At 37.1% G+C, this 230,686-nt stretch carries 194 protein-coding genes, 13 tRNA genes, 10 rRNA genes, 1 other RNA gene, 7 pseudogenes, 1 riboswitch and 1 other annotated feature (1 of these 227 cut by a window edge); of the genes and pseudogenes, 171 read left to right on the top strand and 54 right to left on the bottom strand.

From position 1 onward, the window contains the following. Positions 1 to 902 precede the first annotated feature (902 nt). On the bottom strand, positions 903 to 1,796 hold the full coding sequence (locus tag ACF3N8_RS02190; protein ID WP_009383248.1) for a YitT family protein: 894 nt from the start codon (positions 1,794 to 1,796) through the stop codon (positions 903 to 905). A 110-nt stretch (positions 1,797 to 1,906) separates the two neighbouring features. Between ACF3N8_RS02190 and ACF3N8_RS02185 the strand changes: the two genes are divergently transcribed. The 12 genes from ACF3N8_RS02185 (at position 1,907) to ACF3N8_RS02130 (ending at position 13,943) form a co-directional block, all read left to right on the top strand. Beyond that, positions 1,907 to 1,981, top strand: a tRNA-Glu gene (locus tag ACF3N8_RS02185). Between the two features lie 5 nt (positions 1,982 to 1,986). Beyond that, a tRNA-Asp gene (locus tag ACF3N8_RS02180) sits at positions 1,987 to 2,059 on the top strand. Positions 2,060 to 2,322: 263 nt separating this feature from the next. Beyond that, positions 2,323 to 3,024, top strand: coding sequence for a response regulator YycF (gene yycF, locus ACF3N8_RS02175; RefSeq protein WP_009383246.1), 702 nt, complete (start codon positions 2,323 to 2,325; stop codon positions 3,022 to 3,024). Positions 3,025 to 3,034: 10 nt separating this feature from the next. Further along, complete coding sequence (walK, locus tag ACF3N8_RS02170) at positions 3,035 to 4,879, top strand: cell wall metabolism sensor histidine kinase WalK (RefSeq protein ID WP_392450163.1); 1,845 nt, start codon at positions 3,035 to 3,037, stop codon at positions 4,877 to 4,879. Next, positions 4,869 to 6,194, top strand: a complete 1,326-nt coding sequence (locus ACF3N8_RS02165) for a YycH family regulatory protein (RefSeq protein WP_238100939.1) — start codon at positions 4,869 to 4,871, stop codon at positions 6,192 to 6,194. The genes walK and ACF3N8_RS02165 overlap by 11 nt, the downstream gene beginning before the upstream one ends. Further along, entirely contained in the window at positions 6,195 to 6,983 is a 789-nt protein-coding gene (locus ACF3N8_RS02160) for a two-component system regulatory protein YycI (protein WP_009383243.1), read from the top strand. A gap of 27 nt (positions 6,984 to 7,010) precedes the next feature. Then, positions 7,011 to 7,793, top strand: coding sequence for an MBL fold metallo-hydrolase (locus ACF3N8_RS02155; protein WP_392450412.1), 783 nt, complete (start codon positions 7,011 to 7,013; stop codon positions 7,791 to 7,793). 431 nt (positions 7,794 to 8,224) lie between these two features. Beyond that, on the top strand, positions 8,225 to 8,665 hold the full coding sequence (locus ACF3N8_RS02150) for an ASCH domain-containing protein (protein WP_009383239.1): 441 nt from the start codon (positions 8,225 to 8,227) through the stop codon (positions 8,663 to 8,665). Positions 8,666 to 9,110: 445 nt separating this feature from the next. Continuing rightward, on the top strand, positions 9,111 to 10,955 hold the full coding sequence (locus tag ACF3N8_RS02145) for a 5'-nucleotidase C-terminal domain-containing protein (RefSeq protein ID WP_238100941.1): 1,845 nt from the start codon (positions 9,111 to 9,113) through the stop codon (positions 10,953 to 10,955). A gap of 422 nt (positions 10,956 to 11,377) precedes the next feature. Beyond that, positions 11,378 to 11,857: a 23S rRNA (pseudouridine(1915)-N(3))-methyltransferase RlmH gene (gene rlmH, locus ACF3N8_RS02140; protein ID WP_009383237.1), complete on the top strand. Its 480-nt coding sequence runs from the start codon at positions 11,378 to 11,380 to the stop codon at positions 11,855 to 11,857. Between the two features lie 894 nt (positions 11,858 to 12,751). Next, the gene (locus ACF3N8_RS02135; protein WP_009383236.1) at positions 12,752 to 13,144 is read left to right on the top strand and encodes a hypothetical protein; all 393 of its coding nucleotides are present in this window, start codon (positions 12,752 to 12,754) and stop codon (positions 13,142 to 13,144) included. Further along, entirely contained in the window at positions 13,134 to 13,943 is an 810-nt protein-coding gene (locus ACF3N8_RS02130) for a site-specific DNA-methyltransferase (RefSeq protein WP_392450410.1), read from the top strand. Before ACF3N8_RS02135 ends, ACF3N8_RS02130 begins: the two co-directional genes overlap by 11 nt. A gap of 27 nt (positions 13,944 to 13,970) precedes the next feature. Here the strand turns inward: ACF3N8_RS02130 and ACF3N8_RS02125 are convergent, their stop codons facing one another. Continuing rightward, a complete protein-coding gene (locus ACF3N8_RS02125; protein WP_392450160.1) occupies positions 13,971 to 14,645 on the bottom strand; it encodes an IS6 family transposase in 675 nt (224 codons plus the stop codon). A gap of 124 nt (positions 14,646 to 14,769) precedes the next feature. Here ACF3N8_RS02125 and ACF3N8_RS02120 point away from each other — a divergent pair, with 124 nt between their 5' ends. Next, positions 14,770 to 14,871 (top strand): type I toxin-antitoxin system Fst family toxin, encoded by a 102-nt coding sequence (locus ACF3N8_RS02120; protein WP_000228874.1) that lies wholly within the window; start codon positions 14,770 to 14,772, stop codon positions 14,869 to 14,871. A 235-nt stretch (positions 14,872 to 15,106) separates the two neighbouring features. Here ACF3N8_RS02120 and ACF3N8_RS02115 read toward each other — a convergent pair whose 3' ends face one another. Beyond that, positions 15,107 to 15,448, bottom strand: coding sequence for a helix-turn-helix domain-containing protein (locus ACF3N8_RS02115; RefSeq protein WP_064269183.1), 342 nt, complete (start codon positions 15,446 to 15,448; stop codon positions 15,107 to 15,109). A gap of 372 nt (positions 15,449 to 15,820) precedes the next feature. Between ACF3N8_RS02115 and ACF3N8_RS02110 the strand changes: the two genes are divergently transcribed. The 15 genes from ACF3N8_RS02110 to ACF3N8_RS02040 all read left to right on the top strand — a co-directional run bounded on the left by ACF3N8_RS02110 (position 15,821) and on the right by ACF3N8_RS02040 (position 30,336). Further along, positions 15,821 to 16,975: an MFS transporter gene (locus tag ACF3N8_RS02110; protein ID WP_145431063.1), complete on the top strand. Its 1,155-nt coding sequence runs from the start codon at positions 15,821 to 15,823 to the stop codon at positions 16,973 to 16,975. A 588-nt stretch (positions 16,976 to 17,563) separates the two neighbouring features. Continuing rightward, a complete protein-coding gene (locus ACF3N8_RS02105; RefSeq protein WP_009385213.1) occupies positions 17,564 to 18,259 on the top strand; it encodes an ABC transporter ATP-binding protein in 696 nt (231 codons plus the stop codon). Next, on the top strand, positions 18,259 to 19,032 hold the full coding sequence (locus ACF3N8_RS02100) for an ABC transporter permease (RefSeq protein WP_009385212.1): 774 nt from the start codon (positions 18,259 to 18,261) through the stop codon (positions 19,030 to 19,032). Before ACF3N8_RS02105 ends, ACF3N8_RS02100 begins: the two co-directional genes overlap by 1 nt. Before the next feature lie 921 nt (positions 19,033 to 19,953). Beyond that, the gene (locus tag ACF3N8_RS02095) at positions 19,954 to 20,157 is read left to right on the top strand and encodes a hypothetical protein (RefSeq protein ID WP_392450158.1); all 204 of its coding nucleotides are present in this window, start codon (positions 19,954 to 19,956) and stop codon (positions 20,155 to 20,157) included. A gap of 88 nt (positions 20,158 to 20,245) precedes the next feature. Then, complete coding sequence (locus tag ACF3N8_RS02090) at positions 20,246 to 20,458, top strand: hypothetical protein (RefSeq protein WP_392450157.1); 213 nt, start codon at positions 20,246 to 20,248, stop codon at positions 20,456 to 20,458. 1,364 nt (positions 20,459 to 21,822) lie between these two features. Further along, the gene (locus ACF3N8_RS02085) at positions 21,823 to 21,969 is read left to right on the top strand and encodes a hypothetical protein (protein ID WP_009385875.1); all 147 of its coding nucleotides are present in this window, start codon (positions 21,823 to 21,825) and stop codon (positions 21,967 to 21,969) included. A gap of 259 nt (positions 21,970 to 22,228) precedes the next feature. Continuing rightward, positions 22,229 to 22,369 (top strand): CopG family transcriptional regulator, encoded by a 141-nt coding sequence (locus tag ACF3N8_RS02080; protein ID WP_009385926.1) that lies wholly within the window; start codon positions 22,229 to 22,231, stop codon positions 22,367 to 22,369. Positions 22,370 to 22,443: 74 nt separating this feature from the next. Next, positions 22,444 to 22,872 carry a Rep family protein gene (locus ACF3N8_RS02075; protein ID WP_392450154.1) on the top strand — a complete coding sequence of 143 codons (429 nt, stop codon included), beginning with the start codon at positions 22,444 to 22,446 and terminating at the stop codon, positions 22,870 to 22,872. A 215-nt stretch (positions 22,873 to 23,087) separates the two neighbouring features. Then, on the top strand, positions 23,088 to 24,752 hold the full coding sequence (gene alsS, locus ACF3N8_RS02070; RefSeq protein WP_009385214.1) for an acetolactate synthase AlsS: 1,665 nt from the start codon (positions 23,088 to 23,090) through the stop codon (positions 24,750 to 24,752). A gap of 32 nt (positions 24,753 to 24,784) precedes the next feature. Beyond that, the gene (gene budA, locus ACF3N8_RS02065; RefSeq protein ID WP_238094345.1) at positions 24,785 to 25,489 is read left to right on the top strand and encodes an acetolactate decarboxylase; all 705 of its coding nucleotides are present in this window, start codon (positions 24,785 to 24,787) and stop codon (positions 25,487 to 25,489) included. A gap of 34 nt (positions 25,490 to 25,523) precedes the next feature. Then, positions 25,524 to 27,128, top strand: a complete 1,605-nt coding sequence (locus ACF3N8_RS02060; RefSeq protein WP_238101199.1) for an L-lactate permease — start codon at positions 25,524 to 25,526, stop codon at positions 27,126 to 27,128. A 132-nt stretch (positions 27,129 to 27,260) separates the two neighbouring features. Beyond that, entirely contained in the window at positions 27,261 to 28,760 is a 1,500-nt protein-coding gene (lqo, locus tag ACF3N8_RS02055) for an L-lactate dehydrogenase (quinone) (protein WP_238101200.1), read from the top strand. A 34-nt stretch (positions 28,761 to 28,794) separates the two neighbouring features. Next, positions 28,795 to 28,896, top strand: a complete 102-nt coding sequence (locus ACF3N8_RS02050) for an SE2200 family small protein (RefSeq protein ID WP_238101201.1) — start codon at positions 28,795 to 28,797, stop codon at positions 28,894 to 28,896. Between the two features lie 317 nt (positions 28,897 to 29,213). Continuing rightward, positions 29,214 to 29,888 carry an IS6 family transposase gene (locus ACF3N8_RS02045; RefSeq protein WP_392450151.1) on the top strand — a complete coding sequence of 225 codons (675 nt, stop codon included), beginning with the start codon at positions 29,214 to 29,216 and terminating at the stop codon, positions 29,886 to 29,888. A 356-nt stretch (positions 29,889 to 30,244) separates the two neighbouring features. Next, positions 30,245 to 30,336, top strand: a tRNA-Lys gene (locus tag ACF3N8_RS02040). A gap of 173 nt (positions 30,337 to 30,509) precedes the next feature. Here ACF3N8_RS02040 and ACF3N8_RS02035 read toward each other — a convergent pair. Further along, positions 30,510 to 30,984 (bottom strand): annotated as a pseudogene (locus ACF3N8_RS02035) (DDE-type integrase/transposase/recombinase). Between the two features lie 110 nt (positions 30,985 to 31,094). Here ACF3N8_RS02035 and ACF3N8_RS02030 point away from each other — a divergent pair. Further along, a complete protein-coding gene (locus ACF3N8_RS02030) occupies positions 31,095 to 32,339 on the top strand; it encodes an aminoacyltransferase (RefSeq protein WP_392450150.1) in 1,245 nt (414 codons plus the stop codon). Positions 32,340 to 32,460: 121 nt separating this feature from the next. On the opposite strand, the gene ACF3N8_RS02025 is transcribed toward ACF3N8_RS02030, so the two are convergent. Beyond that, the gene (locus ACF3N8_RS02025; RefSeq protein WP_392450148.1) at positions 32,461 to 33,600 is read right to left on the bottom strand and encodes an MFS transporter; all 1,140 of its coding nucleotides are present in this window, start codon (positions 33,598 to 33,600) and stop codon (positions 32,461 to 32,463) included. Between the two features lie 152 nt (positions 33,601 to 33,752). Here ACF3N8_RS02025 and ACF3N8_RS02020 point away from each other — a divergent pair, with 152 nt between their 5' ends. Beyond that, positions 33,753 to 34,565: a LysR family transcriptional regulator gene (locus ACF3N8_RS02020; protein ID WP_392450146.1), complete on the top strand. Its 813-nt coding sequence runs from the start codon at positions 33,753 to 33,755 to the stop codon at positions 34,563 to 34,565. A gap of 237 nt (positions 34,566 to 34,802) precedes the next feature. Here ACF3N8_RS02020 and ACF3N8_RS02015 read toward each other — a convergent pair. Beyond that, a pseudogene (locus ACF3N8_RS02015) lies at positions 34,803 to 35,354 on the bottom strand (replication initiation factor domain-containing protein); the annotation flags it as partial. Between the two features lie 56 nt (positions 35,355 to 35,410). Here ACF3N8_RS02015 and ACF3N8_RS02010 point away from each other — a divergent pair. From ACF3N8_RS02010 to ACF3N8_RS01990, 5 genes and pseudogenes are all read left to right on the top strand, one after another. After that, positions 35,411 to 36,085: pseudogene (locus tag ACF3N8_RS02010) on the top strand (IS6 family transposase). Between the two features lie 65 nt (positions 36,086 to 36,150). After that, positions 36,151 to 36,264: pseudogene (locus ACF3N8_RS02005) on the top strand (replication initiation protein); the annotation flags it as partial. A gap of 584 nt (positions 36,265 to 36,848) precedes the next feature. Beyond that, positions 36,849 to 37,067, top strand: coding sequence for a VraH family peptide resistance protein (locus tag ACF3N8_RS02000; protein ID WP_238101227.1), 219 nt, complete (start codon positions 36,849 to 36,851; stop codon positions 37,065 to 37,067). A gap of 193 nt (positions 37,068 to 37,260) precedes the next feature. Continuing rightward, positions 37,261 to 37,761, top strand: coding sequence for a MepB family protein (locus ACF3N8_RS01995; RefSeq protein WP_238102223.1), 501 nt, complete (start codon positions 37,261 to 37,263; stop codon positions 37,759 to 37,761). Positions 37,762 to 37,965: 204 nt separating this feature from the next. Next, on the top strand, positions 37,966 to 38,280 hold the full coding sequence (locus ACF3N8_RS01990) for a hypothetical protein (protein WP_238101225.1): 315 nt from the start codon (positions 37,966 to 37,968) through the stop codon (positions 38,278 to 38,280). Positions 38,281 to 38,830: 550 nt separating this feature from the next. Here the strand turns inward: ACF3N8_RS01990 and ACF3N8_RS01985 are convergent. Then, positions 38,831 to 40,476: pseudogene (locus ACF3N8_RS01985) on the bottom strand (FAD-binding dehydrogenase). Positions 40,477 to 40,880: 404 nt separating this feature from the next. On the opposite strand from ACF3N8_RS01985, the gene ACF3N8_RS01980 reads away from it, so the two are divergent. From ACF3N8_RS01980 to ACF3N8_RS01965, 4 genes are read left to right on the top strand one after another with little or no spacing between them, the layout of a single operon-like run. Continuing rightward, on the top strand, positions 40,881 to 42,374 hold the full coding sequence (locus ACF3N8_RS01980; RefSeq protein WP_009385250.1) for an NADH dehydrogenase subunit 5: 1,494 nt from the start codon (positions 40,881 to 40,883) through the stop codon (positions 42,372 to 42,374). Then, a complete protein-coding gene (locus ACF3N8_RS01975) occupies positions 42,374 to 44,911 on the top strand; it encodes a DUF2309 domain-containing protein (protein ID WP_238102224.1) in 2,538 nt (845 codons plus the stop codon). Before ACF3N8_RS01980 ends, ACF3N8_RS01975 begins: the two co-directional genes overlap by 1 nt. A 22-nt stretch (positions 44,912 to 44,933) precedes the next feature. Beyond that, positions 44,934 to 45,338, top strand: a complete 405-nt coding sequence (locus ACF3N8_RS01970) for a carbonic anhydrase (protein ID WP_009385252.1) — start codon at positions 44,934 to 44,936, stop codon at positions 45,336 to 45,338. Positions 45,339 to 45,355: 17 nt separating this feature from the next. Continuing rightward, a complete protein-coding gene (locus tag ACF3N8_RS01965; RefSeq protein ID WP_009385253.1) occupies positions 45,356 to 45,721 on the top strand; it encodes a DUF2294 domain-containing protein in 366 nt (121 codons plus the stop codon). A 154-nt stretch (positions 45,722 to 45,875) separates the two neighbouring features. Here the strand turns inward: ACF3N8_RS01965 and ACF3N8_RS01960 are convergent, their stop codons facing one another. After that, a complete protein-coding gene (locus ACF3N8_RS01960; RefSeq protein WP_103370613.1) occupies positions 45,876 to 46,550 on the bottom strand; it encodes an IS6 family transposase in 675 nt (224 codons plus the stop codon). 228 nt (positions 46,551 to 46,778) lie between these two features. On the opposite strand from ACF3N8_RS01960, the pseudogene ACF3N8_RS01955 reads away from it, so the two are divergent. Continuing rightward, positions 46,779 to 46,880: pseudogene (locus ACF3N8_RS01955) on the top strand (hypothetical protein); the annotation flags it as partial. A gap of 257 nt (positions 46,881 to 47,137) precedes the next feature. Here the strand turns inward: ACF3N8_RS01955 and ACF3N8_RS01950 are convergent. Continuing rightward, positions 47,138 to 48,133, bottom strand: coding sequence for a hypothetical protein (locus ACF3N8_RS01950; protein WP_392450142.1), 996 nt, complete (start codon positions 48,131 to 48,133; stop codon positions 47,138 to 47,140). A gap of 633 nt (positions 48,134 to 48,766) precedes the next feature. Next, on the bottom strand, positions 48,767 to 54,043 hold the full coding sequence (locus ACF3N8_RS01945; RefSeq protein WP_392450140.1) for a hypothetical protein: 5,277 nt from the start codon (positions 54,041 to 54,043) through the stop codon (positions 48,767 to 48,769). 97 nt (positions 54,044 to 54,140) lie between these two features. Between ACF3N8_RS01945 and ACF3N8_RS01940 the strand changes: the two are divergent. The 8 genes and pseudogenes from ACF3N8_RS01940 to gtfB form a co-directional block, all read left to right on the top strand. Next, positions 54,141 to 54,284, top strand: a pseudogene (locus ACF3N8_RS01940) (LPXTG cell wall anchor domain-containing protein); the annotation flags it as partial. Between the two features lie 124 nt (positions 54,285 to 54,408). Next, complete coding sequence (secY2, locus tag ACF3N8_RS01935) at positions 54,409 to 55,602, top strand: accessory Sec system protein translocase subunit SecY2 (protein WP_238101195.1); 1,194 nt, start codon at positions 54,409 to 54,411, stop codon at positions 55,600 to 55,602. 13 nt (positions 55,603 to 55,615) lie between these two features. Next, positions 55,616 to 57,172 carry an accessory Sec system protein Asp1 gene (gene asp1 / locus ACF3N8_RS01930; RefSeq protein ID WP_009385234.1) on the top strand — a complete coding sequence of 519 codons (1,557 nt, stop codon included), beginning with the start codon at positions 55,616 to 55,618 and terminating at the stop codon, positions 57,170 to 57,172. Beyond that, on the top strand, positions 57,165 to 58,709 hold the full coding sequence (gene asp2, locus ACF3N8_RS01925) for an accessory Sec system protein Asp2 (RefSeq protein WP_009385233.1): 1,545 nt from the start codon (positions 57,165 to 57,167) through the stop codon (positions 58,707 to 58,709). Before asp1 ends, asp2 begins: the two co-directional genes overlap by 8 nt. Before the next feature lies 1 nt (position 58,710). After that, positions 58,711 to 59,217, top strand: a complete 507-nt coding sequence (asp3, locus tag ACF3N8_RS01920) for an accessory Sec system protein Asp3 (protein WP_009385232.1) — start codon at positions 58,711 to 58,713, stop codon at positions 59,215 to 59,217. A gap of 21 nt (positions 59,218 to 59,238) precedes the next feature. Next, on the top strand, positions 59,239 to 61,629 hold the full coding sequence (secA2, locus tag ACF3N8_RS01915) for an accessory Sec system translocase SecA2 (protein ID WP_238101197.1): 2,391 nt from the start codon (positions 59,239 to 59,241) through the stop codon (positions 61,627 to 61,629). Positions 61,630 to 61,646: 17 nt separating this feature from the next. Further along, on the top strand, positions 61,647 to 63,158 hold the full coding sequence (gene gtfA, locus ACF3N8_RS01910; protein WP_013730024.1) for an accessory Sec system glycosyltransferase GtfA: 1,512 nt from the start codon (positions 61,647 to 61,649) through the stop codon (positions 63,156 to 63,158). After that, positions 63,151 to 64,491, top strand: a complete 1,341-nt coding sequence (gene gtfB, locus ACF3N8_RS01905) for an accessory Sec system glycosylation chaperone GtfB (RefSeq protein ID WP_009385248.1) — start codon at positions 63,151 to 63,153, stop codon at positions 64,489 to 64,491. The genes gtfA and gtfB overlap by 8 nt, the downstream gene beginning before the upstream one ends. 158 nt (positions 64,492 to 64,649) lie before the next feature. Here the strand turns inward: gtfB and ACF3N8_RS01900 are convergent, their stop codons facing one another. After that, entirely contained in the window at positions 64,650 to 65,324 is a 675-nt protein-coding gene (locus tag ACF3N8_RS01900) for an IS6-like element IS257 family transposase (RefSeq protein ID WP_048787266.1), read from the bottom strand. An 82-nt stretch (positions 65,325 to 65,406) separates the two neighbouring features. Between ACF3N8_RS01900 and ACF3N8_RS01895 the strand changes: the two genes are divergently transcribed. Continuing rightward, the gene (locus ACF3N8_RS01895) at positions 65,407 to 66,552 is read left to right on the top strand and encodes a globin domain-containing protein (RefSeq protein ID WP_017176824.1); all 1,146 of its coding nucleotides are present in this window, start codon (positions 65,407 to 65,409) and stop codon (positions 66,550 to 66,552) included. A 21-nt stretch (positions 66,553 to 66,573) separates the two neighbouring features. Beyond that, positions 66,574 to 66,747 (top strand): hypothetical protein, encoded by a 174-nt coding sequence (locus ACF3N8_RS01890; protein WP_238102244.1) that lies wholly within the window; start codon positions 66,574 to 66,576, stop codon positions 66,745 to 66,747. 159 nt (positions 66,748 to 66,906) lie between these two features. On the opposite strand, the gene ACF3N8_RS01885 is transcribed toward ACF3N8_RS01890, so the two are convergent. The 4 genes from ACF3N8_RS01885 to ACF3N8_RS01870 form a co-directional block, all read right to left on the bottom strand. Then, complete coding sequence (locus tag ACF3N8_RS01885; RefSeq protein WP_238094298.1) at positions 66,907 to 67,581, bottom strand: IS6 family transposase; 675 nt, start codon at positions 67,579 to 67,581, stop codon at positions 66,907 to 66,909. Between the two features lie 212 nt (positions 67,582 to 67,793). Next, the gene (locus tag ACF3N8_RS01880; protein ID WP_009383311.1) at positions 67,794 to 68,180 is read right to left on the bottom strand and encodes a hypothetical protein; all 387 of its coding nucleotides are present in this window, start codon (positions 68,178 to 68,180) and stop codon (positions 67,794 to 67,796) included. A gap of 240 nt (positions 68,181 to 68,420) precedes the next feature. After that, positions 68,421 to 68,873 carry a DUF1801 domain-containing protein gene (locus ACF3N8_RS01875; RefSeq protein WP_009383312.1) on the bottom strand — a complete coding sequence of 151 codons (453 nt, stop codon included), beginning with the start codon at positions 68,871 to 68,873 and terminating at the stop codon, positions 68,421 to 68,423. A 52-nt stretch (positions 68,874 to 68,925) separates the two neighbouring features. After that, entirely contained in the window at positions 68,926 to 70,128 is a 1,203-nt protein-coding gene (locus ACF3N8_RS01870) for a GTP-binding protein (RefSeq protein WP_238093967.1), read from the bottom strand. Positions 70,129 to 70,297: 169 nt separating this feature from the next. Here ACF3N8_RS01870 and bioB point away from each other — a divergent pair, with 169 nt between their 5' ends. Continuing rightward, the gene (bioB, locus tag ACF3N8_RS01865) at positions 70,298 to 71,293 is read left to right on the top strand and encodes a biotin synthase BioB (RefSeq protein WP_238101993.1); all 996 of its coding nucleotides are present in this window, start codon (positions 70,298 to 70,300) and stop codon (positions 71,291 to 71,293) included. Between the two features lie 90 nt (positions 71,294 to 71,383). On the opposite strand, the gene ACF3N8_RS01860 is transcribed toward bioB, so the two are convergent. Then, positions 71,384 to 72,379, bottom strand: a complete 996-nt coding sequence (locus tag ACF3N8_RS01860; RefSeq protein ID WP_009383316.1) for a ketoacyl-ACP synthase III — start codon at positions 72,377 to 72,379, stop codon at positions 71,384 to 71,386. A 25-nt stretch (positions 72,380 to 72,404) separates the two neighbouring features. Beyond that, entirely contained in the window at positions 72,405 to 72,770 is a 366-nt protein-coding gene (locus ACF3N8_RS01855; RefSeq protein WP_009383318.1) for an iron chaperone, read from the bottom strand. A gap of 135 nt (positions 72,771 to 72,905) precedes the next feature. Between ACF3N8_RS01855 and ACF3N8_RS01850 the strand changes: the two genes are divergently transcribed. After that, on the top strand, positions 72,906 to 73,319 hold the full coding sequence (locus ACF3N8_RS01850; protein ID WP_009383320.1) for an SRPBCC domain-containing protein: 414 nt from the start codon (positions 72,906 to 72,908) through the stop codon (positions 73,317 to 73,319). A 276-nt stretch (positions 73,320 to 73,595) separates the two neighbouring features. Next, complete coding sequence (locus ACF3N8_RS01845) at positions 73,596 to 73,769, top strand: hypothetical protein (protein ID WP_009383322.1); 174 nt, start codon at positions 73,596 to 73,598, stop codon at positions 73,767 to 73,769. 125 nt (positions 73,770 to 73,894) lie between these two features. On the opposite strand, the gene ACF3N8_RS01840 is transcribed toward ACF3N8_RS01845, so the two are convergent. The 7 genes from ACF3N8_RS01840 to ACF3N8_RS01810 form a co-directional block, all read right to left on the bottom strand. Then, entirely contained in the window at positions 73,895 to 74,311 is a 417-nt protein-coding gene (locus ACF3N8_RS01840; protein ID WP_009383324.1) for an organic hydroperoxide resistance protein, read from the bottom strand. A gap of 278 nt (positions 74,312 to 74,589) precedes the next feature. Further along, positions 74,590 to 74,763 (bottom strand): hypothetical protein, encoded by a 174-nt coding sequence (locus tag ACF3N8_RS01835; RefSeq protein ID WP_156093037.1) that lies wholly within the window; start codon positions 74,761 to 74,763, stop codon positions 74,590 to 74,592. A 115-nt stretch (positions 74,764 to 74,878) separates the two neighbouring features. Next, positions 74,879 to 75,328 carry an N-acetyltransferase gene (locus tag ACF3N8_RS01830; RefSeq protein ID WP_009383325.1) on the bottom strand — a complete coding sequence of 150 codons (450 nt, stop codon included), beginning with the start codon at positions 75,326 to 75,328 and terminating at the stop codon, positions 74,879 to 74,881. Positions 75,329 to 75,423: 95 nt separating this feature from the next. Beyond that, positions 75,424 to 76,947 (bottom strand): alkyl hydroperoxide reductase subunit F, encoded by a 1,524-nt coding sequence (gene ahpF, locus ACF3N8_RS01825; protein ID WP_009383326.1) that lies wholly within the window; start codon positions 76,945 to 76,947, stop codon positions 75,424 to 75,426. A 17-nt stretch (positions 76,948 to 76,964) separates the two neighbouring features. Further along, complete coding sequence (gene ahpC, locus ACF3N8_RS01820; RefSeq protein ID WP_238093965.1) at positions 76,965 to 77,534, bottom strand: alkyl hydroperoxide reductase subunit C; 570 nt, start codon at positions 77,532 to 77,534, stop codon at positions 76,965 to 76,967. A 416-nt stretch (positions 77,535 to 77,950) separates the two neighbouring features. Then, on the bottom strand, positions 77,951 to 78,304 hold the full coding sequence (locus ACF3N8_RS01815) for a DoxX family membrane protein (protein ID WP_009383328.1): 354 nt from the start codon (positions 78,302 to 78,304) through the stop codon (positions 77,951 to 77,953). A gap of 139 nt (positions 78,305 to 78,443) precedes the next feature. Further along, positions 78,444 to 78,596 (bottom strand): hypothetical protein, encoded by a 153-nt coding sequence (locus ACF3N8_RS01810; RefSeq protein ID WP_017176741.1) that lies wholly within the window; start codon positions 78,594 to 78,596, stop codon positions 78,444 to 78,446. A gap of 180 nt (positions 78,597 to 78,776) precedes the next feature. Between ACF3N8_RS01810 and ACF3N8_RS01805 the strand changes: the two genes are divergently transcribed. Continuing rightward, a complete protein-coding gene (locus tag ACF3N8_RS01805; protein WP_009383329.1) occupies positions 78,777 to 79,532 on the top strand; it encodes an NADPH-dependent oxidoreductase in 756 nt (251 codons plus the stop codon). Positions 79,533 to 79,592: 60 nt separating this feature from the next. Here the strand turns inward: ACF3N8_RS01805 and ACF3N8_RS01800 are convergent, their stop codons facing one another. Then, positions 79,593 to 79,961, bottom strand: coding sequence for a hypothetical protein (locus tag ACF3N8_RS01800; protein ID WP_009383330.1), 369 nt, complete (start codon positions 79,959 to 79,961; stop codon positions 79,593 to 79,595). Between the two features lie 130 nt (positions 79,962 to 80,091). Between ACF3N8_RS01800 and ACF3N8_RS01795 the strand changes: the two genes are divergently transcribed. Further along, on the top strand, positions 80,092 to 80,478 hold the full coding sequence (locus ACF3N8_RS01795) for a VOC family protein (RefSeq protein ID WP_009383331.1): 387 nt from the start codon (positions 80,092 to 80,094) through the stop codon (positions 80,476 to 80,478). A gap of 115 nt (positions 80,479 to 80,593) precedes the next feature. Here ACF3N8_RS01795 and ACF3N8_RS01790 read toward each other — a convergent pair whose 3' ends face one another. The 6 genes from ACF3N8_RS01790 to ACF3N8_RS01765 all read right to left on the bottom strand — a co-directional run bounded on the left by ACF3N8_RS01790 (position 80,594) and on the right by ACF3N8_RS01765 (position 86,918). Further along, positions 80,594 to 81,460, bottom strand: coding sequence for a DMT family transporter (locus ACF3N8_RS01790; protein WP_009383332.1), 867 nt, complete (start codon positions 81,458 to 81,460; stop codon positions 80,594 to 80,596). Beyond that, positions 81,457 to 82,665, bottom strand: a complete 1,209-nt coding sequence (gene hemA, locus ACF3N8_RS01785) for a 5-aminolevulinate synthase (RefSeq protein ID WP_009383334.1) — start codon at positions 82,663 to 82,665, stop codon at positions 81,457 to 81,459. The genes ACF3N8_RS01790 and hemA overlap by 4 nt, the downstream gene beginning before the upstream one ends. Positions 82,666 to 83,040: 375 nt before the next feature. Next, positions 83,041 to 84,432, bottom strand: coding sequence for an L-cystine transporter (locus tag ACF3N8_RS01780; RefSeq protein ID WP_009383336.1), 1,392 nt, complete (start codon positions 84,430 to 84,432; stop codon positions 83,041 to 83,043). A gap of 179 nt (positions 84,433 to 84,611) precedes the next feature. After that, complete coding sequence (locus tag ACF3N8_RS01775) at positions 84,612 to 85,616, bottom strand: hypothetical protein (RefSeq protein ID WP_009383337.1); 1,005 nt, start codon at positions 85,614 to 85,616, stop codon at positions 84,612 to 84,614. 129 nt (positions 85,617 to 85,745) lie between these two features. Then, a complete protein-coding gene (locus ACF3N8_RS01770) occupies positions 85,746 to 86,411 on the bottom strand; it encodes a hypothetical protein (protein ID WP_238101994.1) in 666 nt (221 codons plus the stop codon). A gap of 93 nt (positions 86,412 to 86,504) precedes the next feature. Further along, positions 86,505 to 86,918 (bottom strand): general stress protein, encoded by a 414-nt coding sequence (locus ACF3N8_RS01765; protein WP_238100929.1) that lies wholly within the window; start codon positions 86,916 to 86,918, stop codon positions 86,505 to 86,507. 172 nt (positions 86,919 to 87,090) lie between these two features. Next, positions 87,091 to 87,193: riboswitch (purine riboswitch) on the top strand. A gap of 324 nt (positions 87,194 to 87,517) precedes the next feature. Here ACF3N8_RS01765 and guaB point away from each other — a divergent pair. Beyond that, positions 87,518 to 88,984 (top strand): IMP dehydrogenase, encoded by a 1,467-nt coding sequence (guaB, locus tag ACF3N8_RS01760; protein ID WP_238093963.1) that lies wholly within the window; start codon positions 87,518 to 87,520, stop codon positions 88,982 to 88,984. 22 nt (positions 88,985 to 89,006) lie between these two features. Then, positions 89,007 to 90,548, top strand: a complete 1,542-nt coding sequence (guaA, locus tag ACF3N8_RS01755; RefSeq protein WP_017176743.1) for a glutamine-hydrolyzing GMP synthase — start codon at positions 89,007 to 89,009, stop codon at positions 90,546 to 90,548. A gap of 333 nt (positions 90,549 to 90,881) precedes the next feature. On the opposite strand, the gene ACF3N8_RS01750 is transcribed toward guaA, so the two are convergent. Continuing rightward, positions 90,882 to 91,151, bottom strand: a complete 270-nt coding sequence (locus ACF3N8_RS01750) for a hypothetical protein (protein ID WP_235044501.1) — start codon at positions 91,149 to 91,151, stop codon at positions 90,882 to 90,884. A gap of 599 nt (positions 91,152 to 91,750) precedes the next feature. Here ACF3N8_RS01750 and ACF3N8_RS01745 point away from each other — a divergent pair. Next, positions 91,751 to 93,211 carry a potassium/proton antiporter gene (locus ACF3N8_RS01745; protein ID WP_238093962.1) on the top strand — a complete coding sequence of 487 codons (1,461 nt, stop codon included), beginning with the start codon at positions 91,751 to 91,753 and terminating at the stop codon, positions 93,209 to 93,211. A 254-nt stretch (positions 93,212 to 93,465) separates the two neighbouring features. After that, a complete protein-coding gene (locus ACF3N8_RS01740) occupies positions 93,466 to 94,146 on the top strand; it encodes an Ltp family lipoprotein (RefSeq protein WP_009383344.1) in 681 nt (226 codons plus the stop codon). Positions 94,147 to 94,228: 82 nt separating this feature from the next. Here ACF3N8_RS01740 and ACF3N8_RS01735 read toward each other — a convergent pair whose 3' ends face one another. From ACF3N8_RS01735 to ACF3N8_RS01725, 3 genes are all read right to left on the bottom strand, one after another. Beyond that, positions 94,229 to 94,897: a DUF3169 family protein gene (locus ACF3N8_RS01735; protein WP_009383346.1), complete on the bottom strand. Its 669-nt coding sequence runs from the start codon at positions 94,895 to 94,897 to the stop codon at positions 94,229 to 94,231. A gap of 1 nt (position 94,898) precedes the next feature. Next, a complete protein-coding gene (locus tag ACF3N8_RS01730; RefSeq protein WP_238102016.1) occupies positions 94,899 to 95,096 on the bottom strand; it encodes a helix-turn-helix transcriptional regulator in 198 nt (65 codons plus the stop codon). Positions 95,097 to 95,187: 91 nt separating this feature from the next. Beyond that, on the bottom strand, positions 95,188 to 95,412 hold the full coding sequence (locus tag ACF3N8_RS01725) for a hypothetical protein (RefSeq protein ID WP_009383350.1): 225 nt from the start codon (positions 95,410 to 95,412) through the stop codon (positions 95,188 to 95,190). A 171-nt stretch (positions 95,413 to 95,583) separates the two neighbouring features. Between ACF3N8_RS01725 and ACF3N8_RS01720 the strand changes: the two genes are divergently transcribed. The 3 genes from ACF3N8_RS01720 to ACF3N8_RS01710 all read left to right on the top strand — a co-directional run bounded on the left by ACF3N8_RS01720 (position 95,584) and on the right by ACF3N8_RS01710 (position 100,022). Beyond that, a complete protein-coding gene (locus ACF3N8_RS01720) occupies positions 95,584 to 96,918 on the top strand; it encodes a PepSY domain-containing protein (protein ID WP_009383352.1) in 1,335 nt (444 codons plus the stop codon). A gap of 329 nt (positions 96,919 to 97,247) precedes the next feature. Continuing rightward, the gene (locus ACF3N8_RS01715; protein ID WP_238102017.1) at positions 97,248 to 98,576 is read left to right on the top strand and encodes a sodium-dependent transporter; all 1,329 of its coding nucleotides are present in this window, start codon (positions 97,248 to 97,250) and stop codon (positions 98,574 to 98,576) included. A gap of 444 nt (positions 98,577 to 99,020) precedes the next feature. Further along, the gene (locus ACF3N8_RS01710) at positions 99,021 to 100,022 is read left to right on the top strand and encodes a LysM peptidoglycan-binding domain-containing protein (RefSeq protein ID WP_009383356.1); all 1,002 of its coding nucleotides are present in this window, start codon (positions 99,021 to 99,023) and stop codon (positions 100,020 to 100,022) included. 347 nt (positions 100,023 to 100,369) lie between these two features. Here the strand turns inward: ACF3N8_RS01710 and ACF3N8_RS01705 are convergent, their stop codons facing one another. Further along, positions 100,370 to 100,645, bottom strand: a complete 276-nt coding sequence (locus ACF3N8_RS01705; protein ID WP_009383358.1) for a hypothetical protein — start codon at positions 100,643 to 100,645, stop codon at positions 100,370 to 100,372. A gap of 111 nt (positions 100,646 to 100,756) precedes the next feature. On the opposite strand from ACF3N8_RS01705, the gene ACF3N8_RS01700 reads away from it, so the two are divergent. After that, positions 100,757 to 101,137 (top strand): NUDIX domain-containing protein, encoded by a 381-nt coding sequence (locus ACF3N8_RS01700; protein ID WP_009383359.1) that lies wholly within the window; start codon positions 100,757 to 100,759, stop codon positions 101,135 to 101,137. A 104-nt stretch (positions 101,138 to 101,241) separates the two neighbouring features. Here the strand turns inward: ACF3N8_RS01700 and ACF3N8_RS01695 are convergent, their stop codons facing one another. From ACF3N8_RS01695 to ACF3N8_RS01655, 9 genes are all read right to left on the bottom strand, one after another. Beyond that, positions 101,242 to 103,500, bottom strand: a complete 2,259-nt coding sequence (locus tag ACF3N8_RS01695; protein WP_238102018.1) for an excinuclease ABC subunit UvrA — start codon at positions 103,498 to 103,500, stop codon at positions 101,242 to 101,244. A gap of 517 nt (positions 103,501 to 104,017) precedes the next feature. After that, a complete protein-coding gene (locus ACF3N8_RS01690) occupies positions 104,018 to 104,500 on the bottom strand; it encodes a threonine/serine exporter family protein (RefSeq protein WP_009383361.1) in 483 nt (160 codons plus the stop codon). A gap of 12 nt (positions 104,501 to 104,512) precedes the next feature. After that, entirely contained in the window at positions 104,513 to 105,268 is a 756-nt protein-coding gene (locus ACF3N8_RS01685; protein WP_392450127.1) for a threonine/serine exporter family protein, read from the bottom strand. Positions 105,269 to 105,621: 353 nt separating this feature from the next. Beyond that, a complete protein-coding gene (locus ACF3N8_RS01680; protein ID WP_009383364.1) occupies positions 105,622 to 106,326 on the bottom strand; it encodes a 6-carboxyhexanoate--CoA ligase in 705 nt (234 codons plus the stop codon). A gap of 9 nt (positions 106,327 to 106,335) precedes the next feature. Beyond that, positions 106,336 to 107,457, bottom strand: coding sequence for a pyridoxal phosphate-dependent aminotransferase family protein (locus tag ACF3N8_RS01675; protein ID WP_009383365.1), 1,122 nt, complete (start codon positions 107,455 to 107,457; stop codon positions 106,336 to 106,338). After that, positions 107,458 to 108,813, bottom strand: coding sequence for an adenosylmethionine--8-amino-7-oxononanoate transaminase (gene bioA / locus ACF3N8_RS01670; protein WP_009383366.1), 1,356 nt, complete (start codon positions 108,811 to 108,813; stop codon positions 107,458 to 107,460). It lies immediately after the preceding gene. Continuing rightward, complete coding sequence (gene bioD, locus ACF3N8_RS01665; RefSeq protein ID WP_009383367.1) at positions 108,806 to 109,477, bottom strand: dethiobiotin synthase; 672 nt, start codon at positions 109,475 to 109,477, stop codon at positions 108,806 to 108,808. Before bioD ends, bioA begins: the two co-directional genes overlap by 8 nt. After that, the gene (locus tag ACF3N8_RS01660) at positions 109,474 to 109,755 is read right to left on the bottom strand and encodes a biotin transporter BioY (RefSeq protein WP_238102022.1); all 282 of its coding nucleotides are present in this window, start codon (positions 109,753 to 109,755) and stop codon (positions 109,474 to 109,476) included. The genes bioD and ACF3N8_RS01660 overlap by 4 nt, the downstream gene beginning before the upstream one ends. Positions 109,756 to 109,766: 11 nt before the next feature. Further along, positions 109,767 to 109,955, bottom strand: coding sequence for a hypothetical protein (locus tag ACF3N8_RS01655; RefSeq protein ID WP_238102019.1), 189 nt, complete (start codon positions 109,953 to 109,955; stop codon positions 109,767 to 109,769). 141 nt (positions 109,956 to 110,096) lie between these two features. On the opposite strand from ACF3N8_RS01655, the gene ACF3N8_RS01650 reads away from it, so the two are divergent. Beyond that, positions 110,097 to 110,711, top strand: coding sequence for a LysE/ArgO family amino acid transporter (locus ACF3N8_RS01650; RefSeq protein ID WP_009383372.1), 615 nt, complete (start codon positions 110,097 to 110,099; stop codon positions 110,709 to 110,711). A gap of 252 nt (positions 110,712 to 110,963) precedes the next feature. Here ACF3N8_RS01650 and ACF3N8_RS01645 read toward each other — a convergent pair whose 3' ends face one another. The 3 genes from ACF3N8_RS01645 to gltC form a co-directional block, all read right to left on the bottom strand. After that, positions 110,964 to 111,719: a YibE/F family protein gene (locus ACF3N8_RS01645; RefSeq protein WP_009383374.1), complete on the bottom strand. Its 756-nt coding sequence runs from the start codon at positions 111,717 to 111,719 to the stop codon at positions 110,964 to 110,966. Next, positions 111,716 to 112,783 carry a YibE/F family protein gene (locus ACF3N8_RS01640; RefSeq protein WP_193765459.1) on the bottom strand — a complete coding sequence of 356 codons (1,068 nt, stop codon included), beginning with the start codon at positions 112,781 to 112,783 and terminating at the stop codon, positions 111,716 to 111,718. Before ACF3N8_RS01640 ends, ACF3N8_RS01645 begins: the two co-directional genes overlap by 4 nt. A 102-nt stretch (positions 112,784 to 112,885) precedes the next feature. Further along, positions 112,886 to 113,773: a glutamate biosynthesis transcriptional regulator GltC gene (gene gltC / locus ACF3N8_RS01635; RefSeq protein WP_009383376.1), complete on the bottom strand. Its 888-nt coding sequence runs from the start codon at positions 113,771 to 113,773 to the stop codon at positions 112,886 to 112,888. A 134-nt stretch (positions 113,774 to 113,907) separates the two neighbouring features. On the opposite strand from gltC, the gene gltB reads away from it, so the two are divergent. The 70 genes from gltB (at position 113,908) to ACF3N8_RS01285 (ending at position 185,623) form a co-directional block, all read left to right on the top strand. Further along, positions 113,908 to 118,395: a glutamate synthase large subunit gene (gene gltB, locus ACF3N8_RS01630; RefSeq protein WP_238102020.1), complete on the top strand. Its 4,488-nt coding sequence runs from the start codon at positions 113,908 to 113,910 to the stop codon at positions 118,393 to 118,395. Between the two features lie 12 nt (positions 118,396 to 118,407). Next, on the top strand, positions 118,408 to 119,865 hold the full coding sequence (locus tag ACF3N8_RS01625; protein ID WP_009383378.1) for a glutamate synthase subunit beta: 1,458 nt from the start codon (positions 118,408 to 118,410) through the stop codon (positions 119,863 to 119,865). A 61-nt stretch (positions 119,866 to 119,926) separates the two neighbouring features. Further along, positions 119,927 to 120,019: transfer RNA gene (locus tag ACF3N8_RS01620), tRNA-Ser, on the top strand. A 179-nt stretch (positions 120,020 to 120,198) separates the two neighbouring features. Beyond that, positions 120,199 to 121,533 (top strand): IS1182 family transposase, encoded by a 1,335-nt coding sequence (locus ACF3N8_RS01615; RefSeq protein WP_103370597.1) that lies wholly within the window; start codon positions 120,199 to 120,201, stop codon positions 121,531 to 121,533. Between the two features lie 300 nt (positions 121,534 to 121,833). Next, positions 121,834 to 123,261, top strand: coding sequence for a PTS system trehalose-specific EIIBC component (gene treP / locus ACF3N8_RS01610; protein ID WP_009383379.1), 1,428 nt, complete (start codon positions 121,834 to 121,836; stop codon positions 123,259 to 123,261). Positions 123,262 to 123,289: 28 nt separating this feature from the next. Beyond that, the gene (treC, locus tag ACF3N8_RS01605; protein ID WP_392450122.1) at positions 123,290 to 124,939 is read left to right on the top strand and encodes an alpha,alpha-phosphotrehalase; all 1,650 of its coding nucleotides are present in this window, start codon (positions 123,290 to 123,292) and stop codon (positions 124,937 to 124,939) included. A gap of 3 nt (positions 124,940 to 124,942) precedes the next feature. Then, a complete protein-coding gene (gene treR, locus ACF3N8_RS01600; RefSeq protein WP_392450120.1) occupies positions 124,943 to 125,665 on the top strand; it encodes a trehalose operon repressor in 723 nt (240 codons plus the stop codon). Between the two features lie 83 nt (positions 125,666 to 125,748). Next, positions 125,749 to 126,018: signal recognition particle sRNA large type (gene ffs / locus ACF3N8_RS01595), an RNA gene on the top strand. Between the two features lie 161 nt (positions 126,019 to 126,179). Then, entirely contained in the window at positions 126,180 to 126,713 is a 534-nt protein-coding gene (locus ACF3N8_RS01590) for a GNAT family N-acetyltransferase (RefSeq protein ID WP_009383382.1), read from the top strand. An 87-nt stretch (positions 126,714 to 126,800) separates the two neighbouring features. Beyond that, positions 126,801 to 128,471: a DNA polymerase III subunit gamma/tau gene (gene dnaX, locus ACF3N8_RS01585; RefSeq protein WP_241864525.1), complete on the top strand. Its 1,671-nt coding sequence runs from the start codon at positions 126,801 to 126,803 to the stop codon at positions 128,469 to 128,471. An 87-nt stretch (positions 128,472 to 128,558) separates the two neighbouring features. Beyond that, on the top strand, positions 128,559 to 128,879 hold the full coding sequence (locus tag ACF3N8_RS01580) for a YbaB/EbfC family nucleoid-associated protein (protein ID WP_009383384.1): 321 nt from the start codon (positions 128,559 to 128,561) through the stop codon (positions 128,877 to 128,879). Position 128,880: 1 nt separating this feature from the next. After that, on the top strand, positions 128,881 to 129,477 hold the full coding sequence (gene recR / locus ACF3N8_RS01575) for a recombination mediator RecR (protein WP_009383386.1): 597 nt from the start codon (positions 128,881 to 128,883) through the stop codon (positions 129,475 to 129,477). Positions 129,478 to 130,117: 640 nt separating this feature from the next. After that, positions 130,118 to 131,667: ribosomal RNA gene (locus ACF3N8_RS01570) — 16S ribosomal RNA — on the top strand. Between the two features lie 237 nt (positions 131,668 to 131,904). Next, positions 131,905 to 134,828: ribosomal RNA gene (locus ACF3N8_RS01565) — 23S ribosomal RNA — on the top strand. Between the two features lie 73 nt (positions 134,829 to 134,901). Further along, a 5S ribosomal RNA gene (gene rrf, locus ACF3N8_RS01560) occupies positions 134,902 to 135,016 on the top strand. Together the 16S, 23S and 5S rRNA genes form the textbook arrangement of a ribosomal RNA operon. Before the next feature lie 84 nt (positions 135,017 to 135,100). Beyond that, positions 135,101 to 136,447: a lysine decarboxylase gene (locus tag ACF3N8_RS01555; RefSeq protein WP_238102112.1), complete on the top strand. Its 1,347-nt coding sequence runs from the start codon at positions 135,101 to 135,103 to the stop codon at positions 136,445 to 136,447. Positions 136,448 to 136,452: 5 nt separating this feature from the next. Further along, positions 136,453 to 137,070: a dTMP kinase gene (gene tmk / locus ACF3N8_RS01550; protein WP_238094288.1), complete on the top strand. Its 618-nt coding sequence runs from the start codon at positions 136,453 to 136,455 to the stop codon at positions 137,068 to 137,070. 29 nt (positions 137,071 to 137,099) lie between these two features. Continuing rightward, complete coding sequence (locus tag ACF3N8_RS01545) at positions 137,100 to 137,429, top strand: cyclic-di-AMP receptor (RefSeq protein WP_009384539.1); 330 nt, start codon at positions 137,100 to 137,102, stop codon at positions 137,427 to 137,429. 95 nt (positions 137,430 to 137,524) lie between these two features. Further along, entirely contained in the window at positions 137,525 to 138,451 is a 927-nt protein-coding gene (locus tag ACF3N8_RS01540; protein WP_009384541.1) for a DNA polymerase III subunit delta' C-terminal domain-containing protein, read from the top strand. A 5-nt stretch (positions 138,452 to 138,456) separates the two neighbouring features. Beyond that, on the top strand, positions 138,457 to 139,260 hold the full coding sequence (locus tag ACF3N8_RS01535) for a stage 0 sporulation family protein (protein WP_009384543.1): 804 nt from the start codon (positions 138,457 to 138,459) through the stop codon (positions 139,258 to 139,260). A gap of 15 nt (positions 139,261 to 139,275) precedes the next feature. Then, a complete protein-coding gene (gene yabA, locus ACF3N8_RS01530; protein WP_009384545.1) occupies positions 139,276 to 139,614 on the top strand; it encodes a DNA replication initiation control protein YabA in 339 nt (112 codons plus the stop codon). 139 nt (positions 139,615 to 139,753) lie between these two features. After that, a complete protein-coding gene (locus tag ACF3N8_RS01525; RefSeq protein WP_009384547.1) occupies positions 139,754 to 140,479 on the top strand; it encodes a tRNA1(Val) (adenine(37)-N6)-methyltransferase in 726 nt (241 codons plus the stop codon). Then, complete coding sequence (locus ACF3N8_RS01520; RefSeq protein ID WP_009384549.1) at positions 140,472 to 140,720, top strand: GIY-YIG nuclease family protein; 249 nt, start codon at positions 140,472 to 140,474, stop codon at positions 140,718 to 140,720. The genes ACF3N8_RS01525 and ACF3N8_RS01520 overlap by 8 nt, the downstream gene beginning before the upstream one ends. A 3-nt stretch (positions 140,721 to 140,723) precedes the next feature. Continuing rightward, on the top strand, positions 140,724 to 141,554 hold the full coding sequence (gene rsmI, locus ACF3N8_RS01515) for a 16S rRNA (cytidine(1402)-2'-O)-methyltransferase (RefSeq protein ID WP_392450115.1): 831 nt from the start codon (positions 140,724 to 140,726) through the stop codon (positions 141,552 to 141,554). A gap of 146 nt (positions 141,555 to 141,700) precedes the next feature. Continuing rightward, on the top strand, positions 141,701 to 143,674 hold the full coding sequence (metG, locus tag ACF3N8_RS01510; protein ID WP_009384553.1) for a methionine--tRNA ligase: 1,974 nt from the start codon (positions 141,701 to 141,703) through the stop codon (positions 143,672 to 143,674). Between the two features lie 18 nt (positions 143,675 to 143,692). Further along, positions 143,693 to 144,463, top strand: coding sequence for a TatD family hydrolase (locus ACF3N8_RS01505; protein ID WP_009384555.1), 771 nt, complete (start codon positions 143,693 to 143,695; stop codon positions 144,461 to 144,463). 117 nt (positions 144,464 to 144,580) lie between these two features. Further along, entirely contained in the window at positions 144,581 to 145,129 is a 549-nt protein-coding gene (rnmV, locus tag ACF3N8_RS01500; protein ID WP_009384556.1) for a ribonuclease M5, read from the top strand. Next, the gene (gene rsmA, locus ACF3N8_RS01495) at positions 145,126 to 146,013 is read left to right on the top strand and encodes a 16S rRNA (adenine(1518)-N(6)/adenine(1519)-N(6))-dimethyltransferase RsmA (protein ID WP_392450113.1); all 888 of its coding nucleotides are present in this window, start codon (positions 145,126 to 145,128) and stop codon (positions 146,011 to 146,013) included. The genes rnmV and rsmA overlap by 4 nt, the downstream gene beginning before the upstream one ends. A gap of 100 nt (positions 146,014 to 146,113) precedes the next feature. Then, positions 146,114 to 146,365 (top strand): Veg family protein, encoded by a 252-nt coding sequence (locus ACF3N8_RS01490; RefSeq protein ID WP_392450111.1) that lies wholly within the window; start codon positions 146,114 to 146,116, stop codon positions 146,363 to 146,365. A 641-nt stretch (positions 146,366 to 147,006) separates the two neighbouring features. Next, entirely contained in the window at positions 147,007 to 147,855 is an 849-nt protein-coding gene (gene ispE / locus ACF3N8_RS01485) for a 4-(cytidine 5'-diphospho)-2-C-methyl-D-erythritol kinase (protein WP_009384562.1), read from the top strand. 18 nt (positions 147,856 to 147,873) lie between these two features. Next, a complete protein-coding gene (gene purR / locus ACF3N8_RS01480; RefSeq protein WP_009384564.1) occupies positions 147,874 to 148,698 on the top strand; it encodes a pur operon repressor in 825 nt (274 codons plus the stop codon). 20 nt (positions 148,699 to 148,718) lie between these two features. After that, entirely contained in the window at positions 148,719 to 149,099 is a 381-nt protein-coding gene (locus ACF3N8_RS01475) for a RidA family protein (protein ID WP_009384566.1), read from the top strand. Between the two features lie 61 nt (positions 149,100 to 149,160). Further along, complete coding sequence (gene spoVG, locus ACF3N8_RS01470) at positions 149,161 to 149,484, top strand: septation regulator SpoVG (RefSeq protein WP_009384568.1); 324 nt, start codon at positions 149,161 to 149,163, stop codon at positions 149,482 to 149,484. 274 nt (positions 149,485 to 149,758) lie between these two features. Next, on the top strand, positions 149,759 to 151,204 hold the full coding sequence (locus ACF3N8_RS01465) for an NTP transferase domain-containing protein (protein ID WP_009384570.1): 1,446 nt from the start codon (positions 149,759 to 149,761) through the stop codon (positions 151,202 to 151,204). 35 nt (positions 151,205 to 151,239) lie between these two features. Further along, positions 151,240 to 152,205 carry a ribose-phosphate diphosphokinase gene (locus tag ACF3N8_RS01460; RefSeq protein ID WP_009384572.1) on the top strand — a complete coding sequence of 322 codons (966 nt, stop codon included), beginning with the start codon at positions 151,240 to 151,242 and terminating at the stop codon, positions 152,203 to 152,205. 128 nt (positions 152,206 to 152,333) lie between these two features. Then, positions 152,334 to 152,993, top strand: coding sequence for a 50S ribosomal protein L25/general stress protein Ctc (locus ACF3N8_RS01455; protein ID WP_009384574.1), 660 nt, complete (start codon positions 152,334 to 152,336; stop codon positions 152,991 to 152,993). A 361-nt stretch (positions 152,994 to 153,354) separates the two neighbouring features. Further along, complete coding sequence (gene pth, locus ACF3N8_RS01450) at positions 153,355 to 153,927, top strand: aminoacyl-tRNA hydrolase (protein WP_009384576.1); 573 nt, start codon at positions 153,355 to 153,357, stop codon at positions 153,925 to 153,927. After that, complete coding sequence (gene mfd / locus ACF3N8_RS01445; protein ID WP_392450106.1) at positions 153,924 to 157,436, top strand: transcription-repair coupling factor; 3,513 nt, start codon at positions 153,924 to 153,926, stop codon at positions 157,434 to 157,436. Before pth ends, mfd begins: the two co-directional genes overlap by 4 nt. After that, the gene (locus ACF3N8_RS01440) at positions 157,423 to 158,952 is read left to right on the top strand and encodes a polysaccharide biosynthesis protein (RefSeq protein ID WP_009384580.1); all 1,530 of its coding nucleotides are present in this window, start codon (positions 157,423 to 157,425) and stop codon (positions 158,950 to 158,952) included. Before mfd ends, ACF3N8_RS01440 begins: the two co-directional genes overlap by 14 nt. Then, positions 158,949 to 160,133, top strand: coding sequence for a MazG nucleotide pyrophosphohydrolase domain-containing protein (locus tag ACF3N8_RS01435; protein WP_009384582.1), 1,185 nt, complete (start codon positions 158,949 to 158,951; stop codon positions 160,131 to 160,133). The genes ACF3N8_RS01440 and ACF3N8_RS01435 overlap by 4 nt, the downstream gene beginning before the upstream one ends. Continuing rightward, on the top strand, positions 160,130 to 160,393 hold the full coding sequence (locus ACF3N8_RS01430) for an RNA-binding S4 domain-containing protein (RefSeq protein ID WP_392450104.1): 264 nt from the start codon (positions 160,130 to 160,132) through the stop codon (positions 160,391 to 160,393). Before ACF3N8_RS01435 ends, ACF3N8_RS01430 begins: the two co-directional genes overlap by 4 nt. A gap of 18 nt (positions 160,394 to 160,411) precedes the next feature. Beyond that, on the top strand, positions 160,412 to 160,807 hold the full coding sequence (locus ACF3N8_RS01425) for a septum formation initiator family protein (protein WP_009384585.1): 396 nt from the start codon (positions 160,412 to 160,414) through the stop codon (positions 160,805 to 160,807). 93 nt (positions 160,808 to 160,900) lie between these two features. Next, positions 160,901 to 161,287: a S1 domain-containing RNA-binding protein gene (locus ACF3N8_RS01420; protein WP_009384587.1), complete on the top strand. Its 387-nt coding sequence runs from the start codon at positions 160,901 to 160,903 to the stop codon at positions 161,285 to 161,287. Between the two features lie 449 nt (positions 161,288 to 161,736). Continuing rightward, positions 161,737 to 163,011 (top strand): tRNA lysidine(34) synthetase TilS, encoded by a 1,275-nt coding sequence (gene tilS / locus ACF3N8_RS01415; protein WP_017176436.1) that lies wholly within the window; start codon positions 161,737 to 161,739, stop codon positions 163,009 to 163,011. Between the two features lies 1 nt (position 163,012). Then, positions 163,013 to 163,552, top strand: coding sequence for a hypoxanthine phosphoribosyltransferase (gene hpt, locus ACF3N8_RS01410; RefSeq protein WP_009384591.1), 540 nt, complete (start codon positions 163,013 to 163,015; stop codon positions 163,550 to 163,552). A 116-nt stretch (positions 163,553 to 163,668) separates the two neighbouring features. Continuing rightward, positions 163,669 to 165,762: an ATP-dependent zinc metalloprotease FtsH gene (gene ftsH, locus ACF3N8_RS01405; RefSeq protein WP_009384593.1), complete on the top strand. Its 2,094-nt coding sequence runs from the start codon at positions 163,669 to 163,671 to the stop codon at positions 165,760 to 165,762. Positions 165,763 to 165,836: 74 nt separating this feature from the next. Then, complete coding sequence (gene hslO / locus ACF3N8_RS01400) at positions 165,837 to 166,706, top strand: Hsp33 family molecular chaperone HslO (protein ID WP_238102108.1); 870 nt, start codon at positions 165,837 to 165,839, stop codon at positions 166,704 to 166,706. 105 nt (positions 166,707 to 166,811) lie between these two features. After that, on the top strand, positions 166,812 to 167,744 hold the full coding sequence (gene cysK / locus ACF3N8_RS01395; protein ID WP_009384596.1) for a cysteine synthase A: 933 nt from the start codon (positions 166,812 to 166,814) through the stop codon (positions 167,742 to 167,744). A 245-nt stretch (positions 167,745 to 167,989) separates the two neighbouring features. After that, entirely contained in the window at positions 167,990 to 168,775 is a 786-nt protein-coding gene (gene folP / locus ACF3N8_RS01390; protein WP_238102107.1) for a dihydropteroate synthase, read from the top strand. Continuing rightward, complete coding sequence (gene folB, locus ACF3N8_RS01385) at positions 168,772 to 169,140, top strand: dihydroneopterin aldolase (protein WP_009384599.1); 369 nt, start codon at positions 168,772 to 168,774, stop codon at positions 169,138 to 169,140. The genes folP and folB overlap by 4 nt, the downstream gene beginning before the upstream one ends. After that, the gene (gene folK / locus ACF3N8_RS01380; protein ID WP_009384600.1) at positions 169,137 to 169,628 is read left to right on the top strand and encodes a 2-amino-4-hydroxy-6-hydroxymethyldihydropteridine diphosphokinase; all 492 of its coding nucleotides are present in this window, start codon (positions 169,137 to 169,139) and stop codon (positions 169,626 to 169,628) included. Before folB ends, folK begins: the two co-directional genes overlap by 4 nt. Then, positions 169,628 to 170,623: a tRNA dihydrouridine synthase DusB gene (gene dusB / locus ACF3N8_RS01375; RefSeq protein ID WP_009384601.1), complete on the top strand. Its 996-nt coding sequence runs from the start codon at positions 169,628 to 169,630 to the stop codon at positions 170,621 to 170,623. Before folK ends, dusB begins: the two co-directional genes overlap by 1 nt. A gap of 23 nt (positions 170,624 to 170,646) precedes the next feature. After that, entirely contained in the window at positions 170,647 to 172,134 is a 1,488-nt protein-coding gene (gene lysS, locus ACF3N8_RS01370) for a lysine--tRNA ligase (RefSeq protein WP_238102105.1), read from the top strand. 313 nt (positions 172,135 to 172,447) lie between these two features. Beyond that, positions 172,448 to 172,562: ribosomal RNA gene (gene rrf / locus ACF3N8_RS01365) — 5S ribosomal RNA — on the top strand. 12 nt (positions 172,563 to 172,574) lie between these two features. Further along, positions 172,575 to 172,650: transfer RNA gene (locus ACF3N8_RS01360), tRNA-Val, on the top strand. Between the two features lie 10 nt (positions 172,651 to 172,660). Next, positions 172,661 to 172,736 (top strand) — tRNA-Thr (locus ACF3N8_RS01355). Positions 172,737 to 172,741: 5 nt separating this feature from the next. Then, positions 172,742 to 172,817 (top strand) — tRNA-Lys (locus ACF3N8_RS01350). Between the two features lie 15 nt (positions 172,818 to 172,832). Further along, positions 172,833 to 172,907 (top strand) — tRNA-Gly (locus ACF3N8_RS01345). Between the two features lie 8 nt (positions 172,908 to 172,915). Beyond that, positions 172,916 to 173,004 (top strand) — tRNA-Leu (locus ACF3N8_RS01340). 7 nt (positions 173,005 to 173,011) lie between these two features. After that, a tRNA-Arg gene (locus ACF3N8_RS01335) sits at positions 173,012 to 173,088 on the top strand. 12 nt (positions 173,089 to 173,100) lie between these two features. Beyond that, positions 173,101 to 173,174: transfer RNA gene (locus tag ACF3N8_RS01330), tRNA-Pro, on the top strand. Positions 173,175 to 173,191: 17 nt separating this feature from the next. Further along, positions 173,192 to 173,267, top strand: a tRNA-Ala gene (locus tag ACF3N8_RS01325). A gap of 137 nt (positions 173,268 to 173,404) precedes the next feature. Next, a 16S ribosomal RNA gene (locus ACF3N8_RS01320) occupies positions 173,405 to 174,954 on the top strand. A gap of 237 nt (positions 174,955 to 175,191) precedes the next feature. Then, positions 175,192 to 178,115: ribosomal RNA gene (locus ACF3N8_RS01315) — 23S ribosomal RNA — on the top strand. Positions 178,116 to 178,188: 73 nt separating this feature from the next. Continuing rightward, positions 178,189 to 178,303 (top strand): 5S ribosomal RNA (gene rrf / locus ACF3N8_RS01310). Between the two features lie 226 nt (positions 178,304 to 178,529). Further along, positions 178,530 to 180,079: ribosomal RNA gene (locus ACF3N8_RS01305) — 16S ribosomal RNA — on the top strand. A gap of 102 nt (positions 180,080 to 180,181) precedes the next feature. Continuing rightward, a tRNA-Ile gene (locus tag ACF3N8_RS01300) sits at positions 180,182 to 180,258 on the top strand. A 146-nt stretch (positions 180,259 to 180,404) separates the two neighbouring features. Next, positions 180,405 to 183,328, top strand: a 23S ribosomal RNA gene (locus ACF3N8_RS01295). Positions 183,329 to 183,401: 73 nt separating this feature from the next. Further along, positions 183,402 to 183,516 (top strand): 5S ribosomal RNA (rrf, locus tag ACF3N8_RS01290). A 184-nt stretch (positions 183,517 to 183,700) separates the two neighbouring features. Further along, positions 183,701 to 185,623: an FUSC family protein gene (locus ACF3N8_RS01285; protein WP_009383818.1), complete on the top strand. Its 1,923-nt coding sequence runs from the start codon at positions 183,701 to 183,703 to the stop codon at positions 185,621 to 185,623. A 35-nt stretch (positions 185,624 to 185,658) separates the two neighbouring features. Here ACF3N8_RS01285 and ACF3N8_RS01280 read toward each other — a convergent pair whose 3' ends face one another. Next, positions 185,659 to 187,032 (bottom strand): PLP-dependent aminotransferase family protein, encoded by a 1,374-nt coding sequence (locus ACF3N8_RS01280; protein ID WP_009383819.1) that lies wholly within the window; start codon positions 187,030 to 187,032, stop codon positions 185,659 to 185,661. Positions 187,033 to 187,131: 99 nt separating this feature from the next. Between ACF3N8_RS01280 and pdxS the strand changes: the two genes are divergently transcribed. Together pdxS and pdxT are read left to right on the top strand one after the other, a co-directional pair. Beyond that, the gene (pdxS, locus tag ACF3N8_RS01275; protein WP_009383820.1) at positions 187,132 to 188,019 is read left to right on the top strand and encodes a pyridoxal 5'-phosphate synthase lyase subunit PdxS; all 888 of its coding nucleotides are present in this window, start codon (positions 187,132 to 187,134) and stop codon (positions 188,017 to 188,019) included. 1 nt (position 188,020) lies between these two features. Further along, a complete protein-coding gene (gene pdxT, locus ACF3N8_RS01270; RefSeq protein WP_392450098.1) occupies positions 188,021 to 188,578 on the top strand; it encodes a pyridoxal 5'-phosphate synthase glutaminase subunit PdxT in 558 nt (185 codons plus the stop codon). A gap of 51 nt (positions 188,579 to 188,629) precedes the next feature. On the opposite strand, the gene ACF3N8_RS01265 is transcribed toward pdxT, so the two are convergent. Next, positions 188,630 to 189,838 carry a NupC/NupG family nucleoside CNT transporter gene (locus ACF3N8_RS01265; protein ID WP_238101911.1) on the bottom strand — a complete coding sequence of 403 codons (1,209 nt, stop codon included), beginning with the start codon at positions 189,836 to 189,838 and terminating at the stop codon, positions 188,630 to 188,632. Between the two features lie 157 nt (positions 189,839 to 189,995). Between ACF3N8_RS01265 and ACF3N8_RS01260 the strand changes: the two genes are divergently transcribed. The 29 genes from ACF3N8_RS01260 to tuf all read left to right on the top strand — a co-directional run bounded on the left by ACF3N8_RS01260 (position 189,996) and on the right by tuf (position 220,421). Further along, positions 189,996 to 190,457: a CtsR family transcriptional regulator gene (locus ACF3N8_RS01260; protein ID WP_009383823.1), complete on the top strand. Its 462-nt coding sequence runs from the start codon at positions 189,996 to 189,998 to the stop codon at positions 190,455 to 190,457. A 12-nt stretch (positions 190,458 to 190,469) separates the two neighbouring features. Further along, the gene (locus tag ACF3N8_RS01255) at positions 190,470 to 191,003 is read left to right on the top strand and encodes a UvrB/UvrC motif-containing protein (protein ID WP_009383824.1); all 534 of its coding nucleotides are present in this window, start codon (positions 190,470 to 190,472) and stop codon (positions 191,001 to 191,003) included. After that, on the top strand, positions 190,993 to 192,000 hold the full coding sequence (locus ACF3N8_RS01250) for a protein arginine kinase (RefSeq protein WP_238093920.1): 1,008 nt from the start codon (positions 190,993 to 190,995) through the stop codon (positions 191,998 to 192,000). The genes ACF3N8_RS01255 and ACF3N8_RS01250 overlap by 11 nt, the downstream gene beginning before the upstream one ends. A 10-nt stretch (positions 192,001 to 192,010) precedes the next feature. Further along, positions 192,011 to 194,458 carry an ATP-dependent Clp protease ATP-binding subunit gene (locus tag ACF3N8_RS01245; RefSeq protein WP_009383826.1) on the top strand — a complete coding sequence of 816 codons (2,448 nt, stop codon included), beginning with the start codon at positions 192,011 to 192,013 and terminating at the stop codon, positions 194,456 to 194,458. A gap of 129 nt (positions 194,459 to 194,587) precedes the next feature. Further along, the gene (radA, locus tag ACF3N8_RS01240; RefSeq protein ID WP_009383827.1) at positions 194,588 to 195,958 is read left to right on the top strand and encodes a DNA repair protein RadA; all 1,371 of its coding nucleotides are present in this window, start codon (positions 194,588 to 194,590) and stop codon (positions 195,956 to 195,958) included. A 79-nt stretch (positions 195,959 to 196,037) separates the two neighbouring features. Next, on the top strand, positions 196,038 to 196,730 hold the full coding sequence (gene ispD / locus ACF3N8_RS01235) for a 2-C-methyl-D-erythritol 4-phosphate cytidylyltransferase (protein WP_392450095.1): 693 nt from the start codon (positions 196,038 to 196,040) through the stop codon (positions 196,728 to 196,730). Continuing rightward, positions 196,723 to 197,208, top strand: coding sequence for a 2-C-methyl-D-erythritol 2,4-cyclodiphosphate synthase (gene ispF, locus ACF3N8_RS01230; protein WP_009383829.1), 486 nt, complete (start codon positions 196,723 to 196,725; stop codon positions 197,206 to 197,208). Before ispD ends, ispF begins: the two co-directional genes overlap by 8 nt. Positions 197,209 to 197,242: 34 nt before the next feature. After that, the gene (gltX, locus tag ACF3N8_RS01225; RefSeq protein ID WP_392450093.1) at positions 197,243 to 198,694 is read left to right on the top strand and encodes a glutamate--tRNA ligase; all 1,452 of its coding nucleotides are present in this window, start codon (positions 197,243 to 197,245) and stop codon (positions 198,692 to 198,694) included. Positions 198,695 to 198,960: 266 nt separating this feature from the next. Then, entirely contained in the window at positions 198,961 to 199,590 is a 630-nt protein-coding gene (gene cysE / locus ACF3N8_RS01220) for a serine O-acetyltransferase (protein WP_193765462.1), read from the top strand. Further along, positions 199,574 to 200,977: a cysteine--tRNA ligase gene (cysS, locus tag ACF3N8_RS01215; RefSeq protein WP_009383832.1), complete on the top strand. Its 1,404-nt coding sequence runs from the start codon at positions 199,574 to 199,576 to the stop codon at positions 200,975 to 200,977. The genes cysE and cysS overlap by 17 nt, the downstream gene beginning before the upstream one ends. A 34-nt stretch (positions 200,978 to 201,011) precedes the next feature. Then, positions 201,012 to 201,362 carry a Mini-ribonuclease 3 gene (locus ACF3N8_RS01210; RefSeq protein ID WP_051007387.1) on the top strand — a complete coding sequence of 117 codons (351 nt, stop codon included), beginning with the start codon at positions 201,012 to 201,014 and terminating at the stop codon, positions 201,360 to 201,362. Positions 201,363 to 201,367: 5 nt separating this feature from the next. Then, on the top strand, positions 201,368 to 202,117 hold the full coding sequence (gene rlmB, locus ACF3N8_RS01205; RefSeq protein ID WP_009383834.1) for a 23S rRNA (guanosine(2251)-2'-O)-methyltransferase RlmB: 750 nt from the start codon (positions 201,368 to 201,370) through the stop codon (positions 202,115 to 202,117). After that, positions 202,114 to 202,638 carry an NYN domain-containing protein gene (locus ACF3N8_RS01200; RefSeq protein WP_238101913.1) on the top strand — a complete coding sequence of 175 codons (525 nt, stop codon included), beginning with the start codon at positions 202,114 to 202,116 and terminating at the stop codon, positions 202,636 to 202,638. Before rlmB ends, ACF3N8_RS01200 begins: the two co-directional genes overlap by 4 nt. 75 nt (positions 202,639 to 202,713) lie before the next feature. Further along, positions 202,714 to 203,313 (top strand): sigma-70 family RNA polymerase sigma factor, encoded by a 600-nt coding sequence (locus ACF3N8_RS01195; protein WP_238101914.1) that lies wholly within the window; start codon positions 202,714 to 202,716, stop codon positions 203,311 to 203,313. Between the two features lie 50 nt (positions 203,314 to 203,363). Beyond that, positions 203,364 to 203,507, top strand: a complete 144-nt coding sequence (rpmG, locus tag ACF3N8_RS01190) for a 50S ribosomal protein L33 (protein WP_009383837.1) — start codon at positions 203,364 to 203,366, stop codon at positions 203,505 to 203,507. A gap of 21 nt (positions 203,508 to 203,528) precedes the next feature. After that, positions 203,529 to 203,708, top strand: coding sequence for a preprotein translocase subunit SecE (gene secE / locus ACF3N8_RS01185; RefSeq protein WP_009383838.1), 180 nt, complete (start codon positions 203,529 to 203,531; stop codon positions 203,706 to 203,708). A gap of 14 nt (positions 203,709 to 203,722) precedes the next feature. Beyond that, positions 203,723 to 204,271, top strand: coding sequence for a transcription termination/antitermination protein NusG (gene nusG / locus ACF3N8_RS01180; RefSeq protein ID WP_009383839.1), 549 nt, complete (start codon positions 203,723 to 203,725; stop codon positions 204,269 to 204,271). Between the two features lie 444 nt (positions 204,272 to 204,715). Then, the gene (gene rplK, locus ACF3N8_RS01175) at positions 204,716 to 205,141 is read left to right on the top strand and encodes a 50S ribosomal protein L11 (protein ID WP_009383840.1); all 426 of its coding nucleotides are present in this window, start codon (positions 204,716 to 204,718) and stop codon (positions 205,139 to 205,141) included. 141 nt (positions 205,142 to 205,282) lie between these two features. Continuing rightward, positions 205,283 to 205,978: a 50S ribosomal protein L1 gene (gene rplA, locus ACF3N8_RS01170; protein WP_009383841.1), complete on the top strand. Its 696-nt coding sequence runs from the start codon at positions 205,283 to 205,285 to the stop codon at positions 205,976 to 205,978. A gap of 40 nt (positions 205,979 to 206,018) precedes the next feature. Next, positions 206,019 to 206,171: a sequence feature (ribosomal protein L10 leader region), on the top strand. A gap of 47 nt (positions 206,172 to 206,218) precedes the next feature. After that, positions 206,219 to 206,728 carry a 50S ribosomal protein L10 gene (rplJ, locus tag ACF3N8_RS01165; RefSeq protein WP_009383842.1) on the top strand — a complete coding sequence of 170 codons (510 nt, stop codon included), beginning with the start codon at positions 206,219 to 206,221 and terminating at the stop codon, positions 206,726 to 206,728. A 54-nt stretch (positions 206,729 to 206,782) separates the two neighbouring features. After that, complete coding sequence (gene rplL, locus ACF3N8_RS01160; RefSeq protein ID WP_009383843.1) at positions 206,783 to 207,148, top strand: 50S ribosomal protein L7/L12; 366 nt, start codon at positions 206,783 to 206,785, stop codon at positions 207,146 to 207,148. Positions 207,149 to 207,230: 82 nt separating this feature from the next. Then, on the top strand, positions 207,231 to 207,839 hold the full coding sequence (locus ACF3N8_RS01155) for a class I SAM-dependent methyltransferase (RefSeq protein WP_009383844.1): 609 nt from the start codon (positions 207,231 to 207,233) through the stop codon (positions 207,837 to 207,839). A 207-nt stretch (positions 207,840 to 208,046) separates the two neighbouring features. Beyond that, positions 208,047 to 211,598, top strand: a complete 3,552-nt coding sequence (gene rpoB / locus ACF3N8_RS01150) for a DNA-directed RNA polymerase subunit beta (protein WP_009383845.1) — start codon at positions 208,047 to 208,049, stop codon at positions 211,596 to 211,598. Between the two features lie 165 nt (positions 211,599 to 211,763). Beyond that, positions 211,764 to 215,354, top strand: a complete 3,591-nt coding sequence (rpoC, locus tag ACF3N8_RS01145) for a DNA-directed RNA polymerase subunit beta' (protein ID WP_238101934.1) — start codon at positions 211,764 to 211,766, stop codon at positions 215,352 to 215,354. 174 nt (positions 215,355 to 215,528) lie between these two features. Next, positions 215,529 to 215,783, top strand: coding sequence for a ribosomal L7Ae/L30e/S12e/Gadd45 family protein (locus tag ACF3N8_RS01140; protein ID WP_009383847.1), 255 nt, complete (start codon positions 215,529 to 215,531; stop codon positions 215,781 to 215,783). Positions 215,784 to 215,877: 94 nt separating this feature from the next. Continuing rightward, positions 215,878 to 216,291, top strand: coding sequence for a 30S ribosomal protein S12 (gene rpsL, locus ACF3N8_RS01135; RefSeq protein WP_009383848.1), 414 nt, complete (start codon positions 215,878 to 215,880; stop codon positions 216,289 to 216,291). Positions 216,292 to 216,373: 82 nt separating this feature from the next. Further along, the gene (gene rpsG / locus ACF3N8_RS01130; RefSeq protein ID WP_009383849.1) at positions 216,374 to 216,844 is read left to right on the top strand and encodes a 30S ribosomal protein S7; all 471 of its coding nucleotides are present in this window, start codon (positions 216,374 to 216,376) and stop codon (positions 216,842 to 216,844) included. Positions 216,845 to 216,968: 124 nt separating this feature from the next. After that, on the top strand, positions 216,969 to 219,050 hold the full coding sequence (fusA, locus tag ACF3N8_RS01125; RefSeq protein ID WP_238093918.1) for an elongation factor G: 2,082 nt from the start codon (positions 216,969 to 216,971) through the stop codon (positions 219,048 to 219,050). 183 nt (positions 219,051 to 219,233) lie between these two features. Continuing rightward, positions 219,234 to 220,421: an elongation factor Tu gene (gene tuf / locus ACF3N8_RS01120; RefSeq protein ID WP_009383851.1), complete on the top strand. Its 1,188-nt coding sequence runs from the start codon at positions 219,234 to 219,236 to the stop codon at positions 220,419 to 220,421. Positions 220,422 to 220,835: 414 nt separating this feature from the next. On the opposite strand, the gene ACF3N8_RS01115 is transcribed toward tuf, so the two are convergent. The 3 genes from ACF3N8_RS01115 to ACF3N8_RS01105 form a co-directional block, all read right to left on the bottom strand. Continuing rightward, on the bottom strand, positions 220,836 to 221,636 hold the full coding sequence (locus ACF3N8_RS01115) for an ABC transporter permease (RefSeq protein WP_238101916.1): 801 nt from the start codon (positions 221,634 to 221,636) through the stop codon (positions 220,836 to 220,838). Beyond that, complete coding sequence (locus ACF3N8_RS01110) at positions 221,633 to 222,508, bottom strand: ABC transporter ATP-binding protein (RefSeq protein WP_009383854.1); 876 nt, start codon at positions 222,506 to 222,508, stop codon at positions 221,633 to 221,635. Before ACF3N8_RS01110 ends, ACF3N8_RS01115 begins: the two co-directional genes overlap by 4 nt. A gap of 282 nt (positions 222,509 to 222,790) precedes the next feature. After that, a complete protein-coding gene (locus tag ACF3N8_RS01105; protein ID WP_238101917.1) occupies positions 222,791 to 223,957 on the bottom strand; it encodes a M20 family metallopeptidase in 1,167 nt (388 codons plus the stop codon). Positions 223,958 to 224,084: 127 nt separating this feature from the next. On the opposite strand from ACF3N8_RS01105, the gene ACF3N8_RS01100 reads away from it, so the two are divergent. The 6 genes from ACF3N8_RS01100 (at position 224,085) to ACF3N8_RS01075 (ending at position 229,840) form a co-directional block, all read left to right on the top strand. Next, complete coding sequence (locus ACF3N8_RS01100; protein ID WP_238093916.1) at positions 224,085 to 225,275, top strand: glycine C-acetyltransferase; 1,191 nt, start codon at positions 224,085 to 224,087, stop codon at positions 225,273 to 225,275. Between the two features lie 581 nt (positions 225,276 to 225,856). Then, a complete protein-coding gene (locus tag ACF3N8_RS01095; RefSeq protein ID WP_009383857.1) occupies positions 225,857 to 226,810 on the top strand; it encodes an NAD-dependent epimerase/dehydratase family protein in 954 nt (317 codons plus the stop codon). A 506-nt stretch (positions 226,811 to 227,316) separates the two neighbouring features. After that, entirely contained in the window at positions 227,317 to 228,396 is a 1,080-nt protein-coding gene (locus tag ACF3N8_RS01090; protein ID WP_392450084.1) for a branched-chain amino acid aminotransferase, read from the top strand. 296 nt (positions 228,397 to 228,692) lie between these two features. Next, positions 228,693 to 228,932 carry a type II toxin-antitoxin system PemI/MazE family antitoxin gene (mazE, locus tag ACF3N8_RS01085; protein WP_238093914.1) on the top strand — a complete coding sequence of 80 codons (240 nt, stop codon included), beginning with the start codon at positions 228,693 to 228,695 and terminating at the stop codon, positions 228,930 to 228,932. Further along, positions 228,919 to 229,026 (top strand): type II toxin-antitoxin system PemK/MazF family toxin, encoded by a 108-nt coding sequence (locus ACF3N8_RS01080; RefSeq protein WP_238101918.1) that lies wholly within the window; start codon positions 228,919 to 228,921, stop codon positions 229,024 to 229,026. The genes mazE and ACF3N8_RS01080 overlap by 14 nt, the downstream gene beginning before the upstream one ends. Before the next feature lie 133 nt (positions 229,027 to 229,159). After that, the gene (locus ACF3N8_RS01075) at positions 229,160 to 229,840 is read left to right on the top strand and encodes an HAD family hydrolase (RefSeq protein ID WP_009383859.1); all 681 of its coding nucleotides are present in this window, start codon (positions 229,160 to 229,162) and stop codon (positions 229,838 to 229,840) included. On the opposite strand, the gene ACF3N8_RS01070 is transcribed toward ACF3N8_RS01075, so the two are convergent. After that, positions 229,829 to 230,686, bottom strand: the 3' portion of a protein-coding gene (locus ACF3N8_RS01070; protein ID WP_238101919.1) for a DUF819 domain-containing protein. Its footprint extends 339 nt past the window's final position; the window shows 858 of its 1,197 coding nt (coding positions 340–1,197); its start codon lies beyond the right edge, outside the window — the gene reads right to left on this strand; the stop codon is at positions 229,829 to 229,831. The two genes, ACF3N8_RS01075 and ACF3N8_RS01070, sit on opposite strands and share 12 nt — an antisense overlap.

Genomic DNA, 230,686 nt, shown 5'->3' with positions numbered 1-230,686 from the left:
GGGGGCAGCGTGGTTAACGGGAATTAATAATTATACGGAAGGCCCCCTTATGCGAAAGAAAATAGAAACAATCGTGTAACGGGTTTGTTGCGCGAAAGAAAATAGAAACAATCGTGTAACGGGTTTGTTGCGCGAAAGAAAATAGAAACAATCGCATAACGGGTCTGTTACGCGAAAGAAAATAGAAACAATCGCATAACGGGTCTGTTACGCGAAAGAAAATAGAAACAATCGCATAAGGAGCCCGTTGTGCGAAAGAAAAAAATAACAATCGCATAAGGAGTCCGTTACGCGAAAGAAATAAAAAACAATCGCATAATGGGGCCGTTGTGCGAAAGAAAAATAAAACAATCGCATAAGGGGTCTGTTACGCGAAAGAAAATAAAAACAATCGCATAACGAACCCGTTACCGTATAGAAATCTACATCAATACTTACACCTATAATTAAAATAATGAGAAATTTTCGGTTTCGAAAATTTTCCTTATCACAAAGACAGAGACAAACAAAGTAACAAGGACGCCTTATTACAAAGACTGAGACAAACAAAGTAACAAGGACGCCTTATTACAAAGACTGAGACAAACAATGTAACAAGGAAGCCATATCACAAAGGTTACCTCAAAATTGGTCTCCAGCTCCCGTACCCCAACCCCCATATCCAACCCAAAAAAAGAGCTACCCTAGACTTTAACGCCTAGGATAGCTATTCATAAGGAATGATACCGCAATTACGGTTTGAAAAAAATCAACTGTCAGAACAAGTTGATCTTGAGACAAATATCAACTAAGTCTCGTAACTATTTTATAACAAAATTATTTAAATGTAAATTTATTTAGCGCCAAGCACCCATATATTACACAACAAACAAAACTTCATAAATTAAAAACTCGGACTAACTCTAGTGAATATCTTTTTTACGATGGTGACCGCCATAAACTTCTGAAACGTTACCTATGGATAGAAAGGCCTTTTCATCGAGTTCCATAACGATATCCTTGAGCTTCGCTTCTTCTAAACGCGTAATTACGCAGAAGACAACGCGACGATCTTCGCCTGAGTACGCACCTTCACCATGCAGATACGTGACGCCACGACCTAAACGTGCGTTAATTGCTTCACCAATCTCCTTGTACTCATCGCTAATGACCCAAACGGCCTTCGATTCGTCGATACCAAGTAAAATCGTATCAATCATTTTAAAAGCAATGAAGTACGCGATAACACTAAACATGGCACTTTCCCACGTGAAAATAAAACCAGCTACCGTAAAGATGAAGAAATTGATGATCATCACAATTTCTCCCACTGAAAATGGGACCTTCTTATTGATCAAGATGGATAAAATTTCTGTGCCGTCGAGTGAACCACCATAACGAATCACTAGACCGACGCCGATACCTAAAATTGCACCGCCGAAAATCGTAACTAAGAATTTCTCTTGAATAAATGGTGGAACAGGATGAAGTAAAGCGGTACTCACTGAAAGTACTGTGATTGCATAAAGTGTGGAAAGCGCAAAGGTCTTCCCGATTTGCTTATAACCTAAGAAGAAAAATGGCAGGTTTAATACGAAAATAAAGATACCAAGTTTTACCCCAGTTAAATGAGATAAGATAATGGAAATACCTACGATACCGCCATCAAGAAGCTTGTTAGGTACTAAAAAGAGTTCAAGCCCGACTGCCATTAAGACAGCACCGATAGTTAAAAAGATAAAGCGTTTAATAAATTGTTTTAGTGAAAACTTTTTCTTTCTCTCAGTATGTTCACCTTGTTTTAGCTGTGAATCCATACGATTTGCCTCCCTTTAAAACGCTATACTTAAAATTATACAAAAAATTTACAAAAAAATCTTGTCACTGCATATTTAATCATGCTATAATCTATCTTGTGCTTAAGAACGGCTCCTTGGTCAAGCGGTTAAGACACCGCCCTTTCACGGCGGTAACACGGGTTCGAGTCCCGTAGGAGTCACCATTTTAGGTCCCGTAGTGTAGCGGTTAACACGCCTGCCTGTCACGCAGGAGATCGCGGGTTCGATTCCCGTCGGGACCGTATGATGCTCACCCAATAGGGTGAGCATTTTTTTGTATTCTTATAAAATTTCAAAAAATATACTTTTTATACATAAACGGTCTTTACAAACCCTTTACGTAAGCAATTGACATCTTTATCAAGCATTCTAAAAAGCGTATAGCAATACAAATTTTTAGATAAGAAAATAGAATTTAATAGGAAGAAATGGTACATTATAAGGTAGGAGATTATGTAATTTACTTAATCGTTCAGTACTTCAATTTAGAAATGAGGTCAATAATATGGCAAGAAGAATTGTCGTTGTAGATGACGAAAAACCAATTGCTGACATTTTAGAATTTAATTTAAAAAAAGAAGGTTACGACGTGTATTGTGCCTATGATGGTAACGATGCCGTTGATTTAATTTATGATGTAGAGCCTGATATTGTGCTATTAGACATTATGCTTCCGGGACGTGACGGTATGGAAGTATGTCGTGAAGTGAGAAAGAAATTTGATATGCCAATTATCATGCTTACAGCTAAAGATTCAGAAATAGATAAAGTTTTAGGGCTAGAATTAGGTGCAGATGATTATGTAACGAAACCATTCAGTACGAGAGAATTAATTGCACGTGTAAAAGCAAATCTCCGTCGTCATTATGCACAACCAGCTCAAGAAACTGAAGAAACAACGAATGAAATTACAATTAAAGATATTGTAGTATACCCAGATGCGTATTCGATTAAAAAACGCGGTGAAGAAATTGAGTTAACACACCGTGAATTCGAATTATTCCACTATTTATCAAAACATATGGGTCAAGTTATGACACGTGAACACCTACTTCAAACGGTGTGGGGCTATGACTACTTTGGTGATGTACGTACAGTAGACGTAACAATCCGTCGTTTACGTGAAAAAATCGAAGACGATGCATCACATCCTGAATACATTGTTACAAGACGTGGCGTTGGATACTTTCTCCAACAACATGACTAGAGGTTAGTTTATGAAGTGGTTAAAACAATTTCAATCTCTTCACACTAAAATCGTTATTGTCTATGTACTACTGATCATCATAGGTATGCAGATTATTGGTTTATACTTTACGAATAGTCTGGAACATGAACTTGAGAATAACTTCAAAGACAATATGAATAACTATGCGACGCAATTGTCCTTTAACATAAAGAAAAAGTACACCAGCAAAGACGACTCGGACGAGTCTTTTCAATCAGAGGTGCAAACATTATTAAAGGACTATGCGAACCATAATGATATTTATGAAATCCGCTTCATTGATAATAATCAAGTCGTATTAGCCACTTCCCGTGGTGAAAATAAAAGTATTATCAATCAAAAGACGAAGTTGAGTTCTGTAAAAGAAGCGATTTCGTTCGGCGAAAAACGAGAAAGTAAGCAACTTAAAAAAATTTCGCCTAATGAAAGTAAGCAACAAATATGGGTTTCTAACGTCCCTGTTAAATCAGAGGACGGTAAGCTCATCGGTATCATTCATATCGAGAGTAAAATCTTTGAAGTATACGAACAATTAAAGAGCATTAACCAAATCTTCATCGTTGGTACAGCCATTTCGCTCTTCATTACAGTGATTCTCGGTTTCTTTATCGCACGTACGATTACAAAGCCAATTACGGACATGCGTAACCAAACGGTAGAGATGGCGAAAGGTAACTATAACCAGCGTGTTAAGATTTACGGTAATGACGAAATTGGTGAACTGGCGCTCGCATTCAACAACTTATCAAAACGCGTTCAAGAAGCACAGGCGAACCTTGAAAGTGAGAAGCGACGCCTAGATTCTGTAATCACGCATATGAGTGACGGGGTCATTGCGACTGACCGTCGTGGCCGCGTACGTATCGTGAATGACATGGCACTTAAGATGCTCGGGTTCGCGAAAGAAGACGTACAGGGCTACTACATTCTAAGTGTGCTTGACCTTGAAGAAGAGTTCTCACTTGATGAGATGCAAGAAAGTAACGATAGCTTCTTAATCGAAGTGAACGAAGAGGAAGGTATCATTGCACGTGTTAATTTTAGTACCATCGTACAGGATACTGGCTTTGTGACAGGTTACATTGCGGTATTACACGATGTTACGGAGCAACAACAAATCGAGCGTGAACGTCGCGAATTCGTTGCGAACGTGTCACACGAACTTAGAACGCCACTGACTTCAATGAACAGTTATATTGAAGCACTTGAAAGTGGTGCTTGGAAAGATAAAGATATCGCGCCTCAATTCCTATCTGTGACGCGTGAAGAAACAGAGCGTATGATTCGTCTTGTTAACGACCTCTTACATCTGTCTCGTATGGATAACCAGTCGGATCAGATCAATAAAGAGATTGTCGACTTTAACATGTTCATTCAAAAGATCATCAATCGTCACGAAATGGCCGCAAAAGACACGACCTTTGTCAGAGACATTCCGAACGAAACCATCTTTACTGAAATCGACCCTGATAAGATGACGCAGGTGTTCGACAACGTCATTTCAAACGCTACTAAATACTCTCGCGGCGAAAAACGCGTTGAGTTTCACGTGAAACAAAACACATTATACAATCGAATGACAATTCGTATTAAAGATAACGGTATTGGTATCCCAATTAACAAAGTTGATAAAATTTTCGACCGCTTCTTCCGTGTTGATAAAGCACGTACACGTAAAATGGGCGGTACTGGTTTAGGTCTCGCTATTTCAAAAGAAATCGTCGAAGCGCATAAAGGTCGTATTTGGGCAAACAGTGTGGAAGGTCAAGGTACATCGATCTTCATCACATTGCCGATAGAAGTTATTGAAGATGGTGATTGGGATGCAGAATAAAGAAATTTTCAAATCGATTCTACTCGGTATCCTCGTCATCACGAGTATCATACTGACATACAAGATATGGAACTTCACACCGAACCATAAAACCGATCAATTGGAAGAAGATAGCGTTGAAGAAAAGGCTATCGGTAAGCGCCACGATAAGCAAATCGAAAATGTTGTCGCGCCATTTCAACTTATCGATAAACAAGGCGAACGCGTTATGGGTATGCCTTACGATAGCAGCATCAACTTAGCGCCGTTATTTAACGAACATACTATCAAGAAGACGAAATACTATAAGGCACATCCGAGTCTCGTGATTCCAGAGTTAAGTGATCAAAACTTAGTACTCGATTTCACGTTCGAAATGCCGGTTTCAATGTACGTTTCACGTGTCTTAGGACTTGAAGAAGGCGAGTTTCCGAAACACTTTAATATGGACCGTCTTATCATCGATTACACGGCCAACAAGAATGTAACGTTATACGCCGTTTCGAAAGATAAGGAAAAAGCGATGCGTATTGATACGACTCTTGATAGCGCTAAAATCAAGTCACTCAAAGCTGAATTTGAAGACGACATGACACCTTATTCAGAGATTCTGACTGGCAAGAAAGTTCAAGATCAAGCGACATATCTTTACGCCACTGAAAAGCCCAAAGACCTTAAGACTTACCGCAGTGTACTCAAGAAAATTAGCATCGACGACTTAAACTCACTTCTACTTGGTAACACAGCAATCGTACACAGCTCTAGAAGAGGCTATACGACTTACAACACGACAACAGGTGTTGCTGAATACAGTCACGCGGTTGAAATGTATAAGTATAAAAACTTATCTGAAAGCGAGTCTAAAGTCACAGACATGCGTACCAATATTCCAGCGACCTTCAACTTTATCAATTCACAAGGTGGCTATACGGATGAGTTTAGGCTTTTCAACACGGATGAACAATCAGGTAAGTTATCGTACCTGATGTATGCGTATAATCGCCCTGTGTTCCAAAAGAATGGCCTCAGCTTAATAGACATTACTTGGGGTGAGAAAGGTATCTTTGGTTATCGCCGCGGTCTGTTAAAGATGAATGTAAGCGTCGACAATGGTGCTGCAGAAACTGAGCTACCTTCAGCAGAGGAAGTGAGCGATAAGTTATCGCAAAATCCTAAAATCGACCCTTCAAAAATATCGAATATGGCAGTATCCTACGACATGCGCGTTGAACATAGTGATGACATTGATTCCCAGAAGAACGCTAAATTAATACCGAAGTGGTTTGTGAAATATGATGGCGAATGGCTCGAGTATGATGACGGGAGGTTACGATAAATGAACTGGAAACTAGCGAAGACACTATTTATTATCGTATTTATTCTCGTCAATATCGGTCTAGCCATTGCCTATATCAATAAGATCAATAGTTCGAAGGTCTTCGAAGAGGAAAAGACCACTGAGCTAGATTTTGATGAAGAAAACATACAAATTCTCAATAAATTACCAGATGTTGATGACGTTAAAATGCAATTGATAACAGGTAAGACGAAGGATTTCGAATCATATGCGAAATCACGTTCAAATGTTAAACTCAATCATGGTGACGAAACGATAGACGTTCATATGGAGCATCCAATTGACTTTTCGGAAAAGGAAATTAGTCCATTGAAGCGCTATATCGATAAACACGTCTATCACGGGAAAGATTACCAGTTTAAATCTTCCTCGAAGAACCGAGTTGTATTTGAACAAACGTACTCAGACTACCCAATCATGAATAATTCTAAAGCGCTTATCATATTTAAGATAGATAAGGATAAGAGGGTTAAAATGTTTACGCAGTCTTACATGGGTAAAGTTGAGCCTTCAGAAGGTGCGAATAACGTTGAAAAACAAGTTATTTCACCTAAAAAAGCTTTAGATGAACTTTATTACAATCGTTATCTCATTTCAGGTGATAAAGTCAAAAACGTCAGACTTGGTTACTACTCATTCGTTAGAGAACCAAGCGTACAAGTCCTTCAACCAAACTGGGAAGTTGTGATTGAAGCGGACAACGAAACGAAGACCTACTACATTGAAGCGACATCAAACAATCCTAAAATTATCGAACAAAAAGAATAGAATAGAAAGGGTGATCACTTGATACGTATGAGTGTACTGGCAAGTGGTAGTACAGGCAACGCCACTTATGTAGAAAGTGATAAAGGAAGTCTACTCGTCGACGTAGGCTTAACAGGTAAGAAGATGGAAGCCCTGTTCCAGAAGATTGACCGCAGTATCAAAGATTTAAACGGTATCCTCGTGACACACGAGCACGTGGACCACATTAAAGGTCTAGGCGTTATCGCGCGTAAATACGGCTTACCGATTTATGCGAACGAGAAGACATGGACGCAAATTGAGAAGAAAGATAGCCGAATCCCGACTGATCAAAAGTTTATCTTCAATCCATATGAAACGAAATCTCTAGCAGGATTTGATATCGAGTCATTCAACGTGTCACACGACGCCATTGACCCGCAATTTTACATCTTTCATAACGACTATAAGAAATTCACGATGATCACCGACACAGGTTACGTGTCAGACCGCATGAAAGGCATGATTCGTGGCAGTGATGCGTTCGTATTCGAAAGTAATCACGACGTCGATATGCTTCGTATGTGTCGCTATCCTTGGAAGACGAAACAGCGTATTCTAAGCGACATGGGTCACGTGTCGAACGAGGACGCTGGCCACGCTATGAGCGACGTCATTACAGGTCACACGAAGCGCATTTACTTATCACACCTATCGCAAGATAATAATATGAAAGACCTAGCACGCATGAGTGTCGGTCAAGTGTTGCACGAGCATGACATCTGTACAACGAATGATGTGAAGCTTTGCGACACTGACAAGGCCGAACCGACTCCAATTTATACGTTATAATACGGACATGATGCACCTGGAATGTTGTTTCCGGGTGCTTTTTTTCGCCTTTTTTTGAAAATGGGTGCAAGAGACGTAACGTGATTGTAAGAGTTGAGTAGGCGGGTTTTGTGATCCTTTTATTATTGGAAAAGCCCTGTAAGTACACGTGCGTTAAATTAAGTTTATTTGTTGAAAAGCCCTCTAAGCAACTATGCGTTTTATAGAGCTAAACCCAAAGTGGTTACTTTCTTATTAGAGGTAGCATACGCCTTCTACGAAAAGCGCCCGTATTTGATTGCTTTAAAGAATCATCGAGCTCAGCTTGCACGACGTCGAATAATCCCCTCAAGGTCACACTGAAGTTTGAGTGCAGTTAGTATGACGGACGTGTCAAAACATTGATTATGACGGGCTTTTTAATTAAGATAATAAAAAAGGAGATGATGACGATGGACGTAAAAACGTATTGGGAAAAATTTACGAATGAGTTTCCTGAATATAAGAACAAAGCGTATACATCTTGGGCTTTTGGCGTAGATAGCGACCACTTAGTACAACTCGTGAAAGACGGCACTAAAACAGCGACAACGAGTGCACTCACGATGTATCGCCTTGATGACGAACCAATGCCTGAAACAGGCGATGTTAGTATCATACTAGAATCTAACGATGAGCCTGTATGCATCATCGAAAATATCGCCGTCTATCAAAAGCCATTTAAAGAAATTGATGAGGACTTTGCTTTCAAAGAAGGTGAAGGCGATCGGTCGCTTTCTTATTGGCGACAAGCACATATCGCTTTCTTCGAACCATACTACGCGGACTACGACATCTCATTTAATGAAGACGAAATCATGGTCTGTGAAGAATTTAAATGCATTTATCAATAATATTGACAGAGTGGGTTATAAAAACAATTCTTTTAAACAGCATGCTTTCCTGTAAAGTTCAACTCGAATTTTATATTCGATAGTTGAACTTACAAAGAAGCTTTAGCTTCTTTGTTTATAACAATGCAAGCCCCGGCTTGCATAGCTTGTTAATTTGCTTGCGCATAAAGCTCAACTCGAATTCTCGATTCGTTAGTTGATCTTACAAAGAAGCATGAGCTTCTTTGTTCTTTAAAATTTGCCGGGGCCCCGCCCTCTGAGTCAGCTGTTTAAGAATTGTATTAAATAGAGTAATTAAGCTCATTTAAAATCTTACGTCCCTGTCTGTATCAAATAGAAAATTTCTGTTCAAAATAATTTAATTATATTTACATAATTTTTAGAATCACACGCGACTTTGCGTGATACGATAGTTATGGATTAAAAAAGTATAGGAGGAATGTTTATGAAATCCACTTTTCTTAAAGTAGTGGGTGTCGTAATGATGTTATTAAGTGTCCTAACTTTACATAACTTCGCTAACGCTGCGGACACAAATCAAGATACGACAGCAGAAGGTCAACACAAGATTCTACATACTAATGACATGCATGGTCGCTTAGAACAAGAAGACGGTCGCGTAATTGGGATGGCTAAATTAAAGACAATCAAAGAACAAGAGAACCCTGACTTAACATTAGATGCTGCGGATGCTTTCCAAGGTCTTCCTTTATCTAACGAATCTAAAGGTGAAGAAATGGCTAAAGCCATGAACGCAGTTGGTTATGATGCAATGACAGTTGGTAACCACGAATTCGACTTCGGGTTTGATCAATTAAAGAAATTAGAAAGCATGCTTGATTTTCCAATCGTAACAGCAAACGTTTATAAAGACGGTAAACCTGCATTCAAGAAATCGACAATCGTTGAAAAGAACGGTAAGAAATACGGTATCGTAGGTGTGACAACACCTCAAACTAAGACAACAACTTCTCCAGAAGGTATTAAAGGCGTTGAATTTAAAGACCCAGAATCAACTGTTACAGAAGAAATTAAACGTATTCAAGACGATGTAGATAGCATTATCGTCCTTTCACACATGGGTGTTAACCCTTCAACTAAGAAAGAATGGCGCGGGGATTACTTAACAGAGCAACTTAGCAAGAATGAATCACTTAAACGCCCTATCACAGTTATTGACGGTCACTCTCACACAGTTATCGAGAATGGTCAGCAATATGGTGATAGCCTACTTGCTCAAACAGGTGCAACACTTCAAAACGTAGGTATCATTTCTTACGACTTCAAAGATGGTAAGATGAACAACCTTAAATCACGTTTAATTCACGAAGAAGATACGAAAGACGTGAAGCCTAATGAAGCATTAGCTGCTCAAGTTGAAAAGGCTTCTAAGGAATTCGACAAGAAAACGTCAGAAGTTATCATTGAGAACAATCCAGTGCACTTTGACCATTACAACAACGAAGGGCCAGCTCAAGAAACAAACTTAGGTCACGCAATTGCAGACGCAATGGAACAATACGGTCAAACGAAATTCAGTCAGCCTTCAGACTTCGCTATCACAAATGCTGGTGGTATCCGTGAAGAAATTCGCACAGGCGAAGTGACGTTAAAAGATATCATCACAGTACTTCCTTTCGGTAACAGAATGGCACAAATCGATCTTAAAGGTTCAGATGTTAAAGCTGCATTCGAACATAGCTTAGGCGGTCCAGTTGAAACGAAAGACGGTAAGAAGAAATTAGCTGGAAGCGGCGGCTACTTACAAGTTTCAGATTCAATCCGCGTACATTATGATTTAGATAAACCAGATGGTGAACGTGTTACAAGCATTAAAGTGTTAAATAAAGAAACTAAGAAATTTGAAGCATTAGACGAGTCACGTACTTACCACATTGCGACAAACGATTTCACAGCACGTGGCGGTGATGGTTACGAAATGTTTAAGAAGAGCGATGTTGAAGAAGGTCTTTCTCTAGAAAAAGTCTTCGCAGACTATTTAAAAGACACTGACCTAAGTCAATATCAGAAACCAGAAGAAGATCGTGTGATTTACGGTGAAGCCGAATCAAACGAAGACACTGGTGACAATACAGGTGAACAAGAAGAAACTAACAAACACCCTGGTAAGCATAATGGCAACGGTCATGGTAAACCAGGCAACGGTGAACATCCTAGCGATAAAGCACCAGGTAAACAAAAACATAATCCAGGTGAGCCAGGAAGTCATGGTAAAGGCCATCACAAAGAACTACCTAATGCTGGTTCAATCAACGGCCAAGCAGCATAATTAAGATTGTTACGAACTACCGACGCTTTTGCGTTGGTAGTTTTTTATATGTAAATCGCACAAAAGAGGTAAATCATTTATCTATATTTTAGTAGCTATAATTTATCATATACATAACACAAAATTCAGACACGTTGATATAATTGAGTTTATAAATAATGTGAATAAGTATGTAAGACGGAAGGGAAAGTTATTCACACACTTATTCCAAGTTATCCATATTTATAAACAATCCACATGTGGATACCCACATTATACACAGAGTTATCCACATAATCACAGGTTTATCCATAGATTTTGTGAATAGTATCAATCAATTTCTAAAGATCTGTATACATTATTGGTATAATAAGAGAGAAACGTGTGCACAAGTGAATAACTTGTGGATAACTAGGATAAAATTACAGGTTCGGAGGATACTTATGAAGATTACGATTTTAACTGTTGGTAAGTTAAAGGAGAAATTCTGGAAACAGGCCATAGCTGAGTATGAAAAGCGCTTATCAGGTTATACCAAAATAGAGATAATTGAAGTGCCCGATGAAAAAGCCCCAGAAAATTTAAGCGACAAAGAAGTTGAACAAGTCAGACAAAAAGAAGGCGAACGACTACTCGCTAAGATTAAACCTCAATCAACAGTAATCACTCTAGAAATTGAAGGCAAGATGCTAAGTTCTGAAGCACTTGCATCTGAACTTGATCAACGTATGACACGAGGCCAAAGCGACTTCACTTTTGTTATCGGTGGGTCTAACGGTCTGTCTAAAGAAGTCTTAAATCGTAGCGATTTTAGATTATCATTTAGTAAGATGACATTTCCTCACCAGATGATGCGCGTGATATTAATAGAACAAGTTTATCGTGCTTTTAAGATTATGCGCGGTGAGAGTTATCATAAGTGATACATTTAATTTAGCCACTATGTAGATATGTTTTAGATGCATAATATTGTTAGAATTTATAAAAAATTAATAAAAATTTCGTTTTAAGATAATACCCATATTTATTATAGTTCAATGAAGATAGGTGTTTTTATCTTAAATTTATTAATTGAATAATTTCAACACTAAAGTCCAATATGTGTTGAAGAAGATTTCTATTTTCTTCTGTATTCAAAACTTTGTGTTTATCTTTTACATTATTCAATAATTCATCCGAGTTCTTTTTCAATGTTTTTTAGTACATTTTTGGCATTTTATTTAAATGCTTTAGGGTCGGAAATAAAGGTATTAGAGTTTGCCACATTACCCATATTATTTATCATTTGTTTTATGATTATCTGATAATATCCCTGATAAGCAACCTCTATCGAGGACTTTATTGACAAGTCTTCAACTTGATGTGAGATTTGTTTATCTTAGTTTTGTTTAATATCTACTATAAAAGTATTTAAAGCTCCATCAAAATAGCTTTCTTTATCATTATTTTAATCTGAAATCGTACCTTAGACATTCAATTATTGATTTGAAATTAGAATATCATCAACATTTAGTTGTTACTTTTTCTTCATAAGCTTTATAAATACCTGTTAAAGCAATCTTCTATGTTACTTGATCGACAAAAGCTATTTGTATATGCATTTATAATTTCTGCCAGTATGACAGCATTTTAATGTTATTCGGATGTAACTTTCATAATGTTATAAGGTGTATCAAATTTCACATCAACCCCCCTTATCTCATTTTTATGTTCAATCGTTAAACTTCAATAAATAAAACTTAGGTTACTTTTTGGGTGTGTATTAGAAAGTTATAGATGTGTTAAAATTAAATAAATGATAATTTAGGGGTGTTACAGTGATTAAAGATAACTTAAACTTTAATAATACGGTAAGTGAAAACAATGTTTTTTTAGAAGAATTGAGGGAGAAATTGCCTAATTACTTTAGAAGTAATGTTTATGACGAAGAAGGAAATTTAATTGAATTAGGTGGTTTTGACCTTGAAAAATTTAATAATAATATTAAAAATTCACAGCAATCATTGTTTAGTTCAAGTTATACTTTAAATTTTGTAGGTAAAAATTACGCAAAAAAACAGGCTGGTGAAAAGTCAACATCTATTATAGTGCCAAATAAAAAAATTAATTTTAAAAACAAAAATGAGAATTTAATTTTTTCAGGTGATAATTTAGAAGTTTTACGTCACTTACAAAATAATTATCAAAATAGAATAGAATATATATATTGATCCACCTTATAATACAGGATCTGATGGTTTTACGTATCCGGATAAATTTGAATATAGTGATGAAAAATTAATTGAAATATTTAATTTATCTAACGAAGAATTAATTAGATTTAAATCAATACAAGGAAAATCTAATCATTCTGCGTGGTTAGCATTTATGTATCCAAGGCTATTATTAGCCAGAAAGCTACTTACAGAATCTGGGAAAATCAGTGTATCAATTGATGAAAACGAATTTGCAACTTTGAAAGTATTATTAGATGAAATTTTTGGTGAATCCTCATTTGTTGGTGATATTATAAGAAAAACTAAATCTACTACAAATGATTCTTCGACTGGTTTTAACCAACAACATGAACACACCTTGATATATGCTAAAAATATTAATCAGGTAAAAATGAAAGGTGATGCTAAAGAATTTGGAAATTATAAAAATATTGATAATGATCCTAATGGCCCGTGGGCATCAGATAATCCAAGTGCTAGAAGTGGAAGTAAAAATGCACTGTTTGAAATTAAGAATCCCTATACGGGAACTATCGATTTTCCGCCTAAAGGTAGATATTGGGCTTTTTCTAAAACAACTTTTGAGAACTGGGTTGAATCAGGAAAAGTGAAATTTAAGAAGGAAGTAAAGGGTTCAGAAAGAGGATTTATTGTGAAAAAATATTTGAAAGATATAAAAAACAAAAATAATCCAGTGAATTCACTCTTTGGTGTTGATAATAAATTTATGAATCAAGTGGCTACTAAGTATTTAGTGAAGGTTCTGTTGCAAAGTCAGAAAAAATATAACTAATTATCATTTTAACATGGTAGTATTCCCTTAACTGGCCAACATGTGACTAATTTCGTAGCACGGCGAAAATCCGTAGATTTGAAGAGACCTACGGTTCTTTTTATATAGACTATAAATACATTCAATACCTTTGAGTGTATTCTTTGCCGTATTGACGCTTTGATATCTCGTCTTTCTCACTTTAATATGACGGTGATCCTGCTCAATGAGGTTATTAAGATATTTAGATGTACAATGACAGTCGGGATTAAGTTTAAAATCTTTAATCAACTTAGACATTGCCACCTTCGTCGAAGGTGCCTGGTCTGTAATTATCATTTGAGGTTTACCAAATTGTTTAATAAGTCGCTTAATAAACGCATATGCTGAATGATTATCTCGTTTCTTACGTAACCAAATATCCAATGTATGACCATCTGCATCAATGGCACGATATAAATAGCACCATTTTCCTTTTATTTTAATGTATGTCTCATCAACGCGCCATTTATAATAAGCTTTTTTATGCTTTTTCTTCCAAATTTGATACAAAATAGGAGCATATTCTTGAACCCAACGGTAGATCGTTGAATGATGAACGTTAACGCCGCGTTCTCTTAGTATTTCAGATATATCACGATAACTAAGCGCGTATCTTAAGTAATAGCCAACGGCTACAGTTATTACATCTTTATTAAATTGCTTATATCTAAAATAATTCATAGAGAACGCTCCTTTTTTGTTAAAATTATACTATAAAATTAACTTTGCAACAGAACCTGATATAATATATAAGTCGCCTATCTCTCAGGCGTCAATTCAGACGCAGAGAGGAGGTGCATATCAGATGGTCGAAGCTCTTGTTCACATCACGACCACAGTCATCAGTGGTTGTATTGTTGCGTTATTTACGCATTGGCTACGTACACGTAACAATAAGAAAAAATAGGCGATATTAGTCAACACCTAAAAATCCCCTCACTATTGCGAGTAGTGAGGGGATTGGTGCATATAATACACGAAGCTCTTATTAAATATATTATAACACCATAGTGGATAGGAATGCAAAAGATCAAAAACAAAAAAGAAAGACTTAAAACCTGATTAATTCTGTAATTAAAAAAAGTATTTTGATTATATTCTCATCAATGGGGGAGTAGTTCAAATATATCTATGTATAACTTTTATTTCCGTTCCTTTCGTATTCCCTTTATGAATTCCTCATGGATAAATCCCCAATCACACATAGCACTTAATACGGGCTCCAATGATTTTCCATGTTTAGATAAAGAATATTCTACTTTTGGAGGGATTTCGTGATAAACAACACGAGTGATTAGGCCATCCCTTTCTAAGTCTCTAAGTTGTTGCGTTAGTACACCCTGTGTTATTTCAGGAATTAAATGTCTCAATTCTCCGAAACGTTTTGTGCCTTTTACTAAAAGAATAAATAATATATAAGGCTTCCACTTACTACCAATTACTTGAAGCGTGGTAACAATTCTATATTTTGATTGTTCATCCAACAGAGTATCTCCCCTTTAAAATAACAATGTATAATCATAAATTCGTACTAAGTATATTAATCATATCAAATGAAAAGAACAAAAATAATAAATTAGCCTGATAGATTTCTTGTTTTGTATATATGGATAATTTAACAAAAAAATAGGAGTTATTATATCGTACGTGATTGAATTAGTACCTTTTAACATACTAAGTATGAAAGATATGTCTACTTTTCAATCTGAATTTAGATCGGCATAATTATTATAAAGTACAAAATACTTTGTACATATAAAGAAACAATATACCTTCCATTTATTTCATCTTGTAATGAACAGTGTTCTATCATTTTTCGTACTTTTAGGTAAATATTTGAAATTGGAGTTGATTAAATGCCCTTTGTAATTTATGTATTAGGATTACTTATTTTTGCACAAACAACATCAGAATTTATGGTCGCTGGTATAATGCCAGTTCTTTCGGAAGAGTTTGGCGTATCTATCTCTTCTATTGGTTACCTTATTTCAGCTTATTCGGCAGGTATGGTCATCGGAGGCCCCATACTTACCTTAGCTTTACTTAAAGTGGCTCGAAAAAAAGCCCTGTTGACTCTTACTTTTGTGTATTTAATAGGTCAGATACTTGGGGCGATGGCACCTAATTATGAGATAATGTTCGTAGCACGTTTAATTACGGGAATTAGTTCTGCTGCTTGTTTTGGTCTATGTATGGCGATTGCTTTTCAATTAGTGAGTGCGCATACTCGCGGACGTGCTGCTTCCATTGTTTTGGGTGGTTTAATGCTGGCAACCGCAGCTGGTCTTCCAATTACTATTATGGTAGAACAATATTTTGGATGGCGCGCTAGCTTTTGGACTATTGCCTTATTAGTTTTATTAGCAGGCATATTAGCATATATCTTTATTCCATCTGTTGCTCAACAAGAACAGACCAGTGTTCGAAAAGAACTTGGTTTATTTAAAAATTATTCTTTATGGGCGGCTTATGTAACAAGTATGGTAGTTATAGGTGCAATTATTACAGGATTTAGTTACTTTACACCAATTTTAACTAGTATTTCGGGAGTTAAATCGACAACCGTTCCTTATATTCTTGCTGGTTATGGTATAGCAATGGTAATAGGGAATATTATTGTGGGTCGATTGGCTGATACTTATATGATTTCAGTTTTAGTTGTAGGACTTAGCGTCTTGACAGTTACCTTTGTGGTGTTTGGACTTTTTACAGAACTTCCTATGATTGCTGTAATTTCAATAATCACTGTTGGTTTTGTAGGATTATCAATGAATCCTGCTTTAGCCATTCGCGTAACTAGAGTTGGTGGTACAGGTACATTAGTTGCCAGTGTCCATAATTCGATGATTAATTTAGGAAATACATTTGGTCCTGCGATTGGTGGGTTCGCTATTGAGGCTGGATTTGGATTAGCTTCTCCATTATGGGTCGGTTTAATTTTATCTATTATTGCTCTAATATCTTTATTACCTATTGTTAGAGGTAATATCCCTTTTCTTAATACTAAATAGGTGGTCAACATATCTATAGAAAAATAATGGTTCTGTTGCAAAGTTAAAAATCATGTAATATTTATACTGAAAAACGAAAAATAATTAATACTAACAAAACTCTTTACTGTTAAAACAATATTTGCTTTTATAGTTTTGTATAGATGTGCATATAATTTTAACTTTGCAACAGAACCGGCATTGTTTTGTAAAAAAACAAGGTTGTTTTGTGTAATATATCACAGAATAGTATACTTACAAAAAAGAAAAAATCAAGTATTTCAAAAATTTATTGAGAGACAAATGCATTTAATAAGGGAATGTAACACGTTTTTATTTTTAACTCTAACTCTTCAAGCATTTTAGAGGTTTGGCAATCAAGATTGCTAGCCATTATTCATTAATTAATATAAATGAATAAAAAATGAGTTGAACATTTACTTGATAAATTAGTGATTAGTTATATTTTTATCTTTGCAACAGAACCATCTTTTTGACAATATATACTTTTTATAATTTAAATAGTATCGATATCACACTAATTATATATTTATAATTGTTTGTGTGGTAATATTAATATATAAGCCACAAAATCAAAAGGGGAGTACTATGGAATTATTAACTTTGAACGAAATTAGTAAAAACATCAAAAGTAAAAAGATTCTAAAAGATGTATCCTTCACACTTAGTAGTGGGGATATTATTGGTTTAGTAGGTGGAAATGGTGCAGGCAAGACAACATTAATGAAAGTTATTTTAGGTCTATCTAGTTATCAATCAGGAACTCTGAAATCACATACTTCGAACAAAAGTAATGATATAGGTGCTCTAATTGAAAACCCTGGTTTATATCCATTTCTTACTGGTTTTGAAAATATGAAGCTTATTAATGAAGATAAAGACACGAGTAATATTCAGCAAATTGTTGATAAGTTAGAAATGAATGATTTTATACATAGTAAAGCAAAAACTTATTCTTTAGGAATGAAACAAAAGTTAGGCATCGCTCTTGCTCTTTTAAATCACCCCCAATTAGTTATCTTAGATGAACCGATGAATGGCTTAGATCCAAAAGCTGTGAAAAATGTGAGAGAAACAATTATAGACTTTAAAAATCAAGGTGTAACTTTTTTAATATCTAGTCACATTTTAAGTGAACTTGTTAAAGTTACAGACTCAATTTTAATTATTGATAAAGGTGAAATTATTAAAGAGACTACTATGGAAGAATTGAACCAATCAAATGAAAGTGATTTAGAAAACATATTACTTAATATTATTGATCATAAGGGGGAACAATCATAATGGGCACTTTAATTAATCAAGAACTTTATAAGATATTTAAAAAGAAATCATCCATTATTATCCCAATTATAATCTTTATTATAATGATTGCTATGGCAGTCTTAAGTAATAATTATGAAGATATACTTAAGCCAGAATCACAGTTCAAACAAGGGTATACAGGATTTGCTTGGATTATCTTCTTAATGATTATTCAAGCGGCAACCATAATCACTATGGAATTCCACTACGGTACAATTAAGAACTTACTTTATAGAAACTACTCAAGAATGAGTATTATTTTAAGTAAATTTATCGCTTTATTTATTTATTCATTAATATTATTTATTGTTACTACCTTGATAAGCTTAGGTTTAAAATTAATCCTATTCTCAGATATGGATATTTTAAAACAATCTGGGGACAATTTATCACTGTTACAAGAGCACTTATTAACTGCTTTAGCTACTTATATTGGTATGTGGTTAATATTGAGTTTAACATTATTAATTTCTTGCCTTTTAAAATCACCAGGTGTTTCGATTGCTGTAGGAATTGTCTTTTACTTTGCTTCTTCTGTTGTTTCAGGCATACTATTTGCGGCAATTGCTCAATGGGAATGGTTAAAATGGAATCCTATCAACATGTTGAATTTAAGTACACAAGTATTAGATAACGAATTATTCAAAAAAATGACTAAACTAGAAATGCACGAATTATATATTGGTAATGTTGTCTATATTATTATCTTTTTAGCATTGGTAATTTATGCTTTTAAAAAGAAAAATATTTAAAGACATTTCATATCTAAAAAGTAATATTCAAAGTAGTTGATAGTAGACGATATTTTCTTTTATAGACTCTCTTTCAAATAGGACTGGTGAGCTAAAACACAGAGATTAAGCAGCATAAAGTTGCTTAATCTCTTTTTTAGGATTAGCTACAAAAAGATTTATACATAAAATGATACGATTGCGTAAATTACCATAAATCTTGTGGAAGATGACGGTTTTACAAGATTAGATTTGGCTTTCTGATTTTTAGTTTTAAGTGAATTTAATTCTATACTTTGAGCAGAGGAAGCTAACAGATCATAAATTAATTGTAATAAATTTATGATCCGTTACAATATTGTGACTGTTTTGTAAGCGGTTTAAAAATCTACTTTTTTCTTTATACTAAAATTGTAAAAACAATTATTTTTAAAAGGAAATTTACAATGAAGAAGATTTCACTTATTTTAATTTCTTGTTTAGTTACTTTTGCAACGTTATTTAGTCCTGTAACGTAAGCAGAAGAGAATAAAACCTCTGAAAATAAGGTGTTAAACAAAGATGATGTAGAAAGAGTCGATTTAAACCAAGTTCAAAATCTTGATGCAACACTTAAAAAACACAAATTAACACAAGAGAATTTGTTGAATAATAACTATAAAGTTAAAAAAGATGGTTCTGTTGCAAAGTGAAAAATAATGTAATATAAATACAAATAAATGCAAAAACAATCAATATATATAAATGATTTATCGTTAAAATAACATTTATTTTTTTATATTTGCATAGTATTGTATACTAATTTTACTTTGCAACAGAACCCAAGATATTATACATTTGAATGATTTTGATATAGACAGATATGTATTTTTAGATGAAAGTCAGAAAAGAAGTTTAAAAAATACACTACTTCAAATTGTGAAAAAGGAACACATAGTTAATGTGATTGATTTGATGTGTTTCTTAGAACAATACGGCGAAGAAAAATATGATATTGAAAATATGAATTACGTTCATGATGTTGTTACTGCGAATTCTGGTAGTTTTAGATTGTGGTTCGAAGGTAATTATCAGTGTGGTTATAGGGCGAAATATGCGCAAGTGATTAATAGTGTTACTGGTGAGGTAATGAACGATAATGATTAGAAAAATGAAAATGAAATCGTATGTTGGGAGGTTTTGATTTTGGAAGATGAGAAAACAATCAAAGAACAAATCCAAGATTTTTATTTGAATGGTGGAACATATGACGAAGAAGAAACAAGATCTTGTACTTACTAAAGAAGAAGATTTAAATAAACTACGTCGTAGTTTAAATGAATTCGAAGAGTCATTGCTAAGATCTCAATCGAAAATAAAACAACAAGAAATTAACAAAAGAATTATTAGCGAAGTAAAAGATGGCGGTCAAACCGCTGAAATATTATCATCAATTTTTAGTAAGTAATTCTAGAATTTAATACTAAAAAGTAACACTCTCTATTAAGTTAGAGGGTGTTTTTTTGTTAAAAAAATGGCTAAAAAAGTGCGTAATGCTAAAAATACCTAATACGCACGTATCGTATCAAGTACTGATATAGAGCCTTTTTTTATTACGCATTTTATGGTACCAGTTCAGAATTAGTATGTCACATTTGAAGTTATCGAAGATAATTTCAAACAGTTCTATAAACCCCACTATGTAGGCGTTTATAGCAGGAAGAGAGCGAAGCGATCGGTAAGATAAACCTCCAGCTATGCTGGATAACACGAAAGTGGTACCGGTTTTCCTTATCCTGATTCATTTTGAAATACCGGTTACGCACCGGTGTGAAAAAAATGAATTTTTTGTAGAACTAATATTGAGATTGGAACGATATATTAGTCACAAAAACACTGTAATAATATGAGCGAGCGAATATTTTATTAGTTAAATCGAGATACTTTACTCGTAAATATCCGATTTATGTTTAGAGAATGCGACGCTAATTAGGAGCATTAAATAAACTACAGAAAATCGAAAAGTACATTATATAATTCGATTTTCTGTATCTCTTTTTTTCATTTCAACTGAAAAAAAGAGGTTACTATAATTAGTAACCTCAATGATGTACAGCGAATTTTTTTGTGAATTTCTACCGATCTTTACAATCATCGTATGTTGGAACTCCGAATTCTCATGCAAGAATGATATATCCTTTCTTTTTATTACCTTTTTTAAAAAAAGAAAGGATTCATTAGTAAAGTAACCGATTTTTTCAAATCTATACGCAATACTTTACTAACGCACATTGTTATTTCTCGAACAGTATTATTAAGTTTATCTATTTTTCTTATCTTCTCTTCAGTAACTTATGGGTTTATACACAAACACAACTACGATACTAAAAGAGCTAATACTGTTTCAGATATTGATCAAGAATTAAAGTTTAGTCAAACAGGTGCAGAAGTAAAACTTAAAGAACAAAAACGATATGGTGATATGACAGTAATACCTTTAACTATTGTGATAAAGTTTGTTAAAAAAGGAGGGTTTTTTGATGCCATTTGGTTCTTTTGTAGCAATTTTATGTGCTTTATTTGTGATATTTTATTTACCTTATGCAGAGAAGAAAAAGAAAAAATAGACCACGCATTTATGCCGAGAAAATTTATTGTGCGTTGAGAAGAACCCTTAACTAAACTTGTAGACGAATGTCGGCATAGCGTGAGCTATTAAGCCGACCATTCGACAAGTTTTGGGATTGTTAAGGGTTCCGAGGCTCAACGTCAATAAAGCAATTGGAATAAAGCAATTTTATTTTTTGAGAAGAAAACGAAAGGGGTTTTTCTATGAAATTTGGAAATTATAAAATTGACTCGTTTTACTTAAGCATGATTATAGGTGTTTTAGCTACTTCGTTATTTTTCCCTTATATACTTTTATCTGTTTTTGTTTTATTAATATTTGGTTTAAAAAAAGATGATAAAGAGGGTTAATTTTCTTCTTTAAATCTTAAAGATTGAGGTGGAAAAAGGGGGGGCTACTACGACCCCCCATATACTGTGCCGTGTTCCAACTTTTGTTAAAAGCACATCTTCAAGCTTACGGAGAGAAGGGGTTTCAGAGTTTCAAAAGAACCAACGTTTGTTGGCGATTTTACCAACATTTTCGGTTTTTTGTGTTAAAATTTGATAAAAGTACACAACAATGATACGCTTATTTTAATAATTTAGGCTGAATTGAAGGGAGAAAAAGATGACGGAAAAAAGAAGATTTACGATTAGTTTGTCGGATAGTTTTTATGAGTATTTGGAAAAATTGTGTAAAGAAAAGGGATTAAGTAAATCGGCGATGATTACATTAATTTTAGAAGAATATAAGAAAGGAGAAAAATGAGCATAAAAAAAGAGCGCCCCGACAAAAGAACGCTCTTGAGCATATGCTTATATTTTCAAAGGTAATTATATAACATGACTAAAAAAATAACAAAGGCTAGAAATTTCACTTTTATTATTTATCCAGAAAGTATTCCAGAAGATTGGCAATCACGTTTAGAAAAAATTGATATTCCAATGGCGATTAGTCCATTGCACGATAAAGACGAAACAGAACGTAAAAATTTAACTGAAGATGAGCAAGAGAAAGTAGATAAAGGGGAAAAAATATATAAAAAAGAACACTATCATGTTTTATATATTGCTAAAAACCCTGTAACAATTGAGAGTGTAAGAAATAAAGTAAAACGAGCATTAGGAAACAAATCTATATCGCATGTAGAAATTGTGGACGGGATAGAAAGTCTTTATAAGTATCTAACACACGAGAGTAAAGACGCTATTAAGAAAAAGAAACATAAATATGATAGACAAGATATGGTTCTGTTGCAAAGTGAAAAATAATGTAATATAAATACAAATAAATGCAAAAACAATCAATATATATAAATGATTTATCGTTAAAATAACATTTATTTTTTTATATTTGCATAGTATTGTATACTAATTTTACTTTGCAACAGAACCTGAAAATTCAATGTGATTGAATTTTCATTGAATGTATATCAAACTAGTAGATATAGACATGTAATATGAAACTTGAAAGGAAATGAACGTAAATGGCTAATAAAAATTATAATGCAGCTAACATAGTTATTGATACTCTAAAAAATAATGGTGTGGAATATGTATTTGGTATTCCAGGAGCGAAAATTGATTATTTATTTAATGCACTTGAAGATGATGGTCCAGAATTGATTGTTACACGTCACGAACAAAATGCGGCAATGATGGCACAAGGTATAGGAAGATTAACTGGTAAACCTGGTGTAGCTCTTGTTACAAGTGGTCCAGGCGTGAGTAATCTAACAACCGGATTATTAACAGCAACTTCAGAAGGCGACCCTGTACTAGCGTTAGGTGGACAAGTCAAACGTAATGATTTATTACGTTTGACACATCAAAGCATTGATAATGCAGCCTTATTAAAATCATCTACAAAATATAGTGTAGAGGTACAAGATCCTGAATCTTTATCAGAAGTCATTACAAATGCAATGAGAACAGCAACTTCAGGTAAAAATGGTGCCAGTTTTGTTAGCATTCCACAAGATGTGATTTCTTCACCTGTTGAATCTAAAGCCATATCATTATGTCAAAAACCAGATTTAGGTGTCCCAAGTAATCAAGATATTAATGATGTAATTGAAACAATTAAAAATGCATCATTCCCTGTTCTTCTAGTGGGTATGAGAAGTTCCAGCGTAGATGAAACAAATGCAATTCGTAAGTTAGTTGAAAAAACAAATTTACCAGTTGTAGAGACATTCCAAGGTGCCGGTGTTATTAGCCGAGAACTTGAAAATCATTTCTTTGGTCGTGTTGGATTATTCCGTAATCAAGTGGGTGATGAATTACTACGTAAAAGTGATTTAGTCATCACAATCGGTTATGATCCAATTGAATATGAAGCAAGTAATTGGAATAAAGAATTAGATACAAAAATTATCAATATTGATGAAGTTCCAGCTGAAATCACTAATAATATGCAACCAGTGAAAGAATTAATAGGTAATATTTCTGGAACAATCGAAATGATTTCAGAAAAAGTGCATGAACCATTTATTAATGAACAGCACCTAGATGAATTAGAACAATTAAGATCATACATTATTGATAAAACAGGTATTAAAGCAATACATGAAGATGGAATATTACATCCAATTGAAGTTATCGAATCTATGCAAAAAGTTTTAACAGACGATACTACGGTAACTGTCGATGTCGGAAGTCATTATATTTGGATGGCACGTAAATTCAGAAGTTATCATCCAAGACACTTATTATTCAGTAATGGTATGCAAACGTTAGGTGTCGCATTACCATGGGCGATTTCAGCAGCGCTTGTAAGACCGAATAAACAAGTTGTCTCAGTTGCTGGTGATGGTGGTTTCTTATTCTCATCACAAGATTTAGAAACAGCAGTTCGTAAAAAATTGAATATTATTCAATTAATTTGGAATGATGGTAAATATAATATGGTTGAATTCCAAGAAGAAATGAAATATGAACGTTCGTCAGGTGTAGACTTTGGTTCAGTTGATTTTGTGAAATATGCAGAATCCTTTGGAGCAAAAGGAATGCGTGTAACAAATCAAGAAGAATTAGAAAATGCGATTAAAAAAGGTTATGAAATTCAAGGACCTGTAGTCATTGATATACCTGTAAATTATAAAGATAATATGAAACTTTCAACCAATATGTTGCCTGATGCATTTAATTAATAATCAAATAGTAATTGAGGAGTGAATCTTTTATGACTAATATCTTATATCAACACGGTACATTAGGAACATTGATGGCAGGACTATTAAAAGGTACTGCCTCAATTAATGAAATATTAAAACATGGAGATTTAGGTATTGCGACTTTAACGGGATCGAATGGAGAAGTGATATTTGTGGATGGTAAGGCTTACCATGCTAATGAACATAAAGATTTTATTGAATTAAAAGGTGATGAATTAACACCTTATGCGACAGTGACGAAATTCAAGGCAGATACAACATACCAAACTAAAGATAAATCATCTGACGATGTTTTTGACGAAATTAAAGAAAACATGATGAGTGAAAACTTGTTTTCAGCTGTTAAAATTTCTGGAGTATTCAAAAAAATGCACGTTCGCATGATGCCTGGACAAGAGCCGCCATATACACGATTAATTGATTCGGCACGCAGACAACCCGAACAAACTGAAACGTATGTTGAAGGAACTGTTGTTGGTTTCTTTACGCCCGAACTATTCCATGGTATTGGATCTTCAGGATTTCATATACACTTTGCGAATGATGATCGTAACTTCGGCGGCCATGTGCTAGACTTTGAAATAGAAGATGCTAAGGTTGAAATTCAGAACTTCGAAACATTCGAACAACATTTCCCAATCAATGATGAAATCTTTAATAAGACGGATATTGATTATAAAGATATTGCAGAGGAAATTAGAGAAGCAGAATAGTATCTTAAAAATTAAAAGAGGAGTATAAATTGTTATGTTAGTGCATTCATTTGATCCATTTCATAATTTATTGTTATCCTCAATCGTTGCTGCTATACCAATCATTCTTTTCTTATTGTGTTTAACAGTATTTAAAATGAAAGGTTTTTATGCTGCATTAACAACTTTGATTATAACAATATTAGTAGCATTATTAGTTTTTAAATTACCTTTGAACATTGCTGGAGGAGCCACATTTGAAGGTTTCTATCAAGGTATTATCCCCATTGGTTTTATAGTTATTATGGCCGTATGGTTGTATAAAATTTCTACCAAAAGTGGTCAATTTGATATTGTTAAAGACAGTATAGCTAGTATTTCACAAGATCAACGTATTCAATTATTACTAATTGGTTTTGTATTTAATGCATTTTTAGAAGGCGCAGCCGGATTTGGTGTACCAATTGCTATATGCGCTGTATTACTTACGCAGCTGGGATTCAAACCCTTAGAGGCAGCTATGCATTGTTTAGTAGGCAATGCTGCTGCTGGGGCTTATGGTGCAGTAGGAATTCCAGTAGCTATTATTGATACGTTAAATTTATCAGGTGATGTTTCTGCTACCGAGGTAGCACTAATTGGTAATTTAACTTTAGGGTTTATTAGCTTTTTTGTGCCTTTCTTATTAATATTTATGATTGATGGATTCAGAGGTATTAAAGAGATATTACCATCTATTTTAGTTGTTTCTGTAACTTATACGTTTTTACAAGTGATTATAACATCATTTGCAGGTCCTGAACTTGCAGATATTATACCTGGATTGGCAGCTATGATTGCACTAGCATTATTCTCTAGTAAATTTCAACCTAAAAACATATTTAGATTACAACAAAATGAAGAACCTAAACGTGTAGCTAAACATTCATTCAAAAATATTGTTTATGCATGGAGTCCTTTCATCATTTTAACTGTTATTGTACTTATATGGAGTTCATCATTCTTTAAAGGATTATTTGAAAAGAAAGGACTATTACACTCTCTTGTAATTAATTTTAATGTACCTGGTACGATGAATGACGTAACGCACGCACCTAATGTACTCACTTTTAATTTTATTGCACAAACCGGTACAGCTATATTAATTACAGCCATTTTGACTATTATTATTGCAAATAACATGAATTTTAAAATTGCTGGGAGACTATTAGGATTAACAGTGAAAGAACTATGGATTTCTGTATTAACAATATGTTTTATCCTAGCTGTATCTAAAGTAATGACTTATGGCGGATTAAGTAGTGCTATGGGCCAAGGTATTGCTAAAGCTGGACCTATATTTCCACTATTATCACCAGTTTTAGGTTGGATAGGTGTATTTATGACTGGATCAGTTGTAAATAACAATGCATTGTTTGCTCCAATACAAGCCTCTGTTGCTGGGCAAATTGGTGCGAAAGGCTCATTACTTGTAGCAGCTAATGTTGCTGGTGGTGTCACGGCTAAAATTGTATCACCTCAATCTATAGCTATAGCTACTGCTGCAGTTAATGAAGTAGGAAATGAGTCGCAATTAATGAAAATGACAATGCGTTTTAGTATAGGATTATTAGTATTTGTATGCATCTGGACATTTCTACTTAGCTTATTAATAAGTTAAGTAGAAATAGCAATAATATTACAGAATAAGTAGCTATTCCATAAAAGAATAGTTCATATTAAAATTAAGTATTTTATTTTCTGTATATTTTGTATTACACTAATATTCGTACTTAAAAGAAGGGAGTCAATTATGAATACAAAAGAGTCAAAAACAGTTGTTGTTATTGGCGCTGGTGTTTTAAGCACAACTTTTAGTTCTATGCTTAAAGAGTTAGAACCAAATTGGAATATAAAACTATATGAACGTTTAGATCGTCCTGGTATCGAAAGTTCAAATGAGCGTCATAATGCTGGAACTGGTCATGCTGCTTTATGTGAATTGAACTATACAGTGAAACAACCTGATGGATCAATTGATATAGAAAAAGCAAAAGAAATTAATGAGCAGTTTGAGATTTCAAAACAATTTTGGGGTCATTTAGTTAAAAATAATAGTATTTCTAACCCTAAAGAATTTATTCAACCATTACCTCACATTAGTTTTGTTAGAGGTAAAAATAACGTTCAATTCTTAAAGGATCGTTATCATGCTATGAAGGATTTTCCAATGTTCGACAATATTGAATATACCGAAGATATTGAAGAGATGAGAAAATGGGTTCCATTAATGATGGCGGGTCATAGCTCAAGTGATATTATGGCTGCTAGTAAGATTAACGAAGGTACAGACGTTAACTTTGGAGAGCTTACTCGTAAAATGGCTAAAAATATTGAACAACATCCTAATGCCAATGTTCAATATAATCATGAAGTAATAGACTTTAACCATCGAAAAGATGGTAAATGGGAAGTTAAAGTGCGTCAACGTAACAGTGGTGATATTCAAACTGAACTTGCTGATTATGTATTTATTGGTGCTGGTGGTGGTGCTATTCCACTATTACAAAAAACTGGAATTCCAGAAAGTAAACATTTGGGCGGATTCCCTATTACAGGGCAATTTTTAATTTGTACTAACCCAGACATTATAGCCCAACATGATGCCAAAGTTTATGGTAAAGAACCACCTGGAACACCACCTATGACAGTACCTCACTTGGATACTCGATATATTGATGGTGAACGTACATTATTATTTGGTCCATTCGCTAGTGTGGGTCCTAAATTCTTAAAAAATGGTTCTAATCTTGATTTATTTAAATCAGTCAAACCATATAATATTACAACATTATTATCTGCTGCTGCTAAAAACCTACCTTTAATCAAATATTCATTTGATCAAATATTAATGACTAAAGAAGGTTGTATGAATCATTTACGTACATTTTATCCAGAAGCACGTGATGAAGATTGGCAGTTATACACTGCAGGCAAACGTGTACAAGTGATTAAAGATACTCCTGAATATGGTAAAGGATTTATTCAATTTGGTACAGAAGTTGTTAATTCTGAAGATCATTCGGTAATAGCTTTATTAGGAGAGTCTCCAGGAGCATCAACTTCAGTATCTGTAGCTCTAGAAGTACTTGAGAAAAACTTCCCTGAATATGAATCTGAATGGATGCCTAAAATACAAAAAATGATTCCATCTTATGGTAAATCACTCATTAATGATACTGCATTAATGAAAAAAATCCGTCAACAGACATCAAAAGATTTAGAATTAAATTATTATACGAGTAGTAAATAATTTATAGCGTAAGTTGAGATATAGGAGGATTGTTATGAATAAGATATTAACAATTTTAGTAGTTATTACTGTTGTTTTTTTGGGATTAAAACGTTATCAAGCTCATGTTAATAAGGTGCCTAATATCGAATATTAATAAAAACATTTAGTGTATATTGTGTAATAGAGAGAAATATCAAGTATAACTAAAATATATTATTTTAGTTTAACATTTAGTTTGTGTTGTTTTTATTTGTTATTTTACTCAGTTATCACAATTAGATTCTATAAAACAGAAGGAAAAGCCGAGAAAACCAAGGGATTTCTCGGCTTTTTTGATTGAAAAAAGTTAATTTGTACATGTATTGAAAAGTATAGTCTATTGTGGTTAATTTTTGAATATTTGTATAGGTCTTTTGGTTCTGTTGCAAAGTTGAGTTTATAGTATAATTTTAACAAAAAGGAGCATGCTATATGAACTATTTCAGATATAAACAATTTAACAAGGACGTCATCACTGTAGCCGTTGGCTACTATCTAAGATACGGGCTGAGTTATCGTGATATATCTGAAATACTAAGAGAACGTGGTGTCAACGTTCATCATTCAACGGTCTACCGTTGGGTTCAAGAATATGCTCCGATTTTGTATCAAATTTGGAAGAAAAAACATAAAAAAGCCTATTACAAATGGCGTATTGATGAGACGTACATCAAAATAAAAGGGAAATGGAGCTATTTATATCGTGCCATTGATGCAGATGGTCATACATTGGATATTTGGTTACGTAAGCAACGAGATAATCATTCAGCATATGCGTTTATTAAGCGACTTATTAAACAATTTGGTAAACCTCAAATGATAATTACAGACCAGGCACCTTCGACGAAGGTGGCAATGTCTAAGTTGATTAAAGATTTTAAACTTAATCCCGACTGTCATTGTACATCTAAATATCTTAATAACCTCATTGAGCAGGATCACCGTCATATTAAAGTGAGAAAGACGAGATATCAAAGCGTCAATACGGCAAAGAATACACTCAAAGGTATTGAATGTATTTATGGTCTATATAAAAAGAACCGTAGGTCTCTTCAGATCTACGGATTTTCGCCGTGCTACGAAATTAATCACATGTTGGCCAGTTAAGAGAATACTACCATGTTAAAATGATAATTAGTTATATTTTTTCTGACTTTGCAACAGAACCTAATGTTTTTTAGGTTTTGGAAACGAGTTTCTTCTTATTTTGAGAGGCGAAAAAAAGATTTGTAGGTACTAAAGATATAATTTTAGAGCATACTCTAAATACCCCTTTAAAATGAAAAAATAAGGATATTGGATTATCACGCGAAAATTTTAGTTTTAGGTGGAATAAAAATAATAATCCTTTAGGAAGTTTATAAGAAACTATAAAATAATACAAAACGGCTGGGTCCTAAAAACCCAGCCGTTTTGTATTGACTTAATATTATATAGATGTTATCATTATATAGTATTTGTATGGAAGGATACCCAAGTCTGGCTATAAGGGGATTAATATTTAATATTAATTAGGAGCTTTTTGCTCGCGTTGGTTCGAATCCTTCTCCTTCCGCTAAAAAACACTCCAGTTATATAACTGGAGTGTTTTTATATTTTATTTTTAAGTATAAAAAATTTGAATAAAAGAGGTTTGAAAGGTTTGATAAAATCACCAATATACTCTTCAAGGTTCTACTGCAAAATAAAAAATATGGCTAATCACTAATTTATCATGTCAGTGTTCGCTTAACTTGCCAGCATGATGCTAATTTCGTGGCATGGCGAAAATACGTAGATCTGAAGAGACCTGCGGTTCTTTTTATATAGAGCGTAAATACATTCAATACCTTTTAAAGTATTCTTTGCCGTATTGATACTTTGATACCTTGTCTTTCTTACTTTAAGATGACGGTGATCTTGCTCAATGAGGTTATTCAGATATTTCGATGTACAATGACAGTCAGGTTTAAGTTTAAAAGCTTTAATTACTTTAGACATTGAAGGTGCCTAATCTGTAATTACCTTTTGAGGTTGACCAAATTGTTTAATGAGATATTTGATAAACGCATATGCTGAATGATTATCTCGTTGCTTACGCAGCCAAATATCTAATGTATGTCCCTCTGCATCGATGAACGTTTACACCACGTTCCCTTAATATTTCAGATATATCACGATAACTCAATGCATATCTTAAATAGTAGCCGACGGCTACAGTGATAACATCCTTGTTAAATTATTTATATCTGAAATAGTTCATACAGAAGACTCTTTTTTGTTAAAATTATACTATAAATTTAACTTTGCAACAGAAACTAGGAGGACAATTATATGTATTTTACAACTTTGACAGAAAAAGAATATGAAGATTTTATCCATAGTAGACCAGTACATTTCACACAATCTATAGATCAATATCGATTTCGTAAAAATGAAAATAATGATGTTCACTTGGTTGGAGTTAAAGACAATGATGAGGTCATAGGTGCTTGTTTACTATCTGAAGCAAGAGCGTTAAAAATATTTAAATATTTTTATTCTCATAAGGGGCCGGTTCTTGACTATAATAATAAAATACTTGTTGATTGCTTTTTTAAAGGATTAACTAAATATTTAAAAAAACACAGAACATTATTTGCATCATTGGATCCGTATATTTTAGAAAATATCAGAAATACAGATGGAGAAATACTACATTCTTTTGATAATACACATTTAATAAATCAACTTTCAAAATTAGGATATAAACATCAAGGATATACAGTGGGTTATTCTCAAAAAAGTCAGATTCGTTGGTTGTCTGTATTGAATTTAAAAAATAAAAGTAGAGATAACATATGGAAAGATATGGAGTATCAAACACGACGGAATATCAAGAAATCCTTAGAAATGGGAGTTGAAACAACTACATTAGATATATCCGAAACAGGCCGGTTTTATCAGTTGTTTAAAATGGCTGAAGAAAGACATAATTTTAAGTACAGAGAGAATCCTTATAAATTTTTTAAAGAAGCTCAAGTGATGTATCCACAAAATTCAATGATTAAATTATCTTATATTAACTTACAAAATTATTTGAAACAGCTTGAAATTACAAGAGTGAAATTAAATAAATCAATGGAAACAATAAAAGATAAGCTTAAAGAAAATCCAAATTCTAAGAAAAGTAAATCTAAACATAAACAATTAGAACAAAAACTTCAAAGTAATAAAAAGAAAGTTCAAGAAGCACAAAGTTTAATTAATAGTGAAGGTAATACCTTAGATTTAGCAGCTGCTTTATATATATATAATAAAGATGAGGTTTACTATCTTTCTAGTGGTTCAAACCCTAATTTTTACCAATTTAAAGGAGCATATGCATTACAATGGAATATGATCCAGTTTGCACTAGATCATCAAATTCCAAGATATAATTTTTATGGAGTTACAGGAGACTTTAGTAAAGATGCTGATGATTATGGAGTGCAACAATTTAAAAAAGGATTTGGTGCACATATTGAAGAATATATTGGTGATTTTATTAAACCTATACATCCGGTATTTTATAAAATCTATCAATTTTTGAATGCATAAGCTATACAAATTAATTACCTATAATCAATTTATTATGTAAAGAAAACAAGCCGAGATTTCGGCTTGTTTTCTTCTTATCTTGATACATATTGTGATGATTAAAAGAGAGACAATAAATCTTTTAATCTTTATCTATAGATAAATTTAACAATTGTAGTAAAATACCAATAATAGTAATTCCTAAAGCGCTATATATCAGTATATTTGTACTATTAACATTAAACAGAATGATACCTCCAATGCTTGATCCAATAGCACTTCCTAAATAATTAATAGAACTATTTAAAGCAACAGCAGGACCTCCATGTTTAGGATGACTTTTTAATAGTATATGTTGTTGTGGCGCTTGTGTAGCCCATCCCATAGATCCCCATAGAATAAAGGGTAGTAAGCCTAATAGAGGTGATTTGATAGAGATAGGAATTAAAACAAAACTTAATGCTAATAAAATTAAAATAATCAACATAACAAATCTTGTGTTTTTAAATTTATCTATAATAAATCCTATACTAAAACTTCCTATTAATCCGCCTATTCCCCACGCTGTAAGGTAATAAGTTAAATTTTTTGTATCTGTATTTGTTTTAATAATATCGGCTAAATAAGTATACAAACCTAAACTAGCAATAGCAGCACATAATGTGACTGAAATAACTCTTAGGACGTGCCTGTTTAGGAATAATTTAAAACGAGCTTTTAAGTTTGGAGGAGCTTGTATTTTAAATTTAGGCATTAATATAGAAATACTTATTAATGCAATAAAACTAATGACAATAATAACCAACATTGCAAATCGCCAATTAGAAATGTTGGCAATTTCTAGTCCGAGAGGAACTCCTATAACAGTTCCTACACTCATTCCGCCTACTGTAAAAGCGATTGCTTTTCCTTTATGTTTTTCGGAGACTAAATGATTGCTTGCACTTATTGCAATTGGTGAGAATACGCCAGCTCCTAAACCAGCGATTGCTCTTGATACGATATATAGCATGTAGTTCATAGATATTGCGGTTATAATATTGGCTAAAGTAAATACACTGATTGCTATTATTAGTATTTTTTTAACTGGGGATTTAGCTAATATTGTTGAAAAAATGGGGGCAGAGATAGAGAAAAACAATGTAAAAACTGTTACTCCTTGCCCAATAGCAGAGCTACTTTTATTAAAACTTTTACTTATTGAAGGTATTAATCCTGCTACTATATAAGCATCCATACCTAAGGCAAACATACCTAAAGTTAAAATCCATATTTTTTTCATTATTATCTCATCCTATCAGTCAATTTTGATTCATTAAGAGATTAGTTGCCTATTTTTGGGAACAATATAAGAATAAACCTTTACTTGAAATATATGAATAAGTAATGTGTTAATATAGGTATAAACAAATAGTTAATACCATGGGGGGTTTTATGAATTTTAATTATATGAAGGACTTCATTAAAGTTGTCGAGTACAATAGCTTAAATAAAGCTTCTAGAGAATTGAATATAAGTACACCAGCCTTAAGTAAAAGAATTAGAAGTATTGAAGATTATTTTGATTGTCAGTTATTTTATAGAACTTCTAAGGGTATTTTTTTAACTCAAAAAGGAAATGCTGTTTATCATTCGTTTTTAAAAATAAATGAGCAATTTGAAGAATTAAAAAGTAAAATAAGTGAGTCTAAAGATAAAAGAATTAAATTAGGAGTCATACCTAGCTTTTCTTTATATAAACTACATGAAAAGAATTATATTAATGAAAGTGTCGTTTTAGTCATTGAAAATAGTACTTCAATTTTACTTGAAGAAATTTATAAAGATAATATAGATGTTGTTATTGGTGATATTACACATTTAAAAAATAACTCGCTCTATAAACAAGAAATTTACACTGAGGACTTTATTGTGGCTTATGGTGATGAAAATAAGTTTAAAAACACTAAGCAAGTAAGTATAAAATCTTTAAAAAATGAGAATATTTATATACAAACACCGCCATGTGATACATATGATCTTCTTAAAAATTATTCCTTGAAAGATAAGTTACATATTGATTATTATGAAACTATATTAGCTAATGTCAAAGCAAATAAAGGTATTACTTTGACTCCCCAATCTTTGACTACAAGACTTGAAAGTATGAACTTATATCAAAAAAAATTACAAAATTATAAAAGAGTTGTAGGTGTAGTATCACGTGATAAAGATAAGATGAATAAAATTATTGATATAATTCAGTAAATGAATAGAGTATACAATTCAACTCCCCATAACTCTTTATTATGTTAACTAAACGAAAAGGCACAAACACCGTTATATCGGTGTTTGTGCCTTTTCGTTTGAACTATGAGTGGCTAAAAGCTAGCCACTCATAGTTCAAAACCATAAAACCTAGCAACCAAAAATGGTGGTTGCAACATGTTCAATTAATTTTATAATCTGCTCGCTTTTTAGCTCACAGTATAAAATTAAATTCACTCAAAACCGAAAATCAGAAAGCCAAAAATCAATCTGCTTTTGCAATTGTTTTTCGTTTTCTTTCAAAGCCAATTTCATTAAGTTCGTTAAATCAATTGGAGATATTTCTTGAAGTAGTTGTTTGTATTTGCGACGGGAGTTTCTATGTAATTCTCCCCAAGCACTTTCCTCGTGAAGTAATAAATACACCATTGCTTGTTCTCTTACACTTTCTAAAGTAGCCCATGCTGGATTTAAAATATGCAAATCATCAAAGCAATTATTCCAGTAATCAACCATGTTACGTTTTAATTCAATTTCTACACGCCATAAATGTTCAGAATCTATTTCTATATCTGCATTATCCTTACGTTCCTTTTTCTTGTTGTAAATTCTAATAAACCGTTCACTATCACGTACACCAAAATATTTAGTTTCTGGCTTTCCGTCAATTCCGTAAAATACAGTTTTCTTTAAAGCTTTATCTGACATTGCGTAATAGTCACTTAAATCATCTTCAAAATCAAAAGTCAAATCTAATCTTGTAAAACCGTCATCTTCCATAAGATTTATGGTTCTGTTGCAAAGTTGAATTTATAGTATAATTTTAACAAAAAGGAGTCTTCTGTATGAACTATTTCAGATATAAACAATTTAACAAGGATGTTATCACTGTAGCCGTTGGCTACTATCTAAGATATGCATTGAGTTATCGTGATATATCTGAAATGTTAAGGGAACGTGGTGTAAACGTTCACCATTCAACGGTCTACCGTTGGGTTCAAGAATATGCTCCAATTTTATATCAAATTTGGAAGAAAAAGCATAAAAAAGCTTATTACAAATGGTGTATTGATGAGACGTACATCAAAATAAAAGGAAAATGAAACTATTTATATCGTGCCATTGATGCAGAGGGACATACATTAGATATTTGGCTGCGTCAGCAACGAGATAATCATTCAGCATATGTATTTGTCAAACGTCTCATTAAACAATTTGCTAAACCTCAAAAGGTAATTACAGATCAGGCACCTTTAACGAAGGTCGCAATGGCTAAAGTAATTAAAGCTTTTAAACTTAAACCTGACTGTCATTGTACATCGAAATATCTGAATAACCTCATTGAGCAAGATCACCGTCATATTAAAGTAAGAAAGACAAAGTATCAAAGTATCAATACGGCAAAGAATACTTTAAAAGGTATCGAATGTATTTACGCTCTATATAAAAAGAACTGCAGGTCTCTTCAGATCTACGGATTTTCGCCATGCCACGAAATTAGCATCATGCTAGCAAGTTAAGCGAACACTGATATGATAAATTAATGGTTAGCTTTATTTTTTTACTTTGCAACAGAACCTCAAATTTTTATCACTGGAACCAAAAAGAATACTTAGCGAGTGAAATTTTTGATTTGACCGAAGAAGAAAAAAGTAAAATTAATCATCAAATGATTGATGAAATTGACGAAGAAATTTGAGTATAAATTTTGATATTCTTTTTAAAACGTTAGCGAAAAAGCTAGCGTTTTTTTATTGAAAAGTACTAAAAAACATTAGGGTACTTTTAGGGTACAGCCACAATATGCGTAGGGTACTTTTAGGGTACAAAAGCAAAAAATGATTGTACTTTAGAAACCGCTGTATCCCTTGAAATGTCTGGCTTCGCCAGACCAACCTTTTTGAAAGGTTGCAAATTTCCCTTATGCTCTTAATTTTTATTTTGGACAAAATCAAGATTTCGGTATTTTTTACAGAAATTTGCCCCTGCAGGAACTAAAAAACGTCATCACTTTTCAAAGGATTTTATGCAAAACTTTAGTTTGCATATAGATGGGCAGTGTCTAAAAATCGTCACTGGTTTTGCTAAAAATTTGTGATGTGAAATCAAAATATATTTATTTGGCTCTTATTTGCGTTTTAAGCACTTATATAGAATTTTGGGTATAAAACTACGTAAATATTTAGTGTTTCTTCAAAATGCCCCTTTAAAATTAAAAATAAAGGCACTCAAATTTTTGTAAGGGTTATGATAAAGTTTGCTAAAAAGGAGTGTTTTATTTTTATGACTATCAAACAGATTGTGAATGATTTATTGAATAAAAAATGGTCTTTAGAAGATTTGCTTTGGTTAATTTTCATGTGTGTAATATTTAGTACTTTTACTACACCATTTTTAGGTATTCCGATTGGAGTTATTGCTTATTTTTTCTTTTTTTATAAAGATGATGATGTTGATGAGATAGCAGAAAAATATGATTATCAAGACGAGAATAAGAAATAGACCACGCATTTATGCCGAGAAAATTTATTGATCAATGAGCAGAACCCTTAACTAAACTTGGAGACGAATGTCGGCATAGCGTGAGCTATTAAGCCGACCATTCGACAAGTTTAGGGTTTGGTAAGGGTTCAGAGGCTCGTTGTCAATAAAGCAATATTGATTTATGACTTTTTGAGTACAAGGGAGTTTTTTTATGAACAATGATTATATTTCTATCGATTTTTTGAATGAAATACCGTTATTTGATTATAAATTTTCTTTGATAAATTATGAATTTGAACAATGGAATCAAGATTATGAAGCTTTTAATTTTGAATTTAGTGGAGTTGATTTTAAAAGTCGATTAGCTAAAAAAACTCCTAAAAAAGCAGGTTATTTTGTTGCATTTTGGCGCAAGAATGAAATTAATAAAAACAGACCTTTTAACTTTGAGGAATCGAAAGATAAGTTGATTATTAATATTTTAGATGGATCTAAAAAAGGTCAATTTGTTTTTCCGAAAGAGTTATTGTTTAAAAAAGGAATTATTAGTTCTGAAAAACATAAAGGTAAAATGGCTATTCGTGTTTATCCTAGTTGGGAGAAGGATTTAAATAAAACGGCTATTAGTACACAGAAGTGGCAAATTCCTTATTTTTTAGATTTTACTAATGGTTTTGAGAAGGAAAATATTAAGGAGTTGTATTTAAATTAATTTTGATTTTTGAAACGAGTTGAAAACGAGTTTCTTCTTGATTTAGCTCATATTTGCGTTTTAAGAGCTATAAAACTATTTTAGGTATAAATAATATATAAAATACCCCTAAATGCTCTAAAAAGTACCTTAAAATTGCAAATAAGGGTATTTAAAACTTAAATACTTCTTGTGATAAATTTTTTTAAAGGAGGAAGTTCTAATTTGATATTTATATATATAATTTTTTCAGCTGTTTTACTTTATTATGCTTTGAAATATGGCATTATAAATGGATTTGCTAAACTTGAAGCTAACAAAGAGGATTTAATTTATTATCAAAAAAGTGCGAAATTGTTTGAAGAAATTGGAAATATTTATCGTATGATTTCGACGTCTCAATCTGAGAGAGTGGATGAGGCAAAAGTTATTTATAATAATTCTTTTGATATTTTGGTTTCAGGAAAAAAACCTAAATTTATATTTGATAAATTAACTGAGAACAAAGAACAAATTTCTGAATTAAGTGTAGAGAAATAATCACTTTAGACCACGCATTTATGCCGAGAAAATTTATTGATCAATGAGAAGAACCCTTAACTAAACTTGAAGACGAATGTCGGCATAGCGTGAGCTATTAAGCCGACAATTCGACAAGTTTTGGGTTTGTTAAGGATTCAGAGGCTCGTTGTCAATAAAGCAATTGGAATAAAGCATATTTGGAAAAGAATAAGATGCAAATCTAAAATAGATAATCATTCTAAAATGAGTTAATGACTGATCTTTTAAGTTTTTCTGTGTTTCTTATTTATGATTTTATAAATAGAATATATAAGGTTCTGTTGCAAAGTTAAATTAGTATACAAATTTATGCAAAAACAATAAATTAAATACTAATTTAACAATATATCGTACTTCTATTTTTGATTATTTTTACATTTCTTTGTATTTATATTACACGATTTCTGACTTTGCAACAGAACCAAATTTTTTCTATACTTTTCTCTCCTGCAATTTTTAAGCTTTTTCTTAGTTGAAGAAGTAATCAGAACAAGGCTATAAGTTAAGATTTAAGGTGTGAAAAATGTTGCTAATAATATTTAATTATACCATCAGCTGCTTTTATACCGCTAAATATACACCCTCCTAAAAAGGTTCCTTCTAAAGATCTATACCCATGCAGACCGCCACCACCAAAACCAGAAGCTTCACCGGACGCATATAAGCCTTTAATTATACTATTATTATTATATACTTGTCCGTCAAGGTTAGTTTGAATACCTCCTAAAGTTTTACGGCTAATGATATTTAATTTTACTGCTATGAGCTTATTCTTACTCCCTAGAAACTTATGGGGTTTAGCAACTCGAAATACTTTATCGCCTAAAAACTTTCTAAAATTGTTAATAAAAGTTACCTGTGCATCTTTTGTGAAACGATTATTCAGTTGTAAATCTCGTGATACGATTTCTTTCCTTATTTTGTCGTAACTTAATAAAGAGTTTTCTGTTTTACTATTCATTTTGTCTACTAACGTTTTTAAATCATTAGCTACTATGAAGTCGTCACCATACTTCAAGAAATTTTTTATCGGACCAGTTTCTTTATTGATTAATCTTTCTTTAATTAACAATTTTAAATCTTTAGTAGTTAAGTCTGGGTTTTGCTCAGAACCAGATAAAACAAATTCTTTTTTTATTATATCTTCTGTAAGAATAAACCAAGAATAATCATATCCCGTACTTAGTATAGTTTTTAAGGTATGTAATGTGTCGAAACCAGGATAATCTGGGCTATACATTCTTTCTCCTTTAGCATTTAGCCAAATTGAAGACGGTCCTGGTATGATTCTTATTCCATGGTTTGACCAGATAGAATCGTAGTTTTGGATGCCTTCAGTATAATGCCACATACGATCTTTATTTACGACATTTATCCCTTTTGTTTCTGCTAATTCAATCATCTTTCCATCTATTGAATTTGGGACACCCTGTATCATTTTTTTTGGCGGTGCTCCCAATCTTTTAGGCCAATTTTTTTTAATTAAATCCATATTTGCACCTATACCACCTGTTGCTATAAGTAAGCAATCGACATTAAATTTAAAGTTATCAACGACTTCTTTGGAAGAAGGTTCTCCACATTCAGAAGTATCATCTTCTAAAATATCACCTGATACTCCAGTGATACGATTTTTTTTAATTTGTATATCTGTTACTCGGTGTCTAGTTAGTAAGCAGAAATTGCCCAACTTTTCTTGAGTCAGAACATAATCAATAAAAGGTTGTATTAAACCTGGACCTGTCCCCCATGTAACATGGAATCTTGGAACAGAATTTCCGTGAGATGCCGCAGAACTGCCTCCTCGTTCTGCCCATCCGAGTATAGGTGTAATTTTAATACCCATTTGTTTTAAATAGTTTTCTTTTTCATAGGTTGCAAAATAAACGTAAGCTTCAGCCCATTTTTTGGCCCAATAATCTTCATTATTATCACGATCAAAACTGGCTGATTTAAACCAATCATTCATAGCTAATTCATAAGAATCTTTAACGCCAAAGAGTTTTTGTACCTTTGAATTAACTAGAAATAAACCGCCAAAGGACCAAAAAGCTTGACCGCCAATCGATTTTCTTGATTCTTGTTCTAGCATTATCACATTGTATCCTTTTTTAATAGTTCAGTAGCACAAACTAAACCACTTAGACCCGACCCAATAATAAATACTTTTTTCATATTCACTCTACATTTACGCTAAATTAGTTAGTTCTATTATATAGTTTAAAAAATAATAAAATAAATATATCATGAAAGAAACTGTTTTTTAATAGTTTTTTAGGTTATTTTTAAGTAATATTGCTAATAATATCATAATATAATTAACGATATAAGGTTCTCTTAATATCATTTTCAAACCATTTTGACTATTAGATTAGGCAAATTGACAACGAAAATGAGTCTAAGTATAATAGAATACAAATGTATTTCTAGCATTGCTTCAATGTAATTGAATTAATGAAAGAAATTATTAGATAAAAAATGGCGAAAGAGCAATATACATTCTATTTTTATAATAGTTTGGTTAGGGCTCGCAATTTATTTATAAATAAATTGCGAGCCCTTTTTAAGGAGAATTAATTATGTTTTTTATTGCTATATTTTTTATAAGTTTAATTTTATTAATAGTAAGTGGTTTAGCTTTTATATTTCATAAGGTAGATCTTACTTACATAAAAGTTCATATAGTGTTGACCTTTATGCCTATAATAGCTTCTATATTGTTACTTGTCTTCGTTAGGCAGGAAACTTCAGTAGGGCCTTTATCTTTTAATTCACTGTCCATTATGTTATCTGTTTTTATATTTTCAATAGGGTTTATAATACAAAAGTTTTCTATAAGGTACCTCTTAGGCAATAAAAATTATAGAAAGTACTTTTTTTTGTTTACTACTATAACTACTTTTGCAAGTATTGCTTGGTTGTCAGATGATCTTAGAAGTATGCTCCTCTTTTGGGGGGGGACCTTATTATGTCTAGTGTCACTGATATGGTTAAATAAAACGTGGAAAGTTGCTCGAAGCGTAGCTAGAACAACATTTTATATTTTTTTAGCATCGTGGATATCGTTTTTAGTAGCTACTATATTATTATTTATTTATACAAAAAGTTGGGCTATATCTTCAATTAAGTCGGTAGATTTACCTTTTAGTGTAAAAATAATAATTAGTTTACTAATGATTTTTGTAGTTATAATTCCAGCAGCTCAATTTCCATTTCAAAGATGGTTAATAGAAACAGCTGCAACACCTACACCTGTTTCTGCTATCATGCATGCTGGGATAGTGAATGCTGGAGGAATTATTTTAGGTAAATTATCTTTTATAGTTGCTAATGAAATATCGATGACTATTTTGTTAATTATATCTAGTCTAACTGTCTTGATAGGATCAGGCATAAGCTTAGTTCATGTGGATTATAAAAGACAACTTATTGGTTCTACTATGAGCCAAATGGGATTTATGTTAATTCAATGTGCATTAGGTGCGTATCTTGCAGCAATAATACATTTAATATTACATGGTGTATTTAAAGCGACTTTATTTTTACAATCAGGATCTGCTTTAGAACATACTAAGAATCCTTCTAATGCAAGTGTAAAGTATCCTTATGTATTAGTTACCGTAGGCAAAGTTTTTTCTGTGTTAATTGCATTTATATATTGGAATGTTAATCAATATAGTTTTTATACACTCGTAAGTGCAACCGTAGTTTACTTTTCACTCTCAGTAGCATGGAAACAACTAGTCGCGTATGGTAGCGGTGTAATTGGAAGAATTTTAGGATTTGCAACAATGATTTTTGTTTGCTCAATATATATTCTTACTCATAACTTTTTTGCTACAGTATTATATTCTAATAACTTTTATGAATATCATCCATCGCTACTGAGCTTAATAATCACATTAGTTATACTATTATCTGGAAACATATTGAATATATGGACGATGTATAAACCTAATCATCCTATTTCCTATAAGTTATATATAAAGGTTCTAGAGCTTGGAGAGGCAAGCGAAAGTACGATAGAAAGTCACCCATCGTATCTAGTTGATAAAAGGAGAGACAGTTTATAATGAATGATATGTTAAAAATAAAAAAAAGTATTGAAGAAGCAAGTAAAGTAATCATGCCACTATCGCCACTTAAAATATTTGCTGCTATAAATCCTTGGGAAAAACTAGAAGATCATTCATTTCATCAAGTAGCTCAAAAATTTAAAACGAATCATAACATAGATCTTTATCCTAATTTTAATCTCATTACAGAAGCGATTAAAAATGGGGAGATTGATAAGAACATCCTGAAAGCTAAAATTTGGAGTTATTATGACTCTTATCAAAGTAAAGTCTGTTCCGAACATGCTAAAAGCTTTATAAATAACCTCTTGAATAATTTAGGAACTACTTCAGATAAAAGGCTTAGTGACGATGAAATAAATATACTAATAAATGAAATAAAAAAAGAGGGAGATTTATACTATACGAAAAGAAAGTTTCATTTTGGAGATAGCTATTATATATCTAATGCACCGGTATCTAAATTAACTGACAAAGAGACAATTAAATGGAGTAAAGTCTTTTTAGATAAGTATCAGTCATCTTGGTCAATGCCTGGTAGAGAGAATGAATTTTTTAAGTCTTGGAAAAAATTAGCTACTTATAATTCTTTTTTTAATAAAAATCAAAAAATTCTAATAGATGAGTTACCAGATAGTGCTTTAGATAGTATTAATTATATTATAGGCATACTTCAAATAGATGATAGTGATTACGTTGAATATTTCGAACATCATTTGTTAGCTCTTCCAGGATGGTCCGGTATGATGTTATGGCATTCTAAGAAAAACAAAGAGTATCCAGATTTATTAATTGAGTATTTAGCGGTACGTATTGTTAATGAATATATTTTACTTCAATCCAAATTTGTTGAAAAAATAGAAATGCAAAAAGAAAATTCGATTAAAACAGTACGAAATTGGTTTGAATATAACATTTTAGGTGTTGAAAAATGGCAAGAACTATCCACATCTACCAAAAAGAATTATATTGAATTTTCAAGTTTTTTCAACGATATCTTTGCCAGAAAAGTATGTTTAGAATCATGGGAAGAAACATATATAAAAAATTTAAAAAACGAAATACTTAGCAGCAAAGATAATACGGTTAACAAAAAGGTTAAGTGTCAATTAGCTTTTTGTATAGATGTACGCTCAGAACCATTTCGTCGACAAATTGATAAATACGATTCTTTTGAAACAATAGGTGTTGCAGGATTCTTTGGACTGCCAATTCAAAAACACACAGTTATGCATGATTATCCTCATAGTTCATTGCCTGTTATGTCGGAACCTAAATATCAAATTAGAGAATCTATTAACGAAAATAATTATTTTAAAAAGAAAAACTTCACTAATTCAGTGTTATATACATTTAAGTTAATGAAGAGTAATACTTTCCCTAGTTTACTTTTACCTGAGTTAAGTGGTCCATTCTTAGGACTTTTCACGTTTTTTAAAAGTATGATTCCTAAAAAAAGCAATGAAATTAAACAAAAGGTTAAAGAAAAATTTCTAAAACTACCTGATACGACTTTAACTATTGATCGTCAAAAGTCTAATTCAGAATTACCGATTGGATTCTCAGATTCAGAAAAAATTGAATATACTTATCAATCCCTAAAAACCATGGGACTAGACAAAGATTTTGCGCCTTTGATAGTCCTGTGCGGTCATGGGAGTGAATCACAAAACAACCCTTATGATGCTTCATTACAATGCGGTGCATGCGGAGGGGCCTCTAGTGCATTTAATGCAAAAACTTTAGCAACACTCTGCAATCTTTCAATCGTAAGAGATGGTCTTAATAAAAAGGGCATAAATATTCCAAAAGACACGGTGTTTATAGCTGCTGAACATATAACTTCATTAGATGAACTAAAATGGATATATTTACCTAATCTCTCAGAAGAAGCAAATGAATCATTGAAAACACTTCAAAAGTGTCTACCAGATATAAGAAATAAGACTTCATTAGAGAGGACTGCAGAATTACCAGGTATAAATAAAAATTTCGATGAAAATGAAGCAACAAAAAGGGCAACTGATTGGAGTGAAATAAGGCCAGAGTGGGGATTAGCTAAAAATGCTTCGTTTATAATAGGGAAACGAACATTAACCAAAAATGCTAATTTAAAAGCACGAACATTTTTGCATGATTATGATTGGAAGAAAGATAAAAATGTTGATATCTTAAATAATATAATTTCTGGACCTGCATTAGTTACCCAATGGATTAATCTACAATATTACGCCTCAACTGTGATTCCCCATATTTATGGTAGTGGAAATAAAATAACCCAAAGTATAACTTCTGGTTTAGGCGTTATGCAAGGTAATTCGAGCGATTTATTAATTGGGTTACCATGGCAATCAGTTATGAAATCTGACTGTAGCATGTATCATTCACCGATTAGATTAACTATCGTTATACAAGCACCAACGGAATATATTTATAAACTCTTTGAGGTAAACACTAAATTTAAGCAAAAAATTGAAAATGAATGGTTAATACTTATTAACATTACTGAAAATAATGAATGGATAAAATGGTAGATGAAAAGGTGGATAAAATTACATGAGAGACACTAAAAAAATATTAATTATAACTGATATAATCGATTATAGTAATAAATTACAAAAGTATATTAAACTTTACGGTGAAGAAAATATTTTTAACATTCAAATTGCTAATCTAACCATTACTGATCCTTTCGATGAGATTATGAAATCAATCATCGTATCAATTTACGAATATAATATTAAAGATATAGTTTTTCTAAAAAGTGGTTTAAACATATCTTATAGTGAAAAAAGAATTAAACGTAATTCTATAATTGAATATCACTTTAAAAATTGCTCACCAGAGTTTTTTAAAAGTACTTTAGATGACTGGTTTTTAGATGACAGCGTTGAAAATTCTGTTGAGATTGTTAAATATCATCCACTTATTCCAAATGATGTAAATATATTAATAAAATAAATTTAGGAGCTATTATTATGATAGAATCAAAAGGTCAATATGAATCAGAAATTAGTAAAGCAATAACTCACTGGGAGAAAGAATACCTCGGTAGAGGATCATTGGCTGTTAAAGCAGACATTTTTAGAGATATGATAATTATTACCTTAAAAGGAATTCTAACGCCAGCTGAGTATAAAGTAGCTAATAGCCAAAATAGTTACTTAAGTATTAAAAGTGTTAGAACGAACCTTGTTGAGTCTGGTGTAAATGAATTGAAAGAAATAATACAGAACATAACTATGCAATGTGTAGTAAGTTTTCATACTGATTTAAGCACAAAAACAGGTGAAAGGATAATGATTTTTAAATTAGAAAATAATTTCGAAGAGTTATTTAAGTAAAAAATAATCAAATATCAGATGGATGGTTATGTAGTTGTTAAACACACTAAAGCCCTTTTGATAAATTACGATTGTAATTGGAGATGAACAAAATGGTTCTGTTGCAAAGTTGAAAAATAAATGTCTGAGCTCAATTTTAAAATAATACTTTGTGTTAACTTGTTAGCATGATGCTGATTTCATGGCATGGCGAAAATCCGTAGATCTGAAGAGACCTGCGGTTCTTTTTATATAGACCGTAAATACATTCAATACCTTTTAAAGTATTTTTTGCCGTATTGATACTTTGATATCTTGTCTTTCTTACTTTAATATGACGGTGATCTTGCTCAATGAGGTTATTCAGATATTTGGATGTGCAATGACAGTTAGGATTCAGTTTAAACGTTTTAATGACTTTAGCCATAGCGACCTTCGTTGAAGGTGCCTGATCTGTAATCACCTTTTGAGGTTTACCAAATTGTTTAATGAGACGTTTGATAAACGCATATGCTGCATGATTATCTCGTTGCTTACGCAACCAAATATCTAATGTATGCCCCTCTGCATCGATAGCACGATATAAATAGCTCCATTTTCCTTTTATTTTGATGTACGTCTCATCAATACGCCATTTGTAATAGGCTTTTTTATGTTTTTTCTTCCAAATTTGATACAAAATAGGCGCATATTCTTGAACCCAACGGTAGACCGTTGAATGATGAACGTTGACACCACGTTCTCTTAGTATTTCAGATATATCACGATAACTCAGCGCGTATCTTAGATAGTAGCCAACGGCTACAGTGATGACGTCCTTGTTAAATTGTTTATATCTGAAATAGTTCATACAGCATACTCCTTTTTGTTAAGATTATACTATAAAATTAACTTTGCAACAGAACCTGAAATAGTTCATACAGCATACTCCTTTTTGTTAAGATTATACTATAAAATTAACTTTGCAACAGAACCATTATTATCATGACATATGTACAACTAAATGAATCGGAACTTTTACAGCACGTACCTAAAGTAGCTGTCATGAACCATTAAGGTGATAAAAATTTTCAGTCAAATGATTCAATTTATGGAGGGAATTATGACTAAAAAAATCAAACGGTTTAAAGAAAGTTTTAAAGAAGAAAAAGCAAGAGTGAGATTGTATAAGTCAGGTAAAAGTTGGATTAAAGCTAGCATTAAAGAAATTCAATTACTTAGAGCAATGGGTTTACCATTCAATGGTCAAAAAATTACAGATAAAGAAGACGTAAATGCGAATAGCAATAGCAACAATATGAAAAAAAATATTTCGAAAGCATCGGCAGTTATTGGTGGGGCTTTTACTTTTAATATGCTAAATGATCATCAAGCGTTTGCTGCATCAGAAACGCCGGTAACTTCAGAAATAAGTTCTAATAGTACAACTGTAGGCGATCAAACATCTACTAAAGAAAGCAAAGACAGTGCCGTAAGTACAGAAAGCAAAGACAGTGCCGCAAGTGAAGAAAGCAAAGACAGTGCCGTAAGTACAGAAAGCAAAGACAGTGCCGCAAGTGAAGAAAGCAAAGACAGTGCCGCAAGTGCAGAAAGCAAAGACAGTGCCGCAAGTGAAGAAAGCAAAGACAGTGCCGTAAGTACAGAAAGCAAAGACAGTGCCGCAAGTGAAGAAAGCAAAGACAGTGCCGCAAGTGAAGAAAGCAAAGACAGTGCCGCAAGTGAAGAAAGCAAAGACAGTGCTGCAAGTACAGAAAGCAAAGACAGTGCCGCAAGTGAAGAAAGCAAAGACAGTGCCGCAAGTGAAGAAAGCAAAGACAGTGCCGCAAGTGAAGAAAGCAAAGACAGTGCCGCAAGTGAAGAAAGCAAAGACAGTGCCGCAAGTGAAGAAAGCAAAGACAGTGCTGCAAGTACAGAAAGTAAAGACAGTGCTGCAAGTGAAGAAAGCAAAGACAGTGCCGTAAGTACAGAAAGTAAAGACAGTGCCGCAAGTGAAGAAAGCAAAGACAGTGCCGTAAGTACAGAAAGCAAAGACAGTGCCGCAAGTGAAGAAAGCAAAGACAGTGCTGCAAGTACAGAAAGTAAAGACAGTGCTGCAAGTACAGAAAGTAAAGACAGTGCTGCAAGTACAGAAAGTAAAGACAGTGCTGCAAGTACAGAAAGCAAAGACAGTGCTGCAAGTACAGAAAGTAAAGACAGTGCTGCAAGTACAGAAAGTAAAGACAGTGCTGCAAGTACAGAAAGTAAAGACAGTGCTGCAAGTACAGAAAGCAAAGACAGTGCTGCAAGTACAGAAAGCAAAGACAGTGCTGCAAGTACAGAAAGCAAAGACAGTGCTGCAAGTACAGAAAGCAAAGACAGTGCTGCAAGTACAGAAAGTAAAGACAGTGCTGCAAGTACAGAAAGTAAAGACAGTGCTGCAAGTACAGAAAGCAAAGACAGTGCTGCAAGTACAGATTTTGGTTCAACAGTTGCTACTAATGATAGTAATTCTTCATCAAATAGTACCTCAGCAATTAATTTAAGAACATTTAGTAGATTGGCAACAACAACATTCGCAGCAGCAGCAGCAACTTCAACTACAAATACTTATACAGGTGCAGGGACTGATACAAATTATAATATTCCAATTTATTATAAATTAACAACTGTAAATAATGGAACGTCTATGACTTTTACGTATACAGTTACTTATGATAATCCTGCTACTACGACGGTTGAAAGACCTACAGCATTGTCTAATAGTTACGCAATATACAACACAGGAACAACTAATCAAACGATGTTTACACTAGGTAGTGCATATGGAACACCTTCAACAGCGACAAGTTATATTACCGATTCAACAGGTGCTCAAGTTAGTAATCCAAGAGCAAACACAACTAATATAAACAAACAGGGTAGTGGATATACTTGGGCAAACGGCTACCAAATGAATGGAGCCCAAGCTAAACAAGGATATGGTTTAACCACAACTTGGACAGTTCCTATCAATTCTAGTGGAGACACTTCTTTTACATTTAACCCATACTCTACATCTGTGACAGGTGGGACAAACTTCTTTAATGGTCAAAAAGTGACTGTAACAGATCCAACTAGTGCGTCAACAAGTACTGCAAACTCACAAAGTGCGTCAACAAGTACTGCGAACTCACAAAGCGCGTCAACAAGTACTGCGAACTCACAAAGCGCGTCAACAAGTACTGCGAACTCACAAAGCGCGTCAACAAGTACTGCGAACTCACAAAGTGCGTCAACAAGTACTGCGAACTCACAAAGCGCGTCAACAAGTACTGCGAACTCACAAAGCGCGTCAACAAGTACTGCGAACTCACAAAGTGCGTCAACAAGTACTGCGAACTCACAAAGCGCGTCAACAAGTACTGCGAACTCACAAAGCGCGTCAACAAGTACTGCGAACTCACAAAGCGCGTCAACAAGTACTGCGAACTCACAAAGCGCGTCAACAAGTACTGCGAACTCACAAAGCGCGTCAACAAGTACTGCAAACTCACAAAGTGCATCTGATTCAACATCAGTAAGCGCAAGCGACTCAGCGTCAACAAGCGCGTCTGATTCAACATCAGCAAGTGCGAGCGATTCAGCGTCAGTAAGTGCATCTGACTCAGCGTCAGTAAGCGCATCTGACTCAACATCAGTAAGTGCATCTGACTCAGCGTCAACAAGTGCGAGCGATTCAGCGTCAGTAAGTGCATCTGACTCAGCGTCAGTAAGCGCATCTGACTCAACATCAGTAAGTGCATCTGACTCAGCGTCAACAAGTGCATCTGATTCAACATCAGTAAGCGCAAGCGACTCAGCGTCAGTAAGTGCATCTGATTCAACATCAGCAAGTGCGAGCGATTCAGCGTCAGTAAGTGCATCTGATTCAACATCAGTAAGTGCATCTGATTCAACATCAGCAAGTGCGAGCGATTCAGCGTCAGTAAGCGCATCTGACTCAACATCAGTAAGTGCATCTGACTCAGCGTCAGTAAGCGCGTCTGACTCAGCATCAGTAAGTGCGAGCGACTCAGCATCAACAAGCGCATCTGACTCAACATCAGTAAGTGCATCTGACTCAGCGTCAGTAAGCGCATCTGACTCAGCATCAGTAAGCGCATCAGATAGTGCGTCACTAAGCACAAGCGTGTCTGATTCAACATCAGTAAGCGCATCTGACTCAGCGTCAACAAGCGCGTCTGACTCAGCGTCAGTAAGCGCATCTGACTCAACATCAGTAAGTGCGAGCGATTCAGCGTCAGTAAGTGCATCTGATTCAACATCAGTAAGCGCGAGCGATTCAACATCAGTAAGCGCAAGCGACTCAGCGTCAACAAGCGCGTCTGACTCAACATCAGTAAGTGCGAGCGATTCAGCGTCAACAAGCGCGTCTGACTCAGCATCAGTAAGCGCAAGCGACTCAGCGTCAGTAAGTGCATCTGATTCAACATCAGTAAGTGCGAGCGACTCAGCATCAACAAGCGCATCTGACTCAACATCAGTAAGTGAATCTGACTCAGCGTCAGTAAGCGCGTCTGATTCAACATCAGTAAGTGCGAGCGATTCAGCGTCAGTAAGTGCATCTGACTCAGCGTCAGTAAGCGCATCTGACTCAACATCAGTAAGTGCGAGCGATTCAGCATCAGTAAGTGCATCTGACTCAGCGTCAACAAGCGCGTCTGATTCAACATCAGTAAGCGTGAGCGATTCAACATCAGTAAGCGCAAGCGACTCAGCGTCAGTAAGTGCATCTGATTCAACATCAGTAAGTGCATCTGATTCAACATCAGCAAGTGCGAGCGATTCAGCGTCAGTAAGCGCATCTGACTCAACATCAGTAAGTGCATCTGACTCAGCGTCAGTAAGCGCATCTGATTCAGCATCAGTAAGTGAATCTGACTCAGCATCAGTAAGTGAATCTGACTCAGCATCAGTAAGTGAATCTGACTCAGCGTCAGTAAGTGAATCAGATAGTGCGTCAACAAGTGCGAGCGACTCAGCATCAGTAAGTGAATCAGATTCAGCATCAGTAAGCGCATCTGACTCAGCGTCAGTAAGTGAATCTGACTCAGCGTCAGTAAGCGCATCTGATTCAGCATCAGTAAGTGAATCTGACTCAGCGTCAGTAAGTGAATCAGATAGTGCGTCACTAAGCACAAGTGAATCAGATAGTGCGTCACTAAGCACAAGTGAATCAGATTCAGCATCAGTAAGTGCATCAGATTCAGCATCAGTAAGCGCATCTGACTCAGCGTCAGTAAGTGAATCTGACTCAGCGTCAGTAAGCGCATCTGATTCAGCATCAGTAAGTGAATCTGACTCAGCATCAGTAAGTGAATCAGATAGTGCGTCACTAAGCACAAGTGAATCTGACTCAGCATCAGTAAGTGAATCTGACTCAGCGTCAGTAAGTGAATCAGATAGTGCGTCAACAAGTGCGAGCGATTCAGCATCAGTAAGTGAATCAGATAGTGCGTCAACAAGTGCGAGCGATTCAGCATCAGTAAGTGAATCTGACTCAGCGTCAGTAAGTGCATCAGATTCAGCGTCAGTAAGTGAATCTGACTCAGCGTCAGTAAGCGCATCTGACTCAGCATCAGTAAGTGCATCAGATTCAGCATCAGTAAGCGCATCTGACTCAGCGTCAGTAAGTGAATCTGACTCAGCGTCAGTAAGTGCATCAGATTCAGCGTCAGTAAGTGAATCTGACTCAGCGTCAGTAAGCGCATCTGATTCAGCATCAGTAAGTGAATCTGACTCAGCATCAGTAAGTGAATCTGACTCAGCGTCAGTAAGTGAATCTGACTCAGCGTCAGTAAGTGAATCAGATAGTGCGTCAACAAGTGCGAGCGATTCAGCGTCAGTAAGTGAATCTGACTCAGCGTCAGTAAGTGAATCAGATAGTGCGTCAACAAGTGCGAGCGACTCAGCATCAGTAAGTGAATCAGATTCAGCATCAGTAAGCGCATCTGACTCAGCGTCAGTAAGCGCATCTGATTCAGCATCAGTAAGTGAATCTGACTCAGCGTCAGTAAGTGAATCAGATAGTGCGTCAACAAGTGCGAGCGATTCAGCATCAGTAAGTGAATCTGACTCAGCGTCAGTAAGTGCATCAGATTCAGCGTCAGTAAGTGAATCTGACTCAGCGTCAGTAAGCGCATCTGATTCAGCATCAGTAAGTGAATCTGACTCAGCATCAGTAAGTGCATCAGATTCAGCGTCAGTAAGTGAATCAGATAGTGCGTCACTAAGCACAAGTGAATCAGATTCAGCGTCAGTAAGCGCATCTGATTCAGCATCAGTAAGTGAATCTGACTCAGCATCAGTAAGTGAATCAGATAGTGCGTCACTAAGCACAAGTGAATCTGACTCAGCATCAGTAAGTGAATCTGACTCAGCATCAGTAAGTGAATCTGACTCAGCGTCAGTAAGTGAATCAGATAGTGCGTCACTAAGCACAAGTGAATCAGATTCAGCGTCAGTAAGTGAATCTGACTCAGCGTCAGTAAGTGAATCAGATAGTGCGTCACTAAGCACAAGTGAATCAGATTCAGCATCAGTAAGTGCATCAGATTCAGCATCAGTAAGCGCATCTGACTCAGCGTCAGTAAGTGAATCAGATAGTGCGTCAACAAGTGCGAGCGATTCAGCATCAGTAAGTGAATCAGATAGTGCGTCAACAAGTGCGAGCGATTCAGCATCAGTAAGTGAATCTGACTCAGCGTCAGTAAGTGAATCTGACTCAGCGTCAGTAAGTGAATCAGATAGTGCGTCACTAAGCACAAGTGAATCAGATTCAGCGTCAGTAAGCGCATCTGATTCAGCATCAGTAAGTGAATCTGACTCAGCATCAGTAAGTGAATCAGATAGTGCGTCACTAAGCACAAGTGAATCTGACTCAGCATCAGTAAGTGAATCTGACTCAGCATCAGTAAGTGAATCTGACTCAGCGTCAGTAAGTGAATCAGATAGTGCGTCACTAAGCACAAGTGAATCAGATTCAGCATCAGTAAGTGAATCTGACTCAGCGTCAGTAAGTGAATCAGATAGTGCGTCACTAAGCACAAGTGAATCAGATTCAGCATCAGTAAGTGCATCAGATTCAGCATCAGTAAGCGCATCTGACTCAGCGTCAGTAAGTGAATCTGACTCAGCGTCAGTAAGCGCATCTGATTCAGCATCAGTAAGTGAATCTGACTCAGCATCAGTAAGTGAATCTGACTCAGCGTCAGTAAGTGAATCAGATAGTGCGTCAACAAGTGCGAGCGATTCAGCATCAGTAAGTGAATCAGATAGTGCGTCAACAAGTGCGAGCGATTCAGCATCAGTAAGTGAATCTGACTCAGCGTCAGTAAGTGAATCTGACTCAGCGTCAGTAAGTGAATCAGATAGTGCGTCAACAAGTGCGAGCGATTCAGCGTCAGTAAGTGAATCTGACTCAGCATCAGTAAGTGAATCAGATAGTGCGTCACTAAGCACAAGTGAATCAGATTCAGCGTCAGTAAGTGAATCTGACTCAGCGTCAGTAAGTGAATCAGATAGTGCGTCACTAAGCACAAGTGAATCAGATTCAGGATCAGTAAGCGCATCAGATTCAGCGTCAGTAAGTGAATCTGACTCAGCGTCAGTAAGCGCATCTGATTCAGCATCAGTAAGTGAATCTGACTCAGCATCAGTAAGTGAATCTGACTCAGCGTCAGTAAGTGAATCAGATAGTGCGTCAACAAGTGCGAGCGATTCAGCATCAGTAAGTGAATCAGATAGTGCGTCAACAAGTGCGAGCGATTCAGCATCAGTAAGTGAATCAGATAGTGCGTCACTAAGCACAAGTGAATCAGATTCAGCGTCAGTAAGTGAATCAGATAGTGCGTCACTAAGCACAAGTGAATCAGATTCAGCGTCAGTAAGTGAATCTGACTCAGCGTCAGTAAGTGAATCTGACTCAGCGTCAGTAAGTGAATCAGATAGTGCGTCAACAAGTGCGAGCGATTCAGCATCAGTAAGTGAATCTGACTCAGCGTCAGTAAGTGAATCAGATAGTGCGTCAACAAGTGCGAGCGATTCAGCATCAGTAAGTGAATCTGACTCAGCGTCAGTAAGTGCATCTGACTCAGCATCAGTAAGTGCATCAGATTCAGCGTCAGTAAGTGAATCTGACTCAGCGTCAGTAAGTGAATCAGATAGTGCGTCAACAAGTGCGAGCGACTCAGCATCAGTAAGTGAATCAGATTCAGCATCAGTAAGCGCATCTGACTCAGCGTCAGTAAGTGCATCAGATTCAGCGTCAGTAAGTGAATCTGACTCAGCATCAGTAAGTGCTTCAGATAGTGCGTCAAATGTCAATTCGAATGCAACTTCTAACAGTACATCAACTGAAGAAAGTAGAAACGCATCTAATGTAGCCCAACAATCAAGTCACAAAGATAATAGTGATGAAAATAAAGAACTTCCTGAAACTGGTAATAGCAATGATGCTAATAATACAAACAGATTAATGGGAGCTGTTCTCTCATTACTTGCTGGATTAGGTTTAATAAAAAGATCACGTAAAAATAAAGAAGATAAAAATAATAATAGATTTTAATCTATAATAATATGAAGTAAAACAAAGGGGCTAAGACATAATGTTGAATTTACATGATAGTAAATCAACTATGTTTTTAGCCTCTTTGCACTCATATTAAAATATAAGAATTTTAGGTGAAAATATGTTAAAAAATAAAGAATTCAAGATTTTACACAAAAGAATTATTTTTACAATGTTCATTCTTTTTATATATATACTTGGAAGTAATATTTCTATCATTGGTAATGAATCAATTAAATCCAACCATGATAGCTTTTTTAAATTAGCTGTTTCAAATGTCGGTGGAGATTTAAGTTCATTGAACATATTTTCATTGGGGTTAGGACCGTGGCTAACAGCAATGATTATTATCATGCTATTCAACTATAGAGATGTAGATAATATTGTTAAGCAGACTCGTTCGGAAAAACAAATAAAGGAAAGACTATTAACAATACTTATAGCAATGATACAAGCATACTATGTTATCCATACCTATATTCAGAATAATATAATACAGAGCACAAATATTCTGTTACTTGTATTAGTTTTATTAACAGGGACATTACTATTAGTCTGGTTAGCTGATCAAAATATTAATTATGGAATTGGTGGACCAATGCCAATTGTATTAATGAGTTTGATAAAATCTTTATTTCATCAACAACTATCTAGTATAAATGTAACAGCAACATTATTTATTGTGATTGGATTACTAGTTATAGCGATGCTAATACTTCTCTATATAGAACTATCAGAGTATCGACTTCATTATAAAGATATAATGAATATGTCTACACAAACTTCACATTCATATCTTGCCTGGAAATTAAATCCAGCAGGGAGTATATCTATAATGATAAGTTTATCTTTGTTTCTATTGTTAAATAGTGTTATTAACTTAATTGGAAAATTACTTTTGAATAAGGAAATGAATGTATCCATTTTTGGATTTGATAATCCTGTAGGTATTACAGTATATATTGTAATACAAATCATTTTTGGATACTTACTATCTAGATTTTTGATTAATACTAAAAGAAAATCTAAAGAATTTTTAAAAAATGGAAATTACTTTGCAGGTATTAGCCCTGGCGAAGAAACTGAGCGATATTTAAATATAAAAGCAAGAAGAATTTGCTGGTTTGGTTCAATTACTGTGACATTGATTTTAGCAATACCCTTATATTGTTCATTATTGGTTCCAGAACTTTCAAAAGAAATATATTTTTCAATACAACTTATTATAGTGATTTATATTAGTATAAGTATAACTGAAACATTAAGAGCATATTCTTATTTTAATAGATATAAAAGCATATTAGACAAATATTAGGGAGGAATTTTTAATGAGATATTTTATACCATCGTGGTATAGTGGACAAAAATTGTGGAAAGACAATACTCTTCCCTTTTATTATAAGCCGGATAAAACAGACTTTGATGACATGATTAGCTTAATGTCTATGCATAAGAAAAATGGTTATGAATATAAGTTACTAGTATTAAATTATTCACCTAATTTAAGGTTGTTTTTACATAGACATGATTTATTTGAAAGTGATTATTGGTCTGTTTTTGATGTGTTACAAAGTGCTCCAAACACATTACCTAGAGCTATTGATTATTTAGATTTGAATTGGCCTAAAGATACAGAGTTTGTATATTCGCCGTTTATGGTAGAAACAGTTATAGGTGAAAATACGTATTCTCAAATTACGTTTAATCAAGAGGGATATGTACTTCATATACATGAATATGAAAATGGATTGCAACAACAAAAGATGATATTTGACGATAGAGGGTTTATATCTTCAATTATTAAATATGAAAATAATACTGAGGTTGAACAAATTTATTTAAATGTATTAGGGGAAAAGATTCTAACTGAGAACTTAATAACAGGAGAAGTATTAGTTAATAATCCAGTTAAAGGTTTATTAGACCATAGTAAATATTTAAATATGTTGGAAATAATAGAAGAGATTGTTGAAAAATTTTATAAAGATCAAATAACACAATCAGATGATTTTATTGCTGCTTCCGATGAAAGACACAATCAGTTAATTACACGTTATTTTGAAGCAAATCAATTATGTTTTTCTCTATTTTCAAATAGAAATAGAGAAATAACCCCATATTTAATTGAATCCATGCAACCTGCAAAAAGTTGTTTAGTTGACACAAAAGAAAATGAAAGAGAATGTAGTCTTATTTTTAATAACAATTCAATTGACATGAAAATGTCTAGAATTACACCCTTTGATACTGAAAAAATTCCAAATATAAGTTCTCAGTTATATGATGTGCATATTGGTTTTTGGATAGATAATTTATCAAGAGATGTAGTAGAACCTGTAATAGATCAGTTATATAGTTATATTAAAAATAAAGAAAACTATAGAGTTACTATTTTAATGAAAGATATAACAAGCAAAACACCAAAATGGTTATCAGACATAGTAAAAGAAAAAAATGAATTATATAATGAAGAACAAAGAACTTTAAGTGAAGAAATGGCTGATGTGTTAGAAGAAGAAATGGAATTTATAAAAATAATTAAAATTGAATCGGTCTTATTTGAAGAAGATTTAATTAAAGTAATGTCACAATTAAGAGTAGTTATAGATTTGGGTGATGAACCAGATTTATATCTGCAAATTAGCGCAATCAGTGCAGGAGTACCTCAAATTAATATGATAGAAACGGATTATGTGACATCTAATGTAAACGGAGTAATAATACCAAGTTCATCTAATATGATACGGGCGTTAGATTACTTCTTACTAAGTTTGAAAAACTGGAATTATTCTTATGCATATTCCATAAAATTAGTAGATGAATTTAGTTCGACTAAGATAATAAGAGAAGTGGACCGTTTGATAAAAGGAGAATTATATGGCTAGAAAATTTAACATATTGCAAATCGGTGGAGAAGATCTAGAACCTATTTTCCATGATAAAAAAAACGTGTACATCGATTACCTTGATCCAATACTATTCACATTTGAAAGTGGTTATGAAGAAGCAATTGAAAATTTAATAGATGAAGTTGGTTCCTTTAATTTAGTATTTATTCAAACAACATATTCTAAAGAATTGATGAAAGTTATTGAAATAGTGGGAGAACCATATACGATTTATGTAGATGAAAAATACTGGGATTTTCAATTCGAAAATGATTCTCGAGTAAAATATAAATTTATTAAACCATTATTTTATAAATCAACAGATGAGTTGCATCATAAATTAAAAGCGGGCGCTTTTACTAAGCAATACGGAGATAAAGTCTCGCCAATTAAAGGAGAGGTAAATCCTAATTTTGAAGGAGAATTTGAGTACTTTGGTAACAAGGAACTCGTTTTGTCTGGAAATTTTGGAGAGTTGTATACGCCAATTGTTAGCTGGAACCAAAACTTAGTTTACGATAAGAATATGATGATACAGTTATGGCCAGAATTTTTTGTAGAGGGAAATGTTGATGTCCAATATATAATTAGATTAATCCCATTTGGCTCATTAGAACATACGAAAGATGTTATTACCCTGACAAAGGATGATTTAAAACAGCCTTTGGAATTGATGCCAAGATCTTATGATGCAAACATTTCTATAGTAGTAAAAGCAAAGGGAACAGGTGTTGTACATCTTAGGGCAATCCATAAAAGGTGGTCTCGTGCAGAGATGGGTCAATTTATAATGGGTGGTCAACGTTATAACGATGAAAATGGCGAAGAGTATATACACTATTTCAATCCTGGCGATTTAAAGCCTCCATTAAATGTATATTTTAGTGGTTATCGTTCATTAGAAGGGTTTGAAGGGTATTTTATGATGAATAGTCTAGATGCTCCATTTCTACTTATTGGGGATCCTAGAATCGAAGGTGGATCCTTCTATCTTGGATCTGAAAGCTATGAAAATAGCATAAAAAAAGTTATTAAAGAAACATTGGAATATTTAAACTTTAAAGAAGATGATTTGATATTATCTGGACTGTCGATGGGGTCATTTGGCGCATTATACTATAGTGCACAATTAAACCCGAGAGCTGTGATTGTTGGTAAGCCATTACTGAATGTTGGTAGAATTGCTGAAAATATGAAACTAAAACGACCCAATGGTTTTGGAACAGCACTAGACATTTTGATGTCACAAGAAGGCACATTTAGTAAGGAAAATATCAATCATTTGAATATGCGTTTTTGGGAAAAATTTAAGCAAAATGAATTTGAAAATACTACTTTTGCTATCGCATATATGCAAAATGATGATTATGATGATATAGCCTTTGATGATTTAATATCTGTGCTAGGAGAATCCAAAACGCATGTCATGACACGAGGCGTGCCTGGTAGGCATAATGATGACTCAGCAACGATAACCAGTTGGTTCGTAAACTTTTATCATATTATTTTAAATAATCAATTCGGGAGAGAGTAATATGAACCAAAATAAGCGATTTGATATCACCTGGAAAAAGATACATAAAAATACTTTTATGTATGGAGCTAAGCTAAAATTTAATAATAATTTTGTCAGTATGGACAATTCTTTGATGCCCTCAGGAATGGTGATACATGAATGGAACATGTTATCAAATTATATAACTAATAAACAAGTGCCTTCATTACCGCTATTGAAAAAAGGGAACAATTATAAAATTAAGTTTGATTATGATGTCATACCTGAAAGATCAGTGTATTTTAAAATTATTTTATATAAAAAGAATGGTGAAAAAATTAAAACTATGATTATCGAAGATGATGATATTGAGTTTGAATATCCAAAAGATGCCTATTCTTATAAGATTGAATTAATGAATGCTGGATTTCAGCATTTACAATTTTACCGAACTATTATTGAAGACCAACATGTAGAGAGCAGTCATTCAACTATACTAACTGATATTAGTAAAACGATTGATAAAATCAGACACAATAAAATATAAAATTCAGAAAGAGGTGTCCAAATGACAGGTAAATTTGAGAATACTATTAATAAAATGCGGTTAAAAAAACTAAACAAAACATTAAATAGTATCAATAAAATGAGTCATGTTTTTTCTGAATATACTGATGGAGCATTAAAAGCAAAAACTCAAGAATTTAAAAAGAGAATAATAGAATCTAAAGAGACATTAGATCAAATTTTGCCAGAGGCATATGCTGTGGTAAGAGAATCTGCCTATCGTGTATTAGGCATGTACCCTAAAGATGTTCAAGTACTAGGAGCTATAGTAATGCATCAGGGAAATATAGCAGAAATGCAAACTGGAGAAGGAAAAACTCTAACTGCAACGATGCCCTTATATTTAAATGCATTAACAGGTAAAAGAGCATTTTTAATTACGACTAATGATTACTTAGCCAAAAGAGATTGCATGGAAATGAAACCATTGTATGAATGGTTAGGTTTAACTACATCATTGGGATTTATAGACATTCCAGACTATGAATATGAAGCTGGTGAAAAGCAAAAACTATATGCACATGACATCATTTATACTACAAATGGGCGTTTGGGCTTTGATTATCTTACAGATAATTTAGCAGATCACAAGCGAACTAAATTTTTACCTGAATTACATTTTGCAATTTTAGATGAAGTTGATTCAATCATTTTAGATGCAGCACAAACACCACTAGTTATATCCGGTGCACCACGATTGCAATCTAATTTATTTGATATTGTAAAAGAATTTGTACATACACTTAAAGATGGGCAACATTTTAAACTAAATAAAAATAAAAAAGAAATTTGGCTAAAAAAACAGGGTATTGATAAAGCGAATGACTATTTTAAAGTTCACCATCTATATGATGAAAGTAATTTTGATTTGGTTCGTATTATCAATTTATCATTGAGAGCAAAGTATCTATTTGATTACAATTTAGACTATTTTGTATCAAATGGAGAGATTGTGTTAATAGATAGGATTACGGGGCGAATGCTTCCAGGTACGAAATTACAGTCAGGTTTGCACCAAGCAATTGAAGCTAAGGAAGATGTTGAATTATCTATTGATAAGAGTGTGATGGCTACAATTACATTCCAAAACCTATTCAAACTCTTTGACAAATTTGCTGGAATGACTGGTACAGGCAAACAAGGAGAAAAAGAATTTTTTGAGTTATATTCGAAAATTGTAGTTGAGATTCCCACCGACAAACCTATTCAGAGACAAGATTTGGAAGATAGAGTATTCGCAAATATGGAAGAAAAAAATCAAGCTATCATTGATGTTATAGTTGAAAAAAACCAAAAATCTCAGCCAGTTCTTTTAATAACTAGAACTGCAGAAGCAGCTGAATATTTTTCGGATAATCTATTCCAATTAGATATACCTAATAACCTATTAATTGCTCAAAATGTTTCTAAAGAAGCTCAAATGATTGCAGAAGCAGGCAATAGAGAATCAGTTACTGTGGCTACTAGTATGGCAGGACGTGGTACAGATATTAAATTGGCACAAGGTGTTCATGAAATTGGTGGCTTAGCGGTGATTATTAATGAACACATGGAAAATAGTCGTGTAGATAGACAGCTAAGAGGACGCGCTGGTCGACAAGGTGACCCTGGTGTATCTCAAATATTTGTATCATTAGATGATTACATTGTTAAAAAGTGGAGCCAATCTAAACTGCTAGAGAACGACAAGTTGAATCAAATTAGTAGTGAAACTTTGGAAAATAGTAAAATTTTCCAATTGAGAGTAAAAAATATTGTAAATAAAGCACAAACTGTTTCAGAAGAGACTTCCATTGTTCAACGTGAAATGGCTAATGAATTTGAAAAAAGTATAAGTGTACAAAGAGATTTAATTTATAAAGAAAGAGATTTAATTTTAGATATGGTTGACAAAAACCAATTTGATTATAAGGAATTGGCGAAAGATGTTTTTAGAAGAGATTTAAAAAACTTTAATATAAATGATGAAAAAGATGTAATTAATTATGTTTATAAAAACTTATCTTTCAATTTTGAATCGAATATCGAAAAAATAGATGTATATAACCAAGAATCAATTATTAATTTTTTAATACAACATTTTATGCAGCAATTTGGGGATAATCAAAAGAAAGCAGCAGACCCATATTTCATATTACGTTTCATTCAAAAATCAATTATCAAAGCAATCGATATAGCATGGATTGAACAAGTCGATTATCTTCAGCAACTAAAAGCTAGTGTTAATAATCGCCAAAATGGTCAAAGAAATGCCGTATATGAATATCATAAAGTTGCATTAGAGTCATATGAAGCTATGACAATTACATTAAAGAGAAATATTATAAGAAATTTATGTTTAAGTATTATAACGTTTGATAAACATGGAGATCTTATGATTTATTTCCCATAAAATAAGAGGGGGATACTATGACTGTATATAATATAAATTTTGGAATAGGCTGGGCAAGTAGTGGTATTGAATATGCACAAGCATATAGAGCTAATTTGTTGAGACAGTTGGATAGAAATGTAAAATTTATTTTTTTAGATTTCATATCTTCTGAAAATATCCAAACATTGACTGATAACTTAGGGTTTAAAGATGATGAAGTAATTTGGTTATATCAATATTTTAGTAATATAAAAATTGCACCAACAACATATACTTTAGATGATTTAATGGGTGAAATCGGTAACGAAATTACTCAAATAGAGGATAACGGTAAAATCAAAAGATTGTATTTCGATGGTGATAAAAGTTCCTTTGCAACGTGCTATATGAAAAATGCAGATAAAAATTATGTAGATAGAGTGGAGTTTGTCCTTGAAGGCTATTTAGTAAGAAAAGATTTCTTTAGTTATACAAGAGTTTTTTCTGAATATTATTCCCCTTATCAAAATTATGCCAAGATATATATGAGACAGTTTTACAATGAAGATGGAACAATTGCATATAAGGAATATATAGATGATAAAGAAAGTGTCTTTGTCTTTAATGATGCACAACTCTATAGTAAAGCAGAATTTGTTGCATATTTCTTGAATAAATTAAATTTATCAAATAGAGATATCGTAATCCTAGATAGAGCTACAGAAATTGGCCAAGCAGTATTACAAAATAAAGGTGCTAGCAAATTAGGTGTGGTAGTTCATGCAGAACACTTTAGTGATAATGCCACTGATGGCGATAATATATTGTGGAATAACTACTATGAATATCAATTTAGAAATGCAAAATTTGTGGACTTCTTTATTACTGCGACCGACTTACAAAATCGTATTTTAAGTCAACATTTTTCTAAATATACTCATGATAATCCACTAATCAGAACAGTTCCTGTCGGTAGCTTAAATCAACTTATTTATCCAGAGAAAAAGAGACGACCATATTCAATGATAACAGCATCACGACTAGCTAAAGAGAAACATGTAGACTGGATTGCTAAAGCAGTTGTGAAAGCCAAAAAAGAGATTCCTAAATTAACGTTTGATATATATGGTCAAGGTGGAGAAAAAGATAAAATAGAACAAATTGTTTATGAAAATAATGCACAAGACTATATTACATTAAAGGGCCATGTTAATTTGCAGGACGTTTATTCAAAGTATGAATTATTTGTATCTGCTTCACAAAGTGAAGGTTTCGGTTTGACATTAATGGAGGCTGTGGGTTCTGGCTTAGGAATGATTGGATTTAATGTTAATTATGGTAATCCAACATTTATTCGTAATAGTGAAAATGGATATCTTATGTCTGAAAATATAGAATCTGCAGATAAAGAAGAAAAGATTAATGAACTAGCTTCATATATTGTGAAATATTTTAAAAATGGGCCTAAACATCCAGAAAGCACATCATATGAAATTGCTAGTGAATTTTTAACTCAGAAAATAGTAGAAAAATGGGATATGCTAATTAAAGAGGTGCTACATGATTAATATATTTGATAATTATCATTTTAAATCACAATTATTACACCGTTCATTGAAACTTGCAGGATATCAACATTTGACAATTTGTTTAGAGGATGACGGTTTTTTACCAGATGATGTTACCTCTCCTTACCAATTTTTTGCTCAAAATCCAACTAACCCAAGTGATAATCCTTTATTCTTTAATGAAGTAGAGGTGCCAACTTACTGGGAAATTACAGGTACAAATGATATGGGTGAAATAAAAAATTTAGGAGAAGTTAGAGGTAAAATTTTCTATCAACCTAATTTCAAGTCTCGTATTGTAAGTCGAGTTGAGTGGTTGGATAATAAGCAACGATTACGCACAGTTGATTTCTATAATAAGAATGGGTTTAAATTTGCTGAGGTTATCTATGATTTGACTGGTAAAGCTATAATGAAAAAGTACTTTGATCGTCTAGGCAAAGAAATTATCTATGAAAATTGTGTGACCGGAGACTATGTATTAAATTGGAAAAACGAGACACACTTTTTCAAGTCTCAAGAATCATTTGTCATATATTATTTAAAACAACTCAATGTAGATTTGGATGTAGTTATCTTTAATTCACTAGCGATGCCTTTTATCGCGTTATATAGAATGGATACAATTGGAAAAGGAATTCTCGTTTGGCAAGAAAACAGCCATGGTAACGTACCTGGAAATATGAAACTTATGTTTGATGAATATCTAAATAGAAATTATTCTGTAATGATACCTGATAGTATTGAATATCTAACAATATGCCAAAGACTTGATGATAGAGAACGAGATAAAGTACATAGAGGTGGTTACCTTTATGATTATCGAAAACAAAACCAGTTTAGTAGAAATATATTAACTTTAACAAATTCAGACCAATTGTCTTGTGTTGAAGAATTAGTGAAAAACAATAGCAACTATCAATTTCATATAGCGGCTATTACAGAAATGTCTAATAAATTATTAGAATTAGTGAAATTTGATAATGTTCGATTGTATCCAGTGGCAGACGAAGAAACAATTGAATCATTATATCAACAATGTGATATTTATCTCGATAATAATAAAGGTAATGAGCTATTGGATGCAGTCAGCAGAGCATTTGAAAATGATATGGTGATATTTGCAACCCATGATGAAGCACATAATCGTATGTTTACAGCCCCTGAAAATATTGTTATGGAAAAATACATTAATAACTTGACAGTAATGTTGAAAAAAATGGCTAATAGTAGTAAAACATATCAAACCAGGTTACAATTACAAAAGGATTATGCGAATGAAATTGAACATGAACAATTCATTAATAGATTTAATATGTCATTAAAAAAATAGTACCTTATTAAAAATACTGATTTATTTTTTGTTTACTAGACTGGAAAGATAGCAGAGGACTTCATATACTATTAAAAAAAGGCATTACATACAAATAAGGGTTCTGTTGCAAAGTAAAAAAATATAGCTAACCACTAATTTATCATGTCAGTGTTCGCTTAACTTGCTAGCATGATGCTAATTTCGTGGCATGGCGAAAATCCGTAGATCTGAAGAGACCTGCGGTTCTTTTTATATAGAGCGTAAATACATTCAATACCTTTTAAAGTATTCTTTGCTGTATTGATACTTTGATACCTTGTCTTTCTTACTTTAATATGACGGTGATCTTGCTCAATGAGGTTATTCAGATATTTCGATGTACAATGACAGTCAGGTTTAAGTTTAAAAGCTTTAATTACTTTAGCCATTGCTACCTTCGTTGAAGGTGCCTGATCTGTAATTACCTTTTGAGGTTTACCAAATTGTTTAATGAGACGTTTGATAAACGCATATGCTGAATGATTATCTCGTTGCTTACGCAACCAAATATCTAATGTATGTCCCTCTGCATCAATGGCACGATATAAATAGCTCCATTTTCCTTTTATTTTGATGTACGTCTCATCAATACGCCATTTGTAATAAGCTTTTTTATGCTTTTTCTTCCAAATTTGATACAAAATTGGGGCATATTCTTGAACCCAACGGTAGACCGTTGAATGATGAACGTTTACACCACGTTCACTTAATATTTCAGATATATCACGATAACTCAATGCATATCTTAGATAGTAGCCAACGGCTACAGTGATAACATCCTTGTTAAATTGTTTATATCTGAAATAGTTCATACAGAAGACTCCTTTTTGTTAAAATTATACTATAAATTCAACTTTGCAACAGAACCATAATGTTTATTGAGGAGGTTTTATTATGCTTACAGAGCAAGAACAAGATATAATTAAACAAACTGTACCATTATTACAAGATAAAGGAACTGAAATTACTTCAATTTTTTATCCTAAGATGTTTGAAGCTAACCCAGAATTATTAAACATGTTTAACCAAACAAATCAAAAAAAAGGGATGCAATCTTCAGCATTAGCACAGGCAGTATTAGCTGCAGCAATGAACATTAATAATTTAGGTGCAATTAAGCCAGCAATTATGCCTGTGGCACATAAGCACTGTGCTTTACAAGTTTATCCCGAACATTATCCAATTGTAGGTGAAAATTTACTTGCTGCAATTCAAGATGTGACAGGATTAGACAGTGACGACCCAGTAATTCAAACGTGGGCAAAAGCGTATGGAGAAATTGCAGATGTATTTATCAAATTAGAGCAAGAAATTTATAACCATATGTTATGGAAAGGTTTTAAACCATTTAAAATTACAAACATTACACAAGAAACAAGTGACATCAAATCTTTCACAGTTGAATCTGATGAATATGATTTAAGTCAATTCGAACCAGGTCAATACATTACCGTAGATGTTTCTAGTGAAAAGTTACCATATAGAGCTAAACGTCATTATTCAATTATAGATGGAGATGAAAATCACTTAGTATTTGGTGTGAAACGTGATGTGACTACTGAACATGAAGGTGAAGTTTCAACAATTTTACATGATGAAATATCAGAAGGTGACATGATTAATTTATCTGCTCCTGTTGGTGGGTTTTCAATAGAAAATACTGAAAGACCACAATTGTTTATTGGTTCTGGCGTAGGTATGACACCATTAGTTTCAATGTTTAAAAAAGCTGCTTCATTAAACGTTCCAACTCAAATGATTCAAGCGATTGTGACAGAAGATGAACGACCATTTGCTCAAAAACTTGATAGCATTACAGCTAATTATGAGCAAGCACAGTTACATTTACACGTGAAAGATAAAGAAGGCTATTTAGAAGCTAAAGAATTAAAAGAATATTTAAAAGACGAACCAGAAGTTTATATTTGTGGTGGTACAAGTTTCTTACAATCGATAATAAATTCCCTTAAAGAATTAAATTATGATATGAATCATGTTCATTTTGAAACATTCGTACCACGTCTTAGCGTACAAGTTTAAAAATATAAAGAAGGTTTGAATATGAAATTGAATTCTAGGTATTTAAAAGTTTTTATTTTATATATAATAAGTATGTTAGTTTCTAATATTTTTGCATCACATAAATCCTTATATAAGACATTATTACAAGGAGTATTAGGTTATAGCGTATTTGCATTAGGACTTAAATATTTAACTCTCAAAAAAAAGAAATAATAAAATTCTTTTAAATTAAATTTATGACCACTTTTTTGGTCACATATATTTATGAGTGGCTAGCATTTAAGCCACTCATTTTTTGCGTTAGAAAAACAGGTTCTGTTGCAAAGTCAGAAAAAATATAACTAATTATCATTTTAACATGGTAGTATTCCCTTAACTGGCCAACATGTGATTAATTTCGTAGCACGGCGAAAATCCGTAGATTTGAAGAGACCTACGGTTCTTTTTATATAGACTATAAATACATTCAATACCTTTGAGTGTATTCTTTGCCGTATTGACGCTTTGATATCTCGTCTTTCTCACTTTAATATGACGGTGATCCTGCTCAATGAGGTTATTAAGATATTTAGATGTACAATGACAGTCGGGATTAAGTTTAAAATCTTTAATCAACTTAGACATTGCCACCTTCGTCGAAGGTGCCTGGTCTGTAATTATCATTTGAGGTTTACCAAATTGTTTAATAAGTCGCTTAATAAACGCATATGCTGAATGATTATCTCGTTTCTTACGTAACCAAATATCCAATGTATGACCATCTGCATCAATGGCACGATATAAATAGCACCATTTTCCTTTTATTTTAATGTATGTCTCATCAACGCGCCATTTATAATAAGCTTTTTTATGCTTTTTCTTCCAAATTTGATACAAAATAGGAGCATATTCTTGAACCCAACGGTAGATCGTTGAATGATGAACGTTAACGCCGCGTTCTCTTAGTATTTCAGATATATCACGATAACTAAGCGCGTATCTTAAGTAATAGCCAACGGCTACAGTTATTACATCTTTATTAAATTGCTTATATCTAAAATAATTCATAGAGAACGCTCCTTTTTTGTTAAAATTATACTATAAAATTAACTTTGCAACAGAACCAATTTAAGCATGGTGTGTTTTACTTCATTGCTGTTCGATCGTTGGTCGTGACGATTTGGTTGATTTTCACGCATATTATTTTAGACATGAAATATTAAAGATTAAACGCTCCCTTACATGTACAATTAGACGTTGTTAAAGGGAGCGTTTATATTTTAGTTGGTATGATTACGTTTTGAATGTCGGTAAATAGGATGGTTTAATGTGATGCTGATGCTTGTTATTGCGATGCATACGCAAATGAATGCGATAAATACAACGAATAAATGGCCATCCGTTACGAAGAAAGGAATTGTTAGCGATAATAAGAAAAGAATTAAGCCCTGATAAATAGCTGAAGCGACACGTACAGAAAGATTGTCATAAATCGACATCAATATCGGTGGTAATACAAACAACATCAAGATGATGAGGTTAATAAATAAGTTAGTAGGCTTATTAAAACTAACAATCGTGTCAGTTTCAGGAATAGTAGCGATTATTAACATGTGGATAATACATGCTAAAGCCAAAGATGTGGACATCGTAAGACGTTTTGACATTTTAAAAGCCCTCCTTTTATGATGTTTTTATAAGGATATTCTAACATTTTATTATTAATTTGATGTTAAATTAATTACGGTTCATTATATATTTATTTAAGTGAGTCATAAATTTAAATAAAACAATAAAAATCAAATCAAGCCCAATGTATTATAAATGAATAAACAGAATAATTATTCATTTAATATGCACTAATTATGCATTTAATATACAAAAAGACCCTCCATCAAGAAGGGTCACTATTTATAACGTTGCTCATAGATTTGAATATATTGTTCTGGCGTTATTTTGCCTACTAAAATTCGAATGAGTTCAAAAGGTACTTTTTTACTATTGGTAAACCTTATACACGATTTACCCATATTCAACTTAGTTGTCATATGTTTAGGATATTCATTTTCAAACCATTTAAGTAACTCAGGATCTCCATAAATACCCATATGATACACTGCAATGTGCTTTTTCTGAGCTGCAACAGACAAGAACGGTAACGGCATATTGTCCTCACAATGATAACCAATCGGATAAATTTCAAACGGAATATACCAAGTTGGCATATTATAATAGATTCCCAGTTCAAAACCTTCTGGTAAATTTGAATGAATGACTTCAATAAGCTCACGTGTGGCTTGTTGTTTCGTTTTATCTTCTATCTCATCTATATAATGGTTAACGTTAGACGGTAGGGTCATTAAAGTAGCCTCCTTTAGTTACATTATATAGACATGACACAACATTTCAAAGTCATTCTTGAGCTGTGATTTGCCAGTGATAAGGGTCTTCTAACTGAGACCAATCTTGATCGATTTCATCGCTATTGAGTAGGCACGTGTCTAATTCTTTCATAATCGCTTCTTTATCTAAGTCGCTTCCTATAATGACAAACTGTGTCTCACGATCACCGTATTCAGGGTCCCACTTAGCTTGAACATCCTCGCGTTCGTGCAAGATTTCTCGTTGTGCTTGAGGATTCATAGATGCAACCCAGTACGAAACAGGTGAGATGTTCACAAACGTGCCGGCTTGTGACATTAAACATGCGACATGGTTGTATTGCGCTAACCATACGATACCTTTAGCTCGTATGACATTATTAGGCATATTTTCTAACCAGTTGTTAAAGCGCTCTGCGTGAAAAGGCAAACGACGATTGTACACGAAAGAACTTATACCATACTCTTCAGTTTCAGGCGTATGCGCCTCATGACCGCCAGCAGTGAGTTCTCTTATCCACCCGGCAGACTGACTTGCAACGTCATAACTGAATCTGCCAGTATTTAATACTTCCTTAAGTTCGACTTGTCCTTCCACAGAACGAATAAATTTTGCAGTTGGTTGTAGTTTGCGAAGCACACTTTCTAATTGATTTAATTCTTCTTCAGAAACAAGGTCAGTCTTATTTAAAATTAAAACATCACAGAACTCAATTTGATCAATAAGTAAGTCAGCTATTGAACGCTCATCGTCATCACTCGCACCTTGGTCGCGATCAATAAGTAGCTCTTCTGAATTTAGGTCGCGAATAAAACGGTGTGCATCAACAACCGTAACCATTGTATCAAGCTTACAAATTTGAGATAAATCGATATCCATCTCTTCATCCATATATGAAAATGTTTGCGCTACTGGAACAGGTTCTGAAATGCCTGTAGATTCAATAACGATTTGATCAATATTACCTCTTTCAACAATGCGGCTGACTTCTTGAATTAAATCCTCTCGTAAAGTACAACAAATACAGCCATTAGATAGTTCAACTAATTTCTCATCAGTACGTGACATACCGCCACCATCATGAATTAAATCTTTATCAATATTAACTTCACTCATATCATTAACGATGACTGCTATACGTAAGCCATCTCGATTATTTAAAATATGATTCAATAATGTTGTCTTTCCTGCGCCTAAGTAACCACTTAATACAGTTACAGGGACTTTTGACATATAAATCGCTCCTAACTTATTTAAATCGTAATTATTCCTATTTAACTATAATACATTTCTTTAGCAAAAGCAAAGACGAATTTCTGACTGGAATGTAAACTAAAATTTTCAAATAGTTAACATTAGTGGTATACTAAAACGCATAATAGATATAGGAGTGTTACTGAGTATGAATATTGCCAAGGAAATATTAGAAGGAAATGCATTAACGTACGAGAAGGCAACACAGCTTTACCAAGATGAAAATATTGATACGATGGACCTTTTAAATGAGGCATATCAAGTACGTAAGCATTATTATGGTAAAAAAGTTAAACTGAATATGATTCTTAATGCGAAAAGTGGTATATGCCCAGAGGATTGTGGCTATTGTGGGCAGTCACGAGATATGAAGCGTAAAGATCGTTATGCGTTAGTCGAAGGCGACAAAATTATGGACGGCGCTAAAGTTGCGGCAGATAATCAAATTGGTACATATTGTATTGTAATGAGTGGTCGTGGACCTAGTAATAAAGAAGTGGATCATATTACAAATACGGTTGAGCAAATTAAAGAAAATCATCCACAACTTAAAATTTGTGCGTGCTTAGGTCTTACTGATGAAGAACAAGCGAAGAAACTTAAAGAAGCGGGCGTTGATCGTTATAATCATAATGTGAATACGAGTGAATCGTATCATGAGGAAGTTGTGACGACACATACATATGAAGACCGCGTGCGTACAATTGAAATGATGAAAGAAAATAATATTTCACCTTGTTCTGGTGTCATTTGCGGTATGGGGGAAACGCTTGAAGATCGAATGGATATGGCGTTTGCTTTAAAAGAAATTGATGCTGACAGTATTCCGATCAACTTCTTACACCCAATCAAAGGTACAAAGTTTGGAGATATGGATGAACTTACACCAATGAAAAGTTTACGCATCATCGCGATGTTCCGTTTAATTAATCCGACTAAAGAAATTCGAATCGCTGGTGGTCGTGAAATTAACCTTCGTTCACTACAACCACTTGCTTTAAAAGCAGCAAATTCCATCTTTGTTGGTGATTATTTAATTACAGGTGGACAACCAAACGAAGATGATTACCGTATGATTGAAGATTTAGGATTTGAAATTGATAATAATACAGGCGTACGCGCTGAAGAAATTGCGACAGTTTAAATTTCGAAACTTGTCGTTTTATTAAAGAAGACTGACCTTAATCGCTTTTGAAAAGCCAAGAGGTCAGTCTTTTTGTAATGTGTTATCGATTTACGATTTAATGTCATCAGGATTCCATTTAATAATTGTGCCAGCTTGCGTAAGGCCACCGCCGAAACCATATAATAGTAGATTCTGATCTTGCTTAAGTTTACCGTCCTTAACGGCTAAGTCAATTGCTAGCGGAATGGTTGCTGAAGAAGTGTTACCGTAATTCGTTACGCTCTGCAATAACTTTCCTTCATCAAGGTTCAGTCGTTTACAAATCGCCTGTAGCATACGTAAGTTTGCGCTATGCGGAACAAACCAGTCTATATCAGGCGTTTCAAGGTTTGCCTTTTCTAAAAGTAATTGGAATGATTTAGGCACCCGTGAGACTGCCCACTTATATACTTCTCTGCCGTTTTGAACGATTTTATCTTGAGATTCTATAGGCTTATCGAATATCTCATTTGATAAGTTTGAACAATATAGTGCGCCACCACGCTCACCCTCAGAGTCCATGTAAGATGTGATAAAACTTGGATTCGTTTCGTCTCTTTCTACAAGAAAAGTTGCGGCTGCATCTCCGAATAATATGCATGTTGCTCGGTCGCTATAATCCGTTATTTTAGATAACGTTTCAGATGCAACGACTAAAACCTTACGATTCATACCAGACGTTATCATGGCATTCGCAACTAATAATCCATACGTAAAACCTGCGCATGCAGCATTTAAATCAAATGTCCCGCAGTTTGAAATGCCGAGTCTTGCCTGTAAATGACTTGCGACACTTGGCGTATTAAATTCTGGCGACATTGTACAAACTATAATTAAATCTACGTCAGATAAATCCTTACCGTATCGTGTTTCAAGATTTTTCACGGCTTTAAAGGCGAGGTCAGTTGCATATTCGTTATCTTCAGAAATATGTCGACGCTTAATGCCAGTACGTGATGTAATCCATTCGTCATTTGTTTCAACCATTTGTTCTAAATCATCGTTTGTCAAAATCTTCTCAGGTACGTATGCACCTTGAGCTGTAATACGTGCATATGAATGCATATTTTTCCCCCTATTTTAATGCGTTCTATTTACGCCAAAATGTAGTGCAATTTGCTTTATCTTCAATATTAAAGTCAATCATGTTTTGTAAAAGTGTATAATCAACTTCTTGATCCCATTTAATTTTAATGATGTTATCTGTAAATTCGTAATTGGCCTTTTTTAAATCAGGTGCGAATTTATGAATTGTGACCGTTTCAGGTGCCACAGAAAAATGCTTCTTCGCAAAGCTAAATGCGATAATAAATGTGCCATTATTCGCATACATAGGTTGATTCCATTTAACCTGTTTTTCAAGGTTAGGATATGTTTCGTGTACCCACTCAACGACCTTCATAAAGGTCTCGCGGTGGTCTTTATTTTCAAATTTATCGTATATTTTACTAAACATGTTTAACATCCCTTTTGAATAGATTTTATAATTTAAGGGTATTATAGCACAGTAACTTAAATTAAATACGTAGTTCAGATTAAGTTTGTATTGCACGATGAAATCGCAATTTAAAATTTAAGGAGGCATTGTAATATGGAAAACATTACTGCAATGAAAATTAACAAAGATGTTGAAACAGTATTCCAATCAATTGTTCAGCCAGAACGTATTAAGAACTTCTGGTTCTCAAACAGTTCAGATCTTTGGGAAGAAGGCAAAACAGTAGAGTTAACTTATGAAGAATACGATGCTAAAGTTGAAATTGAAGTTAAAGAAATGATTTATTACGAATACATCAATTACGTTTGGGAAGGTCGCAACGTATTTATGGAATTTAAACAAGATGGCGACGGTACATTATTAACTGTAAGAGAAACTGGTTTCGAAATTGACTCTCCAACAGCCGTTCAAGAAATGATCGGTAATAAAGAAGGTTGGGTTTACATGCTTTCTTGCTTAAAAGCATATTTAGAAGGCGACTTAAACTTAAGAGCTGCATTACGCTAATTTATATCTGTGAGCTTTAGATGGAGCACCTTAATGGGTGTTCCTTTTTTAATGCGAGAGCGAGTGAGTCTTATACATCTTTTTGTATATAGTGAATAATTATGCGTATAATGTAACTCGACTTACTATTCTTCAAAAGTATTTTAGGATTACGTGGGGCTGCCGTTCGATCAGAAATCAATGAGTTTGTTGATAGCTAGTTGGATAGATGTTATTAGTAGGGGTGTTAGGGTGTCTCAACTAAAATGAATTAAAGACAGATTATAGGAGTATTACATGTTATTTATCAAGCATAAGCTACTTTTCCTCTTAGGTATGCTCTTGTTAATCACGTTATTCATATTTAATCAAGCTATTGGTACAACATTAATTAGACCAATCTTATATTTCCTATGCGGTGTAATTATCACAAGATCTCTTGGTTATCATGATAAAAATCATAAATCATAAAAAAACAATTCCCTTTACTAGCATGCTTAGCTCTAATCTCATAAAATTGAGACCTAAGAGCGTCAGCTATTTTGGGAATTGTTTCGTTTAAAGTCTTATAATTATTTGTTTATTAAAGTCTTAAATTATTCTGCTTTTACGTTTAAATCAACGTCTACATTGCCTTTAATTGCTTTTGAGTAAGGGCAGAATTCGTGTGCCATTTTAAGATATTTTTCAGCATCTTCTTGCTCCATATTTTTAACTGTTGCTTCGATACTAACATCTAATTTAGGGCTTTCTGCTTCTTCGTCATCAACAAGTCTAACTGTGATTGAAACTTTAGGTTCAGCGTCTGTAACTTTGTTTTGTTTAAGGATTAAATCGAACGCGCCGTTAAAGCATGATGCATAACCTGCCGCGAATAATTGCTCTGGGTTTGTTTTACTATTATTGTCATCTGATGGTGGTAGAACTTCTAAATCAAGTACTTTATCGTCTGTAGAAACGTGACCTTTACGACCGCCAGTGTTTGTTGCTGTAGTTTCATATTTAACTGCCATGTTTAAAATCCCCTTTCAAAAGAATCTCTATTTCTAATTCAAGCGTAACATTTAATGAATGATGGTTTAATTTTATTGCTTATATGTTTTTAAGACATCAAAACTAATAGTGCTTAATTATATTGTTTCATATATTATTGTTAAAGTTGGTTCTAAATGGCTTTTCAAAAAGGGATTACTTTCGTCCTGAGCGTTTTGTAACGATGTAACCGAACATAAAGCAAATGATAAAAAATGCGATGATTCCCAATCTTTATAGCTCCTTTACAAAATTTAGGTTACTTATTTCTCCTAGAGTTAAGCATCATGAACACAACTGTTATCGTAATAGAAATGATGAGTGCGACTTCGTTAGGGTGAAGTCGGCCGATAGATACTGGTGAGAAATGCATTAAGAGCATCATTATTGCGTAAACTACCAAAAAGAGTAATGCGTACCCTAATAATTTCATGACAGTGCCTCAACTTTCTTATTAATTTGTTTAAGCTGAAAGTGTTGCTTATTCCTAGCTGTTGAACTTTGACTATAGTACTACTGTATCATGGGACAACGTTCATGCAAGTTAACTATAAAGGTTGCCTTAATATAATCATATCAATGAGTTGGTGACCTTCTTCAAATATCGGCTTCTTGTAATTAGTAGTAAAAAAATCTTTTATGGTGTCGTATTCCTCAAAGCCACAACTCTTATAAAAAAGAATGGTAAGCGGGCTATCGCCTGTACCAACGTACATGTAATTACCTTTATTACGATAAATCTTTAAATTTTGTTTAACCAACGTTTTACCAATACCTTGACCTTGGAAGGAAGGGTGGATAGCAATATTTTTAATTTCATAATCATTATTATCCCTCTGGTTAACGATACATACACCCAATGTAAACTTACTGTCATTGGTTAAAGCGTACATATCGCCCTTATGTATGTACTTATCAATCATGTGCTCATCTTCGTCAGCTAAAAGCAATAAATCTAAGTAGTCTTTTTTATTAGTTTGGATGAGGTGCAAGTTCATGTTAAAAACTCATTTCTTAGTATGTTTATTATCATCTTATCTAAAAAAAGACATGACGCAAAGCGCCATGTCTTGTGATGGTTGGAAGTATGTGATTAATTTCTAATTAAATAATCGAAAGCGTTTAGTGCGGCATTCGCACCGGCACCCATAGAAATTATAATCTGTTTGTTAGGTTGATCAGTACAGTCACCTGCTGCAAACACACCTGCTAAGTTTGTAGCACCGTACTTATCGACCTGAATTTCGTTCGCTTCATTAAGCTCAATATTACTATCAAGCCATTCAGTGTTAGGAAGTAGACCGATTTGTACGAAGATACCATCTAGATCTAAGTGATGTGTATCGCCTGATTTGAGGTCTTCGTAAGTTAAACCATCAACTTTACCTTCACCTGTGACTTCAGTAGTTTGAGCATTCGTAATGACTGAAACATTATCTAATTCTTCAATACGTTTTTGAAGAACATCGTCAGCTTTCAGTGCTTCATTACGCTCTAGAATCGTAACATTTTTTACAATTCCTGCCAAGTCGATAGCGGCTTCAACACCAGAATTACCGCCACCTACGACAGCAACATCTTTACCTTCAAATAGTGGGCCATCACAGTGCGGGCAGTATGCCACACCTTTATTTGAAAGTTCATCTTCGCCAGGAACTTGCATTTTACGCCAACGTGCACCAGTCGCGATAATGACAGTTTTACTTGTTAATGTACCGCCATTTTCAAGTTTTACTTTAATGCCTGAATCTTCTTTTTGAATATCAACGACACGTTGTGCGTTCATAATGTCGACATCGTATTCTTTAATGTGGGCTTCAAGATTAGCAGCGAAAGTTGGGCCGTCAGTTTGTTTAACACTAATAAAGTTTTCAATTCCAGCTGTGTCATTAACTTGACCACCCATGCGATCAGCTACGATACCTGTTCTAATACCTTTACGAGCTGCATATACTGCTGCACTTGCACTAGCGGGACCACCGCCAACTACAAGTACGTCGAAAGGTTCTTTTTCGTCGAACTCAGCCGCATCAGGTTGTTCACCTAATTGATTTAAGAAGTCTTCAACAGTCATACGTCCATTGCTGAATTCTTCTCCATTTAAAAAGACAGTAGGTACACCCATGATATTCTCTGCTTCTTCTTTAAAAGCAGCGCCATCAATCATAGTGTGTGTAATGTTTGGATTAACGAGGCTCATTAAGTTTAATGCTTGTACAACGTCCGGGCATTTGTGACAGCTTAAACTTACATACGTTTCGAAATTTAATGGACCTTCTAAAGCTTCGATTTGTTTTAATACAGATTCTTCTTCTTTAGGTTTTCTACCACTAACTTGTAATAATGCAAGAACTAAAGATGTAAACTCATGTCCAAGAGGTACACCGGCAAATGTGATGTCAGTGTCCTCATCTGGACGGTTTACACTAAAGCTTGGTGTGCGTTTAAGTTCTGTTTTTTCAATCTTAATGTGTTCTGACATTTCAGCGATTTCGCTTGTTAATGCGTCAACTTCTTTTGAAATGTCATCTGAACCTAAACTCACTTTTAAGATAACATCGCCTTCTAATAGCTCTAAGTATTGAGCTAATTGGCCTTTAATTTGTTGATTAAGCATTATCTAAAATGCCTCCTTTAAATTTTACCTACTAAATCAAGGCTTGGCTCTAATGTGTCGCCGCCTTCTTCCCATTTAGCTGGGCAAACTTCACCAGGGTTTTTACGTACATATTGAGCAGCTTTGATTTTATGAGTTAATGTGCTAGCGTCACGGCCGATACCTTCAGCATTGATTTCTGCTGCTTGAACAACACCATCTGGGTCAATGATGAATGTACCACGTTGAGCTAAGCCAGCTTCTTCATTTAATACATCGAATAAACGAGTGACTTGTTGTGAAGGGTCACCAATCATAGTGTATTGAATTTTGTTGATAGCGTCTGAATGATCGTGCCAAGCTTTGTGAACGAAGTGTGTATCAGTTGATACAGAGAATACATTAACACCTAAGCTTTGTAATTCGTCGTATTGGTTTTGAAGATCTTCTAATTCAGTAGGGCATACGAAAGAGAAGTCTGCAGGGTAGAAGCAAACTACGCTCCAATCACCTTTAAGATCTTGTTCTGAAACCTCTTTAAATTCATCATTCTTAGCATCATATGCTTGAGCTGTGAATGCTTCAATTTCTTTACCGATTAATGACATAATCAAATTCCTCCTAAATATTTAAAAATTAACCTTCGATGAATATGTGAGATTAGAATCAACTTATGGTTAGCATTTATAATAACGATTATTTATTTATAATAATTCTAATCTTTCAATTACGATTATACATGATAATAAATATTAGTCAACATCGTTACTTTTTTTAATTTCAATAGTGTTTAAAATCAAAATAATTGACATAAAATGCAAACGAAAGCCTTTAATAAAGCGTTTTATTGATGTTGTTACAGAGACAAAATATTACTTTAGAAAAATTTTACAATCTCAATTAGAAGTTAATTTTCTCATTTAGATATTCATACAAATACTTATATTTATCAAAAAATGATTCTTTCAAAGCTTTTCAAAATAAAAAAGAATGAAGTGCAATAAGTCTGCACTTCATCCACATCTTAAAGCTTTTTAATTAAGTACATCATAACAAATTGAAGGGGTAGGCGTCCGTATAGCGCGCTTTTAGGAAGTTCAATATCTCCAAGTGGTAACTTCTTACGTGCCATATAAATGTTTGCTGGGAAAACGCTTAGTAGGAACCAGTTCATTAGCTTTTTAAATAATTTTGATGGACGTCCGATGATTAGACGTAATCCTATGATAATTTCGATTACGCCTGTAACCCATACAGCTAACTTACGGAATGGTAAATAAGCAGGTACGACTCTCGTGAAGCCTTCTTCTTTCACAAAATGCATGACTCCAGCCAACGAAAATACACCTGCAAATAATAAACGTAATAAGATACGCATTTTAACGCTTCCTTTCATATATTGATTTACTTTTAGTTTATAAAAGAAAGCGTTAATTATCGATAAAATTGCTTTTACGACTTATTTAGAAAACTTTATCTTTTACGCGTTTTGAACTTGTATAGTAAGGCTTAACTCACTATTGTTTGTTGTCTGTTTGTTGTTCTTCTTCTAATGCTTCTTGTCTCGCTTTTTCTGCACGGCGTTTGTTACGTTTCTTTTCTTCTATAAATGAAGCAATCACAAATGCAACCACTACGAGCGGTGTTCCAATTGCAACAACCATAATCATATTATCACCTTCATTTTTAGTATTAATTGTATTTTAACATTTTTAAGCATTTAACAAAGATAGAATGCTTTGTGAGATGTGTCGTTTTTATAAACGATAGGTTTTAAATCATGATATAAGAAGTTTTTTTATTCATTTGATAGGATAAGTATATATTAAAACGTGTATAGGAGTGTTATTATGTCGAATCATGTTTATGATTTAGCGAAGCGTCATCATTCAGTGCGTAAGTTCAAGAATCATCCATTAGATGACGCAACTATTAAGAAATTAGTCGAAGCGGGCCAAAGTGCCTCTACTTCAAGCTATCTCCAAACGTATTCTATTATTGGTGTTCGTGATCCTAAGATTAAAGAATCTTTAAAAGAGGTTTCAGGACAACCTTACGTAGAGGAGAACGGTTACCTATTCGTATTTGTGCTTGATTATTATCGTCATGCTTTAATTGATGAAAAGAAAGATAGTAATATGAGTTCTGCTTATGAATCAGCAGAAGGCTTACTTGTAGGTGCGATTGATGTTGCGCTTGTATCTGAGAATATGGCTTTATGTGCTGAAGATATGGGCTATGGTATCGTGTACCTTGGTTCTTTAAGAAACGACGTAGACCGCGTACGTGACATTCTTGGATTACCTGAGTATGCCTTTCCATTATTTGGTATGGCTATAGGTGAAATTAGTGAAGATGAGAATGGCACGCCTAAACCTCGTCTACCATTTGAACATGTCTTTCATGAGGATCAATATAATGCCGATAAGGAAAAGCAACTTAGAGAAATTGAAGCTTATGATGAAGCGGTTAAAGACTACTATGAGAAACGTACAAATGGAAAACGTAGTGAGACATGGTCAGATCAAATTTCTGGTTTCATGAGTAGTAAACAACGACCTGATATGATGAAATGGCTTCATGAGACAGGGTTATTAAAACGATAAGATTGAATAACGGGTGCGCGCCGAAGTGGCCGCACCCGTTTATTGATGTGAAACGTATTTTTAAAGGGCTTTTCGATAGGTAGTGAAGGTAAGAACGATTGTAACAATGGTTGCGATTCCAGTTAACACACCGAAAATAACGCTAAGCACGTATGGTGAAGCTATGGCTAAGATAATTGTTAGGAAAAACACTGAAATCAATATTAATCCAAGGTAAATCACTGCAATAATTCTTACTGCGATGTGGTTAAAGCATGCAAGAATGATTGGTGGTAGTAAGAAAATGATTTGTGTACCAATATTTAATGCAACTTCCATAGGCTTATCGAATGAAATGCTATTGTCTGATTTAGGATAACTTGCGAGTGTGAGCGAAGTGGTGATATACAATACAAGTACTAATATACTCCATAATAATCTTGAATTCATATAATGCTCCTTTATCTTAAATGAAATCCAATTATATGATATCGCAATTTATAAAAAAATGAATAGGTTTGTTGGGAGTAGAGATATAGGGTATGTAATAATTAAGCCAATTTAATGGGAGGTATTACTGATGAAAGTTATTGTTACAAGTATCTTTGTGGATGATCAAGAGAAAGCAAAGACGTTCTATAGTGAGAAGTTAGGCTTTGAAGTGAAACATGATATTGATATGGGTGGCGGACATAAGTGGTTAACCGTCGTATCTAAAGAACAAGAGAACGGAACTGAAATTGTATTAGAGCCAAATGAACATCCGGCTGCTAAAGACTATCAATCGAGACTATTTGAAGAGGGTATACCGGTAACGATGTTTGGTTCAGATGACTTAAATAAGGAATATGAGGAACTCAAGGCAAATGGTGTAACCTTTACAAAGGAACCGACTCAAGCAGGGGATGTTAAGCTTGCAATCTTTGATGATACGTGCGGAAACTTAATTCAAATTGTAGAACAATAGAAAATCAAGAAAATGTAAATGTTTTTATTACAGAAAAGTGTATAAACTAGTAAACTTGTTTAAATAATTATGATGTTTTTTTACGATTATAGAAGCAAGTTTACTAGTTCTTATTTTACTTAGAATTCTTTTTTGATAATGCAGTGTGAGCGCCCAGTATAGCAAATACTATACCTAAAATTAAATAAATATTGAGTTGAGATTCACCGATGATAATACTAGCTATTCCACCGATTGCTGGAAAACCAGCTACCATAAAACTACTTTCAGACGCCCCAATATTTTTTACTAAGTGTAAATAGAATAACCAAGCGACAAAGGATGCCATAATAGACAAATATAATAATCCGATCCAATATGATACTTTATCAGGAATGATGAAGTTTTGGTTGGTTACTATAGAAATGGTTAATAACAATATTGTAGCCGAAAACATACCAACCATATTAGCTATTACTGGGTCGATATTTTTTTCACTATTATATAAAGAAAAAACATCGCCAATAGAGGTAATTAAAGTGCCTAAAATAGCTAATGTGACACCTAAAATAAAGTCACCACTTACATTATTAAACTCCGGAACAAGTGTCACTACAACACTAAGCATTCCTAAGCTTCCACCAATATATATTTTTTTTGCTATATTTGTTTTAAAAATTATACTTATTAGTATTGGAGTTGTAATAACTTTCATTGAAAAGATGATAGTTACCAAAACTGACGATGATAATATTGTTCCATAATAAAGAAGTAGGTAACTTATGGCGAAATTACATAGACCAAAACCTATAACCGTTAACCAATTTAATTTGGTATTTAAATTCTTTCCTTTTATTATAAATAATATAAGGAATAAAAGGAATGCTATTAAGGATCTATACAACAAAGATATTTCTAAAGATGCGTCAGTCCCTTGAATTTTAACAGCTATAAAATTCAACCCCCAAATTAACATACAAGCCAAATACATTATATAATTCAACTTTTATTCATCCTCGTTATATCTAAAGAATCAAATGTGTCTACTAAAGAATTAACTAGAAAATCTATTTGTTTTATAGTGTGATAGGGCGTAACATTTATTCGAAATCTCTCGGTACCTTTACTTACTGTTGGAAAATTGATTGCTTGGACGTAGATATTATAATTTTTTAACAACATCTGCGCTGCTTCAGTACATTTTTTTGAGTCGCCAATAATTATAGGTAAAATATGTGTGGTACTTTCTTTTAGAACTATAATACCATTTAAAGATAATTTTTCCCTTAAGTATCTTGTTTTTTCATGTAAAAGCTCTCTTTCTATGGAAGAATTTCTTAGATGTTTAATACTTTCTAGACAACCTGCAACTATAACTGGAGGCAAAGCAGTAGTGAAAATAAACCCTGAAGAAAATGAGCGAATAACATCAATTAAATATTTATCACCTGCAATATATCCTCCTATAATCCCTATGCCTTTAGCCATTGTTGATTGAATGACGTCAATTTCGTGTTGCACATTTAATAAAGATGAGTACCCAGCTCCCTCTTTTCCATACATTCCAATAGCGTGTACTTCATCTAAAAATGTTAGAGCGTTATATTTTTTAGCTAAAGCTACTATTTCTTTAATCGGTGCTACATCGCCATCCATTGAGTATATAGATTCAAATACAATCAATTTAGGGATTTCGTAATCATATTTTTTTAATAAAGCTTCTAAATGACTCAAATCATTATGTTTAAATATTTCTTTATTATTTTTTACACTTCTTAGACCATTTATAATTGATGCATGATTTTTTTCATCAGAGAATACTATCATATTTGGAAATGTTCTTAATAGTCCTTGTAAAGTAGCGTCGTTAGAAGAGTAACCCGTTGGAAATATTAAAGCGGACTCCTTATTATGCCAATCACTAATTTCTTTTTCAAGTAGAGAAAAATATTTATGGGTTCCTCCTATGTTTCTAGATCCTCCTGATCCAGCACCGTATTCTTTTAATACTCTAATCATTGTATTTAATACCTTGTTATTTTGAGACATACCAAGATAATCATTACTACAAAATACAATGATATCATCGTTATTTTCACTCTTTGCTAATGGGTATTTAGTGTTGACTCTATTAATTTGAGTGAAAATTCTATACGTTCCCTCATTTTTTAATTCTTCAATTTTACTCATGAAAATCTGTGTGTACATAGTTATCACCTAATTTCGAATATTATGAATAATAAAATAATTATATGTCTCACGATTGATAATTACAAGTACATATTTACTTTAATAATCATTAAAATGTATATAATTATTAAAGTTTATGTAAATAGACATACTTTAATTGGTAGGTATGAAATAATTTTAAATTTTATTTAAGTTAACTTTGTTTTAGATACTCCATGAAATATTGAATTGATAGTGAAAATGTTTAAAAATAAAACACTCAGTTGAATTTTCAACCAAGTGTTCTAAGTAAAAAACTATCGTATTATGCAATTGCAAACTATTAGTTTAGAATAAAAACTAAACGTTAATATAGATTTGAAGTTCTATTAGGGTGTTTAGAATAAGTTATATTTAAATATCTGTAGCTAGTTCGTCATAGTCCTTAGAGTTGTAAGTGTCTTTATCAAGCTGATTTGTAACTTTCGCTGTACCAGTACCTGCTAACATTGAATCGTTAACGTTTAGGGCTGTACGACCCATGTCGATAAGTGGTTCAACTGAGATAAGTACACCGGCTAATGCGACTGGTAAGTTTAATGCTGATAAAACTAAGATAGAAGCGAATGTGGCACCGCCACCAACACCAGCAACACCGAATGAACTAATGATTACAACACCAATTAGAGTTAAAATGAATTTTAAATCAATTTCAACGCCTGCAACAGGTGCAACCATTACAGCTAACATTGCTGGGTAAATACCCGCACAACCATTTTGTCCAACTGATAGACCAAATGTAGCTGAGAAGTTCGCGATGCCTTCAGGTACACCTAAACGATCAGTTTGCGTTTTAATGTTTAACGGTAATGCTCCGGCACTTGAACGAGATGAGAACGCGAATGTCAATGCTTCAAGTGACTTTTTAATAAAGGTGATTGGGTTTAAACCGAGTAATGTAATGATAACTAAATGAATTAAGTACATTGCGATTAATGCGACATAAGAAGCAAGTACGAACTTACCTAACGTCCAAATAGCTTGGAAATCACTTGTCGCGATTGTATTAGCCATGATAGCTAGGATACCAAATGGTGTTAAGCGTAAAACGAATGTCACGATTGACATTACTAAGCTATAAATCGCTTCGATACCACGTTGTAGTAATTGGCCGTGTTCAGGTTGTTTACGTGCAACTCTTAAGAATGCAAAACCAATAAATAATGCAAAGATAACGACTGCGATAGTTGATGTAGGTCTAGCACCAGTGAAGTCTAGGAAAGGATTCTCTGGTAATAATGCTAAGATTTGTTGAGGTAAGGAGCTTGCAGTCATGTCTTTAGCTTTACCTTCGATTTCAGAGCCGCGAGCGTTTTCAGCTTGACCTAGGTCAATTGTTGAAGCGTCAAGACCAAATAAGATCGCCGTGATGATACCGATGATTGCTGAAACAGCTACCGTACCGATTAGAAAAGTAAATATCCATGCCCCATATTTAGCGAAGCTTTCACCTAGTTTGATTTTAGTAAAAGCAGAGATGATTGAAATAAAGATTAATGGAATAACAATCATCTTAAGTAAAGCGACATAACCGTTCCCCACAACGCTTAGCCACTCTGAAGTTGTAGTAGTGATTTTTGAATCGACACCGTAGAATAGGTGAAGTAAAACACCAAAAAGAATACCCAAACCAAGTGCTATGAAGACACGAGTAGGGAATTTAACATGTTTTTTCGCCATAACTTGAAGACCAACTAGAAGGGCGATAAAAACAAGAATATTAATAATGATGAGAAATAACTGCATAACGTACCTTCTTTCTTTAATTCCGACTTATATTATAAGAATAAATAGGTATACTTAAAATATCAAGGTGAAATTCAAATTTTGTTCAAAAATATCAAAATTTAAAGAAATAGCGAACTTTATAATAAAAAAACCTCAAAGGAGCGATAAACTCCTTTGAGGCTTAATTAATACAGATGTTACATACCAAATAAACGTTGGAAGAAACCTTTTTTCTCTTGAGGTTTTTCTTCGGCTAATGGTGAAGATTGAGATTGATGTGATTGGCTTGTTTGCTGACTTGATTGTTGGTTGTTGTTAGAAGCAACTTGTTTCTCAGTCGCATGTTCAGTTAGGTTATTGCTGTCAGATTTAACCTCAACTTTAGTTGGGTTAGATTCTGTAGAAGTTGTTGTAGCAGCTTGAACGTTAGATGATGAAGCTGTCTCTGATGTTTGGTTTGAAGGTTTCTGATTTTCTTTAACGTTATCTTCAACGCGTTTAAATGAATCGATTTGAGCTTTCTGCTTAGATTCGATGTTTTTAAATGATTCGTTTTGGTTTTGTTGTTCTTTTTCGATTTTCTTAAGTGCATCCATGTACTCTTTTTGTGAAGATTCAATGTTTTTAAGACTATCCGCATAATCTTTTTGAGAAGTCATAATTTGGTTCATAGTTTCAGAGTAATTATTTTGTGTTGATTCAAGGTTTTTAACTGCTTCCTGATGCGAAGCGCTAGATGTCTCGATCGCTTTTAGTGTCTCAGTATTTTCTTCTAACTTGCTTGTAATTTCACCTTGAACACCTTTAAGTTCATTTTGTTGTTGGTGAATTTGATGGATCATTTGTCCTAATACTTTACGTTCTTCTCTCATGTTACGAATTTCAGTTCGTAATTCTTCAATAAGGTATGTAATTTCGCTTTGCTCTGAAGGTAAGTTAGACGCATCGTCTTTCACGATAACTTGTAAAAAGTCTTTTTCTTTTTCTAACTCTTCAAAAGCTAAATCGTAACTATTTGTTTGCTTAACTTTAGTCGCGATGTCTTGGAATAATTCAATATCTTCTTCTTGGAAGTCTGTCGCTTCTCTACCGCGATATTCTGTTTTGTTTAGACGGTAACCGCGTTCTTCTAGGTGCTGTACAATCTTGCGGACTTGTTTTTCGCTAAGCTCAACTTTTTGAGCAAATTCTTTTGTTAACATATGATAAACCCTTTCATTCTAAGTGTTCTTTAGAGTGACGTTAGTCTACGGCCACTGAAACGTCAGTCTTACCTTGATACAAGTTTACCTTTTTTTAACATTGATTTCAAGCCGATGCGCGCCCTACCCTTATGCCTTACGTAAATCCATTTTGACGAGTAACGGGTAGATTTTTCTACGTGGTATTTTATTCGCGAAGACGTACTTTAGAATATAATTCGATTTCACGCTCGTACCATAAATATCTTTAGTTAGTTCAATGTTTGCTTTTATATATAAGTCCATTGGAATTGGGGGACCATTACCATGCAAGTTAGGCTGGATGTAGTCTAAATACTTTTGCTTAATGAAGCCATGGCTACGTAAGAATTGCTTTCTAAATTGAATGTCAGGGTCTACTTGTTCTTGATTAGGGTCGCCTTCATGCGTGGACTCAAACATCATAAAGTTAACATCTTTTTGATGAACCTTTTGAGATAATTGGTTAATCGCCTCTTCAACTTCTTCTAAAGTAAGGCTTAAAATACGTTCGCAATCAGGTGATTCCTTTGAAATCAGATAAATTAAGAATGAGGAATTTGTTGTTGCTTCGTAGTGGGCTGTAGCTAAACTAACGACCTTATTATCTTCTAAACCGACTAAGAATACATAATCATCTTTCGTCATATCGTTCTCAAGGGATTGCTCAAAGATCTCAGTCTTCTCTGAGACGTCATGACTGAGCTTACCTTCATATAGTGATAGCGCTTGCGCATAGAGCGGGTCGTTCACTGAATCGATGCATTTAAATTTCATCTCGGACACCTCCATTTTCATAATAGTATACCATAACGTTTACCTACTAAAAAAAGCCGAGGACCATGTCGCTCGGTTCGTATTGCTTAAGTATTATGAGTTAAATTCAGTTTTTTCACCGATTGAAGATGTTTCTTTGATTTCTTTAGTGCTCTCATACGCTGAATTATTATTAATTTCGTTATGAGCTTCAACGTCTCTCTTAGTGAAAAGTAAAATCTTACCGTCAATAATCGCTTTCTTATATTCGTCAATTTGTTCATCTGTTAATTTAAATTCACTTAATGCAGCGCCTTCTGTATCTTCACCGATTAAGAACTTTGCGAACTTATCACTAAATGTACCGCTAGATACTTTAACGCGGATCTCACTGTTGTTCAGTTTTTCAGATTGTAATGTTTCTTTAGTAATTACTGTGATTTCACTATCTTCAAAACCTTCTTCTTTAGCCTTATCGATGGCTCTAAGTAAACTTTCTTCATTATCGTGTTGAGATGCTTTAATCATGTTTACCCCTCCGAATCGTTTTAGTTATTGTTTCTTAAATACCCATAAATCTTGTTATAGAAACGCTTTATCTTCATCTTATATCTTTCTTATACTATAGGCAATTGTTTCACTAAAATATTTAATTCATTCACGTGAATACTATTGATATCCTACTGAAAATTTGCTATCATCATACAATAATTTACTTGCTCATATAATCTAAAGAATATGGCTTTAGAAGTTTCTACCGTGTTGCCTTAAACGACATGACTATGAGTAGCTATAAAATATACCGTGCTAAATCATGAACTCAATTGTACTTAATTGAGGGAATTTCTATATATTTATAGTTTACTTGTGTCCTGAGCCTCGTTTTGGTTTAGGACTTTTTTGTTATTTACGTATCGTTTTACGATGACAGGTGAGGTAAGTTTTAAAGCGATTGAAATACTGAAATATGGTATGGTTAAGGCGTACGGTAAATTAAAATTGTTGAATCTTAGCATGCAATCTCATAGGCTTTTCAAAATGAATAAATTGTCATCGTTAACCTATCAACAAATTGAGCAAAATGTGAAATAATATAGTTAATAATTTTGAATGGAGGCTTTATCGTAATGTGGGAAAATAAGTTCTTAAAAGAAGCTTTAACGTTTGATGATGTATTACTTATTCCAGCTAAATCAGATGTACTACCTAAAGAGGTAGATTTAAGTGTTGAATTATCAGATCGTATTAAATTACAAATTCCAATTATTTCAGCAGGTATGGATACAGTAACAGAATCAAAAATGGCAATCGCAATGGCACGTCAAGGTGGTTTAGGTGTAATTCACAAGAATATGAATATCGAAGACCAAGCTGACGAAGTTCAAAAAGTAAAACGTTCAGAAAATGGTGTCATTACGAATCCATTCTACTTAACGCCAGAAGAAAGCGTATATAAAGCAGAAGCTTTAATGGGTAAATATCGTATTTCTGGTGTACCAATCGTTGATAATGAAGAACATCGTAAATTAGTAGGTATTATTACAAATCGCGACCTACGTTTTATTGAGGACTTTTCAATTAAGATTTCAGACGTGATGACGAAAGAAGGCCTCATCACTGCGCCAGTTGGCACAACGCTTGATGATGCTGCTGAAATTCTTCAAAAGCACAAAATCGAAAAACTTCCATTAGTAGAAGACGGTATTTTACAAGGGTTAATTACGATTAAAGATATTGAGAAAGTTAGTGAGTATCCTTATTCAGCAAAAGACGAACAAGGCCGCTTATTATGTGCAGCCGCTATTGGTATTGCGAAAGATACAGACATTCGTGCTGAGAAATTAGTTGAAGCGGGTGTTGATGCACTTGTAATCGATACTGCACATGGTCATTCTCAAGGTGTAATGGATCAAGTTCGTCATATTAAATCTAAATTCCCAGAAATTACTGTAATCGCTGGTAACGTTGCGACTGCAGAAGCGACTAAAGCTTTATATGAAGCTGGTGCTGATGTTGTTAAAGTTGGTATCGGTCCAGGTTCAATTTGTACAACTCGTGTCGTTGCTGGGGTAGGCGTTCCTCAAATCACAGCGATTTATGACTGTGCGACTGAAGCACGTAAACATGGTAAAGCGATTATCGCAGACGGTGGTATCAAATTCTCAGGTGATATCGTTAAGGCTTTAGCAGCTGGTGGTCATGCAGTAATGTTAGGTAGCTTACTTGCAGGTACTGAAGAAAGCCCTGGCTTAACTGAAATGTTCCAAGGTAGACAATATAAAGTTTATCGCGGTATGGGATCACTTGGCGCTATGGAAAGTGGTTCAAACGACCGTTATTTCCAAGAAGATAAAGCACCTAAAAAATATGTTCCTGAAGGTATTGAAGGACGTATTGATTATAAAGGACCACTACAAGATACAATTTATCAATTAACTGGTGGCGTTAAGAGCGGTATGGGTTACACAGGTAGCCGTAACTTAGAGAAATTACGTGAAGAAGCTCAATTTACACGTATGAGCCCAGCCGGCTTAGCAGAAAGTCATCCACATGACGTTCAAATTACGAAAGAATCACCAAACTACTCATTCTAATTGATAAAGGAGTCAAATGATTATGGAAATGGCAAAAGAACAAGAGTTAATTCTTGTCCTCGATTTTGGTAGCCAATATAACCAATTAATTACAAGACGTATCCGTGAAATGGGCGTCTACAGTGAATTGCACGATCATGAAATTTCTATTGATGAAATTAAGAAATTAAATCCTAAAGGTATCATTCTTTCAGGTGGTCCAAATTCAGTATATGAAGAAGGCTCATTTACGATTGATCCTGAAATTTATAACTTAGGTATTCCAATTTTAGGTATCTGTTACGGTATGCAACTTACGACTAAATTATTAGGCGGAAAAGTTGAACGTGCGAAAGAGCGTGAGTATGGTAAAGCAATTATTAATGCCAAATCTGACACTATTTTCCACGGGTTACCAGATACGCAAAATGTTTGGATGAGTCATTCTGATAAAGTCATCGAAATTCCTGAAGGTTTCGAAGTGATTGCAGATAGTCCAAGTACGAACTTTGCTGCGATTGAAGATAAATCACGCCGTATTTACGGTGTTCAATTCCATCCAGAAGTGCGTCACTCTGAATATGGTAATGCGTTACTTGAGAACTTCGTCCGCCGTGTATGTGAATGTACAGGTGAATGGACTATGGAAAACTTCATTGAGCTTGAAATTGAGAAGATTAGAGCACAAGTTGGCGACCGTAAAGTCTTATGTGCAATGAGTGGTGGCGTTGATTCATCTGTAGTTGCAGTGCTACTTCATAAGGCAATTGGCGATCAATTAACTTGTATCTTCGTTGACCATGGTCTACTTCGTAAAGGTGAAGGCGACATGGTTATGGAACAATTCGGTGAAGGATTTAACATGAATATTATTCGTGTTAACGCCGAAGAACGCTTCATGAGTAAGTTACAAGGTGTGTCTGATCCTGAAAAGAAACGTAAGATTATCGGTAATGAATTCGTTTACGTCTTTGATGATGAAGCATCAAAACTTGAAGGTGTAGATTTCTTAGCTCAAGGTACTTTATATACAGACGTAATTGAGTCTGGTACAAAAACAGCACAAACAATTAAATCACACCATAACGTAGGCGGTTTACCTGAAGACATGGAATTCGAGTTAATCGAACCTATTAATACGTTATTCAAAGATGAAGTTCGTGCATTAGGTATCGAACTAGGTATTCCTGAACATTTAGTATGGCGTCAACCATTCCCTGGTCCAGGTCTTGGTATCCGCGTACTAGGTGAAATTACGGAAGACAAACTTGAAATCGTACGCGAATCAGACGCGATTTTACGTGAAGTTATTCGTGAGGAAGGTCTTGAACGTGAGATTTGGCAATACTTCACAGTATTACCTGACATCCGCTCAGTAGGTGTTATGGGTGACTACCGTACGTATGACTATACGGTTGGTATCCGTGCCGTTACGTCTATTGACGGTATGACAAGTGACTTTGCGAGAATCGATTGGGAAGTCTTACAAAAGATTTCAAGTCGTATTGTAAACGAAGTGGATCACGTAAACCGTGTAGTGTATGACGTGACATCTAAACCACCAAGTACAATTGAGTGGGAATAATATAGACTATGAAGTGCCCCTTAGGCGATTGCCTGAGGGGCTTTTTGAGTTGGAGGATTAAGGTTGGTATAAGGTTTAGTTGGGTTTGAAACTTGATGAGTAGGTCGTGATCAAGTCTCAGAGCGTTTGAAACTTGATGAGTAGGTCGTGATCAAGTCTCAGGGCGTTTGAAACTTGATGAGCAGGTCGTGATCAAGTCTCAGAGTGTTTGAAACTTGATGAGTGATTCGTGATCAAGTCTCAGGGCGTTTGAAACTTGATGAGCGAACCGTGATCAAGTCTCAGGGGGGTATAACCCCCTAATGAGTCTTAAATGACTCAAGTCATTCATATTCAATCATCACTTATTGACTTAGACTTATGGTCCTTAATATAAACTTTAACCATTGCGATGGAAATCCAGCTCACTAATAATATAGGTAGTATTATGATATTCATCAAACTTACATCTAACAAATTTGTTGAAATACTTAGATGCTTTAGTTCCTTAAGCGTGTCTTTTGAAGAAGTGAAGAATTGATAAAGTGTAAAAAATATAGTTGTCCATTGAATGTAATACTCTAACACCATGATTAATAATTCATTATAATGATTCATATTCATTATTAGTCTCACGAGATAGAAATTAATAAGACCTGAGAGTAATATGATTATTAAACCGAGGACGAAAATACTACTTACATCATTGAGTATAACGGCAAATATGTAATAAGTTATTAGAGATGAGATAGTTATAGAAATAAACGCGCTCATAACCATAAAAATAGCTGAGATAAAAGCTTTAAGAAATAGAAGTTTGTCTTTATGTTTCCCCGATAAAAATCCAGTAAGCAAAAAAAGAATCAATATGGTTAATATATTTATCCAAACCATGCAATAACCTACCTTTCCGAATGGGTGTTATAGAAGTTTATTCATATGAAAAACCTTGCTTTTAGTTTCATAGGTAAGAGTTTTACACATGAAGTATCTACTTATAACTTTAGAATGAGTATTTGTCTTAAATTTGATTTATTTTGATATCCTAGATAATACTATATTTAGTTAAATAACCATTGCAATAGTTACGCAAACCCTCAAATTATTATAATAATATCGCCACAAATATATTAATATTTCAAAATAATATTAAATAAACTATGTTTATTTCTAATTCATATCTTAGTACTGTGATATAATAGAATTAACAATAATTTACAGAGGTGGCACATATCGGTACGGAGTTAATTATTTTAATATTAGGAATCTTACTATTTACAGCGGTTGTGACAACGACGCTTTCTAATAAATTAGGACTGCCTTCTCTTATCGTGTTTCTGGCGGTCGGCATGTTTATGAACATCTTTTATAAATTTGATAATGCATACCTTGCGCAATTAATCGGTAATATCGCACTAGTCATTATTTTGTTTGATGGTGGTATTCAAACGACGAAACAAACGGTTAAACGTGCAATATCGTATGCTTCAATTTTAGCGACTATTGGTGTATTAATTACGAGTTTAATCGTGGCTTTAGGTACGATGTTCATCTTAAATATGTCATGGCAGCATAGCTTACTTGTTGGTGCAATCGTTGGTTCTACAGACGCAGCTGCAGTTTTCAGTATTTTAGGTAACAAACGTATATCTCCAAAGATTAAAAGTATTCTCGAAGTTGAGTCGGGGACGAATGACCCGATGGCGTTATTCCTTACTATCACAATGATTAGTATTATTACGATGCCAGATGCTTCAATCTTCAACTACATGCTCATGTTTATCTGGCAAATGTTAGGTGGCGCTTTATTAGGCCTTTTAGTCGGATACTTAACATTAAAACTTATCAATTTTATCACTTTAGAAGCGACCGGTTTATATCCAATTTTAGCGATTACACTCTCATTTATCACATTCGGTATAGCTTCATACATCCATGTTAGTGGACTTCTTTCAGTTTATGTATTTGCTTTATTCTTGGGTAATCATCCTTTAAGTTATCGCACAAGCATCATTCGTTTTGGCGAAAGTTTCGCATGGATTGGTCAGATGGCCATGTTCATACTACTTGGGTTACTTGTTTTCCCAACCAATCTCGTTTCTGTCATGTGGGAAGGTCTACTTATCGCATTAGTTCTCATGATTATCGCAAGACCTCTAAGTGTATGGTTAACGCTTAGTTTCACAGATCTTAAGCCTAAGGAACTTTGGTTTATTTCATGGGCAGGTTTACGAGGTGCGGTACCTATCATTTTAGCAACGTACGCCTTGCTTGATGGCGTTAAAGAAGCGAACTTGATCTTTAATGTCGTATTCTTCGTAGTTTTATTAAGTGCGTTACTGCAAGGTATGACGTTAGAACCATTAGCGAATAAGTTAGGATTGAGTAAAGGTGAAGCGGTGACGTCGCCATATCAATTTGATATGCTCGCTAGCGAAGTATCTAAAGTGGATATCAGGGAGTATATTATTCGTTCTCACTCTAAATGGAACGGTAAAACTTTAGCCGATCTCGATTTACCTCGTCGCGTTAATATAAACGCAGTCGTGCGTGATGATGAGCTGCATATTCCTGACGGTAACTTTTCTTTAAAAGCCAATGATATTATCTATATACTTGCAGAAAAAGACATCCATCAAAAATTACACAAACTTCAACAAAAAGCAGAAACTCAGAAAGCATAATATGTATAAAGGGCACATTATAATGTGCTCTTTTTTAATTAATTATCAAAGGTATAAAACCTTAATGTAATTTTAAAAAATAATTCTTAATTAGAGTTGTAGAAATTTACGTTTTATTATATAATTATTTTCAATTATAGTAGTGGCGTTTTTAACCGCCTAATATTATAAGAAATTACTCATATATAGATAAATCCTTATGAGACTTTAGCTTTTTTTATCAAATCAGACACCATTACATGAGGAGAATGCATATGAACGATGAGAGTAATAAAAAATCTAATGATTCTAAAAAGATTTTGTTAATAGTAGGTACAATATTATTAATAGTTATACTAATAAGTATCATTTCAAATTCTAAGGATAATAATGAAAACGCTAATAAGACCAATACTGAGAACGTCTCTAATGAGTCTTCGAATTCTAAGTCCGAAGATTCTGATAGCACAGATGATGAAGAAATAGAAGATGAAAATGCTACTAGAGAGCAATTAGCCGCATTAAATTCAGCTAAAAGTTACTCTACCTTAATGCACATGTCTAAAGCAGGTATATTCGCTCAATTAACTTCAGAGTATGGAGAGAAATTCTCTGAACAAGATGCCCAATATGCTATAGATCATCTTAAAGTTGACTATAAGGAGAACGCAGTAGAGAATGCTAAGTCATATGCTAAAAATATGCATATGTCAAAAGTAGGATTGTACAAACAATTAACATCGGAATATGGAGAAAAATTCACAGCTGAAGAAGCTCAGTACGCAATTGATAATCTAGAAGTGGATTATAAGGAAAATGCTTTAAAAAGTGCGAAATCATATGCTAAAAATATGCATATGTCTACAAATGGTATATATGATCAACTCGTTTCAGAGTATGGAGAAGGGTTTACCCCTGAAGAAGCACAATATGCTATAGATCATTTAGATGATTAAAAAAACCGTGGCTTAGGCCACGGGTTTTTTTATGTTTGTTGTAAATCTTTCATCTTATCCAAAGTGCTTTTAAAAAGGAAACTTACATTTCACGATAGGATTTGGAAATATTACTACTGTAGCTTAATGTTATAAGGGCGTAAACAATAATCATGATTAAGATGCTAAAACTTTGATTATTGTGCGTTGTAATAGAATAGATTGTTAATACAGCAATGCCCATCACTAAAGCGATAATTGAGATCACGTACGTTGTCAGAAGTGATTTGAGACTCATGTAACGTTCGCCTTCGTCTATAGCTAATAACGGAGAACCTTGGTTTGGTGCATGTGGCGTACTATTGTCCTTATAAATTGTTTTAGCATTCCAAATTGAAATGAATTGATGTAAGACGAAAGGTAAGATCATGCCTACGATCGCTATAATCGACATTTGATTCATGAATGTGATGAGTGCCACGTTTAGTAGAGACACTACAAAGATCCATTTCATTATCATTCCAGTATGGCATCTTAGTTTAAGGTATTGTTTATGTTCATCGTCATCATCCGAATGTTTTAACAAGTTCATGTGTTTACGCTGCTTCATTAAAGTCAGGGCTAAAATGCTTTCAATAAGTAACGTAAGTATTGTAGAAACATAAATTAAATTAACTGAAATTAAATGCATTTCTGCAAGCACATACAAGGAAACAACGCTTAGTATGCTCACAATAGTTAATAAAATGATATTCCCTTTGTAAGTATTCAAGTTATTCCTCCTCTATGATAAATACATCTTCTACTGCTTCACCGAATATTCGAGATATCTTTACAGCGGTCATGATTGACGGCATAAAATCATTACGTTCTATTAGCGAAATTGTTTGACGCGATACGCCAGCTTTTTTAGCAAGTTGCGTTTGATTGTAGCCATCTCGAGCACGGAGCTCTTTTAAACGATTTTTCATAATGTCATCCTCCACGGTCAATATACATCATATTAGTCAAAATGACAAATATATTAGTCAAATTTACGTATTTAAAAAGGATACTAATACTTTAGTATCCATCATCGATTTTAATTAATACGCGCTTTTCCTCATGATTGACGAAGACCTCGCCGTTATATGAAATGTTTGAGATCTTTAAGTAGCCGTCTACTTCTTTAAGAATGACACCTAATGTATCTTCCTCACGAATGACCGCGAACGTATTTTCATTCGTCACGATGTCGTAATCTTCCACGACGCACTGAATTTCTACTTCCCAACCTTTAAACGTCATAATTAGCCTCCTATAAATGTATAAATTAATTTCTCAATATAAAATATTAAATGTTTTGTTAGAGTATGTTTTTGTCATCAAATTGACAATTAAAATACTGAAAATATATTTTATTATAATCAAATATCTTATATATTATGATATAACACCAAAAGAAGATAGAAAAATTATATGCGAAATACATTGAATTTATTTCAGAGGTTGCACATTTATGCAGCTTTCTTTATTGCACCACTGTTAATTACCCTCACGATATCTGGAATAGGGTATCTGTATTTTCAGGATGTTGAAAAACAAATCTATCATGAAGCTTTATTCGAAGATAGTCACCAATCTTCCGAACAATCGATGAAAGACGCGGTAAAGGAAATCGAACATAAGTATCAAGGCTATCAAATCGATAAGGTCATGATTTTAGATAATCGATATAACGATCGTGTTGAGATCAGTAATCAAGATGGCGACACGAAGTATGTCTTTTTAGATAAAGACCACCAAATTGTAACCGATCAAAACGCAAGATGGACATACGCGAACATTATGCGAGACTTCCATAGTTCGTTACTAACGCGTAATACGGTTCTGAATTACCTTGTAGAATTAACGGCTTGTTGGACCATCTTTATGATCGTTTCAGGTCTTTATATGCTTTTCAAGAAGCGGATTCATAAACAGAATGCCAAAGCACTTAAATTCCAAAAAATTCATGCGCTTATTGGTATGATCGTAGCGATACCGGTATTTCTACTGGTGTTAACAGGCTTACCTTGGTCCGCCTTCTCAGGAGACAAGATTCATAAACTATCGATGTCGAGTCCAAGCTTAGGTACGACTGAGACGACGGTTAACCCGCCTAAATCAGATGTGAATGAAATTCCGTGGGCGACGCGTAGTAGTAATGAGCCTAAATCAGATGAACATGCTGGGCACCATGCGAAGGGTCACCCTATCACTGATGGCGACCATCAATTGCCGATTGATACTATCATTGAAAAGGCGAATAAGAACAACGTCACAAAGCCTTATTCAATCGTTTATCCGACAAGCTCTGATGAAGCGTATACCGTTGCGAAGAGTAGTAACACCGGTATAACAGGTCTTGATGTGTCACCATATGAAGAAACGACGCTATACATCGACCAATATAGCGGTAAGAAGCTCGCGCAAGTGAACTACAATGAGTACGGTATTATCGGTAAATGGTTCTCATGGGGTATTCCGCTCCACGAAGGTCACTTATTCGGTATTGCGAATAAAATTATCAATACAATCGTTGCGCTCATGTTCCTTGGTGGTATCTTCTTCGGATTCTATTCTTGGATAAAACGTGTTGTGAAAGGTAATCAACAGATGCCTAAACGTACTAAGAAACCAATGTCTAAAGCAGTGATTGTGCTTATGGTTGTCTTAGGTCTACTCATGCCACTGTTCGGTGCATCGTTGATCATCATTTTAATGATTGAAGGTTTACTTAAATTAAAAAATCGAAAACATTCAGTTGAATAAAGATTGAGGTTGGAACTAAAATCAGGAAATACTGCTTTAAAGCTTTATTTCAATCAATTCCTTCAAACAGCATGCTTTCCTGGGGCGTGGCCGGAGCCTGTAGTCTCCGGACTTACGCTACTCCCCTAGGAGTCAGCTGTTTTTGGAATTGCGCTTTAGTTTCAATCTCTTTTTTATATATAAACAAGCCTTATAAGTTAAAGTATTTGTAATCAAATAAATATGAATAAACTTAAATTTAATCTTGTGAATTAAGTTAACTTTTGTTATAGTTTGTACTAATTAACTGAAATACACTTTACTGCTTAAAAGCGAAAAAGGATGATAAAATGAAACAAAAATCAGAGTGGAAGACGTCCACCGGTTTCATTCTAGCTAGCGCAGGGTCAGCGATTGGACTCGGCGCCTTATGGAAGTTCCCATATATGGCTGGTATGTATGGAGGTGGCGCGTTCTTACTCATGTTCTTAATCTTCACATTATGTGTTGGTTTACCATTATTAATCATGGAATTTATCGTTGGTAAAATGGGCAAAACGTATACCACCTATATCTATGAACGTCTAGTAGGGCGCAAATGGCTAAATATCATTGGTTGGAACGGTAATATCGCCGTGTTCCTCTTATTTGGCTTTTACAGTGTGATCGGTGGTTGGATTCTCATCTACATCATCAAGGTGTTGATGCAAATTATTGGTGTTGACCCTGAGCAGCTTGGTGATATTCACTTTGAAAGCATTATAGGGAACCCGGTGATTACGATGATTGCTCAAGGCGTCTTTATCGCATTGACGATGGCGATTGTTATGTTTGGCGTGGCGGATGGTCTTGAAAAGGCCTCTAAGATTATGATGCCGCTATTGTTCATATGTTTAATCTTGATCGTCGTTAAATCATTATCTTTAGAGGGTTCGATGGAAGGGGTACGCTTCTTTCTACAACCTAAACTCGATCAAATAAACCTAAATTCTATGCTCTTTGCTTTAGGGCAAGCTTTCTTCGCGTTATCGCTTGGTACGACAGGGATGATTACGTACGCAAGTTACGCGTCTAAAGAAATGACGGTGAAATCGTCGGCAACTTCAATCGTATTAATGAACGTTCTAATCTCAATTTTAGCTGGGCTTGCGATCTTCCCGGCACTTAAGAGCTTCGGTTATGAGCCTGAAGAAGGGCCTGGTCTCTTATTTAAAGTATTGCCGCGCGTATTTATGCATATGCAGTTCGGCGATATATTCTATGTCATATTCTTAGTGCTCTTCTTATTCGCGGCATTGACGTCCTCGATTTCATTACTTGAGTTAAATGTTTCTAATGTAACTAAGAATAACAACAATAAACGTTCCGTTGCGGCACTTCTCATTAGTGCGCTCGTGTTTATCATCGGTATTCCAGCGACGTTATCATTTAGCACGCTTAAGGACGTTCACTTCGGGGCAGGTACGATTTTCGATAACATGGACTTTCTCGTTTCAAACATTTTAATGCCACTTGGTGCTTTAGGTTCTACATTAATCGTAGGTCACTTACTTAATAAAGAAGCACTCCAAACATACTTCGGCAACGATAAGTTTAAGCTATTCAAACCATGGTACATCTTGATTAAGTTCATATTGCCAGTAGTCATTTTAATTATATTTATCATGCAATTAATATAGAAGACAGACGGGTCTGGGATATAATTCGTGAAATAGAGCATTTAAGCTTTATTTCATACAATTCTCATAACAGCTGACTCCTAGGGGAATAGCATGAGCCCGGAGACTACAGGCTCCGGCCATGCCCCAGGAAAGCATGCTGTTTATGAGAATTGTAGTATTATGTCCCAGATTCGTTTTTTCTCTTTGAAAAGCCCTAGATCTTAGAGGGCTTTTCATAAATGAAAAATTTAGATAATTAAGTTAATAGAAAATATTTAAATAAAGATGTGTTGAATTAGAATAAAAATATAAGATGTAGGGTCAGATAATGTTAAAGATAAATTTACATTTTGCATCATTGTTGTAACATAAACGTTATATAAATTCTATATAATTTTGTAGCCCATACGTGTATAATAAATGGTGTTCAATTACGTAAAGAAAAAATAGGGAGGTAACACCATGCCTAAGAAACTAGTAACTGCCATTATTGGGACTTCAGCACTATCAGGAATTGTTGCGCAACAAGCAGATGCTGAAAGTTATCGTGTACAAAGTGGTGATTCGCTATGGTCTATCGCCAATAAATTTAATACGTCTATCTCAGAACTCAAGTCACTGAATAACCTTACGTCTAATATGATTTTCCCGAATCAAGTGATTCAAGTTTCAAGTTCAAGCTCTAACGAAACGACTGCTAATAGCCAAACGACTTCAAGTTCATCATCTACATATACGGTTAAATCAGGAGATACTTTAGGTGCGATTGCGTATAAGCACGGCACTTCTTATCAAAAGTTAATGTCTCTAAATGGTTTATCAAGCACAATTATTTACCCTGGCCAAACGTTAAAAGTATCTGGTTCAGCGGCGACTACGACAACGTCGAACCAAACTGAAACTACAACTTCAGCTAATGGAACTTACACAGTTCAATATGGTGATTCTGTGTCATTAATCGCTTATAAACACGGTATGTCTTACCAAGAATTAATGCGCATTAATAACTTAAATAGCTATTTCATCTACCCAGGTCAAGTTCTAAAGGTATCTGGCAATAGTTCAACACCTACACCATCAACGACTACAACGACGCAAGCGCCGACAAGCGGTTACAATACACCAATTTTCAACCACAGTAACTTATATACTTGGGGTCAATGTACATGGCATGTGTTCAACCGTCGTGCTCAAGTAGGTAAAGGTATTAGTACGTACTGGTGGAATGCGAACGCGTGGGATTCAGGCGCTATAAGCGATGGTTACCGCGTGGATGGTACGCCAACTGTAGGTTCAATCCTTCAATCAGATCTTGGTTACTATGGTCACGTTGCGTTTGTTGAGCGTGTGAATAGTGATGGTAGCTTATTAGTTTCTGAAATGAACTATAGTGCTGCACCAGGAATTGCGACATACCGCACAATTCCGTCATATCAAGTTGGAAACTTCCAATATATTCATTAATATACAAATTAATTTCTAAAACAGCATGCTTTCCTGGGGCGTGGCCAAAGCCTGTAGTCTTTGGACTCACGCTACTCCCCTAGGAGTCAGCTGTTTGGAAATCAACATTATTGAAACTAACTTAATTTGCTCTAAAACTTATTTATAAATGAAATGAAACCTTCAAAGTATTCGATGCTTTGAAGGTTTTTTGTGTGGGAAATTATTGTTTTGAGTGCGGTTTAGTGCGGAAGCTTCTTTTTGAAAAGGCATGTGAACTTGCTATCGCTCGTTTTAGTGATATCGCAAGCTTAACATTAAACGTTATGCAGTCATTTTCCTTCTCTAAAAAGCACGACGTTTGGCAATCACGATTTATGTTTTTTAATACGTTTATAAATTGAATACGCACTGCCACCGACTCTAAGTAATCTAAAGAAGCGTTTATAGTTGCGCTTTACATTAAATGCGAAGAAGAATGTCGTAAGTGCATTAATTGCACTTAGCGCAATACTGATATATGTTAGCTTTTTGCTTTTCGAGCGGTAAACGTAACGATTGTAGAAGTCTGTAATGGTTTCAAAGACGGAAACGCCTCCGTTAAGTATGTTCCATGGAACTAAGCCAGCAAGTCTCTTAAGCACAGAATCACTCCTTTATGAGAATAATCAATGTAAATGTCATATACCCGTTCTTTGAAATTCGTATTAATGTCCATGGTATACTAGATACAATCATCATTTAGGAGGGGTATTGTGATACGTTGTGTATGTCTAGTCGAAGAGACAGATGACAAGATTCTGTTAGTACAGGTTCGTCATCAAGCGAAATATTATTTCCCGGGTGGTAAAATTGACGCTGGTGAATCATTAGAAGTTGCGTTACAACGCGAACTCAAAGAAGAATTACAACTTGATGTCAAAGTTGAAGATCTTACATATATCGGTAAGGTTGTAGGGGATGCGTACCCTCAGCCTGATACAGAAACAGAGCTTAATGGATTTAAATGTGTTACACCAATCGATTGGTCTCAAGTCGAGATAGATAATGAAATCACGGATATCAAATGGGTTTCGAAAGCGGATGATACTATCATAGCGCCTGCAGTACAAACTTGGATAGAAACCTTTTCATAAAAATAAGAGGTCGAACGTCGCGGAATAGTTCCGCACGTAGCGACCTCTTTTTAGGTTAAACATTGAGTGAGCGAGCCTGAATTATTTGTAAGTCGGGCAATTGCTTATGATTCGATATAACGTTTTAAGTGTTTCGCAGTATAAGAGTTTTCAACGTCGAGTAAGCCCTCAGGTTTACCGCTATACAGACATTTACCGCCATTCATACCTGCACCTGGGCCAATATCAATCAGCCAATCTGCATGCGTCATCATCGTCAGGTTATGTTCGATGAGAATGACCGTGTTGCCTTCTTCAATTAAGCGTAAGAAACAATCCAGTAGTACAGGGATGTCCATCTCATGAAGCCCTGTAGTCGGTTCATCAAACACAAATGTATGGTTCTTCGTTTCTTCCATAATATAGCGACTTAATTTCACACGTTGGATCTCACCGCCAGATAACGTGTCTAGTGATTGACCTAACGTCATGTAATATAGCCCTGTCTCTTTTACCGCATTCAAACGCTTCAATACTTTCGTTTCATTTTCAAAGAAGTCGAGTGCCTCTTCAACGGTAAGTGCCAAGATATCCGCAATTGAGTAACCATCCACTTTAGCTTTCAGTACTTCTTGGTCATAGCGTGTACCGTTACATACTTCGCACACCTGTGAAAAGTCTGGCATGAACGCTAACTCTGTTTTTAGGATGCCTTTACCATTACAATTTGGACACGCGCCTGCAGAGTTATAGCTAAATAAACTTTTCTTGAGACCTGTCTTTTTACTGAAGAAATTTCTTACCTCATCAAACACATCTAAATACGTTAATAAATTAGAACGGTTCGATGCATGAACAGGTTTTTGATCGATGAAAATTGTATCTGCTTCGTCTTTAAGACCTGCTTTAAGTAATGAACTCTTACCTGAACCGGCTACACCTGTGAGCACGGATAACGCGTGCTTAGGAATGTCTACAGATACATCTTGTAAGTTGTTCGCGCTGATGTTCTTAAGTGAAATATATGAGTCTGCTTCAATTGGGTTTGTCTTTAGCGCATGTTTATGGTGTAGGGCTTTTCCAGTGGCGGTATCCGACGCTAATAAAGCATCATAACTACCGGTAAAGGTGATTTCACCGCCGTTCTTACCTGCGCCCGGACCGATGTCGATAACGTGGTCGGCTTCTTTAATGACGTCGGGATCGTGCTCGACAATCATCACCGTGTTCCCTTTATCGCGAATTGACGCCATGATCTTGTTAATCTTCTCAATGTCCTCTGGATGCAGGCCAACACTTGGTTCGTCGATGATGTAGACTAAATCTGCGAGCGGGCTATTAAGGTGTCGAATGAGCTTAATACGTTGAGATTCACCGCCTGATAAGGTTGTTGTTTCGCGACCAAGCGTTAGGTAATTGAGCCCAACATAGCTCAGTGATTCGAGCTGCTTGAGAAGCGGATCGATGATAAATTTCGCCGTCTTATCGTCAATGTCCTTTAGGAATGGAATCGTTTCATCAATCGTTAAATTCGTGAACTCAGCGATGTCCATGCCATTAATTTTACAACTCAAGACTTTCTGATTAAGGCGTTTACCGTGACACGTCGGGCAGTCTTTCTTCGTCACGACGCGGTCCACGTCCTTCTTGAAACGCTTCTTCTCAAAGTTATCACTGAGTAGGAACGAACGTCTGAAACGATGTACGAGACCTTCGAATTTCGCGGTACGTGGCCAATTTTCAGGCGGATTCTTAAGTTTCGTCGGCTTCGTGTAAAGAAACGTATCAAGTTCTTCCTTCGTATAATCTTTCAGTTTCTTATCATTATCGAAAAGCCCTGTATATAAGTAACGCTTACCTCGCCAGCTATCAGGTCTAAATGATGGGAATTTAATCGCATCTTCATTAAGCGAACGGTCGAAATCTAGTAATTCATTTAAATCAATATCTTCAACATAACCGAGCCCCTGACACGTTTCACACATGCCATTTGGATTATTAAATGAGAAGACATCTGAATAACCGACAAACGGTTCACCTAGTCGTGACCAAAGTAGGCGAACGGACGCATAAATGTCAGAAATTGTACCGACTGTTGAACGAGAATTACCGCCTAAACGCTTCTGATTGATGACCATTGCGACTGGTAATTGTTCGATTGAATTTACTTCAGGTTTTTCATACTGTGTGAGCTGGTGTTGCACGTAACTTGAGTACGTCTCATTTAAAAGACGTTCAGATTCAGCCGCAAGTGTATTGAAAACAAGCGATGACTTACCAGATCCTGAGCGCCCTGTAAACACAGTTAATTGATGTTTAGGAATTTCAACATCTATATTTTTAAGGTTATTTTGTTTCGCGCCTATAACACGTATGTTAGACATCTTAGTTCCCCCAATTTTATCATTATATTCTATGTATATCGCAATGCGGATTCGGTTTCAAATAGATGGTTCTATTTCCTAGGAAAAGTTGGGGGAAGGATTGGCGGTTTGGATCGGTTTTGATAGGTGTTGAGCTGGGATATGGTTTGGAAATAGGTGAGTAGGTCGGTTGATGTAATGTGAGTATGGTTGATAATAGTGGTGAGACTTGATGGTGAATCCGTGATCAAGTCTCAGGGCGGTTGAAACTTGATGAGTAATCCGTGATCAAGTCTCAGGGCGGTTGAAACTTGATGGTGAATCCGTGATCAAGTCTCAAGGCGGTTGAAACTTGATGAGTAATCTGTAATCAAGTCTCAGCACCAACTTGTAACAATTATGAGGACGACCGATGGCTTTGAAGGGCTTTTCAAGATGGGGAAACACTTTAAAAGATAGGCATAAAAGTAACGAATTTAAAGGGCCTTTCAAGAAGCATAAAAAAGAAGCAAGTATACGGATGAACTTGCTTCTAGGACTAGGTGCGATGGTTGGAATTGTAGACCATGCGTCGGTAGAGTGATTTGAAGAAAGCGTTTGATTTAATCGATTTCGCGAGTTGGTCTGATATGAGGAGACCGAGTGCGATTGCGCCCGCTATGAGTACCGCGCGGATAAAGTTGTTCAGTGACACATGGAAATCGAGTGTCACAAGCTCACGTGTTGCTTCGAATGCGAGACCGCCTGGTACAAGCGGAATGATGCCTGGAATCATGAATAACACGACGGGCGCTTTCTTAAGTTTGGCCATGAAATGACTCACTAAACCGAGCACTAAGCTACCGCACAGACTTGCATATATTGTATCTATATTTAGAAAAGTTGATAATAGATAAAATGTTGTGTAGCCACAAGCACCTGTAATACCTGCCTGGAGGAACAATTTACGCGGTGCGTTGTAGATGTGCGAGAATTCAATGGATGCGATGAAACTTAATAGAATGTGTAAGACAACTGACATACGTTCCTCCTCTTAATTAATTAGTAGAGATATAGCGATTCCAGTGCCGATTGCGAACGACGTTACAAGTGCTTCAAGGAATTTCGCGGTGAAAAGTAACATGTGACGCCCGAATAAATCTTGTATGGCAGTGGTAATCAAGACACCGGGGACGATGGGCATAACGCCTGCGATGACAATGGCGCCAATCTGTGTTTCGGGTGCTAACTTGTGGCCTAGGACGCTTAAGCTACCGACAATCATCGACCCAATGAGCTCGGGTATAAATAGCGATGTATGTTTCATCTTCATCATTTCGACAATGATAAATCCGATAATTCCTGCGATTACTGCAGTGAAGACGTTGATGAAATCGCCACCCTGTAAATATAGGAAGCAGAATGAAATGATACCTGCCGAAAGCGATTTACACCATAGCGGATAGTCGAAAAGCGTCGTGTTCATTGCCCGAAGCATGCGATCAGCTTCTTGAATAGAAATATGGCCGGCCACGAGTTTACGTGAGATTTCGTTAACTTGGTAAATCTTGAATAGATTCGTGCTATTTTGATCAATTCGTACAATCTTATGCTTCGTATCTTCATCTAAAGTAAAGTGAATCAAGAAATTAATGACGTAACCCTGGCATTCTTTATAGCCTAAGCTTCGCGCCATGCGAAACATCGTATCCTCAACACGAGACGTTTCAGCGCCAGATTGTAGAAGGATACGACCCACTAACAATATCGTATTCGCGACATCCTTTTTCGAGAATTGAATTTCTGACAAGTTAGCACCTCCTTCATTCCAATTTTTAACAGTTTATTCATAACCGAAATTTTAATCATTCTAACCTACAATTTATATTTATTTCAAAAATAAATGTTGTGATTCGCTTTTCTTGGAATACGAAGGAACTTGAATACTGTGATGGCGGTGTTTATCGCGTACTCATACTTTAGGTTGAGTCCTATGTTCATAAGTGCCGCATCTTTAAAAAGACGTGTCCGTAAAAGTACGAACACGTCAGGTAGATGTTGGTGGATTCATGATTTCTTTGAGTTATATAATTCAACAAGCGTTAAGGACAGGGACGAAAAGGTTCAAATCGCATTTATCTAGGTGAAACATAGAGTTCATTCTTAGCTTGAAACGACCATCTTTGGCGTATTGGAGAGAAATTCTATATACCGCTCAATATCAATATCGTGGTCTACGAAGATAATACGACCGCCAACACGTGTATTCTCTGGCTTAACTTGATGCAAGCGATTGTAATGATGGGTCTTTGAAGCAAAGTAGCCGGTCGTATAGTTCAAGTCGTCCGAAATACATAATTCGCCAGCTACCTGATCACTGAAATTAATACAACTTGTTAAGGACAACGCTTCTTTAATGCGTTTTGACATAAACGATGCGTATCGCATCGATAACTCTAATTTTAAATCATCGCTTACGCCAAATGTCGTTACTCGAATGCCTTTAGAACCCGAGTTATCAAGGCGTTCGCCGGTTTCCTTATCTAATATGATTGCGCCTCGATAAATCGTATTGTTATGCAAGTAGGCTAATCCAGTCTCAAGGGCTTTTGCTGAGATGGCATGATCTGAAGCGAGTGTTTCCAAAGCCACTTGATGATCGACGATATGTAGACACGGAATGTCGACGGGCGTCGTAGCAACTCTTTCGACCTTTATATTAAGGAAGTCCGCATCACCATTTGAATGCTGGAACCCCTTCTTGAAAAGGGCCGTGAGCTCTTGGTCAACTTGCTCCTTTGAACAAAGCGTTTCACCGCCACTAATGTGCGTAGCGTCTTTATTCGCCCGCATCTTGATGCTGTACATGTTAAACACCTACCTTTCTTCAAAATTTGAAAGTGTCGTTAGGAAGTTATCGATATCAGACTTCGTATGCATCGAAGTTAAACTTAAACGTATCATCGGCGTTTCGACCGTTGGATAACGAAAGAAACTTGTGAGAAAGCCATGCGCTTTCAAGTACGCATGCACTTTAAAGCCGTTCTCGATATCGTTAACAGGAATGGCCTTGATTGGCGCAAGTGTAAAGGGTTCCGCTTTGAAAAGCGCTGCATACTGACGATTAAAATAGGAACTTAGCGCTTTGAGGTCAGACTGCCGGTAGGTTTCAGATTGATATATATCCAATAAGTGGCGTAGTTGAATGAGATTATAATTCGGCAGGCAACCTGAGTAAATGAACGAACGCCCTTTGTTGATAATCAAGTCATGCATCATGGTATCTCTTGTCATGATTAAGCCACCAAAGGCACCGAGCGCCTTCGATAAACTGGACGTAAGTATGTCGACTGCGTCATAAGATTGAAACATGTTAAGACCTAGGCCATGCGCATCATCTAAGATAATGTAGGTATCTTGATAGTTATCCTTTAAATGTTTCAATTGATCAATATCTACCATATCGCCATTGGTTGAGAAAATAGAATCACTTACGATTATTTTAGTCGTATGAGGGTATTTAGCCAGTTCATCTTCAAGGGTGTTGTAATCAAGGTGCGGGTACACGACGGTTTCTAAACGGTTTAACTTGATGCCATCAATAATACTCGCGTGATTCTTCTCATCTGAAAAGACCATAACGTGCGGTTCGTTACGAAAGATACTAAATGCAGCAAGATTCGCGGCGTACCCAGATGTCGTAATCAGACTATGTTTAAACTGAAATATCGCGCTCATATCATGTTCAATTGCTTCATATAAATAGGTGTTCCCACTCACTAAGCGGGAACTGGCATAATGCATACCGACATCTTTAAGTGTCGCATCCATATCTGTCGCGCGTGAACACTGGCCGAGCCCTAAGTAATCGTTTGACGTAAAATTAATATACGTATCGGTCTCCGTACGAATTGTGGCCTGATCTACTTTGTTAAAGGATGTAAGTTCTCGGTATAGGCCTTGGTCTTTGATACGTTGAAGTGAGGCCTCGAAATCCATTTACGCTTCACCTAGTACATCGAAAAGTGCCTCTTTAAACGTACGCGTCATCGTTTTAATTTCATCTTCAGACATGTTTAAAATTGGCACGAACGTTACCACATTTTCAATGTTACGAATCATTAAACCACGTGCTTTACATGCTTTGATGATCGCCTCAACTTTAGGTATTTCAAGGGTAGTTTGGCTGTCTTTATCAGCTACAAGCTCAACACCATACATTAAACCGCGTCCGCGAACATTGCCTACGTTCGGATGCATTGAAAGGGCGTTTAAATCATCAGCTAAAATTTGAGATGTCTGTTGTATGTGTTCGATGAGCTTTGTTTCTTCATATAATTTAAGGTTTTCAAGCGCGACGCTACATACAACTTGATTGCCTGTATACGTATGACCGTGGAAGAAAGTTTTCTTCGCATGTTCATCACTTAGAAATGCGTCATAGATTTTATCAGACGTTAACGTTGCTGCGAGAGGCACATAACCGCCTGTAATCGCTTTGCCTAAGCACATAATGTCAGGGTTTACGTCTTCATGGTAAGCCGCAAACATTTCACCTGTACGACCAAAGCCTACCGCAACTTCGTCTGTAATTAATAACACGTCATATTTACGACAAAGTGTTTCTACGCCTTTTAAGAAACCTTTCGGGTGCACAAATAACCCAGTTGCCCCTTGAATAAGTGGTTCAATTACGAAACCTACAATTTCATCGTGATGGGCTTTTAAAATGGTCTCAATCTGATCTAAAATGTGATCCATCATCTCTTGTTCAGAATCATAATTTGATTTGTAGAAGCATGGTGTCTCGACCTTGATGTTCTCGAAGATGAGGTCCTTAAAGATTGAATGGAAGACATCAATGCCGCCAACACTCACCGAACCTAACGTGTCACCGTGATAGCCATTTTTGAGCGTTAAGAATTTACGCTTGTTCGCATACTTCTCTTTATCTAAGTTCTTCCAGTATTGGTACGCCATTTTAATCGCGATTTCAACTGAGGCACTCCCAGTATCTGAATAGAAGACCTTCTGAAGGTTAGAAGGTGTAATTTCAACAAGCTTCTTCGCTAGCTCGATTGATGGAATATTAGATGCGCCCAGTAATGTTGAATGTGCGATTAAATCGAGTTGATCGGTAATTGCCTGTTTAAGGCGAGGGTGGTTGTGCCCGTGAACATTGACCCAAAGCGATGCATAACCGTCTAAATATCGGTTGCCGTCAATGTCGTATAAATAACTGCCGTCGCCCTTTTCAATAATGATAGATGTGTCCGCGTCATATGTGCCCATTTGAGTGAAAGGGTGCCATACGTAATTCATATCGTCTTTATGTAATGTTTCTTTTTTATTCATAATTGCCTCCTAAAATTTCCTGTAATAAAGGTTTTGAAATATCTGAATCTGTACCATTAGTTTTGAAAGTGAATATATCTTGATTCACTAATTTTTGACTTGTCGATAAATTATCCTGTTCAACTTCTGAACCATCGTATCGATTCATCACAAGTATGTTTTGTGGTAAATGATGCATATTTATAAATGATTGATGCATGTAAATATCGTTAATCGCACCTAACTTTGAAGGTAGGACGCTAATAAATTTATCGGACGTTTCGTCGATTAAGTCTGCCGTCATGTAAAAGTCTTGATCCCCTTCATATATCGGCACCCCTATGCCACCAGCGCCTTCTATCAATACGATGTCGTACGCATTCTCAAGCTGTCTTAATTTCTCAAGGACTTTTGAAATATTGAAATGTTGGTCTTGCTCTTGTTTAAAAGCCAAATGCGGTGACACTGGATTCTTAAAGGTGTATAACGATGTCGTGTCATAATCCAACTGACATTCTTGTCGATACGCTTCAAGATCTGGAAACGTGCCATCTTCTAACATTTCCGTTTGAAAAGGCTTATAAATCACGGTGTGATAGCCTTCTTTAACTAAGCGTTTAAATAGTTTAACCGTAAAATAGGTTTTGCCTACATCGGTATTTGTACTTGTTATAAATATTTTCATGCAAATTGACCTCTTCTGTGTGTATTTTTAAGTTTCTGAATAATGAAGGTTGTTAAAATACATAAAATGATATCGCCAGGCATACTCAATAGCACGATGCCTGTAATTACATCTTGTAATGATACGGCCTGTTGAACGACGACGTTCATGATGACGTAGAAGTGCACACACCCAAATATGTAAATCACGATCGTTCCTAGAATATGAACGCCTAAAAGATTTAAGAATGTCGTACGTCTCAATTTTTGAATACATAGATTCATAACGATACTTGCGATTAAAAACCCTACTAAAAAGCCAAATGTAGGTTTAATGACATAAAAAATGCCGCCACCTTCAAACTGAATAGCGCACTTACGATAAAGACCACGACAATTTGTAATGAAAAAGGTATAGGTCCTAAATTAAAGCGAATAAAACTTGCGATAATCGTAAGCGCCGTAAATAAACTAATCATCACTAAAGTTTTAGTCTGCATGATGTCTCCTCCTTAGGTGTAAAAACTTAAATTGTAAACCAAATATAATTATAGGTTTACAATTAGAATATGACAAGTATTTCCTCGTTCATGTATAGTATGGGTATAAGAAAGAGAAATGTTTAAAAAGGGATGATCGGGATGTTTCAAGCAATTTTGCACGGCGTATTATTAGCGTTTGGACTCATATTACCGCTAGGCGCGCAGAATGTATTCGTCTTCAATCAAGGGGCAAATCATAAGAAGTTTGTGAAAGTACTTCCAGTGGTTATAACAGCAGGATTTTGTGACACGTTACTCATTGTTTTAGCAATACTTGGCGTTTCACTCATTTTATTATCCATGCCCGTATTACAAATTGTGATTTATATCATAGGTTTAGCCTTTTTATTATATATGGCTTGGTCGTTATGGCGGGAAAAGCCCTCTAAGTTGGACAACATTGAACCTATGAAACCTTCTAAGCAAGTAGGATTTGCGCTTTCAGTTTCATTACTTAATCCTCATGCCATTATGGATACAATTGGTGTTATTGGTACAAGCGCATCTGTATATACTGGCCCAGAAAAGATTGCATTTACAATTGCTACAATTTTAGTGTCGTGGTTATGGTTTATAGCATTAGCGCTACTCGGTAAAATGCTAGGTACAGTAGATAAAACAGGGAAGTATATTATTATATTAAATAAAATTTCAAGCATCATTATTTTAATCGTAAGTTTGATTATCTTAAAAAATCTCATTCAATTATTCTAAGTGAGTTAAAAAGTAAAGATAGAATACTATCTCTACTACTCACTAGATATGAATAATTAAACCTTAAATGTATAGTGTTCTTTAAAAGCAATTTATCCTTACACAAAGAATCCCCAAATAGCATGCTTTCCTGTAAAGTCCAACTACCAAACTGAAGTTTGAGTTGGACTTTACAGGAAAGCATGCTATTTGGGGATTTTAAAATATTCTTTAATAAAATTATTGTTACGCCTATCTTCTAAATGTAATCGATTATTTCAAGGTCTTTTTAATGAGATAAGCGGTAATGTAAGCAGTGATTGGAATGCTGATGCCAATCGCGATACCGCCAAGTAGAATTGATATCAGTTCTTGTACAAAAATCTTCGCATTCATTAAATGTTCGAAACTATAGTTTAGTTTAAAGAACCAAAAGCATAACGTTAACTCACTACCAACAAACGCAAGGTAAATCGTATTCGCTGAAGTTGCTAGAATTTCTTTACCGACACGGATACCGGAACGATAGAGTTCCTTTAAGTTAAGTGAACGATTGGTTTGATAGAGCTCATACATCGGCGAACTTATCGTAATCGTGAGGTCAATGACCGCTGTAATGACAAGTAAAGCAGTCGTAAAGACCATAAACGCTTCGAAATCAATGCCAATGTTCATCGAATAAATAGACGTTTCCTCCTGTTGTTCAGTCGTAAAGCCTTGTAAGTGACCGAGTCGCGTTGTTAAGAATATCGACCCCATCAGTACTACCATCGTTATCATTGTCGCGATAAACGCGGCCTGTGTCTTTAAGTTGTAACTATTTAAAAGGAATAAGTTTATGGCCGCAATGACGATACAAAAAATGATCATAACGATGTAAATCGGTATATGTACGGCTATAGCTACGACAGCTATTAAGAGTACGACAAAGTTTAAAAATAAAGCGAAGAACGATTTAGCACCTTTTTTACCTCCAAAAATAAGCATGAGTACAAATAAAATGAGTAATAAAATTAAAATTGCGTTCATGCTTTGTCACCTCGCTTTTGGCGCCAAAGTCGCATGAGTAATAACGTTATCGGAATCGTGATAACAATGCCTATACCACCCGTTATCGCACGCGCCACCTCAAGTGACCAATTCATCGAAATTGTATACGTGATTGTATTACCATTACGTAAATAAATTAAGAACATAGGTAAGCTTCCTGCTAAATAAGAGAATAAGAGTATATTCGTCATTGTTCCCATAATATCTTGACCAATGTTCTGACCAGCTTTCATAAAGGCTTTGGTGCTAATGTGTGGTGAACGTTGATGAATTTCATACATGCCACTAGCGATGGTAATTGCTACATCCATGACAGCACCTAGTGAACCGATAAGAACCGACGATAAAAAGATCGTCTTAGGTGGCATTGTGAGAAAGCTTAGTGTTTCGTATTTAATACCGCTTCCTTTAGTAAGTTGAATGACGAGCGCTAAGATACCTATCGAGATAAAGGTGCCAAGTAACGTGCTTAGAATTGTAACGAGCGTGCGTTTCTTAAATCCTGTAACCAGTAATAATGTGATAATCGTCGAAATCACTGTCATGACTGACATAATTACGAATAAATTGAGCGCCAACATATGTTGATGTAACCATATCGCTAGGAAGATGAGCGCAGTATTGATGACAAGCGACAGTATGGATGTTAAACCAATTTTACGCCCTACAAAGAGGAGTGTTAATAAGAAAAAGCCAAGTACTGCGATTACGAGCGTATCGCGTTTCTTTTCAAGAATGTAAGGCTGACTGTCTCCTTTAGATAGGTGTAATAGCACTTTATCCCCTTTACGATACGTTCCAAATTCACTCTTAGATTGGTTGTATGAGTGTGAGACTGAATAGGTTTTATCTTTATTGTCTGTGTTCAATAATTGAATTTTAAGACGGTCGGTATACTTCGTATCATGATTTTTGTGTTCGTCGGTAACAGATTCCTTTTTCACGTGTGTAATATCTGTCACTTTACCAACTGGTGTCTGATACATAAAGGCATTCATCATGGTAAACACGATAAGCAATAGATACACTAGAACCGCGATCATAAAAGCATGTTTAAACGTCAATTTATGTTTCAAAGTAAGACTCCTTCAAATCAGAATTTAAGGTAGATTATATCGAATTCGGTACGTATTTTAAAATAAAACTCAGTAATAGGTTGTTTCCTTACTTAATAATGTGTGAATAAGCGCAATTAGTTCACTGAGATAAGGTTTCTGATTATCCCGTCTAAACGTAACACCTACCGACCGTCTTAATTCTGTATGATCAAGATTTAAAAAACGGCCCACTTCTAATGGTTGTTTTAACGATAAATGCGTTGGAAAAATAACGATGCCTTTATTTTCAAGAATAATATGTCGAATGAATCCTTCTGTAGTCAATGTGATGACTTCATTTGAGACGTCGCGATAAAGTATTTGGTGAATATCTGAAGGTAATTCATCATATTGAAAAAGTGTATAAGGCTTTAATTGAGCGAGTGTCGGTCGTTCGGTTAGTGCTAAAGGATGCGATTTATGAACGAGTAGGTGGTAAAACTCTTCATATAAAATGTGATGTTCGTAAATATCTTGTTTTAAGAGTTTAGGTAACGACCCTGAAATTGCGATGTCGATATCTCGTGTTTGTAACTGATGTTCAATGTCAGCGTTACTTAAAGCACTTGGAATAACCGTCATGGTTAAATCCTTTTCAAAGGATTGGATGAGTCCAGGTAAGACTTGTTCGATGGCACCTCTTTGATATCCAATTCGTATGACGTCGTGGGTTGATGATGTGTTGATTTGAAATCGTGATGTTGTGTGTTCGATTCTTTCGATAATCGCGCGTGCTTCCTCTAGAAGTAAATGGCCGTCGTCGGTCAATTTGATATTACGTCCGATACGCTTAAATAATGTAACGTGTAGTTCCTTTTCAAGTTGTGCGATTTGTCTACTCACAGCGGATTGTGCCACGTTTAAATATAAAGCTGCTTCAGAAATATGTTCACGTTCTGCGACTGCAATAAAATACCTCAGCTGTTTAATCTCCATTTTGATGCCTCTTTTCATCTATCTAATAAATAGATAGGTTTCATCTAATTTATATATTGTAACGATAAATGAGTTTCTTTATAGTTATTATACGTTTATATTATCAGAATATTCAGATGAAAGTGGGGATAACCATGCATATTAAACGCTTAGGTTTATATGATTCGCGTGAAGAACATGATGCATGTGGTATTGGATTTTATGCAAATATGAATAATCAACGTTCACATGACATTGTTCTCAAATCGCTAGAAATGTTAAGGCGTTTAGATCACCGTGGGGGTATAGGTGCTGACGGCATAACAGGTGATGGCGCGGGCATTATGACAGAAATTCCGTATGCCTTTTTTAAGCATCATACTTCTTTAAACTTACCTGAAGAAGGTAGTTACGCGGTAGGGCTTTTCTTTTCAAAGGGTGCGATTAAAGATAGCTTGCATGAAGCGGTATTTCGCGAGACGTTTGAAAGCGAAGGGCTACGTGTCATTGGTTATCGCGATGTGCCTTTAAATACGCGTGTATTGGCGCCTCATGTTGTTGAAACGATGCCTTATATCGGGCAAATTTTTATAGATTGTTCAGATGTCATAACGCCTGAACGTAAATTGTATCTCGCGAGAAAGCAACTCGAACGTTATGGCGAGGAACAAGGTCTAAAGTTATATTTCACGAGTTTATCGAGACGTACGATTGTGTACAAAGGTTGGTTGCGCTCAGACCAAATTAAAGGCTTATTTGAGGATTTAAACCATCACGATTTTACATCTAAATTTGGTTCTGTGCATTCGCGTTTTAGTACCAATACGTTTCCAAGTTGGGAACGCGCGCATCCTAACCGCTTGTTAATGCATAATGGTGAAATTAACACGATTAAAGGTAATGTGAATTGGATGCGTGCGCGACAGCGAACGTTACTTAAGACGGTGTTTCAAGAAGATTATCATAAAGTAGATCACATCTTAGATGAAAACGGTAGCGACTCGAGTATTTTAGATAATGCTTTAGAGTTTTTGTCTCTAGAAATGCCCCCTGAAAAGGCCTGTATGTTACTAATCCCTGAACCTTGGTTATATAATCCATCGAATGACCCTAGTGTGAAGGCGTTTTATGAATATTATAGCTATTTTATGGAGCCGTGGGATGGACCGACGATGATTTCATTTTGTAACGGGGATAAAATTGGCGCGCTCACCGATCGTAATGGTTTACGACCGGGTCGCTATACGATAACGAAACAAAATGAAATTGTCTTTTCGTCGGAGGTAGGTGTCATCGATGTTGATGAAGCGGATGTCGCTTATAAAGGACAGCTTAATCCTGGCAAGCTGCTTTTAGTCGATTTTAATCAACACAAGGTCATTGAAAATAACGAATTGAAGTGTCAAATTGCGCAAGAAAAACCTTATGAAACGTGGTTGAACGCGCGTAATCAAGACTTTGATTTAGAAACGATTGCTTATGAAAGTACTTTATCGAACGAGACGGCGACAATGCTACAACGAAAGTTCAAGTACACGAAAGAAGAAATTACAAAATACTTAAAACCTTTAGTAGAAGGTAAGAAAGACCCGATTGGCGCAATGGGGTACGATGCACCGCTTGCCGTATTTAATTCTCGACCGGAAACGCTTTTCAACTATTTTAAACAACATTTTGCGGAAGTAACGAACCCGCCTATTGATGGCTATCGTGAAAAGATTGTCACGAGTGAGCTGACGTATTTAGGTCGCGAAGGTAATGTTTTTGAGCCGGATGAACGCGTGCTAGAACGTATTCAGCTTAAGCATCCGATACTGACTTTGTCTCAATTAGAGGCGATACAAATCGTGAAACCGTCGCTTCAATATGTCTCGATTTGTTATGAAAAGGACCTTGAACATGCGTTAGAACAGTTGTCTCAACGTGTTATTCAAAAGGTTAAACATGGCTGTGACATTATTGTATTAGATGATCGAGACGTTAAATCGGAAGGTTTATATGCGATGCCGGTATTACTAGCAGCGAGTTTCATACATCAAGAATTGATTCGTCATGATTTAAGAATGCATACGAGTATTGTCGTCGTATCAGGTGACGTACGTGAAGTGCATCATATCGCGACCTTAATCGGCTATGGTGTTAACGCGATTGTACCGTATCTTGCACAACATACGGTTTATGAACAAACGCTTCAAGGGCATATAAGCGGCAATGCGATTGAGAATGTAGCGCTATTCAATAAAACGCTTGTTGATGGCGTCATTAAGGTCATGGCTAAAATGGGTATCTCGACGATTCAAAGTTATCACGGGGCACAAATTTTTGAGGCAATTGGTCTTCATGAAGATGTTATCGAGCGCTACTTTACAGGTACCATGTCTAAGATTTCTGGCCTTAAAATACAAGATATTGATGCCGAGAATAAGAGACGTCAAACGCCTGATAGTGCATATTTAGAATCAGGTAGTACATTCCAATGGCGTCAACAAGGTCAACATCATATTTTTAACCCTAAAACAATCTATTTATTGCAACAAGCATGTAAACAAAATGATTACGCGTTATTCAAGGCCTTTTCAAAGGAGGCGCATGATAAAGCATCGGGTACGATACGTAGTCAATTTGAGTTCAAATCGTGTAAACCTGTTCATATAGATGACGTTGAACCTGCGTCTGAAATTGTGAAGCGCTTTAAGACGGGGGCGATGAGTTACGGGTCGATTTCTGAAGAAGCGCATCAAACGCTCGCTGATGCGATGAATGATTTGGGTGGTAAAAGTAACAGTGGTGAAGGCGGGGAAGCATTATCTCGCTTTGAAGTTCAACCGGACGGAACGAATTATAGTAGTGCGATCAAACAGGTTGCGTCGGGTCGGTTCGGCGTGACGAGTCATTATTTGAACCATGCGAAGGAAATTCAAATTAAAGTCGCACAAGGTGCTAAGCCTGGTGAAGGCGGTCAATTGCCTGGAGGTAAGGTGTACCCTTGGGTAGCTGAAGTACGTGGTTCGACGCCAGGTATTGGCTTAATTTCACCACCTCCGCATCACGATATTTACTCTATTGAAGACTTAGCGCAGTTAATTCATGATTTAAAGAATGCGAATCGGGATGCGAAGATTACGGTCAAGCTTGTGTCACGTTCAGGAGTTGGAACGATCGCGGCAGGGGTTGCGAAAGCATATGCGGATAAAATCGTGATAAGTGGTTATGACGGTGGCACGGGTGCATCCCCTAAGACGAGCATTCAACATGCAGGATGTCCTTGGGAGTTAGGGCTTGCTGAAACGCATCAAACACTAAAACTTAACGGGTTACGTTCAAGAGTGACGCTTGAAACGGATGGTAAGTTGTTAACGGGGCGTGATGTACTTTACGCATGTTTATTTGGTGCTGAAGAGTTTGCGTTTGCGACTGCACCGCTTGTTGTACTCGGTTGTATTATGATGCGTGTGTGTCATAACGATACGTGTCCGGTTGGTATCGCGACGCAAAACCAAGATCTTAGAAAGCTTTTCAGAGGTAGGAAGGCGCATGTGAAGCGTTACATGTACTTTGTTGCTGAGGAGTTACGTGAATGGATGGCGGCGTTGGGTGTTAAGAAATTAGATGATTTAGTGGGACGTACCGATTTACTTCAACCTACGCGAGAGAGTTTAACAGGTCGTAAAACGAAACATTTGAATCTACAAGCGATGTTGGTTCAAACAGAAGGTCCAAATACGTGTTCAATCGCGCAGCAACATGGTATTGAGAAGGGGTTCGATATGACGTATCTCTATAAGGACGCCGAGTCTGCCATTGAGTCTCGAACACCATTTAAGAAGCATTATCTATTGAATAATGAGCAGCGTGATGTTGGTGTCTTAACAGGTAGTGAAATCACGAAACGCTATGGCGTGAATGGTTTGCCTGAAGACACGATTATGATGACTTCGACTGGTCACGCGGGTCAAAGTTTGGGCGCTTATATACCGCGTGGTTTGACGCTTCATCATCAAGGTGATGCGAATGATTATGTAGGAAAAGGCCTCTCAGGTGGCAAAATCATTGTTCAAGCACCTAACGATGCGCGCTCGGATAACATCATCGTTGGGAATGTATGCTTATATGGCGCTACTAAGGGTGACGTTTATATTAACGGGCGAGCAGGCGAGCGCTTTTGCATACGAAATAGTGGCGCAAATGTTGTGGTGGAAGGTGTAGGAGACCATGGATTGGAATACATGACAGGTGGTCGTGTAGTGATTCTTGGTGATGTTGGTAAGAACTTTGGTCAAGGTATGAGTGGTGGTGTTTGCTATGTCGTACCTTCAAATAAAGCAGCGTTTATCGAGACGCACCAACTTCCAACGCTTGATTTCGATGACGTCACTGATGAAGCGGAATTACGCATGATTAAAACGATGCTTGAGAAGCATGTTGCATATACTGAAAGTAAACGCGCACAAGCATTGTTAGCGCAGTTTGACGCGTTAGCAGTTCAGCTTGTCAAAGTTATTCCAACTGATTACAAGTTGATGCGTCATAAGATTCATCACTTTGAACAACAAGGTTACCTATTAAATGATGCGACATTTAAAGCGTTTAATGACAACAAGCTTCAAATCAACGCATTTGATCGCACGACGTCAATTTATTAAGGAGGGGTATGAATGGGTGAATTTAAAGGATTTATGAAATATGATAAAGCGTCTTTGCCTGAACTCTCTTTAGTTGAACGGCTTAAGCATCATGGTGCCTTTCAGCAAGCGTTTGATAAGGCTGATGCGAGCATTCAAGCAGCGAGATGTATGGATTGTGGGACACCATTTTGTCAAACAGGCATTGGTGTTGAGAAAGATACGATAGGTTGTCCAATTGGTAACTATATTCCCGAATGGAATGATTTAGTATATCTAGAAGATTATGAAGCGGCGTATTATCGTTTGTCGGAAACGAATAATTTTCCAGATTTTACAGGCCGTGTGTGTCCAGCACCGTGTGAGTCGTCATGTGTGATGGCGATTAATCGTGAGTCGGTCGCGATAAAAGGTATTGAACGTACGATTATTGATGAGGCCTTTGAACAAGGTTGGGTTCAACCGCGACGACCTGAGCGTCGACTCAATGAAAAGATCGCCATTATAGGAAGTGGACCATGCGGCTTAACTGCAGCAGATGAATTGAATGCGCTTGGCTATGATGTCACGGTGATTGAACGTGCGCCATCACCAGGAGGGTTGTTAATGTACGGCATACCTAATATGAAGCTTGATAAGCACGTTGTTGAACGTCGCGTAGAATTGATGGAAGAAGCGGGCGTTACCTTTAAGCTTAATACTGAAGTTGGTAAAGATATCATGAAAGAAACATTACTCGCGACATATGATGCGGTGATTTTGTGTACAGGTGCCGAGAAACCGAGAGATTTACCTTTAGAAGGACGCATGAGTCCAGATATTCATTTCGCTATGGATTATTTAACGGAACAAACACTGCTTGAACGCGGTGAAATAGAACAGGCTACTATTACCGCAAAAGATAAACGCGTGATAGTTATTGGTGCGGGAGATACAGGTGCCGATTGTGTTGCGACAGCTTTAAGAGAAGGTTGTCACTCAGTTGTTCAATTCAATAAGTATGACCGCTTACCTGATGACGTTGATGAAAATGTGTCGTGGCCTAGACCTAAAGAGGTATTCAAAATGGATTATGCGCATCGAGAATATGAAGCGAAATACGGATTAGAACCGCGTGCTTATGGGGTTCAGACGATGCGTTATGATGTGGACCGCATTGGTCGTTTAAAGGGTGTGTACACGCAGCTAGTAAATGATGAACAACATGATTTAGATATGTCGCTTGCACCTGAACGATTCTGGCCAGCAGATCTTGTTTTATTGTCAATTGGGTTTATTGGTACGAATCAACATGTGCCTGAACACTTTCGTGTAAAATTATCTCAAAATAAAATTAAAGCTGATGATAAAAATTATCAAACGAATGTTAAAAATGTATTTGCGGCAGGAGATGCAAGACGCGGCCAAAGCCTTGTCGTATGGGCGATTAAAGAGGGTCGTGGGGTTGCAAAGTCGGTTCATCATTATCTGCAAAGTAAAGTTCTTTCATAAAATGTAAATTTTTTATTGACATTTATAACGGATTATAATAAGATATTTATTGTGTTCGTTTGGAGGAATACCCAAGTCCGGCTGAAGGGATCGGTCTTGAAAACCGACAGGGGCTTAACGGCCCGCGGGGGTTCGAATCCCTCTTCCTCCGCCATTATAAGTATAATCCAAGACTAATTAGATATAGAAGATAAGCACTTACTTAAGTAAGTGCTCAGACTGTCGACAAAGTCCTACGGACTTGTCGGCATTTTTTATTTTTCAATATTTTACATAACAACCTGTTTGCCCATTTCTAGTATAATAATAGTAATAAGATATTGAGGTGATAGTATGCTAAATAAATCTTCCAATAACAGAGAACAATTTGAAATGATTTCAATATCTCAGTTAGTTCCTGATGATCACTTGTTACGTAAAGTTGAAAAAGTCTTAGATCTTAACTTTGTTTATGATTTAGTGAAAGATAAATACTGCTTAGATAATGGCAGACCTTCTATAGACCCTGTAATTCTAGTAAAAATCCTTCTAATTCAAAAATTATTCGGTATTAAATCTATGAGACAAACTATAAAAGAAATTCACACTAATGTAGCGTACCGATGGTACTTAGGTTATGGATTCTTTGATAAAGTCCCTCATTTCGGTACTTTTAGCAAAAACTATACCCGCCGATTTTATGATAATAAGGTATTTGAAGAAATCTTCCAACACATCTTAGAAATTGCTTTTGAAAATGATCTTATTAATACCGAGCAAATTTTTATCGATTCAACTCATATTAAAGCCAATGCCAATAAAAATAAATATATTAAGAAAGTTGTTCAAATTGAAGCCAAAGCATACCAAAAAGAATTGGATGATGAAGTAAATCTTCTAAGAAAAGCCGATGGAAAAAAGCCTATAAAAAAGAAAAAGGAAGTGAAAACTAAATATATAAAAGAAAGTAAAACTGATCCAGAGTCTGGTTATTATGTGAAGAGCGAGAGAGAAAAGCAATTTGCCTATTCGCTACATGCATGTGTCGATAGACACGGCTTCATTTTAGATTCACATGTCACTCCAGGAAATGTCCATGATAGTACACAATTGAAACCTATGATAGAAAGAATGGAGAAATTAGGTTTAAAGGCGAGATATGTAGCAGTTGATTCTGGTTATAAGACTCCAGCTAACGCACACTATCTTATTGAAAAATTAATGATACCCGTGATGCCGTATACTCGGCCAAAAGGAAAAGAAGGTTTCTTCAAAAATCGCGATTTCATCTACGATGAATATTATGATAGTTATATTTGTCCTAATGATGAGTTTTTAACTTACAAAAGAACTATGCCCACTGGACACAGACTATATATGTCAAGTTCTGACACATGTCGTGAATGCCCATTATTGAGTAAATGTACCGAAAATAAACAGTTTCAAAAACAAATCCAAAGGCATGTATGGCAAGATGATTTGGATATAGTTGAAGACTTAAGGTTTATGGATTCAATTAAAAAAATATATAAAATGAGAAGCCAAACAATAGAAAGACGATTTGGTGATGCTAAAGAGCAACATGGTATGAGATGGACACGTTTTCGAGGTTTAGGAAAGGTGACAATGGATACGATGTTTACTTGTGCTGCGATGAATTTGAAAAAAGTAGCTACGTGGCTTACATAAGAGTCCGTGAGGACTTCTATTTTAAAGAATTTTATACATATTTTCGAAAAAATCATAAAAAAACAAACTACCGTTACACTTTTTATATGCTATAACGATAGTTTGTCTACAGTCTGAGCACTTACTTAAGTAAGTGCTTATTTTTTTGCGTATTTTAAGTGATATTCATAAACTTTTGTTTAAATTTACAAACTTTAAGAAAAAGGTATATGAGAGCGTTTGATTATGAAAGCCTTTACAATACTTGTCTATACAAGTATACTTTTCGTATTACGTGTTTGTGAAAAGGGAGTGTTTAATTTGGGTGTAAAACGTAAGGATGTTCAAGCTATTATTAAAGGAATAGGCGGCAAGGAAAATTTAGAAACAGCTACGCACTGCGTAACGCGATTACGTTTAGTTTTAAAAGATGATAGCAAAGTAGATAAAGACTTCATTAGTGAGAACCCTTTAGTAAAAGGGCAGTTTAAGGCAGATAATCAGTATCAGATCGTAATTGGCCCTGGTACGGTAGATGAAGTGTACAAGCAATTAATCGATGAAACGGGCTCTAGTGAAGCATCTAAAGACGATGTTAAACAAGCCGCGTCGAAAAAAGGTAATCCAGTTCAACGCATGATCAAATTATTAGGTGATATTTTTATTCCAATTTTACCTGCCATTGTGACAGCTGGTTTACTATTAGGGCTCAATAATTTATTAACAATGAAAGGTTTATTTGGACCAAAACCAATCGTTGAAATGTATCCGCAATTTGGTGATATTGCGAACATTATTAGTGTAATCGCAAGTACAGCATTTATCTTCTTACCAGCGTTAATTGGTTGGAGTGCGATGCGTGTATTTGGCGGTAGTCCGATCTTAGGTCTTGTGATGGGTCTTATATTAATGCATCCACAACTTGTTTCGCAGTATGATTTAAAGCAAGGCGATAAAATTCCAGAATGGGATTTATTTGGCCTTCACATTAAGCAATTAAACTATCAAGGACAAGTTTTACCGATTTTATTAGCAACATATATATTAGCGAAGATTGAAAAAGGGCTTAATAAAGTGGTTCACGATTCCATTAAAATGTTAGTGGTAGGACCGATTGCATTATTGGTTACCGGTTTCTTAGCATTCATCGTTATTGGGCCGGTCGCATTAGTTATCGGTACAGGAATTACAAACTGTGTAACGTTCTTATTTGAGCATGCTGGATGGCTCGGTGGCTTTATTTACGGTTTATTCTACGCACCGCTTGTCATTACAGGTTTACACCATATGTTCCTGGCAGTAGACTTCCAATTAATGGGTGGTCCTTTACAAGGTACGTACTTATGGCCGATTTTAGCAATTTCAAATATTTGCCAAGGTTCAGCTGCACTAGGTGCTTGGTTTGTATATAAAAGAAGAAAAATGGTAAAAGAAGAAGGTTTAGCATTCACATCATTTATTTCAGGCATTCTTGGTGTAACAGAACCTGCAATGTTTGGTGTTAACTTACCGCTTAAATACCCATTTATTGCAGCAATCATTACAGCTTCTTTAATTGGCTCTATGATTGGTGGAGTTGGTGTATTAGGTAACGTTGGTGTAGGCGGTGTGCCAGCTATTTTATCAATTAAACATGAATTCTGGGTTGTATATGGTATCGCAACTTTAATTGCGTTAATTGTACCTTTCTTCCTAACAATTATCTTATCTCGATTTAGTAAACAAAAAGCCAAAGAAATAGTTAAATAAATAGAATCTATTTAATGGAGGTTATCATATGGTGAAACAAGATTGGCGAAAAACCGTGGTGTATCAAATTTATCCAAAGTCGTTTAATGATACGACTGGTAGTGGCGAAGGTGATTTAAAAGGTATTATTGAAAAGTTAGATTACCTTCAATATTTAGGTGTTGATTACCTATGGTTAACTCCAATTTATGAATCTCCTATGAATGATAATGGCTATGATATCAGTGATTATTATGCCATTAATAAGCAATTTGGTTCTGAAGCTGATTTTAAAGTGCTTTTAAAAGAGGCGCACAAGCGTGACTTAAAAATAATGTTAGATATAGTGATTAATCATACGTCGACCGAGCATCCTTGGTTCCAAGAGGCGTCTAAATCTGAGGATAATCCGTACCGTGATTATTACTTTTTCAGGAAGTCTGAAGATGGTCCGCCAACGAACTGGATGTCTAAATTTGGTGGTAATGCTTGGCAGTATGATGCAAAGACGGATAGTTATTATTTACATTTGTTTGATGTGACGCAAGCGGATCTTAACTGGGAAAATACATCACTGCGCCATGAATTGTATGACATGATTAATTATTGGATTGACCAAGGTGTAGACGGGTTTAGATTTGATGTTGTGAACCTGATTTCTAAGAGGGCCTTTCAGGATTCGGAAAAGATTGGTAAGGAATTCTACACGGATGGTCCTAAGGTTCATACGTATTTAAATGAGTTGAATCGTCATACGTTTGGTGGTAAGGATTTAATGACTGTTGGCGAAATGAGTTCGACGACGCTTGATGAATGTATTAAGTATACGAACCCTGAACGCCATGAGTTAAATAGTGTCTTTAACTTTCATCATTTAAAGGTCGATTATGAAAACGGTGAGAAGTGGACGCGTGCTGACTTTGACTTGTTTGAGTTAAAGCGCATCTTGATGGAATGGCAAGAAGGGATTCAAGTAGGTAATGGTTGGAATGCGATATTCTGGTGTAATCATGACCAACCGCGAGTGGTGAGTCGCTTTGGCAGTGATGAAGATGAAGCAACGCGTGTGAAAAGCGCTAAAATGTTAGCTATCGCGTTGCATATGCTTCAAGGAACGCCTTACATTTATCAAGGTGAAGAAATTGGTATGACGAACCCGCATTTTACATCTATTGAAGCGTATCGTGATGTTGAGTCGTTGAATGCATATAAGCATTTAAAGGAACAAGGTCGTTCTGAAGCTGAGATTATGGCGATTCTTGACCAAAAGTCTCGTGATAATAGCCGTACACCGATGCAGTGGTCTAACGAACGACATGCTGGGTTTACGGAAGGTTCGCCTTGGATTGATATCGCGGAAAATTACCAAACGATTAACGTTGAAGCGGCTATTAATGATCCGAATTCAGTGCTTCATACGTATCGTGAGTTGATTCGATTACGTCATGAGCATGATATTCTAACGTATGGCAAAGTTATACCACGTTACATGGATGATCCGAATTTATTCATATTTGAACGTGCGTATGAGGGCGAAACATGGCTTATCGTCGCAAACTTTTCAAAAGAAACGGTACAATTACCTCATGAAATAGATATCAGTGGCACGATGATGATCGGTAATGATAAATTAAATGGTGATATAATGAACCCATATGGAGTAATCGTTATTCGTAAAACGTGTAAGATCGAGGTATGATGTATGACTAACAATAAATTTGAATCCATTTATGAAATGCTGCGCCATCAAATACAAAAAGGCGTCTATGCGCGTGGAGACCACTTACCTTCTGAAAATCAGCTCGTTACGATGTACAATGCCTCGCGCGAAACGATTCGTAAAAGTTTGAATTTACTTGTGCGTGAGGGCATGATTCAAAAGATACGAGGTAAAGGTTCGGTTGTCATTTATGGTGGGATGACCGAGTTTCACATTACAAAGTTAAGTAGCTTTAAAGAAGTCCAAAAGGAAATGGACGTGCAATATGAGACTAAAGTAGTTTCGCTAAAATGTATCGAGGCTAGGGAGGTTCCTAAGGTGCAAGCAGCACTTGAACTCTCAGGTTCAGATAAACTTTGGTACTTGTTGCGATATCGTAAGTTTCATGGAGAGGTTAAAATCATGGATGAAGATTATCTTGTTTATGATTTAATGCCTGGATTAACAGAAACGATCGCAGCGCAATCGATATACGGCTACATTGAAGATGATTTAAATCATGAAATTAGCTTTTCGCAAAAGGAAATCACATTTGAAGTATTTGGTGAACAAGAGTATGAAGCGTTTGGTAACGTTACGCCAAATTATAGTGCGACGGTTCGCGGTATTGTTCATTTAAGTGATACGACGAAATTTCAATATAATATTTCTAAGCATTTAGCTACCGAATTTAAGTTTACTGATTTTTCGCGTCGTCGCCGTTAATCAAACGTTCATGATAAATTCGTAAAATTAACATTGCTTTTACACTTGCATAGTCGCATGTGTTTATAGTATGATAAATTTTACCGTGCTAAGTGGGGAGGTAGCGGTTCCCTGTACTCGAAAGCCGCTTAATGCGAGACTTAATTCCTTTGTCGAGGGCATGTATTTGTGAAGACTGCCCAAAGCACGAGGTGTTTGAAGATTTCGGTCCTATGCAATATGAACCCATGAACCATGTCAGGTCCTGACGGAAGCAGCATTAAGTGGACTATCATATGTGCCGTAGGGTGGCCGAAATTTAGCTGTCGACTTTGGTTACGTTCGTGATGCTTGCTCGACACGAAGGTGCACGGTTTTTATTTTTTTAAAACAAGCTTTTATGATATAAATAAATTAAATACGACGATTTTACATAGAATTGAGAATTATTTCTTGTTGGAAGGAGTCATGGCATAAATTAATGATGGATTAATTATGTCAGGCTCCTTTTTTATAGGACAAAAGGGGAAACGACATGTCTGTTTATTTAAGTACGGTTACTGAGAATGATTATGAAGCTTTGGATCAATTAATTTACACGTCTAGCGAACGCGCAGATCGAAATGGTGATAATGAGGTAAAGCGTATTATTGAGTTACGCCAACTTCCTGAATACCGTTATGAATTAGAACTTGCTGTGAAAACGAAAGATGGCGACATTATTGGTTACGGTATGTTAATCGAAGCTCAAATTGAAGGCGCTTCAAAAACGTACTCTGCACTTGCGATAGGGGCCTTAATCGTAGCTCAAGATTTCCGCGATAAAGGTGTAGGTGCTGCAATCGTAAATGCGTTAGAAGAGCGTGCGAGAGAAGCGATGTATAATACCATTTTATCAGTAGGTTATGCGTCTTATTATGAGACGTTAGGTTATGAATCTGGGATTGCACACGACATTAAGCCACCGAAAGAGGTTGATGCGGCGGCGTTTGGCGTTAAATTCTTATGGGAATCATTATCGACGTATCCTGAAGGCCAAGCTGTATTTCCTGATGTCTTTTTCAAATGATTCTAACATACATGAAGCGCGATAAATGATATAATGATGTCAATGTGAAAAGGAGGTCAAAACGTGAGTTATCAAGCACTATATCGTATGTTCAGACCGCAACAATTTGGCGATGTTGTAGGTCAAGAACATGTCACTAAGACACTTCAAAATGCGATTTCAAAGGGTAAGCAATCGCATGCGTATATCTTTAGCGGACCACGCGGAACAGGTAAGACGAGTATCGCTAAAGTGTTTGCTAAAGCTATCAATTGTTTAAATCAATCTAATGGGGAACCTTGTAACGAATGTGATATTTGTAAAGGCATCACGCAAGGTACAAATAACGACGTTATTGAGATTGACGCGGCGAGTAATAATGGTGTTGATGAGATACGTAATATTCGAGACAAGGTTAAATACGCGCCGAGTGAGTCTAAGTTTAAAGTTTATATTATAGACGAGGTTCATATGTTAACTACTGGAGCGTTCAACGCGCTTTTAAAAACATTAGAAGAACCACCTGAACATGCGATATTTATATTAGCAACTACAGAACCTCACAAAATTCCTCCAACGATTATCTCACGTGCACAACGCTTTGATTTCAAAGCAATTGGTGTTGAGCAAATTATCGAACGTCTACGCTATGTTGCGACTGAGCAAGGCATCGATTATGAAGATGAAGCGTTAGCGTTTATCGCTAAGGTTTCTGAAGGTGGTATGCGTGATGCGTTAAGTATCATGGATCAAGCGATAGCCTTTGGTGATGATCATCTTACTTTAAAAGACGCGCTCGATGTAACAGGCAGCGTTGATGAAGAAGCTTTAAATGGCCTTTTCAAAGAGGTTGTGAGTGGCGATGTGAAATCGAGCTTCAAACGTTATCATGAGTTCGTGTCTGAAGGAAAAGAAGTGAATCGCCTGATTAATGATATGATTTACTTTGTTCGTGACACGATTGTGAGTAAGACGACTGAACAAGAACTTACATATGACGCGTTACAATCATTTGAATTACCGACGTTGTATAAAATGATTGATATTATAAATGATACGCTTGTTTCTATCCGATTTAGTGTAAACCAAAATGTTCATTTAGAAGTGTTGCTTGTGAAGCTATCTGAAATGGTTAAGAATGAGGGTGCCACGTCTAGTGCTAACAATCAGGCTGAAGTGGTTACGCAAGGTTCTAATCCTGAGCTAGAAGCACGTATTGAGCAATTAGAAGGCACTATTAAATCGCTTGAAGAAAATGGCGTAGCACCGAAAGCAAGTGCTAAGAAACCTTCGAAAGGTGCGCCGAGAAGCGGCGTGAAGGCTAAGAATGCCTTTTCAATACAAAATATCGCGAAAGTATTAGATAAAGCGAATAAAGAAGATATCAAGCTGTTGAAAGAAAGATGGCATGATGTCATCGGTCATGCGCAAAGTAAGGATTTGAAATCTCTTGTGAGTTTACTTCAAAACTCTGAGCCTGTAGCAGCAAGTGAAGATCATGTGCTGTTAAAGTTTGAGGAAGAAATCCACTGTGAAATCGTGAATAAGGATGATGATAAACGACATCATATTGAACAAGTCGTTTGTGAAATCGTGGATAAGAAAGTTAAAGTTGTAGGTGTACCGGCAAGTGATTGGATGCAAGTACGCAGTGAGTACTTACAAAACCGTAAACAATCGCAGTCTCAGGAAAAGCCTAAACAGGACGAACAAGAGACGGATATCGTCCAAAAAGCAAAAGACTTATTTGGTAATGATACCGTACATGTCGATGACTAGTCATACATGACAGATAAATAAAAGATATGTATAATTATATTAAAAGTTTTCTTATTATAGACAGTAGATTTAAGGAGGAAATATATTATGCGCGGTGGCGGAAATATGCAACAAATGATGAAACAAATGCAAAAAATGCAAAAGAAAATGGCTGATGAGCAAGAAAAGCTTAAAGATGAAAAAGTTGAAGGTACTGCTGGTGGCGGTATGGTTACTGTAGTAGTATCTGGTCATAAAGAAATTTTAGATGTTCAAATCAAAGAAGAAGTTGTAGATCCAGACGACATCGAAATGTTACAAGACTTAGTTTTAGCTGCAACGAACGAAGCACTTCAAAAAGCAGATGACTTAACTGCAGACCGTCTTGGTAAACATACTAAAGGTATGAACATCCCTGGAATGATGTAGGATGCATTATCCTCAACCTATATCAAAGCTCATTGATAGCTTTATGAAATTGCCAGGCATTGGCCCTAAGACGGCGCAACGTCTGGCATTTCATATATTAGATATGAAAGAAGACGACGTGGTTCAATTTGCGAAAGCATTAGTCGATGTGAAAAGAGAGCTTACTTTCTGTAGTAAGTGTGGGCACATTACAGAGCAAGACCCTTGTTATATTTGTGAAGATAAACAACGTGATCGTTCTGTAATTTGTGTCGTGGAAGACGATAAAGATGTTATTGCAATGGAGAAAATGAAAGAATATCAAGGACTGTACCACGTCTTACATGGTGCGATTTCACCTATGGACGGTATTGGCCCTGAAGATATTAATATTCCTGGTTTAATTGAGCGTTTAAAAGATGACGAAGTTAAAGAGCTTATTCTAGCGATGAATCCTAATCTAGAGGGCGAATCAACTTCGATGTATATTTCTCGACTCGTTAAACCTTTAGGAATTAAAGTTACGCGTCTCGCACAAGGATTGTCAGTAGGTGGCGATTTAGAATATGCGGATGAGGTGACTTTATCAAAAGCCATTGCAGGACGAACTGAAATGTAATATGAAGAAATAGATACCAAAGTCTACTATATATAGTAGACTTTGGTATTTTTTGTGCTGTCGTTAAAGTGAGAGGAGGTCTTTAATTTTAAAAAGTTAGGAGCTGACATGGTAAGGGAGGGCTCTGCAGAAAAATGATTGACCCAAAAGGTTTTCACTTCTTTAGAGGTGCACTCAAAGTGACGGTAATTTAAAGTGGGCTTAATGAATGGCTAAGTTGAATGTTATTTATATGGGGAAGAACGCGAAATTATTTAATTTAGATTAACGTTTGGAAATCGTATAACAACATTATAAGTGTAATTGGTTAGATTAATGATTGAATGTAATCATTTAATTTAAAAAAGATGAAAAAAAGTGGTTTTAGGGGTTGTAACTTCGTTTGAATGCGTGTATAGTATTTACTTGTCGGACGAAACAAACGACAAAATAAAAAAATGACTCAAAATTAATTTTAAAAAGTTGTTGACTTTGTTTCATAACTTATGTATAATTAATTCTTGTCGAGTCAAAAAAGAACATTGAAAACTGAATGACAATATGTCAACGTTAATTCTTGATAAACGTTGTTGTGACAGTCAGTCACACAACAAACCAAGCAATCAATTGCTTAAATTTTAGAGTCAATCAAACAAACATTTTTATGGAGAGTTTGATCCTGGCTCAGGATGAACGCTGGCGGCGTGCCTAATACATGCAAGTCGAGCGAACTGACGAGGAGCTTGCTCCTTTGACGTTAGCGGCGGACGGGTGAGTAACACGTGGGTAACCTACCTATAAGACTGGAATAACTCCGGGAAACCGGGGCTAATGCCGGATAACATGTTGAACCGCATGGTTCAACATTGAAAGGCGGTTTTGCTGTCACTTATAGATGGACCTGCGCCGTATTAGCTAGTTGGTAAGGTAATGGCTTACCAAGGCGACGATACGTAGCCGACCTGAGAGGGTGATCGGCCACACTGGAACTGAGACACGGTCCAGACTCCTACGGGAGGCAGCAGTAGGGAATCTTCCGCAATGGACGAAAGTCTGACGGAGCAACGCCGCGTGAGTGATGAAGGTTTTCGGATCGTAAAGCTCTGTTATTAGGGAAGAACAAGTGCGTAGGTAACTATGCGCACCTTGACGGTACCTAATCAGAAAGCCACGGCTAACTACGTGCCAGCAGCCGCGGTAATACGTAGGTGGCAAGCGTTATCCGGAATTATTGGGCGTAAAGCGCGCGTAGGCGGTTTCTTAAGTCTGATGTGAAAGCCCACGGCTCAACCGTGGATGGTCATTGGAAACTGGGGAACTTGAGTGCAGAAGAGGAAAGTGGAATTCCATGTGTAGCGGTGAAATGCGCAGAGATATGGAGGAACACCAGTGGCGAAGGCGACTTTCTGGTCTGTAACTGACGCTGATGTGCGAAAGCGTGGGGATCAAACAGGATTAGATACCCTGGTAGTCCACGCCGTAAACGATGAGTGCTAAGTGTTAGGGGGTTTCCGCCCCTTAGTGCTGCAGCTAACGCATTAAGCACTCCGCCTGGGGAGTACGATCGCAAGATTGAAACTCAAAGGAATTGACGGGGACCCGCACAAGCGGTGGAGCATGTGGTTTAATTCGAAGCAACGCGAAGAACCTTACCAAATCTTGACATCCTTTGATCGCTCTAGAGATAGAGTTTTCCCCTTCGGGGGACAAAGTGACAGGTGGTGCATGGTTGTCGTCAGCTCGTGTCGTGAGATGTTGGGTTAAGTCCCGCAACGAGCGCAACCCTTAAGCTTAGTTGCCATCATTAAGTTGGGCACTCTAAGTTGACTGCCGGTGACAAACCGGAGGAAGGTGGGGATGACGTCAAATCATCATGCCCCTTATGATTTGGGCTACACACGTGCTACAATGGACGGTACAAAGGGTCGCTAAACCGCGAGGTCAAGCAAATCCCATAAAGCCGTTCTCAGTTCGGATTGTAGTCTGCAACTCGACTACATGAAGCTGGAATCGCTAGTAATCGTAGATCAGCATGCTACGGTGAATACGTTCCCGGGTCTTGTACACACCGCCCGTCACACCACGAGAGTTTGTAACACCCGAAGCCGGTGGAGTAACCTTTGGAGCTAGCCGTCGAAGGTGGGACAAATGATTGGGGTGAAGTCGTAACAAGGTAGCCGTATCGGAAGGTGCGGCTGGATCACCTCCTTTCTAAGGATATAACGGAACAACTTCTTAAGAAGTTGAAATATAAACAAGAAAGCGTGACATATTGTATTCAGTTTTGAATGTTTTTAGAACATTCAAGTTGTACATTGAAAACTAGATAAGTAAGTAAAATAGATTTTACCAAGCAAAACCGAGTGAATAAGAGTTTAATTAAGCTTGAATTCAAAAAATAATCGCTAGTTATTGACCGATGGTCAGTAACACACATGATTAATAACAGATTAAGTTATTAAGGGCGCACGGTGGATGCCTTGGCACTAGAAGCCGATGAAGGACGTTACTAACGACGATATGCTTTGGGGAGCTGTAAGTAAGCTGTGATCCAGAGATTTCCGAATGGGGGAACCCAGCACAAGTTATGTTGTGTTATCGACATGTGAATTCATAGCATGTCAGAAGGCAGACCCGGAGAACTGAAACATCTTAGTACCCGGAGGAAGAGAAAGAAAAATCGATTCCCTGAGTAGCGGCGAGCGAAACGGGAAGAGCCCAAACCAATAGGCTTGCCTATTGGGGTTGTAGGACACTCTATACGGAGTTACAAAGGAAAATGTTAGACGAATCATCTGGAAAGATGAATCAAAGAAGGTAATAATCCTGTAGTCGAAAATGTTTTCTCTCTTGAGTGGATCCTGAGTACGACGGAGCACGTGAAATTCCGTCGGAATCTAGGAGGACCATCTCCTAAGGCTAAATACTCTCTAGTGACCGATAGTGAACCAGTACCGTGAGGGAAAGGTGAAAAGTACCCCGGAAGGGGAGTGAAAGAGAACTTGAAACCGTGTGCTTACAAATAGTCAGAGCCCGTTAATGGGTGATGGCGTGCCTTTTGTAGAATGAACCGGCGAGTTACGATCTGATGCAAGGTTAAGCAGCAAATGTGGAGCCGTAGCGAAAGCGAGTCTGAATAGGGCGAGATAGTATTTGGTCGTAGACCCGAAACCAGGTGATCTACCCATGGCCAGGCTGAAGTTCAGGTAACACTGAATGGAGGGCCGAACCGACTTACGTTGAAAAGTGAGCGGATGAGCTGTGGGTAGCGGAGAAATTCCAATCGAACTTGGAGATAGCTGGTTCTCTCCGAAATAGCTTTAGGGCTAGCCTCAAGTGATGATTATTGGAGGTAGAGCACTGTTTGGACGAGGGGCCCCTCTCGGGTTACCGAATTCAGACAAACTCCGAATGCCAAATAATTTAACTTGGGAGTCAGAACGTGGGTGATAAGGTCCATGTTCGAAAGGGAAAGAGCCCAGACCACCAGCTAAGGTCCCAAAATATATGTTAAGTGGAAAAGGATGTGGCGTTGCCCAGACAACTAGGATGTTGGCTTAGAAGCAGCCATCATTTAAAGAGTGCGTAATAGCTCACTAGTCGAGTGACACTGCGCCGAAAATGTACCGGGGCTAAACATATTACCGAAGCTGTGGATTGTCCTTCGGACAATGGTAGGAGAGCGTTCTAAGGGCGGTGAAGCATGATCGCAAGGACATGTGGAGCGCTTAGAAGTGAGAATGCCGGTGTGAGTAGCGAAAGACGGGTGAGAATCCCGTCCACCGATTGACTAAGGTTTCCAGAGGAAGGCTCGTCCGCTCTGGGTTAGTCGGGTCCTAAGCTGAGGCCGACAGGCGTAGGCGATGGATAACAGGTTGATATTCCTGTACCACCTATTATCGTTTTAAGCGATGGGGGGACGCAGTAGGATAGGCGAAGCGTGCTGTTGGAGTGCACGTCCAAGCAGTAAGACTGAGTGTTAGGCAAATCCGGCACTCATAAGGTTGAGCTGTGATGGGGAGAGGAAATACGTTTCCTCGAGTCGTTGATTTCACACTGCCAAGAAAAGCCTCTAGCTAGATACTTGGTGCCCGTACCGCAAACCGACACAGGTAGTCAAGATGAGAATTCTAAGGTGAGCGAGCGAACTCTCGTTAAGGAACTCGGCAAAATGACCCCGTAACTTCGGGAGAAGGGGTGCTCTTTGGGGTGTATGCCCGGAAGAGCCGCAGTGAATAGGCCCAAGCGACTGTTTATCAAAAACACAGGTCTCTGCTAAACCGTAAGGTGATGTATAGGGGCTGACGCCTGCCCGGTGCTGGAAGGTTAAGAGGAGTGGTTAGCTTCTGCGAAGCCACGAATCGAAGCCCCAGTAAACGGCGGCCGTAACTATAACGGTCCTAAGGTAGCGAAATTCCTTGTCGGGTAAGTTCCGACCCGCACGAAAGGCGTAACGATTTGGGCACTGTCTCAACGAGAGACTCGGTGAAATCATAGTACCTGTGAAGATGCAGGTTACCCGCGACAGGACGGAAAGACCCCGTGGAGCTTTACTGTAGCCTGATATTGAAATTCGGCACAGCTTGTACAGGATAGGTAGGAGCCTTAGAAACGTGAGCGCTAGCTTACGTGGAGGCGTTGGTGGGATACTACCCTAGCTGTGTTGGCTTTCTAACCCGCACCATTTATCATGGTGGGAGACAGTGTCAGGCGGGCAGTTTGACTGGGGCGGTCGCCTCCCAAAGTGTAACGGAGGCGCTCAAAGGTTCCCTCAGAATGGTTGGAAATCATTCATAGAGTGTAAAGGCATAAGGGAGCTTGACTGCGAGACCTACAAGTCGAGCAGGGTCGAAAGACGGACTTAGTGATCCGGTGGTTCCGCATGGAAGGGCCATCGCTCAACGGATAAAAGCTACCCCGGGGATAACAGGCTTATCTCCCCCAAGAGTTCACATCGACGGGGAGGTTTGGCACCTCGATGTCGGCTCATCGCATCCTGGGGCTGTAGTCGGTCCCAAGGGTTGGGCTGTTCGCCCATTAAAGCGGTACGCGAGCTGGGTTCAGAACGTCGTGAGACAGTTCGGTCCCTATCCGTCGTGGGCGTAGGAAATTTGAGAGGAGCTGTCCTTAGTACGAGAGGACCGGGATGGACATACCTCTGGTGTACCAGTTGTCGTGCCAACGGCATAGCTGGGTAGCTATGTATGGACGGGATAAGTGCTGAAAGCATCTAAGCATGAAGCCCCCCTCAAGATGAGATTTCCCAACTTCGGTTATAAGATCCCTCAAAGATGATGAGGTTAATAGGTTCGAGGTGGAAGCGTAGCGATACGTGGAGCTGACGAATACTAATCGATCGAAGACTTAATCAATTTTAAATGTTTTGTCTTGGTTTTATCATTTACTTACTATCTAGTTTTGAATGTATAAGTTACATTCTTATAGTTTGGTGACAATAGCAAAGAGGTCACACCTGTTCCCATGCCGAACACAGAAGTTAAGCTCTTTAGCGCCGATGGTAGTCGGACTTACGTTCCGCAAGAGTAGGACGTTGCCAAGCACTCGAGACTGAAACCTTATGGTTTCAGTCTTTTTTTATATCTAAAACTTTCATGGTATACTTGCTTTTAAATGAGGTGATGAGATGACACGTTTACCTTTAAACGATCAATTACAATCTTTCTTTAGAAATAAACCTATTTCTCTCCATGTACCTGGCCATAAAAATATGACTATAGGTGACTTAGATCAAATTGAAGGCTATATGGATATTACTGAAATAACTGGCTTTGATGACTTACATGAAGCTGAAGCTATCTTAAAAGAGAGTATGAAGACGCTTGAAAAACATTCCGATTATGAAGCAGTCTTTTTAGTTAATGGAACGACTTCAGGCATACTTTCTGTCATACAGGCCTTTTCAAGTGGGGAAGGGGTCTATGTGATGACGCGTAATATGCATAAGTCCGTGTTTAATGCTTTGGATTTATCGCATCAGCGTGCGCACATTCTACCGATGTGTCAGAGTCGTGTTACATCGCAATACCAAGGCCCTCAGCCTGCCTCGTGTGCTAAAATTAATGACTTCAAGCAAGCTAAACTCGGCATATTTACTTATCCAAATTACTATGGAGAGACATTTGACATCAGGTCCTGGATAGATCATTTGCATCAACTTGATGTGCCTGTCCTCATTGATGAAGCACATGGCGCGCACTTTGATTTAGAAGGTTTTCCAGAATCTACATTAAATATGGGGGCGGATTACGTTGTACAATCCTTCCATAAATCGTTGCCAGCTTTTACGATGAGTTCGGTTATTTATATACATAAAGATGCGAAATTGCGACATGAAGTTAAACGTTATCTCACACAGTTTCAATCTTCTAGCCCTTCGTATCTCCTAATGGCAGGTTTGGAGCGTGCTGCGCAATTTTATCACCACTATGATTCAGGTATCTTCTTTGAAAAGCGGGCTAAGCTTATAGGGCTTTTGAAGGGGAAGGGATTTGATGTGCGAGAGGTAGATGATCCGCTTAAGCTAGTTGTACGTTACCCGAATGTAACGGGGTATGATGTTAAGCGATTGTTTGAGGAATCGCATATTTATGTTGAACTCGATGATATGTATCAGGTGTTGCTCGTGCTACCGTTGTGGCATGAAGGGGATAGGTTTAATTTCGAGTTATTAAGTCAACGTATACAAGCCTTTGACACAAGTAGGCTTGAACCTGCTCAACTGCAAGCTACCGAACTTTATTTGGATGGTGGTGCCTACTATTCTGAGCGTTTTAAGACGCTTGAAATGCCTTATCAAGATGCGGTTGGTTGTGTATTAGGCCAACATATTATGCCGTATCCACCTGGTATACCAATCTTGTTTAAAGGCGAAATCATCACGCAAGATATGATAAAATTGATTCGACATTGGTTGTCGTTTGATGTTCGAATTGAAGGACTTCATGACGGAAAAATTAAAGTTAAGGAATGAATAGAATGAAGGGATTTATCACTTTCGAGGGGCCTGAGGGTTCTGGTAAGACGTCAGTTATACGCGCACTTTATGAGAAATTAAATGATACATATGATGTTATTACAACGAGAGAACCTGGTGGCGTTCAAACTGCTGAAGCGATAAGAGAAATTGTTTTAGAAGGCGAAAATATGGATGAACGCACGGAGGCTCTATTATTTGCGGCGGCACGTCGTGAGCATCTTGTGCAAAAGGTAATTCCAGCACTAGAGAAGAAACAAATCGTGTTGTGTGACCGTTACATCGATAGTTCACTTGCTTATCAAGGTTATGCAAGGGGTATAGGCGTTAGTGAAGTGAAAGCAATTAATGAGTTTGCGATTAAAGATCATTATCCTGATTTAACGATTTATTTAGATGTTAGTCCTGAGGTTGGTCACGCACGCATCAAATCGAACCAACGTGAACAAAACCGCTTAGACGCTGAGTCAATGGCCTTTCACAAAAAGGTTGTAGCCGGTTATAAACAGACGATTGAAACTTATTCAGATCGATTTGTTGTGATAAATGCTGATCAATCCTTAGAAGATGTGATTCAAGATGTTTATGAAGCTGTGTTAAATTACTTAAAAATTATGTGATATACTAAATTCTAAAGAGGTGTTTTATTATGAAAATGGTTATAGCGATTGTTCAAGATCAAGATAGCCAAGAATTAAGTGATCAACTTGTTAAAAATAATTTCAGAGCTACGAAACTTGCAACTACGGGTGGCTTTTTAAAAGCGGGTAACACAACTTTCTTGAGTGGTGTGGATGATGACCGTGTTGATGAAATTTTAGAAGTGATTAATGGAACTTGTGGTAATAGAGAGCAACTTGTATCGCCAATTACACCTATGGGTGGTAGTGCTGACTCTTATATTCCATATCCAGTTGAAGTTGAGGTTGGCGGCGCGACTGTATTCGTTATGCCAGTTGAAACATTTCACCAATTTTAAAGTACTTGTATAGGGCCTGGACACCTACTCGCGTAGGATTAACAATGTGACGTTGTTAATATGTCCGGCCTTTTCATTATAAAGGAGTTATAAATATGGATGAATTAACGAAATTAACCCATGCATATCATGATCAAAAACTTTCTCATGCATATTTATTTGAGGGCGATGATGCGCGTTCGATGAAGTCAGTCGCAATCAACTTTGCGAAAACGATACTGTGTGATAGCGATGAAACGTGTGAGCTTAAGGTCGAAAATTTGAACCATCCGGACTTTATGTATGTCGAAACGAATGAAATTACGATTAAGAAAGAGCAAGTTGAAGCACTCGTCCGCTATATGAACCGCTTGCCTATAGAGAGTACACATAAAGTTTATATTATTGATGGTTTTGAAAAGTTAACAGTTCAAGGTGAAAATAGTATACTGAAATTCCTAGAGGAGCCGCCTAATAATACCATTGCGATACTAATATCAACTAAACCTGAGCAAATTTTAGATACCATACATTCACGTTGCCAACATGTATATTTTAAACCGATGGATACGAAACAAGTGATTGAACACTTTAAATCGGTAGAAATTTCACCTGGTGTAGCAGAAATTCTTGGAACCTATACCACTGATCAAGAAATTGCGATAGAATTGAATAAGGAGTTTGATTTAGCTGCTTTAAGAAAGGAAACGTTGAATTGGTGTCATCTTCTCATTGAAAATAGACCCATGGCACTGATCGCGATTGTTGAATTATTGAAACAAGCTAAAAATCGAAAACTTCAAATACTTGTATTAACGTTAATGAATACGTACTTTCAGGATGTCATGCATATGAAGGCAGACTTAAAGTCGGCAATTACATTAACATCGATACAAGAACATCTCGAAGGTGTCGCGCTTAAATTAAGTTATCAAGACTTAACGACGATACATGAAACACTATTGGAAGCGCATAAAAAATTGAATCAAAATGTGAATCCAACATTAGTGTTTGAACAAATCGCAATTAGAATTAAGGGGTGAAACGTATGCATCATGTTGTAGGTATCCAATTTGATAAGTCAGCTAAATTGGAATATTATTCGCCTTGTGACATAGATTTAAGTGAACAACAATATGTTGTTGTTGAATCATCACGTGGTATTGAGATTGGCCGTGTTAAACATGAACCTACAAATGTCCACGATGAAGATGTCACACTACCTTTAAAAAAGGTATTACGTGTTGCGACGGATAAAGATTTATCTCAATACGAACAAAATCAAATAGACGCAGATCACGCGATGAAACTGTGTAAAACATATATCGATCAGCTTAATTTAGATATGAACCTTGTTAACTGTGTATTCACGCTTGATAAATCTAAGGTTATTTTTAATTTTACAGCTGAAGAGCGCATAGACTTTAGAAAACTTGTTAAAATGCTTGCGCAAAAGCTTAAAACGAGAATTGAACTGCGCCAAATTGGCGTGCGTGATGAAGCACGACTTCTAGGTGGTATTGGTCCTTGTGGACGCTCACTATGTTGTTCAACATTCTTAGGTGACTTTGAACCAGTATCGATTAAGATGGCGAAGGACCAAAATTTATCCTTAAATCCAAGCAAGATTTCAGGTGCTTGTGGTCGTTTAATGTGTTGCTTAAAATATGAGAATGACTACTATGAAGAAGCACGTGAAATGATGCCTGATGTGGGTGAGATGATTCATACACCTGAAGGAAAAGGCAAAGTGGTTGGATTAAATATTTTAGATATTTCCATGCAAATTAAAGTTGACGGTATCGAACAACCGCTTGAATATAAGATGGAAGAATTAGAAGCATTGACGTAAGGAGGCATCAGAGGATTGGACCGAAGTGAATTATTCGAACGATTAACGAATATGGAACGACATGTAACAGAGCTAAATGAAGATATGCAAACGTTAAAGTCTTTAGCGGTCGAACTCGTTGAAGAGAATGTTTCATTACAACTCGAAAATGATAATCTTAAAATGTTGATTGATAAGGAAGAACGTAAAGATCACGATACGTCTAATGGTACAGTGAAAAAACCACTACAAAGTAAAGAGAATTTAGCAATGTTATATAAAGAAGGCTTTCATATTTGTCGAGGCGAATTATTCGGTAAACACCGAAAAGGAGAAGATTGTCTCTTTTGTTTAAATGTACTTAGTGAGCAATAAAATGTTGAAGTACAGATGTTTAAGATTGATATAAGAGGGGGCTAGGACATCTTTCTAAGCAGTGTGATCGGATACTGTGGAGCGAAAGGTAATATTGTCTACGCCCTCTTTTTATTTAAATAGTTTTGGAGGTCAATCAATGTTAAAGCCAAATGAACGCATTGATTATTTATTTAAGGAAAAACTTGAAATTATTCAGAACGATGACGTGTTTTCGTTTTCAACAGATGCACTTTTACTCGCACATTTTACAAAAGTTCGCAAGCGAGATAAAGTTATGGACTTATGTGCTGGGAACGGTGTCATTCCGTTAGTGTTATCGCATAAATGCCATCAAATGATTGAAGGTGTTGAAATTCAATCACAACTCGTTGATATGGCGAATCGTAGTGTCGCTCGAAATGATCTATCAGAGCGTATACATATGCATCATATGGATATTAAGGACTTGGTAAAACATTTTAAACCCGCTACATATGATTTGATAACGTGTAACCCACCTTATTTCAAGGTGAATCAAATGAATCAACATCAAAAGGAAGCCCATAAAATTGCGAGACATGAAGTCATGTGTACGCTTGAGGATGTCTTAAGTGTCACAAGACATTTGTTAAAGCAAGGTGGTAGAATAGTAATGGTACATCGTGCAGACCGTCTTATGGACGTCTTAACTTTGATGCGCCAGTATCAACTCGAACCGAAAGTGCTCCATCTGATTTATAGTAAAAAGCACAAGGCAGCACAAACGATTGTGGTTGAAGCGCGTAAGGGCGGTCAATATGGTTTAAAAATAGGCGCTCCTTTTTATATGTATCAAGACGATAATACGTATACAGAAGAAATGAAGGCTATATATTATGGATAATCATTTTGTTTATATTTTAAAGTGTAAAGATGAATCGCTCTACACGGGGTATACAGTAGATGTAGAAAAACGTGTAGCGAAACATAATGCAGGCTTAGGTGCGAAATATACGAAAATAAGACGCCCGGTGCGTCTTGTTTATCAAGAATCGTATACGTCGAAGTCTGAAGCATTAAAGAGAGAATATGCGATTAAGCAATTATCACGACGAGATAAATTAAATCTCATTCAAGGAGGGTAGCGCATGCAGACATTATATTTAGTGGGAACGCCTATCGGAAACCTTAGCGATATAACGTACCGCGCTGTCGAAACGTTAAAGTCGGTCGATGTTATAGCGTGTGAAGATACGCGCGTGACGCAGAAGCTATGCCATCATTATGATATCGATACAAAGCTCATCTCATATCATGAGCATAATAAAGAAAGTAAGACCGAGCAGTTAGTAGCAAGCCTTAAGGAAGGTCAGGATATCGCTTTAGTTTCTGACGCAGGTTTACCTTTAATTAGTGACCCTGGTTATGAACTTGTTGTACAAGCGCGAGCGGCTGATATTAAGGTTGAAACGATACCAGGTGCGAATGCAGGTTTAACTGCCCTCATGACGAGTGGTCTCCCTTCATATGTGTATACATTTTTAGGGTTTTTACCGCGTAAAGAGAAGGATAAGGTTGAAATCCTATCTACACGTATGTATCAAGAGAGCACGCTGATTCTATATGAATCACCGTTTCGTGTTAAAGATACGTTAAAAGCCATTGAGAAGGTGGATCAAACGCGTAACGTTTCAGTTTGTCGTGAACTAACGAAGAAGTTTGAGCAAGTTGAAACGTGTACGGTTCAGGAAGCGCTTTTAAAAATGGACCAAGAGGAGATTGTTCAAAAAGGCGAGTTTGTGATTCTGATTGAAGGTAAGAAAGAAACGACTGCAAATTGGTTTGAAGATTTATCGATACAAGAACATGTAACACATTATATCGATCAAGGTAATAAACCGAAAGCTGCGATTAAAACTGTAGCTAAAGAACGTGGTATGAAAACTGGCGAAGTGTACGATTTATATCATAATGTATAAAATGAAAGTGATATATTGTTATTATAGAAAGTGTTCAAAGCTTGCGTTCGGATGTATGGTTTAAGGACTTTTCAAGCATGACGCATCATTGAAAATAAAGGTAAATTTAGATATATTTATAAGATAAGAAACGAGGAGGCGCGCTGATGACAAAAGATACATTTTATATCACAACACCGATTTATTATCCGAGCGGTAATTTACATATCGGGCATGCATATTCAACAGTTGCAGGTGATGTGATTGCGAGATATAAACGCTTACAAGGGTACGATGTTCGTTATCTAACAGGTACTGACGAGCATGGTCAAAAGATTCAAGATAAAGCACATAAAGCAGGCTTAAGTGAGAAGGAATACCTTGATGAAATGATTTCAGGTATTAAAGCCCTTTGGAAAAAACTTGATATTTCAAACGATGACTTTATTCGTACGACTGAAGAACGTCACAAAGAAGTTGTAGAAAAAGTCTTCGAACGCTTACTTAAACAAGGTGATATCTACCTTGGTGAATATGAAGGTTGGTACTCTGTACCTGATGAAACGTATTATACAGAGACTCAGTTAGTAGATCCTGTCTATGAAGACGGTAAAATTGTAGGCGGTAAGAGTCCAGATTCAGGACATGAAGTGGAATTAGTTAAAGAAGAAAGTTATTTCTTTAAATTATCGAAATATACAGATCGTTTATTAGCGTTCTATGATGAGCATCCAGACTTTATCCAGCCGCCATCACGTAAGAATGAAATGATTAATAACTTTATTAAACCAGGACTTGAAGACTTAGCGGTTTCACGTACGTCTTTCAACTGGGGTGTCGAAGTACCTTCAAACCCTAAGCACGTTGTATACGTATGGGTCGACGCACTGGTTAACTATATTTCAGCGTTAGGTTACTTATCAGACGATGATACATTATTTAAGAAATATTGGCCTGCAGACATGCATTTAATGGCTAAGGAAATTGTTCGTTTCCACTCAATTATTTGGCCAATTTTACTTATGGCGTTAGACTTACCACTACCTAAGAAAGTCTTTGCGCACGGTTGGGTACTGATGAAGGACGGTAAGATGAGTAAGTCTAAAGGTAACGTTGTTGACCCTAACGTATTAATTGACCGTTATGGTTTAGATGCGACACGTTATTACTTAATGCGTGAGTTACCGTTTGGTTCTGATGGCGTATTCACGCCGGAAGCATTCGTTGAACGTACGAACTATGATTTAGCTAATGATTTAGGTAACTTAGTGAACCGTACGATTTCTATGATTAACAAATACTTTGACGGTGAACTTAAGGCGTACCAAGGCCCTCAAAGTGATTTAGACCGTGAAGTTGAAGAAATGGCGCTTGATACTGTTCAAACGTTCCATGAGAATATGGACAATCTTCAGTTCTCAGTTGCGTTATCAACGGTATGGAAATTAATTAGCCGTACGAATAAATATATTGATGAGACGACGCCGTGGATTCTAGCAAAAGACGAATCTAAGCGCGACGAACTTGCTAACGTAATGGCACACTTAGTTGAGAATATTCGCTTTGCAGCAGTGCTGCTGCGTCCTTTCTTAACAAAAGCACCGTATGAAATCTTCAAACAACTTAACATCCAAGACGAAGATTTACATGTATATGAGAGCTTGAAGACGTATGGTCAATTAAAATCTGATATTAAGGTGACTGAAAAGCCACAACCTATCTTCCCTCGCCTTGATAATGAAAAAGAAATTGACTTTATTAAAACGTCTATGCAACCACCTAAATCTGGAGAAACAGAAGAAGAGGTTGAAGAGAAGCCTCAAATCGACATCAAAGACTTCGATAAAGTTGAGATTAAAGCAGCAACGGTTGTTGATGCGACAAACATTAAGAAGTCTGACAAACTCTTAAAAATTCAAGTCGACCTAGGTTATGAGAAACGACAAATTATTTCAGGTATTGCGAAATTCTATCAACCAGAAGATATCATTGGTAAGAAAGTCGCTGTCGTTTCAAACTTAAAACCAGCTAAATTAATGGGCCAAAAATCTGAAGGTATGATTTTATCTGCAGAAAAAGATGGCGTACTTACATTAGTTAGCTTACCGAATGCGATTGTTAATGGCGCAGTAATTAAATAATTAAAGGAGCGTATATAAATGCTTATTGATACACATGTACATTTAAATGCGGATCAGTACGATGAAGACTTAGAACAGGTGATTGAGAACGCACGTGAAGCGGGCGTTGACCGTATGTTCGTTGTAGGCTTTGATACGAAGACGGTAGAACGTACGATGGAACTTATTGATCAATATGACTTTATTTACGGTATTATTGGTTGGCACCCAGTTGATGCGATTGATTGTACAGATGAGCGCTTAGAATGGATCGAAGACCTTTCTAAACATGAAAAGATTATCGGTATTGGTGAAATGGGTCTTGATTATCATTGGGATAAATCACCTAAAGATGTACAAAAAGAAGTATTTAGAAAGCAAATTGCGCTTGCAAAGCGTGTTCAGTTACCGATTGTGATTCATAACCGTGAGGCAACACAAGATTGTGTAGACATCCTTATGGAAGAACACGCTGAAGAAGTTGGTGGCATTATGCATAGTTTCAGTGGTTCTCCTGAAATCGCGGATGTGCTATTTAATAAATTAGACTTCCATATTTCATTAGGTGGCCCTGTGACATTTAAAAATGCGAAACAACCGAAAGAAGTGGCCAAACATGTGCCATTAGAACGCTTGTTAGTTGAAACGGATGCACCGTTCTTATCACCTCATCCTTATAGAGGTAAACGTAATGAACCAAGTCGCGTGACGCTTGTTGCGGAACAAATTGCTGAATTACGTGGCATTTCTTATGAAGAAGTTTGTAAAGTAACGACAGAAAATGCTGAACGCTTATTTAAATTAAAATAATGTTTGAAAAGGTACAATATTGATATAAGTACTTCATTGCTTATTATCGATGTTGTGCCTTTTTCTATATTTCATGTAAAATGTGTGGAGTAACTATTTAGAATCGAGGTAAAAGACATGAAAATCAACGAATTTGTGGTAGTCGAAGGTCGCGATGATACTGAACGCGTTAAACGTGCGGTTATTTGCGATACAATAGAAACAAATGGTAGTGCTATCAACAAAGAAACGATTGAAATTATACAAAATGCTAGGGAGACGCGTGGTGTCATCGTGCTTACAGATCCTGATTTCCCAGGTGATAAAATTAGAGCGATTATTGAAGAGCACGTGCCGGGCGTGAAACATGCTTATATTAATCCAGAAGACGCGATGAATAAAAATAAGAAGATTGGTGTCGAACATGCAACTTTAGAAACGATTAAAGCGGCTTTATCAAATGTTTCTACGCCATTTTCAGAGGGTGACGAAACGATTTCTAAAGCTGAACTTATTGATTTAGGATTGGTGATTGGTCCTGACGCGAGACATCGTCGAGAAGTCGTTTGTCGTTCATTACGTATCGGTCACGCAAATGGTAAGCAATTGTTAAAGAAACTTAACGCGTTTGGTTATACGCGAGAAGATGTAATTGAAGCTTTGGATAAGAAAGGGTTGAAATCATGACAAAGGATATTGCAACACCTACACGAACGCTTGCTTTATTAAAAGAATACGGTTTTAACTTTAAGAAGAGTTTAGGTCAAAACTTCTTAGTGGATGTAAATATTATCAATAAAATTATCGAATCAAGTGACATTGATGAACGTACTGGTGTCATCGAAGTTGGTCCTGGGATGGGCTCACTTACCGAGCAACTTGCTAAGCACGCGAAGAAAGTGTTGGCATTCGAAATTGATCAGCGTTTGATTCCTGTTTTAAAAGACACGTTATCACCGTACGACAATACAGTTGTGATTAATGAGGATATTCTAAAGGCAGATGTTGAACAAGAAATACGTACACATATGCAAGATTGCGATAAAATTTTAGTTGTGGCGAACTTGCCATATTATATTACGACGCCAATCTTACTAACATTGCTCCAACAAAATACGAATATCGATGGCTATGTAGTTATGATGCAAAAAGAAGTTGGTGAGCGCTTAAATGCTAAAGTGGGTACGAAATCTTATGGGTCATTGTCGATTATTGCACAGTATTACACAGAAACATCTCGTGTGTTAACTGTTCCGAAGTCGGTATTCTTACCACCGCCAAATGTTGATTCAATCGTGATTAAATTAACGCGTCGCGATCAACCTGTGGTAGAGGTTGATGATGAAGAGACCTTTTTTAAATTAACAAAAGGCGCGTTCAGCCAGCGCCGTAAAACCATTTATAACAATTATCAAAATTTAGTGTTTGACGGTAAAAAGTATAAAGAGACGATTAAAGAATGGTTAGAAAGTTCAGATATCGATCCTAAGCGACGCGGTGAAACCCTTTCCATTAAAGAATTTGCGCAACTTTACGAGAATATGAAAAATTTTCCCGAATTAAAGATATGAAAGTGTTGACATTGCGCGCTCACCTTGATAAAATTTAAATTTTATTTGACAAAATATTGGTAAAAGTGGTACAATGTTTATTGTAGCGAGGTGGAGCAATATGCCAAAATCTATCATCGACATCAAAAATTCTCTTGATGGTCACTTAGGAAATCGTATTGTACTTAAAGCTAATGAAGGACGTAAGAAGACAATCGAAAGATGTGGTGTACTGACAGAAACATACCCATCAGTTTTCGTTGTTGAATTGGACCCAGAACAACATAACTTCGAACGTGTATCTTATACATATACAGATGTTTTAACTGAGAATGTTCAAGTATCGTTCGACGAAGAAGCAATCGCACAATAAGCAACATATTCATATATTAAAAGGCACGAATCATTTTGGTTCGTGTCTTTTTACGTGTGGTGGGCGCTTGGGTGCGCTAAGGATATTGGTTTAAATAAGTGTATGGGTAGACATGGGTCTTGAGATGCATAGGCCTTGCCTGATTGTGGGGGAAGGGCGTTCCGGTTTTGTCGTCCATATTACATTGTTTGGCTCAGTCTTTGTAACAAGGCGTCCATATTACATTGTTTGGTAAAGTCTATGTAATAAGGCGCCCATGTTACATTGTTTAGTACAGTCTTTGTAACAAGGCGCCCATATTACATTGTTTGGTGTAGTCTTTGTAATAAGGCGCCCATATTACATTGTTTGGTAGAGTCTTTGTAACAAGGCGTCCATGTTACATTGTTTGGCTCAGTCTTTGTAATAAGGCAACCTCATATCTAGTCAGTAGACTCATTCGCCTATAAGACCTGGCGGCAGCCTGGCCTAAAAAGTCTACCCGACTCTCACCAAAATTGGTGCCAGACAAAATCATACAATCAATTACATATCTTAAAACGACTAGCACCCAATCCCGTATAATGACTTATATTTAATTCAAACGATACGGCTCTTTATGTTAAAATAATTTCATCAATAACTTGAAAGAGGCTAAAAGTATGATTTTTGAAACGGCACCGGCGAAAATTAATTTAACACTTGATACGCTTTTCAAACGTGACGATGGTTATCATGAAGTCGAAATGATCATGACGACCGTCGATTTGAATGACCGTTTATCTTTTGAAAAACGCAACGATCAAAAAATTGTATTAAAAGTAGATAAAAACTTTATTCCGAATGATAGAAAGAATTTGGCTTTTAAAGCAGCGGAACTCATGATCAAGACTTACGAGCTGAAACAAGGTGTAACGATTACGCTTGATAAAAGCATTCCTGTAGCGGCAGGATTAGCAGGTGGCTCAAGTGATGCAGCTGCTACGATGCGTGGTATCAATCGACTATTCGAACTTGATGTGCCTAAGTCGGAACTAGCAGCGTTATCGGCGAGTCTAGGATCGGATATTCCTTTCTGCGTATATAGCGAGACGGCTGTATGTCGCGGGCGCGGTGAGAAGTTAGAATTGATTAATCGTCCACCATCTAGTTGGGTTATCATCGCTAAGCCAGCTATTAGCTTGTCGACAGCGGATATCTACAAAGCGCTTAACCTAGACCACCCATATACCGTACATACGAAAATGTGCTATGATGCAATTAAAGAGGACGATTATGACAAAATGTGTAAAAGCCTAACTAATCGTTTAGAAGAAGTATCAATTGGTTTGTGCCCTGAAATTAAGAAGATTAAGGAAAACATGATTAATAACGGCGCAGATGGTGCTTTAATGAGTGGTAGTGGACCAACTGTGTTTGGACTTGCACAGCGCGAAAGACAAGCAAGACACGTTTATAACGCCGTAAGTGGTTGTTGTAGCGAAGTGTACATTGTAAGAATGTTAGGTTGAAAAGAAAGGTGACGTAATATGCGATACAAACGTAGCGAACGAATAGTGTTTATGACCCAGTACTTAATGAACCATCCAAACGAAGTCATTCCACTCACATTCTTTGTGAACAAATTTAAGCAAGCTAAGTCATCTATCAGTGAAGACGTTCATATTATTAAGGGCACCCTTGAAAAGGAAAAGATGGGTACGATCATCACGTCGTCTGGCGTAAGCGGCGGTGTATCATTCAAACCAGGTATGAGTAAAGACGAAGCGACGCGCATTGTTGAAGAGGTTATCGAAAAACTTCAAGAGAAAGACCGCCTATTACCAGGTGGCTACTTATTCCTATCAGACCTAATGGGTAATCCTAAGTTGATTAACCGTATCGGTAAAATGATTGCATCTATTTACATTGAAGAAGACCTAGATGCAATCGTAACAATTGCGACTAAAGGTATATCTCTTGCTAATGCAGTTGGAAGTGTATTAAATTTACCTGTAGTGGTTATCAGAAAAGATAATAAGGTGACTGAAGGTTCTACAGTGTCCATAAACTACGTCTCAGGTTCAACACGTCAAATTGAAACGATGGTATTATCTAAACGCACATTAAAAGAACACTCTAATGTTTTAATCGTGGACGATTTTATGCGTGCAGGTGGATCTATAAACGGCGTTATGAATTTAATGAGAGAGTTTAAAGCTACTGTTAAAGGGGTATCAGTACTTGTAGAATCTAAAGAAGTTGAACAACGATTAATTCGAGATTATACATCCTTAGTAAGACTATCTGATGTCGATGAATATAATCAGAACTTTAACGTTGAAATGGGCAATAGCTTATCTAAATTTGAATAAAAAAAGGAGCGTATCACAACATGAAGATAATTAATACAAACAAAGCACCTGAAGCTTTAGGACCATATTCACATGCCACAGTAGTTAATGGCTTAGTTTACACATCAGGACAAATTCCATTAAATCTTAATGGAGAAATTGTGAGTGATGATGTTTCCGAGCAAACAACTCAAGTTTTAGAAAATTTAAAAGTGGTATTAAATGAAGCAGGTTCAGATTTAGATGCTGTTGTTAAAGCAACGATCTTTATATCTGATATGAACGATTTTCAACACATTAATAAAGTTTATGGTTCTTACTTTAATGAACATCAACCAGCACGTAGTTGTGTTGAGGTAGCACGTCTACCTAAAGATGTGAAAGTTGAAATTGAAATCGTAGCAGAAGTAAAGGATTTATAATTTTTATTAATGTTTGTTAAGCTTCTATAAATAAAAAGATATACTATGGGGGGCTCACTACATGAAAGTGACAGATGTTAGACTTAGAAAAATACAAACTGACGGAAGAATGAAAGCGCTCGTTTCAATTACATTAGAGGAATCATTCGTAATCCATGATTTACGTGTAATTGAAGGTAATTCAGGTCTATTCGTCGCGATGCCAAGTAAACGTACACCAGATGGTGAATTCCGTGATATCGCGCATCCAATCAACTCAGACATGAGACAAGAAATTCAAGATGCCGTGATGAAAGTATATGATGAAACAGATGAAGTAATTCCTGGTAAATCAAACCAACAAGAATCTGAATCTAAGGAAGACGATACAGAAGAAGAAGCTTAATACGTTGAATATTAAGTCATATCAGCACACCGTAGCACATTGTTTCGGTGTGCTTTTTTTATTTATGCAATAAACAAGCTTTAGTGTATTTCTAAGAATTAACCATGAAATAATTTATAATAGCACCAAATATCATTAAAGTAATTTTCAACTAATGGAAATAGTTAACTTTTAAAAAAGCTTTCAACAGGAACTTCTCTGTTTGACCTTGAAAGTAACTATTCTATTAAATTATAATAATGTAGAAGTGTAAATATTAATGGAGGGTCGCTTCATGCAAAAAAATGCAGTTATTTTAGCAACAGACAAAAGCGAGAAAATGAAATCTAAGAAGCAAGATGTTCTTCATAAAGTTGCAGGCAAAACAATGATTGAACATGTTGTAGGACAAGTTAAGCAATTAGAGCTCGATAACATTGTAACTGTTGTAGATAAAGAAGATGACAAAGTTCAAGAAATCGTTCAAGATGCATGTTTATACGCTCAAGGTTCTTCAAATGACAACGTTTTATCAAACTTAAATGAAACGAAAGCAAACCTAAAAGATCAATCTGGCATGACTTTAATCGTTTCTGGTAATGCGCCGTTATTAACTAAGGAAACGCTTAAAGCGATGATGGCTTTTCATGAACAAGAAGAAAGCGATGCGACAATTCTAACGACTGTTTCAGGCACGACAGAATATAAAACACGCTATGTTTACCGCGATGAACATGGTATGTTCGAAGCTATCAAGCCTGTTGGAAAACGTGATGCTTTCTATCAATCAGAAGTTGATTACGATGAAATTGAAGACGAACTTGGTTTAAGTCAAGACGAAGTAGATGCATATGTGGATTTAGGGCTTGATGAAGAAGATGGCGACGCTGGTGTTTATGTATTTAATACTGAGAAGCTCATTGAATTGTTAGAACAAGTTAATTTCGACAATGAAACGCATGAATGTGACATTTATGAACTTGTAAATAACCTTAAAGACAAAGATGGCAAAGTTTCTACTATGGATATAGACGACTTTCTAGAACCATTAAATATTACACAAAGATCATTCATTGGATTAGCTGAAAAGGAACTTCAGCTACGCATTAATCATTATCACTTAAACAACGGTGTGACAATTGTTGATACAGACACAACGTATATTGGTCCGGACGTAACAATTGGCATGGACACAATTATTGAACCTGGTGCTAAAATTATGGGCCAAACTGTTATTGGTGAAGATGTTGTAATCGGTCAGTATTCTGAAATTACAAATAGTGAAATTAAAGACGGCGCTCAAATCAAGCATTCTGTAGTGACAGATGCAATTATAGGCGAAAAGTCTAAGATTGGTCCGTTTGCACAACTTCGTCCAGGTACAAACCTTGGTCAAGAAGTTAAAATCGGTAACTTTGTTGAAACGAAGAAAGCAACACTCGATGATGGCGCTAAAGTCTCTCACCTTAGCTACATTGGCGATGCCGAAATTGGCGCTCGTACGAATATAGGTTGCGGTTCAATCACAGTTAACTATGATGGTGTCAATAAATTCAAGACAATCGTTGGTAAAGATGCATTTATCGGTTGTAACACGAACTTAGTTGCACCGGTATCAGTAGGTGATAATACATTAATCGCTGCTGGTTCAACAATCACGGATGATGTACCACAAGATAGCTTAGCACTTGCAAGATCACGCCAAACTACTAAAGATGGCTATTTGAAAGACCGTAAATAATTTGAATACCGAATCAAATAATTGGAGGATTTTAAATGTTAAATACCGAATATAAAAATTCGTCGTTAAAGATTTTTTCGTTGAAAGGGAATGAACCATTAGCACAAGAAGTTGCAGACCATGTAGGTATTGATTTAGGTAAATGTTCTGTTAAACGCTTCAGTGATGGTGAAATTCAAATTAACATTGAAGAAAGTATTCGTGGATGCGATGTATTTATTATTCAACCAACATCAAACCCAGTAAACGATCACTTAATGGAATTATTAATTATGATTGATGCTTGTAAACGTGCTTCTGCAGCAAATATTAACATCGTTGTGCCTTACTATGGTTATGCACGTCAAGACCGTAAAGCACGTAGCCGTGAACCAATTACAGCGAAATTAGTTGCGAACCTTATTGAAAAAGCAGGTGCAACACGTATGATTGCTTTAGATTTACACGCACCTCAAATCCAAGGTTTCTTTGATATTCCAATTGACCACTTAATGGGTGTACCGATCTTAGCGGATTACTTCGAGAATGATACAGATATCGATCTAGAAGAATGCGTTGTTGTATCACCTGACCACGGTGGTGTAACACGTGCACGTAAACTCGCAGACATCTTAAAAACACCAATCGCGATTATTGATAAACGTCGTCCGAAACCAAATGTTGCTGAAGTTATGAACATTGTTGGTGAAATCGAAGGTCGTACAGCTATCATTATCGATGATATCATCGATACAGCTGGTACAATCACATTAGCAGCGCAAGCGCTTGTAGATAAAGGTGCTAAAGACGTATATGCTTGTTGTTCACACCCTGTATTATCTGGTCCAGCGAAAGAACGCATTGAAGATTCAGTAATCAAAGAATTAATCGTTACGAACTCAATTAAGTTAGGCGATGAGCAAAAGCCAAATAACATTAAAGAGCTTTCTATAGCTAATTTATTAGCTCAAGCAATTGTACGTGTTTATGAAGATGAATCAGTTAGTGTACTATTTGACTAAAACTTGTAAAACATGTATAATGTTTCTGTTCGCGATTTCAAAGCGATCAAATAAACACTTGCAAGCAACGTGAGTTGATGGGCAAGTGAGGTGCACATAATGTGCGAAATTAGAAAGGTGGAAATGACATGACTTCATTAAAGTCTATCATTCGTCAAGGTAAACAAACACGCGGAGATCTTAGAAAGATCAGAGAAGCAGGAAAAGTTCCAGCAGTTGTATATGGTTACGGTACTAAAAACGTTTCAGTAAAAGTTGATGAGGTAGAATTCATCAAAGTTATCCGTGAAGTTGGACGTAATGGTGTAATCGAATTAGGTGTAGGTTCTAAACAAGTTAAAGTAATGGTATCTGATTACCAATTCGACCCACTTAAAAACAAAATTACACACATCGACTTCTTAGCAATCAACATGACAGAAGAACGTACTGTTGAAGTACCTGTTCACTTAGTAGGTGAAGCTGTAGGTGCTAAAGAAGGCGGCGTTGTAGAACAACCATTATTCGATTTAGAAGTTACAGCAACTCCAGATAACATTCCTGAATATATCGAAGTTGATATTACTGAATTAGAAATTAACGATTCTTTAACTGTAGCTGACGTTAAAATCGACGGCGACTACACAATCGAGAACGAAAAAGAAGATTCAGTAGTAGCAGTAGTACCTCCAACTGAGGAACCAACTGAAGAAGAAATCGAAGAAATGGAAGGCGAATCAGCTACTGAAGAACCTGAAGTTGTTGGCGAAGATAAAGAAGAAAATGAAGAGAAAAAAGAAGAAGAATAATTCTTTTAATCTATCAAAATACTTTCTTATTAAAGGCATTTTGCTTATACTCAATAAGCAGATGCCTTTTTTGTGTTATGATGGGAAAAATGGCAATTTGGCTTTTCAAAAAGCATGATACGTTTGATGATAAAATGGGTTGGTTATAACGTACATGAAAGCTAGTCGCAAACGAACTCAACCACTCACGTTTATACATCCATGCTTCATCACAATCGTAGACGATCAAAGTCATCTCACAGCCAAAAAGTTGTGCCATCATTCGCCCATAACACATAGATGAACGAAATGAAAAATCATTACTAAATATAAATTCATTTTAAATAAAGATACATAACCACCAAATCAGGAGGGTATTTAAATGAAGTGTATTGTTGGTCTAGGTAATATTGGAAAGAAATATGACTTAACACGTCATAATATTGGATTTGAAGTGATTGACTGGTTATTAGAACGTCATAACTTTAATCTTGATAAACAAAAATTTAGAGGTGCTTATACGATTGAACGTATGGGCGATGAAAAAGTGATGCTTATAGAGCCAATGACGCTCATGAATTTATCTGGTGAAGCGGTAGGTCCGCTCATGGATTATTATGGTGTTGAAGTTGAAGATTTACTGGTACTCTATGACGATATGGACTTAGAACAAGGTCAAATTAGACTACGTCAAAAGGGTAGTGCAGGCGGTCACAACGGTATGAAATCGTTAATTCAACACCTTGGAACGAATGAATTCAAGCGTGTAAGAATTGGTATCGGTCGCCCAACTAATGGTATGAGTGTACCGGATTACGTACTACAAAAATTCTCAAGTGACGAAATGAAGACGATGGATAAAGTGATTGAACATTCAGCTCGCGCCGTAGAAACATTTATAGAGACGTCACGATTCGATCACGTAATGAATAACTATAATGGTGAGGTAAAGTGAAATCAATAATTAAAGAGATTATAACGAACGATAAACGCTTTAATGAACTCAATGAAAAGTTAGGAAGAGAGAATCTTTTAATCACAGGTTTAACGCCTGCAGCTAAAGCAACAATCATCGCTGAAAAGTATTTATCTGATGATAAACAAATGGTTGTGGTTACGAATAATTTGTACCAAGCAGATAAGCTTGAAGCGGATTTATTACAATATGTCGATGACGAGGAATTATTTAAATACCCTGTTCAAGACATCATGACAGAAGAATTCTCAACGCAAAGCCCTGAACTGATGAGTGAACGTGTCCGCACGCTTACGGCATTAACCAAACATCAAAAAGGGTTATTTGTTGTGCCGTTAAACGGCCTTAATAAATTAATCACGCCAAGAGACATTTGGGCTGCGCATCAAATCCAATTGAATATTGGTGACGATATCGACTTAGATGGCTTTTTAGAAAAGCTTGTCGCAATGGGATATAAACGTGAAAGTGTTGTTTCTCACATTGGTGAGTTCTCGTTAAGAGGGGGCATTATCGATATTTATCCGTTAATCGGTAGCCCAGTTCGTATTGAATTATTTGATACAGAAGTCGATTCCATTCGCCAAATTGATGTTGAATCTCAACGTTCAAGCGAGAATTTAGAATCGGTTGAAATTACTACAGCAACAGATTTAGTCATTCGTGATGAAGAACTGAAACGTGTGAAACCACGTCTTGAAAAGGCCTATCAAGAGACAAGGCCTAAAATAGACAAATCGGTCCGCAACGATATTAAAGAAACGTATGAGTCGTTACTGCTCGCACAGTCTACCATGTTTGATCATCAAGTGTTACGTCGCTTAATTTCGTTTATGTATGCGGAAAAGGCCACAATCATGGACTACTTGTCTGACGATGCTTTATGCGTGGTAGATGAGTATAATCGTGTTAAAGAAACAGAATCTACGCTCGCTGTTGAAAATGAAGAATTTATGCAGAATTTAATCGAAAGTGGTAAAGGGTTTATCGGACAGACGTTTACAGACGATGACGCGTTAAACCGCTTTGTGAAGTCGCGTAAAATCAGCTACTTTACATTATTTACGGCATCGATGTCTGTAAAATTAGAAGATACAATTAAATTCTCTTGTAAGCCCGTTCAACAATTCTACGGTCAGTATGACATTTTAAACTCTGAGTTTAATCGCTTCATACAACAAGATTATCGTGTGGTTGTCTTAGCTGAAACGAAGACGAAACAAGAACGTATTCAATCTATGTTAAGTGAAATGCATATTCCTACTTTAAAGGACACGACAGCTGAAATGATGTCGGAAGGACATGCGATTATAACTGAAGGTAGTTTGTCTGAAGGTTTCGAGTTACCATACATGCATCTCGTCGTTGTTACTGAGCGAGAGCTTTTCAAATCGAAGCAGAAAAAGCGCAAAAAACGTCATAAAACGATGTCGAACGCTGAAAAAATAAAATCATATCAAGATTTAAAAGTAGGCGACTATGTTGTTCATGTGCATCACGGTGTCGGACGTTACTTAGGTGTGGAAACGCTTGAAGTTGGCGATGTGCATCGTGATTACATTAAGATTCAGTATAAAGGCACAGACCAACTATTTGTTCCAGTTGATCAAATGGAGCAAGTTCAAAAGTACGTCGGATCTGAGGATAAGACGCCTAAGTTATATAAACTTGGTGGTTCTGAATGGAAGAAAACCAAGGCTAAAGCGCAAAGTTCGATTGAAGATATTGCGGATGAACTACTTGAAATTTATAAAGAACGTGAACAATCTGTTGGTTATCAGTTTGGTCCCGATACTGAGGAACAACAAACGTTTGAAATGGATTTCCCTTACGAATTAACGCCTGACCAAGATAAGTCGATATCGGAAATTAAAGGTGACATGGAAGTGAATAAACCTATGGACCGCTTACTTTGTGGTGACGTAGGTTATGGTAAGACGGAAGTTGCGGTCAGAGCAGCGTTTAAAGCTGTGATGGAAGGTAAACAAGTTGCTTTCCTAGTGCCGACAACCATTCTTGCGCAACAGCACTATGAAACGTTAATCGAACGTATGTCAGACTATCCGATTGATATTGAATTGATGAGTCGATTTAGAACGACGAAAGAGGTTAACCAAACGAAAGAGGGTCTTAAGTCAGGTAAGGTCGATATTGTCGTAGGTACGCATAAATTACTTGGTAAGTCCGTTCAATATAAGGACTTAGGTTTATTAATTGTCGATGAAGAACAACGCTTTGGTGTACGTCATAAGGAGAAGATTAAAGCGTTAAAAGCGAATGTCGATGTGCTGACGTTAACGGCGACTCCTATTCCTAGAACACTGCATATGAGTATGCTTGGTGTACGTGATTTATCCGTAATCGAAACACCACCAGAGAACCGCTTCCCAGTTCAAACGTATGTGCTTGAACAAAACGCTAACTTTATTAAAGAAGCGCTTCTAAGAGAGTTATCTCGAGACGGACAAGTTTTCTATTTATACAACCGCGTTCAATCGATATATGAAAAGCGCGAACAACTTCAAATGCTTGTTCCGGATGCGTCTATCGGCGTCGCACATGGTCAAATGACTGAGCGCGATTTAGAAGAAACGATGTTAGATTTTATTAACGGGGACTACGATATTCTCGTGACGACAACGATTATCGAAACAGGTGTCGATGTACCAAACGCGAACACGCTGATTATCGAAGAAGCGGACCGCTTTGGTCTTAGTCAGTTATATCAATTGCGCGGTCGTGTCGGTCGTTCAAGTCGTATTGGCTATGCTTATTTTCTACATCCACAAAACAAAGTCCTATCTGAGACTGCAGAGGAACGTTTACAAGCCATCAAAGAATTCACTGAACTTGGTAGTGGCTTTAAGATAGCCATGCGCGACTTAAACATCCGTGGTGCCGGTAATTTACTCGGTAAACAACAGCACGGCTTTATCGATTCAGTCGGTTTCGACTTATATTCTCAAATGTTAGAAGAAGCAGTTAATGAGAAACGTGGTATTAAAGAAGTTGAAGAAACACCTGATATCGAAATGAACTTAAATCTAGATGCATATCTGCCTGGTTCTTACATTAAAAATGAACAAGCTAAAATTGAAATTTACAAGAAGCTACGTACGCTTGAAAGTATCGAGCAACTACGTGACGTTAAAGACGAGTTAATCGACCGTTTCGGCGAATACCCTGTCGAAGTTGAACGCTTACTAGATTCTGTCGAAATTAAAATTCATGCGGTTCATTCAGGCGTCTTAACGATTTCAGATAAGAACAAATCCATAGAAATCATACTTTCTGAAAAGGGCACACAAGACATCAATGGTGAACAATTATTCAAAGAAACAGTTGCCCTAGGGCGCCAAATGAAAGTCGGCGTTAAAGAGAATAAGATGCAAGTAACGCTTAAGAAATCTAAGCAATGGCTTGACCAATTGAAGTTCGTCGTGAAGACGATTGAAGAAAGTATGGCGATCCCTGATGAAGACGCATAGCGCTTTTAACGGCGTCATCATACTTTCCATCGCGCTCGTTGTCGTAAAGGTGCTCAGTGCGATATACCGTATCCCTTACCAGAACATACTAGGTGATGAGGGACTATATGCCTACCAACAGGTTTATCCTATCATCGCGATATGTGTGGTACTCGCAACAAACGCACTTCCTAGCGCCATCACACAAACAATGGGTTCAAAGCAGCGTACACAAAACTTTAATCACTTATTTTCAAGTTTCCAAATCATTGGCGTCATCATCGCGATATTCATCTTTGTCATGGCGCCTATCTTAGCGATGTTGATGGGTGATGCAGGCTTAACACCTATGATTCGCGTCTCAAGTCTTGCAGCGCTTGGTGTAGCCGGGCTATCCGTGTGCCGAGCCTACTTCCAAATGCGTCATCGCATGAACGAACCCGCCATCTCTCAAGTGATTGAACAATTGTTCAGAGTGGGCACGATACTCATCGCAATCCTGCTCTTTACGCAAATGTCACTATCCATATATCAAGCGGGCACCATCGCGATCTTAGCCTCATCAATCGGCTTTATCTTCGCACTAATTTATTTACTTTGGAAAAAGGACTTTAAGCTTAAGCTTGATTTCAAGCATACAGATATACATTGGAAACAACTTCTGATGAGTGCATTAATCTTTGCGCTCAGTCATTTAATTTTAATACTGTGGCAATTTATCGATAGCTTTACGGTAATTAATCTATTAAAGGCTACAGGCGTATCATTTGAAGAAGCGATTAAACAGAAAGGTATTTTTGACAGAGGTGCCTCACTTATACAAATGGGCTTAATCGTGACGACAACATTTTGCTTTGTATTAATACCGCTACTCACTAAAGCAATAGCTGAAAGACAGCACACAGAAATGAATTATTATGCGAACGTGTCACTCAAAATCACTATTGTCATCAGTGTAGCAGCATGTGTTGGACTAATGAATGTCTTACCGTTATTGAATCATGTCTTTTTCAAAAGTGATGTCTTAACGCTCACACTTACGATATACATGTTAACGGTTATCTGCGTCTCGCTTATTATGATGGACTTCGCATTACTTCAAACGATTGAAGAGACACGCTTTATCTTAATCGCAATGACCATCGGGATAATCACTAAAATCATTCTCAATTTAGTTATGATTACAACGTTTTCAATTCTCGGTACGAGTATCAGTACGGTGCTATCCCTCATCGTCTTTGCGACCATCTTACACATAAAAGTTAAACGCCGTTACAAACTAACGGATATGCGACAATTTATCTTCAAGTTATTGGTATCAGTCGCGATCATGACGTTAGGTGTTCAACTTCTACTATGGCTCATACCAAGTGCGAGTCGCGGTTTCGGGTTAGTAGAATTATGTATTGTCGCGCTATTCGGTGTTATACTATTAGTGATATGTATCGGAAAACTTCGTATTTTAAAGGACGATGAACTTCAATACTTGCCTTATGGCGATAAATTAGCTCGTTTAATGAAAGGACGTCACACATGAGTCATACAATTACAATTGTAGGTTTAGGAAACTATGGAATCGATGAACTTCCACTGGGTGTTTATCGTTTCCTTCAACAACAAGATACCGTGTATGCGCGAACACTCGATCATCCTGTGATACATGACTTGAAGGATGAGATTACGTTTGAAAGCTTTGATGACATTTATGAAGCGCATGATGATTTCGAAAGTGTATACGAAGCCATCGTTGAAGGGCTTTTCACTGAAGCAAAAGACCATGACGTGACGTATGCCGTTCCAGGGCACCCACGCGTGCTTGAGACAACGACAACATTATTATTAGCGCGCAGTCAGGACAAAGGTGTAAACGTTGAGATCTACGGAGGTAAAAGTTTTATCGACGATATCTTTAGTTCGGTAAATATCGATCCTACAGAAGGATTTACATTGCTTGATGGTACGTCACTTACGCCAAATCAATGTCACTTAATGACGCATACTTTAATTACACAAGTATATAGCAGTATGGTTGCTTCAGATATCAAACTGACGCTAATGGAGCGCTATCCAGATGATTATGACATTCAAATCATTGATGGTGCACGTGCAGATCATCAACAAGCGATTTCGTGCCCGCTTTATGAACTTGATCATTATGCGCACTACAATAATTTAACGAGTGTTTTCATTCCAAAGGTCACTGAAGAACAAGATTTTGTTGGAGAATTTTCATATTTAGAAGCGGTGATTGATTTACTCGTTGATGATGAAAAAGGATGTCCATGGGATAAAGTTCAGACGCATGACACTTTAAAACGCTACTTATTAGAAGAAACTTTCGAGTTATTTGAAGCAATCGATAATGAAGATGACCATCATATGATTGAAGAACTTGGCGATGTGCTTTTACAAGTGATGTTACATGCAAGTATTGGTAAAAAGGATGGTTACTTCGATGTACGTGAAGTTGTCGGTGCGATTACTGAGAAAATGATAGCGCGTCATCCTCATATATTTGGTGATAAGTCAGCTGATAGTGTAGAAGACGTCAATGCTATTTGGCGTGAACGTAAACTACAAGAAGGTAAGCCATCTCGCGTAAAATTTGAGAAAGTATTTGCGACGCACTTTCTTGAAATGTATGATGGAATCAAAAATAAGGATTATACAGAAGCATCGCTAAAACGTTACTTAGAACAAGGAGGTCATACATCATGAGACTCGACAAATATTTAAAGGTAGCACGACTTGTTAAACGTCGTACGCTTGCTAAAGAAATAAGCGATCAAGGTCGTGTAACCGTAAACGACAATGTTGCAAAAGCAGGCACAGATGTCAAAATCGATGACACATTAGTCATTCGTTTTGGTCAAAAAGAAATTACAGTTAAAGTCACTGGTTTAAATGAACATGCATCTAAAGAGAATGCAAAAGGCATGTTTGAATTACTAAAAGAAGCGCGCGTGTCAGAAATGTAAAGAGGATGGTGACAATCTTTGGCTAGAAAAGTTAGAAACATTGGTAATCAATACACGAAGACAGAAGATAAACGTAAGATATCTAAAAATAAACGCAGAGCCATTATTAAAAAGCGTATCGCATTATTTGGTGGCATTTTATTACTATTTCTTATCTTTTTAGGATTTATGGTATTTAACCAAATTAATCATAACAATCATTTGTCGGATGAACGTGTTAAAAAGGAAGAGGAATATAAGAAGCTACAAGAACAAGAGATTACACTTAAAGAAAAGTTGCATAACTTAAATGATAAAAACTATGTCGAAAAAGTCGCGCGCGACGACTACTCACTAAGCAATGATGGCGAAATCATATTTAGATTACCAAAAGATGAAAAGAATAAAGATCAGTCACAAGATTCAAAAGAATAGTCCAATCAAAATGTAAAATAGCATTGTTAAATTGATTAAACAAGCATATAATAGAGTTAAAACTGAAACAAATCGGGAGGATTTATTTATAATATGTCAATTGAAGTAGGAAGTAAGCTTAAAGGTAAAGTCACTGGTATCAAAAAGTTTGGTGCGTTCGTGGAATTACCTGAAGGTAAAAGCGGTTTAGTACATATCAGTGAAGTTGCTGATAATTATGTAGAAAATGTTGAAGATCATCTTTCAGTTGGAGATGAAGTAGAAGTCAAAGTATTGACCATTGCGGATGATGGTAAGATAAGTCTTTCTATTAAAAAGGCTAAAGCGCGTCCACGTAGATCGCAACAACAAAAACCAAGCCAAAAACCAGAAGACTTTGAAAAGAAACTATCTAACTTCTTAAAAGATAGTGAAGATAAACTTACTTCTATCAAGCGTCAAACTGAGTCAAGACGTGGAGGCCGTGGTTCTAGACGCTAATTCGGTCTTATAATCAATAACATACAAGCGTGGTTAAACCCAATGTTCGTTAAATTTTCAATATTTATGACGTGACCCGATTTCACGAGATAAAGATGTGAAACCACGCGATAAACCTGCAATGAATCGGTCGAGATTTCATATATTTGAATCTTGACCGATTTTTTTCTTACGGATATAATCGTGTTGTAAGTGAGACGTTCGTATCCGTAAGGTACGTATTTTGTTGAAACCTCGTGCCTTATGTGCGCGCAATGTCACTTGTTTCAAAGAAGTAATCAACGTGCTCGGCATCTAATCGAGCGCACAGTATCAGTATCTTAGCGTATAAGTACCTTGAAAGGTGCTTCATTATATAGCGTCATGATGTAAATATAAATGAATGGAATTAAACGTCAATCTACTGGGGTGTCGTCATGAACACTCCTTATTTTTTATGAGGTGAAGATATGGATGTACAATGGAATCACAACCATCATATTGTAGTTGCTGTGTCTACTGGCATTGATAGTATGGTGTTATTACATCAATTATTGACATCATATCGAAACACCTACCACACACTTACGTGTTTACACGTCAATCACGGCGTGCGTGAAGCATCTCATGAGGAAGCTTCCTTTTTAAAGGCCTTTTGCGAGAAACATCACGTACCACTCTATACACATCAGTTAGATTTAAATGACGTGGTTGAACAAGGAAATAGCATCCAACATATCGCAAGGGAAGCGCGTTATGCTTGGTTTGATGATATGATGCGTGACTTAAACGCAGATTTCTTATTAACTGCCCATCATGAAGACGACCAAATTGAAACGATTTTTTATCGCTTAATGACTGGGCGCAGTACGCGTAGTAGCTTAGGTATCAAGCAACTTATCCCTAAACATGGCTATCATATCAGTCGTCCCTTGCTTCATACGAGAAAGGACGCCCTTAAACGTTACCAAGCACGATACAAGGTCCCTTTTTACGAAGATGCCTCAAATGCCTCTAATCAATACGTACGTAACGATATCAGGAACCGCATTTTACCAGAAATCGAATCCAATCCTATGTTGTCGCCTTCACATCTCTTGAAATTGCACGACTTTCACGAACACCAACGTGCCATCATACACCAAGAGGCTCGTCGTTTTATAGACGAAAGCGTAACTTTCAAGGCCCAAGATATAGAGATGCCAAGACAAGCATTTAGCGATTTAGATTCATATATTAAGATGCACATTCTTGATACACTTTTACACGATTTAGAGACAGGTTTGTCCTTTTCTGAAAAGGCCTATCACGAATGGTTTCACCAACTAGAGACATCTGTTTCACAAATTAGGCTTCACACTACAGATGAATGGATAATTCAAATATCTTATGATAAATTTGTTATTACGACGACATTTTCAAATGAGGATGACGTTCTAATTGTGAAACATCATGGTGAATATGATTTCGGTGGGTATCGTATCATGTTTGATCAAAACATGCCGGATGCCATGTTTCCTTTTACGATTCGTACGCGTCGTACAGGAGACAAAGTTCAAATTCACGATGGTAAACATAAAAAAGTAACCCGTCTCATGATTGATTATAAAATTCCGACCCATTTGCGCGCGTCGATGCCGATTGTAAGCGATCACAAGCATCAGATCGTACTTGTGGGTAATTTATATCTACATAAAGACTTGAGAAATTTGCTTGATATTAGAAAATTAGGAGCTGAAAAATAAAATGAAAGACGATTTAAAGGAAATTTTACTAACAGAAGCGGATATTAAAGCGATTTGTGAAGATTTAGGTAAAACCATTACAGAAGATTATAATGGTAAACCTTTATTATGCGTAGGTATCTTAAAAGGCTCTGTCATGTTTATGGCGGATTTAATCAAACATATCGATACGCATTTATCTATTGACTTCATGGACGTTTCAAGCTACCACGGCGGTACCGAATCTACTGGTGAAGTTCAAATCTTAAAAGATTTAAGCACATCTATCGAAAACAAAGATATCTTAATTATTGAAGATATTTTAGAAACAGGTACGACGCTTAAATCCATTACGAACCTTTTAAAATCTAGAGGCGTGAACTCACTTGAGATTGTTACATTACTCGATAAACCTAATCGTCGTAAAGCAAATATCGAAGCGAAATATGTTGGTAAAAAGATTCCAGACGAATTCGTTGTAGGCTATGGTCTCGATTATGGTGAGCTATACCGAAACTTACCTTATATCGGTACATTAAAGCCTGAAATCTACTCTAAATAAAGGGTAAATTTCGTATTTATTTTAAAATGTATGTAAAGTTGAAATACTAGCCAATAAATTCTATTTTGTGTTACAATTTTTGTTAGTTTTATTATTCAAGTAGGAGGAAACGTCGCATGCAGAAAGCTTTTCGTAATGTGCTGTTTATTGCAATTATAGGCGTTATCATATTCGGATTGTTCTCCTGGTTAAATGGTAATGGCAACATGCCAAAGCAACTTTCTTATGAGCAATTTATGAAGAAGTTAGACAAAGGTGAATTAAAATCCTTAACCATTCAACCAGAGCAAAATGTATATATGGTAGAGGGCGAGATGAAAGACGGCGAAGAATATTCATCAGCCATTTTATTTAACAATCAGAAAGAATTAGAAAAAGTCACAGATACAGCACGTGATCAAAAGAAACTCGATTTTAATGTTAAAGAAGAAGAAAAACAAAGCGTATTTGTGAGCATACTATCGACCTTAATTCCGGTTATAGTTATCGCGCTCTTATTTATTTTCTTCATTAGTCAAGCACAAGGTGGCGGCGGTGGCGGTCGCATGATGAATTTTGGTAAATCTAAAGCCAAAATGTATGACAAACAAAAACGTCGCGTTCGTTTCAAAGATGTAGCTGGTGCAGATGAGGAAAAACAAGAACTGATTGAAGTTGTTGACTTCCTTAAAGACAATCGTAAATTCAAGCAAATGGGTTCACGAATTCCGAAAGGTGTCTTATTAGTAGGTCCTCCAGGTACAGGTAAAACATTATTAGCTCGTGCCGTAGCGGGTGAAGCGGGTGCACCGTTCTTCTCAATCAGTGGTTCTGATTTCGTTGAGATGTTCGTTGGTGTTGGTGCATCTCGTGTACGTGATTTATTCGAAAATGCGAAGAAAAATGCACCTTGTATCATCTTCATCGATGAGATTGACGCAGTTGGTCGTCAACGTGGTGCAGGTGTTGGTGGCGGTCACGATGAACGTGAACAAACGCTTAACCAATTACTTGTTGAAATGGATGGTTTCGGTGAGAACGAAGGTATCATTATGATTGCTGCTACAAACCGTCCAGATATCTTAGACCCAGCGTTACTACGTCCAGGACGTTTCGATAGACAAATTCAAGTTGGTCGTCCAGATGTTAAAGGTCGTGAAGCAATTCTTCACGTTCACGCGCGTAACAAACCACTTGATGAAACAGTTGATTTAAAAGCAATTTCTCAACGTACACCTGGTTTCTCAGGTGCCGATTTAGAAAACTTACTGAACGAAGCATCATTAATTGCAGTTCGTGGCGGTAAGAAGAAAATTGATATGCGTGATATCGAAGAAGCAACAGACCGCGTTATCGCAGGTCCAGCTAAGAAATCACGTGTTATTTCAGACAAAGAACGAAATATCGTTGCGCACCACGAGTCAGGTCATACAATTATTGGTATGGTACTTGACGAAGCAGAAGTGGTACACAAAGTTACAATTGTGCCACGTGGACAAGCTGGTGGTTACGCGATGATGTTACCTAAACAAGACCGTTTCTTAATGACTGAACCAGAATTACTCGATAAAATTTGTGGTTTACTCGGTGGTCGTGTTGCCGAAGACATCATGTTTAACGAAGTTTCAACAGGTGCTTCAAACGACTTCGAACGTGCGACACAAATTGCACGTCAAATGGTTACCGAGTACGGTATGAGTAAGAAACTAGGTCCACTTCAATTCTCTAATAAAGGCGGCGGCCAAGTCTTCTTAGGAAAAGACATGTCAGGTGAACCAGAATATTCTGGTCAAATCGCTTATGAGATTGATAAAGAAGTTCAACGTATCGTTAAAGAACAATACGAACGTTGTAAAGAAATCTTACTTGAACATCAATCACAACTTGAATTAATCGCGAAAACACTACTGACTGAAGAAACATTAGTCAGAGAACAAATTCGTTCATTATTCCATGATGGTCATTTACCAGAAGTTAATTACGATGAAGCAGAAGTACCTGAATCACGTGATGATGACTACGATTCTGGTAAATACGGTAAATCATATGACGAAATTCGTCGTGAACAAGATGAAATGATGGATCGTGCGCATGAAAGTCAACGTTCTAGAGATGAACGTGACCGTCGTGCAGCTGACGATAACAATCGTTATGATGACGATCGCACATCTAACTATGATGACGATCATCGTCCTAACCGCGACGACGAAGATCCAAATCGTTTTAAATAATATTGTATTTAGTCTCTTTCTGATATCATACAAGATAACAGAAAGAGACTTTTTTAAAGGAGAGAAAATGAGTTATGACTCAAGACTATATCGTTAAAGCATTAGCTTATGATGGTAAAATCCGTACCTATAGTGCATTAACCACAAATTCCGTGCAAGAAGCACAACAAAGACATTACACGTGGCCAACTGCTTCAGCTGCGCTTGGTCGTACAATGACTGCAACGCTCATGATGGGTGCGATGTTAAAAGGTGAACAAAAATTAACTGTAACGGTTGAAGGCGGCGGCCCAATTGGACGTATTATTGCTGACGCGAATGCTAAAGGTGATGTACGAGGCTATGTTGATCATCCACAAACACATTTCCCATTAAATGATCAAGGAAAATTAGACGTACGCCGTGCAGTAGGTACTGACGGTTCACTTCGTGTTGTTAAAGATGTCGGCATGAAAGACTACTTTACAGGTTCAAGCCCAATTATTTCAGGTGAGCTTGGTGAAGACTTTACGTATTACCATGCAAAGAGTGAACAAGTACCATCTTCAGTGGGTCTTGGGGTACTCGTTAACCCAGATAATTCCATCAAAGCGTCGGGTGGCTTTATCATCCAAGTCATGCCAGGTGCGGACGATGAAACGATTACCAAACTTGAAAAGGCCATCACGAATATGACGCCAGTTTCAAAGCTTATCGACGAAGGCGTTTCAGCAGAAGAATTGCTTTATCACATTCTAGGTGAAGAAGAAGTAGACATTCTAGAAACAATCGATGCCTCGTTCACATGTAATTGTGGCCACGATAAGTTTTTAAATGCCATTAAAGGCCTTGGCGAAGCAGAAATTAAGCAAATGATAGAAGATGATCACGGTGCCGAAGCAGAATGTCATTTCTGTCGTTCGAAGTTTCAATATAGCGAAGCAGAGTTACGTGCCTTAATTTAAATTAGAGCAATAGAGCCTAATTACTTTTTAAATATTCAGTTTTTTGATATGATTAATTTATATCCGATAAGACGACTAAGTTTTAAATGAAAAGGGGTAATCAATATGGTCAAAAAACCGGTAAACAACATTACAGAAATCATTGGTGAAACACCTGTAGTTAAGTTAAACAATGTAGTAGACGAAGATGCCGCAGATATTTATGTTAAATTAGAATATCAAAATCCAGGTGGCTCAGTTAAAGACAGAATCGCATTAGCTATGATTGAACAAGCTGAGAAAGACGGCAAAATTAAGCCAGGCGACACAATTGTAGAACCAACAAGTGGTAATACAGGTATCGGTCTTGCATTCGTATGTGCAGCTAAAGGTTATAACGCTGTATTCACAATGCCTGATACAATGAGTCAAGAGCGTCGTAACTTATTAAAAGCTTACGGTGCAGAACTTATACTAACGCCAGGTGCTAAAGCAATGAAAGGCGCAATCGAGAAAGCGAAAGAACTTAGTGAAGAACACGGTTATTTCCAACCACAACAATTCGAAAACCAAGCTAACCCACGCGTTCACGAATTAACAACTGGTCCAGAGCTTGTAGAACAATTCGAAGGTAAAACAATTGATGCATTCTTAGCTGGTGTTGGTACTGGTGGTACTTTATCTGGTGCAGGTAAAGTCCTTAAAGAAAAGTATCCTGACATTGATATTGTTGCGATTGAACCAGAAGATTCTCCAGTATTAAGTGGTGGCGAACCAGGTCCTCATAAATTACAAGGTCTAGGTGCTGGATTCATACCAGGTACACTAAACACTGAAATTTATAGCGAAGTTATCAAAGTAGGTAACGAGACTGCTATGGAAATGTCACGTCGTGTAGCTAAAGAAGAAGGTATCCTTGGCGGTATTTCTTCAGGTGCTGCTATCCACGCTGCCATCCAAAAAGCAAAAGAACTAGGTAAAGGTAAAACAGTTGTTACGGTATTACCAAGTAATGGTGAACGTTACCTATCAACACCTTTATATTCATTTGATGATTAATATTAGGCTTTCAAAGGGCTGGGACATTACGTCTCAGTCTTTTTTTATGTCACTTTTCCCTCTTGAAAAGCCCTTTAAATAGGTGCCTGTGCGATAGGGCTTTTCCTAGAAGAAAAAATTAATGATTACGCGTATGACTGATAGAGGAGGCTGAATGTATTTCAGGAGAAGTATCAAGCGGTCGATGCTACATGCTTTACATATTTTGTTATACTAAGAGTAATGTATTGAAAGGGTTGATGACGTTGTCACATACGAAAATTATGGGTATCTTAAATGTAACGCCAGATTCATTCTCAGATGGTGGAAAATATAATAGTGTTGAAAATGCTTTGAAACGTGCGAAAGAAATGATGGATGAAGGTGTAGATATCATCGACATCGGTGGCGTGTCGACAAGACCGGGTCATACTCCAGTACCGCTTGAAGAAGAGCTAGACCGTGTTATACCGATTGTTGAAGCGTTAAAGGATTTAGATGTAACGCTATCTATTGATACGTCTCGAAGTGAAGTGGCTAAAAAGGCGCTTGAATTAGGTGCGACAATCATAAATGATCAGTGGGCAGGTATGTTCGACCCTAAAATATTTAAGGTAGTAGCTGAATACGACGCCGAAATTGTATTAATGCACAATGGTGATGGCAACCGCTCAGAGCCGATTATGGATGAAATGATGGTTACATTACTTAAACAAGCGAATCAAGCAGAATCGCAAGGCATCAAATCTGAACGCATTTGGATCGATCCAGGAATTGGCTTTGCGAAGACGCGTCAGGAAGAACAAGTGGTGATGTCTCGATTAGATGAACTCGTAGCGACGGGTTATAAGGTGTTACTTGCGACAAGTCGTAAACGCTATATTAAAGAACTGATGGGTGGCGACAATCGCAGTCATGAACGCGATGAGACAACAGCAGCTACTTCTGCTTATGGAATTATGAAGGGCGTTCATGGTGTTCGCGTGCATAACGTGAAGCTTAATAAACATATTTGCCATGCTATGGATCAATTAAAGGAGAATGAAGCATGAATGATAAAATCTTTCTAGAAGGTATGCGATTTTACGGTTATCATGGCGTCTTAGAAGCTGAAAATGAAATCGGACAAATCTTCTTAGTAGATATCTATTTAACTTTAGATTTAAAAGATGCAGGCGAGTCGGATTCTGTATTTGAAACGGTGAATTATGCAGATGTGTATGAAGATGTAAAAGAAATTATGGAAGGTACGCCTGTAAATTTACTTGAGCATCTTGCTGAGCATATTGCAAAACGAATAAATTCACACTATAATCGTGTAATGGAAACAAGAGTAAGAATTACGAAAGAAAATCCACCTATACCCGGTCACTACAAGGGTGTAGGAATCGAGATAACAAGGGTGAATCAATCGTGAAAGAAGCATATCTAGGGTTAGGTAGTAATATTGGTGATCGTACTGTAGAGCTAAAGGAAGCCATTCGTTTACTCAACTTAAATGACAATATTAAAGTTGTAGCGTCATCACCGATCTATGAGACAAAGCCAGTTGGTTATACAGAACAACCTGACTTTTTAAACCAATGCGTTAAAATTGAAACGGATTTATCACCGCATGCGCTCTTAGAGGTTGCATTAGATATTGAACAACAACGCCATCGCGTTCGTAAGTTCCAAAATGGACCTCGAACACTCGATGTGGATATTCTTTTATACAGTGACGAAATCATTGAAACTGAAGATTTATCGGTTCCGCATAAGAGAATGACAGAACGTGCTTTTGTGATGATTCCACTAAATGATATCGCACCACACCTAGTTGAACCGAGGTCACAACAAACAATCGAAACTTTAGTCGAGCCGGATGAAACAGTAATTAAATACGAAGAAAGAAGGCATTCATAATGTGGAAAATTGGAGATGTAGAAATCAATAACCGCGTTGTATTAGCTCCTATGGCCGGCGTTTGTAACTCTGCGTTCAGATTAACGGTAAAAGAGTTTGGTGCAGGTCTAGTATGTGCTGAAATGGTTAGTGATAAAGCAATTTTATTTAATAACCCTAAAACAATGAATATGCTATATATTGATGAGAATGAACGACCATTATCTTTACAAATTTTCGGTGGTGAAAAGGAAACGCTTGTAGAAGCGGCAGAATATGTCGATAAAAATACGACAGCTGACATCATCGATATTAATATGGGTTGCCCAGTTTCAAAAATCATTAAATGTGAAGCGGGTGCACGTTGGTTACTTGATCCTAATAAAATCTATGAGATGGTTTCAGCAGTTGTCGAACGCGTTGATAAACCTGTAACATGTAAGATGCGTATCGGTTGGGATGAAGATCATATCTATGCCGTAGAAAATGCTAAAATGGCAGAAAAAGCAGGTGCATCAGCGATTTCACTTCATGGTCGTACACGCGTACAAATGTATGAAGGTCATGCTGACTGGGATATCATTCGTCGTGTTAAAGAAGCGGTCAATATTCCTGTTATCGGAAATGGTGATGTTACAAGTCCAGAACTTGCAGAGAAGATGCTTGAAGAAACAGGTGTAGACGCTGTCATGATCGGACGTGAGGCACTTGGTAATCCTTGGATGATTTACCGTACTGTACATTACCTTGAAACAGGTGAATTAATTGATGAACCTCAAGTAGATGAAAAAGTAGAAATTGCTTTATTACATCTACGTAGACTAGTAGAATTAAAAGGTGAAAAAGTAGGCGTCATGGAAATGCGTAAGCATGCATCATGGTACCTTAAAGGTGTTCGCGGTAATGGTAAGGCACGTAAAGCGCTGAACCAAGCGGAGACTGAACAAGAAATGATAGATATTTTACAAGCATTCCAAAAAGAAGTGATGGAAAAAGCATCACTACAACAAGCGTAAACAAACAAAAAGGAGAGTATAATATGTCTGAAGAAATGAATGACCAAATGCAGGTCCGTCGTCAAAAATTAGATGAGTTACGTGAACAAGGTATCGATCCTTTTGGTGAGCGCTTTGAACGTTCATCATATGCAAGTGATTTAAAAGCAGAATGGGATACATTCTCAAAAGATGAGTTAAAAGAAAAAGAAGACGAAAGCCATGTGTCTTTTGCTGGACGTTTAATGACTAAGCGTGGTAAAGGTAAAGCTGGTTTCGCGCACGTTAAAGACTTAACGGGTCAACTACAAATTTATGTACGTAAAGACCAAGTTGGCGATGAACAGTTTGAAATTTGGAAAGGTGCCGATCTAGGTGACATCGTAGGTATCGATGGCGTTATGTTTAAGACAAATACAGGTGAAATTTCTGTTAAAGCGAAATCATTCACACTTTTATCAAAAGCATTACGCCCTTTACCAGATAAATTCCACGGTCTTCAAGACATTGAACAACGTTACCGTCAACGTTACTTAGATTTAATCACGAATGAAGAAAGTACTGAGACATTCATCAACAGAAGTAAAATCCTTCATGAAATGCGTAGCTATCTTAATGAAAAGGGCTTTTTAGAAGTGGAAACGCCTATGATGCATCAAATCGCAGGTGGTGCTGCTGCACGCCCATTCGTTACACACCACAACGCTTTAGATGCAACGCTTTACATGCGTATAGCTATCGAATTACACCTTAAACGTTTAATTGTGGGTGGCCTTGAAAAAGTTTATGAAATTGGTCGCGTATTCCGTAACGAAGGTGTATCTACGCGTCACAACCCTGAATTCACAATGATTGAATTATATGAAGCTTATGCGGATTATGATGACATTATGAATTTAACGGAAGAACTTGTTGCGCACGTAGCTCAAAAAGTACTAGGCACAACTAAAGTACAATATGGCGAAGAAACAATCGATCTAGAACCTAAATGGAGACGTCTACACATTGTAGATGCCGTTAAAGAGGCGACTGGTGTTAACTTCTATGACGTTAAGACAGATGAAGAAGCACAAGCATTAGCTAAAGAGCATGGCATTGAAATTGAATCACATATGAAATACGGCCATGTATTAAATGAATTCTTCGAGCAAAAAGTAGAAGAAACACTTATTCAACCAACATTCATTTACGGACATCCAATTGAAATTTCTCCTTTAGCAAAGAAAAACGCTGAAGACCCTCGTTTCACAGACAGATTCGAGTTATTTATCGTAGGTCGTGAGCATGCGAACGCATTTACAGAGTTAAACGACCCTATCGACCAAAGAGAACGTTTTGAAGCACAAATCGTTGAACGTGAACAAGGTAATGATGAAGCGCATGAAATGGATCATGACTTTATCGAAGCATTAGAATACGGTATGCCGCCAACAGGTGGTTTAGGTATCGGTATTGACCGCTTAGTTATGTTACTAACTGATTCACCATCTATCAGAGACGTTCTATTATTCCCTTACATGAGACAGAAGTAATCTGCTTAAATGTAAACAGTAGAATACATGAACTAGGTAGTAGCACATCACACTACTATCTAGTTTTTTTATTTTTGAAAAGCCTATTAAATTCAACATCTGAAAGGGTTATACTTAATTATCTCGAAAAAGTTTAAAAAAGTTTGGTAAATATGTTGACTTTTCCCTTGAAATTTATTACTATATAAAAGTCGCCGATAAACGACGTAAACGTTAAGTAAACACTTCGTAAAAAACTTTAATAAAGTGTAAAATTAACTATTGAAATCACTTAACAAAACAGTTATCATATTAAAAGTAAGTTAATTAATTGTCTGGTGACAATAGCAAAGAGGTCACACCTGTTCCCATGCCGAACACAGAAGTTAAGTTCTTTAGCGCCGATGGTAGTCGGACTTACGTTCCGCAAGAGTAGGACGTTGCCAGGCAATATTATAGATGGAGAATTAGCTCAGCTGGGAGAGCATCTGCCTTACAAGCAGGGGGTCGGCGGTTCGAACCCGTCATTCTCCACCATTTAAAACTAGCCGGCCTAGCTCAACTGGTAGAGCAACTGACTTGTAATCAGTAGGTTGGGGGTTCAAGTCCTCTGGCCGGCACCATCTTTGAGCCATTAGCTCAGTTGGTAGAGCATCTGACTTTTAATCAGAGGGTCAGAGGTTCGAATCCTCTATGGCTCACCATTTGAATATTATTGAGCAGAAGTAGTTCAGCGGTAGAATACAACCTTGCCAAGGTTGGGGTCGCGGGTTCGAATCCCGTCTTCTGCTCCATTATTTTTGCCGGGGTGGCGGAACTGGCAGACGCACAGGACTTAAAATCCTGCGGTAAGAGATTACCGTACCGGTTCGATTCCGGTCCTCGGCACCATTATTTTGCGCCCGTAGCTCAACTGGATAGAGCGTTTGACTACGGATCAAAAGGCTATGGGTTCGACTCCTATCGGGCGCGCCATTTTAATATTTACGGGAAGTAGCTCAGCTTGGTAGAGCACTTGGTTTGGGACCAAGGGGTCGCAGGTTCGAATCCTGTCTTCCCGACTCTTTTTCAAAACAATGGGGGATTAGCTCAGCTGGGAGAGCGCCTGCTTTGCACGCAGGAGGTCAGCGGTTCGAACCCGCTATTCTCCACCATTATTATTTATAAGAACATTGAAAACTGAATGACAATATGTCAATGTTAATTCTTGATAAACGTTGTTGTGACAGTCAGTCGCACAACAAACCAAGCAATCAATTGCTTAAATTTTAGAGTCAATCAAACAAACATTTTTATGGAGAGTTTGATCCTGGCTCAGGATGAACGCTGGCGGCGTGCCTAATACATGCAAGTCGAGCGAACTGACGAGGAGCTTGCTCCTTTGACGTTAGCGGCGGACGGGTGAGTAACACGTGGGTAACCTACCTATAAGACTGGAATAACTCCGGGAAACCGGGGCTAATGCCGGATAACATGTTGAACCGCATGGTTCAACATTGAAAGGCGGTTTTGCTGTCACTTATAGATGGACCTGCGCCGTATTAGCTAGTTGGTAAGGTAATGGCTTACCAAGGCGACGATACGTAGCCGACCTGAGAGGGTGATCGGCCACACTGGAACTGAGACACGGTCCAGACTCCTACGGGAGGCAGCAGTAGGGAATCTTCCGCAATGGACGAAAGTCTGACGGAGCAACGCCGCGTGAGTGATGAAGGTTTTCGGATCGTAAAGCTCTGTTATTAGGGAAGAACAAGTGCGTAGGTAACTATGCGCACCTTGACGGTACCTAATCAGAAAGCCACGGCTAACTACGTGCCAGCAGCCGCGGTAATACGTAGGTGGCAAGCGTTATCCGGAATTATTGGGCGTAAAGCGCGCGTAGGCGGTTTCTTAAGTCTGATGTGAAAGCCCACGGCTCAACCGTGGATGGTCATTGGAAACTGGGGAACTTGAGTGCAGAAGAGGAAAGTGGAATTCCATGTGTAGCGGTGAAATGCGCAGAGATATGGAGGAACACCAGTGGCGAAGGCGACTTTCTGGTCTGTAACTGACGCTGATGTGCGAAAGCGTGGGGATCAAACAGGATTAGATACCCTGGTAGTCCACGCCGTAAACGATGAGTGCTAAGTGTTAGGGGGTTTCCGCCCCTTAGTGCTGCAGCTAACGCATTAAGCACTCCGCCTGGGGAGTACGATCGCAAGATTGAAACTCAAAGGAATTGACGGGGACCCGCACAAGCGGTGGAGCATGTGGTTTAATTCGAAGCAACGCGAAGAACCTTACCAAATCTTGACATCCTTTGACCGCTCTAGAGATAGAGTTTTCCCCTTCGGGGGACAAAGTGACAGGTGGTGCATGGTTGTCGTCAGCTCGTGTCGTGAGATGTTGGGTTAAGTCCCGCAACGAGCGCAACCCTTAAGCTTAGTTGCCATCATTAAGTTGGGCACTCTAAGTTGACTGCCGGTGACAAACCGGAGGAAGGTGGGGATGACGTCAAATCATCATGCCCCTTATGATTTGGGCTACACACGTGCTACAATGGACGGTACAAAGGGTCGCTAAACCGCGAGGTCAAGCAAATCCCATAAAGCCGTTCTCAGTTCGGATTGTAGTCTGCAACTCGACTACATGAAGCTGGAATCGCTAGTAATCGTAGATCAGCATGCTACGGTGAATACGTTCCCGGGTCTTGTACACACCGCCCGTCACACCACGAGAGTTTGTAACACCCGAAGCCGGTGGAGTAACCTTTGGAGCTAGCCGTCGAAGGTGGGACAAATGATTGGGGTGAAGTCGTAACAAGGTAGCCGTATCGGAAGGTGCGGCTGGATCACCTCCTTTCTAAGGATATAACGGAACAACTTCTTAAGAAGTTGAAATATAAACAAGAAAGCGTGACATATTGTATTCAGTTTTGAATGTTTTTAGAACATTCAAGTTGTACATTGAAAACTAGATAAGTAAGTAAAATAGATTTTACCAAGCAAAACCGAGTGAATAAGAGTTTAATTAAGCTTGAATTCAAAAAATAATCGCTAGTTATTGACCGATGGTCAGTAACACACATGATTAATAACAGATTAAGTTATTAAGGGCGCACGGTGGATGCCTTGGCACTAGAAGCCGATGAAGGACGTTACTAACGACGATATGCTTTGGGGAGCTGTAAGTAAGCTGTGATCCAGAGATTTCCGAATGGGGGAACCCAGCACAAGTTATGTTGTGTTATCGACATGTGAATTCATAGCATGTCAGAAGGCAGACCCGGAGAACTGAAACATCTTAGTACCCGGAGGAAGAGAAAGAAAAATCGATTCCCTGAGTAGCGGCGAGCGAAACGGGAAGAGCCCAAACCAATAGGCTTGCCTATTGGGGTTGTAGGACACTCTATACGGAGTTACAAAGGAAAATGTTAGACGAATCATCTGGAAAGATGAATCAAAGAAGGTAATAATCCTGTAGTCGAAAATGTTTTCTCTCTTGAGTGGATCCTGAGTACGACGGAGCACGTGAAATTCCGTCGGAATCTAGGAGGACCATCTCCTAAGGCTAAATACTCTCTAGTGACCGATAGTGAACCAGTACCGTGAGGGAAAGGTGAAAAGTACCCCGGAAGGGGAGTGAAAGAGAACTTGAAACCGTGTGCTTACAAATAGTCAGAGCCCGTTAATGGGTGATGGCGTGCCTTTTGTAGAATGAACCGGCGAGTTACGATCTGATGCAAGGTTAAGCAGCAAATGTGGAGCCGTAGCGAAAGCGAGTCTGAATAGGGCGAGATAGTATTTGGTCGTAGACCCGAAACCAGGTGATCTACCCATGGCCAGGCTGAAGTTCAGGTAACACTGAATGGAGGGCCGAACCGACTTACGTTGAAAAGTGAGCGGATGAGCTGTGGGTAGCGGAGAAATTCCAATCGAACTTGGAGATAGCTGGTTCTCTCCGAAATAGCTTTAGGGCTAGCCTCAAGTGATGATTATTGGAGGTAGAGCACTGTTTGGACGAGGGGCCCCTCTCGGGTTACCGAATTCAGACAAACTCCGAATGCCAAATAATTTAACTTGGGAGTCAGAACGTGGGTGATAAGGTCCATGTTCGAAAGGGAAAGAGCCCAGACCACCAGCTAAGGTCCCAAAATATATGTTAAGTGGAAAAGGATGTGGCGTTGCCCAGACAACTAGGATGTTGGCTTAGAAGCAGCCATCATTTAAAGAGTGCGTAATAGCTCACTAGTCGAGTGACACTGCGCCGAAAATGTACCGGGGCTAAACATATTACCGAAGCTGTGGATTGTCCTTCGGACAATGGTAGGAGAGCGTTCTAAGGGCGGTGAAGCATGATCGCAAGGACATGTGGAGCGCTTAGAAGTGAGAATGCCGGTGTGAGTAGCGAAAGACGGGTGAGAATCCCGTCCACCGATTGACTAAGGTTTCCAGAGGAAGGCTCGTCCGCTCTGGGTTAGTCGGGTCCTAAGCTGAGGCCGACAGGCGTAGGCGATGGATAACAGGTTGATATTCCTGTACCACCTATTATCGTTTTAAGCGATGGGGGGACGCAGTAGGATAGGCGAAGCGTGCTGTTGGAGTGCACGTCCAAGCAGTAAGACTGAGTGTTAGGCAAATCCGGCACTCATAAGGTTGAGCTGTGATGGGGAGAGGAAATACGTTTCCTCGAGTCGTTGATTTCACACTGCCAAGAAAAGCCTCTAGCTAGATACTTGGTGCCCGTACCGCAAACCGACACAGGTAGTCAAGATGAGAATTCTAAGGTGAGCGAGCGAACTCTCGTTAAGGAACTCGGCAAAATGACCCCGTAACTTCGGGAGAAGGGGTGCTCTTTGGGGTGTATGCCCGGAAGAGCCGCAGTGAATAGGCCCAAGCGACTGTTTATCAAAAACACAGGTCTCTGCTAAACCGTAAGGTGATGTATAGGGGCTGACGCCTGCCCGGTGCTGGAAGGTTAAGAGGAGTGGTTAGCTTCTGCGAAGCCACGAATCGAAGCCCCAGTAAACGGCGGCCGTAACTATAACGGTCCTAAGGTAGCGAAATTCCTTGTCGGGTAAGTTCCGACCCGCACGAAAGGCGTAACGATTTGGGCACTGTCTCAACGAGAGACTCGGTGAAATCATAGTACCTGTGAAGATGCAGGTTACCCGCGACAGGACGGAAAGACCCCGTGGAGCTTTACTGTAGCCTGATATTGAAATTCGGCACAGCTTGTACAGGATAGGTAGGAGCCTTAGAAACGTGAGCGCTAGCTTACGTGGAGGCGTTGGTGGGATACTACCCTAGCTGTGTTGGCTTTCTAACCCGCACCATTTATCATGGTGGGAGACAGTGTCAGGCGGGCAGTTTGACTGGGGCGGTCGCCTCCCAAAGTGTAACGGAGGCGCTCAAAGGTTCCCTCAGAATGGTTGGAAATCATTCATAGAGTGTAAAGGCATAAGGGAGCTTGACTGCGAGACCTACAAGTCGAGCAGGGTCGAAAGACGGACTTAGTGATCCGGTGGTTCCGCATGGAAGGGCCATCGCTCAACGGATAAAAGCTACCCCGGGGATAACAGGCTTATCTCCCCCAAGAGTTCACATCGACGGGGAGGTTTGGCACCTCGATGTCGGCTCATCGCATCCTGGGGCTGTAGTCGGTCCCAAGGGTTGGGCTGTTCGCCCATTAAAGCGGTACGCGAGCTGGGTTCAGAACGTCGTGAGACAGTTCGGTCCCTATCCGTCGTGGGCGTAGGAAATTTGAGAGGAGCTGTCCTTAGTACGAGAGGACCGGGATGGACATACCTCTGGTGTACCAGTTGTCGTGCCAACGGCATAGCTGGGTAGCTATGTATGGACGGGATAAGTGCTGAAAGCATCTAAGCATGAAGCCCCCCTCAAGATGAGATTTCCCAACTTCGGTTATAAGATCCCTCAAAGATGATGAGGTTAATAGGTTCGAGGTGGAAGCGTAGCGATACGTGGAGCTGACGAATACTAATCGATCGAAGACTTAATCAATTTTAAATGTTTTGTCTTGGTTTTATCATTTACTTACTATCTAGTTTTGAATGTATAAGTTACATTCTTATAGTTTGGTGACAATAGCAAAGAGGCCACACCTGTTCCCATGCCGAACACAGAAGTTAAGCTCTTTAGCGCCGATGGTAGTCGGACTTACGTTCCGCAAGAGTAGGACGTTGCCAAGCTACTTTCAAATAGACCTTTAGGTCTTTTTTTATGAAAGTTTTAATATTACTTGACTTTTTAATTTAACTTATGTATAATTAATTCTTGTCGAGTTAAAAAATGAACATTGAAAACTGAATGACAATATGTCAACGTTAATTCTTGATAAACGTTGTTGTGACAGTCAGTCGCACAACAAACCAAGCAATCAATTGCTTAAATTTTAGAGTCAATCAAACAAACATTTTTATGGAGAGTTTGATCCTGGCTCAGGATGAACGCTGGCGGCGTGCCTAATACATGCAAGTCGAGCGAACTGACGAGGAGCTTGCTCCTTTGACGTTAGCGGCGGACGGGTGAGTAACACGTGGGTAACCTACCTATAAGACTGGAATAACTCCGGGAAACCGGGGCTAATGCCGGATAACATGTTGAACCGCATGGTTCAACATTGAAAGGCGGTTTTGCTGTCACTTATAGATGGACCTGCGCCGTATTAGCTAGTTGGTAAGGTAATGGCTTACCAAGGCGACGATACGTAGCCGACCTGAGAGGGTGATCGGCCACACTGGAACTGAGACACGGTCCAGACTCCTACGGGAGGCAGCAGTAGGGAATCTTCCGCAATGGACGAAAGTCTGACGGAGCAACGCCGCGTGAGTGATGAAGGTTTTCGGATCGTAAAGCTCTGTTATTAGGGAAGAACAAGTGCGTAGGTAACTATGCGCACCTTGACGGTACCTAATCAGAAAGCCACGGCTAACTACGTGCCAGCAGCCGCGGTAATACGTAGGTGGCAAGCGTTATCCGGAATTATTGGGCGTAAAGCGCGCGTAGGCGGTTTCTTAAGTCTGATGTGAAAGCCCACGGCTCAACCGTGGATGGTCATTGGAAACTGGGGAACTTGAGTGCAGAAGAGGAAAGTGGAATTCCATGTGTAGCGGTGAAATGCGCAGAGATATGGAGGAACACCAGTGGCGAAGGCGACTTTCTGGTCTGTAACTGACGCTGATGTGCGAAAGCGTGGGGATCAAACAGGATTAGATACCCTGGTAGTCCACGCCGTAAACGATGAGTGCTAAGTGTTAGGGGGTTTCCGCCCCTTAGTGCTGCAGCTAACGCATTAAGCACTCCGCCTGGGGAGTACGATCGCAAGATTGAAACTCAAAGGAATTGACGGGGACCCGCACAAGCGGTGGAGCATGTGGTTTAATTCGAAGCAACGCGAAGAACCTTACCAAATCTTGACATCCTTTGACCGCTCTAGAGATAGAGTTTTCCCCTTCGGGGGACAAAGTGACAGGTGGTGCATGGTTGTCGTCAGCTCGTGTCGTGAGATGTTGGGTTAAGTCCCGCAACGAGCGCAACCCTTAAGCTTAGTTGCCATCATTAAGTTGGGCACTCTAAGTTGACTGCCGGTGACAAACCGGAGGAAGGTGGGGATGACGTCAAATCATCATGCCCCTTATGATTTGGGCTACACACGTGCTACAATGGACGGTACAAAGGGTCGCTAAACCGCGAGGTCAAGCAAATCCCATAAAGCCGTTCTCAGTTCGGATTGTAGTCTGCAACTCGACTACATGAAGCTGGAATCGCTAGTAATCGTAGATCAGCATGCTACGGTGAATACGTTCCCGGGTCTTGTACACACCGCCCGTCACACCACGAGAGTTTGTAACACCCGAAGCCGGTGGAGTAACCTTTGGAGCTAGCCGTCGAAGGTGGGACAAATGATTGGGGTGAAGTCGTAACAAGGTAGCCGTATCGGAAGGTGCGGCTGGATCACCTCCTTTCTAAGGATATAACGGAACAACTTCTTAAGAAGTTGAAATATAAACAAGAAAGCGTGACATATTGTATTCAGTTTTGAATGTTTATAGCATTCAAACGATGAGGGGCCTATAGCTCAGCTGGTTAGAGCGCACGCCTGATAAGCGTGAGGTCGGTGGTTCGAGTCCACTTAGGCCCACCATTTTATTTGTACATTGAAAACTAGATAAGTAAGTAAAATAGATTTTACCAAGCAAAACCGAGTGAATAAGAGTTTAATTAAGCTTGAATTCAAAAAATAATCGCTAGTTATTGACCGATGGTCAGTAACACACATGATTAATAACAGATTAAGTTATTAAGGGCGCACGGTGGATGCCTTGGCACTAGAAGCCGATGAAGGACGTTACTAACGACGATATGCTTTGGGGAGCTGTAAGTAAGCTGTGATCCAGAGATTTCCGAATGGGGGAACCCAGCACAAGTTATGTTGTGTTATCGACATGTGAATTCATAGCATGTCAGAAGGCAGACCCGGAGAACTGAAACATCTTAGTACCCGGAGGAAGAGAAAGAAAAATCGATTCCCTGAGTAGCGGCGAGCGAAACGGGAAGAGCCCAAACCAATAGGCTTGCCTATTGGGGTTGTAGGACACTCTATACGGAGTTACAAAGGAAAATGTTAGACGAATCATCTGGAAAGATGAATCAAAGAAGGTAATAATCCTGTAGTCGAAAATGTTTTCTCTCTTGAGTGGATCCTGAGTACGACGGAGCACGTGAAATTCCGTCGGAATCTAGGAGGACCATCTCCTAAGGCTAAATACTCTCTAGTGACCGATAGTGAACCAGTACCGTGAGGGAAAGGTGAAAAGTACCCCGGAAGGGGAGTGAAAGAGAACTTGAAACCGTGTGCTTACAAATAGTCAGAGCCCGTTAATGGGTGATGGCGTGCCTTTTGTAGAATGAACCGGCGAGTTACGATCTGATGCAAGGTTAAGCAGCAAATGTGGAGCCGTAGCGAAAGCGAGTCTGAATAGGGCGAGATAGTATTTGGTCGTAGACCCGAAACCAGGTGATCTACCCATGGCCAGGCTGAAGTTCAGGTAACACTGAATGGAGGGCCGAACCGACTTACGTTGAAAAGTGAGCGGATGAGCTGTGGGTAGCGGAGAAATTCCAATCGAACTTGGAGATAGCTGGTTCTCTCCGAAATAGCTTTAGGGCTAGCCTCAAGTGATGATTATTGGAGGTAGAGCACTGTTTGGACGAGGGGCCCCTCTCGGGTTACCGAATTCAGACAAACTCCGAATGCCAAATAATTTAACTTGGGAGTCAGAACGTGGGTGATAAGGTCCATGTTCGAAAGGGAAAGAGCCCAGACCACCAGCTAAGGTCCCAAAATATATGTTAAGTGGAAAAGGATGTGGCGTTGCCCAGACAACTAGGATGTTGGCTTAGAAGCAGCCATCATTTAAAGAGTGCGTAATAGCTCACTAGTCGAGTGACACTGCGCCGAAAATGTACCGGGGCTAAACATATTACCGAAGCTGTGGATTGTCCTTCGGACAATGGTAGGAGAGCGTTCTAAGGGCGGTGAAGCATGATCGCAAGGACATGTGGAGCGCTTAGAAGTGAGAATGCCGGTGTGAGTAGCGAAAGACGGGTGAGAATCCCGTCCACCGATTGACTAAGGTTTCCAGAGGAAGGCTCGTCCGCTCTGGGTTAGTCGGGTCCTAAGCTGAGGCCGACAGGCGTAGGCGATGGATAACAGGTTGATATTCCTGTACCACCTATTATCGTTTTAAGCGATGGGGGGACGCAGTAGGATAGGCGAAGCGTGCTGTTGGAGTGCACGTCCAAGCAGTAAGACTGAGTGTTAGGCAAATCCGGCACTCATAAGGTTGAGCTGTGATGGGGAGAGGAAATACGTTTCCTCGAGTCGTTGATTTCACACTGCCAAGAAAAGCCTCTAGCTAGATACTTGGTGCCCGTACCGCAAACCGACACAGGTAGTCAAGATGAGAATTCTAAGGTGAGCGAGCGAACTCTCGTTAAGGAACTCGGCAAAATGACCCCGTAACTTCGGGAGAAGGGGTGCTCTTTGGGGTGTATGCCCGGAAGAGCCGCAGTGAATAGGCCCAAGCGACTGTTTATCAAAAACACAGGTCTCTGCTAAACCGTAAGGTGATGTATAGGGGCTGACGCCTGCCCGGTGCTGGAAGGTTAAGAGGAGTGGTTAGCTTCTGCGAAGCCACGAATCGAAGCCCCAGTAAACGGCGGCCGTAACTATAACGGTCCTAAGGTAGCGAAATTCCTTGTCGGGTAAGTTCCGACCCGCACGAAAGGCGTAACGATTTGGGCACTGTCTCAACGAGAGACTCGGTGAAATCATAGTACCTGTGAAGATGCAGGTTACCCGCGACAGGACGGAAAGACCCCGTGGAGCTTTACTGTAGCCTGATATTGAAATTCGGCACAGCTTGTACAGGATAGGTAGGAGCCTTAGAAACGTGAGCGCTAGCTTACGTGGAGGCGTTGGTGGGATACTACCCTAGCTGTGTTGGCTTTCTAACCCGCACCATTTATCATGGTGGGAGACAGTGTCAGGCGGGCAGTTTGACTGGGGCGGTCGCCTCCCAAAGTGTAACGGAGGCGCTCAAAGGTTCCCTCAGAATGGTTGGAAATCATTCATAGAGTGTAAAGGCATAAGGGAGCTTGACTGCGAGACCTACAAGTCGAGCAGGGTCGAAAGACGGACTTAGTGATCCGGTGGTTCCGCATGGAAGGGCCATCGCTCAACGGATAAAAGCTACCCCGGGGATAACAGGCTTATCTCCCCCAAGAGTTCACATCGACGGGGAGGTTTGGCACCTCGATGTCGGCTCATCGCATCCTGGGGCTGTAGTCGGTCCCAAGGGTTGGGCTGTTCGCCCATTAAAGCGGTACGCGAGCTGGGTTCAGAACGTCGTGAGACAGTTCGGTCCCTATCCGTCGTGGGCGTAGGAAATTTGAGAGGAGCTGTCCTTAGTACGAGAGGACCGGGATGGACATACCTCTGGTGTACCAGTTGTCGTGCCAACGGCATAGCTGGGTAGCTATGTATGGACGGGATAAGTGCTGAAAGCATCTAAGCATGAAGCCCCCCTCAAGATGAGATTTCCCAACTTCGGTTATAAGATCCCTCAAAGATGATGAGGTTAATAGGTTCGAGGTGGAAGCGTAGCGATACGTGGAGCTGACGAATACTAATCGATCGAAGACTTAATCAATTTTAAATGTTTTGTCTTGGTTTTATCATTTACTTACTATCTAGTTTTGAATGTATAAGTTACATTCTTATAGTTTGGTGACAATAGCAAAGAGGCCACACCTGTTCCCATGCCGAACACAGAAGTTAAGCTCTTTAGCGCCGATGGTAGTCGGACTTACGTTCCGCAAGAGTAGGACGTTGCCAAGCTATTCATATTCGATATGGATGCGATGAGCCGATTTACAGGACATAAATGTATGACATTTATGTCTCTTTTTTTATTTCCAATAAATCCTTTACAATTTATCGTGTTCCATCTATGGTTGATTTGGGAATAACTTAATATATTTGCAAGAGCTTCTGATTAAATACAAAGATAAGGTGAGCTAATGTGAAAATTTTAAAGTCTATCTTTTATGTAAATGTGGATAAAATTAATATCCCTAGAGGGATACGGCAAGGTTTATTAATGTTAGTACCGATGTTGATTGGTTATTTCCTTAACCAAATGCCATTAGCCTTACTCGCAGCTATAGGTACATTCGCACATATCTATGTATTTAGTGGTACGTTTAGTTCACGATTACGTGCAGTGAGTTACGCGACACTAGGACTAACGTTATCAATGGTACTAGGGACATTAACCTCAGGTATACCACTCTTATTCGGTCTCGTATTATTAATATTGACGGTCGTCACTTACTATACATTTAGTTGTTTAAATATACCTGGTCCTTCATCAACATTCTTCATCATCGCTTTTGGTATGTCATCCGTCATGCCATACGATCCAGGCTTATGGTGGTTACGAGGTGGACTTGTTTTAGGTGGTGGCTTACTTGGTATTATTCTTGTGCTTATTGAGGCACTCCTTCAAAAGACACGCCCTGAAAACCAAGCAGTAATAGATGATTATAAAACCTTACAAGAACTTATAGGATCCTTTAATGATCAAGTTGAGTTTAATAACAAAAGTAAAAAGACTGTAGCTAAATTATTAAACTCATCTTATCTACTTACATCAACGAATGTGTCTCTTCAGAAAAAGTCTTCGGATTACCAAAGGCTCGTATTATTACATCATGCAGCCGAAGGGTTGTATTCAGAACTCTTAGAACTGAATGCTAAAGGGCATAGACCTATTCCTAATGTCTTAGTTGAATTAGTAGACCATGTATGTAAGCTATGTGAAGATCCCAATTACAATCAAAAATGGACTAAAGAAGTCGATGTTGACGAGAAATTCCGTGGCGTAGTAGACCGTATCTTTTCAGTAGATGAAATTCTTCACGCCCCTAAATCTCAAATTAGCAGTAAAATTAGCATTAGAACACCTTTATATAGTAGACGCTTACTTCAAAACCTATCGCCTGAATCTATGGTCTTTATGTCTACATTAAAGTACACTGTGATTTTAGGTATCGCGATTTTTATCGCACTTATCTTTGATTTTGAACGTGCTTATTGGATTCCCTTAACTGTGCACACTGTATTACTAGGTGGTACGTCCTTTGCATCATTAGAAAGAGCTTTATCAAGGGGCCTTGGTACATTCTTAGGTGTCTTATTCTTATCATCAGTTCTCATTTTCCATCCACCATTAATATTCTTAGTATTATTAATGGCATTAACAGGTGCGATTACAGAAGCGCTCATAGCTTCAAATTATGCGTTTTCAATGATATCCATTACGACACAAGTGTTATTACTTGCCGGTCTTGCTAAAGGGCATCTAACAATTGCAATTGCTTTTCCTAGATTAATGGATGTATTTATCGGAGTTGTGATTAGCTTAATTTGCATTCTGATAATCGGTGGAAAGGAAGCATCCTATAAATTGCCTGAAGTGATTGCTGAAGTAACGCGTATTGAGGCACGTTATTTCCATTACTTATTCTCTAGTAATGCTTATACGATTGATGAGAAGCGTGACGTGGATATATTCAAACTTAACCTAAATATTTCTAACATGAATCTCATGTATGACACGGCTTTAGGCGAGTTCTTTTCAAATCGGAAGAAGACACAGTACTATTATCCAGCTATGTTCTTACTTCAACAAATCAGTTTCACGATTGCTAAAGGGATCATTGATAAACGTAGTGTTGAAATTGATGATGAGGCAATGGGGCAATATTTGCTTGCTTTTGAAAATGTGGCTAAGCACTTTGAACGTGGTGCGCCGCACAGTCATGTTATCGACTTACCAGATTTACCGAAATATGCACATATCAAGACAGCCTTAATGAGCCTTCAAGAAATTAAGCTCTATGAAAATAACAATAAACGAAATCCAAATCTACTCAAGTACTAGCTTAAAAATACATGACAGATAGCGCGAATGATGTGTTATCTGTCTTTTTTTATAGTGAGAGATTTGATTAAGATGTCTACGTGTTCACGAATCTCTTCGGTTGGGATGCCCCCGAAACTAATGACAAATACAGGTTGATCTACGTAATTCGCGTCATAATGCGCAAGTGGTTTAATGTAAAGTTGATGGTCTTTCGCGGCACTAAGACACGACTCGAGCGAAAGCCCGTTTGTAACGGTAAGCAAGAAGTGCATGCCTGTTCGTTCACCTGTTATTTTAAGCTGATCTTTATAAGGCTTTAGTGCTTTGAGAATTAATTGAAGTTTCTCTTTATAAATCTTACGCATCTTATTTAAGTGACGTTCAAAGCCACCTGATGCCATAAATTCAGACACCATAAATTGAATATGTTTCGGCACGGAATTATTTTCAATCGACGGCAACTGTTTATAGCGCGCCAAGAGCGCCTCAGGAAGCACGACATATGCGATACGACAACTTGGAAAGAGCGATTTAGAGAAGGTACTGATGTAGATAACCTTGCCACTGGTGTCTAAACTTTGTAGCGCCGGTAAAGGCTTACCGTAGTATCGAAATTCTGAATCATAATCATCTTCAATGATGTAACGATGCGCATCTTCACGTGACCATTTTAAGAGCTGTGTACGCTTCTTAATATGCATCGTCGCACCTGTAGGAAATTGATGTGATGGCGTAACATATAACACATTATGTGTGGTAGATTTAATCGGCTTAATCTCAATGCCATCTGATGCAACCTCGACTGACTGGTAAGGGATTTGCTTACGTTCAAGCGTTTCCTTAACAGGTGGATAGCTCGGACGCTCGATAATAAATTTATCATTAGGCAAGAGCTCCGTAATTAAATTGATGAGTTGCTTCGTTGAAGACCCTACGATGATTTGGTCAGGGTGACATTTCACACCTCTACTATTGAACAAATAGTGTGCAATTTGCTTCCGTAAATACATTTCACCTTGTGGGGCGCCACTTTTTAAGAGGTCGCGATTATCTTCGTTAAATGCCTCTTTAGCGTACTTTCTAAACTGTGCGAATGGGAAATGTGATGTATCGATTTCCGTTAAGAAAAAGCCATATCGGTATAGCGGCTTCTCTTCTTCTTTACTTTCAATAACTGGTTTAAAACGATTCACGACTGGTAGCGTTTCGATTTCTGAAACAAAATAACCTGAACGCGGCTTAGAATAGATAAACCCTTCTTCTAACAATTGTTGATAGGCATGTTCGATTGTAGTTGCACTTAAATTCAAGTGCTCTGATAATTGTCTTTTCGATGGGAAGCGTTCGTTACTTTCATACTGGCCTTCGATAATTTGTTCCTTTAGTGACTCATATAATTGCATGTAAAGTGGTGTGGATTTCTTCATTGAATAACTGACCCCTTAAATTCGTCTTAAATTGAACCTTTTTAAATATCAGTTTATCGCTTAGAATGAATTTAATCAAATGAAAAAGGGGAATGATGTATGTCTAAGATTCAAGGATCAGAAAAAGTAAAACGCGGGATGGCTGAAATGCAAAAAGGCGGCGTTATCATGGACGTTGTTAATGCAGAACAAGCTAAAATCGCAGAAGAAGCAGGTGCTGTAGCTGTAATGGCTTTAGAGCACGTACCATCAGATATCCGTAAACTTGGTGGCGTAGCACGTATGGCAAACCCAGCTATCGTTGAAGAAGTGATGAACGCTGTGTCAATTCCAGTAATGGCTAAAGGCCGTATTGGTCACATTACTGAAGCACGTGTGTTAGAAGCGATGGGTGTTGACTATATTGATGAGTCAGAAGTATTAACACCAGCTGATGAAGTTTTCCATCTTAAAAAAGATGACTTCACAGTACCATTCGTATGTGGTTGCCGTAACTTAGGCGAAGCTGCGCGTCGTATTGGCGAAGGCGCTGCGATGTTACGTACTAAAGGTGAACCAGGTACTGGTAATATTGTTGAAGCTGTACGTCATATGAGACAAGTTAACTCAGAAGTTAAACGTTTAACTGTAATGAGTGACGATGAAATTATGACTGAAGCTAAAAATCATGGTGCACCTTATGAAATCTTAAAAGAAATCAAAGACTTAGGTCGTTTACCAGTTGTTAACTTTGCTGCAGGTGGCGTTGCGACACCTCAAGATGCTGCTTTAATGATGGAATTAGGCGCAGATGGTGTCTTCGTTGGTTCAGGTATCTTCAAATCAGATGATCCTGAGAAATTCGCTAAAGCTATTGTTCAAGCTACGACGCATTACCAAGATTATGAATTAATCGGACGCTTAGCTAAAGAATTAGGTACTGCAATGAAAGGTATGGATATTCGTACGCTAGCTCAAGAAGACCGCATGCAAGAGCGTGGTTGGTAAGATGAAGATAGGCGTATTAGCTTTACAAGGTGCTGTTCGTGAACACATTCGTCACATTGAATTATGTGGTCATGAAGGTATCCCTGTTAAAAAGGTAGAACAACTAGAAGAAATTGAAGGCTTAATTATACCTGGTGGCGAATCCACGACGTTACGTCGTTTAATGAATTTATATGGCTTCAAAGAGGCTATGCAACAGTCTGATTTACCAATGTTTGGTACATGCGCAGGTTTAATTGTACTTGCGTCAGACATTGTTGATGAAGAAGGCTATTTGAAAAAGCTAGATGTTACGGTTGCTCGTAATTCATTTGGTCGTCAGGTTGATAGCTTTGAAGCAGATTTAGATGTGAAGGGTATCGACCATAAGGTAAATGGTGTCTTCATACGTGCGCCGCATATTGTTGAAGCGTATAATGATGCTGAAGTACTATCACGAATTGACGACCGTATTGTCGCAGTACGTGAAGGTAAGTACTTAGGTGTCTCATTCCATCCAGAACTAACGGATGACTTTAGTATGACGAAATACTTCATTGAAGAAGTTATCGGTTCATAAAAAAAGAAGCTTAGAATCACTCGTAGATGAGTGGTTCTAAGCTTTTTTAAATTACATGAAGAAACCGGCAATTGTAGCTGAAATGAATGAAACAAGCGTAGCACCGAATAATAGTTTTAAACCAAAGCGTGCAACGATGTCACCCTTTTCATCATTAAGAGACTTGATTGCACCTGAGATAATACCAATCGAACTAAAGTTAGCAAATGATACTAAGAATACAGATACAATACCAGTAGCACGATCTGAGAGGCCTTTTGCTTCACCAAGATTTAACATTGCGACGAATTCGTTTGATAATAATTTCGTTGCCATAATTGAACCTGACTTAACTGCATCTTCCCAAGGGATACCTGTTAAGAATGCAAATGGAGCAAAGACGAAACCGATTAATGTTTGGAAGTTCCAATCTAATTGGCCACCTGATACGAAGTGCATAATGCCTCCAACAATACCATTTAATAACGCAATTAAAGCGATATAACCAATTAACATGGCACCTACAATAACTGCAACTTTGAAACCGTCTAGAATGTATTCTCCAAGCATTTCGAAGAATGACTGTTTCTTATCTTCTTGAATTAATAATTTGTCATCTTCCTCGTTTACATCGTAAGGATTAATGATTGAAGCGATAATGAAACCGCCGAATAAGTTTAATACAATTGCTGTTACAACGTATTTAGGTTCTACCATTGTGAAGTAAGCACCAATAATTGAAGCGGATACTGTAGACATTGCTGAAGCAGTCAATGTATATAAGCGCTTTTTATTAATGTGAGGTAGTTGTTGCTTTAATGAAATAAATACTTCTGATTGACCTAAGATGGCTGCAGCTACAGCGTTATAAGATTCTAAGCGACCCATACCATTAATCTTTGAGATAATGAAACCTAACCAATTGATAATGAAAGGTAAGATTTTAGTATATTGTAAGATACCAATTAATGCTGAGATAAATACGATTGGTAATAATACGTTAAAGAAGAATGGCGGTTGATCTGGTTTTACAAACTCAAATCCACCGAATACAAAGTTAACACCTTCTGCAGCTTGTTTAAGCAAGTATGTAAATCCAGCTGCAATACCACCGATTATAGTGATACCAAATTTTGTTTTAAGTAATAAGAAAGCAAAAATAAATTGGAGTAAAAACATAATTCCAATGTATTTCCATTTAATATTTTTCTTATCGGAACTTATTAAATAGGCGAGCGCAAGGAATATGATAATCCCGATGAGACCTATTAATATATGCATGTTCACCACACCTTTTCGATTTACTATTGATTATCATACAATAAAATTGGAAACGTTAACATACGTTTTTAATGAAAATTATAAGGCGAATAAGTTGAAAAAGGTCAAAATTGGTCATATAATATAGTCAAAGATGGTCAAAAAAGAGGTGATGAGTATGCATAATATGTCAGACATCATAGAACAATATATCAAGGAACTATTTGATAAATCGAACAAAGACGTTGTAGAGATTCAACGTGCACATATCGCCCAACATTTCGATTGTGTACCGTCTCAACTGAATTACGTTATCAAAACACGTTTTACAAATGAGCATGGCTATGAAATAGAAAGTAAGCGCGGAGGCGGCGGTTACATTCGCATCACTAAAGTTGAAACGAAAGATACGAAAGGTTATATTAATCATTTACTTCAATTAATTGGTCCTACAATTACGCAACAACAAGCGCTATATATTATAGATGGTTTGAAAGATAATCAATTAATTTCTGATCGTGAAGCGCGTATGATCGCAGCCGTTATCGACCGTGAAACGCTGAAGATGGATGTTAAATCAAGAGACATTATTCGCGCTAATATTCTTAAACGCCTGTTACCCGTTATTAACTATTATTAGAAGGTGAAATACATGCTTTGTGAAATCTGTCATAGTAATCAAGCGACAATTCGCTTAACTGTTAAAAGCAAAAAAGGCCTAGAAGAGAAATGGGTATGTAAATCTTGCGCAACAGACGACGTAGATATGAGTCCGCATGATGATATCGAAGATACATTCGTGATTAAACAAATCTTACAGCACCTTGCGACGAAGCATGGTATTGAACTGAATCGTTCGCATAAAGCGGAGAAACGGTGTCCTACATGTGATATGACGCTTAAAGATATTGCGCAACGCGGTAAGTTTGGATGCCCTAATTGTTATCAAACATTTCGTGATGACATTCTAGATATTGTACGCCGTGTTCAAGGCGGTCAACTGACACATCAAGGTAAAGTACCGAAGTCTTCTCATGAAAAGTTAGCAATTAAACGTCAAATTGATGAGAAAACAACGTACTTAAGTCATTTAATAGATGTTCAAAATTTCGAAGAGGCAGCAGTAGTTCGTGATGAAATAAATGCCTTAAAGGCTAAAAGTGAAGGTGATGACCATGAATCATGATTTAAGTCATTACATTAGTAAGTGGATGACACGTGCTAATGATTTGCCAGTTGTGATGTCGTCACGTATTCGTTTAGCGCGCAATATTCAAAAATATGTACACCCATTGATGTACCCGTCTGAAGAAATGGGCTTTTCAATTATTAATGATATTCAAGATGCGCTTCCTTCGCTAAAATTATTGCGTTTAGATACGATGGATCAACAAAGCAAATTAAAGCTCGTTGCGAAACATCTTGTAAGTCCTTCTCTTATTAAACAACCTGCTTCAGCAGTTATGGTTAATGAAGATGAATCGATAAGTGTCATGCTTAATGAGGAAGACCATGTACGTATTCAAGCGATGGGTACAGATTTAGTTTTAGAAGAGCTTTTCGAGAAGGCATCCGAGATTGATGATTTAATAGACGAAAAGGTTGACTATAGCTATGATGAACAATTAGGATATTTAACAACTTGTCCTACAAATATTGGAACGGGGTTACGTGCGAGCGTGATGCTTCATTTACCAGGACTATCTATCATGAACCGTATGAATCGTATTGCACAAACGATTAACCGTTTTGGTTTCACAATTCGTGGTATTTATGGTGAAGGTTCTAAGGTTTATGGTCATATGTATCAAGTTTCGAACCAACTTACGTTAGGTAAATCTGAGCGTGAGATTATTCGAAACTTAAACGATTTAATTCACCAAATTATCAATGAAGAAATGCAAGTAAGAGCACGCTTTGAAACTGATAATTATGTTGAGACGCTCGATCGCATCAACCGTTCGCTCGGTATTTTGAAATATAGTCATTTAATTTCTATGGAAGAAGCGTCATTTAGACTCAGTGAAATTAAATTAGGTATCGATTTAGGGTATATCAATATAGAGAACTTTAGATTTAATGAATTAATGGTTAGCGTTCAGTCGCCTTTTTTAATAGATGATGAAGATGAACGATCGATTGATGAGAAACGTGCATCAGTCTTAAGGTCATATTTTAACTAGGAGGTTTAGTATGTTATTTGGTAGATTAACAGAACGTGCACAACGTGTCTTAGCACATGCACAAGAAGAAGCAATCAGACTCAATCATTCAAATATAGGTACAGAGCACTTATTGCTTGGTTTAATGAAAGAACAAGATGGTATTGCTGCTAAAGTATTACAATCATTCGATATTACTGAAGAAAAAGTAACTGAAGAAGTAGAGAAATTAATCGGTCATGGACAAGACCAAATGGGTACGCTTCATTATACGCCAAGAGCTAAGAAAGTAATTGAACTTTCTATGGATGAAGCGCGTAAATTACACCATAACTTCGTTGGTACAGAACACATTTTACTTGGTCTTATCCGTGAGAACGAAGGTGTCGCTGCGCGTGTATTCGCAAACTTAGACTTAAATATTACGAAAGCGCGTGCGCAAGTTGTAAAAGCCTTAGGTAGTCCGGAAATGAACAGTAAATCTCAAACGGTATCTAAAGGCAATAACACACCTACTTTAGACAGTCTTGCTCGTGATTTAACAGTTATTGCTAAAGATGGTACATTAGATCCTGTCGTTGGACGTAATAAAGAAATTACACGTGTCATTGAAGTATTAAGCCGTCGTACGAAAAACAATCCAGTTCTCATTGGTGAACCTGGTGTAGGTAAGACTGCGATTGCTGAAGGATTAGCGCAAGCGATTGTTAGTAATGAAGTGCCAGAGACATTAAAAGGTAAGCGTGTTATGTCACTAGACATGGGTACTGTAGTTGCTGGTACGAAATATCGTGGTGAATTCGAAGAACGTCTTAAAAAAGTAATGGAAGAAATTCACCAAGCAGGAAACGTAATCCTATTTATTGATGAGTTACACACGCTTATTGGTGCAGGTGGCGCTGAAGGTGCGATTGATGCATCTAATATCTTAAAACCAGCATTAGCACGCGGTGAATTACAATGTATCGGTGCGACGACACTCGATGAATACCGTAAGCACATTGAAAAAGACGCTGCCTTAGAAAGACGTTTCCAACCGGTACAAGTTGATGAACCAACAGTACCTGATACAATCCGCATTTTAGAAGGGTTAAGAGACCGTTATGAAGCACATCACCGCATCAACATTTCTGATGAAGCATTAGCGGCTGCAGCAAAATTAAGTGACCGCTATATTTCAGATCGTTTCTTACCAGATAAAGCAATCGACTTAGTCGATGAAGCAAGTTCTAAGGTACGACTTAAGAGTCACACAACACCTACAAACTTAAAAGAACTTGAACAACAAATCGAAAAAGTTAAAAGTGAGAAAGATGCTGCTGTTCATTCTCAAGAATTCGAAAACGCAGCAAACTTACGCGACCAACAAACGAAGTTAGAAAAACAATACGAAACAGCGAAGAACGAATGGCGTAAAGACCAAGGCGGTCAAAACACAACGCTTGTAGAAGAGGATATCGCTGAAGTCGTTGCAGGTTGGACAGGTATTCCATTAACTAAGATTAATGAAACAGAATCTGAACGTTTATTAAACTTAGAGGATACACTTCATGAACGCGTTATCGGACAAAAAGATGCTGTTACGTCTATTTCTAAAGCAGTACGCCGTGCACGTGCAGGTCTTAAAGATCCAAAACGCCCAATCGGAAGCTTTATCTTCCTAGGTCCAACTGGTGTTGGTAAAACTGAACTTGCACGAGCTTTAGCTGAATCTATGTTCGGTGAGGAAGATGCAATGATTCGTGTTGACATGAGTGAGTTTATGGAGAAACATGCCGTGAGTCGTCTTGTTGGTGCCCCTCCAGGCTATGTAGGTCATGACGATGGTGGTCAATTAACTGAGAAAGTAAGACGTAAACCTTATTCTGTAGTGCTTTTCGATGAGATTGAAAAGGCACACCCAGAAGTATTCAATATCTTACTTCAAGTTTTAGATGATGGTCACTTAACGGATACAAAAGGTCGAAAAGTAGACTTTAGAAATACTGTCATTATCATGACGTCGAACGTCGGTGCTCAAGAGCTTCAAGATCAACGTTTCGCTGGTTTCGGCGGTTCTGATCAAACGAACGACTACGAAACAATCCGTAAAACAATGCTTAAAGAACTTAAGAATGCCTTCCGTCCAGAATTCTTAAACCGTGTTGATGACATCATTGTCTTCCACCGTTTAGAAAAAGAAGAGCTTAAAGAAATTGTTACGATGATGGTTAATAAATTAACGAAACGTCTCGATGAACAAAATATTCATATTCAAGTTACGGATAAAGCGAAGGATCGTATAGCTGAAGAAGGTTATGATCCTGAGTATGGTGCGCGACCACTTATCCGCGCAATTCAAAAAGCGATTGAAGATAACTTAAGTGAACTTATCTTAGACGGTCGTAACATTGAAGGTAAAGCGGTAACTGTCGATTATGATGGTGACGATTACACATTTGATATTAAAGAACGTGAAGATGAAACTGTAGAATCTTAAAATAAATGTATAGCAGATCACCAGTAATTGTGTGTCTTAATTACTGGTGGTCTCTTTTTAATTTAATATCATTGTTAAAATAATTTTTTACCTATAAAATAAGAGTAATGGAATTGAGGAGGTGTCACTTTGGCTAAGAAAAAGGTGATTTACGAATGTATGGCGTGTGGAGCTCAATCGCCTAAATGGAACGGTAAATGCATGAACTGTGGTGCTTGGAATCAAATGGAAGAAGTTGTAGAGCGTAAATCAACTCCAAGTAAGCATGGCATTAAAAGTGATAAGAAACCCGCTAAAGTACAAAAATTAAGTGACGTTAAGCAAGAAACAACGCCACGTATTCAATCTGGAAATGATGAATTCGACCGTGTATTAGGTGGCGGTATTGTTTCAGGTTCGCTCGTGTTAATCGGTGGGGACCCTGGTATTGGTAAGTCGACGTTGCTTTTACAAATGTGCGCAAAACTTTCCAAACAAAAGAAAGTCTTATATATCACAGGTGAGGAATCTTTAAATCAAACGAAATTACGTGCTGAACGTTTATCTGAAGATTCAAGTGAGCTTAATGTGTTCAGTGAGACGGACCTTGAAGTGATTCATGAGACGGTTAAACATACGGAACCGGATATGATTGTTGTGGATTCGATTCAAACGATTTATCATCCAGAAATCAGTTCGGCACCTGGTTCTGTATCACAAGTGCGCGAGAGTACGCAAAGTTTAATGAATATCGCAAAGCAAATGAACATTGCTACATTTATCGTTGGTCACGTTACGAAAGAAGGTCAAATCGCTGGTCCAAGACTGCTTGAACATATGGTAGATACCGTGCTTTATTTCGAAGGTGATGAACATCACGCTTATCGAATCTTACGCGCTGTTAAAAACCGTTTCGGATCTACGAATGAAATGGGTATCTTCGAGATGAAGCATAGTGGTCTCAAGGCGGTTCGTAATCCTTCTGAAATGTTTTTAGAAGAGCGTTCTAAAAATGTTCCTGGCTCAACGATTGTCGCGACTATGGAAGGTACGAGACCGTTACTGATTGAGGTACAATCACTCGTGACACCAACGACGTTTAATAATCCAAGACGTATGGCTACGGGCATTGACCATAACCGTTTGAGTCTATTAATGGCCGTCCTTGAAAAGAAAGAAAATTATCTTCTGCAGCAACAAGACGCTTACATTAAAGTAGCAGGTGGGGTCAGACTTACAGAACCTGCTGTCGATTTAGCGGTCATTATGGCGGTTGCATCTAGTTTTAAGAACCAAGCAGTTGATGGGTTAGACTGCTTCATAGGTGAAGTCGGTCTAACAGGTGAAATCAGACGTGTGTCTCGTATCGAGCAACGTGTTCAAGAAGCGGAGAAACTTGGCTTTAAACGTGTGATTATACCTAAGACAAACTTAGGTGGTTGGGACTATCCTGAAGGCATTAAAGTTATAGGTGTTGAATCGACAAGAGAAGCGTTAGCGATTGCTTTACAAAAAGCCTAGTAACGAAGACTTCAACGCTTCAAAAATGATACAATAATGTCGATACATGTAACACTTGAAAAGGATTAGGTGAACGAACATGGGATATCATGTCATTATTCCGGCTGCAGGCCGTGGCACTCGAATGGGTAAGCCTTATAATAAATTATTGATCGAATTAGATGGAATGACGATCATTGAACGTACAGTAAAGGTATTTCAAGAAGACAACGCGTGCGAGGGTATTCATTTAGCACTTAATCCAAATGAAGAAACGAAGCTTCAATCTCTACTGACTGCGTATGACAAGGTCACATCCTTCATAGCTGGAGGACGTGAACGCCAAGAAAGTATTTTTAATGTCATACAGTCGTTAGAACTTAACCCTGAAACGGTCGTCATGGTACATGACGGTGCAAGACCATTTGTTTCACATGAAACGATAGAAGGTTTATTCCAACAAGCGACGTTGAATCAAGCGTGTCTGACTGCGGTCAGAGCTAAAGATACGATTAAAGTCGTTGAAGATGGTCAGGTTGTTCAAACGTTAGATCGACGTAAATTGTGGCAAGTGCAAACGCCTCAAGCCTTTCAATTCGGGCTTTTAAAGGAAGCGTATCAGTATGCTTCTGAAACAAAGTTTGAGGGTACAGATGACGCGTCGTTAGTCGAACACTATGGTACGCCAATTCAAGTCGTTGAAGGAAATTATAATAATATTAAGTTGACGACGACGGAGGATTTAGATTATGGGCTTTCAGTAATTCAAAATAGAGGTGACTTAAATGTTTAGAGTAGGACTCGGTTATGATGTTCACGAATTTGATTCAGAACGTAAATTAATTATTGGCGGTATTGAAATTCCGCATACGAAAGGTTTAAAAGGGCATAGTGATGCCGATGTATTATTACATGCGATTACGGACGCGATGCTCGGTGCATGTGCGTTAGGAGACATTGGTAAATTGTTTCCAGATACGGACATGGCTTTTAAAGATGCGGACTCTAAAAAGTTATTAAAAGAAGCATATGAAGCGGTTAAGAAAGAAGGCTTTGTTATCAACAATGTAGATGCTACAATTATTGCTGAAAAGCCTAAATTTAGACCGCATATCGATAAGATGCGTGAAGTTATTGCACAAGTATTCGATGTAGATGTAAAATATATTAATGTAAAAGCTACGACGAGTGAAAAACTTGGTTTTACCGGTAGAGAAGAAGGTATTGCAGCTCAAGCAATCGTCTCTTTAACAGGTGAATCATCGTCTTAAATAAAATGAGATAAATTTAACAGGAGTGAATCGGATGAGTAAAGTAAGAGTAAGATATGCACCAAGTCCAACAGGTTATCTGCATATTGGTAATGCACGTACGGCGTTATTTAACTATTTATATGCTAAGCATCATGATGGTGATTTCGTAATTCGTATTGAAGATACAGATAAAAAGCGTAACCTTGAAGATGGTGAGTCTTCTCAATTTGATAACTTACTATGGTTAGGTTTAGATTGGGATGAATCTGTAGATAAAGATAAAGGTTATGGTCCTTATCGCCAATCTGAACGTCAAGATATCTATAACCCTCTTATTGAAAAGCTACTTGAAGAAGATAAAGCGTATAAGTGTTATATGACTGAAGATGAATTAGAAGCTGAACGTGAAGCGCAACGTGCTCGCGGTGAAATGCCACGTTATGGTGGTCAACATGCGAACCTTACTAAAGAAGAGGAAGAAGCATTTGAAAAAGAAGGTCGCAAACCTTCAATTCGTTTCCGTGTACCTAAAGACAAAACATATCAATTTAACGATATTGTAAAAGGTGACGTATCATTTGATTCTAATGGTATCGGTGACTGGGTTATCGTTAAAAAAGACGGCGTACCAACGTATAACTTCGCCGTTGCGATTGATGATCACTATATGGAAATTTCAGATGTGATTCGTGGTGACGACCACATTTCAAATACGCCTAAACAACTTATGATTTATGAAGCATTTGGTTGGGAACCGCCACGCTTTGGTCACATGACATTAATTGTTAATGAACAACGTAAGAAGTTAAGTAAACGTGACGGTCAAATTCTTCAATTTATCGAGCAATATCGTGATTTAGGTTACTTACCTGAAGCATTATTTAACTTTATCGCTTTAATTGGTTGGTCTCCTGAAGGTGAAGAAGAAATCTTCTCTAAAGAAGAATTTATTAAAATCTTCGATGAAAATCGTTTGTCTAAATCACCAGCTTTCTTCGATAAGCAAAAATTAGAATGGATTAACAACCAATATATGAAAGAAAAAGATCCAGAAACTGTTTTTGAAATGACATTACCGCACATGATTAAAGCTGGATTACTACCTGAATCTCCTTCAGAAGATGAACTTGATTGGGGTAGAAAATTAGTTGCTTTATATCAAGAACAAATGAGCTATGCAGGTGAAATTGTACCGCTATCTGAATTATTCTTTAGAGATGAAAAAGAACTCGACGAAGATGCGAAAGCGGTATTAGATGGTGAACAAGTGCCTGAATTAATGAGCGCGTTATACGATAAACTTGAAAGCTTGGAACCATTTGAAGCAGTTGAAATCAAGAAATCAATTAAATCAATCCAAAAAGAAACGGGTATTAAAGGTAAAAACTTATTTATGCCAATCCGTGTTGCTGTAACTGGTCAAATGCACGGACCTGAATTACCAAACACGATTGAAGTATTAGGTAAAGATAAAGTCTTAACACGTATTAAAAAAATGTTATAAGCTTGAAAAAATTCAACAAATCCATTACGATTAAAGTGAATTTTGACGTAAGGAAGAGTAGTTAAATGGTTGTGACTCAGAGAGCGTACGGGTGGTGTGAGTACGTCGCAATGTTTAATGAATGCACCTTATTTGAGTAGTTGAATATCGACGAATGAGTGTACACATGTACGAAAATAAAGAGTGGAACCGTGCTTAAGCGCCTCTGACAATTTTGTTAGAGGTGCTTTTTTTATTAAAAGGGGGTAAACAGTGTGTTAAAACGTATGAAAGATGATGTAAAGATGGTGTTCGAACAAGATCCTGCTGCGAGAACGACGTTTGAAGTCGTCACAACGTATGCGGGCCTTCACGCAGTATGGAATCATTTAGTTGCACATTGGTTTTATAAACGAAAATTATATTTTATAGCAAGAGCAATTTCTCAAGTCTCACGCTTTTTTACGGGCATTGAAATTCACCCAGGTGCCAAAATCGGTAATCGTTTATTCATCGACCATGGTATGGGCGTTGTGATAGGGGAAACATGTACAATCGGTGATAATGTAACGATTTATCAAGGTGTTACACTAGGTGGTACAGGTAAAGAGAAAGGTAAACGTCACCCTGACATCGGTGATAATGTCTTGATTGCTGCTGGTTCCAAGGTATTGGGGAATATTAAAGTACATTCAAATTCAAATATCGGTGCAAACTCTGTAGTATTACGTAATGTGCCAAGCTATACAACTGTTGTAGGTATTCCAGGACGAATTGTTAAACAAGATGGTGTTAGAATCGGTAAAACGTTCGACCACCGTAACTTACCGGATCCTATTTATGAACAGTTAAAGCAATTAGAAAAACAACTTGAGCAAACTAAGAATGGAGAGATTGAAGATGATTACATTATATAATACGTTAACGAGACAAAAGGAGACATTCAAACCTATCGAGCCAGGTAAAGTGAAGATGTATGTATGTGGACCTACTGTCTATAACTACATTCACATTGGTAACGCAAGACCTGCGATTTGTTACGACGTTGTTCGTCGTTATTTCGAGTATCAAGGGTATGAGGTTGAGTATGTGTCTAACTTTACTGACGTTGATGATAAGTTAATCAAACGCTCTAACGAACTTGGCGAAAGCGTTCCTGATATTGCAGAACGTTATATCAAGGCCTTTTACGAAGATACAGGTGCGCTCCACGTTAAGAAAGCGACTTCTAATCCTCGCGTAATGGATCACATGGATAATATTATTGATTTTATTAAAGAACTTGTTGACAAAGGTTACGCTTACGAAAGTGGTGGCGACGTTTACTTTAGAACGCGTAAATTTGATGGCTACGGTAAATTAAGTCATCAGTCTATTGATGATCTAAAGGTAGGCGCACGCATTGAAACAGGTGAACAAAAAGAAGATGCCTTAGACTTCACATTATGGAAGAAAGCTAAGCCTGGTGAAATCAGCTGGGATAGCCCATTTGGCGAAGGTCGTCCAGGTTGGCATATCGAATGTTCTGTTATGGCTTACCATGAATTAGGTCCAACTATTGATATCCACGCAGGTGGTAGCGATTTACAGTTCCCGCACCATGAGAACGAAATCGCGCAATCAGAAGCGCATAACTGCGAAACATTCGCGAACTATTGGATGCACAATGGCTTCATCAATATCAATAATGAAAAGATGAGTAAGTCACTAGGTAACTTTATCCTTGTTCACGATATCATCAAAGAAATTGATCCTGACGTGCTACGTTTCTTTATGATTAGTGTGCATTACAGAAGTCCAATTAACTACAATTTAGAGCTTGTTGATGCTGCACGAAGCGGTTTAGAACGTATTCGAAATAGTTATGAAGCTTTAAGAACGCGCCTAGAGACGTCTGTTGATATTAAATCGCATGATGCGCATAAAGATGAAGCAGATCAAATTTTAGCGCAGTTTGAGAAAGTGATGAACGACGACTTTAACACAGCGAATGCCATTACAGCTTGGTATGATTTAGCGAAGTTATCAAATAAATACAATCTCGAGCAATCCACTTCAGTCGACGTGTTAAAACGTCTCATGGAAGTTCATGAAATCATTAGTGACGTATTAGGTGTCCCTCTTGAAAAGGCCTCTAAAGAAGAACTTTTAGACGAAGAAATTGAAGCATTAATTGAAGAGCGTAACGAAGCACGTCAACAAAAGAACTTCGAACGCGCTGATGAAATCCGAGACCTTTTAAAAGAGAAAAACATTATCTTAGAAGATACCAAACAAGGTGTGAGATTTAAACGTGGTGAATAATGTTAAGTTACTGAACCCGCTAACTTTGGCCTATATGGGCGATGCTGTGCTTGATCAACACGTACGCCGACACATCATTCGTAAAATTCAAAGTAAACCAAATCGCTTGCACCACGAAGCAACACGTTACGTCTCAGCGAAAAGCCAAGCCGAGACACTGATGACGCTTGAAGCGGTGGACTTTTTCACAGAGGATGAATCAGACGTTATTAAACGTGGTCGCAATGCGAAAAGCCATACGAAAGCTAAAAACACAGATGTTCAAACGTATCGTAAAAGTTCAGGGTTAGAAGCGGTGATTGGTTATCTATATCTTGACCATCAAACTGAACGTTTAGAAGCTTTGTTAGAAGATATTATTGAAATTGTTGAGAAAAGGGAGTGATGAATGTGGAAGATTTAACTATAGTAGGTCGTCACGCAGTTAAAGAAGCAATTATGTCCGGGCGTACAATTAATAAGATTCTGATACAAGAAAACATAAAAAAACAACAAATTGCAGACATTTTAAAAAAAGCAAAATCTGAAAAAATCATCGTTCAAACGGTACCAAAATCGAAAATTGACCACATTTCGGATTCACCCCATCAAGGTATCGCTGCGTTCATTGCGCCATATGCATATAAAGCCTTAGATGCCTTTTTAGAAGAAATGGAACAACAAGACCACTTGCCATGCGTACTCATCTTAGACGGTCTTGAAGATCCACATAATTTAGGTTCGATACTTAGAACTGCTGACGCAACGGGCATTGATGCCATCATTATTCCGAAACGACGTTCAGTTGCTTTAACGCAAGTTGTTGCCAAAGCGTCGACAGGAGCAATTGAGCACGTACCAGTCATTCGTGTAACGAACCTATCTCAAACTATGGATACATTAAGAGATAAAGGGTACTGGTTTGTTGGTTCAGAAGCCAAGCATTCAACAGATTATCGCGAGATGGACGCAGGTATGCCGCTAGCGATTGTTATCGGTAGTGAAGGTCAAGGTACAAGCCGCGTTGTGCTTGAGAAGTGCGATTTCTTCTTAAACATACCTATGGTTGGTCATGTTAATAGCTTGAACGCTTCTGTAGCGGCAAGCTTACTCATGTATGAAGTCTACCGTAAGCGTCATCCACTTGGAGAAAAGTCATGAAACAAGTATACGTCATCATAGATGGTTACAATATGATGGGACAATCCAATCACCTCAGTGCACTAGCTCAGGAAGACCTTTCCGAAGCGAGAGAACAGTTAATTGTAGAAATCAGTAACTATAACGCGCTTATTAAGGGTGAAGTGATTTGTGTATTTGATGCGTATGATCAAGAAGGTAATATGAGCGAATCGTATTATCACGGAGTTAAAATTATTTACACCAAGGAGAATGAGACGGCCGATAGCTATATCGAACGATGGGTTTATAATCACTATAACAAGCATACGACTAAGATTATGGTTGTCACGAGTGACATGAGTGAGCAACACGCAATCTTTGGGACTGGTGCTTATCGTATCTCGTCGCGTGAGATGTGGCGTAACATTACCGAGAATGAAAAGACCGTTAAGAAAACGATGGCTTCTATTGATAATACTAAGCCACGCACGCGAATTCCGTTGTCTGAAGACGTACTAACAGAATTTGAAAAACTGAGACGTGGTAACCCGGATTCTTAGCATTTCTGTAGTCTTGCGCTTTTTTTAATTTGTTCTATATGCTTACTTCAATATTTGAAGTAGGATGTGACAACTATGATTCAACAGCAATTAAGTAATGAAGAACTCTCAACGCTCATTAAAAATTATCAATCCAATCGTGATGCTTCTAAAGAAGCCTTAGTAAAAACACTACGTCCGTATATTTTAGAAGTGCTAATCGACTACAGAGTAAATAGGCAAGACCGTGAAGATATTTGTCATGATATTATAATGAAGCTCATGCAACATTTTGAACACTTTGTTATCGATGATACGTTGCCTATTACGCATTATCTGAACAAGGTCATTAAACGTGCAAAGATTGATTATTTAAGAGCGCATATGCGTTTAGAAGCACTCGGTGAGATGATCTTGAATGAGAGTAAAGCTGCTTATTACGCGTATCAAGCTATATACTATGCTGAGCTTGAACAGAATATGGTGCATAAAGAGGAGCTTGCATTTCTAGAGTGCTTTAGTGAGCGGTTAAGTCCTTTTGAAGTACAAGTCGTTGATTTGTTGATGAAAGAGTACAAACCGCGTGAAATCGCATTAAAGTTTCGCGTTGAAGAAAAAGTTGTATATAATGCGATTTATCGTTGTAAACATAAATTAAAAAAATATTATAAACGCTTATATCTATTTGACAATTGATTAAGAATTTTTGTATAGTAAACTGGTATTATAATGAGCAGGTGAACATTATGAAAAAGGTTCCTATTAATTGTGAAGCGTGTGGTAACAGAAATTATAATGTACCTAAAAATAAAGAAACTTCAACACGCCTAACACTCAAAAAATATTGTCCAAATTGTAATCAGCACACAGTTCATAAAGAATCGAAATAAATGAAGTGGAGGATATGAGATATGGCTAAAAAAGAAAGTTTCTTCCAAGGTGTCAAAAGTGAGATGGAGAAGACAAGCTGGCCAACAGGAAAAGAACTAGGTAAATATACATCGATTGTAGTTACAACAGTGTTATTTTTCTTATTATTTTTCTATGGTCTAGATATTGGAATCGGGAGACTTATCGAAATTATCAAATAGTTAGGAGTGACAAGATGTCCACAGAGAACGGGGCAAAACGTTGGTATGCAGTACACACATACTCAGGTTATGAAAATAAAGTTAAAAAGAATTTAGAAAAACGTGTTGAATCTATGAATATGACAGAACAAATTTTCAGAGTTGTCATACCAGAAGAAGAGGAAACACAAGTTAAAGACGGTAAAGCGAAAACGCTTGTTAAAAAAACATTCCCAGGTTACGTTCTTGTTGAATTAGTCATGACAGACCAATCATGGTATGTAGTACGTAATACACCTGGTGTTACAGGATTCGTAGGTTCAGCAGGTGCGGGTTCTAAGCCAAATCCATTACTTCCAGATGAAGCGCGTTTCATCTTAAAACAAATGGGCATGAAAGAAAAAACAATCGATGTTGAAGTTGAAATTGGCGACCAAGTTAAAATTAAATCTGGCCCATTTGCTGACCAAGTTGGCGTAGTAGATGAGTTAGAATCAGAAAAATTCAAGTTAACAGTACTTGTAAATATGTTCGGTCGTGAAACACCTGTAGAAGTAGAATTTGATCAAATCGAGAAATTATAAATTTTGTGGCGTTAACTTAATTGATGCGCTAGGCGTTCAGTGAGTAAGCTAAGGCAATGAGCGATTTGAGCTAAGCGTAAACTAATCCCACTATGAATTACATTCTAAGTGAATAGATGTACGCTTTCGCTGGGCTCATGCACAAGTTCCACTATGATTTAAAAGTCTAGTGTTTTAAAGGAAGGCCTGAGCATAGCTCATGCATAAATCCCACTAAGAATTTTATTCTAAGTGAATAGAGGTACGCCTGAGCAAAGCTCATGCACAAGTTCCACTATGATTAAAAAAATCAAGTGGAACTTTGCTATTGTAATTTGTAATAAGTAATGTTAAACTAATGTGGTCGCGCTCATGGAGGCGCTCATTTCGTCACGAAATGTTTTATGAGTGGGAGGGCAAAACTGAGCCCTGTGACCACATCACGATATCAAGGAGGTGCACATCGTGGCTAAAAAAGTAGAAAAAGTAGTTAAATTGCAAATTCCTGCAGGTAAAGCAAACCCAGCACCACCAGTTGGTCCTGCATTAGGTCAAGCCGGTGTGAATATCATGGGATTCTGTAAGGAGTTCAATGCACGTACACAAGAACAAGCAGGTTTAATCATTCCAGTTGAGATCACTGTATTTGAGGATCGCTCATTTACATTCATCACTAAGACACCACCTGCAGCAGTACTACTTAAAAAAGCAGCAGGCGTTGAAAAAGGTTCAGGCGAACCTAACAAAAACAAAGTTGCTACTGTTACTAAAGACCAAGTACGCGAAATCGCTAACACTAAGATGCCTGACTTAAACGCAGCATCTGAAGAAGCAGCTATGCGTATCGTTGAAGGTACAGCGCGTAGTATGGGTATCACAGTAGAAGGCTAATCGCATAACGATAACTTTAAATGAAACATGTATAAATAACGATATGCAGATAGCATTTGTTGCTGTCTGCCTTTAACTTGTACAAATGTACAAGTGAACGTGGGAGGACATTCCGCTAAAACCACTAAAGGAGGAAAAGAAATGGCTAAAAAAGGTAAAAAGTATCAAGATGCTCAAAGCAAAGTTGATCGCCAAAAGTTCTACAACGTAGAAGAAGCTATCAGCTTAGCTAAAGAAACTAATATTGCAAATTTTGATGCTTCAGTTGAAGTAGCATTTCGTTTAGGTATTGATACACGTAAGAATGACCAACAAATCCGTGGTGCTGTAGTATTACCACACGGTACTGGTAAATCACAACGTGTTTTAGTATTCGCGAAAGGTGACAAAATTACTGAAGCGGAAGAAGCAGGCGCAGATTACGTAGGCGATTCAGATTACGTTAACAAAATCCAACAAGGTTGGTTCGACTTCGACGTAGTTGTTGCTACACCAGACATGATGGGAGAAGTTGGTAAACTTGGTCGTGTATTAGGACCTAAAGGTTTAATGCCAAACCCTAAAACTGGAACAGTAACAATGGACGTTAAAAAAGCTGTTGAAGAAATCAAAGCTGGTAAAGTTGAATACCGTGCTGAAAAATCTGGTATCGTTCATGCTTCTATCGGTAAAACTTCATTCGATGAAGATAAATTAGTTGAAAACTTCAACGCATTAAAAGATGTTTTAACAAAAGCTAAACCATCTTCAGCAAAAGGTACTTACTTTAAATCAGTATCTGTAACAACAACTATGGGTCCTGGTATCAAAGTAGATACTTCTGGCTTTAAATTATAAAAAATAATCGTTGACTTATTACACTAAGCGCGATATATTAATAAATGTGATTATTTTACCTAAGACAGTAGGAGTTTAAAGAAACTTAATCATCATAGCAATTTATGATATCCTACCGAGGCTAAATTGACTTGAACGTGATAAGATTCAAGCACTTTTTGCCGCGGGTAAAAAGTGCTTTTTTATTGTAAAAAATCAATAAAAAGCACCAATTAAAATTTAAATTATGGAGGTGTCTAAATGTCTGCAATTATTGAAGCTAAAAAACAACAAGTCTCAACAATCAAAGAACAACTTGAAGCATCAGTTTCAACAGTTATCGTTAACTACCGTGGTTTAACTGTTGCTGAAGTAACAGACTTACGTAAACAATTACGTGAAGCTGGCGTTGAGTACAAAGTATACAAAAATACTATGCTTCGCCGTGCAGCTGAAGAAGCTGGACTTGAAGGTTTAAATGAACACTTCACAGGTCCTACAGCTGTAGCATTCTCTACAGAAGATGTTGTAGCACCAGCTAAAGTAATCGCTGGATTCGCTAAAGAACACGACGCAATTGAAGTTAAAGCCGGCATTATGGATGGTAAACTTATCTCAGCTGAGGAAGTTAACACAGTTGGTACATTACCATCTCACGAAGGTCTTGTTTCAATGCTATTATCAGTATTACAAGCACCAATGCGCAACTTCGCTTATGCAGTTAAAGCAGTTGGAGAAGAGAAAGAAAAATCAGAAGAAAGTGCTGAATAATCGACGCACTTACGCGATATCATAAAAAATATTTAAAAAATGGAGGAATATAAAATGGCAAATCATGAACAAATCATTGAGTCAATTAAAGAAATGTCAGTATTAGAATTAAACGATTTAGTTAAAGCAATTGAAGAAGAATTTGGTGTAACTGCAGCAGCTCCAGTAGCAGCAGCAGGTGCAGCAGGCGGCGGCGAAGCAGCTGAGAAAACAGAATTCGACGTAGAATTAACTTCAGCTGGTTCATCTAAGATCAAAGTTGTTAAAGCAGTTAAAGAAGCTACTGGTTTAGGTCTTAAAGACGCTAAAGCAATGGTAGACGAAGCTCCAAAAGTAATCAAAGAAGGATTACCAAAAGAAGAAGCTGAAAAACTTAAAGAACAATTAGAAGAAGTAGGCGCAACTGTAGAATTAAAATAATTCTTTGATAAATGAAAAAAGGGACTGGGATAATACTTGTTATTACCCAGTCTTTTTTATTTTCTAAAGGTGAGGTGTGGTTATGAGCCATTATTATGATAAAACACCAGAGGTAAAGAGCGACGAGCAAGTTTTCACGTATCATTATCAAAATCATCGCTTAGCGCTTACGACTGACGCAGGTGTCTTTTCAAAAGGTAAAATTGATTTCGGATCAGACTTATTAGTTCGAACTTTTTTAAAGCATCACCCAGTTGGCAAGAAGAAAACGATTCTTGATGTAGGGTGCGGCTATGGACCTATTGGGCTTATGTTGGCAAAGGTTGCGCCGCATGATGACGTTACTCTAGTAGATGTGAACGCGCGTGCTTTAGCATTAACAACTAAGAATATCGAAGCTAATGATATCTCAAATGCTTCAGTAAAAGAAAGTGATGGTTTAAGTGAAGTTGAAGACGATACGTATGACTTTATCTTAACCAATCCACCGATTCGTGCCGGAAAAGATGTCGTTCATGGCATTTTAGAAGGTGCCAAAGATAAGTTGAAAGCAAACGGCAAATTATTAGTCGTGATTCAAAAGAAACAAGGTATGGCTTCTGCAAAAAAGAAAATGGACGCAGTATTTTCAAATGTGGAAGTTTTAGCTAAAAATAAAGGTTACTATATTTTATCAAGTGATAAGTGTTGATTTTCAAAACTTTCTCTGATAGAATTATAGAATGTAAAAATTTATGTTCAATAAGTGTGTACTTTTACGTATTTCGTGGTGATTATAACAATAATAATAGACGATAATAGAAAATGGTGTCATCAAAATGTGCTGCCGTTTTCTTTTTGTCTAAGCACCTTTATAAATACTTTAAGTACGTGCACAATTTTTGAGGGGTGAATCTGTTTGGCAGGCCAAAATGTCCAATATGGAAGACATCGTAAACGTAGAAATTATGCGAGAATTTCAGAAGTATTAGAACTACCTAACTTAATAGAGATTCAAACGAAATCTTATGAATGGTTCTTAAAAGAAGGTCTTTTAGATATGTTCCGAGATATCTCTCCTATCGAAGACTTTACAGGAAACTTATCATTAGAATTCGTTGATTATAGATTAGGTGAACCTAAATACGATTTAGAAGAATCTAAAAACCGCGATGCAACTTACGCAGCGCCTCTTCGTGTGAAAGTTCGTTTAATCATTAAAGAAACTGGCGAAGTTAAAGATCAAGAAGTATTTATGGGTGATTTCCCATTAATGACAGATACAGGTACATTCGTTATTAATGGTGCTGAACGTGTTATCGTATCACAACTTGTACGTTCACCATCCGTTTACTTCAACGAAAAATTAGATAAAAACGGTCGTACAAACTACGATGCAACAGTGATTCCTAACCGTGGTGCATGGTTAGAATACGAAACTGATGCGAAAGACGTAGTATATGTACGTATTGATAGAACAAGAAAGTTACCATTAACAGTATTATTACGTGCTTTAGGTTATTCATCTGACCAAGAGATCATTGATTTAATCGGTGATAATGAATACCTACGTAACACGCTTGAAAAGGACAATACTGAAAATACAGATCAAGCTTTACTTGAAATTTATGAACGTTTACGTCCAGGTGAACCACCAACACTTGAAAATGCTAAGAGTTTATTATACTCACGTTTCTTCGATTCAAAACGTTATGATTTAGCTAGTGTTGGTCGTTACAAAGCTAACAAGAAACTTCACCTAAAACACCGTTTATTCAATCAAAAATTAGCTGAACCTATCGTTGATTCAGAAACTGGTGAAATTGTAGCAGAAGAAGGTACTGTACTAGACCGTCGTAAATTAGACGAAATCATGGAAGTACTTGAATCTACTGCGAACACTGAAGTTTATGAATTAGAAGGTAGTATTGTAGATGAACCGGTAGAAGTTCAATCTATTAAAGTATATGTACCAAATGATGATGAAGAAAAAACAACGACTGTAATTGGTAATGCATTCCCTGATTCAGAAGTAAAATGTATTACGCCAGCAGATATCGTTGCGTCAATGTCTTACTTCTTCAACTTACTACACGGCATTGGCTACACAGATGACATCGACCATTTAGGTAACCGTCGTTTACGTTCTGTAGGTGAATTACTACAAAACCAATTCCGTATCGGTTTATCAAGAATGGAACGTGTCGTACGTGAAAGAATGTCAATCCAAGATACAGATTCGATCACACCACAACAACTTATTAATATCCGTCCAGTAATTGCTTCTATCAAAGAATTCTTTGGTAGCTCTCAATTATCTCAATTCATGGACCAAGCAAACCCACTTGCAGAGTTAACGCACAAACGTCGTTTATCTGCCCTTGGACCTGGTGGTTTAACGCGTGAACGTGCTCAAATGGAAGTACGTGACGTTCACTATTCTCACTATGGTCGTATGTGCCCAATCGAAACACCAGAGGGTCCAAACATTGGTCTGATTAACTCACTATCAAGTTATGCACGCGTAAATGAATTTGGTTTCATTGAAACACCTTATCGTAAAGTAGATATCGAAAGAAACGCGATTACTGAGCAAATCGACTACTTAACAGCTGACGAAGAAGATAGCTATGTAGTTGCCCAAGCGAACTCTCGTTTAGACGAAGAAGGTCGTTTCTTAGACGACGAAGTTGTATGTCGTTTCCGTGGTAACAATACAACAATGGATAAAGAGAAAATGGATTACATGGACGTATCACCTAAACAGGTTGTTTCTGCAGCGACAGCATGTATCCCATTCATCGAAAACGATGACTCTAACCGTGCGTTAATGGGTGCAAACATGCAACGTCAAGCAGTACCTTTAATGAATCCAGAATCTCCATTCGTTGGTACAGGTATGGAACACGTAGCAGCTCGTGACTCAGGTGCAGCAGTCATTGCGCGTCACAGAGGTCGTGTTGAACATGTTCAATCTAACGAAGTATTAGTACGTCGTTTAATCGAAGAAGACGGCAAAGAATATGAAGGCGAACTTGATCGCTATCCATTAGCTAAGTTCAAGCGTTCAAACTCTGGTACTTGTTACAACCAACGTCCTATCATTGCTGAAGGCGACGTTGTAACTAAAGGCGAAATTCTTGCAGACGGTCCATCAATGGAACTTGGTGAAATGGCACTAGGTCGAAATGTAGTTGTTGGTTTCATGACATGGGAAGGTTACAACTACGAGGATGCTGTAATCATGAGCGAACGTCTTGTTAAAGACGACGTTTACACTTCTATTCACATTGAAGAATATGAATCAGAAGCTCGTGATACGAAGCTTGGACCCGAAGAAATTACGCGTGACATTCCTAACGTTTCTGAAAATGCCCTTAAGAACTTAGACGATCGCGGTATCGTTTATGTTGGTGCTGAGGTTAAAGATGGTGACATTTTAGTAGGTAAAGTTACGCCTAAAGGTGTTACTGAATTAACTGCAGAAGAACGTTTATTACACGCTATCTTCGGTGAAAAAGCACGTGAAGTTCGCGATACGTCATTACGTGTACCACACGGTGCAGGCGGTATCGTATTAGATGTTAAGGTATTTAATCGTGAAGAAGGCGATGATTCGTTATCTCCAGGTGTTAACCAATTAGTACGTGTCTACATCGTTCAAAAACGTAAAATTCACGTAGGGGATAAGATGTGTGGTCGTCACGGTAACAAAGGTGTTATTTCTAAGATCGTTCCTGAAGAAGATATGCCTTACTTACCAGATGGACGTCCAATCGACATCATGTTAAACCCACTAGGTGTACCATCTCGTATGAACATCGGACAAGTACTTGAATTACACTTAGGTATGGCAGCTAAATATCTAGGTATTCACGTTGCTTCTCCAGTATTCGATGGTGCGAACGATGAAGACGTATGGTCTACAATTGAAGAAGCTGGTATGGCACGCGATGGTAAAACAGTTCTTTATGATGGTAGAACTGGTGAACCATTCGATAACCGTATTTCAGTTGGTGTTATGTACATGCTTAAACTTGCTCACATGGTTGATGACAAGTTACACGCGCGTTCAACTGGTCCATACTCACTCGTTACGCAACAACCACTTGGTGGTAAAGCACAATTCGGTGGTCAACGTTTCGGTGAAATGGAGGTATGGGCACTTGAAGCATACGGTGCTGCATACACACTTCAAGAAATCTTAACGTACAAATCAGACGACACTGTCGGACGTGTTAAAACTTATGAATCAATCGTTAAAGGTGAGAACATCTCTAAACCAAGTGTTCCAGAATCTTTCCGAGTGCTTATGAAAGAATTACAAAGTTTAGGATTAGATGTTAAAGTTATGGATGAAAGTGACAATGAAATTGAAATGCGTGACCTTGAAGAAGATGAAATTCAAGATCGCAAAGTCAATTTACAACAATCTAGCATCCCAGAATCACAAAAAGAAATCACTGATTAATAGAAGTTAAGTAAATCAAGCTAAAGAAGAAGAAAAGGGTGCCTTTTCTCTTCTTTTCGGCTTATGTATTAGATATCGTTTAAACGTTGTGAATCAATCAAATAGCATAGCTAATTTAAACTGAAGGAGGTAGGCTCCTTGATTGATGTAAATAATTTCCATTACATGAAAATAGGACTCGCTTCACCTGAAAAGATTCGTTCTTGGTCATATGGTGAGGTTAAGAAACCAGAAACAATTAATTATCGTACTTTAAAGCCAGAAAAAGACGGTTTATTCTGTGAGAGAATTTTCGGACCTACGAAAGACTGGGAATGTAGTTGTGGTAAATACAAACGTGTACGCTACAAAGGTATGGTTTGTGACAGATGTGGTGTTGAAGTAACTAAATCAAAAGTTCGTCGTGAACGCATGGGTCACATTGAACTTGCTGCACCTGTTTCACACATTTGGTATTTCAAAGGTATCCCAAGTCGTATGGGTCTATTACTTGATATGTCACCTAGAGCTTTAGAAGAAGTTATTTATTTTGCTTCTTATGTTGTTGTAGATCCAGGTCCAACTGGTCTTGAAAAGAAAACATTATTAACTGAAGCTGAATTCCGTGATTATTATGATAAATTCCCTGGTCAATTCACTGCTAAAATGGGTGCTGAAGGTATCCGCGACTTATTAGATGAAATTGACTTAGATGTTGAATTAAAGGATTTACGTGATGAGTTAGAATCTGCTACAGGTCAACGTTTAACTCGTGCGATCAAGCGTTTAGAAGTTGTTGAATCATTTAGAAATTCAGGTAACAACCCTGCTTGGATGATTTTAGACGTACTTCCAATCATTCCACCAGAAATTCGTCCAATGGTTCAATTAGATGGTGGACGTTTTGCAACAAGTGACCTTAACGACTTATATCGTCGTGTAATCAACCGTAACAACCGTTTAAAACGTTTATTAGACCTTGGTGCTCCTGGCATCATCGTTCAAAACGAAAAACGTATGTTACAAGAAGCAGTAGATGCTTTAATTGATAACGGTCGTCGTGGTCGTCCAGTAACTGGTCCAGGTAACCGACCATTAAAATCTTTATCTCATATGTTAAAAGGTAAACAAGGTCGTTTCCGTCAAAACTTACTTGGTAAACGTGTTGACTACTCAGGTCGTTCTGTAATCGCTGTAGGTCCTAACCTTAAAATGTACCAATGTGGTTTACCAAAAGAAATGGCAATTGAGCTTTTCAAACCGTTCGTAATGAAAGAACTTGTTAAACGTGAAATTGCTACAAATATTAAAAACGCTAAAAGTAAAATTGAGCGTACTGAAGATGAAGTATGGGACGTTTTAGAAGACGTAATCAAAGAACACCCAGTACTTCTTAACCGTGCACCAACGCTTCACAGACTTGGTATCCAAGCGTTCGAACCTACACTAGTTGAAGGTCGCGCTATCCGTCTTCACCCATTAGCATGTACAGCTTATAACGCTGACTTCGATGGTGACCAAATGGCGGTTCACGTACCATTATCAAAAGAAGCGCAAGCTGAAGCACGTATCTTAATGTTAGCAGCCCAAAACATCCTTAACCCTAAAGATGGTAAACCAGTTGTTACACCATCTCAGGATATGGTACTTGGTAACTACTACTTAACATTAGAACGTAGCGATGCTGTTAATACTGGTCGTATCTTTAATGATACTAATGAAGTATTAAAAGCTTACTCTAAGGGTTATGTACACTTACATTCAAGAATTGGTGTTCATGCATCATCATTCAATAACCCTACATTTACTGAAGAACAAAACAAGAAGATCTTAACAACAACTGTTGGTAAAGTTATCTTCAATGAAATCATTCCAGATTCATTTGCTTATATCAATGAACCTTCAGACGAAAACTTAGAACACGCTACACCTGATAAGTACTTTGTTTCAGCAAGTGAATTAGGAGAAGGCGGCTTAAAAGCTTACTTCGATGAACAAGAGCTAATTTCACCATTCAACAAGAAATTCTTAGGTAAAATTATCGCAGAAGTCTTCAATCGATTCAGCATTACAGATACTTCTATGATGCTTGACTTAATGAAAGACTTAGGATTTAAGTTCTCTTCTAAAGCAGGTATTACTGTTGGTGTATCAGACATCACAGTACTACCAGATAAGAAAGAAATCCTTGATAAATCTGAAGAATTAGTTGAACGTGTTCAAAAACAATTTAACCGTGGTTTATTAACTGAATCAGAACGTTATAACGCGGTTGTTGAAATTTGGACAGAAGCTAAAGATCAAATTCAAAGTGAATTAATGGATACACTTGAGAAAACAAACCCAATCTACATGATGAGTGACTCAGGTGCCCGTGGTAACGCATCTAACTTTACTCAACTTGCCGGTATGCGTGGTTTAATGGCCGCTCCATCTGGTAAGATTATCGAGTTACCTATCACTTCATCATTCCGTGAAGGTTTAACAGTATTAGAGTACTTCATTTCTACTCACGGTGCGCGTAAAGGTCTAGCCGATACAGCACTTAAGACTGCCGATTCTGGTTACTTAACACGTCGTCTTGTTGACGTAGCACAAGATGTTATCGTGCGTGAAGAAGATTGTGGTACAGACCGTGGTTTACTTGTTTCAGACATTAAAGAAGGTACTGAAATGATCGAACCATTCATCGAACGTATTGAAGGTCGTTATTCTAAAGAAACAGTTCGTCACCCAGAAACAAACGACATCATCTTACGTCCTAACGAACTTATTACACCAGAACTTGCTAAACAAGTAACAGATGCAGGTATTGAAGAAATTTATATCCGTTCAGCATTTACTTGTAACACGCGTCATGGTGTATGTGAAAGATGTTATGGTAAGAACCTTGCAACTGGTGAAAAGGTTGAAGTGGGTGAAGCAGTTGGTACAATTGCCGCTCAATCAATCGGTGAACCAGGTACACAGCTTACAATGCGTACATTCCACACAGGTGGGGTAGCAGGTAGCGATATCACACAAGGTCTTCCACGTATCCAAGAGATCTTCGAAGCGCGTAATCCTAAAGGTCAAGCTGTAATCACTGAAATTGAAGGTGTTATCGAAGACATCTCAATCGGCAAAGATCGTCAACAAGAAATTGTTGTTAAAGGCGCTAACGAAACAAGATCTTACCTTGCAAATGGTACATCACGTCTTAAAGTTGAAGTTGGTCAATCAGTAGAACGTGGTGAAGTATTAACTGAAGGTTCAATTGAACCTAAACACTTCTTATCAGTAGCTGGTTTAAATGCAACTGAAAGCTACTTACTCAAAGAGGTACAAAAAGTTTACCGTATGCAAGGTGTTGAAATCGACGATAAACACGTCGAAGTAATGGTACGTCAAATGTTACGTAAAGTACGTATCATCGAAGCTGGAGACACTAAATTATTACCAGGTTCATTAGTAGACATCCACAAGTTTACTGATGCTAACCGTGAAGCATTCAAAGGCCGTAAACGCCCAGCGACTGCTAAGCCGGTATTACTTGGTATTACGAAAGCTTCTCTTGAAACAGAAAGCTTCTTATCTGCAGCATCATTCCAAGAAACTACACGTGTCCTTACAGATGCAGCAATCAAAGGTAAACGTGATGACTTACTTGGACTTAAAGAAAACGTTATTATTGGTAAGTTAATTCCAGCTGGTACTGGTATGAGACGCTATAGTGACGTTGACTTTGAACGCGAAAGTGTCCAACCAGAAACACCAGAAGACATGGTAATCGAATAATGATCAATAGGTCCAAAGGGATTTAGAATTCAAATTTCAATTCCAAAGCTCCCTTTGGGCTTTCTTTTTTTAAAATATAGGCAGAAATTCGTATTAAAAAGTTGACTTTTGAAAAGAAAAGGTGTTAATATATTAAAGGTGTGATGCAAGCAAGAACTTTGGAGGATATGTGAAATGTCTAATGAAAAAGTTACACGCTTTAATAACAAGCAACACGTTGTTGGTTTGAAGGAGACGATGAAAGCACTTGAACGAGATCAAGTAACATCATTGATTATTGCCAAAGATGTGAATGTTCATCTCTTGTCTTTCGTGTTGAGCATTGCCATACAACAAAATATACCGATTTCATATTCTGAGAGTAAACAAACACTTGGAAATGAAGCAGGTATCAATGTAAGTGCAATTGTAGTTGCATTCTTAAAATGAGACTTAGTGAGGAAACTTACTAAATTTTATTTTACCCTAAAAATGAACCACCTGGATGTGTGGGATTAAGAAATGAAGAGAGGAGGACATTTAAATGCCTACTATTAACCAATTAGTACGTAAACCAAGAAAAAGCAAATCAAAGAAATCAGACTCACCAGCTTTAAATAGAGGTTTCAACAGTCAAAAGAAACAATTTACTAAATTAAATTCTCCACAAAAACGTGGTGTTTGTACTCGTGTAGGTACAATGACACCTAAGAAACCTAACTCTGCGTTACGTAAATATGCACGTGTGCGTTTATCAAACAACATTGAAATCAACGCATACATCCCTGGTATCGGTCACAACTTACAAGAACACAGTGTTGTACTTGTACGTGGTGGACGTGTAAAAGACTTACCTGGTGTGCGTTACCATATCGTACGTGGTGCTTTAGATACTGCAGGTGTTGATGGACGTATGCAAGGACGTTCATTATACGGTACTAAAAAACCTAAGAAATAAAGTTAAGACTTTGTAAAGTTTCGCTTTTTAAAATGACTGAAAGTTAATCAATATACTATAATAGGAAGGGAGGACTTTAATTATGCCTCGTAAAGGATCAGTACCTAAAAGAGATGTATTACCAGATCCAATTCACAACTCTAAGTTAGTGACTAAATTAATCAACAAAATTATGTTAGATGGTAAACGTGGGACAGCTCAAAGAATTCTTTATTCAGCATTCGACCTAGTTGAACAACGTAGTGGTCGTGATGCTATGGAAGTATTCGATGAAGCAATCAACAACATTATGCCAGTACTAGAAGTTAAAGCTCGTCGTGTTGGGGGTTCTAACTACCAAGTACCTGTAGAAGTACGTCCAGAACGTCGTACTACTTTAGGTTTACGTTGGTTAGTGAACTATGCCCGTCTTCGTGGTGAAAAAACGATGGAAGATCGTTTAGCTAACGAAATCTTAGACGCTGCTAACAACACTGGTGGTGCAGTTAAGAAACGTGAGGATACTCACCGTATGGCTGAAGCGAACAAAGCATTCGCACACTACCGCTGGTAATATGATGGTTTGCACCCTGAGCATGTTCCGAAATATCTACAACAATTTTGGAATGGTAATGCTTAGGGCAAAGCCATATCCACATGTTTTTTAATCCTATATTTTGGAAGGAGAAAGAATACCCATGGGAAGAGATTTTTCTTTGAAACACACTCGTAACCTCGGTATCATGGCGCACATTGATGCTGGGAAAACAACTACGACTGAACGTATTCTTTATTACACTGGACGTATCCACAAAATTGGTGAAACACACGAAGGTGCTTCACAAATGGACTGGATGGAACAAGAACAAGATCGCGGTATCACAATCACTTCAGCTGCAACAACTGCTGAGTGGGATGGCCACCGTGTAAACATCATCGATACACCAGGACACGTAGACTTCACTGTAGAAGTTGAACGTTCTTTACGTGTACTTGATGGTGCGGTAACAGTACTTGATGCGCAATCAGGTGTTGAACCACAAACTGAAACAGTATGGCGTCAAGCAACAACTTACGGCGTACCTCGTATCGTATTCGTTAACAAAATGGATAAATTAGGTGCAGACTTCGATTACTCAGTTAGCACTTTAAAAGACCGTTTAAATGCGAACGCGAAACCAATTCAACTACCAATCGGTTCAGAAGACGATTTCAAAGCAATCATTGACTTAGTTGAAATGAAATGTTTCCAATATAACAATGACTTAGGAACTGAGATTGAAGAAATTGAAATTCCAGATAGTCATAAAGAACGTGCTCAAGAAGCACGTGAAGAATTAATCGAAGCAGTTGCTGAAACTAACGATGAATTAATGGAAAAAGTTCTTGAAGATGAAGAAATTTCTATTGATGAATTAAAAGCTGCTATCCGTAAAGCAACTACTGATGTTGAATTCTTCCCAGTACTTTGCGGTACTGCATTCAAAAACAAAGGTGTTCAATTAATGCTTAACGCTGTAATTGATTACCTTCCATCTCCGTTAGACGTAAGAGCTATCGTTGGTCATCGTTCTGAAAACCCAGACGAAGAAGTTATCGCTAAAGCTGATGACGACGCTGAATTCGCTGCGTTAGCATTCAAAGTTATGACTGACCCTTACGTTGGTAAATTAACATTCTTCCGTGTGTACTCAGGTACTTTATCTGCTGGTTCATACGTTAAGAACTCAACTAAAAACAAACGTGAACGTGTAGGTCGTTTATTACAAATGCACGCTAACTCACGTCAAGAAATCAATACAGTATACTCTGGTGATATCGCTGCAGCTGTAGGTCTTAAAGAGACTGGTACTGGTGATACTTTATGTGGTGAAAAGAACGATATCATCCTTGAATCAATGGAATTCCCAGAGCCTGTAATTCACTTATCAGTTGAGCCTAAATCTAAAGCTGACCAAGATAAAATGACTCAAGCTTTAGTTAAATTACAAGAAGAAGATCCAACGTTCAAAGCGCACACTGACGATGAAACTGGACAAGTTATCATCGGTGGTATGGGTGAATTACACCTTGATATCTTAGTTGACCGTATGAAGAAAGAATTCAACGTTGAATGTAACGTAGGTGCTCCAATGGTATCTTACCGTGAAACATTCAAAAAAGGCGGCAAAGTTCAAGGTAAATTCTCTCGTCAATCAGGTGGTCGTGGTCAATACGGTGATGTTCACATTGACTTCCAACCAAATGAAACTGGCGGCGGATTTGAATTCAAAAACTCTATCGTTGGTGGTGTAGTTCCTCGTGAATACATCCCTTCAGTAGAAGCTGGTCTTAAAGATGCAATGGAAAACGGTGTATTAGCTGGTTATCCATTAATCGACGTTAAAGCTGAATTATTCGATGGTTCTTACCACGATGTCGATTCATCTGAAATGGCCTTCAAAATTGCAGCTTCATTAGCGCTTAAAGAAGCAGCTAAAACATGTGAACCTGTAATCTTAGAACCAATGATGAAAGTTACAATCGAAATGCCTGAAGAGTACATGGGTGACATCATGGGTGACGTTACTGCACGTCGTGGACGCGTAGATGGTATGGAACCACGCGGTAACGCTCAAGTTGTTAACGCATTCGTACCACTTTCAGAAATGTTCGGTTATGCAACTAACTTACGTTCTAATACTCAAGGTCGCGGTACTTACACAATGTACTTCGATCACTATGCAGAAGTTCCAAAATCAGTAGCTGAAGAAATCATTAAGAAAAACAAAGGTGAATAATTTAAGGTTAAACCTTGAATAAATTCATCTACTATCCACAATTGTGCGATAAGTTTGATATTATTGATTTTTTAAGGCAAATGATTTATAAATGTAATAAAGATTATTTCTCATGAAGGTGAGTAACTTTCATGAGAGATATTACAAATTTAATTTTCTAAATTGAAGAGGAGAGATTTCATAATGGCTAAAGAAAAATTCGATCGTTCAAAAGAACATGCCAATATTGGTACAATTGGTCACGTTGACCATGGTAAAACAACTTTAACAGCTGCTATCGCAACTGTATTAGCAAAAAATGGTGACACTGTAGCACAATCATACGACATGATTGACAACGCTCCAGAAGAAAAAGAACGTGGTATTACTATCAATACTGCACACATCGAGTACCAAACTGACAAACGTCACTATGCGCACGTTGACTGCCCAGGACACGCTGACTATGTTAAGAACATGATCACCGGTGCTGCTCAAATGGACGGCGGTATCTTAGTTGTATCTGCAGCTGACGGTCCAATGCCACAAACTCGTGAGCACATCCTTTTATCACGTAACGTTGGTGTACCAGCATTAGTTGTATTCTTAAACAAAGTTGACCAAGTTGACGACGAAGAATTATTAGAATTAGTTGAAATGGAAGTTCGTGACTTATTAAGCGAATATGACTTCCCAGGTGACGATGTACCTGTAATCGCTGGTTCAGCATTAAAAGCTTTAGAAGGCGACGAAAAATTCGAAGAAAAAATCTTAGAATTAATGCAAGCAGTTGATGACTTCATCCCAACTCCAGACCGTGACTCTGATAAACCATTCATGATGCCAGTTGAGGACGTATTCTCAATCACTGGTCGTGGTACTGTTGCTACAGGCCGTGTTGAACGTGGTCAAATCAAAGTCGGTGAAGAAGTTGAAATCATCGGTCTTGCTGAAGAATCAAGCAAAACAACTGTTACAGGTGTAGAAATGTTCCGTAAGTTATTAGACTACGCTGAAGCTGGTGACAATATCGGTGCTTTATTACGTGGTGTTGCACGTGAAGACGTTAACCGTGGTCAAGTATTAGCTGCTCCTGGTTCAATCACACCTCACACTAAATTCAAATCAGAAGTATACGTATTATCAAAAGACGAAGGTGGTCGTCATACACCATTCTTCTCTAACTACCGTCCACAATTCTATTTCCGTACTACTGACGTAACTGGTGTTATCCAATTACCAGAAGGTACAGAAATGGTTATGCCTGGCGATAACGTTGAAATGGAAGTTGAATTAATTTCTAAAATCGCTATCGAAGACGGTACTCGTTTCTCAATCCGTGAAGGTGGACGTACTGTAGGTTCAGGCGTTGTTACTGAAATCATCGAGTAATCCAAAATATAGATTAAAGCAACTCCCTTAATTGGGAGTTGTTTTTTTTATACATAATCGAATTTCGAAAATACATATGAAAAAGAGGAGAAGATTATGAGCAATAACAGAGATAAAAATAGCTCATTTAACTACGTCATTCCTGTTTGTATGCTTATAGGTACTATTTTAGGTATATTGATCGGTATCTTATTGTTTCCTATAGAATATATCGTTTTTCCAATTGCTATATTTTCCGCTATAGGTTATTTAATTAGTTTATTTATTATGGTTTTTAGTAGGAGATAGTAAATGCAAGAGTAGGCTAAGTGATGTAAGGATATATGAATCATTTGGCGTTCAAATCTTTATTTGGGAATTGTTTTTTGATTTCTATTGGCTGGCACATTTTTATCTTTAGGCGGTTTCTTAATACTAATAATGATTGAATGTCCCTTTTTTACGTGCTATATAGGAACAATAATGAAATATCAATAGACCTAGGGTCAGATATATTGCAGAATGAACGATGAGCATTATGAGGTGTGTAATATGAAGGTTTTCGTTTAACAAATCCTTTATATTTATAATGCCCCATGTAATTGGTAATATTTTAGAGAAAACATCTAATAATGGTGGTAATGTTTTGTCTGTAAGAAGTAAGCCTGTGAAGAATAGAAAGATATAGTTCAATATAACTGATATTGCTGATATACGTTTGAAAATAATCGACAACCCGGCAAGGATAAATGAGAAGCCATAAATACCTATCATTGTCATAATAAGAATTATAATGAGTCTTAAGTCAAACAATTGTCGTAAATCATGTAATTGAAAGGGTATGTTTGAACCTAACATAGTGATGACTATCATAGTTAGAGATGATAAAATGACGCCCCCAATAGCATCGAACACGAAAGATCCAATTGCACGGCCGAGTAGCATTTGAGATAAACGCGTTTGAGTTAGGTAAATTTGCTCTAAGGTACCGAGTTGCATTTCTTCTTGTAATATAAAGGAAAATATAGCAATCGCATTAATACCGATATACCAGATGAATATTCCAATCACTAATTGTAACAACATGTTTTGAGTCGTTGTGGTCGTTGATACAATAGTAAATGTTAATCCAACAAATAATATTAGGTAAGAAATGATTTCAGATATGGAATCAATGTAGTACCTTTTAAACATGCCTCTAAACTTATAAAATTCTGCTATGAAAACGTCCATCATGGTGTATCCCTCATAACTTCTTTAAAGATATCTCTTAAAGATTTTTCAACTTTGTAAATGTCTTTAGTTCTAATAGTATTTTTTTCTAAATAATGTAACGCGTTTGGTAAATCATCCATACATACACGGAAATGATAATCATCGACGAATATAAAGTAGGGAAGTACGTAATTTGATATCGGCACTGTCGTTTCGATCTCAACATAATTTTGATTATTATATTGCTTCAATAAAGCATGTTTCGTATCTGAAAAACATATCTTACCCTCACGTAGTATCAGGATGTTATCTCCAATTTGTTCCACGATCTCCATCTGATGCGTTGTTAAGATAATTGTTTTACCTGATGCGACTAATGTAACTAAGTAACTCAGTAATTCATCCGTCGATTGTACATCTAAACCTAAAGTAGGTTCATCTAATATTAGGACTTCAGGTTCTTTGATAAGTAATATTGCTAAAGCTACCTTTTGCTGCATCCCTCTAGATAATTGACTCACATAGCTATCTTTTTTATCGTTTAAATTAAGTTGATTCAATACGATTTTAATACGATGCTCAAGGATGTGCTTCTTAATACGGTTCAATTTTCCAAAGTAAAATAAGTTGTCATACACAGTTAAGTAATAATAAATATTACGCTCACCTTCTAAAATGCATCCAATATTTTTAATATCGGTATCAATACGAATGCTACCATTGTCAGGTATAACGAGATTGACGATGCATTTCATTAGTGTTGATTTACCAGCACCATTTTCACCGAGTAAACATGTGATCTGGTTGCGTTTAATCTCTAAATCCAGGTTTTCGAAAACAAGTGTTTGTCCGTAATGCTTAGTTAATTGATGTATTTGAATTATTGGTGTCATAGTATCACCTGTTTCTTAAATGAAAGTCGTCAATTACAGGACAAACTTTATTGAATGAAGAATAGTTTTTAGTTAATTCATGATTCCACTTTTTATAATCATTCATATTAGGTAAATTAGTCTTCCTCTAATTGTTAGTCTGAGTGTAATAATACATGTGTGCTAAAGTCAAGTATATTTCTGATTTATCATATAAAATACATAATTATTATCTTTCTTAACTTAAGGTATACTAAAAAATTCGATTAATCCTCTCATATTAGGACTAATCGAATTAAACTTCTACAACACTTTTTCTACTTCAAGAATCTTCATAAACATACTTACCGCATATTTCATCGCGGATTCATCAATATCAAATTTAGGACTATGATGCGGCCACGTGCTTTCTTTTTGAGCATTGCCACAACCTGTAAGGAAGAAGGCACCAGGGCGTACATGTAAATAGTGTGAGAAATCCTCACCAACCATCATTAGATCAGCATCCTGATATCTGAAGTTTAGTTCATTCGCAGCAGTCTTAATCTTTTCATAAGGGGCCTCATGGTTATAAACAGGTAAATACCCTTTATCATACTCAAATTCATAAGTAATATCGTTCGCAAGCGCTAAGCCTTGAAGCAACTTATCCATCTTGTGATAAACATGTTGCTGTGTTTCTGGGCTAAACGTTCGCATGGTACCCCTAAGCGTTGCTTTATCAGGAATCACATTATCTGCGTCCCCAGCATGAATACTTCCAAATGAAATGACTGCCTCAGTAACAGGATCTAGCGTTCTTGAAACGATTTTTTGAGCGCTTAATACAAACTCAGCTAAGATCACAATAGGATCAATCGTTTCATGAGGTTTCGCGCCATGCCCGCCTTTTCCATGAAGTGTGATATTAAACTCATCAGGAGAAGCCATCATCGCGCCGTTTCGCGTGTGAATCGTGCCAGTTGGATAACCACTCCACAAATGATTGCCGTAAATGCGGTCAACGCCTTCTAAACAGTTATCTTGAATCATTTCAGTTGCGCCACCAGGATTCAGTTCCTCCCCATATTGGAATATGAGTACCACATTCCCTTTAAGTTGAGCTTTATGTTCATGCAGTAAGCGTGCGACGATTAACAATATCGCGGTATGACCGTCGTGACCACATGCATGCATCACGCCAGGCACCTTAGATTTATACGACGTTTCTTTCATATCTTGAATCGGTAACGCATCGAAATCTGCTCGAAAGGCAATCGTAGGACCGTCTCCATGTCCTTTAATCGTGGCAGTAATCCCATTCTTGCCTACGCGAGGATTTATTTCAAAGTCGAGTTTCCTAAGTTCTTGTAGGATGAAGTGGTGTGTGTGCACTTCTTGAAAAGACAATTCAGGATACTGATGCAAATAGCGTCGTATCTCAATCATATCTGCTTCATAATTTCTTGCTAGTTGAAACCAATCTTTCAATGTTACTCACTCTTTCGCTATGACTTTTAATGTTACGTATAATTGTAGCGTCAAATGCCTTAGCTTTCCACCCTATGAAAAATATTGTATGATAGATATGAGAAAAATAATACGAGGGGGATTTAAAGTGGTTCAAACACTTCAAAGCTTTTTAGACGAGAATATCCAATACCTTAAGGATAACGGTCTATACAACGAAATAGATATTATTGAAGGTGCGAATGGTCCTGAAATCACAATCGACGGCAAAAAGTACATCAACTTATCATCAAACAACTACTTAGGTCTAGCTACAGACGAAGACTTAAAGAAAGTGGCTAAAGAAGCAATCGATACGCACGGTGTAGGTGCTGGTGCAGTACGTCCTATCAACGGTACATTAGATCTTCACGAAGAATTAGAACAAACTTTAGCTAAATTCAAAGGTACTGAAGCAGCAGTTGCTTACCAATCAGGTTTCAACTGTAACATGGCTGCTATTTCAGCTGTAATGAATAAAAACGATGCAATCCTATCAGACGAGCTTAACCATGCCTCTATTATCGATGGTTGCCGCTTATCAAAAGCCAAAATCATCCGCGTTAAACACTCTGACATGGAAGATTTACGTGCTAAAGCTAAAGAAGCTGTAGAATCAGGTGAATACAACAAAGTTATGTACATCACAGACGGTGTATTCTCTATGGACGGTGACGTAGCTAAATTACCTGAAATCGTTGAAATCGCTGAAGAATTCGGTTTATTAACTTACGTTGACGATGCCCACGGTTCAGGTGTTATGGGTAAAGGTGCAGGAACAGTTAAACACTTTGGTCTACAAGATAAAATCGACTTCCAAATGGGTACATTATCAAAAGCAATCGGTGTAGTAGGTGGTTATGTTGCAGGTACTCAATCACTTATCGATTGGTTAAAATCTCAATCACGTCCATTCTTATTCTCAACTTCACTAGCGCCTGGTGATACAAAAGCAATCACTAAAGCAGTTGAGAAATTAATGGAATCAACTGAATTACACGACAAGTTATGGGATAACGGTAACTATCTTAAAAAAGGCCTTAAAGAATTAGGCTTTGATATTGGTGATTCTGAAACACCAATCACTCCAGTTATCATTGGTGATGAGAAGAAAACACAAGAATTCAGTAGCCGCTTAAAAGACGAAGGTTTATACGTTAAATCAATCGTATTCCCAACGGTTCCAAGAGGTACAGGTCGTGTAAGAAATATGCCAACAGCAGCTCATACTAAAGAAATGCTAGACGAAGCACTTAAAGTATACGAAAAAGTTGGTAAGGAATTAGAAATTATTAAATAAGATATTGATTTATAATGAGCCAACCAAGATCATGTGCGATCTTGGTTGGTTTCTTATTTGGATAGAGCGGAAACCATAGGCCAGGCCTATGGTTTTTTTATTTGGATTTAAGTAAACACTTTTATCGGAGCCGTTACGCGAAAGAAATATGAAACAATCGCATAAGGGAGCCGTTACGCGAAAGAAATATGAAACAATCGCATAAGGGAGCCGTTACGTGAAAGAAAATAAAAACAATCGCATAACGGCGTCATTACACGAAAGAAAATAAAAACAATCGCATAACGGCGTCGTTACACTAAAGAAATCAAAAACAATCGCATAAGGAGTCCAGATACTCACCCCGGTACCCCTCAAACAGCCCATTACCACCTGATTCCTCGTCCACCTGAAGCTACCTACAATCAATCGAACAAAGGGCTTTCTCCCGTACCGGACGTCTACCCATTCCAACTCGTTCTGTATGCTCTGAGTATACAAATTGACCTAATTTTGATAAAATTAAGTAAATAAAGAAATAATGTACGTCAGAGAAATACAACGCACATTCCATGGCGTACATTCAATGGGGAGTTTTGAATATGAAGAGAATTATGATTACAGGTGCTTTAGGACAAATTGGTACGGAATTAGTAACGAAATGTCGTAAGATCTACGGTAATGATAATGTACTTGCGACAGATATTAGAGAGCCAGAAGCGGACTCTGTCATTAAAGAAGGTCCTTTTGAAATCCTAGACGTAACGGACATGGACAAAATGAAAGAACTTGCCAAATCTTTTGAAGCTGACACAATGATGCACATGGCAGCTTTATTATCAGCTACAGCTGAGAAGAAACCACTACTTGCTTGGGAGTTAAACATGGGTGGTTTACTAAACGCGCTTGAGACAGCACGTGAATTCAACATGCAATTCTTTACACCAAGTTCAATTGGTGCATTTGGTCCAACTACGCCTAAGAACAATACACCTCAAGAAACAATCCAACGTCCTACAACAATGTACGGTGTAAACAAAGTTAGTGGCGAATTATTATGTGATTACTACTTCGAAAAATTCAATGTAGACACAAGAAGTGTACGTTTCCCTGGATTAATCTCATACATTAAAGAGCCAGGCGGCGGTACGACAGACTACGCTTGTGAAATTTACTTCGAAGCGGTTCGTAATGGTAAATATTCAAGCTACATCGACAAAGGTACGTTTATGGATATGATGTTCATGGACGATGCAATCGACGCAATTATTAAACTTATGGAAGCGGACGGCGGTAAACTTATTCACCGTAACGCTTATAACTTAAGTGGTATGAGTATCGAACCTGAAATGGTTAAAGAAGCGATTCAAGAACACATGCCTAACTTTGAACTCGACTATGACGTAGACCCAGACCGTCAAGCGATTGCGGATAGTTGGCCAAACGCGATTGACGTGAGCTGTGCAAGAGGCGAGTGGGGCTTTGATCCTAAATACAACTTAGAAGAAATGACGAAAGTAATGTTAGACGCTATCAAAGAGAAAGAAAGTAAATAAGCGAGTTATGAAATACTGGGCTGAGACACTAAGCATGTCTCAGTCCTTTTCTAATAAGGGACGCTCACCAAAGATATGAAACGAAACTTTGCATTCTTTTAAGATCGTGATAGTTTCCCTTTTTTAAAAGGCAAGCCTGATGGACACTCGTAACTTTGCATCAAGATAGGGTTCCCTTTTTTAAAAGACAAGCCTGATGGACACTCGCAACTTTGCATCAAAATGGGCCTCCATTATAAAGAGACAAGTACGATAACTACTCAAGACTCTACTATATGAGACATCGAGATAAAGCCCTTATTTTTAAAGAAAAGCACATCCTCAAACCAATACTTTTCAGAACTTAAAATTCGGGTACAGATGAATAGAGTCACTTTAGCTTAAAGGGTAGAAGCAGTGAATACATAAATTTTATGAATTTTTTGAAAATTCGTTGATGGTTGTAAACTTCACTGTTATACTTTTATATATTAGAAAAATTTTATGATGTTTGGAGGAAATATATCATGTCAGAAAAGATAGAACTTGTTGAACGTGAAACGCTTAAAGATAAACCTAATGAAGAGGATCTTACGTTCGGTGAAACGTTTACAGATTACATGTTAAGTTATGATTATGATAAAGAAAAAGGATGGCATGATTTAAAAATTGTTCCTTTCGGTTCAATTGAAATGTCTCCAGCCGCGCAAGGTCTACACTATGGCCAAGCGGTATTCGAAGGTCTAAAAGCTTATAAATCAGAAGATGATGTTGTATTATTCAGACCAGACCAAAACTTTAAACGTATGAATCATTCATTAGAAAAGTTAGAAATGCCTCAAATCGACGAGGAAAAGCTATTAGAAGGCTTAAAACAACTTGTTGATGTAGAGCGTGACTGGGTGCCAACAGGACAAGGACGTTCATTATACATTCGTCCATTCGTATTCGCGACTGAACCTGTTTTAGGTGTTCGTACTTCAGAGCAATACAAATTATTAATCATTCTTTCACCATCAGGTTCTTATTATGGTGGCGAAAGCTTAAAACCTACTAAGATCTACGTAGAAGATGAACATGTTCGTGCAGTACGTGGCGGTGTAGGTAACGCGAAAGTTGCTGGTAACTACGCAGCAAGCTTAAAAGCTCAAATAATTGCGAACGATAACGGCTATGACCAAGTATTATGGTTAGATGGTGTAGAACGTAAGTATATCGAAGAAGTAGGTAGTATGAACATCTTCTTCGTTATTGATGGCAAGCTTGTAACACCTGAATTAAACGGTAGTATCCTTCCAGGTATTACGCGTAAGACAGTTATCGCATTAGCGCAATCACTAGGTTATGACGTAGAAGAGCGCCATATTGCAGTAAATGAACTATTTGATTTATATGACGAAGGTCATGTTCAAGAAGTATTCGGTACAGGTACTGCAGCAGTTATTTCACCAGTTGGTAAACTTAAATACGAAGACCGTGAAATGATCGTTAACGACTTTGAAACAGGCGACATTACAAAAGAACTTTATGAGAAATATACAGGTATCCAAAACGGTTCACTTGAAGACCCTGAAGGTTGGAGAGTTGTAGTTCCACAATATCGCTAAATCTAATTATTCCAAGTACCCAATGTCTAGTTAACAGTAGGCATTGGGTATTTTTATATATGAATTAAAAATGAGTAAAATAATAAATAGTAGTATAATTTGCAAGCTAATTAGAGTAATCGATTTAAACATGATTATGGGATAGTATAGATTCCTAAACATTTAATTACTTGATAACATCTAGAGTGACCAACGGTAATCATAGTAATCAAATATCAGCTTTTCTACGATAAACGTCTTTAGTGGTGTTATACTCATATCAAACTCACATACAAACCTAAGAAGGAGGGTTACTTATGGACCAGGTTAAGACTCGAAAACAAGGTAATTCTATTACGGTTACAATAGATCAGAAATTTAATGTGCCCGAAGGAAAGGAATACTATATTACTCAAGAAGAGGATGGTACCATCTCGCTCATACCTAAAATAGAAGATTTTTTTAGACACGTTCAGCATGGTCAATATATGGATGACGAAGACGCTCTAGCACAAAACTTTACGACGAAAGGCAATGAAATAAGTGAGTACCATTAAACAAGGGACGATAGTTTTTATAGATTTTGAACCATCCAAGGGGTGTGAAATTAGAAAAAGAAGACCTGCAATAGTAATCAGTCGTCACGAATAATACTTAAACTATAAGAATATAAAACCTTAAATATAAGCCGTGTGATTTTCTCCCCCAATGTCTAGTTAACAGTAGGCATTGGGTATTTTTATGTGCGATTTGTTATAATTTTAACCAAAGGAGCGGATAGCACATGTGGTTACTTTTTGATAAAGACGGCACGCTCATTGAATACGATGAGACGTGGGTTGAAATCGGTATTGAAATGATAGATGACTTTATCGAGACATATCATATTCATGATAAGGATCGCGTATACCGCGACATTGGCGTTAAAGATCACCAGTTTGTGCCAGGGGGTATCATGGCTCAAGGCACGATGGACGATATTATTCAGTGCTTCAATCATCATGCACAACAAGACGTATCCGAGTGGACCAAGAAGACGAGTCAGCGTCTGATTTCATCTCGTAATCCCGAGACGACTTTAATTCCAGGTGTCGTCGAAACCCTCACCTCTTTAAAAGCCCAAGGACATCGATTAGGCATTATTACAAGTGATAATCAAGTAGGCACTAAGAAGTTTCTAAACGATTTTGACTTAACCGATATGTTCGACTATCTTATTACAACTGATGAGAAGAGCTTCGAGAAGCCAGACCCACGTGTCTTAGAGGCCTTTTTCAAAGAAACAAATTGCACCCAAGATGACATCATCATTATTGGCGACGCACCAACTGATATTGAAACTGGGCAACGTGTAGGCGCTCAAACAATCGGCGTTCTAACAGGCATTGGCGACCGTGATACCTTACACAACGCGACGCATATTATAGATGACATCACTGCTTTACCGGAATTGCTAAGGAATTAAAATTAAAAAGTGATATATGAGTGTACCGATGTAATTACCAATCACATATCCAAGAGTGCCAACAATTAGAATAGGTCCAACTAAACTATTCCAATTTTTACTTATAGCTAATGCTGCAGCTGTAGTGGGTCCACCTGCTGTAGCATTACTTGCAAGTACTATCTCTTCAATACTAAATTTAAATAGCTTACCTAAAGTTAAGGTTGTTGTAATATTACTTATAAGAATGATTATTACAAACACAAATAATAGAGGTGTATGATTAATTATAATAATTAATGAAGCTGGTGCTCCTATAACTACAAAGAAAATATAAATTAAGAATGTACCGATTTCATTAGCACCTGAAAGTTTGTCGAATAAGTCGTTAAATACTGCAACTATAACTAGCGTGAATGTTGTAATTAATAGGTAAGGATCTGTTATGAATACTTCTAAAAATTTAAGGTAAGGCACCTCTGGAAAAATATTTTTAAGAATTTCGGATAATTTGAAACTTGTGGCTGCTATTATAAAAGCAATCCCTATAGCAAAGGCTATATCGGTAAGTTTTATTGTTTTAGGCTTCCAATAATCTTCGTTTTTTGAATGATTATTTTCTAAGTCATTGCTTCTAAAATATTTTTTAATAAAAGGTAAGTTTGGTAAAGCAAGTAATATCATAAAATAGAAGGCCATAACAGTATTATCTGCTACTATAGTAGATGAAATAAGGTCGCTTGGAGCTTGGAATTTACCACTCAAAGCAGCAAAATTCACGCCTCCTCCAATGTAACTACCCGTCATCATTGCACCTATTTTAGATAAATGTGGTATAAATGGATTCAATAGAACATATGCCAAAGT

The organism is Staphylococcus massiliensis (assembly GCF_043186315.1).
GTDB classification, from domain to species: domain Bacteria; phylum Bacillota; class Bacilli; order Staphylococcales; family Staphylococcaceae; genus Staphylococcus; species Staphylococcus massiliensis.
This window is presented reverse-complemented; position numbering and strand designations above follow the sequence as displayed.

Coding starts and splice junctions, on each gene's coding strand:
- ACF3N8_RS02190 (WP_009383248.1), bottom strand. CDS start 1,796: ATGGATTCACAGCTAAAACAAGGTGAACATACTGAGAGAAAGAAAAAG.
- yycF (WP_009383246.1), top strand. CDS start 2,323: ATGGCAAGAAGAATTGTCGTTGTAGATGACGAAAAACCAATTGCTGAC.
- walK (WP_392450163.1), top strand. CDS start 3,035: ATGAAGTGGTTAAAACAATTTCAATCTCTTCACACTAAAATCGTTATT.
- ACF3N8_RS02165 (WP_238100939.1), top strand. CDS start 4,869: ATGCAGAATAAAGAAATTTTCAAATCGATTCTACTCGGTATCCTCGTC.
- ACF3N8_RS02160 (WP_009383243.1), top strand. CDS start 6,195: ATGAACTGGAAACTAGCGAAGACACTATTTATTATCGTATTTATTCTC.
- ACF3N8_RS02155 (WP_392450412.1), top strand. CDS start 7,011: ATGAGTGTACTGGCAAGTGGTAGTACAGGCAACGCCACTTATGTAGAA.
- ACF3N8_RS02150 (WP_009383239.1), top strand. CDS start 8,225: ATGGACGTAAAAACGTATTGGGAAAAATTTACGAATGAGTTTCCTGAA.
- ACF3N8_RS02145 (WP_238100941.1), top strand. CDS start 9,111: ATGAAATCCACTTTTCTTAAAGTAGTGGGTGTCGTAATGATGTTATTA.
- rlmH (WP_009383237.1), top strand. CDS start 11,378: ATGAAGATTACGATTTTAACTGTTGGTAAGTTAAAGGAGAAATTCTGG.
- ACF3N8_RS02125 (WP_392450160.1), bottom strand. CDS start 14,645: ATGAATTATTTTAGATATAAGCAATTTAATAAAGATGTAATAACTGTA.
- ACF3N8_RS02120 (WP_000228874.1), top strand. CDS start 14,770: ATGGTCGAAGCTCTTGTTCACATCACGACCACAGTCATCAGTGGTTGT.
- ACF3N8_RS02110 (WP_145431063.1), top strand. CDS start 15,821: ATGCCCTTTGTAATTTATGTATTAGGATTACTTATTTTTGCACAAACA.
- ACF3N8_RS02105 (WP_009385213.1), top strand. CDS start 17,564: ATGGAATTATTAACTTTGAACGAAATTAGTAAAAACATCAAAAGTAAA.
- ACF3N8_RS02100 (WP_009385212.1), top strand. CDS start 18,259: ATGGGCACTTTAATTAATCAAGAACTTTATAAGATATTTAAAAAGAAA.
- ACF3N8_RS02090 (WP_392450157.1), top strand. CDS start 20,246: ATGGTGGAACATATGACGAAGAAGAAACAAGATCTTGTACTTACTAAA.
- ACF3N8_RS02085 (WP_009385875.1), top strand. CDS start 21,823: ATGAAATTTGGAAATTATAAAATTGACTCGTTTTACTTAAGCATGATT.
- ACF3N8_RS02080 (WP_009385926.1), top strand. CDS start 22,229: ATGACGGAAAAAAGAAGATTTACGATTAGTTTGTCGGATAGTTTTTAT.
- ACF3N8_RS02075 (WP_392450154.1), top strand. CDS start 22,444: ATGACTAAAAAAATAACAAAGGCTAGAAATTTCACTTTTATTATTTAT.
- alsS (WP_009385214.1), top strand. CDS start 23,088: ATGGCTAATAAAAATTATAATGCAGCTAACATAGTTATTGATACTCTA.
- budA (WP_238094345.1), top strand. CDS start 24,785: ATGACTAATATCTTATATCAACACGGTACATTAGGAACATTGATGGCA.
- ACF3N8_RS02060 (WP_238101199.1), top strand. CDS start 25,524: ATGTTAGTGCATTCATTTGATCCATTTCATAATTTATTGTTATCCTCA.
- lqo (WP_238101200.1), top strand. CDS start 27,261: ATGAATACAAAAGAGTCAAAAACAGTTGTTGTTATTGGCGCTGGTGTT.
- ACF3N8_RS02050 (WP_238101201.1), top strand. CDS start 28,795: ATGAATAAGATATTAACAATTTTAGTAGTTATTACTGTTGTTTTTTTG.
- ACF3N8_RS02045 (WP_392450151.1), top strand. CDS start 29,214: ATGAACTATTTCAGATATAAACAATTTAACAAGGACGTCATCACTGTA.
- ACF3N8_RS02030 (WP_392450150.1), top strand. CDS start 31,095: ATGTATTTTACAACTTTGACAGAAAAAGAATATGAAGATTTTATCCAT.
- ACF3N8_RS02025 (WP_392450148.1), bottom strand. CDS start 33,600: ATGAAAAAAATATGGATTTTAACTTTAGGTATGTTTGCCTTAGGTATG.
- ACF3N8_RS02020 (WP_392450146.1), top strand. CDS start 33,753: ATGAATTTTAATTATATGAAGGACTTCATTAAAGTTGTCGAGTACAAT.
- ACF3N8_RS02000 (WP_238101227.1), top strand. CDS start 36,849: ATGACTATCAAACAGATTGTGAATGATTTATTGAATAAAAAATGGTCT.
- ACF3N8_RS01995 (WP_238102223.1), top strand. CDS start 37,261: ATGAACAATGATTATATTTCTATCGATTTTTTGAATGAAATACCGTTA.
- ACF3N8_RS01980 (WP_009385250.1), top strand. CDS start 40,881: ATGTTTTTTATTGCTATATTTTTTATAAGTTTAATTTTATTAATAGTA.
- ACF3N8_RS01975 (WP_238102224.1), top strand. CDS start 42,374: ATGAATGATATGTTAAAAATAAAAAAAAGTATTGAAGAAGCAAGTAAA.
- ACF3N8_RS01970 (WP_009385252.1), top strand. CDS start 44,934: ATGAGAGACACTAAAAAAATATTAATTATAACTGATATAATCGATTAT.
- ACF3N8_RS01965 (WP_009385253.1), top strand. CDS start 45,356: ATGATAGAATCAAAAGGTCAATATGAATCAGAAATTAGTAAAGCAATA.
- ACF3N8_RS01960 (WP_103370613.1), bottom strand. CDS start 46,550: ATGAACTATTTCAGATATAAACAATTTAACAAGGACGTCATCACTGTA.
- secY2 (WP_238101195.1), top strand. CDS start 54,409: ATGTTAAAAAATAAAGAATTCAAGATTTTACACAAAAGAATTATTTTT.
- asp1 (WP_009385234.1), top strand. CDS start 55,616: ATGAGATATTTTATACCATCGTGGTATAGTGGACAAAAATTGTGGAAA.
- asp2 (WP_009385233.1), top strand. CDS start 57,165: ATGGCTAGAAAATTTAACATATTGCAAATCGGTGGAGAAGATCTAGAA.
- asp3 (WP_009385232.1), top strand. CDS start 58,711: ATGAACCAAAATAAGCGATTTGATATCACCTGGAAAAAGATACATAAA.
- secA2 (WP_238101197.1), top strand. CDS start 59,239: ATGACAGGTAAATTTGAGAATACTATTAATAAAATGCGGTTAAAAAAA.
- gtfA (WP_013730024.1), top strand. CDS start 61,647: ATGACTGTATATAATATAAATTTTGGAATAGGCTGGGCAAGTAGTGGT.
- gtfB (WP_009385248.1), top strand. CDS start 63,151: ATGATTAATATATTTGATAATTATCATTTTAAATCACAATTATTACAC.
- ACF3N8_RS01900 (WP_048787266.1), bottom strand. CDS start 65,324: ATGAACTATTTCAGATATAAACAATTTAACAAGGATGTTATCACTGTA.
- ACF3N8_RS01895 (WP_017176824.1), top strand. CDS start 65,407: ATGCTTACAGAGCAAGAACAAGATATAATTAAACAAACTGTACCATTA.
- ACF3N8_RS01890 (WP_238102244.1), top strand. CDS start 66,574: ATGAAATTGAATTCTAGGTATTTAAAAGTTTTTATTTTATATATAATA.
- ACF3N8_RS01885 (WP_238094298.1), bottom strand. CDS start 67,581: ATGAATTATTTTAGATATAAGCAATTTAATAAAGATGTAATAACTGTA.
- ACF3N8_RS01880 (WP_009383311.1), bottom strand. CDS start 68,180: ATGTCAAAACGTCTTACGATGTCCACATCTTTGGCTTTAGCATGTATT.
- ACF3N8_RS01875 (WP_009383312.1), bottom strand. CDS start 68,873: ATGACCCTACCGTCTAACGTTAACCATTATATAGATGAGATAGAAGAT.
- ACF3N8_RS01870 (WP_238093967.1), bottom strand. CDS start 70,128: ATGTCAAAAGTCCCTGTAACTGTATTAAGTGGTTACTTAGGCGCAGGA.
- bioB (WP_238101993.1), top strand. CDS start 70,298: ATGAATATTGCCAAGGAAATATTAGAAGGAAATGCATTAACGTACGAG.
- ACF3N8_RS01860 (WP_009383316.1), bottom strand. CDS start 72,379: ATGCATTCATATGCACGTATTACAGCTCAAGGTGCATACGTACCTGAG.
- ACF3N8_RS01855 (WP_009383318.1), bottom strand. CDS start 72,770: ATGTTTAGTAAAATATACGATAAATTTGAAAATAAAGACCACCGCGAG.
- ACF3N8_RS01850 (WP_009383320.1), top strand. CDS start 72,906: ATGGAAAACATTACTGCAATGAAAATTAACAAAGATGTTGAAACAGTA.
- ACF3N8_RS01845 (WP_009383322.1), top strand. CDS start 73,596: ATGTTATTTATCAAGCATAAGCTACTTTTCCTCTTAGGTATGCTCTTG.
- ACF3N8_RS01840 (WP_009383324.1), bottom strand. CDS start 74,311: ATGGCAGTTAAATATGAAACTACAGCAACAAACACTGGCGGTCGTAAA.
- ACF3N8_RS01835 (WP_156093037.1), bottom strand. CDS start 74,763: ATGAAATTATTAGGGTACGCATTACTCTTTTTGGTAGTTTACGCAATA.
- ACF3N8_RS01830 (WP_009383325.1), bottom strand. CDS start 75,328: ATGAACTTGCACCTCATCCAAACTAATAAAAAAGACTACTTAGATTTA.
- ahpF (WP_009383326.1), bottom strand. CDS start 76,947: ATGCTTAATCAACAAATTAAAGGCCAATTAGCTCAATACTTAGAGCTA.
- ahpC (WP_238093965.1), bottom strand. CDS start 77,534: ATGTCATTAATCGGTAAAGAAATTGAAGCATTCACAGCTCAAGCATAT.
- ACF3N8_RS01815 (WP_009383328.1), bottom strand. CDS start 78,304: ATGCGTATCTTATTACGTTTATTATTTGCAGGTGTATTTTCGTTGGCT.
- ACF3N8_RS01810 (WP_017176741.1), bottom strand. CDS start 78,596: ATGATTATGGTTGTTGCAATTGGAACACCGCTCGTAGTGGTTGCATTT.
- ACF3N8_RS01805 (WP_009383329.1), top strand. CDS start 78,777: ATGTCGAATCATGTTTATGATTTAGCGAAGCGTCATCATTCAGTGCGT.
- ACF3N8_RS01800 (WP_009383330.1), bottom strand. CDS start 79,961: ATGAATTCAAGATTATTATGGAGTATATTAGTACTTGTATTGTATATC.
- ACF3N8_RS01795 (WP_009383331.1), top strand. CDS start 80,092: ATGAAAGTTATTGTTACAAGTATCTTTGTGGATGATCAAGAGAAAGCA.
- hemA (WP_009383334.1), bottom strand. CDS start 82,665: ATGTACACACAGATTTTCATGAGTAAAATTGAAGAATTAAAAAATGAG.
- ACF3N8_RS01780 (WP_009383336.1), bottom strand. CDS start 84,432: ATGCAGTTATTTCTCATCATTATTAATATTCTTGTTTTTATCGCCCTT.
- ACF3N8_RS01775 (WP_009383337.1), bottom strand. CDS start 85,616: ATGTTAACAAAAGAATTTGCTCAAAAAGTTGAGCTTAGCGAAAAACAA.
- ACF3N8_RS01770 (WP_238101994.1), bottom strand. CDS start 86,411: ATGAAATTTAAATGCATCGATTCAGTGAACGACCCGCTCTATGCGCAA.
- ACF3N8_RS01765 (WP_238100929.1), bottom strand. CDS start 86,918: ATGATTAAAGCATCTCAACACGATAATGAAGAAAGTTTACTTAGAGCC.
- guaB (WP_238093963.1), top strand. CDS start 87,518: ATGTGGGAAAATAAGTTCTTAAAAGAAGCTTTAACGTTTGATGATGTA.
- guaA (WP_017176743.1), top strand. CDS start 89,007: ATGGAAATGGCAAAAGAACAAGAGTTAATTCTTGTCCTCGATTTTGGT.
- ACF3N8_RS01750 (WP_235044501.1), bottom strand. CDS start 91,151: ATGAATATGAATCATTATAATGAATTATTAATCATGGTGTTAGAGTAT.
- ACF3N8_RS01740 (WP_009383344.1), top strand. CDS start 93,466: ATGAACGATGAGAGTAATAAAAAATCTAATGATTCTAAAAAGATTTTG.
- ACF3N8_RS01730 (WP_238102016.1), bottom strand. CDS start 95,096: ATGAAAAATCGTTTAAAAGAGCTCCGTGCTCGAGATGGCTACAATCAA.
- ACF3N8_RS01725 (WP_009383350.1), bottom strand. CDS start 95,412: ATGACGTTTAAAGGTTGGGAAGTAGAAATTCAGTGCGTCGTGGAAGAT.
- ACF3N8_RS01720 (WP_009383352.1), top strand. CDS start 95,584: ATGCGAAATACATTGAATTTATTTCAGAGGTTGCACATTTATGCAGCT.
- ACF3N8_RS01715 (WP_238102017.1), top strand. CDS start 97,248: ATGAAACAAAAATCAGAGTGGAAGACGTCCACCGGTTTCATTCTAGCT.
- ACF3N8_RS01710 (WP_009383356.1), top strand. CDS start 99,021: ATGCCTAAGAAACTAGTAACTGCCATTATTGGGACTTCAGCACTATCA.
- ACF3N8_RS01695 (WP_238102018.1), bottom strand. CDS start 103,500: ATGTCTAACATACGTGTTATAGGCGCGAAACAAAATAACCTTAAAAAT.
- ACF3N8_RS01690 (WP_009383361.1), bottom strand. CDS start 104,500: ATGTCAGTTGTCTTACACATTCTATTAAGTTTCATCGCATCCATTGAA.
- ACF3N8_RS01680 (WP_009383364.1), bottom strand. CDS start 106,326: ATGTACAGCATCAAGATGCGGGCGAATAAAGACGCTACGCACATTAGT.
- ACF3N8_RS01675 (WP_009383365.1), bottom strand. CDS start 107,457: ATGGATTTCGAGGCCTCACTTCAACGTATCAAAGACCAAGGCCTATAC.
- bioA (WP_009383366.1), bottom strand. CDS start 108,813: ATGAATAAAAAAGAAACATTACATAAAGACGATATGAATTACGTATGG.
- bioD (WP_009383367.1), bottom strand. CDS start 109,477: ATGAAAATATTTATAACAAGTACAAATACCGATGTAGGCAAAACCTAT.
- ACF3N8_RS01655 (WP_238102019.1), bottom strand. CDS start 109,955: ATGCAGACTAAAACTTTAGTGATGATTAGTTTATTTACGGCGCTTACG.
- ACF3N8_RS01650 (WP_009383372.1), top strand. CDS start 110,097: ATGTTTCAAGCAATTTTGCACGGCGTATTATTAGCGTTTGGACTCATA.
- ACF3N8_RS01645 (WP_009383374.1), bottom strand. CDS start 111,719: ATGAACGCAATTTTAATTTTATTACTCATTTTATTTGTACTCATGCTT.
- ACF3N8_RS01640 (WP_193765459.1), bottom strand. CDS start 112,783: ATGATCGCGGTTCTAGTGTATCTATTGCTTATCGTGTTTACCATGATG.
- gltC (WP_009383376.1), bottom strand. CDS start 113,773: ATGGAGATTAAACAGCTGAGGTATTTTATTGCAGTCGCAGAACGTGAA.
- gltB (WP_238102020.1), top strand. CDS start 113,908: ATGCATATTAAACGCTTAGGTTTATATGATTCGCGTGAAGAACATGAT.
- ACF3N8_RS01625 (WP_009383378.1), top strand. CDS start 118,408: ATGGGTGAATTTAAAGGATTTATGAAATATGATAAAGCGTCTTTGCCT.
- ACF3N8_RS01615 (WP_103370597.1), top strand. CDS start 120,199: ATGCTAAATAAATCTTCCAATAACAGAGAACAATTTGAAATGATTTCA.
- treC (WP_392450122.1), top strand. CDS start 123,290: ATGGTGAAACAAGATTGGCGAAAAACCGTGGTGTATCAAATTTATCCA.
- treR (WP_392450120.1), top strand. CDS start 124,943: ATGACTAACAATAAATTTGAATCCATTTATGAAATGCTGCGCCATCAA.
- ACF3N8_RS01590 (WP_009383382.1), top strand. CDS start 126,180: ATGTCTGTTTATTTAAGTACGGTTACTGAGAATGATTATGAAGCTTTG.
- dnaX (WP_241864525.1), top strand. CDS start 126,801: ATGTTCAGACCGCAACAATTTGGCGATGTTGTAGGTCAAGAACATGTC.
- ACF3N8_RS01580 (WP_009383384.1), top strand. CDS start 128,559: ATGCGCGGTGGCGGAAATATGCAACAAATGATGAAACAAATGCAAAAA.
- recR (WP_009383386.1), top strand. CDS start 128,881: ATGCATTATCCTCAACCTATATCAAAGCTCATTGATAGCTTTATGAAA.
- ACF3N8_RS01555 (WP_238102112.1), top strand. CDS start 135,101: ATGACACGTTTACCTTTAAACGATCAATTACAATCTTTCTTTAGAAAT.
- tmk (WP_238094288.1), top strand. CDS start 136,453: ATGAAGGGATTTATCACTTTCGAGGGGCCTGAGGGTTCTGGTAAGACG.
- ACF3N8_RS01545 (WP_009384539.1), top strand. CDS start 137,100: ATGAAAATGGTTATAGCGATTGTTCAAGATCAAGATAGCCAAGAATTA.
- ACF3N8_RS01540 (WP_009384541.1), top strand. CDS start 137,525: ATGGATGAATTAACGAAATTAACCCATGCATATCATGATCAAAAACTT.
- ACF3N8_RS01535 (WP_009384543.1), top strand. CDS start 138,457: ATGCATCATGTTGTAGGTATCCAATTTGATAAGTCAGCTAAATTGGAA.
- ACF3N8_RS01525 (WP_009384547.1), top strand. CDS start 139,754: ATGTTAAAGCCAAATGAACGCATTGATTATTTATTTAAGGAAAAACTT.
- ACF3N8_RS01520 (WP_009384549.1), top strand. CDS start 140,472: ATGGATAATCATTTTGTTTATATTTTAAAGTGTAAAGATGAATCGCTC.
- rsmI (WP_392450115.1), top strand. CDS start 140,724: ATGCAGACATTATATTTAGTGGGAACGCCTATCGGAAACCTTAGCGAT.
- metG (WP_009384553.1), top strand. CDS start 141,701: ATGACAAAAGATACATTTTATATCACAACACCGATTTATTATCCGAGC.
- ACF3N8_RS01505 (WP_009384555.1), top strand. CDS start 143,693: ATGCTTATTGATACACATGTACATTTAAATGCGGATCAGTACGATGAA.
- rnmV (WP_009384556.1), top strand. CDS start 144,581: ATGAAAATCAACGAATTTGTGGTAGTCGAAGGTCGCGATGATACTGAA.
- rsmA (WP_392450113.1), top strand. CDS start 145,126: ATGACAAAGGATATTGCAACACCTACACGAACGCTTGCTTTATTAAAA.
- ACF3N8_RS01490 (WP_392450111.1), top strand. CDS start 146,114: ATGCCAAAATCTATCATCGACATCAAAAATTCTCTTGATGGTCACTTA.
- ispE (WP_009384562.1), top strand. CDS start 147,007: ATGATTTTTGAAACGGCACCGGCGAAAATTAATTTAACACTTGATACG.
- purR (WP_009384564.1), top strand. CDS start 147,874: ATGCGATACAAACGTAGCGAACGAATAGTGTTTATGACCCAGTACTTA.
- ACF3N8_RS01475 (WP_009384566.1), top strand. CDS start 148,719: ATGAAGATAATTAATACAAACAAAGCACCTGAAGCTTTAGGACCATAT.
- spoVG (WP_009384568.1), top strand. CDS start 149,161: ATGAAAGTGACAGATGTTAGACTTAGAAAAATACAAACTGACGGAAGA.
- ACF3N8_RS01465 (WP_009384570.1), top strand. CDS start 149,759: ATGCAAAAAAATGCAGTTATTTTAGCAACAGACAAAAGCGAGAAAATG.
- ACF3N8_RS01460 (WP_009384572.1), top strand. CDS start 151,240: ATGTTAAATACCGAATATAAAAATTCGTCGTTAAAGATTTTTTCGTTG.
- ACF3N8_RS01455 (WP_009384574.1), top strand. CDS start 152,334: ATGACTTCATTAAAGTCTATCATTCGTCAAGGTAAACAAACACGCGGA.
- pth (WP_009384576.1), top strand. CDS start 153,355: ATGAAGTGTATTGTTGGTCTAGGTAATATTGGAAAGAAATATGACTTA.
- ACF3N8_RS01440 (WP_009384580.1), top strand. CDS start 157,423: ATGAAGACGCATAGCGCTTTTAACGGCGTCATCATACTTTCCATCGCG.
- ACF3N8_RS01435 (WP_009384582.1), top strand. CDS start 158,949: ATGAGTCATACAATTACAATTGTAGGTTTAGGAAACTATGGAATCGAT.
- ACF3N8_RS01430 (WP_392450104.1), top strand. CDS start 160,130: ATGAGACTCGACAAATATTTAAAGGTAGCACGACTTGTTAAACGTCGT.
- ACF3N8_RS01420 (WP_009384587.1), top strand. CDS start 160,901: ATGTCAATTGAAGTAGGAAGTAAGCTTAAAGGTAAAGTCACTGGTATC.
- tilS (WP_017176436.1), top strand. CDS start 161,737: ATGGATGTACAATGGAATCACAACCATCATATTGTAGTTGCTGTGTCT.
- hpt (WP_009384591.1), top strand. CDS start 163,013: ATGAAAGACGATTTAAAGGAAATTTTACTAACAGAAGCGGATATTAAA.
- ftsH (WP_009384593.1), top strand. CDS start 163,669: ATGCAGAAAGCTTTTCGTAATGTGCTGTTTATTGCAATTATAGGCGTT.
- hslO (WP_238102108.1), top strand. CDS start 165,837: ATGACTCAAGACTATATCGTTAAAGCATTAGCTTATGATGGTAAAATC.
- cysK (WP_009384596.1), top strand. CDS start 166,812: ATGGTCAAAAAACCGGTAAACAACATTACAGAAATCATTGGTGAAACA.
- folB (WP_009384599.1), top strand. CDS start 168,772: ATGAATGATAAAATCTTTCTAGAAGGTATGCGATTTTACGGTTATCAT.
- dusB (WP_009384601.1), top strand. CDS start 169,628: ATGTGGAAAATTGGAGATGTAGAAATCAATAACCGCGTTGTATTAGCT.
- lysS (WP_238102105.1), top strand. CDS start 170,647: ATGTCTGAAGAAATGAATGACCAAATGCAGGTCCGTCGTCAAAAATTA.
- ACF3N8_RS01280 (WP_009383819.1), bottom strand. CDS start 187,032: ATGAAGAAATCCACACCACTTTACATGCAATTATATGAGTCACTAAAG.
- pdxS (WP_009383820.1), top strand. CDS start 187,132: ATGTCTAAGATTCAAGGATCAGAAAAAGTAAAACGCGGGATGGCTGAA.
- pdxT (WP_392450098.1), top strand. CDS start 188,021: ATGAAGATAGGCGTATTAGCTTTACAAGGTGCTGTTCGTGAACACATT.
- ACF3N8_RS01265 (WP_238101911.1), bottom strand. CDS start 189,838: ATGCATATATTAATAGGTCTCATCGGGATTATCATATTCCTTGCGCTC.
- ACF3N8_RS01260 (WP_009383823.1), top strand. CDS start 189,996: ATGCATAATATGTCAGACATCATAGAACAATATATCAAGGAACTATTT.
- ACF3N8_RS01255 (WP_009383824.1), top strand. CDS start 190,470: ATGCTTTGTGAAATCTGTCATAGTAATCAAGCGACAATTCGCTTAACT.
- ACF3N8_RS01250 (WP_238093920.1), top strand. CDS start 190,993: ATGAATCATGATTTAAGTCATTACATTAGTAAGTGGATGACACGTGCT.
- ACF3N8_RS01245 (WP_009383826.1), top strand. CDS start 192,011: ATGTTATTTGGTAGATTAACAGAACGTGCACAACGTGTCTTAGCACAT.
- ispD (WP_392450095.1), top strand. CDS start 196,038: ATGGGATATCATGTCATTATTCCGGCTGCAGGCCGTGGCACTCGAATG.
- ispF (WP_009383829.1), top strand. CDS start 196,723: ATGTTTAGAGTAGGACTCGGTTATGATGTTCACGAATTTGATTCAGAA.
- gltX (WP_392450093.1), top strand. CDS start 197,243: ATGAGTAAAGTAAGAGTAAGATATGCACCAAGTCCAACAGGTTATCTG.
- cysE (WP_193765462.1), top strand. CDS start 198,961: ATGAAAGATGATGTAAAGATGGTGTTCGAACAAGATCCTGCTGCGAGA.
- cysS (WP_009383832.1), top strand. CDS start 199,574: ATGATTACATTATATAATACGTTAACGAGACAAAAGGAGACATTCAAA.
- ACF3N8_RS01210 (WP_051007387.1), top strand. CDS start 201,012: ATGGGCGATGCTGTGCTTGATCAACACGTACGCCGACACATCATTCGT.
- ACF3N8_RS01200 (WP_238101913.1), top strand. CDS start 202,114: ATGAAACAAGTATACGTCATCATAGATGGTTACAATATGATGGGACAA.
- ACF3N8_RS01195 (WP_238101914.1), top strand. CDS start 202,714: ATGATTCAACAGCAATTAAGTAATGAAGAACTCTCAACGCTCATTAAA.
- rpmG (WP_009383837.1), top strand. CDS start 203,364: ATGAAAAAGGTTCCTATTAATTGTGAAGCGTGTGGTAACAGAAATTAT.
- secE (WP_009383838.1), top strand. CDS start 203,529: ATGGCTAAAAAAGAAAGTTTCTTCCAAGGTGTCAAAAGTGAGATGGAG.
- nusG (WP_009383839.1), top strand. CDS start 203,723: ATGTCCACAGAGAACGGGGCAAAACGTTGGTATGCAGTACACACATAC.
- rplA (WP_009383841.1), top strand. CDS start 205,283: ATGGCTAAAAAAGGTAAAAAGTATCAAGATGCTCAAAGCAAAGTTGAT.
- rplJ (WP_009383842.1), top strand. CDS start 206,219: ATGTCTGCAATTATTGAAGCTAAAAAACAACAAGTCTCAACAATCAAA.
- rplL (WP_009383843.1), top strand. CDS start 206,783: ATGGCAAATCATGAACAAATCATTGAGTCAATTAAAGAAATGTCAGTA.
- ACF3N8_RS01155 (WP_009383844.1), top strand. CDS start 207,231: ATGAGCCATTATTATGATAAAACACCAGAGGTAAAGAGCGACGAGCAA.
- rpoC (WP_238101934.1), top strand. CDS start 211,764: ATGAAAATAGGACTCGCTTCACCTGAAAAGATTCGTTCTTGGTCATAT.
- ACF3N8_RS01140 (WP_009383847.1), top strand. CDS start 215,529: ATGTCTAATGAAAAAGTTACACGCTTTAATAACAAGCAACACGTTGTT.
- rpsL (WP_009383848.1), top strand. CDS start 215,878: ATGCCTACTATTAACCAATTAGTACGTAAACCAAGAAAAAGCAAATCA.
- rpsG (WP_009383849.1), top strand. CDS start 216,374: ATGCCTCGTAAAGGATCAGTACCTAAAAGAGATGTATTACCAGATCCA.
- fusA (WP_238093918.1), top strand. CDS start 216,969: ATGGGAAGAGATTTTTCTTTGAAACACACTCGTAACCTCGGTATCATG.
- tuf (WP_009383851.1), top strand. CDS start 219,234: ATGGCTAAAGAAAAATTCGATCGTTCAAAAGAACATGCCAATATTGGT.
- ACF3N8_RS01115 (WP_238101916.1), bottom strand. CDS start 221,636: ATGATGGACGTTTTCATAGCAGAATTTTATAAGTTTAGAGGCATGTTT.
- ACF3N8_RS01110 (WP_009383854.1), bottom strand. CDS start 222,508: ATGACACCAATAATTCAAATACATCAATTAACTAAGCATTACGGACAA.
- ACF3N8_RS01095 (WP_009383857.1), top strand. CDS start 225,857: ATGAAGAGAATTATGATTACAGGTGCTTTAGGACAAATTGGTACGGAA.
- ACF3N8_RS01090 (WP_392450084.1), top strand. CDS start 227,317: ATGTCAGAAAAGATAGAACTTGTTGAACGTGAAACGCTTAAAGATAAA.
- mazE (WP_238093914.1), top strand. CDS start 228,693: ATGGACCAGGTTAAGACTCGAAAACAAGGTAATTCTATTACGGTTACA.
- ACF3N8_RS01075 (WP_009383859.1), top strand. CDS start 229,160: ATGTGGTTACTTTTTGATAAAGACGGCACGCTCATTGAATACGATGAG.